Genomic DNA, 218,603 nt, shown 5'->3' with positions numbered 1-218,603 from the left:
TCGATCTTCTTGTAGACCAGCTGGGTCAGGATGATCGCTGCGACCACGCCGCCGGCTGCCGCCAGGTTGGTGTTCACATAGACGATCGCCATGGCCGAGGCATCGAGGGCGGAGCCCAGGGCCAACTGCGAGCCGCCGTTGAAGCCGAACCAGCCGAGCCAGAGGATGAAGGTGCCGAGGGTCGCCAGCGGCAGGTTGGCGCCCGGCATCGGGTGGACGGAGCCGTCGGCGCCGTACTTGCCCTTGCGCGGACCCAGGATGATCGCGCCCACCAGGGCCGCCCAGCCGCCCACGGAGTGGACGATGGTCGAACCGGCGAAGTCGGAGAAGCCCATCTCGGCGAGCCAGCCGCCGCCCCAGGTCCAGGAGCCCTGGATCGGGTAGAGGAAGCCGGTCAGCACCACCACGAAGATCATGAAGGGCCAGAACTTGATGCGCTCGGCCAGGGTGCCGGAGACAATGGAGGCGGCTGTCGCGACGAAGACCATCTGGAAGAACCAGTCGGACATCACCGAATAGCCGTTGCTGGTCACCGCGGCGATCAGCTCCGGCGTCGCCTCGTCGGCGCCCAGAAGGGCCTTCTCGGCATCGGTGGTGTTGTAGAAGCCGCCGAAGGAGCCGAAGTAGCCGCCGTCAACGCCGCTGTACATCAGGTTGTAGCCGATCACGTAGTACATGATGCCGGCGATGGAATAGAGGGCGATGTTCTTCAGGCAGATCGTCGCCGTGTTCTTGGTGCGCACCAGGCCGGATTCCAGCATGGCGAAGCCGGCGGCCATCCACATCACCAGGAAGCCGCTCACCAGGAACGCAAAGGTGTTGAAGACGAAGGCCGTCTCCTCGCTGACCTCCGCGCGGGCCGGCGTCGTCGCCAGCAGCAGCACGGCGCCCGCGAGGCCCGCCAGGCCCGCTGTCCGCGTTACGGATTTTCCCAGAACTCCCATGTCTTTCGATCCCTTCTTGACTTAAAGCGCCTCGGCATTGGTCTCGCCGGTGCGGATCCGCACGGCGTGGCCAATGTCCAGGACAAAGATTTTCCCGTCGCCGATCCGCGCCGTGTTGGCCGAGCTCTGGATTGTCTCGACGACCTGCCCAACCAGTTCGTCCGAGACCGCGACTTCGATTTTCACCTTGGGAAGAAAGTTCACCGAGTACTCCGCACCGCGGTAGATTTCGGTCTGCCCCTTCTGCCGGCCGTAGCCTTTGACCTCGCTGACCGTCAGGCCTTCGACGCCAATTCCCGTGAGCGCTTCGCGCACATCATCCAGCTTGAACGGCTTGATGATGGCCATAACCATTTTCATGATCAGGCTGTCCCCTTCATCCTCACGCGCACCCTTCTCCTGCAAACGTCTTCTTGCCGGACATTCCGGTGTCCGGCGTCCTGCAGGGGCCCCTCGGTGCACAAGGGGGCCCGGCAGCCACCGGCCCGAAAACAGGCGGATGCCCGACCCAGAGGAGTCAAGAAGCGTGCCAAGTGGATGCTGCAGCGCAAAACAGACGGAATCCGGTCGCTCCGAGCCTCCGGCCGGCGGCGGCGGTTTGCGGCCTTGCCGCGCCACTGCTGCCAATTTTTTAGGCAAATATGAAGCGTAGGTTAAAAATTAGGCAGTGTACATGCGAGTTGTCGAGCCCCTGGCGACCGGCCCCTCTTTCGGGCCTTTCTTGCTGTTGCGCCCTGCGACAAGCGGCGCCTGGACAATTGCCGACGTCCGCGCAATAGCTGGAGCGAGCGAGACATGCACCGGGCGCGGAGGGCGCCCGGCCTGACGGAGGCCCGATGGCGGAGCGGATCGAAACCGAAGTGCTGATTGCCGGCGGCGGCATGGTGGGGCTGACCCTCGCGACCGCCCTGGCCGAAGCTGGGGTCGCCGTTGTGGCGGTCGACCGCCTGGACCCGGCGGCGATGCGCGAGGACGCCTTCGACGGCCGCGCCTCGGCCATTGCCCGCGGCTCCCAGCAGGCGCTGGCCGTCACCGGCCTGTGGCGGGACATGGCGGCCACGGCCTCGCCGATCCTCGACATCCGGATCTCCGACGGGGCGCCCTTCGGCGGGGCCACCGCAGTGGCCCGGCGCGGCGGCGCCTCCGCCCTGCACCTGCACTTCAGTCATAGCGATGTCGCCAGTCAGGCCGGTGTCGCCAGTCAGGCCGGTGTCGCCAGCCAGGCCGGTGTCGGCAGGAAAGCCGGGGCGGGTTCGGGGGGGCGGGAGGCTCCGCCCCTGGGCCACATCGTCGAGAACACGGCGATCCGCCGCGCCTGCCTGGCGCGCGCTGCGGAACTCGACCGCCTCGACCTGCGGGCGCCGGCGGAACTGGGTCGGGTGGATCGCGGCCCCAACGGCGTCACCGCGCGGCTCGGCGACGGCACCGAGGTTGCGGCGCGGCTGCTGGTGGCCGCGGACGGGCGCGGCTCGGCCCAGCGCCGGGCGGCCGGGATCAGAATCACCGAGGTCGGCTATTCCCAGACCGGCATCGTCGCCACGGTCGCCCACGAGCGCCCGCACCACGGCGTCGCCCACGAACACTTCCTGCCCGCCGGGCCCTTTGCCCTGCTGCCCATGAACGATGCCGAGGACGAGACCGGCCGCAGCGTGCACCGCTCCTCGCTGGTGTGGACGGAGCGCCGCGATCTGGCCCCGGCGATGCTGGCCCTGGACCGCGCCCGCTTCGCCGCCGAGATGCAGCGTCGCTTCGGCGATTCGCTGGGGCGACTCAGCCTGTGGTCGGCCAGGACCTGGTCCTACCCGCTGTCGCTGCTGCATGCCGAACGCATGATCGACCAGCGCCTCGCCCTGGTGGGCGACGCGGCCCACGGCATCCATCCCGTCGCCGGCCAGGGGCTGAACCTCGGCCTGCGCGACGTGGCGGCGCTGGCGGAATCGATTGTCGATGCCCGCCGCCTCGGCCTCGACATCGGCAGCCCGCAGGTGCTGGAGCGTTATCAGCGCTGGCGGCGCTTCGACACCCTGGCCCTGATCGCGGCAACGGACTCCCTGAACCGGCTGTTCTCCAACGACCTGCCGCCGGTGCGTCTGCTGCGCGATCTCGGCCTGGCGGCGGTGAACCGCATGCCCCCGCTGAAGCGCTTCTTCATGCGCCATGCCATGGGTCTGGTGGGCGAACTCCCCCGCCTGCTGAAGGGCGAAGCGCTTTAGGCGCGCGCGGCGGGCGGCGACCGACGGCAGCGCTCGTCGGTTTGCGACGACAAACGCCGAGTCCTCTTAGACCCTGTCCGCGTCGCTGTGAGGGTTCGGGCTGCGCCCCTGCACGCTCTCTGCGTCCCTGCGGTCCCGGCGCCGATGCCCCGGCCGCCTGAGTTGGCTCACCGGGGTATCCCAGCCCTGCGGCAGCGCAATCCTGTCGCGATCGCGCAGTCGGTAAGAGGACCCCTCACCGGACTGCGGTGTCCTCGGCGCACGACCGTTGCGCAATGCGGGCCAAGCGTCGCGAAACAGCGCAACAGCAGCCTTGTGCAGCTTGTCGTAGGACGAGCGGAGCGTTTCGCTCCCGTCCATGTCCACAAGCCGCTGGGCGATTATGTCCCCGGTATCGATGCCGGCGTCGACGTAGTGCAGGGTCACCCCGTGAGGTTCACCGTTCACCCAGGCCCAGAGGTTCGGATCCGTGCCGCGGCCCCAGGGCAGGTAGGAGATGTGCAGGTTGACGATCCGGTCCTTGAACACCGTCAACTCAGGCTCGCGAATGAGCCCCTGATGCCCAAAGCAGATGACCCAGTCAGGGTCTCTTTCGATGCGATCGGATACGAACGCTTTGTCGCCCGTCGCTCCGATCGACTGAACGAGGGGCTCGGGATAAGGAGAGAGGATCAGACACTGACGATGGAAAACCATGGCGCGAATATATAACGCGCATTTTGATGCAGAAATACCCGCACAAGGTGATTATATAATATAATTCAATCGATTAGCATTTCCCTCGGAGATGTCCCTGCAGACTGTTTCGGCCGCTCGGTCGTCCTGCGTTGCCGTCATGGAGACGACGGCGCGACCCTGCTCTCTTGCTCTGTCCGAAGCGTCGCAGCTTTCCCCGGATCACACTTCCCGCAGCAGCAGGCGCTCCTCGAAAGGAAAGTCGGAGAGCAGTTCGGCGCCGCCGGCGGTGATCAGCACCTGCTGCTCCAGCTTCACGCCTTCATGGCCGCCCTCCTCGCCGATGTAGCTTTCGACGCAGACGGTCATGTTCTCCTCGAAGACGCCGTCGTAGCCGGCCTTCTCGAAGTCGCGCTGATAGCGCACGGCGGGATACTCGTCGCAGAGCCCGACGCCGTGCACCACGACCGAATAGCGGTTGGCGGCGCAGGAGGCCGGCAGCGTCCAGGCGTTTTCGGAAAGCTCGCGGAAGCTGAGGCCCGGCTTCAGAAGGGCGGTGTTGGTATGGATCTGTTCCCAGGCGAGCTGATAAAGCCGCCGCTGTTCGTCGCTTGCCCGGCCGTCGCCGCAGAGAAAGGTGCGGGAGATGTCGGAGCAGTAGCTGTAGGGGCCGATCATGTCGGTGTCGAAGCTGACGATGTCGCCGGCTTGGATCGCATGGTCGCCGCACTCCCGGAACCAGGGATTGGTGCGCCCGCCGGCGGATAGCAGGCGGGTTTCGATCCACTCCCCTCCGTTGGCCGCGTTCACCTGGTTGAGGATCGCCCAGAGCTGGTTCTCCGTCATGCCGGGGGTGAGCTGGCGATGCATCTCCGCCATGGCCATCTGGCAGACCGCCACCGAGGTGCGCATGGCGCGCAGCTCCTCCGGCCCCTTGATCACCCGGGCCAGTTCCATCACCTCCTGGCCGTCGTGCAGAGAGATGTCGAGGGCCTGCAGGGCGCTGACACCGAAGAGGTCGCATTTATCGACGGCCAGACGCCGGTTGCCGCCGCCGTAGCGGGTCACCAGGTCGGCCAGTTCCGCCGCCCAGGTTCCGGCCAGTTCTTCCGAACGCTGGCCGGCTTCGAAGTAGAACCACGAGGTCGCCGGGCGCACCTCGTCGATCACCTCGATGTCTTCGGAGAGGTGTTCGCAGTTGTGGAAATCGAAGATCACCACCGGCCCCTCGGTGGCGACGAAGCAATAGCGCACGGGATTGTGCAGACACCACACCGCCATGTTGCGGCTGTCGCAGGCGTAGCGGATGTTCATGGGGTCGTAGAGCAGCGCACCGGCATAGTCGCGGCGCTTCAGTTCGGCGCGCACCCGCGCCAGCCGGTAGGCCCGCAAGGCGCGCAGATCGACCGCTGCGCCATCCTGTGCAGGGTCTTGTTGTCTGTCGGTCTGCCCGTCGGGCGCCATGGCCACCGCTCCGCTGTTTCCAGGTTCTGTACCGAAGAGCTTGCCAGGGCCGGACGCGCCTTCTTGTCCGCTTGCGACGGCGCAGTGGCGGAGATGGCACAACGGAAGCCGCGCGCTTCTTCAACCGCTGAAAAAGAGGGGCCCCGGAAGTTGCGCGCCGCGATCCTGTCGAGGCGCGGCACGGGTCCGAATTGCGGTTACGCCAGGGCGATTCACCGCGGCATGCAGGCGGGTTCAGGGATCGCGGCTGAGGCCCTTGGCTGCCAGGTTGTCGAGGTAGGCCTGCCAGAGGCTTTCCTGTTCTCGGCCCAGCTTGTGCAGGTACTGCCAGGAAAAGATCCCGGTGTCGTGCAGGTCGTCGAACTTGATGCGCACGGCGTAGTTGCCCACCGGCTCAATCGCCATGATGCCGACATGGCGGCGCCCGGGCACGATCTGCTTCTGGCCGGGCCCGTGGCCCTGAACCTCGGCCGAGGGGCTTTCGACGCGCAGGAACTCAGCGGCAAAGGTGAAGGTCTCGCCACTGTCGAAGCGGATCACCAAGGCCTTGTCTTCGGAGAGGTAGCGGATTTCCTCCGGCCAGTGCGCGCTGCCGAAGTCCTGCTGGTTCTCTTCCTTGACGGTCATTGCGTATCCGTTTCGGTCGTCAGGCGCCGCACAGGGTCAATCATCCATCCGCGTCAATCATCCAGCCGCGTCAATCATCCAGCCGCGTCAATCGTCCAGCCGTCGGGCCTCGTCGACCAGCATGATGGGGATGCCGTCGCGGATCGGATAGGCCAGCCGCGCCTGGCGGCTGATGAGCTCTTGGGCATCCTTGTCATAGTCCAGCGGCGCCTTGGTCAGCGGGCAGACCAGGATCTCCAGCAGCTTCGGGTCGACGGTGTTCTGGGTCATGGTTGTCTCTCGGGCGTTCCGGCCGGGGGCCGGCGTTCAGTGGTGTTTGGTCTCGCTTTCGCCCTCACCGCCGCTGTGGGTCGCCATCTCCATGATGGCGGTCAGGGTTTCAGCGCGTTCGGTCAGGGTCATGGCTTCCAGCAGGGCCTGCTTCTCCGGCGCGCCCAGAGGGCAGATCATGGCGAGCGAGGTGACCAGGCGCTCGTCGCCGGTCTGCTCGATCGCCTCCCAGTCGCCCTCGATGGAGTTGGCCTCGAAGTAGGCCCCCAGCACCTGCACCAGGCGGTCGCGGTCGATGGCGCCGGTGTCTTCGGACATGTCGTTGCGGAAGCGGTCGTAGTTCGGCTCCACCAGGCGGTAGCTGTCGGCCGGCAGTTCGCGGACGAGGTCGAAGCGTATGAGGCCGGAGAGCGTCACCAGATAGCGGCCGTCGTCGGTCTCGTTGAACGAGGTGATGCGGCCGGCACAGCCCGTCTCGTAGACCTTGGGCACGTCCTGGGCCTCGCCGTTCTCGACCGGCTGCACCATACCGATCATCCGGTTGGAGGCGAGCGCATCGTCGAACATCGCCAGATAGCGCGGCTCGAAGATGTTCAGGGGCAGGCGGCCGCCGGGCAGCAGCAGCACCCCGCCGAGCGGAAAGATCGGCAGGACCCTCGGCAGGTCCTCGAAACAGGGATCAAAGGCGGTTCGACTCATGGTACCTGAAGGCAAAGATCCGCGGATCAGGAGAACAGCAGCGAGGACAAGCGGCGGCGTGTGTCGATGGTCAGCGGGTCGGTCGGCCCCCAGGCCTCGAAAAAAGTCAGCAGCTGCTTGCGCGCTTCTTCATCCTTCCAACTACGCTGGCGGCGCACGATTTCCAGCAGCTCATCGGCGGCCGCCTGCTTCTGTCCGCTGGCGTGCAGGGCCATTGCCAGATCGAAGCGCGCCTGATGGTCGTCGTGGTTGGCCGCGACCTTTTCCATCAGCTGTGGGACCTCGCCGACGTCGCCGGCCTGGGCCTGAAGGTTGATCTGAGCAGCGACGGAGGCGAAGGCCGGGTGCTTGCGCAGCTCATCGGTCAGGCCCTCGAACATCTCCTGCGCCGTCTCGTTGTCGCCGCCGGCCAGGTAGCAGCCGATCAGGCCGGCCAGCGCTTCCGGGTTTTCCGGCTCGTGCTGCAGAACCTGGGAGAACAGCGCCGAGGCGGCCCCGGCATCGCCGGCTTCGAAGGCGGCCTGGGCCTGTTCGATGGCCTGCTCGATCGGGCTCGGACCGCGGCCGGCCTCGCCGGCCTTGCGCAGACGCTCGACAAAGGCTTTGACCTCGCTTTCCGGCTGCGCGCCCTGGAAGCCGTCCACCGGCTGGCCCTGGAAAAAGGCGTAGACCGTGGGTATCGACTGGATGCGCAGCTGTGCGGCAAGCTGCTGATTTTCGTCGATGTTGATCTTGACCATGCGCACGGCGCCGCGGGCCGCCTGTACGGCGGCTTCCAGCAGCGGGCCCAGCTGCTTGCAGGGGCCACACCAGGGCGCCCAGAAATCGACGATCACCGGCACGGACATGGAGGCCTCTATGACATCCTGGGCAAAAGCCTGCTGAGAACTCTCCTTGATGACCTCCGCGGCGGAGCCGCCCGCCATGCCCAGGGCCGCGCCGTCGTCACCGATTATCGGTTCCATATCTCGTCTTCCGTCTGCTTGCTGTTGGTTTTGCGCGCCATGAGCCGGATTGCCTGCCGAATTTGGCCTCGGGAAGGCCGCTCAGACGCCGCACCTGAAGAAATCCGCCTCGCCCGTGGTGGATCGCCTGACGTCCACATCATAAATGGCGGCTTTCCGTCGCCGAAGCAAGCCCACCTGCCGTCACCGGCCGCGCCGGCCCCTTCGTCCCGCCCCTTCGTCCCGCCGCTTTGGCCCAATCCCAGATCTGACTTCGTCCCGGCCGGGGCGTCAGCGGGGAACGCTCATCCGGCCATATCGATCATCTGGGGGCTGTGGTTCTCGGCCTCCAGGAAGCGCAGCAGATCGCCGGGAGAAATGGCCGTGGTGCGGTCGTTCATCAGCGGATGGCAGTTGACCAGGTCATGGTCCAGGACCCCGCTGTCCAGAACCATGGTCACGGCCTGCCGGCTGTCGTTGATCACGGCAAAGGGCGTCACCGAGCCGGGCAGCACCCCCAGGTAAGTCATCAGCCGCTCGGCGCTGCCGAACGAAAAGCGCCCGGCTTCCAGCCGCTGGCCCAGGGCCTTCAGGTCGATGTCCCGGTCTTCCAGGCAGGTGACCAGCCACATCGCCCCCTTCTTGTTGCGCAGGAAGAGGTTCTTGATATGGGCGCCGGGCAGTTCGCCGCGCAGAGCCTTGGCCTGTTCCACGGTGTAGACCGGGGGGTGGGAGACCGTCCGCGCCTCGATGCCGAGGCCGTCCAGACGCGCCAACAGCGCCTCCGGCGAGGTCGGAAGAGCGGCACTCTCCGCGTCTTGCGTGCTGCCGGTCTCGGCCATGGTGGTTTCCCTTTAGAGTGCCCCGGGCCGCAGGCTGCCCGGGGGAACGTTAAGCCTTGAGTAGGGAAAGGCTAATAGCCTTCGAGCGGCCGCCAGGGCAAGCCTCAACCCGGGCAAGCCTCAACCAGGACAGGCCGCATGAGGCCGCCGGCCGTGGCGCCGCGGCCATAATGTGCACAGCGGGCCGGCGAGAAAGCGGGCTTGCAAAGCGGGGCGAAAGGGGGTATCTCCCCGCTTCGCCGATGCGGGCGTAGCTCAGGGGTAGAGCACAACCTTGCCAAGGTTGGGGTCGTGAGTTCGAATCTCATCGCCCGCTCCAGTTTCTCGCGGTTTCGCGGCGACAAAGCGTCCCTCACCCAGGGGCGCTTTTTTCGTCTGCGGCGCTGCGAACCGCGTCCTCGGCTGCGAAGACGGCCAGTTCCTCGCGCAGCCAGGCTTCGAAGGCCCGCAGTTTGGCCGTGCGCCGTTTGCGCGGCGAGGTCACCAGCCAATAGGCCAGCCCGGTCTTGTGGCGACCGGGGAAGGGCGCGACCAGCTGGCCGCTGGCGATGGCATAGTCCGCAAGGGTCGGCCAGGCCAGAAAGACACCCTGACCGGCGATCGCCGCCTGCAGACAGAGGGCCGCGTCGGAATAGACCGAGCCTTCCTGGAGAACCAGCCCGCTCAATCCTTCCGGCTCCAGCCAGGTGTCCCAGGTGAACATGGCGCTGCGGTCCTGAAGAATGGGGACCCTGGCGAGATCTTCACGGCGCTTCAGGCCTTTGGCCAAGGCGGGGCTGCAAACGGGAAAGATGTATTGGTCCATCAGGTGGTCGGCGTTCACGCCGGGCCAGTGCCCCGGCCCCATCCGGATGGCCAGGTCGACGTCGGAGTGATCCAGGTCGGCCAGTTCGATGGAGGCATCGATGCGCAGTTTCAGGTCCGGCAGCCGTTCGCTGAAGTGTGAGAGGCGCGGGACCAGCCACTTCGCCGCCAGGACCGGCGGCACCGAAACCGTCAGGGTATTAACGGCTTCAGTCCGGCCCAGCGCTGCGGCGGCGGCCAGATGGGGAAAGCCTTCGCGCAGATGGACAAGAACCTCCTGGCCGAAGGCCGTCGGCTGCAGCCCTTTCGGGCTGCGGACAAAGACGGGCTGGCCCAGCTGCGCCTCGGCCTTGAGGACCTGCTGGCTGACCGCCCCCAGGGAAACGCCCAGTTCCCGCGCCGCGGCCGTCAGGCTGCCCAGGCGCCCGGCAGCCTCGACCGCCCGCAGCCCGTTCAAATGTACGCCGGCCAACTCAGTCATATAGAAATTCTATAGATTAGTTTCGAACAAATACAGTTTTTTCAGCGCATTCATCGCCCATTGTTATAGACATGCTATGGACTTTCGAAGAGGTATGGCGGCGGGCTGTCGCCGTTTCGGCGAACTCCGACAGGGGCCCTTTCAGGGCCTTGTCCTCTCTGCTTGCGCGCCTTGGCGGCAGAACCGGCCGGCCGGGGGCGCAGCCTTCCGGGGGCTGGCGGCGCGATCCGCTCGCGCACCCGGCGCTGCAGGCCATGTCGCAGCGCGAGCTTGGTGACCTCCCTTTCGATCCTCGGGCACTGGCTGAGGACTAGTCGGCCCCATCGGCAACATTGATAATATGCGTTTCGCTTAACGATACGCTGACTTTGCCTATGGCAGATTTGACGGCAATCCGACCGCAGGAGGCTTGCCGTCATGGCGCTCCAAGAGACAATTCCGCCCGCCGGCAGCCAGGCCCCCGTTGAGGCTGCGCAGAGGGTAATGCCCGGCACCCCGCCGGGCCGGGCGCGACGGCTGTCTGTTTCATCCGCTGGTCGACTTTCTCTGCCTCGGGGGCGGCGCGCTGATCGTGCTGCTTCTGCTGCTCGTCTTCCAGCCTCCGGCGAGCAGCCAACCGGCGGTGGCCCTGGCCATGATATGGCTGGCCAACATCATCAACCATCCTCACTTCGCGCATTCCTATCAGATCTTCTATCGCGGGTTCGGCCAAAAGGCCTTCGGTCCCCACTACGACCCGGTTCTGCGCCTGCGCTACATCTTCGCCGGCGTCGTCGCACCCCTTGCACTGCTCGCCTATCTTCTCGGTGCGGTGCTTCTGAACGACGTCCGCGCGCTCGGCCTCACCGCAAACCTCATGCTCTTCCTGGTGGGCTGGCACTACGTCAAGCAAGGCTACGGGATGCTGATTGTCTGTTCCGTGCTGAAACGACAGTTCTTCGCCGACCTCGAGAAGCGCGTTCTGCTGATCAACGCCTACGTGGTCTGGGCGGCCGACTGGCTGATTGCGAACTGGGTGCTGAGCGAGCGCGACTTCTGGGGTCTCGCCTACTACTCCTTCGACGTGCCGGGGTGGCTGGTCACGCTGGCGGTGGCGGTGAGCATCGGTACCACGGCCGCCACGCTTTGGATGCTGGTGCGCAAGTGGGCGACGGAGAACCGCCGTCTCCCGATCAACGGCGTGGTCGCTTATCTTGTCACCCTCTATGCTTGGCTGCTGTTCAATCTGGACCCCTTCTACGTCCTGGTGATTCCCGCCTGTCATTCCCTGCAGTACCTAGTGGTCGTCTGGCGCTACCAACTGAACGCCGAGCGCGATAGGGCTGCGCAAGCAAGAGCGGTAAAGGAGAGCGCGGCGCCGGCAGCGGCGCGGTTCGCGGCGTTCCTGGGGGCTGGCCTGCTCCTGGGCATTCTCGGCTTCTGGGGTCTTCCCATCGCGCTCGAGCACGCGGTTCCGGTCGACCAGACGGTCTTCGGGCCCAGCCTTTTCTTTTTCATGGCCTGGGTGTTCATCAACATCCACCACTACCTTCTGGACAACGTGATGTGGCGCCGCGGCAACCCCGACACGGGCCGCTACCTCTTCGCACACCGGTAGCGCAGACCCCTGGTTCAGTGGGCGGCGGCAAACGCCGCTTCTCTTCTTCCACCACAGGTCCCGAAGCGCGCCTGTTTTCCGGCGCGGACAGGCTGCCTGCGCCGATCTTGGTGTGCGAACAAATCCTTCATTCACCTTTTCGGGGTTATTGGTTTAGCTTCTAGTCTGTGCGTTCACATCCGCGGCCCGGACCGCGCGATGGAGAACAGGCGGTTTGGGCGGCCATGGTGGCCGCTTGCGACAAGAGACGACGAAGCTTTCGCGGCAGGGGGAATACGCTATGGCCGACACCAGCGCACAAGGCCGGTCCCGTTTGATCAGCCAGGTCTTGCAGGCTGCACGCAAGCGCCTGGGGGCCAGGAAATCCAAGAACGCCGAGGCTTTCGCCCAGCAGTTCTTCGCCAACGTTCCGCCCAGCGATTTGCGCGGGGAAACGCCGGCCAACCTGGCCGGCGGCGTTCTCGCGCTCTGGAGCCGTTTCCAGAACCGCGTTCCTGGCAAGGCCCTGGTTCACGCCTATAACCCCGAGCGGAAGGCCGACGGCTGGGAATCGGCGCACAGCGTCATCGAGATCATCAACGACGATATGCCGTTCCTGGTGGATTCGGTGACGGCGGAAATCAACCGCCGTGACGCCGAGGTGCGCCTCGTGATCCATCCGATCATGGCGCTGCGGCGCAACGACAGCGGCAGGCTTCTGCAGCTGGCCGATGTGAAGGCGACGGCGACACCGGGCTCGGTGGCGCCGAGCAGCGAGTCGGTCATGCAGATTCAGATCAGCGAGCAGCCTGCCGAGCGGCTGGCCGAGATTGCGGCCGGTGTCGCAGCGGTGCTCGCCGACGTCCGCGCGGCGGTCGAGGACTGGCCGAGCATGCGCGAGCGCTGCGCCGAGGTGATCACCGAGCTGGAGACCTCGCCGCCGATGCTGCCGGTGGGCGAGATTTCCGAGGGCCTGGAGTTTCTGAGGTGGATGAACGACGACCACTTCACTTTCCTCGGCTACCGCGAGTTCACCTTCCACGGCCGTGGCGGCGATGCGGTAACGCGGATCGACAAGCAAAGCGGCCTGGGCGTTCTGCGGGACCCGGAAGTAAGGGTCTTCGATGCGCTGCGCAACCTCGGCAAGCTGCCGCCGGAGGTGCGCGATTTCGTGCGCAAGCCGCAGCTGCTCCGCATCACCAAGGGCAACCGGCGCAGCACGGTGCACCGCTCGGTCCACCTGGACACCGTCGCCATCAAGAAGTTCGACAACAAGGGCAACGTTATCGGCGAGCGGCTCTTCGCCGGCCTCTTCACCTCGGTGGCCTACTCGCGGTCGCCCAGCGTCATCCCGCTGCTGCGCCAGAAGATCGACGTAGCGATGAAGCGCTCCGGCTTTGCGCCGCGCAGCCATGACGGCAAGGCGCTGATGCACATCCTGGAAACCTATCCGCGCGACGAACTCTTTCAGATCCCGACCGACGAACTGGGCACCATCGCAACCGGCGTCCTGCACTTGCAGGAGCGTCAGCGCACGGCGCTCTTCATCCGCCGGGACCCCTTCGAGCGCTTTGTCTCCTGCATGGTCTACGTGCCGCGCGACCGCTACGACACCAGCCTCCGGCGCCGCATGCAGGACCTGCTCTCGGACGCCTTTGACGGGCACTGCGCGGCCTTTTCGACCCACCTGGGCGACGAGGTTCTGGCGCGCCTGCACCTCATCATCAAAACGACTCCGGGCAAGGTCCCGCCTGTCAACCTCGAGAAGCTGGAAGAGGATCTCGTTCAGGCCTCGCGCTCCTGGAGCGACCTCCTGGAAGAGGCCCTGGTCGCGGAGTACGGCGAGCAGCGCGGAATCCGCCGGCTGCGCCGCTTCGAGCGCGCCTTCCCGCCGAGCTATCAGCGCCACTACGACTCGGCGACCGCCGTCTTCGACATCGACCGCATCGAAGAGGCCATCGAGAACGACGATCTGGCGATGAATCTCTACCGTCCCGAAGGCGGCCCGCCGGAACTGCTGCATTTCAAGATCTACATTCTCGACAAGCCCGTACCGCTGTCCGACATCCTGCCGATGTTGGAGAACATGGGCCTCAAGGTGATCGGCGAGGTGCCCTACGACATCGACGTGATGGACCGCAAGGAGCCGGTCTGGATGCACGACTTCGACATGATCGCCGAAGGGCAGGCGGCCATCGACCTGGAGCCGGTGCGCGATGCCTTCCACGATGCCTTTCAGCGGGTTTGGCACGGCCGCATGGAGAACGACGGCTTCAACAAGCTGGTGCTCCATGCCGGGTTGACGGCGCGGGAGGTGATCATCCTGCGCGCCTATTGCAAGTATCTTCGCCAGGCGCGCATCCCCTTCAGCCAGGCCTACATGGAGGCCACGCTGGTCCGCAATCCGAAGCTGACCCGGCTTCTGGTCGACCTCTTCCTGGCCCGCTTCGATCCGGCGAAGGCCAAGACCGGCGAGCGCGAGAGCAAGCGCATCGTCAAGGCGATCCAGGGTCTGCTCGACCAGGTGTCGAACCTGGACGAGGACCGCATCATCCGGCGCTATCTGAACCTCATCCTCTCGACGCTGCGCACCAACTTCTTCCAGCCGGCGGCCGCCGGTGGCGGCAAAGAAGGGGGCGAGAAGGTCTACTGCTCCTTCAAGTTCGATTCCCGCGCCATCGAAGAGCTGCCCCAGCCCCAGCCGCTGCGGGAGATCTTCGTCTACAGCCCGGCGGTCGAAGGCGTGCATCTGCGCTTCGGCATGGTCGCGCGCGGCGGCCTCAGATGGTCGGACCGGCAGGAGGATTTCCGCACCGAGGTGCTGGGCCTCGTCAAGGCGCAGCAGGTGAAGAACACGGTCATCGTTCCGGTCGGCTCCAAGGGCGGCTTCGTGATGAAGACGCCGCCGCCGGCCGAGGCCGGGCGCGACGCGTTCCTGGCCGCCGGGGTCGAGTGCTACAAAACCTTTATCCGCGGCCTTCTGGACATCACCGACAACCTGAAGCGCGGCCGCGTCATCGCGCCGAAGGACGTGCGGCGCTATGACGGCGACGACCCCTATCTCGTGGTCGCCGCCGACAAGGGAACGGCCACCTTCTCCGACATCGCCAACGGCGTTTCCGCCGACTATGGCTTCTGGCTCGACGACGCCTTCGCCTCCGGCGGTTCGGCGGGTTACGACCACAAGAAAATGGGCATCACCGCGCGCGGCGCCTGGGAGTCCGTGAAACGCCACTTCCGCGAAATCGGCAAGGACATTCAGACCGAGGACTTCACCTGCATCGGCTGCGGCGACATGTCCGGCGACGTCTTCGGCAACGGCATGCTGCTGTCCAAGCACATCCGCCTGGTCGGCGCCTTCAACCATATGCACATCTTCGTCGACCCGGCGCCCGACGCGGCGCGCAGCTGGCAGGAGCGTAAGCGCCTCTTCGGTCTGCCACGCTCCGCCTGGACCGACTACAACGAGGACCTCATCTCGAAAGGCGGCGGCATCTTCGAGCGCAGCGCCAAGTCGATCCCCGTCTCTGCGCCGATGAAGAAGCTCTTCGGCATCGCCAAGGACAGCGTCACGCCCAACGAGCTGATCCGCGCGATGCTGCTGGCCGATGTGGAGCTGCTCTGGTTCGGCGGCATCGGCACCTACGTGAAGTCGGAAGACGAAAGCGACCTGGACGTCGGGGACCGTGCCAACGATGCCATCCGCATCAACGGCAAGCAGGCCGGGGCCAAGGTGATCGGCGAGGGGGCCAATCTGGGCGTCACCCAGCTCGGCCGCATTGAGTACGGCGAGGCCGGTGGGCGCAGCAACACCGACTTCATCGACAACTCCGCAGGCGTCGACTGTTCCGACCACGAGGTCAACATCAAGATCCTCCTCGGCACCGTCGAGACGGCCGGGAACATGACCCGCAAGCAGCGCGACCGGCTGCTGGAGAAGATGACCGACGAGGTCGCCGAACAGTGTCTGCGCGACAACTATCTGCAGAGCCAGGCGATCACCGTGACCCACGAACTGGGCGGCCATCTGCTGGATCGCTTCGCCCGTTTCATGCGCGCGCTGGAAAAGGACGGCCAGCTGGACCGCGATATCGAATTCCTGCCCGACGACGAGGTGGTGCTGGAACGCATGAAGCGCGGCGAGGGCCTCACCAGACCGGAGGTGGCGGTGCTGCTCTCCTATTCCAAGCTGGTGCTCTACGACGAGCTTCTCGAGTCCGACCTGCCGGACGATCCCTACTTCGCCGACGATCTGACGGCTTACTTCCCCAAACCGCTGCAGGACCCCTATGGCAAGGAGATCGAGCGCCACCGCCTGAAGCGCGAGATCGTCGTCACCGTTGTCAGCAACGATCTCGTGAACCGGGTCGGCATCAACTTCGTGCATGAGGTGCGCGAGAAGACCGGCATGGCCCCGGCCGACGTGGTTCGCGCCTATGTGGTGGCGCGGGAGATCTTCGGCATGCGCGATCTCTGGGGTGAGATCGAGGCGCTGGACAACAAGGCCCCCGCCCTGTTGCAGGCGCGCATGCTGGTCGAAAGCGGCCGGCTCATCGAGCGCGAGGCGGTGTGGTTCCTGCGCGAGGTCGGGCCCGGGCTCGACATCGCAACGGAGATCGAGAACTACGGCGCCGGCGTGGGCGCCCTCATCGGCCGCATCGAAAGCCTGCTCTCGGCGACGGACCGGGGCTACCTGACCGAGCGCAGCCGCCAGCTTGTCGAGCAGGGCGCGCCCAAGGCCCTGGCCCAGCGGATCGCCAGCCTGCAGTTCCTGGCGCCGGTCTGCGACATCGTGCGCATTGCCGGCGCCCTGAAGTTGCCTGTCGAAAAGGTGGCCGAGGCCTACTTCACCATCGGCGAGCGCTTCGGCTTCGATTGGCTGCGCCGCTCGGCCGGCAGCCTGCCGACCGATACCGCCTGGGACAAGCTGGCGGTCACGGCGATCATCGACGACTTCTACGGTCACCAGAGCGAGCTCACGTCGCGCGTGCTCAACGGCAACAGCGCGGGCAAGCGCGCCACGGCGATGGCCACCACCAAGGTGATCGACAAGTGGTCGGCCAGGCGCGCGCCGCTGGTGAGCCGCACCGATCAGCTGCTGGAGGAGCTGAAGTCGTCCGGTGCGCCTGACTTCGCCATGCTGGCGGTGGCGAACCGGCAGCTGAAGTCGATGGTCTCCGGCTAGCTGCCGCTTTGCGCGCCGGACGGCGGCGTCAGCTAAGCTTCACCGCCGTGCCGTTGGCGGAGACCATCAGCATGGACTCGCCAACCACCTCGTAATCCAGGTCGACCGCGATCACCGCGTCGGCGCCCCGCGCCCTGGCCTCTTCCACCATGTCCTCCAGGGCGCCTTCCTTGGCGCCTTTCAGCGCCTTCTCGTAGCCGCCGGCGCGTCCGCCCACGACGTCGCGAACCCTGGCGAAGACATCGCGAAAGATGTTGGCGCCGACAATGGCGTCACCTGAGACGATGCCCAGATACTCCACGACCTTCCTGCCTTCGATGGCATCGGTGGTGACGATCAGCATGGCGCGGAAACTCCTTTTCTCCGGATCTTCGTGAAGGGCTGCTCTAAGGGTTGCTCTGTGGGGGGCCTGACGGGGCCGGGACGCCGTCAACCTACACAGCTTGAGCCGCTCACGGAAAGCTGCTAGAGCGGACCCTGTGAGGGCGACAGCATCTCGTGTCTGCGTCTAAACATATGAATCCGCTCTGTTTCTAGGAGTTGGGGCAGAGTCACCGGGTTGATGGAGCGCCTCCGGTGCTGCCGTAAGTCCCGGATCTGCTCTGGTGCGGAAGCGCGAAGGAGGGGGAGGGCAGCGATGGCCGGCGATCCAGAACGACCCGGCAGCGGCGGCTCTCCGGGCCAGGGTCAGACCTGGCAGGGCCGGCGCAGCGCCGCAATTGCCTGGTGTTTCTACGACTGGGCCAACTCCTCCTATCCCACGGTTATCGTCACCTTCGTCTTTGCCGCCTACTTTACGCAAGGTGTCGCCGAGACGGTGGAGATCGGCACCGGCCAGTGGGGGGCGGCGCTCAGCATCTCCGGGCTGGTGCTGGCGGCGCTGGCGCCGGTCCTGGGCGCGATCGCCGACCAGGGCGGCGGGCGCAAGCCCTGGATCGCCTTCTTTACCATGCTTTCGGTCCTGGCGGCTTTGGGGCTCTGGTGGATCGAACCCGATCCGCGCTTCATTCTGCCGGCGCTGCTGCTGGTGGCGATCGGCAATGCCGCCTTCGAGTTCGGCCACGTCTTCTACAACGCCATGCTGCCGGACGTGGCGCCGTCCAGCCACGTCGGCCGCCTGTCCGGCTGGGCCGGCGGCCTGGGTTACGCCGGCGGGCTGGTGTGCCTGGGGCTCTGTCTCGTTCTCTTCGTCATGCCGGAGGTGCCGCTCTTCGGTCTCGACAAGACAGCCTCGGAGGAGGTGCGCATCACCGGGCCCTTCGTCGGTCTGTGGTTCGCCGTCTTCGCGATACCGCTTTTTCTCCTGGCCCGGGAGGAGCGCCGCCCCTTCCGGCCCGCCGGGGCCGTGCGCGCCGGCCTGAAGAGCCTCTGGCAGACCCTGCGCCAGCTTCCCAGCCACGGCCAGACCGGACGCTTCCTGCTGGCCCGCATGCTCTACACCGACGGGCTGAACACCCTCTTCGCCTTCGGCGGGATCTACGCCGCCGGCACCTTCGGCATGAGCTTCGAGGAGATCCTGATCTTCGGGATTCTGCTGAACGTCGCTGCCGGCATCGGCGCCTTCGGCTTTGCCTGGTTCGACGATCTCGTCGGCGCCAAGGCAACGATCCTGGTCTCGGTCGCAGCCCTGACGGTGCTCGGCGCGGCCATCCTGCTGGTCGACGGCAAGCTCTGGTTCTACCTGCTGGGCTGCGGCATCGGCGTCTTCATCGGCCCGGCGCAGACCGCCAGCCGTTCCTTCATGGCGCGCATCGCGCCGCCCGAACTGCGTGCCGAGTTCTTCGGGCTCTACGCGCTTTCAGGCAAGGCGACCGCCTTTCTGGGCCCGGCCCTGGTCGGCTGGGTCACCGTCATGGCCGACAGCCAGCGCGCCGGCATGGCGACCATCCTGGTTTTCTTCCTGGCGGGCCTGGTGCTGCTCTGGCCCATCCGCGACCCCCAGGCCGACGGGAACGCCGGGTCTCAGCAGGGCTGAGGCCGGTCGCCGCAGGGCGCTGCGCGCCGGCTTTGCGGGGCCTCGAAGGGATGCAGGACCCGGCGGAACGCTTCGCCGAAGATCGCGCGCATCGCTTCGCCCTGCAGACGCCGGCCGCGGGCGATGGCCCGGGCGATCTGCGCCTCGGTCACCGCGCTGCGGGGCCGGGCAGTCTGCCCGAGGAGGGGCTGGGCGGCGGTGCGCTGCGCCGTGCCGGCAGGAGAATGCGGAGCGGAAGCGGTCGTGGGAGACATCGGGCTCATATCTGTGACTCCTGGGCTTTAGGTTCCGTGGGTCGTGGTTTCCGGGGGCTTTGGGTTCCGGGGGCTTTAGGTTCCGGGGGGCTGTGGGTGACGGGCGGGACCCCTTGGACAGCCTTGCATGGACCCTATATCCGTTCCTCATTTGCGATAATCCCCATAAATGGCATAGGATTTGTTCCATAGAGGATCAAGTGAGGGGCCATGGACAGCCTGGATGGACTTCCCATCTTCGTGCGGACGGTGCGCGAGGGCAGCTTTTCCGCGGCGGCGCGGGCCCTGGACCTCACGCCCTCGGCGGTCAGCAAGCAGATCGGTCGGCTGGAGGACAGCCTCGCCGTGCGGCTGTTCAACCGCACCACCCGGCGGCTCAGTCTGACGGAGGAGGGGGCGGCCTTCTACGAGCGGGCCAGCCGCATCCTCGCCGACCTGGACGATGCTGCGGCCTCGATCTCCAGCCTGCGCGCCGTGCCGCGGGGCCGCCTGCGGGTCACCATGCCGTCCGGCTTCGGGGTCATTCACCTGCTGCCGGTGCTGCCCGCCTTCTACGCGCGCTACCCGGAGGTGGCGCTGGAAATCGACCTCAACGACCGCTTCGTGGACATGGTGGAAGAGGGCTTCGACGTTGCGCTCAGGATCGGTGACCTCAGCGACTCCAGCCTCATCGGCCGCCGCCTGGCGGCCAACCGACGGGTGCTGGCGGCGGCGCCCGGATACTTCGACGGCGTTGCCCCGCCGCAGAGCCCGGCCGACCTCGCCGCCCACAACTGTCTGGTCTACACCTATCGGGCGCAGCGCCACGACTGGCATCTGGTCGACGATGCCGGAAGCGAAACGGTGGTCACCGTCGGCGGGACCCTAGAGACCAACAACCCGATGATGCTGCGCGGCGCGGCTCTGGCCGGCATCGGCATGGTGCTGCTGCCGCTGTGGCTGATCGGTCCCGATCTCAAGGCCGGCCGTCTGCATCGCGTGCTGCCGGATTACCACTGGCCGGACAGCGCCATCCAGGTGGTCTATCCGCCGGGGCGGCATCTCTCCGCAAGGGTGCGCTGCTTCATCGATTTTCTGGTGGAGCGCTTTGCGGATTAGGCGCCTTGGTGCGCTGCCCTGATTCGCCGTACTTCTTCACCGCACGCTCGATGTCTTTCAGCAGAGCGGCGCCGACCTCGCCCCCATGGCCGCGGACGCGCTGGGTGAACACCAGGCGCATGGCGTCGATGTGGGCCTCGATGAGTTCGAGGCGGTGGGCGCTGATCCGCGCGTTGGTGTCGATGGTGGCTTCGTAGAGCGTTTTGCCGAACGCGGTAATCAGGGGATAGTCGAAGATCCCCCCCTGGCCGCGCAGCTCGTGGGCGATCTGGTTGATGTTGAGGACGTGGCGCGTTGACTCCTCGGTCCCTTCGCGCAGGGCCTGGAAGGATGCACTCATCGACTCCAGATAGTCGCGCACCCAGGTGGAATAGTCGCCGACCATGTCCTGTATGCGCTCCTCGGCGGCCTGGATGACCAGCGGGTCGAAATCGATCTGGCCGCGCAGCGCGTTGGGGCCCAGCTTGTCGCGCAGCTTGTTCGCCGGGCGGAAGTAGATCGCCCGCACGTCATCGCGCAGCGTTCGGATGTTGGAGCGGGCGTGAATGACCTGGATCTCCGAGGCCTTGGTCACCCGGCGTTCGGTCTGAAGCTTCGAGCGGTCGTCGTAAGACTCTCCCCAATCGACGAGCCGGTCCTGCCGGCGCCTGTCCGGCCCGAAGTATCCGGGCGCCAGGACGAACTGCCGCGGGTTCTTGATGACCTCCAGAACTCTGTCGGCGATCGACTTGGCCGAAAAGGGTTTGGCCAGGAACTCGGTGACCCCGGCGTCGCGGGCGGACTCGACGACATCCTGATCGGCGGCGCCGGAAACCATCAGGAAGGGCACGAAACGGTCCGGTGCCTGGCGGCTGGTGCGGATCCAGCGCAGGAACAGCGCGCCATCCACCTGTGACATCACAAAGTCCGACAGCACGATATCGATGGTGCCGATGCCGGCTTGAACCGGGTTCTTGCGGCTCATGCGCAAGGCTTCGATGGCCGCGGTCGCGCTCGACAGGGCGACGACTTCGGCAATGCCCAGGGTCCGCAGCGTGGTGACGATCAGGTTGCGCATGAACGAGTTGTCGTCGACCACCATGACGGTGACGTTTTCCCAGTTCAGCTTCAGCATGGGCCCCCAATGCCGCCTGTCGCCGCACCCTTTGAAGGGGTGCTGGTTGCTGTCGTATGCCGAAACGACGTTACGCGCAATTAGTGAACAATTGCCTACAATTTATAAGCGATCGGTCATGGTGGTGGCCAGCGCCATGCCGCCGCGGCGGCCAGGGATGTCAGTGGCGGAAGTGCCGCATGCCGGTGAAGGCCATGGCGAGGCCCGCCTCATCGGCGGCGGCGATCACCTCGTCGTCGCGCATCGAGCCGCCGGGCTGGATCACCGCCGTCGCCCCGGCCTCGGCCGCCGCCAGCAGGCCGTCGGCAAACGGGAAGAACGCGTCGGATGCAACCGCTGCGCCCTCGGTTTTTGGCGCCGCGCCTTCGCCGGCGGCCTCGCGCGCTTTCCAGGCGGCGATGCGCGAGGAGTCGACGCGGCTCATCTGCCCCGCACCGATGCCGACGGTTGCACCGTCGCGGGCATAGACGATGGCGTTGGACTTCACGTGCTTGGCCACGCGAAAGGCGAAAAGCATGTCCGACATTTCGCGCGCGCTGGGCGCGCGCCGCGTGACGATCTTCAGATCTTCGGCCGCGATGCGTCCGTTGTCGCGGCTTTGCGCCAGGAAGCCGCCGGCCAGCGGCGTCGTCACCACGCCCGGCGCGGCGGGATCGGCCATGGCGCCGGTGATCAGCAGCCGCAGGTTCTTCTTGGCGGCCAGAACCTCGCGGGCGTCGTCGTCGACCGCGGGAGCGATCACCACCTCGGCGAAGAGCTTGGCGACCTCCTCGGCGGTTGCGGCGTCCAGGCTGCGGTTGACCGCGATGATGCCGCCGAAGGCGCTGACCGGATCGCAGGCCAGCGCCTCGCCGTAGGCGGCGGCCAACTCTTCCCGGCTGGCGACGCCGCAGGGGTTGGCGTGTTTGATGATGGCGACGGTCGGGGCGTCGAACTCGCTGACCAGTTCGAAGGCGGCGTTGGTGTCGTTCAGATTGTTGTAGCTGAGCTCCTTGCCCTGCAGCTGCTCGGCGCTGGCGACTCCCGGGCGCGCCGGGCCCTGAAGATAGACTGCCGCGTTCTGGTGCGGGTTTTCGCCGTAGCGCAGCGTCTGCTTCAGCACGCCGGCCGAGGTGAGGCGGCCGGGGAAGGTTTCCCCCTCCTCGTCCGCCAGCCAGCGGGCGATCATGGAATCATAGGTCGCGGTGTGGGCGAAGGCCGTCATCGCCAGGCGCCGCCGCAGCCCGGCCGAGACCGCACCGTCCCGCTCGCGCATTTCCGCCTCGATCGCCGCATAGTCGCCCGGGTCGGTGACGATGGCGACGAAGTCGTGGTTCTTGGCGGCGGCGCGCACCATCGCCGGGCCGCCGATGTCGATGTTCTCGACACAGGTGTCGAAGTCGGCGCCGGAGGCCAGAGTCGCCTCGAAGGGGTAGAGGTTGGAAACCACCATGTCGATGCCGGCGATCCCATGCGCCTCCATGGCCGCCAGATGGTCCGGCAGATCGCGCCGCGCCAGGATGCCGCCGTGAATCTTCGGATGCAGGGTCTTCACCCGCCCGTCCATGATTTCCGGAAAGCCCGTGTGCGCCGCCACCTCGACGACCGGGACTCCGGCCTCGGCGAGAGTCCGCGCCGAGCCCCCGGTCGAGAGGATCTCGACGCCCCCTTCGCTGAGAAAGCGTCCAAAGGCGACGAGGCCGGATTTGTCGGAGACGGAGATGAGGGCGCGCTTTACCGTGACGGGCGTGTCGAGGGGCATGGGCGGAAGGCTCCGGGCAGGCGGTTGGCGAAAGCGGTGGCGCGAAGATCCGGGGCAGAGGATCTTCGCTGCAGGAGGCTTCGGTACTAGGTGGCGCCGGGCCGGGCGTCAAGACGCGGCGGCGGCGCTTTTGCTTTCGCGGTCATCGGCAGCCAGCCCGGCGCCCTCGCCGGAGAACTCCGGCACCAGCCGGCGCAGCGCCTTTACGGTTTCCGCCTGCTTGCCTTCGGCGACCAGCCGCGCAAGGTCCTCCAGGCTGCGGCTCAGCAACTCCGCATCGGCGGTTCGCGGCGCCGCCTGATGCAGGCCCGGATGGCTGGTCGGGATCAGCGGTTCGCCGTCGTGGAAAAGCTCTTCGTGCATCTTCTCGCCAGGGCGCAGTCCGGTGAAGACGATCTGGATATCCTTGTCGGGACGCAGGCCGGAAAGCCGGATCATCTGATGCGCCAGGTCGACGATCTTCACCGGCTCGCCCATGTCCAGCACATAGATGCGCCCGGCTTCTTCGGGCGGACCGTCGTTGCCCAGGGCCGAAGCCTGCAGAACCAGTTCGACGGCCTCGCGGATGGTCATGAAGTAGCGCGTCATTTCCGGATCGGTCACGGTCAGAGGGCCGCCGTTCGCGAGCTGGCGCTGGAATAGCGGCACCACCGATCCTGTCGAGCCGAGCACGTTGCCGAACCGCACGGTGACGAAACGGGTACCCTGGCCGCTGCTCTGGCGCAGCAGGTCGAGCGCCTGGCAGTAGCTTTCCGCCAGACGTTTGCTCGCCCCCATCACGTTGGGTGGATTGATCGCCTTGTCGGTCGAAATCAGCACCATGGTGGCGACGCCGCTGCGGCGGCAGGCCTCCGCCATGTTGCGAGTGCCGAGGACGTTGGTGTGAATGCCTTCCACGGGGTTGTGCTCCACCAGGGGCACATGCTTCAGCGCGGCGGCGTGAAACACCAGGTCGGGGGCGGCTTCGTCCAGCAGCCGGTCGACGCGCTGCGCATCGCGCACGTCGCCGATCAGGGCGAGGCGCGGAACGTCGGGGAAGCGTTCGGCAAGCTCCATGTCGATGCTGTAGAGATTGAACTCCGAGCTGTCGAAGAGCGTGAGCTGGGCCGGCCCCAGGGCGGCGACCTGGCGTGTCAGTTCGGCGCCGATGGAGCCGCCGGCGCCGCTCACCAGCACCCGGCGGCCACGGATCAGCTTCTCCATCGCCGGCCGGTCCAGCTTGGTCTGGGTGCGTCCCAGAAGATCCTCGATGGCGATCGGACGGATGTGCAGGCGATCTTCGACGCCGCCGCTGAAGTCGGTCAGCCGGGGCAGGCGGGCCACGGTGGCTCCTTCGTCATCGGCGTAGCCCAGGACGGTCTCCACCTCTTCACGGGTCAGCGGCTTGGTCAGGATCAGGCGCTGGGGCTTGCGTTCGCGCCGGGCCAGTCTGTGAAACACCGACGGCAGGTCGTCCAGATCGCCCAGCACCTTCACGCTGTGGATGTTGCGGCCGGTGCGGGTGCCCTTTTCGTCGATCACACCCAGCACCTCGAAGGGCCCGTCGCGGTCGCGGGCCATTTCGCGGATGAAGGTTTCCGCCGCATCGCCGGCGCCCACCAGCAGCACCGGCACCCGGCGGTGGCGGTCGCGCTCCATCAGATGGCGAAAGCCCTGGTCCTTGAAAACGCGATAGAGCATGCGCGGCGCGCCCAGCAGGAAGACCAGCACGAACCAGCTGATCAACAACCAGGACCGCGGCAGGTCGTCCAGCCGGGTGATGAGGAAGGTCACCGGAAGAAAGACCGCCAGCGCCAGGGTCACGGCCTTTACGATGGCGACGAGGTCGTTCATCGAGGCATAGCGCCAGATCCCGCGATAGAGCCCGGTCGTCAGGAACACCAGACCGCAGATCGCGGTGAACAGCAGCATCGGCTCCCACAGGCTGGTGGTGAACGACTCCCAGGCGCCATCGCCCATGCGCAGGAACAGCGCAATCAGGAATGCGGCGGCGGCCATAAAGAGGTCATGGAGGAAGGCGACGAGCTGCCGCGGGAATCTGGTAGAGCCCAGCTTCATAACGGTTTCCGGCTTCCCCTTATCGGTCATCTGCCTCTTGACGGGCCGCTGCCCCTGGCGGACTGCCACCCGCCTTCTGGCCGATCCGATCGCCAATCCGATCATCTTGGCAGTGCGACCACACCGTCAGGCGGTCTCGCTGCCGTTCCGCGTGCCTTGCCGCTTTCCGGCAGCGCCCCCCGGCGGTGCCTGATGCGCAAGCATAAACAGAAGCACGGCAACCGCAAGACAGGCGAGGACCAGGGCCGGCCAGGTCAGGCCGCCCACCGCCAGCAGCGCCGCCGCCACGAGAACCCCGTTGCAGATCAGTATCCGGGTCGAAACCGCGGCGTGGCTGTGCCCGCGCTGGACCGCCCGCTGGTAGAAATGCTGGCGATGCGCCTTCCAGACGGGCTCACCCTTCAGGGCGCGGCGTCCAAGGGTCCAACTGGCATCCGCCAGATAGTAGAGCGGCAGGATCAGGGCTGCCGCCCAGAACCCCTGGGCGGCCAGGAGGATCAGCAGCCAGCCCAACAGGTAACCCAGGGAGACCGAACCGACATCGCCGAGGAAGATCCGCGCCGGGGACCAGTTCCAACGAATGAACCCCAGGGCCGCTGCAGCGAGGCTGGCAGCCCAGAAGATATAGCCCGCGCCGAGCCCGGCGAGCGCCGCGCAGAGCGCCAGCCCGCCGGCCACCGACGCGCTTTCCACCGCCGAAATGCCGTCGATCCCATCCATAAAGTTGAAGAGATTGATGAACCAGACCCACAGGAGCGCGACGAGCAGATGGTCGGCCAGGGGCGGCAGCAGCCCCTGGAATACCAGCAGCGTTTCGCCTGATCCCCAGAGCGCTGCGGCGACGGCGACGATCTGCACCGCAAAGCGCAGGGATGCGGGCAGCGAGCGCAGGTCATCGAGCCAGGATACCGCCGCCACGGCCGCCAGACCGCCGGTGACGACCCAGAACCCCGGCGCCACCGGCGCGAAGACAAAGGCGCCGGCGATCCAGGCCAGCGCGACTACCGGAATGACCGCCAGGCCGCCGCCGCGCGGCGTCGCGACACGGTGGCTGCTGCGGTCGTTGGGCCGGTCGAAGATCTGCCAGGACAGCAGCAACCGCAGCACCACGCCGGTCGCCGCCCAGCTCGCAAGAGCGACCACCGCCGCCGCACCCAGCAGCAGCGCCACCGGAACCGTCGTCCCCGCCATCTCAGCTTGCGCCCCCAAGGCGTTGCAGCGCCCACTTCACCACGCAGGCGTCGTCCGGGTTCCAGCCGCTCGCGCCGCCGTCGCGCGCGCCGGTGGTGCCTGAGAGCACGATCTGCTGGCAGCGCCGGACCTGCCCGGGGACACCCAGATAAACGCTCGGCTCCAGGGCCACGGCGGCGCCAGCCGCCCGCAGACGCCAGCCGCCGCCCTTCGGCAGGCGCAGAACAACCGAGCGTCCGTCCTGCGCCTGCATCGCCTTGACCCTGGGATGCAGGTGAAAGCGGATGGCGAAGGGCAGGGCCTTGCGGCCCTTGGTTTTGCCGCTCAGCCGGTCTTCGCCGCGCAGGTCTTCGCCGGAGGCGGAGAGATAGAGCCGGCGGCGGTGGGTCAGGCCGAAGAGCGGCAGATAACCGTCGTGGCTCAGCTCCAGCCAGACCGCGCCTTCGTCTTCGTCGCGCCGGCAGGTCACGGTCTCGGCGCGGCGCAGCAACCCGCCGCCGGCGAAGAGCGCGGCCGAGTTGGTTTCGCTGAGCACCAGGGTGGAGTGCGCTGCAGTGCTGCGCTGGGCCTGCTGCCAGCTGTCGCTGCCGGCCTGGGCGCCGCAGTTGACGATCAGGCGTTCGCGGCCGACGGACATTTCGAAGCTCAGTGTGCCGGCGTGGGCGGCCCCGTCGTAGCCCGGCGGCGGCGGGCGGCCGCTGTCGACCAGGACCAGGCTGCGCCCGGCCTGCAGGCGCTCGAAGCCGCTGTCCGGCGCCCGCATCACCTGCACCTGTTTGCCGCCGCCGCGCTGCAGGACCATGTCGATCTGCAGGTCCTCGCCCTCGCCGCCGCCGTTGAACAGGGCGAGGCCGCCGTCGCCGTGCTGCAGCAGGCGCAGGATCGCGACCATGGCCTCGATGCGCGCTGACAGGGCGGCGGGGGCCTCGTGTCCGGCGGCCAGCAGAGCGGCGCGCAGATCGATACAGGCGCGCAGCACCGACAACAGGCGCGCCGGCGAGCGCTCGCGCTGCCCGCCGTCGGCCAGCAGTTGTTCGTCCAGCGCCCGCAGCAGCAGATCCATACCCTGCTCCAGCCAGTCCGCGCCCTGCGGCAGGCAGAGCCCGGCCGTGCAGAGGCCGCGGGCCGCCGTGATCAGGTCGGCGCCGCAGAGCCCGGCCGGCAGGACGGCTGCGAGGTAGCGCGCCTGGCGCCCGGCGCTGGCCAGAAGCTCCTGGCGGAAGGAGACCTCGGCGCTGGCGGCGAAGAACTCGTACTGGCTGAACCAATGGGCCAAGCGCTCCCCGGTGACCACCGGATCCCAGGCAACCGGCGACCAGCTCTGGTTGCTCGTTACCCAGTCGGCCACCAGGCTGCGGGCCTTGCGCCGCGGGGCGTCGCCGCCGGCGGCCCGCAGGTCGCGCAGCCAGGCAAAGTCGTGCAGGCGCTTCAGCCAGGGCGTTTCCATGCCCAGCGGCGCCCAGAGCGGGGCTGGCTTGTCCAGACTGCGGCCGAGAAAGCTGAAGCTGTCCTCAACGATCGCCAGTCCGCGCTCGGCCTTGCCGGGCCAGGGGTCCGGCGGCACCAGTGCCAGGCTTGCCGGGGGCGTGCCGGCCCGGTGCCAGGGGGCTTCCGGCAAGGCGAAGAAGGGGCGGTGCAGGTGATAGCCGAGCCGCGCCCAGGCCAGCGCGCGCGGCAGCATGCGCCAGCGCCGAAAGCCTTCCACCTGGGCGCGCAGCCCGCCTGCGGCGGCAACGGTGTCGCGCTTCCGGCTTGCGGTCATGCCAGCCTTCGCGTTGCGATCCGCTGGGCTGCCGGCGACCATCAGGCTTCGCCGCGCAGGCGCCTGATGTTCGCACTGTAGGCTTGGGGTCCGCCCTTGAAGGTGGCGGTGCCGGCGACCAGAACATCGGCGCCGGCCGAGGCGGCGCGGGAGGCGGTGTCCATGTTGATGCCGCCGTCGACTTCCAGGTCGATGCGCCGACCGCTGGCGTCGATCTTGCGGCGCAGCGCCTCCAGTTTGGAGAGGGTGGAGGGGATGAACTGCTGACCGCCGAAGCCGGGATTGACCCCCATGCAGAGGATCAGGTCGATGTCGTCGATGATCAGGTCGATGACGTCGATGGGCGTTGCCGGATTGAGCGAAATCCCCGCCTTCTTGCCGAAGCCCTTGATCATCTGGATCGTGCGGTGCAGGTGCGGGCCCGCCTCCGGATGCACGGTGATGATGTCCGCCCCCGCCTTGGCGAAGTCTTCGATGAAAAGGTCCGCCGGGGCGATCATCAGGTGTACGTCGAAGACCAGCTCCGAATAGGGGCGGATGGCCGCCACCATGTCCGGGCCGAGGGTGATGTTCGGCACGAAGTGTCCGTCCATCACGTCGATATGGATGTAGTCGGCGCCGGCTTCGGTGACCGCGCGCACTTCCTCGCCCATGCGGGAGAAATCGGCGGCCAGAATGGAGGGGGCGATCCGGACGGTCTGCTGCATGAAGGCACGGGTCCAGCGTGGTTTGCGATGCGGCCCCTTGGTATCAGTCCCGCCCCGGGCTCGCAAGGAGGGCTCGCAAGCAGGGTTCGCAGGCGGGGCCGCAAGCGGCCCGGCTGCGCCGCAGTGCCCTTTCTGCTAAGCTGTTCGCTTAGGTCCCCGGTCGGGCCTTGGGGGCGAAAAAACGGAGGGGCTGAGATGTTCGGGACAGCAAAGGCGGGCGCCGTCTTGGGGGCGCTTGCTGTGATCGCGTATATGGCGCTGGCGGCGGTTCAACCTGCCGTGGCAAGCGAGAAGGCCAACGACAGCAGAAGTGATGGCGAACAACGCGACGGTCACTCGCGCAACGAAGGGGTACGGCTCAATATCGTGCCGGTGATCTCCGGTGACCGGACCATCACGCTTCGCATCGAATCGGTGGTGGTGATCCAGAGCCGCTTCGTGCATGTCGCCGAGACGTCCTTCGGCGTCGACTACAAGAACCTGGACACGGTGGATGTCGGCGATGTGCCGTTGCTGGGCTCGCTCTTCGGCGACCGGCTCGATGCCGACGACTTCACCGAAGAGAACCAGGTCGGCACGGTCTACATCGCCGGGGAGAATACCCTGGCGGCGGTGGTGAGCGACGATGTCGAAGTCGACGGCTACCGCCTGGGCGTGGTGAACGGCAAGGGGCACTACCGTCTGTCGGCGGGGCCGATGCTGACGGAGGTTGCGCCGACCAGTCTCGGAGAGTTGGGCACGCTGCCGTCGGTACAGAACATCCTCAGCGACATGCCGGACCCCGGTGCGGCTGTTTTGCTCGGTGGGCTGAAGTCCCTGGACGAGTCCGAACGGCAGGGCGTGCCCTTTCTGGGCGACATTCCGGCTCTGAACGGCCTGTTCAAGGGCAGCGTGCATCGCGGCGCGGACCATGAACTGCTGTTCTTCATCCGGCCGACGATCCTGACGGACGACGACGTGTCCTAGCGTTTCTGAAGGCGGCAGGCGTAGAAGCCGTCGAGGCCACCCTGCGCAGCGAGATGGCAGGGCAGGCTGCGGAAATCGCCCTCGGCGGTGAGCGCCTCGGTCATGCCGGGGATCTCCTCCTCCGCAATGGGCACGCGGACCACACTGTCGGTTCTCTCCAACAGAGCCGCGATGCGCTCCGGCCCCTCATCGGGCTGCAGCGAACAGACCGCGTAGACGAGAAGCCCGCCGGGCTTCAGCATGGTCACCGCTGCGTCCAGCAGACGGTCCTGCGCTTCCGTCAGCCCGGCGATCTGCTCCGGGCCTTTCAGCCACGCGATGTCGGGATGGCGGCGCAGGGTGCCGGTCGCCGAACAGGGCGCATCCAGCAGCACTGCGTCGACCGGCTGCGGCGGCCGCCAGGCGACGGCATCAGCCGTAACGGTCGCGGCCCCCAGGCTGAGGCGCTGCAGGTTCTCTTCCAGCCGCTTCAAGCGGTTGACCGCCCGCTCCACGGCGATGACGGTGGCCCCGGCTGCGGCAAGCTGGGCGGTCTTGCCGCCGGGCGCGGCGCAGAGATCGATGACCGTCCTGCCGGCGACATCGCCCAGCAGGCGCGCGGGAACGGCTGCAGCGGCATCCTGCACCCACCACGCCCCTTCCGCATACCCGGGCAGGCGGGCAACGTCGCCCTGGCCGCCGGTCAGGCGCAGGCTGCCGCCGGGCAGCCGCTCCGCGTCCAGTCGCCGCGCCCAGTCCTCGCCGTCTTCGGCTTTGCAGGTCAGGTCCAGGGGCGGTTCGGCCAGATGCGCCGCGGCGATGGCGCGCGTCGCCGTTTCGCCGTAGGCCGCGCACCAGGCCTCCCACAGCCACGCCGGCACGTTGAGGCGGGCGGCATCCTGCGCTGCCGAGAGGCCCTCGCCCTCCCGCGCCAGCCGCCGCAGCACGGCGTTCAGGAGCCCGCGCTGTCCCGCCAGCCGCGGCCCCCGTGCCAGCCCCAGGCTGGTGCTCACTGCCGCATGGGCCGGCGTGCCGAGAAACAGCAACTGCACCGCGCCGAGACGCAGGATGTGGCGCAGCGTTCTGTCCTTGCGCTTCAGCGGCCGGTCCAGGCAGTGGTCGATGGCGGCGTCGATCTGGCCGAGGCGGCGCAGGACGGTGGCCGCCAGCAGCCGGGTGAAGCCGCGGTCGCGCGGCGCCAGCTTCGGCAGCGCCGGGTTCTGCGCCAGGGCCTCGTCCAGCGGGCGGGCGTCGTCCAGCACGGCGCGCAGGATCGCCAGCGCCGTCTGGCGGGCATCGGCACCCTTGTTTCTGTTGCTCTCTTTTTTGCGGCTGTCGCTCATGGCGCTAGCAGGTAAGGGACGCGGGGCGGTCCTGCAAGCCTCGCGCTCGGTCTTGGCCGCTTATCCCGGTATCACCTGATAGGGCTTCAGCCTGTCCCAGTCGAAAACGACACCGGTGCCGGGCACGTCGGGGGCCACTGCCAGGTGGTTCTCCACCACCAGGGGACGGGTGGTGTAGGCGTCGATGGGAAAGCTGTGCACTTCCAGCCAGCCGGCCTGCGGATCCTCCGGCGTGGTCAGGCCGGCCAGCAGGCTCACGTGCAGCTCCTGCATGCCGTGGGAGCAGACGGGGATGCCGCGCTCCCGCGCCATTGCGGCGGCTTTCAGAAAGGCCGTGATACCGCCGCAGTTGCCGGCGTCCGGTTGAAGGAAGGACAGCTTTGCCGTGGAGAGCGCAGAGGCGAATTCGTGCAGGCTGCGCTGGTTCTCGCCCATCGCCAGGGGCATGCCGGTTGCGTCGGCAATGCGCGCGTAGCCGGCGTAGTCCTCCGGATCGGTCGGCTCCTCGAACCACAGCGGGTCGAAGGCTTTGAAGGCCTCGGCAGCGGCGATCGCCTGGTCCACGCTCAAGGCGTAGTTGGCGTCCACCATGAAGGCCCTGTCGGGGCCGATGAGCGCGCGCACCGCCTCCGTGCGGGCGATGTCCTCGGCCAGGTCGGGGCGTCCGACCTTGATCTTCACGCCGTTGAAGCCTTCGTCGAGGTAGCCCTGGACGCTGGCCAGCAGCTTTTCGAGGGCGTAGCCCAGGTCGATGCCGCCGCGGTAGGCCTTGGCGCTTCTGCCCGCGCCGCCGGCCATCTGCCACAGCGCTTCGCCGCGCAGCCTGCCGCGCAGATCCCAGAGCGCGATGTCGACGGCCGAGATCGCCATGGTGGCGATGCCGCCGCGCCCGACATAGTGCAGATAGTCGTGCATGAAGGCGAAGAGACCTTCGATATCGGCAGCATCCCGTCCGGTCAGGACCGGCCGCAGATCGTGCTCGACCACCGCATGGACGCCGTGTCCGCCGCGCCCGCCGGTGTAGCTGTAGCCGAAGCCCTCGGCGCCGTTGTCGAGGGCGATGCGCACGGTAATGAGATCGAAATGGGTATGGTCGCCGTGCATGGCATCGCTCAGCACCTCCGCCAGCGGCACCTGGAACAGCGCAGGCTCGATGCTGCGGATGGTCGTTCCGCTCATGGTGGCTCCTCCCCCGAACCCGTTGGTCTCGGTCTTTTGACTGCAACCTAGCTTATGGGTCGGGGAGCGAACCAGCCCTGCTTTGCCGGCGGGTCTTGCGGAAGCGGGCTCAGCCCCAGGTCAGCCCCAGGTCAGCCCCAGGTCAGCCCCAGGTCAGCCCCAGGTCAGCCCCAGGGGCGTCCCGGCCGGCCGGCGGACTGGCCCATTTCGGAGGCCATCTGGCGCAGCCGCTGAATGCGGTTTTCGGTGCGCGGGTGGGTGGTGAAGAGGCCATCCATCTGATTGGCGTGCAGTGGGTTGATGATGAACATATGCGCCGTCGCCGGGTTGCTCTCGGCCACTTCGTTGTCGATCCCGCGGGCGGCGCGGTCGATCTTCTCCAGGGCCGAGGCGAGCCAGAGCGGCTGGCCGCAGATCTCCGCGCCCATGCGGTCGGCGGCATACTCGCGGGTGCGCGAGATCGCCATCTGCACCAGTGCGGCGGCCAGCGGCGCCAGGATCATGATCAGGATCACCCCGACGAAGCCCAGCGGGTTGTTGCGGCTGTTGCCGAAGAACAGGCCGAAGTTGGCGAGCATCGAGACAGCGCCGGCGATGGTCGCCGTGATCGTCATGGTCAGGGTGTCGCGGCTCTTCACATGCGCCAGTTCGTGGGCCATGACCCCGGCCAGTTCCTCCGAACTCAGGCGGCGCAGCAGGCCGGTGGTGGCCGCAACTGCGGCGTTTTCCGGGTTGCGCCCGGTGGCGAAGGCGTTGGGCTGGTCGTCGTCGATCACATAGACCTTGGGCATCGGCAGGGCCGCATTGGCCGACAGCTGCTCCACGATCCCCACCAGCGCCGGCGCCGTCTTGCGGTCGACCTGGCGCGCCCGGAACATCCGCAGCACCATCTTGTCGGAATTCCAGTAGGCGAAGGCATTCATGCCCAGGGCGATGACGAAGGCGATCAGCATGCCGCCGGTGCCGCCGAGCAGGAAGCCGACGGCCAGGAACAGGCCGGTCATGGCGGCCATCAGAATGCCGGTGCGCAGAGAGTTCATCATTTCGTCACTATGGGGTCGTCACTATGGGGCCTGGCGGGAGGGCCGGAGCCTCGATTTTGTTCTTTGTTTCAAGGGTTTTGTGCAATCTCCCTGTCTGAGGTGGGGAGCGCCGGCGGGCAGGTCAAGACTTGGCGAAGGTGCCCGGCGATGCCATATAAAAGGCATGTTCGAGAAGTTCACCGCGCGCAAGCCCAAACCCAGGGACTCCCAGGTCGAGCCGCTGCAAGCGCCCGCGCCCGCCCGCAACCCGGGCGCAGAGGAGCAGACGGCCCGACAAGCCGATCCCAAGGCGGTGCCTGCAGCGAAGAATGGGCCTGCAAAAAAGAATGGGCAGCCCAAGGAACTCGGCGGTCCCAGTGGTCCGGAGCCGACGCGCTACGGCGACTGGGAGCGCAAGGGCATCTGCGTCGATTTCTGACAGCCCCATCGTCTACCACGCCGTCCTTTACCATCCTGTCCTTCAGGACCTCTTTTCCAGATCAGATCCGCCCCCAGGGGCAGCTTTCCGGCTTTCGCCCAGGTTCACCAGGGCGACACCCAGCATGGTCAGCGCCATGCCCAGCAGGGCAAGGGGGCCGAAGGTCTCGCCGAACAGCGGCCAGGCGATCAGCGCGGTCACCGGCGGCGCCAGGAAGAACAGGCTGGAGACGCGGGAGGCCTGGCCGCGCTGGATCAGCCAGTAGAGCAGACTGACAGCCCCCAGCGAGAGCACCAGCACCAACCACGTCAGCGCCAGAATGAAGTCGCCGGTCCAGGCGATCTGCCGCTCCTCGAAGACCGCCGCGAACAGCCCGCAGCCGGCGGCGGCGGCCAGATACTGGACCACCGATCCGCTGCGCAGGTCCATTTCGGCGCAGAAACGCTTCTGATAGAGGGTGGCGACGGTGATGCCGCAGAGGGCCAGCAGGCTGAGGGCGACGCCTTCGGGCGTGCCCAGCCCGGCGCCCAGCTTGCGCCAGACCACCAGGGCGACGCCCATCAGCGCCAGGACCAGGCCCAGCCATTGGCGCCGGCTCACCCGCTCGCCCAGCACGGCGCCGGCCAGGGCGGCCACCAGGACCGGCTGGATGCCGACGATCAGGGCGGAGACGCCGGCCTCCACGCCCCGGTCGATGCTGGCGAAGACGCCGCCCAGGTAGACGCCGTGCAGCAGCAGGCCGGCGACGGAGAGGTGGGCGAGGCTGCGCCAGCCCCGCGGCCAAGGTGCCCCCGTGGCCAGGGCCAGCAGGGCCAGCAGGACCGCGGCGATAACAAAGCGCAGCGCCAGAAAGGTCAGCGGCTCGGCATGGGGCAGGCCCAGCTTGGCGCCGATGAAGCCGGTGCTCCACAGCAGAACGAAGGTGGCCGCGGCGCCGAGGCCGAGAAGGTTGCCTTGGGCTCTGCCGGGCAGGCCGCCGCGTGTCATGACAGACCGCTCATCATGACTTGCTGATAGACGCCCGGGCGCTTTCCCGCAAATGCGGTTACGGCATGGGTGCTATCCGTCCCGCCTACGTCTCCAGGGATTTCACAAAGGCATAGCCGCGTTTGTGCAGGCCGAAAGCATCGTAGAAACGGTGCGCGTCCTCGCGCCAGAGGCCGGAGTTGAGGCGCAGCGCCGCGCAGCCTTCGCGGCGGGCAACCTCTTCCGCATGGCGCAGCAGGGCCTGGCCGACGCCCCTGCCGCGGCGCGCCGCCGCGACGACCAGGTCGTCGACGAACAGGCTGCGGCCGAAGACGAGATCGTTCCAGAGGCGGTAACCGATCACGCCCACGGTCTGACCCCTATCCTCCGCCCTGGCCAGGCGATAGCCCTGCGCCCTGGCCTCCGCGATCCGTTCTTCGTAGCTGGCCCGGCCCAGGCCGTCGCGCAGTTCATGCATCACGTCGTAGCAGGCCGCGATGCTCTCCGCATCGCGGCAGGCGATGACCGTGACGGCTGCCTGCCGGTCCCGCGTTTCGTCCATGGGGTTGATCGACCTCGCTGTTCTCCTGTCAGCCGATCTGAATTCTGGCGAGATTCGCCGGTGGGGTCAGCCCGCTCTTCAGCGCCGGGTCGTCGACCGGCGTGCCGATCGCCGTCGGGGTCGGCACCACGCCGGCCCAGACGTCCAGGTCCATGTCTTCGTCGTCGTCGATGGGCGGGCCGCTGCGCACCTTGGCCGCGACTTCCTCCAGCTTCAGGGAGACGACCGTGGTGGCCTTGGCCTCCTGGGCGGTCGGTGCACGCAGTTCGGGCCAGCGGCCGGGCACCATGCGCTCCATCAGGTCTTCCAGGCAGGCCAGCTTCCGCTCCTTGCCCTCCACCAGTTCGGCCCGCCCCAGGGCCATGACGCTGCGGTAGTTGACCGAGGTGTGAAAGCCGGAGCGCGCCAGCACCAGGCCGTCCATCAGGGCGACGGTGAAGCAGACCTGCGGGCCCTGCTTCAGGTGGCGCAGCATCTTGCTGGCCGAGGAGCCGTGCCAGTAGACCCGGTCGTCCATACGCCAATAGGCCGTCGGCGTGACGTAGGGCTGGCCGTCGATGACATAGCCGACATGGCACATCAGGCCGGCGTCGAGGATCGCATAGACCGTTTCGCGGTCGTAGTGGCCGCGGGTGTGGGCGCGCTTGAGCCGCGTCCGCTCGGTGGGGCGGAACGCTTCCTTGGACTGGGTCGTGTGTGAATCTGTCATGGATCTTCCGGGGATCTTCCAGCGGCCTTTGAACGGCTTGAGAGCGGCGCGGTCGCACGCTAGGCGGAAGGTGGTTTTTCAGGAAGAACCGCTTCGTGCTATTTTACCGGACCAGTTTATGGGTCCTCGGCTCTGCGGGCCCGGTTCGGGAGGGCGCCATGCCGCCGCAATCGCTTCGCCGCCGCAAAACAGCGCTGCTTGCGCTGGCGCTCGAGCGCACTGCGCCCGTCACCCTGCAGCAGCAACTCTGCGAGCAGCTGCGGGAGATCATCCTTGCGGGCCGCCTGCCGCCGGGGGCCCGGCTGCCGTCCAGCCGTGCCCTGGCGGCGGAACTGGGCTGTTCGCGCAACACCGTGGTCACCGCCTTCGACCAGCTTTTGAGCGAAGGCTACCTGGAAGGCCAGGCCGGGTCGGGCACCTACGTCTGCCGCGTCCTGCCGGAGGAGCTGCTGGGCGTGGCCCCACCGGCGGAGGCCGATAGCGCATCCTCCGAGGTGTCCGGGGGTACGGCGGGGCCCCGGCTCGCCGGGCGCGCCGCGGCCATCGTCGACCTCAGCCGGCGCGACCGCGACCGTCACCGCCCAGCGCCGGGCCCAGCGCAGGGCCCAGCGCAGGGCCCGGCGGCGGTCCCGGCGCCCAACCCAGCCCAGGCTCCGGGCGAGACACTGCGGGCCTTTCTGTCCGGTCCCGAGACCAACGATTTTCCCTTCGATGTCTGGGGCCGCCTCTACGCCCGCATCTGGCGCCGCCCGGCCGACCGGCTCCTCCAGCTCGACAGCGCCGCCGGGATGCAAAGCCTGCGCGCGGCGATCGCCGGCTACCTCCGGGCCTACCGCGGTCTGCAATGCGACTGGCGCCAGGTCATCGTCACCACGGGCGCGCAGGCGGCCATCGGCCTGGCGACCCAGATGCTGCTGGAGCCCGGCGATGCCGTTTGGATCGAGGAGCCCGGCTATGTCGGTCTGCGCGGACCCCTGCTTGCGACCGGTGCGAAACTGGTGCCGGTGCCCCTGGACGGCGAGGGGATCTCGGTTGCCGCCGGAGCCCGCCTCGCACCAAAAGCCCGCGCCGCGGTCGTCACGCCGTCCCACCATTATCCCCTCGGCACCACGCTCACCCTGGCGCGGCGCCTGGAGCTGCTGGAGTGGGCGCGGGAGGCCGATGCCTGGATCCTGGAGGACGACTACGACAGCGAGTACCGCTACGCGGGCCGGCCGCTGGCCTCCCTCCAGGGGCTGGCCGCCGGGCGCGGCGAGGCCGGGCGGGTGATCTACGTCGGCACCTTCTCCAAGGTGCTCTTTCCCTCCATCCGCATCGGCTATCTGGTGGTGCCGGAGGCCCTGGTAGAGCCGCTCACCGCCGGCCAGGCGGCGCTTGGCGCAATGCCGTCGGCGCTGGTGCAGCCGGTCCTTGCCGGCTTCATCGAGGAGGGTTACTTCGCCACCCACGTGCGCCGCATGCGCCGGCTTTACGCCGCGCGCCAGGCGGCTCTGGTGAAGGCGGTGAGGACGCACCTCGACGACCTGCTGACGGTGACGCCCGACGATGCGGGCCTGCACGTCATGGCCGGTTTGAAAGCACCGCTGGCCGCGCGTCTCGGCGACCAGGGCGCGGCGCGGGTGGCGGCCGCGGCGGGCATCGGCGTCGTGCCCCTGGCGAACTTCTTCCATGGTCCGGCGACACGCCAGGGCCTCATGCTCGGCTACGCCGGCGTTCCGGAAGACGAGATCGACCGCGGCGCCCGGCGGCTGGGAGAGGCGCTGCGGACAGCGATGGGTTCCTGACGGCCCCTGAAACAGCCGGGTTAAGCCTAACGCCGAGCAACATCCATGGTGCTGAGCGCCGCAACGAGCGATCCTTCGTCAACTCGGTTACCGCACAGAACCGCATTCACAAGAGTATCAATGGCGCCGGGATACGAGCTGTCCTTGTTGTCCTCCACAAGCAGCTTGCCGATGCGTGCGAAGAAGCACTGTTGCTGGCTGTTGCCGGAAGGCGCCGTTGCGTAGTGGCCGACGGTGTGGGGGTGGTCTCTGCGAAAGTAAGAGATCGTTCCGATCTTCAGTTGGTACTGCGTTGCCTCCGGTCGGCCTTTGATCAGAGCGTCAAACAGTCGCGCCTGTCGCATCTCCAACATGATGTCCTCGGAAAGAACGCCGCCAGGAACGCGCATCGTCACGATGTGGCCCCTGACCCCCTCACTGCCATCGTAGCTGTAATAGTCCTCGATCTGCTGCGGGACGTCCGTGCGCCGGTGGAAAGAGGCTGCGTCTACTGGCAGGGTTTTCGCCAAGGTCAGATCGGCGTCCGCACTGGCGATCGGGTCCCAGCGCCCGGGCAGTTCGATGCTGGTTCCTGTGCCGGCGCTGTTCTGAACTCCTGAGCAGGCCGCAATTGAGATCAGCACGAAGAAGGCCGAGATCCTTCCAAGACATCGGGTCATGTGGAACGCGGCAGTGCCCGATTCTGGAACTGCATCTTCGCTGGCCGCCCGCCCCTGTGCCATTGGTCTCTCCCTGCCTCTGTCTCCACATTCGCAGAAGCACAGCATAGCGCATCATAACGCATGTATGAAACGCACAGTTGCAAAGAGTGAGGCCTCTTTCCCCAATTTGGTAGATGGAGAGCGCCTGCTGATAGGCCCTAGATCGTGCCGATCTTCCTGCGGGAGAGGGCTTCGCGGAAGTGCGCCCGGTCTTCCACCACCTTCACCTCGGCCAGCAGGGTCAGCAGCCCGGCTTCGTCCAAGTCGTCGCCGCAGAGCTGGCCGGTGACGATGGTGTCGATCGACTCGGGGTCGCTGCCGAAGGAACTGTAGTCCACCAGATGATAGCCGAAACGGAAGATGAAACAGTCCTCGTGGCGCAGTTCGGAGATCGCCTTGGTGTAGTAGCCGGTGCTGCCTTTGTCCGGGTTGCCGAAGGGCCTTGCGCTGCCGACCGTCAGGCGCCGGCTTTCCACCGTCGGCAGGGTCCTGGCGAAGCGCAGAAAGTCCTGCTCGTCGCGGATCTCAAGCGAGGGGTTGCGCGCGAACTCGCCGAAGAACACCCGGGAGGTGATCAGGAAGCCGTTGACGCCGTGAAAGGTATAGAGGTTCTCGAAGATCTGATGGGCGCCCACCCTTTGGCGCAGTTCATCGATCTCGTAGGGGGAGCCAAGCGGCAGGTCGAGGTCCGCCTCGCCGATGTCGATGGTGTCCCATTCGTCGGGCAGGGCGATGAAACGCCCGTTGCCGTCGTCGACCTCCGCCGTGGCGCAGGCGCTCAACATCAGAAGCAGCGCAGCCGCTATCGGCGCCGTCCAGCCGCCCTTTGGTCGTTTCTCGCGGTCCACCGTCACGCTCCACCCCGCCCAGCTGTTGCAACCGAAAGGCTAGCAAAGGCGATCCGACGACGCCAAAGAGAAACGGCCGGTCCCCGAAGAAACCGGCCGTTTATTGGGCGTAGTCTTACGACTATCCGCGGTTCATACGGTTGTTGATCAGATCGTCGACGACGCCGGGGTCGGCCAGGGTCGAGGTGTCGCCCAGGCTGCCGTAGTCGTTCTCGGCGATCTTGCGCAGGATGCGCCGCATGATCTTGCCGGAGCGGGTCTTGGGCAGGCCCGGCGCCCACTGGATCAGATCGGGGCTGGCGATGGGGCCGATCTCCTTGCGCACCCACTGCACCAGTTCCTTGCGCAGATCGTCGGTCGGTTCCTCGCCGACGTTGAGGGTGACATAGGCGTAGATGCCCTGGCCCTTGATATCGTGCGGATAGCCGACGACGGCGGACTCGGCGACCTTGTCGTGGGCGACCAGGGCGGATTCCACCTCGGCGGTGCCCATGCGGTGGCCGGAGACGTTGATGACGTCGTCGACGCGCCCGGTGATCCAGTAATACCCGTCGGCATCGCGGCGGCAGCCGTCGCCGGTGAAGTACTTGCCGGGATAGGTCGAAAAGTAGGTCTGGATGAAGCGCTCGTGATCGCCGTAGACCGTGCGCATCTGGCCGGGCCAGGAATCGGCGATGCAGAGGTTGCCTTCGGTGGCGCCGTCCAGATGGCCGCCTTCGCCGTCGACGATGACGGGGCGCACGCCGAAGAAGGGGCGCGTCGCGGAGCCGGGCTTCAGCGGTGTCGCGCCCGGCAGCGGCGTGATCAGGATGCCGCCGGTCTCGGTCTGCCACCAGGTGTCGACAATGGGGCAGCGGCCTTCGCCGACGACGTCGTAGTACCACATCCAGGCTTCCGGATTGATCGGCTCGCCCACGCTGCCGAGGATGCGCAGGGTGTCGCGCCTGGTCTTCTTCACCGGCTCCTCGCCCTCGCGCATCAGGGCGCGGATGGCGGTAGGGGCGGTGTAGAAGATGTTCACCTTGTGCTTGTCGCAGACCTGCCAGAAGCGCGAGGAGTCCGGATAGTTCGGCACGCCCTCGAACATCAGCGTGGTCGCGCCGTTGGCCAGTGGCCCGTAGACGATGTAGCTGTGCCCGGTGACCCAGCCGACGTCGGCCGTGCACCAGTAGATCTCGCCGTCGTGGTAGTCGAAGACGTACTGGTGGGTCATGGAGGCATAGACCATGTAGCCACCGGTGGTGTGCAGCACGCCCTTGGGCTTACCGGTGGAGCCGGAGGTGTAGAGGATGAAGAGCGGCGCCTCGGCCTCCATCTCCTCGGCCGGACAGTCCGGCGCCGCGGTGGCGCAGGCCTCGTGGTACCAGACGTCGCGGCCTTCGGACCATCCGATGTCGCCGCCGGTGCGCTTGACCACGAAGACCGTTTTTACTTCGGGGCAGCTTTCAAGGGCGACGTCGGTGTTCTTCTTCAGCGGAATCTTGCGGCCGCCGCGCAGGCCCTCGTCGGCGGTGATCACGCATTCCGACTGGCAGTCCTGGATGCGCCCGGCCAGGGCGTCCGGCGAGAAGCCGCCGAAGACGACGGAGTGGATGGCGCCGATGCGCGTGCAGGCCAGCATGGCATAGGCCGCCTCCGGGATCATCGGCATGTAGATGGTCACCCGGTCGCCCCGCTTGACGCCGCGCACCTTCATGGCATTGGCCAGGCGGCAGACATGCTCGTGCAGTTCGCCGTAGGTGATGTGCTGCTGGTCGTTGGGGTCGTCGCCCTCCCAGATGATGGCGACGTCGTTTTCGCGGGTCGGCAGGTGGCGGTCGATGCAGTTGTAGCTGGCGTTGGTGGTGCCGTCGTGGAACCACTTGATGTGTACGTCGCCGGGCCCGAAGCTGACGTCCTTCACCTGGGTGAAGGGCTTGAACCAGTGGATCCGCTTGCCGTGTTCGGCCCAGAAGGCTTCAGGGTCGGCGATAGACTGTTCGTAGAGCTTGAAATAGCCGGCTTCGTCGCACCAGGCGCTTTCCGCGGTATTGGCGAGAACGGGGAATACGGTCGCTTCGGACATGTCTTAGGAGGCCTCCCTGCTAGGATCGGATCATGCGGACGGCCAGCTAGCCCTCGGTGCCGTCTTCTCTCGTTTTTTGGGATTATTTCCGCAAACGGGGCGGGAAACAAGGCCCGGGCCCCTGGCCTTTGGTATCGGTCGGCTGCCCGGCAAGGCCCTAGGATTAGAGGCTTATGATGAACGGCGGCCCGGCGGCCCGGCGGGCCTGGCGGGTGCGTGGGTGCGGGCGCGCGACGGGGGCTCAGGCGGGTTCGGTCTTGCCCATCTTGCAGATCAGGGTCCACTCCGCCTTCCTGACCGGCAGCACCGAGAGCCGCGACTGGCGCACCAGCGCCAGGTCCTGAAGCTTGGGCTCGGCCTTGATCTGGGCCAGGGTCACCGGCTGCTCGAAGGGCTTCACCGCCTTCACGTCCACCATGCCGAAGCGTCCGCTGGCATCGCTGGGATCGGGGTAGTAGAGCTTCACCACCTCGACGATGCCGACGACCTGCTTTTCGTTGACCGAGTGATAGAAGAAGGCCAGGTCGCCCAGCTCCATGGCCTTCATGTTGTTGGAGGCCTGATAGTTGCGCACGCCGTCCCATTCCGCGCTGCCGGCCTTCACCTGGTCGTCCCAGGACCAGGTGCCGGGCTCCGACTTCATCAGCCAGTAGGCGGTCACGGCAGCACCTTTTTGTAGGCGGTGATGGTGACGCTCTCGAAGAGGCCGGCCTTGGTGTAAGGATCGCCGGCGGCGAAAGCTTCGGCCTCTGCGCGGCTGTCGTCGCTGAGGATGATGACGCTGCCGGTCACGGACGCGCCGTCATCGCTGGTCATCGGTCCGGCGATCAGGATGCGCTCCAGATTGCTGTTCAGGTAGTCGAGGTGGGCCGGCCGGTTCTCCGCCCGGACATGGCCGTGGCCGGCCTTGTCGACACAGTACAAGACGAACGCCATGAAACTCCCTCTCTCCCTCTGGCTCTGCTGTTTGGATGGGCCGCAGCGACAGCGCCGGCAACGGTGAAGCCGGCACTATGCCGAAAAGCCCTCCGCCTTGAAAGGCCGGGCCATCAGCCCTTCGATGGCGGCGGCCAGATCGGCGCCCTGGTTCACCACCTGATCGACAGCGCGGCAGATCGGCATCTCGATGCCTTCCGCCTCGGCCATTTCGGCGGCGGCCTTGGCGGTGTAGACGCCCTCGGTGACGCCGCGGCTGGTCGCCAGGGCTGCTTCCAGGGTCTTCCCAGCGCCGAGGGCGAAGCCGAGGCTGTAGTTGCGCGACTGGGTCGCCGTGCAGCTGAGCGTGAGATCGCCGATCCCTGCCAGCCCCATCATGGTTTCCACCTTGCCGCCGCGCGCCAGGCAGAGCCGCGTCAACTCGGCCAGGCCGCGGGTGATCAGCGCGGCGCGGGCGTTGTCGCCCAGCCGCCGCCCGGCGACGATGCCGCAGGCAATCGCCAGGACGTTCTTGACCGCCCCGCCGATCTCCACCCCCAGCGGGTCGTCAGAGACGTAGGGACGGAAGCGGCTGCTGCCGATCGCCCGGGCCAGGGCCTCGGCCAGGGCGGGCGCGTCGCTGGCCAGGGTCACGGCGGTCGGCAGGCCGGCGGCCACCTCGGCGGCGAAAGTGGGGCCGGAGAGCACCGCGAGCGGGTTCCGCGGCACGCAGGCCTCCGCCACCGCGGTCATCAACTGCCCGCTGTGCTGCTCGATCCCCTTGGCGCAGAGCACCAGCGGCAGATCCGGCCTGAGGGCGGGTGCCAGTTCGGAGAGGGTGGCGCGCAGCGTCTGCGCCGGCACCACCACAAGGGCGGCTTCGGCTTCGGCCAGCGCGGCCGCGTCGCCGGTGACGTGGATCTCCTTGTCCAAGGTGATGCCCGGCAGGTAGCGCGGGTTTTCCCGGCCCTTGGCGATCTCGTCCATGCGCGCCGGGTCGCGGCCCCAGAGGGTGACGCGGCGCCCGGCACGGCGGCAGACGACGGCCAGGGCCGTGCCCCAGGCGCCGGCGCCGATGACGGCCAGGTGTTGCATTGCTCTAGCCTGCTCGGGTGGCCGCCGCGGCACCGAGATCTTCCAGCGGCCAGCGCGGCCGCGCGGCGAAATCGAGCGGGTCGGTGAGGCCGAGGCGCAGGCGTTCCACTCCGGCCCAGGCGATCATGGCGGCGTTGTCGGTGCAGAGGGCCGGCGGCGGTGCGATCAGAGCGCTTCCGGCGTCCTGCGCCACGGCGTCGAGGCGCTGGCGCAGATGGCGGTTGGCGGCGACCCCGCCCGCCACCACCAGCGGCCCGGCTTGACCGTAGTCCTCGGCGAAGACCGCCAGCGCCTTGGCGCAGCGCTCCGCCAGAATGTCGCCCACCGCTGTCTGAAAGGCGGCGGCCAGATCCGCCTTGCGGGCCGGGTCGCCGTCGGGGTTGTCCAGCAGCCCGGCCGTGTCTGCCGCATGACGCACGGCGGTCTTGAGGCCGGAGAAGGAGAAGTCCAGACCGGGGCGCCCCAGCATCGGCCGCGGCAGATCGAAGGCCGTCGGGTCGCCCTCCGCCGCCTGGCGCTCCACCGCCGGGCCACCGGGATAGCCGAGCCCCAGCAGCTTGGCCGTCTTGTCGAAGGCTTCGCCCACGGCGTCGTCGATGGTGCCGCCCAGGCGCCTGTAGCGTCCCACGCCCTCCACCGCCAGAAGCTGGCAGTGGCCGCCGGAGACCAGCAGCAGCAGGTAGGGAAAGGCGAGATCGGTACCCAGCCGCGCCGTCAGGGCGTGGCCCTCCAGATGATTGACCGCCAGGAAGGGCAGGTCCCAGGCCAGGGCGATGGCCTTGGCGGTCATCACGCCGACGAAGACGCCGCCGATCAGGCCGGGCCCGGCGGTGACGGCGATGCCGTCCAGTTCGGGGAAGTCGATCCCCGCCTCCGCCATGGCCCGTTCGACCAGACCGTCGATGTGGTCGAGATGGCTGCGCGCGGCGATCTCCGGCACCACGCCGCCGTAGGGGCGGTGCTCGTCGAGCTGCGAGAGGACGAGGTTGGCGCGGATCTCTCCAGCGCCGGTCACCACCGCCGCGGCAGTTTCGTCGCAGGACGTCTCGATGCCCAGCACGCTCAGCGCGCCGTCTCGGGTTTCCGTCTCGGCCATGCGCCGGACCTTAGAGCAAGGATTGTGGCGAAGCCAGTCATGCTCTAATGCTTGGCGCATGGCGACACGCTCTCCCTTCCGCCTCGGCACCCGGGGCAGTCCCCTTGCCCTGGCCCAGGCGCACGAGGTGCGCCGCCGCCTCGGCGATGCGCACGCCGAGCTGGCCGAGGACGGCGCCGTCGAGATCGTGGTCATCAAGACCACCGGCGACCGTATCCAGGATCGCGCCCTGGCGGAGATCGGCGGCAAGGGGCTGTTCACCAAGGAGATCGAAGAGGCCCTTCTGGCCGATGAGATCGATGCCGCCGTGCATTCCATGAAGGACGTGCCCACCTGGCTGCCGGACGGCCTGGTGGTGGAGCACATCCTGCCGCGCGAGGACCCGCGCGACGCCTTCTTCTCCCCGCACGGCGACAGCCTTGCCGCTTTGCCAGCCGGCGCCAGGGTCGGGACCTCGTCGCTGCGCCGCCAGGCCCAGGTGCTGATCGCGCGCCCCGACCTCACGGTCGAGCCGATCCGCGGCAACGTCGACACCCGCCTCGACAAGCTGGCCGCCGGAACGGTCGACGCCACCCTGCTGGCGGTGGCCGGGCTGCGGCGCCTCGGCAAGGCAGGGCGGATCACCGCCGCCCTTTCCGTCGAGGAGATGTTGCCGGCGGTGGCCCAGGGCGCCATCGGCCTGGAGATCCGCGAGAACGACGAGCGCAGCCGCGGCCTGCTCGATGCCATCTGCTGCCGGGACAGCGGGCTTCGCGTGGCCGCCGAGCGCGCCATGCTGGAAACGCTGGAGGGGTCCTGCCGCACACCGATCGCCGGGCTGGCGGAGCTGTCCGACGACGGCGCGGGCCTGCGGCTGCGCGGGCTGCTCGCGATGCCGGATGGCAGCGCCGTCTTCCGCGCCGACCTGCAGGGTTCGGTCGCCGACCCGATCGGGCTCGGCAAGGCGCTGGGTCAGGAGCTTCTGGCCTCCGCCGGCAGTGACGTCATCGATGCCATCACCGGACACTGACGGCTCGGATCCGGGTTCACGAAGCCTGCGCGTCGTCGTCACCCGCCCGCGCGAGGATGCGGAGACCCTGGTCGAAGCCCTCACCGCGCGCGGGCACTCCGTTCATCATGAACCGCTCCTCGCCATCGAAGCGCGGGATGACCCGGCCTGGCCGGCCGGTCACCAGGATGCGCAGGCGCTGCTGATCACCAGTGCCAACGGCCTGCGCGCCTTTGCGCGCTGCGACGCGCGCCGGGCGCTGCCGGTCTTTGCCGTCGGCGATGCCTCGGCGGCGGCTGCACGGGCGGCCGGCTTCACCGCGGTGCACTCGGCCGCCGGCACCGTCGAAGACCTGGCGCAGCTTGTCGGGGACACCCTCGACCCAGGCGCCGGCCCGCTGCTCCATCCGGCGGCGGGCAAGCTGGCCGGGGACCTCCAGGGCCTGCTCGCGGAGGACGGGTTCCAGGTCCTGCGGGCCGTCCTCTACGATGCCGTGCCCGCGCAGAGCTTTTCCGAGGAATTTGTTCGCAAAATCGACTCAGGATTGATCGACGCCGTCACATTTTTCTCGCCCAGGACAGCGGCCACCTTTGCTAGCCTGATCGCTGAGGCGGGCCTTGTCCCGGCTTGCAGAGGGGTTGCGGCCGTTTGCCTTAGCCGGGCCGTCGCAGAACGCCTCTCCGGGCTGCCCTGGGCGGCGGTGGCGGTGGCCGAGCAGCCGGATCAGCAGGCCTTGCTGGCACGGCTTGACGCCCTGGCTGCGAAGCGCGAGTAATGAAGCGCGTACTGCGCTGCAACGAAGGGCCTATAGTAAGGGGGGCGTGCGGCGCCCGATCTAAGGGTGTTTGCGGGGATCATGGCGGAATCCGAAGGGCAGGGCGGCAAGACGGCCGCCACGGAAGACAAAAAGCCGGACGACAGCGGCCCGGACGATAGAAAGCCGGACGACAGAAAGACTGCGCCGGCCATCGCGGTGATCGAGCTCTTCGGCGGCATCCGGCCGATGGCAAAGGACCTGGGTGTCGCGGTCTCCACCGTGCAGGGCTGGAAGGAGCGGGAGTCGATCCCGGCCAACCGCCACGATCAGATCCGCGCGGCCGCCCAGAAAAAGGGGCTGGCCCTGGACGCTGCCCTGTTGCGGGCTTCGGCCTTGCCTGAGGCCGGCTCCACGACGCCGCCGGTCATCGAGGCCGAGGCGCAGGAAGTAAAGGCGGCGGACAGCCCTGCAAAGGATGCGTCGGCTGCGGAGAAATCCTCGGCCGGAAAGATGGAAAAGCCAGCTCAGAGCGCAGCCAGTTCGGTGGCCTCGCGCAGCAGCCGGGCTTCCCGCGCCTCGGCGGCCCCGGAGGGGTCCTCGAAACCGGAGGGGGTTGAGAAAGCGGAACCGTCGGCGAAGCCGGAGCCGGCCGGGTCCGCAGCCCCGCCGCCCCGGCGTTCCGGATCGCTGGTCCCCGGGGTGGTCCTTGGCGTGCTGTTGGCGGTGGCGATCGCGGTTGCAATGGTCTTCAGCCGCGGCTACTGGCTGCCGCTCGTCGATCCCCAGAGCGGCCAGCAGCAGGAGGCCGTGGCCTCCGCACTCCAGGATCTCGATGTCCGCCTGGCGGATCTGCAGGCCGCCCTGCCGCCCGATAACTCCGAGGCGGTCGCCGCCGTCAACGACCGCCTGTCGACCCTGGAGGCCGCCGTCTCCCAGGGCGCCGGCCAGGACCCGGAAACCCGCGCCGCGCTGGAGTCCCTGAGCGCCAATCTGGCGCGCCTGACCGACCGGCTGCAGTCGCTTGAGGAAAGCCAGGCCGCGGCGGGCATCCCGACCGAAGCGTTGAGCAACCGCCTGAGCAGCGAGGCGGCCCGTCTCGACGAACTGCTGACGGCACAGTCGGAACTGGTCGCCCGCCTGGAACAGGCCGAACGCGATCTCGCAACGGCGGCCGCCAGCCGCGACGCCGCCCCCGGCAGCCAGGAGACGCTGCTGCTTCTCGCCATGCTGCAGCTGCGCGACGCGATCCGCGGCTCCGGCCCCTACGAGGAACCCCTGCGCATGCTGCAGAACCTGGCCGAAGGGGATGCCGCGCTGACCGACATCACGGCGCCCCTGGAGCGGCGGGCTCCGGCGGGCCTGCCGAGCCTCAGGGACCTGCAGGCGGCCTTTCCCGAGGTTGCGCGCCGGCTCGCCGCCATCGAACTGGGCGAGGAGGGCGAGGGCTGGTCGGCCGGCGTGCTGCGGCGCCTTTCGGAGGCCGTGAACCTGCGCCCCGTCGGACTGGTCGAAGGCGACAGCCCGACGGCGGTCGCCGCCCGCGCCGAGGTGAAGCTGAACGACGGCGATCTGGAAGGCGCCCTGGCGGAGATTTCCAGTCTCACCGGCGCCGCGGCCGAGGCGGCGGCGCAGTGGCGCGGCGAAGCCGAGGCGCGGGTCGCCGCCAATCAGGCGGTCAGCGCCCTGGGGGCCATGGTCTCCGAGCGGTTTCGCCTGACGGCGGGCGGATAATCCATGCGCCGCGTCATCGTCTTCGTCGCGCTTGCCGCCCTGGCGGTTCTCGCCGCCTTCTGGCTGGCGGAACACCCGGGCCGGGTTTCCATCGAATGGCTCGGCTACCAGATGGAACCGCCGATCGGCATGCTGGTGCTGGCCGGTGTGGTGCTGTCCGTCGCGGTCATCATTCTCTACCGCATCATCACCCTGATCCTCGGAACGCCCGGCACCATCGGCCGCGCGCTTTCCGCCAGCCGGCGCCGGCGCGGCTTCCGGGCGCTCAGCCAGGGCATGGTGGCGGTGGCTGCCGGCGACGCGCAGGAGGCCGCGCGCTGGTCGCGCAAGGCCGACAGCCTGCTGGAGGACCCGCCGCTCACGCTGCTGCTGTCGGCCCAGGCGGCCCAGCTCAACGGTGACGAACTGGCGGCGGAGAAGTACTTCAACGCCATGCTGGAGAAACCGGAAACCCGCTTCCTGGGTCTGCGTGGCCTGTTGATGCAGGCCCTGCGCAAGGGCGACGACCAGCGCGCGCTCGGCTACGTGCGCGAAGCCCATGCCATGCGCCCCAAGACGCCCTGGGTGGTGACCAACCTCTTCGAGCTGAGCGAGCGCACCGGCGACTACGACGGCGCGGCGGCTGCCCTGAAACAGGCTGCGAAGATCAAGGCGCTGGCAAAGCCGGAGGCCGACCACAAGGGGGCCGTCATCACCCTCGCCAAGGCGGAAAAGGCCTGCGCCGAGGGCCGGCGCGACGAGGCGCTGAGCCTCAGCCGCGCAGCGCAGAAAGCCGATGCCGCCCTGCTGGCCGCGGCGGTCCTGCATGCCCGCCTGGCGGTGGAGAGCGAGCGCTTCCGCGAAGCCGCCAAGGTGGTGGAACGCATCTGGGCGCGCAGCCCTTCGGCCGAACTGGCGGCGCTCTACCGACAGGCCGCGCCCGCCGCCAAGCCGCTGGAGCAGGTCAAGCGCTTCACCAAGCTGGCGGCCCTGAACCCCAACCACCGCGAAAGCCACCTGGCGCTGGCGGAAGCGAACCTGGATGCCGGGCTCTGGGGCGAGGCGCGGCGTCACCTGGGCATTCTGGTGACCCTGGAGGGTGAAGACCCGGCCCGCGCCCATGTCTGCCGGCTGATGGCGCGGCTGGAGGAGTCCGAACACGGCGACATCGCCGCCGCCCGTTCCTGGCTGGAGCGGGCCGGCGAGGCGCCGCGCGATCCCGCCTGGGTCTGCAACACCTGCGGGGCGGTGGCCGCGCGCTGGTCGGTCGACTGCGGCGCCTGTGGCAGCTTCGACTCCCTGGTCTGGGGCGCGCCGCGCCGCGTGGGCAGCCTGACCGCGCCCGGCGCAGGCACGGCCCTGGCCCAGATCACCGCAAAGCAGGGCGCCCGCACCGGCGAAAGCCGGGTCGCCCCGGTGACCATGCCGCTCGCCAAGCTGCCGGACCAGCCGCCGGACCGTCCCGAGGGCGACGACGAGGCAGGGACCGGGGCCGCAGCCGCCGAAGCCGATGCGACCGCAGCCCCGGCGCCGGGGCGGCCAAAGCCACAAACACCGGCGCCGCCGGCCCCCGCGAAGCCTCTGGCCGGGCCCGCCGAGATCGGTCCTTCCGACGTCAAGCCGGCCCTTCCAAAACCACCGGCCGCCGCCGGGGCAAACGGGCAGGAGCCGCCGCCCGGCGAACGCAGCCGCGACCTTGGCGACGACGACGCCGAAGAGGCAGTGGCGGTCGAGGGCTCGGTCCCGCCGCGCATCGAGCGCGACCCCCGCTAGGGGCCGTTAACCCTGGATTAAGGCCGTTCCCTTAGGGGTCGAGGGTCGTTTGGCGAGGCCTGCCGCACTTGCGTTGGCGACGGCTTCGCCGTAAGGTCCCGCCGATTCAGGTGGCCGGACTTAGGACCGGCTTCAGGTGTGCCGCCTTAGCTCAGTTGGTAGAGCATCGCATTCGTAATGCGAGGGTCGCGTGTTCAAGTCACGCAGGCGGCACCATTTCCCCGCAGTTCTGACCGTTTTACCCCGTCCCCAGCGCCACGGCGTCGAGGATGGCGAGGTAGTGGCAGGCGGCGGCGATCAGCACCAGCGCGTGCCAGATCGCGTTGTGGTAGGGCAGGCTGCGCCAGAGGTGGAAGACGACGCCCAGGGTGTAGATGACGCCGCCGGCGACCAGCAGGCTGAGGGCCGGGGTGGAGAGCGCCGTCGCCAGCGGCTCCACGACCACGAGGACGGACCAGCCCTGGGCCAGATAGAGCACGATAGCCGCCCGCTCGAAGCGGCGCGGCAGAAAGAGCTTCAGCGCGACCCCCAGGGCCGCCACCGCCCAGACCACTGCAAAGAGCGCCCAGCCCCAGGTGCCGCCGATCACCGCCAGGGAGAAGGGCGTATAGCTGCCGGCGATCATGACGAAGATGGCGGCGTGGTCGAGGCGCCGCAGTACCTCCTTCCAGTTCGGATGCCAGACCATGTTGTAGGCCGCCGAGCAGGCGAAGACGGCAACCAGACCCAGGCCGTAGACCGCGAGGCTGAGGTTGGCGGTACTGAACAGGGTGGGACCGAAGGTTCCCGGCTCGATCAGCGCCAGGGAGGACTGGCTGTGCCAAACCGCGAGGACCAGCAGCGCCGGCGCGGCGGCCAGGCTGGCGCTGACGCCGAGGATGTGGACCACGGCGTCGGCCAGCCGTTCGCCTCTGGTGAACTGCGGAAAGTGCAGGGGTTTGGACATTGCCGGCGCCTCCTCCTGAGGCTCCTATCATCCCCCAGGCCCCGGCGCGGCCGCAAGGGGCCGCTTGCCCGTACGGCCGGCCTCTAACACCACTGTGACTTTGCACCACTATGTCCGGAATGGTTAAATGCGCCCCGGCGCCGTGAGGGAAGGGTTGCCGCGGGAGCAGGTGCGCTCCGTATTCCGGTTCTGTTGGGGGGAAGGGATGAGCTTCGGATTTGGCCTAGGACGGGTGGGCGCGGCTTCTGGGCTGCGGCCGGTTCTGGCCGGCGGCGTGATGGCGCTGCTCGCGGCCTGCGGCACGCCCGGCGGCGACTACGACGAGCTGATGGCCGAGCGCAATTTCACCGGCGCCACGCTGGAGAGCTTTTCGATCTGCCATGGCTATGGCTGCCGCCTGGTTTCCCATGTCTCGCTGACCGAGATGGACTGGGACCCGGTGGCCGATCTCTTCGCCGAGCCTGCGGCCTCCGCCGATATCGAACGCACCCGCATTGCCATGGCGACCGCAATCCTGGAAGAGGCGGTGGGCCGCCAGACCGGCACCCACGATGACGAGGCCGGCACCTTCAACGCCATCAGCGGCAACAACCAGCTCGACTGCGTGGACGAGACCACCAACACCTCGGTCTATCTCACCCTCATGGCAAGGGCCGGCTATCTCAAGTGGCACAAGATCACCGGCTGGGCCGGGCGCGGCCTGCTGATCGACGGCGAGTGGCCACATCAGTCCGCCGTGGTCGAGGAACTGAAGACCGGCAAGGCCTACGCCATCGATACCTGGTTCGAGGACAACGGCCGCCCCGCCCACGTGGTGCCGCTGGAGACCTGGCGCGCCGGCTGGATCCCGCCGGGCTTTGTCGACAGCATGCTCTAGGGACAGCATGCTCTAGGGGCCAGCGTGCTCAAGGCAGCACAGCGCCCCAACCAACAGCATAGGCAAGTCGCCGCACAATCAGGTCGCCCCTGGGATAACCGCGTGTCGCCTTCGGGGGCGACAGCGCCTGCCGCTTGCCGCATCCCTTCGCCAAAACAAGTTTCCCTGTGTTCCTGAACCCGTCCTTGCCGGAGAGCGGTCATGTCCGTCGTCTCGAACATCGTGCTGTCGTCGCGGGTGCGCCGCTCGCCGTACTTCGCCGCCACCCAGCGTTACGGCTGCAAGGCCTACTCGGTCTATAACCACATGTACCTGCCGCTCTACTACGAGAGCCCGGAGGCCGACTACTGGCACCTGGTGAACGGCGTCACGCTCTGGGACGTGGCGGTGGAGCGGCAGGTGGAGATCGCCGGTCCCGATGCCGCGCGCCTCGTTCAGTTTTTGAGTCCGCGCGACCTCTCGTCCTGCGCCGTCGGGCAATGCAAGTACGTTATGATGACCGACGCGCGCGGCGGCATCGTCAACGATCCCGTCCTGCTGAAGCTGGCGGAGGACCGCTTCTGGCTCTCCCTGGCCGACAGCGACGTGCTGCTCTGGGCCAAGGGCATCGCGCTTGCCGGAGGCTACGACGTGGAGGTCTTCGAACCGGACGTCTCGCCCCTGCAGCTTCAGGGGCCGCTGGCGGCCACGGTGGGCGAGGCGCTGTTCGGCGCCGCGCTGAACGACCTGAAGTACTTCCGCTTCGCAGAGTTCGATCTGGACGGCATGCCGCTGATCGTCTCGCGCACCGGCTGGAGCGGTGAGCGCGGCTATGAGATCTACCTGCAGAACGCGGCGGACGGCGACCGGCTGTGGGAGGTCATCATGGAGGCGGGCCGCCCCCACGGCATTGCTCCGGCCACCCCCTCGGCCATCCGCCGCATCGAGGGCGGGCTGCTCTCCTACGGCGCTGACATGACGTTGGAGAACAATCCCTACGAGATGAACCTGGGCCGCCTCGTGGACCTTGAGCAGGAGGCGGACTTCATCGGCAAGGCGGCGCTGGCGCGTATCGAGCGCGACGGCGTGCGCCGCCGTCTCGTCGGCCTCTCCGTCGAGGGCGGGCGCGAGGCCATGGCCGGCATCGAGCGGGCGGAGGTCAGCTATGACGGGCAGGCCATCGGGCGCGTGACCAGTGCCGTCTACTCTCCGGGCCTGGAGCAGACCATCGCCCTGGCTCTCGTCGCCGCAGAGCACAGCGACGAGGGGACCGCTCTGACGGTTCGGGCAGAAGGTCAGGCAGGGGAGTCGGTCCGGGACGCAAGCGTCAGCCCGCTACCCTTCGTCAGCAAGAAGACGGTTTGACGGACTTGCGATGAAGAGGTTCGGCAGTTGCCCATTCTTCGAGACGCGCGCCTCCGGCACGCTCCTCAGGATGAGGATCGAAAGGCTGAAACAACAAATCCTCATGCTGAGGAGTGAGCGCAGCGAAGGTCTCGAAGCATCAGGCCGCGGCCACAGGGTCCTTTTGGCGGCCGGCTAGCTTTCGACCCCCTCGACGATGGCGACCGTCCCCTCTGCATTGGCGAGACGCAGGGGCAGGATCTCCTGATAGGCCGCGGAGTGATAGAAGCCTTCGGCGGCGGCCTTGTCCGGGAACTCCAGAATGATCAGCCGCGGCACCGTCCACTCGCCCTCCAGGGTCTCGGCTGCGCCGCCGCGCACCAGGTAGCGCCCGCCGTGGGTGGCGATGATCGCCGGCACCGCCTCGCGGTAAGCCTCGAAGGCCTTGGGGTCGGTGACGTCCAGATGAGCGACGATGTAGGCGGCCATAGAAGTGTCTCCCGGTTTCATGGGCGCCCTAGTATAGCGGCGCGAGGAAGGCGGCCCAGGCGAGATAGGCGCCGAGGGCGGTGAGCGCGACGAAGAACAGCTTGCGGAAGCGCGCCTCCGGCAGGCGCTTGCGGAAGACCTGGCCCAAGGCCATGCCGCCCAGCGCCGGCAGCAGGGCGACCGCCGACAGCAGACCGGCCTCCGTCGGCAGCAGGGCGTGACCCCTGAGCGCAACGGCGAGGGCCAGCGTGGAGATCAGAAAGGTCAGGCCCATGGCCTGCACCAGGTGATCGCGTGACAGGCCGAGGGCCTGGAGATAGAGCACCGAGGGAAAGATGAACGAACCGGTGAGCCCGGTAATGGCGCCGTTGACCAGGCCCAGCGGCGGCGACAGCCAGGGCTCCTTCGCACCCGGCGGCGGCATCTGCAGGCCGGTCAGGCTGACCAGCGCGTAGACACAGAGCAGGGCGCCGAAGAGGCCGGAAGGCAGGCTGGCGTCGAGGCCGGCCAGCAGGCCGGCGCCGAACCAGATGGCCGCGCAGGCCGCCAGCAGAAAGACCCAGAGCCGCATCACCAGGGCCTTCAGCGCGCCGCCGGCCAGCGCCTGCCAGATGTTGGTGGCGAGCGAAGGGACCAGCACCAGGGGTATGGCCGCCTTCAGGTCCATCTGGGTCGCCAGCAGTGCAAGGGCGATGGTCGGCAGGCCGAGGCCGACCAGACCTTTCACCAGGCCGGCGAGCAGAAAGCTCGCCGCCACGACCAGGATTACCTCGCTCTCCCACATGGGGGTGGATCATAGGCGCATGACCTGCCGCGGCGAAAGCGCCGGCATCGGCTGTAAGCAGTCCGGGGGTGGCAGCGACCTTGGGTTGGGGCGCCGCCATGGGCTAGGCTGGTGTGTTCAAAAGAAAACAGGTCCATAGGATATGAGGGAGGGAACGATGCGGCTTCACGGCAAGGTCGCGGTGGTCACCGGTGGCGGTTCGGGCTTCGGCGAGGGCATCGCAAAACTCTTCGCTGCGGAAGGCGGGCGCGTGGTGGTCGCCGACATCGACGGCACGGCCGCCGAACGCGTCGCCCAGGAAATCGACAGGGCCGGTGGCGCGGCGGTGGCGGCGCCTGCGGACGTGACCCGCAGGGCCGACGTCGATGGAATGATGCGCGCCGCCCTCGACAGCTACGGGCGGCTCGACGTTCTGGTGAACAATGCCGGCGTCGCCCACCGCAACAAGCCGATGACCGAGGTGACGGAGGAGGAGTTCGACCGCATCTACGCCGTCAACGTAAAGGCCATCTACTTGGCCGCCCTGGCGGCCATTCCGCTGATGCGCGCCGAGGGGGGCGGCTGCATCGTCAACACCTCCTCGACCGCCGCGCTGCGCCCGCGCCCGGGACTCACGGTCTACAATTCCTCCAAGGGTGCGGTGAACGTGATGACCAAGTCCATGGCGGTGGAACTGGCGCCGGATAAGATCCGGGTCAACGCGGTCTGTCCGGTGATCGGCGAAACGGCGCTGATGGAGACCTTCATGGGCGTGCCCGATACGCCGGAGAACCGGCGGAAGTTCGAGGCCACCATCCCGCTGGGGCGCTTCTCCACGCCGCATGACATCGCCGAAGCGACGCTCTTCCTTGCCTCCGACGCGGCGGAGTTCCTGACCGGCGTGACGCTGGAAGTGGACGGCGGCCGCTGCATCTAGCCGGAACCGATATAGGCCAACCCGCTGGCAGCGAACGCAGGGCTCACCCCCCTCCCGACCTCCCCCCATCGAGGGGGGAGGGGATTTCTCTTAGGGCCGGCTCAACTAAAACCCGCTCCCCCTTCGATGGGGGAGGGATGGGGTGGGGGTGACAGCCTCGCTGTTCCAAGCTGCGCGTTGGTTTGTGACCGAGCCTGCTCCAACAGCGTATCGAGGCGTGGCAAAGCAAAAGGCCCGGAACCGAAGTTCCGGGCCTTCCGCTTTGTCGGAGCGTTTCGCCGCGTCTATTCGCGGGCCACGCCGAAGATGCTGAGCAGCCAGATGAACATGGTCACGAAGCTGCCGTAGAGCATGAAGGCGCCGAAGATCGACTTGCGGGTGGCGACCTCGTTGCCGTCGGCCTCGCTGTACATGTTCTTGATCATCTGCGTCTCGTAGGCGGTCAGGCCGGCGAAGACCAGCACCACCACGATGGACAGGCCGAGGTGGAACAGCTCGGACTGCAGCAGGAAGATGTTCACCAGCAGCGCCACCAGGATGCCGATGGTCGCCATCATGAAGAAGGCGCCCAAGGGAGCGAGGTTCCGCTTGGTGGTGTAGCCGTAGAGGCTGGTGCCCGCGAAGGCGGCGGCTGTGATGAAGAACACCCGCACCATGCTGTCGCCGGTGTAGAGCAGGAACATGGGGGACATCAAGGCGCCCCACATCGCGGCGTAGATCCAGAAGGACCCGTGCGCCATGGCCATGGAGCCGCTCATCATCACACGCGGCGCGAAGAAGCCGAAGCCGATGATGCCGAGGAACAGCACCCAGCGGAACGGGCTCAGCGCAATGGCCTCCAGAAGCGCGGGCTGGGAGGCGACGAAGAGGGCCACGATGCCGGTGAAGGCCACCCCCAGCGCCATGTAGTTGTAGACGCCAAGCATGTACTTCCGCAGACCCTCATCGATCTGCGCGGCATCTGCCTGCGTCTGCGTCATGTATCTGCGGTCGGGACCGAGAGCCATCAGGACACCCTTTCGTTTTACCCAAGTGGCCGGAACAGTAACGCCCGGACCACGATCTTGCCCATAGATTTCAGAGGTAATATTGGAGGTTCCGGGGCTTGAATCAACTGATTTTCGCACGGCTTGTGCGTAAATTTTTCTTCATATTCAAGGCGCTGAAACACAGCTTTGAGCTGTGCCAAAAACGTGGTCAGGACCCGATTCCTGCTTGCGCGACAGGGGGTTGCCGGGCTCCGCGAAGGCCCGCTACTGGCGCTGCCGTCCGGCCCTGCGGCTATTCGTTGCGCAGCAGGGGGGCGGCTTTCTGGCCCAGCGCCCGCCAGGTGCCGGCAAATCCGAAGGCGACCGTGATGGCCGTGGCCAGCAGGGCGGTGGTGATCACCGAATCGGGCAGGAAAATGAAGGGCGTGCGCATGATCTCGGTCAGCACCAGATAGGCCGCGCCGGTCCCGATGATCGAGGCGATAACCGCCGTCACCAGCCCGAGCAGGCCGTATTCCAGCAGAAAGGCCTGGGCCACAACCCGGCGGGTCGCCCCCAGCACCTTAAGCACCACCGCGTCGTAGACCCGCCGGTGGTGGCCGGCCGCAACGGCCCCGGCCAGCACCAGGACGCCGGCGGCCAGCGCCACGGCAGCAATGGCACGGACCGCCGTCGCGATGTGGCCCATCAGCTCGCCGACCTGTTCCAGCGCCTCTTTGACGCGAATCGAGGAGACGTTGATGAAGCGGTCGGTGACCGCGATTTCCAGCGCGTCTTCGGCCTCCGGCGCGGCGCGCACGGTGGCGATGTGGGTCTGCGGCGCCTGCTCCAGAAGACCGGGCGAGAAGACCATGACGAAGTTTATGGTGAGGCTGCCCCAGTCGACCACGCGCAGGTTGGCGATGGTCACCTCCACGTCGCGGCCGAGGATGTTGATGCTCAGCGTGTCACCCAGGCCGAGCCCCAGAGCCCGCCCGACCTCGTCGTCGAGGGAGACCAGGGGCGGGCCGTCGTAGTCCGCCGGCCACCAGTCGCCCAGGGTCAGCTCGTCGCCCGCGCGCTGCTCGCGCGCCCAGGTGAGGCCGCGGTCGCCGCGGAAGATCCACTGCACATCAGGCGGGATCTCCAGCTGCTCCGGCGCCGCGCCGTTCACCGCCGAGATGCGCCCGCGCAGCATGGGCACGCGCTGGACGTTTTCGATGCCGGGCAGGCCGGCGACCAGCCTGTCGAACTCCTCGACCTGGTCGGGCTGGATGTCGATGAAGTAGAAGCCGGGCGCTTCCTCCGGCAGGCTCTGCTGCACCTGGCGGGAGAGGTTACCTTCGATGAGCGCGATGGCGACCAGCACGGTGAGGCCGAGCCCGAGGGACATGACCACCGAGCCGGTGGGGGCGCCGGGCCGGTGCAGATTGGTCAGGGCGAGGCGCAGGCCCGGGCGCCGCGGCCTCGGCAGGCGCCGGCTCACCGCCATGATGCCCTGGGCCGCCAGGCGGAACAGCAGCAGCGCGCCGATGGCCCCGATGACGAAGTAGAGCGCCAGCATCTGGTCGGTGGCGGTGACCACGGCCAGTCCGGCGAGCAAGCCGCCAAAGACGAGCAGCGCCAGCAAGCCCTTGCGGTCCGGCCGGCCGCCGGCCGGCGTGATGAGATCGCGGAACAGGCTGGCGGCGGCGACGTTCTGGGCGCGGGTCAGCGGCCAGAGCGAAAAGGTGATGGCGGTCAGCACGCCGAAGACGGCTGCCGTGATCAGCGGCAGCGGGTAGATGCCGAGTTCCGCGCGCCAGCCCAGGGTGTCGCCGATGATCGCCGAAACGGCGGGCGGACTGAGGCCGCCGATCAGCAGGCCGATGACGATGCCGAGCGAGGCGAGCACCAGGATCTGCGTCATGTAGACCTGGAAGATCAGGCGACCGGGCGCCCCCAGGCACTTGAGGGTGGCGATGGTGCCGGTCTTGCCTTCCAGGTAGCTGCGCACCGCGTTGCCGACGCCGACGCCGCCGACCAGAAGGGCGGTGAGCCCGACCAGCGTCAGGAACAGGGTCAGGCGGTCGATGAAGCGGCCGATGCCGGGCGCCGCCTCGGTGGTGTCGCGGATGCGCCAGCCGGCCTGGGGAAAGGTCTCCTGCAGGTCCTGGCGCAGATCGGCTGCGGTGAGGCCGTCGCCGAAGCGCAGGCGGTAGTGGTTGCGGATCAGGCTGCCGGGCTGCACCAGGTTGGTCTCCGGCAGGCTCGCGCGGTCGACCATGAAGGTCGGGCCCAGGGTGAAGGCCCGCGAGGTGCGGTCCGGCTCGCGCTCCAGCACCGCCGATACGCGGAACTGGGTGTCGCCGATCTGGACCAGCTCGCCCAGTTCCACATCCAGCCGGCGCAGCAGGTTGCCGTCGACCACGGCACCCCAGACGCCGTCCTCGCGGGCCAGGGCCGCCGCGAGGTCGCCTTCCGGTGCGAGGCGTACGGCGCCATAGAGGGGATAGAGGTCGTCGACCGCCTTCAGTTCGACCAGCACCCGGCGCGACCCTTCGTCGAGGCCGCGGGCCATCGCGCGCATCTCCGAAACGCTGGAGACTTCGACACGTTCTGCCAGCCAGTCCTGTTGCTCGGCGCTGGCCTCCACGTGGGTGAGGCGCAGGTCCATGTCGCCGCCCAGAAGGATACGCCCGTCGCGCTGCAGCCCCTGCAGCATCGCTTCCGAAACCGAACCGACGCCGGCGATGGCGGCCACCCCCAGGGTGAGGCACGCCAGAAAGATGCGGAACCCCTTGAGCCCGCCACGCAGCTCGCGCCGCGCCAGCCGCAGGGCCAGCGGCAGGCCGCTGCCGCTCTCGGCGTCCAGGCTCCCGGCGCCGCTGCGCCCGGCATGCTGCTCCAGCGTGGTCACGAGACGGCCGCTTGAGTACCGGCGCCGTTTGTGACGCCACTTGATCCGAGGCCGTCATCGATGATGAGACCGTCCAGCAGCTTCACCGTGCGCGAACATCGGGCGGCCAGTTGCGGGTCGTGGGTGATCAGCACCAGGGTGGTGCCGTGGTCGGCCTGCAGGCCGAAGAGAAGATCGATGATCTGCTGGCCGGTTTCGCCGTCCAGATTGCCGGTCGGCTCGTCGGCCAGCATCAGGTCGGGGCCGGCGGCAAAGGCGCGGGCGAGCGCCGTACGCTGCTGCTCGCCGCCGGAGAGCTGGCCCGGGTAGTGGGTCAGCCGATGACCCAGGCCGACGGACTCAAGGCAGGCCGCGGCACGGTCGAAGGCGTCGCTGCGGCCGGCGAATTCCAGCGGGATGGCCACGTTCTCCAGCGCCGTCATCGTCGGCACCAGGTGAAAATCCTGGAACACGATGCCGACGGAATCGCGGCGGAACCGGGCCAGCGAGTCCTCGTCCAGCCCGGTAAAGCGCGTGCCGCCGATGATCACCTCGCCTTTGCTGGCGCGCTCCAGGCCGGCGATGATCATCATCATGGAGGACTTGCCGGAGCCGGAGGGCCCGACCACGCTGACCGTCTCGCCCCGCGGGATTTCCAGGTCCAGGCCGCGCAGAATGTGGACCGGACCGGCGGTGGACGGCAGTGTCAGTTCGACGTCCTGCAGGGCGATCATGGCATTGCCCCCGGAGGCGGTGAGAGGGGCGGCGCCGGGGCCGGGCGCCCCGGGGACCGGTCCAGGGGGCGCGCTTTCGGTTGTTTCGCTCATCATCCCTCTCTTATACGACTTGCCTGCCATATGGATCGCCGAAGGCGCATTTCAACGCGCCGGCCCGGCCAACCGCACGGCCGGCGACGCTTGATCGCCCGCGCGGCGGCCCCTACTTCTTATCCAAGCGGCGCCGTTTGGCATAGTATTGCCTGGAAAGGCCGCCGAATCCCTAAGCAGGCGAACGATCCAATGCCCTCTCCCACACGACTGCGCCCTAAAAGACAGGGCTCGAGCCTGGTTCTCCTCCTCGGTCTGCTTCTGGCCATCACCGCACTGCCCGGGGGCGAAGCGGCCGCGAAAACCGTTCGCCTGATGGCCTTCGGTGACAGCCTCGTACACGGCTACGGCCTGCCGGCGGGCGAAACGTTTCCGGAGCAGCTCGAAACGGCGCTCAGGGAAGAGGGGCTGGACGTTATGGTGATCAACGCCGGAAACTCTGGCGACACCACCGCGGCCGGGCTGGCGCGCCTGGACTGGGCGCTGGCGGACGAGCCGACGGCGGTGATCCTGGAACTCGGCGCCAACGACGGTCTGCGCGGCCTCGATCCGGCGGCCACTTACGACAATCTGGACGCGATCATGGCGCGGTTCACCGAAGAGGGGCTGCCGGTCCTGATCGCCGGCATGCTGGCGCCGCCCAACCTGGGCCGCGAGTACGGCGACTCTTTCAACAGCGTCTTCCCGCGGCTGGCGGAGAAATACGACGCGCCGCTCTATCCCTTTTTCCTCGATGGCGTCGCCCTGGAGCCGGAGCTCAATCAGCCCGACGGCATCCACCCCAACGCCCGCGGCGTGGCGGAGATCGTCAAGCGCATCAAACCTTATGTCGTCGCCCTGGTGCGCGACGCGGCTGGCGGAGCGCAGCCGGCGCAGGTCAATTGATGGGGCCTGATGCCGATCCGGCCCGAAATCCTCATGCCAGAAATCCTCATGCCCGAAATCCCCGTGCCAGAAGTCCCTCGGAGCCGGTGGCATGACCGCTGAACCGCTCACCATCGGCTCCCAGACCGCCGGGCGCTACAAGTCCGCCTACGCGGTGGGCGATCCGGACGATGACAAAGCCTGGGGCAGCGTGGCCGCGGCCTGCGTCGAAGCCCTGGGCAGCCTGCCGGAGCGCGCCAACCTGGGGTTCGTCTATGCGACGGGGCCGCTCGCGGATGATCTCGGCAGCATCGTCACCTTTCTGCGCGAACGCTGCGGCATCGCCGACTGGGTCGGGACCGTGGGCGCCGGCGTCATGGCCTCCGGAGAGGAAATCTACGACCGCCCGGCGCTTTCCGTTCTGGTGGCGGCGCTGCCGGAGGACAGCTATCGCCTCTTCGCCCCGGTCACCGGCGGGCTGGAAGACTTTACCCGCCAGCACGGCGACTGGGTGGCGGCGCACAAGCCGATCCTCGGCGTGGTACACGGCGACCCGCGCAATCCGCTGATCGTCGATGTCGTCGAGGCGGTCTCCGAAGCGACCTCGGCCTTTCTCATCGGCGGTCTGACCGCCGTCGAGGGTGAGGACTACCCACAGGTTTCGGGCACGGTTGCGGCCGGCGGGCTCTCCGGCGTCCTGTTCAGCTCGGAGCAGCTTGCCGTCGCCGGTCTCTCCCAGGGCTGCACGCCCATCGGCGAGCCCCATGAGGTGACCGAGATGGCGGGCGAAGGGGTCGTTGCCAGCCTTGACGGCCGCCCGGTGCTGGATGTCCTGCGCGAGGAGGTCGGCGAACTGCTGGCGCGCGACCTGCGCCGCATCGGAGGGTACATCTACGCGGCCCTGCCGATCGCCGGCAGCGATACCGGCGACTACCTGGTGCGCAACCTCATCGGCATGGACCTGGAGCGCCAGTGGCTTCAGATCGGCGCCGACCTCTCCGTCGGCGACCGCCTGGCCTTTTGCCGCCGTGACCACGCCTCGGCGAAGGAGGACATGCAGCGCATGCTGCGTGACCTCAGCGAAAGGGCCGGCGGAGCGCCGCGCGCGGCCCTCTACGTCTCCTGCGTTGCCCGGGGCCGCCACCTCTTCGGCACCCAGTCCGAGGAGTTGCGGTTGATCCGCGAGACGTTTGGGGATATTCCGCTCACCGGTTTCTTCGCCAACGGCGAAATCTCCAACAACCGGCTCTACGGCTACACCGGCGTTCTGACGCTGCTGCTCTGAGGCTTTTCCGGGGCCGCCGGCAAGGCGTCAGAGGCGTCCGGCTCTCAGCGGGCCGGTGCCGCCGCGACATCGTTTCTTCTGGGGACCATCCAAAGGGGGGACCAATGGAATACCGGCAACTTGGGCGCAGCGACATCAAGGTCAGCGCCATCTGCCTCGGCACCATGACCTGGGGCATCCAGAATACCGAGGCTGAGGGCTTCGAGCAGATGGACTATGCCCTCGACCAGGGCATCAACTTCTTCGACACCGCCGAGATGTATCCCGTCGCTCCAAAGGCCGAGACCTACGGGCGCACCGAGGAGATCATCGGCAACTGGTTCGCCGCCCGCGGCAACAGGGACAGGGTGATCCTGGCGACCAAGATCGTCGGCCCCAACAAGCAGCGCTTTCCCTACATCCGCGGCGGCGACACCCGGTTCAACAAGCACCACATCACCGCGGCCGTGGACAGCAGTCTGAAGCGATTGAAGACCGACTACATCGATCTTTATCAGCTGCACTGGCCGGACCGCGCCACCAACGACTTCCGCGGGCTCGCCTACCACCACGACGCCGATGCGGACGAAACCGCCGTCGAAGAGACCCTGGAGGCCCTGGATGACGTGGTGAAGGCCGGCAAGGTGCGCCATGTGGGGCTCTCCAACGAGAACCCCTGGGGCGTGATGCGCTTTGTCGCCGGCGCGGAGGCCGGCCGGGGGCCGCGGGTGGCCTCCGTCCAGAATCCCTACAGCCTGCTCAACCGCAGCTTCGAGACCCGGCTGGCGGAGGTGGCGATGCGCGAGCATTGCGGCCTGATGGCCTATGCGCCCCTGGCCGCCGGCACCCTCAGCGGCAAGTACCTGAACGGCCAGTGGCCGGAGGGGGCGCGGCGCACCCTTTGGCCGGACAACACCCGCTATCAGGGCCCCCAGGCCGACGCTGCCACGGCGGCCTACGTGCAACTGGCCCGCGACCACGGGATGGACCCGGCCCATCTGGCCCATGCCTTCGTGATCTCCCGGCCTTTCGTCACCGCATCGATCATCGGTGCCACGAAAATGGAACAGCTCAAGCTGGACATCGCGGCCAAGGATGTGGTTCTCAGTGAAGAGGTCCTCAACGGCATCGAGGCCATCCACAAGGACTACACCTATCCCTGCCCATAAGGTACGGCTGCCGGCTTTTGCCGCCGCCCGGAGACCCCTGGCCACGTCTGGCCCCAGAAGGTCCCGCCATCTTGAAGGTCGCCCACGGCCATGCGCTTGTTCGTCGCCCTGTCCCTGCCCGCCGCTCTGCGTGACCGGCTCTGCGGTCTCGCCTCCGGCCTGCCGGGCGCGCGCTGGGTCGACCCGGCCAACCTGCACCTGACCCTGCGCTTCATTGGCGAGGTTGACGGCCACGCCGCCGACGATGTCGATGCCGCGCTTTCCGGCATTCAGGGACCGCGGTTTCCCCTCGCCCTGCGCGGCGTCGGCCAGTTCGGCGACGACCGCAAGCCGCGCGCGCTCTGGGTGGGTGTCGAGGCCAACGGCGCCCTGGAACGCCTGCAGGCGAAGATCGAAACGGCGCTGCAGCGCGCGGGCCTGGAGCCGGAGAAGCGCAAGTTCAAGCCCCACGTGACCCTGGCCCGCTTCAAATCCAACCCCGGCACACGCCTGCAGGATTATCTGGTGCAGCATGCCCTGTTCCGCGCCGAGCCCTTCGAGGTGCGGGACTTCACCCTCTACTCCAGCTACCTCGCCCACGAGGGCGCGATCTACTCCGCCGAGGCGGTCTATCCGCTGAGTTAAACCCGCCTTCGACCCACAGGCATGCATGGCGGGGGTCGGCTACCACGAAAGACCCGCCGGCCGGTCCGTTCTCCACTTGATATCGAGACGCCTCGGGGTTATTCAGCCCGAGGTTCCAGGGGTGAGTAACCGCTGCCGCCGAACGGGATAGGCGCGCATCCAGCACGGCTCCTTTTCTGTGCTGGCCAGCCTGGGAACCGATTCATGACGACTGCTCACTCCTCCCTGGATATCCTCCTGCCTTGGCTTGACGACACGGCAGAGGGTTCACCCGCCGACACCTATCTGATGTTTCTGGCCGAGCTCCTGGAGCAGCCTGAGACCGATGGTGGCGCCATCATCGTTCCGCCGCCCGCCGAAGACACGCAGCCGGACCTCGGCATCCTCCAGAATCCGCCTGTCCAACAAGCGATGGCCTACATCTGGGGCGACCAGTTCGAGAACTTTCTCGGCGAGGACACGGTCTTCGGCGATGCCGTGACGAACAACGGCATCGACAACACCATCTACGGCTTTGCCGGCAGGGACTGGATCTCGGGCGACGCGGCCGGCGTGGGTGCAGCGGATGTCACCAACGGCGGGAACGACTCCATCTTGGGTGGCACCGGCGTGGCAATCGCGGCCGGCGATGCCCTGGGCGTCTACGGTCACGCCTCTGTCGACGGCGGGGGACACGACTTCATCAGAGGCGCCGGCGACGGCGATGCCCTCGCAGGCGACGCGTTGAGCGTCTACGGCCCCTATGCATATGTTGATGACGGAGGCTTTGACACCATAATCGGCGACGGCGGCGCGGACACAATGGCCGGCGGCGCGCTGGTCCTGGGCGGAGAGATCGGTGGCTTGGCCTTGGCCGTCGCCGATGGCAACGACTCCCTTTTGGCCGGCATCGGCGACGACCTCGTTGCCGGCGATGTCTTGGCCCTGCAGGGCGCCAGTGCCATGTCGCACGACGGTGGCGACGATTTCATCGACGGCGGTATGGGCAACGACACCCTCGCCGGTGACGCTCTGGTCCTGGGGGGCGGCACGGCCACCTCCGAGAACGGCGGCGACGATACCATGCTCGGTGGTGCGGGCGACGATCTGATGTTCGGCGATACCAACGGCAGCGAAGAGAACGGCGGCGATGATGCGCTCTTCGGCGGTGAGGGGGCCGACAGCGTCTACGGCGGCGGCGGCGAGGATCTGATCGATGGTGGCGCCGGGGTCGACCAGATCGACGGCGGTTCGGGAAGCGACCGCGTGGTCTTCGATGCCGAAGATCACAACGCCGGGGCCGGCGGAACGGTCGACGGCGGCGCCGGTGTCGACACCCTGCTCGTCGACCTGCTGCCGGCCAACGACCGCGAGGACGGATCGCTCGACGGTGTCATCGACTTCTCCGCCCTCGCCGACGTCTGGTCGGGCTTCGAGCGCATCGAGATGACCGACGCCGCCGGCGACGACGCCATTGCGCTGGATGCCGACGACATTGTCTCCATGGTCGGCGACGGCGTGCTGGAGATTGCCGGCGATCTCGGCGATACGGTGGCCCTCGCCAGCGGTGCCGGCGGGAACTGGGGGCTGCAGGGCTCGGTCGCTGGTTTCAGCACCTATGTCAACGATGCCGGTGTTCAGGTCTCCATCGACGACGACATAACGGTGCTGCTGAACACAACGGTCTAACGTTTGACCGTCGCGCAAGTCGGGCTCCGGGACAGACCGCCGTCCTGGGACCGCAGCGACGGTTCCACGTGCTGCGTTCTGGGTGGCCGCTTTGTCGTGGGACGGCGTGCTAGGAGGTCGGGCCCATCGGTCCTGCCGGCGGCTGCACCGGCTTGGGCTTGCGCGTCTCGCGGTGCAGGATGTAAAGGCCGCTGGCGATCAGAATGGCCGAACCGATCCAGACATTGGGCCCGGGCACGTCGCGCCAGATCACCCAGCCGAAGATGACGCCCCAGAGCAGAACCGAGTAGTCGAAGGGCGCAATGACTGCTGCGGGGGCGAAGCGGTAGCCCTGGGTGATCAGCATCATGCCGGCGGTGCCGATGACGCCCATGAAGACGAAAAGCCCGAAGTCCGGCAGGCTGGGTGTCTGCCACTGCGCCGGCATCATCAGCGCAGTGACGCCGACGGCGATCAGGCTGGGCCAGAAGAGGATCGCCGAGGTGGTGAGGTACTTGGTCTGCTTGCGCCCGATCAGCATGGCGATGGCGTAGCTGAGCGCCGCGCCCAGGGGCAGCAGCGCCTCGACACGGAAGGTGGCGGTGCCCGGCTGAACGACCACCAGCACGCCGACGAACCCGAAGATCACGGCCGCCCAGCGGCGGATGCCGACATGCTCGCCCAGCACCGGTACAGACAGCGCGGTGATGAACAGCGGCGCGGCGAAGGCAATGGCGAAGGCGTCGGCCAGCGGCAGGTAGCGCAGGCCGGTGAAGAACAGGAAGGCCGCGCCCAGGTTGGCGGCGGAGCGGGCAACCAGCAGCGCCGGGCGCTTCGGCTTCAGGCTGGCAAGGCCGCCGCCGGCGACCAACACAAAGGCCAGGATGGTAACGAGACCGAAGGCGTTGCGCGCCAGAATGATCTGGCTGATGGCATAGCCGGCGCCGAGGAACTTGGCGCAGGCATCCATCACCGCCATGCCGAACAGGCCGATGACGGCGCAAGCAATGCCGAAGCCGATCCGCTCGCCGGCCGCGGGCTGTGCTGCACCCTGGCTCATACCCCTGTCTAGCCGTAGCGCTTCAGGATGTCTCCCACCATTTGCGCATAGGGGGGTCCACAGATCTGCGTGTGAACGAGCGTCGGAAAGAGGTTGTAGATGTCGCGCCGGGCTTCACGGTAGCCTGGCCGTGGCGCATGCCGGGCCTGGTAGCGGCGGTGGAAGGCCGGCCCGAAGGTGGACAGCCACTCGATGTAAGCGACCTCCACTTCAGGATCGGCGAAATACAGCGCTGGATCGATGAAGGCGGCCACTTTGGCGCCTTTGAAGAGGACGTTGCCGGCCCAGACGTCGCCGTGCACCAGGCCCGGGCGCGGCGGCTGCTCGATGAAGCGCTCCAGCCGGCCGCAGAAGGCCTCCAGGCGCCGGAAGGTTTCCACCGGCAGGCGCCCGGAGTCCATGGCAAGGCGGCCCATGGGGAGCAGGCGCTGGTCGCGGTAGAAGTCGCACCAGTTCGCGGTCCAGGGGTTGGGCTGGGGCAGGGCGCCGATGACCGTGTCGCGCTCGAAGCCGAAGGCGGGCGCGGTGATCGCATGGAGGGCGGCCAGGCAGTCGGCCGCGTGCTCTTCCGCCGCCGTGCGGCTTGTCCCCCCGTCGTTCTCCACGAAATCCATGAGCAGGATCTCTTCGGAGACGTGCCGGGTCTTCGGTACGGGCAGAGGACTGCGCTCAGCCAGATAGCCGAGCATGAAGCCCTCGATTTCCAGCCCGCCTTCGGCGGCCACCTTGGCGACCAAAGGCGCGGCGCCTTCGAGATCGACCCGCAGGACCTCCGCCACGCAGCCGCCCGGCAGCGGGGTCAGAGCCGTCACGCGGCCGCCGCTCAGCGCCGCGATGCGGTCCTCAAGGGAGAGATGCGAAGGTGGGCTAGCCGCGCCCGAGCGGGAATCCATCGCCTGCCGGATTGTTCTGTTTGAACACCTTGACCCAGAGTGGCGTCGCGGCCTCGATCAGGTCCAGCATAACTTCGTAGTCGACCAAGGTGCCGTAGTAGGGGTCGGAGACTTCGCCGGTCTCCGGGCCACCCCCTGGGCCGCCCCCTGAGTCGCCCTGCGCCAGCACGTCGAGGAACAGGCCCAGGCGGCAGCCTGCGCCATCCGGGCAAAGCTGCTGCAGCCTACGCAGATGGCCGCGGTCCATGGCCAGGATCAGATCGAAGTCGTGAAAGTCCCGGCCCGTCAGCGCGCGGGCCCGCAGCGCGCCGATGTCATAGCCGCGCGCGGCGGCGCAGACGACGGCCTCGTGCGACGGCGCTTCGCCGACATGGTAGTCGTCCAGACCCGCGGAATCGAGATGAACGCGCTCGCCCAGACCGGCATCTGCCAGATGATGCCGCAGCAACGCCTCTGCCGTCGGCGAACGGCAGATGTTCCCCGTGCAGACGATCAGCACGCTAATTCTGTCTAAAGATGTCACAAACGAATTGGTGATGCCCTCTGCGGGCCGTTGTGATCTATCATCCGCCGGACCTGTCCGCAAGGAATCGCCGCACTCGGGGCTCCGGGACAAGGGGTGGAGATGACAGAGCGGCGGATTGTTATCCTAACAGGGGCGGGCATTTCCAAGGAGTCGGGGCTCGACACCTTTCGCGACCCCGACGGGATCTGGGCCCAGGTGCGCATCGAGGATGTCGCAACGCCGGAGGCCTTCACGCGCAACCCGGAGCGGGTGCACGCCTTCTACAATCACCGCCGGGCCGGCCTGCAGGCACAGACGGTGGTGCCGAACGCCGCGCATGAGGCCCTGGCCCGCCTGGAGCGGGACTGGCCCGGCGAGATGTTGCTGGTGACCCAGAACATCGACGATCTGCACGAGCGGGCCGGCTCCAAGGGGCTGATCCACATGCACGGCGAACTGCTGAAGGCCCGTTGCCTCGCCTGCGGCGCCGTCAGTCCCTGGCACGAGCCGATGACCCTGGCCAGCCTTTGCCCCGCCTGCGGCACCGCCGGCACCCTCAGGGTGAACGTGGTCTGGTTCGGCGAGATGCCGATGGAGATGGAGCGCATCTACGACGCGCTGGGGATCTGCGACCTCTTCGTGTCGATCGGCACCTCCGGCAACGTCTATCCGGCCTCCGGCTTCGTGGCGGAGGCGCGGAGCAACGGGCGGGCGCACACGGTGGAGCTGAACCTGGAACCCTCCGAAGGGCACCCGCTGTTCGAGGAGGCCCACTACGGGCCGGCCACCGAAATCGTGCCGGCCTTTGTCGAGCGGATCCTGAAAGATGGCTGGTAAGGCGAAGGTCAAGGCCAAGGTCAAGGCCAAGGTCTCTGGGCGGCGGACCGAGCCTGCGCCGCCGGCCTTCGACCCCCCGGCCTTCGACCCCGACACCGGCCTGGCGGAGATCGTCGCCGCGGCGCGCGCCTGCCGCGTCTGCGCCGCGCACCTGCCGCTGGGTCCGCGCCCGGTGCTGCGGGCCGAAGCGGCGGCGCGGCTGATGATCATCGGCCAGGCGCCGGGCACGCGGGTGCACGAAAGCGGCATCCCCTGGAACGATCGCTCCGGCCTGCGCCTGCGGGACTGGCTGGCGATGGAAGAGGCGGTTTTCTACGACGCCGCGCGCGTCGCCATCGTACCCATGGGCTTCTGCTATCCCGGGGTCGATGCCAAGGGCGGCGACAAGCCGCCGCGCCCGGAATGCGCGCCGCTCTGGCATCCTCCCCTGCGCGCGGCCCTGCCGGACGTGGAACTGACGCTGCTGGTCGGCATGTACGCCCAGGCCCAGTACCTCGGCAAGCGGCGGCAGAAGACACTGACGGAGACGGTGCGCCACTGGCGCGACTACCTGCCGGAGTTCCTGCCGCTTCCGCATCCGAGCTGGCGCAACACCGCCTGGCTGAAGAAGAATCCCTGGTTCGAAAGCGACCTGCTGCCCGAGCTGCGCAAGCGGGTGAAGCGCCTGACCAAGTAGCCCGCTTTTCGCAGCAGGGCTGGGAATCAGACACGGCCGACGAAGACAGGCCGGTGGTCCCCGGTTGCCACGGTCAAGCTGCGCTCACTGCGTTCTGGTGTCTTCGAAGAAAATCTGGTTCATCATGCAATTGCGCGGGCGCGTCAACGCGAAGTCGATCGTATCGATCAGCTCCCGCGAGGTAAGCATCGTGCCAAAGGGAGACTCTTCCCGCCTGCTCCAAGGCTCCGGGTCTTCCTCAACATTGTGAAAGTCGGGCGGATAAAGCGAGATGACGCGAACGCCTTCGCCTTTCAGCCTGTCGGTTAGAAGCTCGGACATGCCCGACTGTCCGTGCTTCATCGCATAGAAGGCGACGTGGGCGGAAGATGCTTTGAAGTAGGGAATACCGCAGGCGGATATCATGTTTACGATGTCCGGTGTTTTGGAGTTCAGCAACAGCTTCTCCAGATTCTTGATCACCAACACACTACCGGTAACGCCGGAGTTTATGGTGTCGGCGACTGCCTCGTCCGTCACGTCGTTGATGCCGCCTTCCAACCACATGGCGGCATTGTTGACGATGATGTCGATATGATCGGTTTCCCCGGCGACCGCGGCCATGGTGGCGGAAACGGCCCGCGGGTTGCTGAGATCACAGTCATAGACGTGGGCGGGCTGACGGCTGTGGGATTGGAAGAAATCCAGTGTCTCCTGCCGCGCCTGCTCGCCGCGCACCGTCAAGAACAGTTCCGCACCCCCGTTTGAGAAGTGTGTCGCCAGACTCCTGCCGAAACCGCGGTATGCACCGCTTATGAACACCTTCTTCTTTGCAAAAGACATAGAACCGGTCCAACCAATGTAATCAGGTTCACAGGCACGGGTCGCGCTTCGGATGCCTTGCGAGGGTTTGTCCGGAAACCCTAGTCCTTTGGCGTGACCAGATAGGCGCAGCGCCGGGCGCCGGCCAGGATGTGGTCCGTGCGCTCGACCGTCACCCCGTCGCCCAGGGCCGCGCGGAAGACCTCCAGCTCCGACCTGCAGAGCCCGGCACAGGCTGCAGCCGCCGAACAGACCGGGCAGTGGTTCTCGATGAAAAGATAGCCCTCCGCGGTTTTCTCGACCGCGGCCATGTAGCCTTCCTCGCTGCGGATCTCGGCCAGGGCGCGCAGCTTTCCCGCCAGGCTGCGCTGGCGGTCGATGCGTGCGCCATAGGCGGCGATCTGCTCCTGGGCGCGCACCGCCAGCAGCTTCTCCAGCCCCTTGGCCCCGAAGGCCTGCTTCATGGAGTCGATCAGGCCGAGTGTGAGTTCCGCATGGCCGTCGGGAAAGAAGCGGTCGGCCGCCGGGGTCAGGGCCCAGAGCTTCGCCGGGCGCCCGAGCGGCCGCGCCTCGGCGGCATGGTCAACCAGACCCTCGGCTTCCAGCTCGTAAAGGTGCTGGCGCACCGCCATGGCGGAGATGCCAAGGCCCTCGGCCAGGTGCGCCGCGTCCTGCGGGCCGTGCTGTTTCAGGGCGTCGATGATGGCGCGCCGGCTGCGCTTGTTGCCGGTCTTGGATTTGGGTCCGGCTTTGGATTTGGAACCGGTCTTGGATCTGGCAGCGGGTTTTGGCATGGCAATTACCTAAAGATTTTTCTTGAGAAAAGCAAGATCGGCGCCTAGAGTGTTTCTCAAGAAAAATCTTTCGAATATCGCCCCGAGGATCAGGAGACTGCCCCGATGTGCGCGCTCGCTGCCGATGCCTCCCCGACTTCTACCGCCAATCTTGCGTCCGGCAACCGCATCAGAGTCGGCACACTTGCGGAACTGCAGGCCAAGGGCCGGCACCTGCTGAAGACCGGCAGCAAGCAGATTGCCGTTTTCGCCAGCGAGAGCGGCGTCTACGCCTGCAACAACCGCTGCCCGCACGAGGGCTTTCCCCTGATGGAAGGCAAGCTCACCCAAGGTGCGGATGGTGGCGGCTGCATCCTCACCTGCAACTGGCACAACTGGAAATTCGATCTGGAAGGCGGCGAGACCCTTGTGGGTGGCGACAAGCTGCGGCGCTACCCGGTGGAGATTGTCGACGGAGAGGTCTGGCTCGATCTCAGTGATCCGCCGCTGGAGGAACGCCGCACGGCGGCGCTGGAGAGCCTGCGCCGCTCCTTCCGGCGTCACGAGTACACCCGCATGGCGCGGGAGCTGTCGCGGCTGCAGCAGGCCAAGGCCGACCCGCTGGACGGGCTGCGCGGGGCGCTGGACTGGACCGCCGACCGCTTCGAGTTCGGAACCACCCATGCCCACGCGGCCGCCCCGGACTGGCTGGCCCTGCGCGACGACCTGGCCGCCGACGAGCAGGAGCGCCTCGTGCCGCTGCTGGAGATCGTCGGCCACCTGGCCTGGGATTCCCTGCGCGAGCCGAGCTACCCCTTTCCGGCGGAAAGCCGGCCCTACGATGCCGCGTCCCTGGTCGCGGCGATCGAGGCGGAGGACGAGGCGGCGGCCATCGCCTTGCTGCGCGGCGCCCTCGACAAGGGGCTTGGCTTCCGCGACCTGGAGGCGCCGCTGGCCGAGGCCGCCCTGGCCCACTACCAGGACTTCGGCCATGCGGCGATCTACGTCTACAAGACCGGCCAGTTGATCGACCGCCTGGGGCCGACCAGTGCCGAGTCGCTGCTCTGCAATCTCGTGCGCTCCCTGGTCTATGCGACGCGCGAGGACCTGATTCCGGAGTTCCGGGCCTACGGCGAGGCCCTGGCGGCCTGGCAGGAGCAGGGCGCCGATGGGGGCGCCGATGGGGGCGACGGTGAGGGCAGCGAAGCGGTCACGGCGGAGGACCTGCGCCGGCTTTCCGTGCCCAAGGTGATGCAGCGGATCCTGCGTTCGTCAGGCGACCGCAAGGCGCTCTACGATGCGCTGGTGGGGGCCGCCTCGGCGGACTTCCTGCAGTTCGACCTGCCGGTGGCCGATGCCACCGACAAGGGCGTCTCCCACAACGTCGGCTGGCTGGACTTCACCCACGCGATCACCTTCAGCAACGCGGTGCGCGTGCTCTGCAGCCGCCACCCCGGGCTCTGGCCCCAGGGGCTGCTGCAGATCGGCTGCTTCATCGGTCGCAATGCGGCCTACGTCGACCGCGGCTACGACGCCCGCCGCTGGCGGGTCGATGACCCGGACGCGTTTTTCGAGCGCGAGATGCGCGCCCTCTTCGACCATGCGCAGCCGGAGTACATCGTCTCAGTCCACCTGGTGAAGCTGCTCTCGGCGGCCAAGGAGGAGATCACGGCCGATCCAGCGGCGCCCTGGGTATCCGATATGCTGGCGGCGGTGAACCGCTTCCTGCACGAACCCCTGAAACGCAAGCATGCCAAGCGCACGGCCCAGCAGGCCCTGGGATTCGTCGCCGCCGAAAGCTGACTGGAACGGGTGAGGATCGCGGGGACCCTGCAACCCGCGCGCTCTCCCTCACCCTCCCGCGGATGCGGGTTGGGCCCTCTCCCCGCCTCGACGCCAGATCCGGGGAGGGGGTTCTTTTTGTCGCACGCGGGCGCTGCCACGCTCCGACGCGGCTCCGAAGGAACAGGAGCCTGTCCGCAAAAGGAAACGGCCCGTCCATCAGGCGGGCCGCTTGGCTGTTGGTCAGGATCTGGCGGCCGGGACCCGGCGGTCAGGACGCGGCGCCGCCGGGATAGCGCTCGATGTGCTCCATGTCGTCGTCGGAAAAGCCGAAGTGATGGCCGATCTCGTGTATCAGCACATGCTTGACCACATCCGCCAGGTCTTCCCCGCTGTCGCACCAGTAATCCAGGATCGGCCGGCGATAGAGGAAGATCATGTCCATGTCTTCCGGCGAATCCATGGAGGACTTCATCAGCAGGTTGGTGCCGCGGTAGAGCCCCAGCAGGTCGAAGGGCGATTCGCAGTCCATCTCTTCCAGGGTTTCGTCGTCCGGGAAGTCCAGGACATGGATGACCACGTTGCCCAGCGCGTCGCGCAGGTCCGCGGGGATGGTGGCATAGGCCTCCCGGGCCAGGGCCTCCAGGTGCTGGGTCTCGGGCGGGGTGGTGTAGCGCCCGATGTCGTGCAAACGTGCCATAACTGTTCCTGTCGCCTCTCTCTGAGGGTCACCCTAGCCTGCCTTGACCGGGAGTCCAAGCAGAGTCACTTTCGATTAACCTTAACCCGGCCAACTTTTTCGTGGGGAGCCAGACAATGGTCGAGAAGCTAAGCCAGGAGGCGCGGGCGTCCCTGCCGGAGGTGCTGCCCGGATGGGCTCCGGTCGAGGGCCGCGATGCCCTGAAAAAGACATTCCAGTTCAAGTCCTTTAACCAAGCCTGGGGCTTCATGAACCGGGTCGCCCTGGCGGCCGAGAAGCTCAACCATCACCCGGAATGGTTCAACGTCTACAATCGTGTGGAGATCACGCTGACCACCCACGACTGCGGCGGCCTTTCCGAACTGGACGTCAAGCTGGCCAAGCGCATCGAGGCCTACGCGGGCTAGTCCCCTACTGCATGCGCATGGCGCCATCCAGGCGGATGGTGTCGGCGTTCAGCATGGTGTTGTCGCAGATATGCAGCACCAGGCGCGCGAACTCGCCCGGGTGGCCGAAGCGGTGGGGGAAGGGTACCTGGGATGCCAGGTTGTCCTGCACCTCCTGGGGCATGTTCAGCAGCAGCGGGGTGCCGATCAGCCCGGGGGCGATGGTCAGCACGCGCACGCCGTTCTTGGCGAACTCTCGCGCCGCCGGCAGCATCATGCCGTTGATCCCGGCCTTGGAGGCCGCGTAGGCGACCTGGCCGAGCTGGCCTTCCACCGCGGCGATGGAGGCGGTGGAGATCACCACGCCGCGCTCGCCGTCGTCGTTCACCGGCTCGGCCCCCAGCATCTCCGCGGCGGCCAGGCGCAGCAGGTTGAAGCTGCCGATCAGGTTGACCTTGATGACGGTCTCGAAGAACTCCAGGGGCATGGGCCCGTCGCGCCCGACGATGCGCTTGGCCGGGGCGATGCCGGCGCAGTTCACCAGCACCCGGCAGGGTCCGTGGGCCTCGCGCGCCTGGGCCATCGCGGCCTCCGCGCCCTCGGCGCTGGCGACGTCGCAGGCCAGGCCCAGGCCACCGATCTCCTTCGCCACGGTTTCCGCGGCTTCGCCGTTCAGATCCAGCACCGTCACCTTGGCGCCTGCCTGTGCCAGATGGCGCGCCGTCTCCGCACCCAGACCCGATCCGCCGCCGGTGACCACCGCGGCCAGCCCCTTTACCTCCATCGCCTCTTTCCCCCTTGAGATTGCATACGATTTGAGAGCGCGCGCTCTATAGCAGAGCGTCCCGGCCCTGGCGAGCCCCGGCCGTTCGGTTCCGCCCTTCCGCGCAACCGTCTTGTGCATCCGTCTTGTGCATTGGGGGCCGCTGCGGGCATAAGCCAGCCATGACCGGGTTTGACGAAGGGAAGGCCGCCGAGACGCAGCCGCCGGCGGTGAAGGTTCTGGTGATCAGCCTCAGCGACGCCGAGGACCGCCGGGCGATCATGCGCGCCCGACTCGATCCGCTGGGCCTGGACTATGCCTTCGTCGAGGGCGTGGACGGCCGCCGCTTCGACGTGCTCGCCCATCCGGCCTACGATTCGCCGCGCCGCCGCCGCGGGTTCGGCCGCGACATGACCGGCGGCGAACTGGGCTGCCTGCTGTCCCACCGCAAGGTGATGGAGATCATGGTCGCCGAACGTCTCGACCCGGTGCTGGTGCTGGAGGACGACGCCGTCCTGGCGCCGGACCTCATGGCGGTGCTGCACGCCCTGCTGGCCTGTCCGGTGCCCTATGACGCGGTGCGCCTGATCGGCAGCCCGAAACTGGCCCGGCTCACCCAGCGCCGGGTCTGGCCGCTGGCCCCCGGCTACTGGCTGAACCGGCTGGAAACCACGCCCGGCGGGGCCTACGCCTATCTGCTGCGCCGCTCGGGCGCCGAGAAGCTGCTGCCGTATCTGCAGCGCAACTGGCTTCCGGTGGACGCGCTGATGGGCCGGGCCTGGGACCACGGTCTCGACTGGTTCATCGTCCAGCCGGGGGTGACCGACTACGACCGGGCCGTGGGCTCCCACATCGGCGAGACGCGGTTCGACAAGACCCTCCAGCTGACGGCGGCCGAGCGCCTGACGTATCCCCTTACCCGCGCGGGCCAGAAACTCTCCGAGACCTTCGGCAAGCGCCGGGTCTACTGGGCCACCCGCGCCGCGGACCGGCGCTGGCGCAGGCAGGCGGAAAAGCAGGGGGGCGCGGCCCCGCCGGCCCGTGTCCGGACCGACAGCGCCCGTGTCCGGACTGACAGCGAATGAGTTTCGCCGTCCGGGTGCGGTTTCCGGGGTAGTCAGGCGTCGATGGTCCGCCAGCCCTGCAGCAGGCGCTTGCTTGCCCGCTCGACGACAAAGACGTTGCCGCCGCCGCTGCCCGGCTGATCGTAGGCGCGGCCGATGGCCTTGCCGCTGAAGTGGGCCAGCGCCAGGGCGCCGACGCCGCCGTGGGCGACCAGGGCGATGTCGCCCGGGGTCTTTTCCTGCGTGCGGACCCGGTCGATCGCCGCGAGGACCCGGGCCTGGGCATCCACCGCCCGCTCCCAGCCCTCGACACGGGTCTCCGGCTCGGCGAAGAAACGCTCGACCAGAGGCCAGAAGGCCTGCGGCGGCAGGAAGCCGGTGGCCGAGCGGTCGTTCTCGTGCAGGTCCGGCTCCACCTGCGGCGTCAGGCCGAGGGCCCGGCCCAGGATCGCCGCCCCGTCGCGGGCCTTGCGTTCGGCGCTGGACCAGACCGCCGTCACGCCGGCCACGGCCGGCCCCTCGGCAAAGGCGGTCATGCGGGCGCTTCCGGTTTCGGAGAGCGGCCAGTCCGGCACCGGGACATCCGGGTCGATGACCACCTCCGGGTGGGTGATGAACAGGATCCGCGCCAAGAAGCGTCCTCCCTTAGCGTCTTGTCAGGCTGCCGAGACCCGCCCAGGCCAGCAGCAGCCAGCCGGCCATCAACGCAAAGCCGCCGGCGGGCGGCAGCGGCAGGTCCGGTGCAACCTCGGCCAGGCCCAGCGATCGCAGGTAGAGCGTGCCGCTGAACAGCACCATGCCGGCGACCAGCGCCAGCGCGGCCAGCATCGCGCGCCCGGCCACCTGGGGCGCCAGACTGCCGGTCAGCGCCGCGAGGGCCAGCGGCGCGAGGTGGAGGAAGTGGAAGCGCAGCGCCGTGTCGAAGAGGTCGCGCGCGTAGGCATCGGCAAAAGCCGCCCCATGGCTGCCATAGGCCCCCAGCGCCACCGCCCCGGCGCCCAGGAGACCGAAGACGATCCACAGAAGCCGCATCATCATGGCTGGAGACGAATCATGGTTGGCAGGGCGCCCGCCTGCGCAGCTGCCGGCCCATCAGCCCTGCTTGGCCTTGAACTGGGCGTAGAGCTTCGGCGGCGCGGCGTCGAAATACTTGAACAGCGCCGGGCAGAGCCAGCCTTCCATCTCCAGGTCCGGCGAATAGTACCAGTTGCCCTCGTACTCCTCGCGGCGCCACTCGAAGGCCGCCTGGTGGCCGGGAAAGGGCTTGCTGGAGAAGATCAGCGTAAAACCGCGCTCGGCATCGGGGATGGTCGCGACCATTCGGTCGATGACCGTATCGGCGCCCGCGACGAAGGGCTCTTTCACCAGATCCGCATCGGCATCGTCAAAGACCCAGAGGCCTTCGTGCTTATAGGGGTGGATCACCCGGAGGGCGTTCATGATGTGGGCGCTCCTCGACGCGCCATGCAGTCGGTTGCAGGTTGAGAGGTGGTGACCCCGGCAGGATTCGAACCTGCGACCTACAGATTAGGAATCTGTCGCTCTATCCGGCTGAGCTACGGGGCCACGCAAAGGCCGCTCCCGGTGCCCGGGAACGCGCCCCAGAGATAGGCCAAAGCGGCGGTTTAGGCAATGGAGGCGGCAACCGAGGAGGTGGGGCGACTGACCTGCGCGCGTTTCGCCTTCCCATGCTTCGAGACGCTTCGCTCCTCAGCATGAGGTCTACCAGGGCCTCACCCTGAGGAGGCCTGAAAGGCCGTCTCGAAGGGTGCTTTGTTCTCTCTGCTTCCGCCTACTCCACGCCCTTGAAGCGTTCGGTGGCGGCGACCAGGGCGCGGCGGATGCCGGGCTCCATGGCCGAATGGCCGGCATCGGGCACCACCAGATAGTCGGCCTCCGGCCAGGCGCGGTGCAGGGCATCGGCTGTTGCGATGGGACAGACCAGGTCGTAGCGCCCCTGGATGATGATCGCCGGGATGTTGCGGATGCGGTTCAGCCCGTCCAGCAGGGCGTTCTCGGGCAGGAATATATGGTTTTCGAAGTAGTGCGCCTCGATGCGCGACAGGCCCAGCGCGTGGCGCTCCTCGCCGAAGGCGGCCACCGTCTGCGGGTTGGGCAGCAGGGTGGAGCAGCTGCCCTCGTAGATGCTCCAGGCCCGCGCCGCCGGCAGGTGGACCTTGGGGTCGGGATCGTTGAGGCGCTTGCGGTAGGCGGTCAGCAGGTCGTGGCGCTCGCTTTCCGGCACCGCACCGGCGAAGTTGCGCCAGTTCTCCGGGAAGACCTTGCCCATGCCGTAGAGGAACCAGTCGATCTCCGCCTGGCTGCCCAGGAAGATGCCGCGCACGATCAGCGCCGAGACCCGTTCCGGATGGGCCTGGGCATAGGCGAGCGACAGCGTCGAGCCCCAGGAGCCGCCGAAGACGTGCCAGCGCATGATGCCCAGGTGGTCGCGCAGCCGCTCGATATCGGCGATCAGGTGCTGGGTGGTGTTGTCGGTCAGTTCGCCCAGCGGCGTCGACCGCCCGGCGCCGCGCTGGTCGAAGACGACGATGCGGTAGTGGCGCGGATCGAAGAAGCGCCGGTGGTCCGGTCCGGCCCCGGCCCCCGGCCCGCCATGCAGGAAGACGATCGGCCGTCCGTTGGGATTGCCCGAGACCTCCCAGTACATGCTGTGCGTCTCGTCAAGCTGGAGCCGCCCGGTCTGGTAGGGCTCTATAAGCGAGAACATGTCCTGCGCCAGCATGCGCCCAGCCTCTTCCTTGTCGTCTGCCTTGCCGTCGGCTTCGTCTGCGCATTGATCCCGGCCTTGAAGCGGCCGGAGTTTCCTGAGGGAGCCCAACGGAAACCCCTCGCGGAAGTCCCTCATTGGGACCGCCGCTGGGGGCCGCCATCGTCTTATCGCAGCGGGCAGGGGGCCGCCACCCCAAATAAGGGCCAGCCGGCCCGCGGTTCAACCCGCCCCGGGTACGCTCCGGCTACGCCCCGGGTGTGCAACCGCCGGCGCAGCTGCGGCGCAGCCGCCTTGTGCCCGACAGCGCCGGGCCTGTAAGACTGGCGGCAATGCTTTGGTCCTGGCGCATCCGCACCGCAGTTCCGCCGTCTCGTCTTCGCCCCCGCAGAAGGCGGGCGGGCGCATGGCTGGCCAGGGTCTGGTTGGCGGGGGTCTGGTTGGCGGGGGTCTGCCTTGCCGGTTTTCTGGCCGGCCCCGGCACAATCGCGGGCGCGCAGCCGCCGGAGCCGGCCGGCGAACCCAGTCCCGGCCAACTCGGTTCCGGCCAACTCGGTTCCGGTCAACTCATTTTCGGCGAACCGGGTGAAGTCACGGCCATCGTCGACGGCGACACCCTGATGCTGTGCGACGGGCGCGAAGTGCGCCTGGTCGGCATCCAGGCGCCGAAACTGCCCCTCGGCCGGGCCGGCTTCGCGCCCTGGCCGCTGGCCGAAGAGGCCAAGGCGCTGCTGGCGGAGCTGACCCTGGGCAAGACCGTGACGCCGGGCTTCGGCGGGCGGCGCGGCGACCGCCACGGCCGGGTCCTGGCCCACCTCTTCGATGCCGAGGGCCGATGGATTCAGGGGGCGATCCTCGCGGCCGGCCTCGCCCGCGTCTACAGCTTCGACGACAACCGCACACTGATTGCGGAGATGCTCGCCCTGGAACGCGAGGCGCGCGCGCGGCGGCGCGGCATCTGGGCGCTCGATTTCTACGCCCCGCGCAAGGCGGAGCAGGCGGGGCGCTGGCTCGGCGGCTTCGAACTGGTGGAGGGCCGCGTGCTCTCCGTCGGCCTGGTGCGCCGCCGCGCCTACCTCAATTTCGGGGACGATTGGCGCAGCGACTTCACTATCGCGCTGGATCCGGCGGCGCGGAAACGCTTCGAGGCCGAAGGCATTGATCTGCAAGACTATGAGGGCCGGCTTTTGCGGGTACGGGGCTGGCTAAAATCGCGCAATGGCCCCATGATCGAGGCGACGCATCCCGAGCAGATCGAACTGTTGGAGGAATGATGTCCGGAGCCCTCTCCCGCCTTGCTTCATCGATGACGCAAAGCCTGACCCGTTCTCTGCGGGGGTCTCTGCGGGGGCTGGCCTTCGCGCTGGCGGTGCTGCCGCTGGTCGCGGCCTGCGCGACGGCGCCGGGGACCGGGCGGACCATCTTCACCGGGGGCCTGAGCGAAGAGGGCGAGGCCGATCTCGGCCGCCAGGAACACCCCAAGGTGATGGCCCAGTTCGGCGGCGCCTACGAGGACCCGGAACTGAACGCCTACGTCTCCTCGGTCGGCAATCTTCTGGTCCAGACCTCGGAGCTGCCGGACCTCAAGTTCACCTTCACGATCCTCGACTCGCCGGTGGTCAACGCCTTCGCCCTGCCCGGCGGTTATGTCTACATCACCCGCGGCCTGCTTGCCCTGGCGGAGAACGAGGCGGAGATGGCCGGGGTGCTGGCCCACGAAATCGGCCATGTGACGGCCCGCCACTCGGCGGAGCGCTATGGGCAGACCATGGCGGCCAATGTCGCGGGCCTCGGCCTCGGCGTGTTGCTGGGTGGCCAGGCGGCACAGGCCGGCGGCGCCCTGGGGGCGCTGGTGGTGCGCAGCTATTCGCGGGAGCAGGAGTTCGAGGCCGACATGCTGGGTGGCCGCTACCTGGGCCGGGCGCGCTACGACACCGGCGCCATGGCCGGGTTCCTCAGCCAGCTGCAGGCCCATGCACGCCTTGAAGCCGAACTCGCCGGCCAGCCGGAGAGGGCCGACGCCTTCAACATCATGCAGACCCACCCGCGCACGGCCGACCGCATCAACCGGGCGCTGGCGCAGGCTGGCGCCAACGTGGTGGACGATCCCATCGTCGCCCAGGACATCTACTTCGACAAGATCGACGGCATGCTCTACGGCGACAAGCCGGACGAAGGTTTCATCCGCGGCCGCAGCTTCGCCCACCCGATCCTGAAGTTCGCCTTCGAGGTGCCGGAGGGATTCCGCCTCTACAATCAGGCGCGGCGCGTAGTGGCGCTGGACGGCGACCGCAAGGCCGCCATCCAGTTCGACCGCGGCCCGAAGGACTACCGCGGGTCCATGACCGACTATCTGACGCGCGCCTGGGGCGCCAGGGTGCAGCTCAGCGGCGTCGAGGCGATCACCATCAACGGTCTGGAGGCGGCGACCGGACAGCTCACCGGCGCCAGGAACGGCGACATCCGCCTGCTGGCGATCCGCTATGACGCGTCGACGATCTACCGCTTCATCTTCCAGTCCGATCCCGAGCGCACCGCCGCGCTGAACCGCCCGTTCCGCGAGACCACCTACAGCTTTCGCAAGCTGAGTGACGGCGAAGCCGCGGCGCTGAAGCCCCATCGTGTGCGCGTCTACCGCGTGAAGGCCGGCGACACGCCAAGCGCGATCGCCGCGCGCATGCCATTTGCCGATGCCAGATTGAGGCGCTTTCTCGTCATGAACGGTTTCGAAGAGAACGTGACGCTGCGTGTCGGCCAACGCGTGAAAATCGTCAGTGAGTAGGCAGCCGCCATGACATCCATCCCCGATCCCGGGACCCCGACCCAGCCGTTGCCCGACGCCCTGCCGGCTGCTGCTGCGGGCAAAGGCGCAGCGCCAAGCCGGCGGCGCTGGCGGCCGACCATCGCCGCGGTGCTGAGCGTGGGCTTCGGTCTGCTGGTCCTGGTCGCCGTTTCGCTGGTGATGTGGGTCTCGCTGAGCACGGCCGGGAAGAACACCATGTCCCTGCTGCGCGAGACGGCGGAGCTCACGGTGGAGAGTCTGATCGGCGAGATCGGCTTCTATCTGGGCGCTGCGCGCCAGCAGTCCGAGTTCCTGGCCGGAGTCGTCGCCCGCGGCGAGGTCGACGTCGAAGATCGCCAGGCGCTGGGCGATGCCATGATGGGCGCGCTGGCGGCCGCGCCGCAGGTCACCGGGATCGGATACTTCTCCGCCGAGGGCTGGTCGCTCAGGGTCGGGCGCGGTCCCGAGGGAGTCATGCGCCTCTATGACGAGGTCGAACCGGATCCGGCAATCCGCGAGCTGGTCGCAGAAAATGCGGAGGAGAGCGACACATTCTGGGGCGGCGTCTTCTGGGTGCCGTCGTTGGAGGAACCCCATCTGACCGTCACCACGCCTCTTTTCCGCGATGGCGACTATCTTGGCGTGGTCTCTTCCGTCGTCTCCGTGCAGGTCCTCTCGGACTCCGTGCAGAACTTCGAGATCCAGAGCGGTCTGCACGCTTTCGTCCTCTATGGCCGCGACCGCGTACTCGCGCACTCCTCCCTCATCGACAACGTCGCTGGCCTCGGCCCCGACAAGCCTTTGCCGGGCCTCGACGAAGTCGATGACAGCCAGCTCGCCGACATCTGGGCCGAGGACAAGCAGCGCATGGATCTGCTGGAGGACTCGAGCAGTTCGCTGCTGGGCCACTTGGTCCTCCGCGACGATGACGAGATCTTCTATCTCTACCGCGTCGTCGGCGGATACGGACCGGAACAGCTCTATATGGGCGTCCACGCCAGCGACGACGAAATCGACCAGACGGAATTCGAGCGCCTGGTGCTCGCCGCCTGGGTGGGGCTTGCAGTGCTGGCGCTGGCGCTCTTGACCGCCGTGGTGCTGAGCCGTGGCATCGCGCGCCCGGTGCGCGATCTGGCCGAGGCGGCGCGCGCGATCAGCAGTTTCGACTTCCGCCGCGTACCGCCGGCCAAGGGCAGCGCCTTTCGCGAACTCGACAGCGCCTCGGGGGCCTTCAACTCCATGCTCAACGGTCTGCGCTGGTTCGAAACCTATGTGCCGCGCGCGCTTGTTTTACGTCTCATCCGCCTGGGTGAAGACGCGATCCGTTCGGAGGAGCGGCAGGTCAGTGTGATCTTTACCGACATCGTCGGCTTCACCGGCGCCAGCCAGAACATGACGGCCCATCAACTGGCCGACTTCCTCAACCATCACTTCGCACTGCTGGCGGCGGAGGTGGAGAAAACAGAGGGAACCGTCGACAAGTACATCGGCGATTCAGTGATGGCCTTCTGGGGCGCACCGGACGAGCAACCCGACCATGCCGCGCGGGCCTGCCGGGCGGCGCTGAACATTGCCGCCGCTCTGAAGGTCGACAACAGGCAGCGCGCCGCCCAGGGTCTGCCGGAGGTTCACCTGCGCATCGGCATTCACTCCGGCGCTGCGGTGGTCGGCAACATCGGGGCACCAGGACGGGTCAACTACACCCTGATTGGCGATACGGTGAACCTGGCCAACCGGCTGGAGGCTTACGGCAAGCAAGTCGGTAATGGAACGGGCGAGGCCGGCCCGGCGACCATCCTGATCTCGCAATCGACCCGGGCCGGGTTGGGTGACGAATTTGCCGTCGAAGATCTCGGCCTGCACGAAATGCGCGGGCGCAGCGGCCAGATCAAAGTGTTCAGGCTGTTGGGCTGACGCCTGGCGTCGCACCCTTTCTGTCCTGCCGTTCGCTGTGTCAGGCTTCGCAGAGCAGGTCGGTCGGGCGCCTGAAGCGTTCCATCAACAGCGATTTCATTTTCTGCAAGGCCCGCTGTTCAAGCTGCCGCACCCGTTCCTTGCTGACGCCCAGATCGCGGCCAAGCTCCTCAAGCGTTGCGGAGTCGTCGCTCAGACGGCGCGCCCGGATGATCGTCTGCTCGCGCTGGCTGAGTTCCAGCACCGCCTGCTCGATCCACTCGTTGCGGGTCACGCTGTCGTGGAAAGAGATGACGAGGTCTTCGGGGCTTTCCCGCTCGTCGGTCAGGTGATCCTGCCACTCGTCGCCGCTGTCCTCGCCGGTGCGCGCGTTGAGCGACTGGTCGGAGGCGGAGAGACGGCTCTCCATGTGATTGACGTCGTGCAGCGGCACCGAAAGCTGTTCGGCGACGTAGCGGCGGCCCTCCTCATCGAAGGGCCGGCCGGAGGCGTCCTCGATGCGGGCGCGCAGGCGGCGGAAATTGAAGAACAGCGTTTTCTGCGCTGCCGTGGTGCCGGTGCGCACGATCGACCAGTTGCGCAGGATGAAGTCCTGCATGGCCGAGCGGATCCACCAGGAAGCGTAGGTGGAAAAGCGAACGTTGCGTTCCGGTTCGAAACGGCTGGCGGCCTGTAGCAGACCGAGGGTGCCTTCCTGGATGAGGTCGCTCATCGGCAGACCGTAATTGCGGAACTTTGCCGCCAGCGACACGACCAGCCGAGTGTAGGCGCGGATCAACTCCTGCAGGGATTCCTCATCCCCGTCTTCGCGCCACGACCGGGCGAGCTGGTATTCTTCCTCGCGAGACAGCAGTTTTTCGGACATCGACTGTCGGATAAAACGTGCCTGCGCGCGCTGCGAAGCGGAGTCTTCGTAAAGAGGCATTGACCGCCCTTTCGCTTTGGTAGCACCAGTCTCTGCTCATACTTACGGGCAGGGCCTGGGGGCGGATCACAGGAAGTTTTGAGAAATTCTAATCTTGGCTGTGCACGCGCGGTTTTCCCGCTCTTTTTGCGGTTTTCAGGTCGCGCGCCGCCTTCAGGCCTCGACCTGATCGGCGACACTGCCGTCCGGCAGGAAGCAGACAGCAAGCAGCCCGCCGCCATGGCCGCAGCCGGCATCGACGGTGGCGGTGAACTGGCCCAGCGCGAGGCCGGGTCGGTCGGGGCTTGCGCCACGCACGACCCGGGCGAAGCCGCCATAGGGCCGCGGCAGGTCGCCGAAGGCGGCACCGCCCCACCAGAAGCTGTCCTTCTGCGCCTCCAGCGGCCGGCTGGGATCGAGGCCGGCGTTGACGAAGAGCAGCCCGTTGGGGGGATGATCCCCTTCAGCGGCGTTTCGGTCGGTGTAGGCGGCGCGGCGCAGGATCCCCAGCAGTTCGTAGTGGCCGGGATGGTTCTTGATCGTCTGGCGCAGGGAGGAGGTCCAGCGTGTCAGCTGCCGTGGTCCCGCGGCGGCCTCGCGCAGGCCCTCGCGCGGATCGATGCCATAGGCTTCCAGAGACGCCGCCACCCCCTGGTCGAGCATCCACTGCAGGACGCCCTTTGGGTCGGTGGCGAACTGCAGTTGCAGCAGCTTCTGCCACATCTCTTCCTGACTGCCGCGCAGAAAGACGGTATCGCAGGCAAAGGCGTCGGGGCGGGCCATGAAAAGGCTGCGAAAGCGCAGCAGCGTGTCGAGGGTCGCCAGGGTGCCGCGGCCGCGGCCGATCAGGTTGCCCAGGTAGACCAGGCGGTCGCCGAAGGCGAGGCGACCGGTGAGGGCGCGATGCAGGCGGTCCAGCCGGGGCGCGTCGGCGTGGATCGATCCCACGGCCCAGATTCGGCGGCACCCTCGGAGAATCGCGAACTTATGCCGATTCTCCATGACTCCGGCGTTCCACTCTCAAGACTGCGGGTCCGCGGAAACGGGCCCTCGCAAACGGAGCCCTACAAGGGCTGTGATCCGCGGACGCCGGGGCCTGGCGCGTTCGCAAGCCCCGCGCCCGCGGAATCGAAAAGCCGGTCAGGCCGCCAGCAGCTTCTCCAGCTTGTTGGCCGCCGCGGTCTCGTCGATCTTCTCGACGGCCGCCAGCTCGCGGGCCAGGCGATCGAGGGCCGCCTGGTACATCTGACGTTCACTGTAGGACTGGTCGGGCTGGTCGGCGCTGCGGTGCAGGTCGCGGACCACCTCGGCGATCGAAACGGGGTCGCCGGAATTGATCTTGGCCTCGTATTCCTGGGCCCGGCGGCTCCACATGGTCCGCTTGGCACGGCTGCGCCCCTTCAGGGTGGTCAGCGCGGTGTCCATCATCTTGCGGCTGGAAAGCTTGCGCAGGCCGGAATTGGCTGCCTTCTCCACCGGAACCCTGAGGGTCATGCGGTCCTTTTCAAACTTAATAACGATCAGATCCAGGGTAATACCTGCCACTTCCTGGGTCTCGATGCCCATGACCCGACCCACGCCATGGGTCGGATAGACAACGTAGTCACCTTCATCGTATTCGCTTTTTGCCATGCTCCGCTCTCTCCAATCGGCATCCGGTCCGGCCTCAGATCCCCAGACAGCCCCGACGGGGGGCCCTCCGATGACCGGAACCAAGGAACGCCTAATCTGGGACCGTCGCACGCAGCGATGCCAGGTCGCCAAATAAACACCGTGTCCATACCGCGATCCCGGCGAAGTCCAGAAGCCGCGCACAAACACAACGGCCACGCCCCCTGTTTACCGCGGTGGCGCGTCCCTCGTTTACTTCACTTCATGTCATCTAATTATCACATATCGCGGCGAAAAACAACTACCGCAGGTGCGAAGAGCCCGGTTTGCCTAGGACTGAGAGCCTGCCTGGGGCAACAGCGTTAACGTGCAGCGCGACCGCTGCGCAGCCCGATCCAGGATAAAAAGCCTATGCGAGTCCGTGCGTCAGGACGGCCCCGTAGCAAAGGCGGCGGATCCGCTCTAGCCGTCCGTATTGCCCGGGTTGGCGGAGAAGAACTTCTCGTACTTGCCCTCCTGGCCGCGGTAGTCGTCGGCGTCAGCCGGGGAGTCGCCCTTGCGGGTAATGTTGGGCCACTTGTTGTCGCTGTACTCGCGGTTCAGTTCCAGCCAGGTCTCGGCCTGCGGGTCCGTATCGGGAACGATGGCTTCGGGCGGGCACTCCGGCTCGCAGACTCCGCAGTCGATGCATTCGTCCGGATGGATGACCAGCATGTTCTCGCCCTCGTAGAAACAGTCGACGGGGCAGACCTCGACGCAGTCCATGTACTTGCACTTGATGCAGGCTTCGGTAACGACGTAGGTCATCGTTCAACTCTCCTCGTGCGGCCGCGTTAGGGCCTCTTGTCTTTTGGTCTTTAACGCCAATGGGCCGCTGCGACAGCGGCAGGCGATCTGTCGTCGTCAGGGATCCCGGCTCTAAGACTCCTGGCCCAGGTTCGGGCCCAGGTTCGGCCCCAGGCGTTCCAGAGCGCGCTTCCGTGCCGCGCCGCTGTCGCGGTCGGTGACGTGCAGCAGACCCGCCAGGCGTCGCATCAGGTTCGCCTCGTAGTCGTGCAGTTCGCCGTCGGCATAGGCCACTTCCCAGAGCATCTCCATCAGCTCGATCCGCTCGGCTTCGGAAAAGGCATCGTCGATCACCCGGGTGAACCCGAAGATCTGGATCGACTGGTCGACCTTTTCGCTGGCCGCGTCCAGCAGTTCCCGGCTTTCGCTTTCGCTCACGTCGAAACGCCGCTGCACAAGCTCAATGATCTTGCTGCGCTCGGCGGCGCCGAAGTCGTCGTCCATCTGCGCGGCTTCGACGAGAAGCGCGACGGCAGCCAACTGCAGTTCATCCTTGCCGTGGTTGCCCGCCGCCTCTTCGCCGGCGTTCAGTTGGTCGTTGAAAAAAGCTTTGATTCTGTCCAGCACGGCTTTGCCTATCACCCCCGGATGGCCGGCGCAACCCCAGGTCTCGTGCGGTCTTTGGCGCTTGCCCGGCTCCGCCGGCCCTGGCATAGGTTGACCTTGAGGAAGCTCCGCAAGCCATGGGCGAAACGCACTTGGACCGAAACGCAGATGCCAAAGCGCAGGGCGCGCAAGCGCCCTCCGCCCCGGACCCGAAGCAGGACCCAAAGCCGGACCCGCAGGCACGCCGGCACGCCCCTGCGACCGCCCGAAACCGCGATCCCATCGCCGCGGTCCTGCGCGACCTTTTGCCCCAGAGCGGCACGGTTCTGGAGCTGGCTAGCGGCACCGGCGAGCACGCCGCCTATTTCGCGTCCCGTTTCCCGGGACTGGTCTGGCAGCCCAGCGATCCGGACCCCGACCTGCGCCGCAGTATCGAGGCGTACCGCTTGGGGGCGGCCTGCGCCAACCTGCGCGCGCCCCTCGACATCGACGTGACGGCGCCCGAATGGCCGCTGACGGGGATGGACGCAGCGCCTGCGGTGATGGTCTGCATCAACATGATTCACATCGCGCCCTGGGCGGCGGCGGAGGGGCTTTTTGCCGGCGCCGGGCGGCACCTCGGGGCCAGTGCGGGGGGCAGTGCGGGGGCCAATGCGGGGGCCGGCGGGCTCTTTCTCTACGGACCCTTCACGCGCGACGGGGTTCATACCGCGCCGTCGAACGCGGCCTTCGACCGCAGCCTGCGCGCGCAGGACCCGGCCTGGGGCGTGCGTGATCTCGGCGCGGTCAGTGCCATGGCCATGGGCGCCGGCCTCGCGCCGCCCGAGGTCTTTGAGATGCCGGCCAACAACCTCGCGCTCTGGTTCGCCAAGACATCCGAGATCGATGCGACCGATGCGGAAGGCCGCGGCGATGCCGCTTGACGCCTCCGCCATGCCGGCCGGTTATCCGGAGACCTACTACGTCGCCACCGGCAGAGGCTTTGACCCGGCCACGCCCTTGGAAGGCGCGCTGCGCTGCGACGTCTGCGTCATCGGCGGCGGCTACACCGGGGTTGCCACCGCCCTGCATCTGGCTGAAAGCGGCGTGGACACCGTGCTCCTGGAAAGCCGGCACATCGGCTGGGGCGCCTCCGGCCGCAACGGCGGTCAGTTCTGCAGCGGCCAGCGCGTCGAGCCGGCTGTCATGACAAGCCTCATGGGGGCGACCCGGGCCCACGCCCTTTGGGACATGGCCGAGGAGGCAAAGGCCCTGGTGCGCGCGCGCATCGCGCGCCACGCGATAGACTGCGACCTGAAGCCCGGCCTGATCGCCGCCGCCTTCAAGGCCGCCCACCTGCAGGAGATCCTCGACTACGCCGAGGGGCTGCGCGAGGACTACGGCTATGCGCATATCCGTCCGGTCTCGCGCGAGGAGATGCGGGAGATGCTGGGCACCGACGTCTACCACGGCGGCTGCATCGACACCGATGCCGGCCACCTGCACCCCCTGAACTACGTGCTGGGCCTGGCCCGCGCGGCGCGGGAGGCAGGCGTGGCGATCCACGAGGCGACGCCGGCGGTCGCGCTTACCCGCGAGGGCGGGCGCCACCTGGTGCGCACCCCGAGCGGGACCGTGAAGGCCGATACGCTGGTGCTGGCCTGCAACGGCTATCTCGACAGGCTGGAGCCGCGCATCGCCGGCAGCATCATGCCGATCAACAACTTCATCATCGCCACAGAGCCTCTCGGCGAAGAACGCGCGCGTTCCATCATCCGCAACGACGCAGCGGTCGCGGATTCAAAACACGTGCTCGACTACTACCGCCTTTCCGCCGACGGAAGGCTGCTCTTCGGCGGCGGCGAGTCCTACCGCGCGACCTTTCCCAAGGACATCGCGGGTCTGGTGCGGAAGTGCATGCTGCGGGTCTTCCCCCAGCTCGCCGACGTGAAGATCGACTATGCCTGGGGCGGCACGCTGGCCATCACCCGCACGCGCCTGCCGGCCTATGGCCGCCTCGACGGCGACCTCTACTACGCCCAGGGGTTTTCCGGGCAGGGCGTGGCGCTCACCACCCTGGCCGGCAAGGTCATCGCCGAGGCCATCGGCGGCGCGCCGGAGCGTCTCGACTTTCTGTCCGAGGTTCCGACCCCGCCCTTCCCCGGCGGCCCCCTGCTGCGCTGGCCGACTCTGGTGGCCGGCATGGCCTATCACGCGCTGTTGGATCGGCTCTAAGCTGGCACCGCGAAGTCGGCAACGGCGATGCCGTCCAGACCGCCTTCCGCAAGGGCGACCAGCCTGCCGCCGACGTCCCTGTGCGTGTCGTCCGCCAAATAGGCGTCCCGCGCGGCAGTGTCGCGGAAGTCCACCCAGAAGCCATCGTTGAAACCGCGGACCAGCGCCGTTTCGGGGCTGACGTTTGGGCCCGACTGAAAATCCAGAATGCCGTCGAGATGGTCCCGCAATGCCTCCAGGTCGCGAAAGACGGAGTCCTTTTCTTCCGGTGAAACGTCGCCTCTGAAACGAACCAAAACGATGTGTCGGATCACCAAACGCCTCCTCGGTTGCCGCTTGCGTCACTCGGCTCAGGAATAGACGAGGCCGGGCGAAACTGCACGGCATAAGGCCGCCCGCCAGGTCTTGTCTGCCCCCTTGTTGCGGCGCGTTCTGCCGGCCAAGGGACGGATGGCGTTCTTTGAACCTTTCCTTAAGTGCGTTCGTCTAATGCTCAAGAACACGCGGCTCCGTGGTTCACCGCCCTGCGGAGCAGCTCCTTAAGACAGAGGAAAAGACAATGAAATTCAGCACGTTAAGCATGCTGGGCCTGGCGGTGGCAACGGTGGGGCTGCTGGCCTATTCCGATGCGGCCCCGGCCTCCGGCGACAGGAAGTCCCATTTCGAGCGCCCTAAGTCGACCGCCAACGTCGGCACCATCGGCAACACTGCGGGCAAGCCCGCCGGCAAGGCGCAAGCAGCCACGCCGGGGGCCGGCAAAGGCGGCATCCGCCTTCCCGATCTGGTTCATATCCAGCCTTACCCCAGCGGTGTTCTCGAGGGTGCGCCGTCATCGGGGCACTGCGGCCCCAACAATGGCGGCGGAGCCGCCAAGTCTGTCCTCATCAGAGTCCGTAACGACGGCAGCGCCGAGGCCGGGGTGTTCCGGGTAAAGGTGGTTTTCACCGTTTCCGGCAAAACCTTTGAGACGTCCTACGGCCCAATGGCGCCTGGCCCCGCAACTTGGTGGACCAGCTTTCCGATCCCTGCGGATGCCTGGAGCAGCGGTGTGGCGCCCTTCCAGCTCCAGATCGACTCCAAGGATGAGGTCGAAGAAGGCGGCGCCCGTGGCGAGAGGAACAACTTCCTCAGCGGTTACTGCGTGGCGCCGGCCGGCTGACCCCGGACGGTTTTCCGAAGCTCCCCTTAGGCGCGTGCCCGGCCTCGCCGGGCACGCGTTCTTCTTTGCGAGTCCGGCCACGTCGAAAAGCAGGACGGGAAGACTGTTGCTGCGCTGTGTTTGCGGCCACACTGCGGAGCTATGGTCGCTCGAAAGGCAGAGACGGTTGCGCTCGAATGCGTTTTCGATGTCCGCAGCCGTTTGCAGGCGGCAGGGCTTAGGCCTTTGCTGTTCGGCGGCTGGGCAGCAGAGGCTTTGGGTCTCGCCCCGCCGCTCGCTCATGGCGATATCGATCTGCTGCTTCCAGCCGAGTCCTTTTGCCGCCTCGATGCAATGCTTGCCGACGCAGGAGACCTGCAGGAGGTGCCGGGTAAGCGGTTTCACCATAAACGCGCCTTTCTGGTCCGCGGAACGCTGGTTGAGCTGGTCTTGGTCCGGCGCGAGGGTGATGAGGTCTGTACGTGGTTCTGGGGCGACCGCCGCTTTCGGTGGGGCGTACCACTATCGCAGACCGGCCATCTCGAGGGTTGGCCGGTGCCGTGTGTCTCCGCTGACAACCTGCGCCGCTTCCACGCGGCCTATCGCTCCACCGAGCCCTGGCGTTGGCGAGACTCGGCATCGCTGGTTTCGCTTTCGCGCCGCCGGCAGGGCCGCGGACGGGAGCTGCCTCCCGAAGGCATCGCTTCCTGAATGTGCAGCGATCCGCACAGGGCGGCGTTTGTCGAAGTCATTTCCCAAAGCCCGCTTCTGGCTCCGGTGCTTGCCCGCTGGGTCAGCGTCAAGCTGCCCGACGCCTGGCTGGTCGCCGGCGCCCTTGCGCAGACGGTCTGGAACCGGTTGCTCGGCTTTCCGCCGGAAACCGGTATCGCGGACATAGACCTGGTCTATCACGACGCAACCGACCTTTCCGAAGCGGCCGAGACCAGCCATGCGCAGCGGATCGGGGCGCTTTTCCGTGATCTTCCCCTGCGTTTCGACGTGAAGAACGAGGCGCGCGTGCATCTCTGGTATGCGGAGAAGTTCGGCTATCCGATCGAACCGTATCCTTCGAGCGAAGCAGCGATTGCGAGCTTTCCGACGACAGCCACGGCGGTCGGGCTGCGGCCCGGGCAGGCGGGTTACGACGTTGCTGCGCCTTTCGGCCTGGACGACCTGATGTCGCTGACTGTGCGCCCGAACAAGCGTCAGATCACGGAAGCGATCTACCATGCCAAGGTTGCGCGCTGGCGGCAGATCTGGCCCCAACTCACGGTGCTCCCTTGGGAGGGAACGCCTGCGCCGCAGGCGGGCAATCACCCGGACCAGAAGTAGCGCACGAGGTGAAAGAAGATCGGCGCGGCGAAGACCAGGGAATCGAGCCGGTCGAGCACGCCGCCGTGGCCTTCGATCATCCAGCCCCAGTCCTTCACGCCGCGGTCGCGTTTGATAGCCGACATGACCAGGCCGCCGACGAAGCCCATGACGGTGACGGCGAAGGCGAGCGCCGCCGCCTCCCAGGGTTGGAAGGGGGTGATCCACCACAGCGCCGCGCCGAGCAGGGTTGCGCTTAGAACGCCGCCGGCCATGCCTTCCACGGTTTTGCCGGGGGAGACCGCGGGGGCGATCCGGCGCCGTCCGATCAGCTTGCCCCAGACGTACTGCAGCACGTCGCTCATCTGCACGACGAGGACGAGAAAGGCGATCAGCAGCAGCTGGCGCCCCTCGAAGCCGGCGATCTCCAGGGTCATCAGGGCGGGGACGTAGGACAGGCAGTAGACGCAGAGCATCAGGCCCCACTGGGTTTCGCTGATACGCTCCAGGAAACGGTGGGTGTCGCCGCGCAGCACGGCGATGACGGGCACCAGAAGAAAGGCATAGACCGGAATGAAGATCGCATAGAGGCCGTACCAGCCGATGGCGATCAGGATGTACTGCGCCGGCAGCGCCAGGAAGAAGGCCGCCAGCAGGGCCCAGTGGTCGCCGCGTCTTGTGTGGGTGAGGGTGAGAAACTCCCGCAGGGCCGCGAGGGAGAGCAGCGCGAAGAGCAGGATGACGCCGGTTCCGCCGAAGAGAAAAGCAAGACCCAGCAAGGCCACCATCGCCCACCAGGCATCGATCCGGGCGTTGAGGTTTTCGATGCCGGGCGAGTTCCGGGCGGGCGCTCCGCCGCTGACCAGGCGCAGGCGCAGCAGCCGGGCGATCACAGTGGCCACGACGAGCAGGGCGGCGACGCCGCCGAAGAGCAGCAGGATCTGGCTGTCCGCGGTCATGACGGCACTCCTTCGGTTGCGGCAGGCGCGAGGGCGCGCAAAGCGGCCTGCGCCCGTTGGAGGAAAGCCTCCTTGCTTTCTTCCGCCAGCAGTTTCAGCGGCGTGCCGAAGGTGACACTGCAGAGCAGCGGCACCGGCAGCACTTCGCCCTTGGGCAGCACGCGGTTGAGGTTGGCCAGCCAGACCGGCACCAGCTCGACCTTCGGATAGCGGCGCGCCAGGCGGTAGAGCCCGCTCTTGAAGGGCAGCAGCCCCGCATCGCCGGTGTTGCGCGTGCCCTCGGGGAAGAGGATCAGGGACCGGCCTTGCCCAAGCGCCCGGGCCATGGGCTCGATGGGGTCGGGGCCGCAGGCGCGGCGATTGCGGTCGACCAGCACGGCGTCGAAGACGTCATGGGCGATGAAGCGCCGCAGCCCCCCGGCCTGCCAGTAGTCGGCGCCGGCAACCGGCCGTGCCGCCCTGCGCAGGGCCGGCGGCAGCGCGGTCCAGATCAGGACGAAGTCGCCGTGGCTGGCGTGGTTGGCGAAGTAGATGCGTTGTGTCGGCAGCGGCGCACAACCGGCCCAGCGCGCCTGCACCGCCGTTACCAGACGGGTGATCAGGGCGATGATCCTGGCGCAAAGGGGGGCGCAGAGGGGCGCGCAAAGCCGGACGATAAAGCGTTTCATGATCGGCTGCCGGCGTCACGCGCCTGCCGGCGCCTTGCGCGCCAAAGACACCGTGAAGATGCCCCAGGGATCGGTTCGCTGCGCAACCTTCTGGAAGCCGGCCGCCGCGACCAGTTGGTCCATCTCGGCCTGGCTGCGGCGCCGCATGACCCAGGCGCGGCCCTGGCGGTGGCTGGTCAGCGCACGGGCGATGAAGGCGAGCTGCGGGTGCCAGGGCTGGTTGGTGTAGACCAGATAGCCGCCCGGACGCAGCGCCGCCGCAAGACCGTCGAGCGAGCGGCGCACCAGGTGGTTTTCGGGGAAGAGTTCATAGAGTCCGGAAACCACGGCGACGCTGGGCCGCGGCGCGACCCGCGCCAGGCCTTCCCGGTCGAAGGCGTCGCCCTGCTCGAAGGCGGCGATCCCGGTCAGCTTCTTTTGTGCGATCAGCGCGCCTCCCTCGGCGATGTTGCGGTCGCTGAAGTCGCGCAGCAGTACGCTCCGCGGGCGCTGACCCGTCGCCTCGATGGCTTCCAGCACATAGCGGCCGTGCCCGGCGGCGATGTCCAGGACGTGGAGCGGCAGGCCCGCCTCGCGGCTGCGCTCCATCGCCGTGGTCAGCAGTGCCTTGAGGTTGCTCTTGCGCTGGCGGATGCCTTTCCAGCCGACGGCATCGAGGTAGAGGCGGTCAATCAGCCGGCCCAGAAAGCCACGGCCGCTGGGTCGGTTGCGATAGACGTAGTCGAGCATGCTGCCGGAATCGAAACCGGTCTCGCGCCCGATCTTCAGGCCATCCGACAGCCGGGCACCGGCTCTGAGCGCCATTCGAACCATGCGCCAGTAGAGTCCCTGTGGAGAGTACAGGGGGAGCGGGCGGGCCAGGCGGTCCGCTTCCTTCTTGAAGGCCCCGCGCCGGTCGGCGTCCAGAAGGCAGGGCTGAGCGGGTGGGACATCGAAGCAGCCGAGGATGAAGCGCCGCGCCTTGTCGATGGCGACGCGCCGCTCCTCTTCGCCGAAGGTGTCGTGGAAGAAGCCGTCCAGGACATGGATCTTCTTGCGCAGCGTCCCCAGGCGCGCAAAGAAGCGCTCCTGCGGCCCCCTGCGCACGACCCAGTCGGCGCCGGAGATCAGAAGCTGAGTCGGCACGGTGATGGCTGCCGCGTCCTCGACCACCCGGACCCCGAGGTCGTGCAGGCCCAGCAGCAGGCCGACGGAGATCGCCCGCGAGATCAGCGGGTCGCTTTCGTAGCTCGCGATCCGCGCGGCATCATGGGTCAGCAGCCGCGCCTTCACATAGCTGTTGACGAAGAAGTCTCCGCGCAGTCTCTGCGCCAGCCGCAGGCCGGTCAGGGCAAAGGGAACATAGAGTTTCACTTCGAAGGCCGGGGCGGCGAGCACCATGGCGCGGATCGGCGGGGCGTAGTCGTGCACCCAGGCCGCGGCCAGGGTCGCGCCGATGCTCTGGCCGACGATGACGATGTCTTCGACCGCAACCCCGTACGTCTCGGTCAGATGAGCGATGAAGCTGTGCAGGTCGCGGACAGCCGTGGTCGCGCTGGGACTGTAGCCGCGCGGCCCCGGCGATTCTCCGTGACCGCGCGCATCCCAGGCGAAGACCGCGAAGTCCGGCAGGTCGAGCTCCTGCGCCAGATGCGCCATGCGCCCGGAATGCTCATGGCCACGGTGCAGCAGCACCACGGCGCCACGGCGCCGGGTTTCCGCCGGCCAGTGGCGATAGCACAACTCGGTGCCGTCTTCGGTGGTGAAGGTCCGCTTCTCGGCCTGTCTCTCGGTCATGCCGGACTCCCTTTCGGTTCGACGGATGGGCGAAGGGCTTGTGGAGGTCATCGCTCGCCGCCTCGCGTGCTCAACTCGGCAAGGCCGGCGCGCACGCGACGGACCACCGTCAGGCCCAGCAGCAGCGCCAGGGCGGGCATCAGCCAGGCCAGCCAGAACGGCAGCGCCGGCAGCAGGCCGGCGGCGAGGCCGAGCGCGCCGAACACCAGCGCCCGGTCGCTCTTGCCCAGCGGACCTTCATAGCGGCGTGCCGCCCCAACCAGCGGCCCAAGCGCGCCGGCGAACTCGCTGAGCGCGGCCAGAAAGACGACCAGGGCGACGGTCAGCGGATCGAAGGGCGCCAGCAGCGCGAAGGGCAGGATCAGGGCCGCGTCGGAGACGACGTCGGCCAGCTCGTTCAGGTAGGCGCCCAGCGGCGTCTGCTGGCCGAAGTCCCGCGCCAGCATGCCGTCGAGGGCGTTCATGGCCATGCGCAGCGCCAGCCACAGCGGGATCAGCAGAAAAACCTCCTGCGCGCCCGGGGCGAAGGCGACGGTGCCGCCCACCAGGGCGCCGGTCACAAGCGATCCCAGCGCAGCGGCCAGGGTGACCTGGTTGGCGGTGAAGCCGGCGGCCGCCAGGCGCGCGGCCAGGGGCCGCAGGAGCGCCTGAAACCGCGGCTTGAGGGCATAGAGCGTCATGGTCATCCCCTGCTGTCCAGTAAAATGAACAGTGTTCAATTATGGCATATAAGGGTTCCTGAACAATGTTCAATATCTTTCTTCCCTGGACGCCGCAGACCCGGAGAATGCGCTTTCGCAGTGCATTCCGCGTCGGATGCGGCTAAGCCAGGGTTATGCAGAAGATCCTGGTCAGCGCCTGTCTGCTGGGGCGCCCGGTGCGCTATGACGGTGGCAGCAAGCGCCTGGACGACACCCTTTTGGATGCCTGGAAGGCCGAAGGCCGGCTGGTGCCGGTCTGCCCGGAGGTGATGGCCGGCCTGCCCACGCCCCGCCCGCCGGCGGAGATCGAAGCGGGCGCCGGCGGCGCCGCGGTGCTGGACGGCAGGGCGCGCATCCGCGACGACGCGGGCGGCGACGTGACCGCGGCCTTTCGCGCCGGCGCCGAGGCGGCGCTGGCCGCGGCGCGGGATGCCGGTTGCCGCTATGCCCTGCTGACCGACGGCAGCCCGTCCTGCGGCGCTACCTTCATCTACGGCGGGGCCTTCGACGGACGCCGGGTGGGCGGCCAGGGGGTCGTCACCGCGCTTCTGGAGACACAGGGGATTCGGGTCTTCGCCGAACACCAGATCGCCGACCTTGCGCACGCGCTTGCCGAGGATGGTTCGGCCCCGACTGAACAGGCCCGACCGAATAGGACAACCCTGCGTCCTTAACTTCGCTGCCCGGTGAAGCCATGTGAAGCCATGTGAGGAAAGGCGCGCCGGCTGCCGCGCTCAACCGCGATCCAGGGAGGCCCCGATGCCGCGAAAGAGCGACTCGTTCACGAAACTCTTGGAGGACCCGGAAGGCACGCGCCTTCCCATCAAGCTGGACTCCACCTCCAACGGTGAGTTCGTGCCGGTCCCGCTGGACCCGGTGAACCGCCGCGCCAACCGCCTGGCGATAGAGCGGGCCGGCGAGAACGCCAGACGCCGCGGCGTCTCGCGCCGTTCCTTCCTGGTCTCCTCCTGCGGGGCCGCCAGCACGCTGCTGGCCTTCAACGCCGCCAATGCGGAGGCCGGACGGACTGGCGGTTTCTTCGACCTGGACCAGACGGCGGCGCTGGACCCGGAGATCGCGGCCGAACGCCTCGACGGCCGCGAGTTCGTCTTCGACGTTCAGGGCCACTTCGTCGGCGCCAACGGCATCGGCCGCACCGGCCTGGGGAACTCCGAGCAGTTCATCAAGGACATCTTCCTCGATTCCGACACCGACATGATGGTGCTCTCCTTCATTCCCTCGCGAAGGGAACGGGAGTTGCTGACCATCCAGGAGGCGGACGAGACCCGGCGCATCATCGATGCCATGGACGGCACCAAGCGCCTGCTGATTCACGGCCGCGCCAATCCCAACCAGCCGGGCGACCTGGAGGGCATGGACGAACTGGCGGAGACCTGGGGCGTGGTGGCCTGGAAGTGCTACACCCAGTGGGGCCCCGACGGGCGCGGCTTCTTCCTGCACGAGGACCAGGGCCTCGCCATGATCGAGAAGGCGCGCGCGCTGGGCGTGAAGAACATCTGCATCCACAAGGGCCTGCCCTTCGGGCGCCAGTCCTACGAGCACTCCATTGCCAGCGACGTCGGCATCGTCGCGCGCATGTACCCGGACGTGAACTTCCTCGTCTATCACTCCGGCTTCATCAGCGGACAGAAGGAGGGCCCCTACGACCCGGCGCGCGGCGAGGGCGTGGACGCGCTGATCCGCTCGGTGGAGGACAACGGCATCGGACTGAACGCCAACGTCTATGCCGAGCTGGGCAGCACCTGGCGTTTCGCCATGCGCGACCCCGACAGCGCCGCCCATATCGTCGGCAAGCTGGTGAAGCACATCGGCGAAGACAACGTGCTCTACGGCTCCGACTGCATCTGGTACGGCTCGCCGCAGGATCAGATCCAGGCGCTGCGCAGCTTCCAGATCTCGGAGGAGCTGCAGGAACGCCACGGCTACCCGAAGATCACCGATCGCCTGCGCGCCAAGATCTTCGGTCTCAATGCGGCGCGGCCCTATAGCATCGACGTGGAGGAGGTGCTGCAGCGCGCCCGCGACGACCGGGTGCAGCGCCGCCGCGCCGCCTACCGGGAGGCGCCCGACCCCCACTTCCTCACCTTCGGCCCGAAGACCCGGCGCGCGTTCCTGGCCAACCTGAAAGCGCGTGGCGGTTCGCCGGTCTGACGTTTCGTAGCGCGGCTCTGACCGCGCCGCCGGTTCCTAGGGCCGCCGCTTTGCGTCTCTGTGATACAGTGGTGCAAGGCTTCATTCACGGCTGAGGATGCTCATGACCGCGCGTTTCACCCACATCACCTTCACCGTCAGCAACTTCGAGCGCTCCATCGACTTCTACCGCGACGTCTGCGGCGTGGATGTCGTGCGCGACCGGCGCCTTGAGCAGGGGACCAGCGTATGGCTCGGCCCACAGACGCCGGCCGACCACTTGCCGCCCTACGTCTTCGTCCTGGTCGAGGGTGCGGTGGAGAACCGCCTCGATCATCTCGCCTTCCAGTGCGACAGCCGCGACGAGGTCGACGCGAAGGCCGACCTCGGCCGCCGCCTGGGCGTTCTGGCCCAGGACAGCCGGGACGACGGCGGCTCCGTCGGCTATCACTGCAAGCTGAGCGACCCCGACGGCCACCTCGTCGAGTTCACCCACGGCCAGCCGATCCAGGGGATCTAGGGTTTTCCGGGGTCGCCCGCACCGGCCCGCTCCCCCTCCCGGCCACCCAGCGCCAGTATCCTATGGGTGGCCGGGAGGGGGAGCGGGCTGGAACCGCGTGGACGCAAGTCCAACAGGCGTCAGCCTTCGCCGAGCTGTTCCGTCACCAGGGCGCCGAGGCTTTCGACCGCTGCCTCGATGCGCGGCGTCCAGTCGTGGCCGCAACTCAGCCGCAGGCAGTTGCCGTATCGGCCGCTGGCTGAGAAAGCATCGCCTGGCGCGAAGCAGATTCCGTCTTCCAGGGCGCGCCTGAAGAGGCGCCGGCTGTCGAAGCCCTCGGGCAGTTCCAGCCACAGCACGAAGCCGCCGGCCGGACGGCTGACCCGGGTCGAGCGCGGGAAGCTGCGGTCGATGCTGCGCACCATGCGGTCGATGTGATCGGGAAAGACCCGGCGCAGACGGCGCAGGTGGTTGTCATAGCCGCCGGTGGCCAGGAACTCGGCCAGGGCGGCCTGGGGCAGGGCGGGCCCGCAGAGCGTGGTGGCGAACTTGCCTTCGAGGACCCGCTGCATGTGGTGGCGCGTGGCGACCCAGCCGACGCGGTACCCCGGCGCCAGGGTCTTGGAGAAGGAACTGCAGTAGAGGATGTCGGCCTCCGGCATGAAGGCGGAGAAGGGCTGCGGGCGCTCCTTGCCGAAGTAGATGTCGCCGTAGATGTCGTCCTCGATCAGCGGCACCTTGTGGCGCGTCAGCAGCTTGAGGATCGCCTGCTTCTTTTCGGCGCTGACGGCAAAGCCCAAGGGGTTGTTGAAGTTGGACGAGAACAGGCAGACGCTGATGCGTTTCGACTTCAGCGCCTTGTCCAAGGCCGCGAGTTCGATGCCCTCCGTCGCATCGGTGGGCAGTTCCAGCGCCTTCAGCCCCAGCGCCTCCAGCACCTGCAGGATGCCGAAGTAGGTCGGCGATTCGATGGCGACGGTGTCGCCGCGCCGGGTGACTGCGCGCAGGGCCAGGGACAGCGCCTCGGTGCAGCCGCAGGTGACGGCGATGTCCTGCGGCGCCAGGACCTGGCCCCACTGCAGCCCGCGCCGCGCGATCTCCGTGCGCAGGTTCGCATCGCCGCGCGGCTCGGTGTAGATGTTGTAGTCGGTACCCTGGGCGCGGGCGGCCCTGGCCAGAAAGCGGTCGAGGCGGCTGGCGGCCAGCAGGTCGGCGCTGGGAATGGCGCAGCCCAGGGGCACGAGGTCGGGGTTGGCGGCATGTTCCAGAAGTTCGAGGACACCGCTGCCGACGGCCACCGGCGCGGCCTTGGCCGGGGGCTTTGAGACCGCAGGCGTCCGCAGGGACACCTTGCTGCCGCTTGCAACGTAGAAGCCGGACTTGGGCCGCGCCTCCAGGACGCCGCGATCCTCCAGCAGGCGGTAGGCCTGCAGGGCGGTGGACATGCTGGCGCGGTTCTGGGCCGCCAGGCGGCGCAGCGAGGGTGCGCGCATGCCCGGCCGCAGGGTGCCGTTGTCCACCAGGGTGACGATGGTCTCCGCCAGCGCTTCGTAGCGGTGGAGCGGGGCCGGGTCGGTCGCGGTATCGGACATAGTGCAGCCCGGTCCTTTCGGCACGGCGTGGGCCCGGCCTGCGCGCAGGCCGGTACAGATGGCCCACAGTCTATCTGTACTGGTTACAATTGTCCAAATCTGTATCTGTTATGGCTTGCCCTTTTGGGTCATGGTCCGGGTTCCGCAAAACCGCCTTGCCGGAAAGGACCCGCCATGAGCCGGACCCTGAACCGTTTTCCCCGGAACGACATCATGTCCCTGACAGCGGGGGCGCCGCGCTATGATCTGGCCGAGAGTATCGGCCCGGATCTGAGGCTGCGGGCGCTTTTGCACGGTGGCGACGCCACCCCGGCCCCGGAAGGCCCCGGGGAGGGCCTGGAGGGCCTTGGCGGTCTTGCCCTCAGCTACGGCACCACGGCCGGCGATCCGGCGCTGCGCCGGGCGATCGCTGCGGCACACGGCGCCGCAGCGGACGACGTGGTGGTCACCGTCGGCGGCATGCATGCCCTCTTCCTGCTGGCTTTCATCCTCTGTCGGCCGGGCGATGAAGCGGTCACCACAAGCCCGCTGTTCCCCAATGCGATGAATGCGCTGACCGCCGTGGGCGCCGATGTCAAAACGCTGCCGGTATCCTTCGATGACGGCTACCGCCTCGATCTCGCTGCGCTGCGCAGCCTGCTTTCGCCGCGCACCAAGCTTGTGTGTCTGGCGACGCCGCAGAACCCCTCCGGCGTTGCGATCCCGCCGGGAACGGTCCAGCGGATCCTGACGATGATGGCGGCGATCTGTCCCGAGGCCTATCTGCTTGCAGACGAGACCTACCGCCAGGCGGTCTACGGCGACGAGGAGGCCGCGCCCAGCATGCTCTCGCTGAGCCCCAGAGTGGTTTCCTGCGCATCGCTGTCCAAATGCCACGGCGCCCCGGGCCTGCGCCTTGGCTGGGCCATCACCCGCGACCCGGCGCTGCGCGAGCAGTTGATCCTCGGCAAGTTCAACACGGTGATTGCCTGCTCCCGCGCGGACGAGGCGCTGGCGCTGCGGGTCTTCAAGCGCGAGGCGGAGATCGTCGGCGAGCGGCGCCGGCGGCTTTCCGAGGGCCTGGCGCGCACCGCCGAATGGGTCCAGGCGAACGGCGATCTTCTCGACTGGGTCTGCCCGGACGCCGGCGCGCTCTGCTGCCTGCGCCTCAAGCCGGCAGCCTTTGATGACGCTGCCGTGGCACGCTTTTATGATGCCATGGCGCGCCACGACGTGCGGGTGGCCAACGGCACCTGGTTCGGGGACGAAGCGCGGGTCTTCCGGCTCGGCTTCGGCCTTCTGGAGATGGACGATCTCGACGAAGGGCTTCGGGCGCTGTCCGCCTGCCTGGCGCTGGCACAGAAGAAGGCGGCCTAAAACCGCAAGGGAGCGTCACCATGGACCCTGAAGCCTTTTCCCGGCTGCTCGACCGGGCGCGGGATCACGCGGGGGACTATCTGCGGACTGTCCGCGACCGGCGGGTCTATCCGGACGCAGCGGCCCTGGCCGGGCTGCAGGCCTTCGACGGCCCGCTGCCCCAGAAGGGTCTCGATCCCCGTGAGATGCTGGACCTGCTGCACCGCCATGGGGCCCCGGCCGCCGTGGCGACCGGCGGCGGGCGCTACTTCGGCTTCGTCAATGGCGGCCTCCATCCGCCGGCGCTGGCGGCGCGCTGGCTGGCCGATGCCTGGGATCAGAACGCGGCGCTCTATGTGATGTCGCCCGTCGCCGCCAAGCTGGAGGCGGTCTGCGAGCGCTGGTTGGTTGAGTTGCTCGATCTGCCGGAGGGCACCGCCGCCGGACTGGTCGGCGGCACCTCCACTTCGCTGGTCTGCGGCTTCGCTGCCGCCCGCAACAGTCTGCTAGAGCGCCAGGGCTGGGACGTGACCGCCAAGGGTCTCTTCGGTGCGCCGGAGATCACCGTGGTGCTGGGCGCCGAAGCCCATGGCGCGGTCTATCGGGCTCTCGCGCTGCTCGGTCTCGGCCGGGAGCGGGTGGTGACGGTGCCCTGCGACGACCAGGGACGCATGCGGGTCGAGAAGTTGCCGCCGCTCGATGACAAAACCCTGCTGATTCTGGCTGCAGGCAATGTGAACAGCGGCGCCTTCGATCCCTTCACGCTGCTCTGCGAGCGCGCGAAGGCTGCCGGGGCCTGGGTGCATGTGGACGGCGCTTTCGGCCTCTGGGCCGCGGCGGCGCCGTCGACCCGCGCGCTCTGCGACGGCATGGCGTTTGCCGATTCGTGGTCGGTGGATGCCCACAAGACCCTGAACGTGCCCTACGACAGCGGCATCGTGCTCTGCCGCGACCGCCAGGCGCTGGCGGGCGCGCTGCAGGCGAGCGGCGCCTATCTGGAGTGGAGCGACGAGCGCGACTCCCGGCGCGACTCCATGCTCTTTACGCCCGACATGTCGCGCCGCGCGCGCGGCATCGATCTTTGGGCGACGCTGGCGACCCTGGGCCGCGACGGCGTCGCGGATCTGATCGAACAGCTCTGCGCCGGCGCGCGCCGGATCGCCGGCCTGCTGCATGACGAGGGATTCCAGGTTCTGAACGATGTGGTCTTCAATCAGGTTCTCGTGGCCTGTGACAGCGCGGAGCACACCGAGGCCACCTTGCAGGCCCTGCAGCGTTCCGGTGAGATCTGGTGCGGCGGGTCTCAGTGGGAGTGGCGGGGGCAGCGTCAACCCGTGATCCGCATCTCGGTCTGCGGCGCGGAAACCACGCGCGACGATCTGGCCCGCGCCGTGGCGGCCTTCGTGCAGGCGCGCCAGGCGGCCTGCGGCCTACCGGCCTAGCGCCGCCACGCTCCTTTTGTCGCCCGCCACAACCCTCTACCCCAGGATGCTCAAGCCATGCACATCGGACTGATCGGCGGTATCGGCCCCGCCGCCACCGACTACTACTACCGACGGCTGATCCGGACCTTTGCCAATAGGCCGGAAGCCCTGGACCTGACGATCGCCCATGCGGATTCTCCGACCCTGCTGGCCCATCTGGCCGAGGGCAGGGCGGCCGAGCAGGCCGCGATCTTCGAGCGGCTGACCCGGCGGCTGAAGGCGGCGGGGGCGGAGGCTGTCGCGGTTACCTCCATCGCCGGGCACTTCTGCATCGACGCCTTCCGCCAGGTCTCGCCCCTGCCGGTCATCGACCTGCTGTCCTCGGTTGCCAGGAACCTCGATGAAGCGGGATACCGCAGCGTCGGTGTCCTGGGCACGAAAGGGGCCATGGCCTCCGCCCTGTACGGGCGTCTGAAAGGCATCGACGTCGTGGCGCCCGCCGGCGCGGCGCTCGATCAGGTTCATCAGGCTTACGTGGACATGGCGGTCAGCGGCGTGGCGACTGAAGCGCAGCGTGAGGTCTTCTTCGACAGCGGGCGCCGGCTTGCCGAGGACGCGGGGGCAGAGGCGGTCTTGCTCGGCGGCACCGACCTCTTCCTCGCCTTCGACGGCCACGACCCCGGCTTCAAGGCGATCGACTGCGCGCTCCTGCACATCGACGATATCGCCGAAGAGGCGGCCCGCTGAAAGCCTTTCAAGGATCGACACGGTGCCGCTTCGGCCGCTGGTTGGACCAGCCCGTTGATCCGTATCATGGTGCCGGTGACAGGTCCTATGCCAGACTGCCCGCAGGTTTCACGGATCGCGGGCGAGGCATGGCATGGACAAAGCGCTCGAGGCAAAGATCAGAAACATCCTGGAACAAGCGAAGGACATGACCATCGCGACCATACGCGAGGATGGCTTTCCCCAGGCCACCACGGTCACCTTTGTGAACGACGGTCTGACGCTCTACTTCGCTTGTGAGGCGGACGCCCAGAAGGCCGCCAACATCGCGCGCAACGACAAGGTGTCGGTCGCCGTCAACACCGACTACGACGATTGGAGCGATATCCGCGGCCTCTCCATGGGGGCCCTGGCGGAGCGTGTCACCGATGCCGCGGAAGCGCAGAAGGTGGAGGGGCTGATGGTCGCCAAGTATCCGCAGGTGGCCGACTTCCCGCCGGAAGAAACGGACGCCTTCACGCTCATTCGGGTGATGCCGAAAGTGATTTCGGTGCTCGACTATTCAAAAGGTTTCGGCCACGCGGAGCTGGTGACGCTCTAGCCGGAAAGCGGCCTGCGCAACGGGCCGCGGTGCGGCGCGCTGATCATTCCATCAGCCGCCTTTTCGTTTCCTGCGCCTGCAGCGAAACCCACCACAGGAAACCGGCGCCGAGGAAGAAGACTCCCAGAGCGGCGAGGAAAAGGCAGACGAACAAGGCGGGGGACATGCCCATTGCGAGCTCCATTGACGGGGTTTGCACCGGGCCATAGCAGTCCCCGCCGCCTGTGGTCCTTGAGGTCGATCAAGGACGGTCTATCGGATCCTGCAAACGCGCGCCGTTGAAGGCCGAATGGTACCAGGCCGCGATGTATCGGGCGGACACCAGCCAGTCGCGCGCCAGCATGTAGCAGTGCGGCGCGTCGGGCAGTTCGGTGAAGCTGAAGCCGAAAAAGTCGGCGACGGCGCGATCCTGTCCGGGCGGATGGGTGCGCGGGCTGTCCCGTCCTGCGGCCAGGCAGAAGCCCGGCACGGCAATGTGCCGGGGATCGATGGGAACCCGCAGGCGATAGCGGTCGTTCATCAGCGCCGGGCTTTCCGGGCACAGCCTTGCGTGAAAGCGGCTGACGTCCCGTGGTGCGGTCTCGTCGAGGTAGCGGGCCTGCGCGGCGGCGAGCGGGGGCACCGGCAGAGGCGCACCCTCGGCGACACTGTCCACCAGCGCCGCCGCCGGCAGGTTGCCCGGCGGTGACGGCGCCAGCAGGCCGAGGCCGGCGGTGGTCTGCCGCATGGCGGCAAAGGCCACGACCAGGGCGCCGGCGCTGTGGCCGACCGGGACGACCCGGGGGCCGAGCAGGGCGCAGGCGGCGGCGACGTCTTCCGCCATCTCGGCGACACCCTGCCGGCAGAAGGCGTCGTTCTGAGGAAGCCCGCCGTGACCGCGCAGATCCAGCGCCGCCGCCGGAACGCCGAAGGCATCGAAGAAAGCGAGATAGGCGGCAAAGCACCAGGCCCCGTGATGGGCACCGTGGACGAACAGGAGCGCCGGGCGGTCGGTGGCGTCCGTCGCGGCGCGGCCCAGGGCATGGCCGAGGTGCAGCCGTCCCTGCCCTGCGGCCTGATGCGGCAGCCTGTCGAGGTAGCCGAAGTCCAGGGGGTCGATGGCGTCGATCTGCGGCTTGTCCGCGTCCGGCGCGAAGGGCTCGACCTGACTCATACTGGCCCTCTCATGTGGGCCGTCTCAGGGCCCGCCAGTCCGCGTTGCCTGCCAGGGCGACGCCCAGCGGAAGCGCCGCCAGCAGGTTGATCTGCAGGTCGGGCCACAGAAGCAGGGCGCCGCCGGCAAGCAGCAGGCCTCTTTGAAGCAGACCGAGCGGGCGCAGCAGGTAACCGGCAAAGGCCGCGGAGATCAGCACCGTTGCCAGGGCGCAGAGCGCGATCGCAACGGCCACGATGGTCCAGTCCGCCTGCAGCAGCAGTTCGGGCCGGAAGATGAAGAGAAAGGGCAGCAGGTATTTGATGGCGGCGAAGCGGACGGTGTGCAGGGCGGTCGCCAGCCAGGGCGCGTTCGCCAGCCCGGCCGCAACGAAGACCGCCGCGCAGACCGGCGGCGTGATCGCGGACAGCGTCGCGAAGTAGAAGATGAACATGTGGGACGACAGCTCGGGAATGCCGAGCTGGGTGAAGGCGGTGGCGATGACGGAGACCGCCAGGATGTAGGCCGCGGTCGTCGGCATGCCCATGCCGATCACGATGACCACCAGGCCGGCCAGCAGCAGCGCCGGCAGCAGGTGGCCGCCGGCGAGGCCGAGCACGCCGTCGGCGAACTTCACCCCGATGCCGACGAAGCCGATGATGCCGATGAGGATGCCCGCCGCCGCGCAGAGCGCGCCAAGCGTGACCAGGGGCTTCACCGCGTCGTCGAGGGCCTGCAGCAGCGCCCGCAGGCGTGCCTTCAGGTCCGCAAGGCTGCGTGCGGCGGCCAGATGCGCCGCCGCCAGCGTCAGGATCGCGGCGAAGATCGCCAGGTCGACGGAGAAACCCTGCAGCACCATGCCGATCAGCACGGCAAAGGGCAGCAGCAGCGGTCCCCAGGTCTCGAAGCGGCGGAAGCGCGCGGCCTCGGGCAGCTCCTCGGGCGGCAGGCGGCCGACGCCGACGCGCAGCGACTCGAAGTGCACGGAGGAGAGCACGCCGACGTAGAACAGGAAGGCCGGCACCAGGGCGATCAGCATCATGCGGCCGAGATCGATGCCCAGAAACTCGGCCATCAGGAACAGTCCTGCCCCCATCAGCGGCGGCGTGATCTGCCCGCCTGAAGACGCGGTCGCCTCGATACCGCCGGCCACGGCGGGCCGGTAGCCGAGGCGGATCATCATGGGGATGGTGAAGTTGCCGGTCATGGCGACGTTGGTGACCGAGGAGCCGGTCATGGAACCGACCATGGCCGAGGACATCACCGCGATCTTGGCCGGGCCGCCCCGCATCCGCCCGCCGAAGAGCTTGGCCAGGTCGATCATCGACTGGCCGGCGCCGGTGGACATCATCAGGCTGGAGAACAGCACGAAGAGGATCAGCAGGGTGACGAAGATGTCCATCACCTGGCCCCAAAGCCCGTCGGTGGACAGAAAGAGCATGTCCACCATCATGGAGGCGCTGACGCCGCCGTGGCCGATGCGCCCAGGCAGCAGGTGGCCGCTGAGCGCATAGGCCGCGAAGACCGCGGCCAGGATCGCGAAGGTCCAGCCGATGGTGCGTCGCGCGAGTTCCAGGACGCAGACGATCAGCGCCGCGCCGAGAACCAGCGCCTCGGTCTGGGGCAGCCCGGGGTTCAGCATGATGTCCCAGTAGTTCCAGGACACATAGCCGACTGCCGCCAGGACGGCGGCGAGCAGGGCCAGGTCGACGGTCCGCCGAAGCGCCGCCGGCAGCCGCGCCGTGCTCAAGGGGAAGGCAATCACCCCGAGCGCCGCAACCAAAGCCAGAACGCTGGCGCGCTGCTGGATGTTGGGGAACTGTCCGAACAGCACGGCGTAAAAGACCAGGCCGGTCAGACAGAGCATCAGCAAACGGGGCAGCAGGATCGGCATTGTGCTCTAAAGCGGTGTATTCCAAACCGGAAAAAAGCGCGAGAGGGGGGAAGGACCCTCTCGCGCTGCCGAGGCAGCTAGTTCATCTCAGGGGGAATGAGCCGCTCGGGAACCTGCAACCCGATCTCGCGGTAGAAGCGCACCGCACCGGCGTGGAGCGGATACTCGGAGACCTCCAGGGTCTGCCGGGCCAGGTCCACTTCGGCGATGGCCTTCAGCGCCGCGCGCTGCTGGTCCAGGCCCTCGTACATGCCCTTGGTGATGTCATAGGCCGTCGCTTCGTCCATGTCGGCCGTGGCGGCAAAGCCGATCCAGATGGCGTGCACGGTGTACTCCGGCGCGCCCTCCACCACGCCGGCAGGCATGGTGTAGAAGCCCATCCAGGGCAGGGCCTGCCGGATCGCTGCGATCTGATCCTCGGTATAGCCCACCGGCCAGAGCGGCGTCGTCAGGTTGAGCTCCGCCGTCGCGCTGTCGAGCCGCGGGCCGGTCGTCGCCTTCATCTGGCCCAGGCAGCGGCCGTTCTTGATGGCGTTGGCGGCGTCCTTGGGGTCGGACATGTAAAGCTCCGGCGCGACTTCCAGGGCGCGCAGGATCTTCATCATGTTCTTTTGGCCCGAGGATCCGTTCATCCCGGGATGAAAGCACTTGCCGGCGAAGCCGGCGATGTTGTCGATGCCGGAATCCTTCGTGGCCGTGATGTTCTGGATGGCCGGCAGGGTCCACCAGAGGACGCGGAACCCGTCGAAGCCGCTGGCCTCCGCATCGGCGATGAGATCCGGCGAGATGCCGCCGAAGTCCAGCTGGCCCTGCATCATCAGCGCCTGGTTCTTCGCGAATCCGCCGGAGGAAACCACGGTGACGTTGATGTCCTCGCTGGCCTTGCTGATCGAATTGGCGATGGCGGTGTAGTAGGGGTAGAAGCCCGAGGTGGTGGTCGAGCCGCCCATGTTGAGCTGGGTCTCGGCGCCGGCGGCCGATGCAAGGCCGAAAGCCGTGGCCACGACGGCGCCGCGCAAAACGGTCTGAAGTGTCATGTTTCTCCTCCCTTCCTTGCCCTGATCGCACACCCCCGGAGGCGCCCGTCAGAGGTTCTCCCCAAGAAAAAGCATGACGATTACGATAAGTGAAATATTATGTTTGGATGAAATAATCGGGTTTGCTTATGGAAGTCTCGTCCCGCCATCTCCGCGCCTTCGTCACCGTTGCCGAGGCGATGAACTTCACCCGCGCAGCAGAGACCCTGGGCATATCGCAGCCCGCCCTGAGCGCGACCATACAGCAGCTTGAAGACATTCTGGCCGCGCGGCTCTTCGACCGGGCCGGCCGGCGGATGCGGCTGACCGAGGTGGGCCGCCTCTATCTGGGGATTGCCCAGCGGCTGCTCTATGAACTCGACAGTTCGCTCGGTGTGGTGCGCGATCTTGTGGATAAGCGCATCGGCAAGCTGCATGTCGCCGCCCTGCCGTCGGCGGCGTCCGAGATCGTGGCGCCGGCGCTCGCCCGCTTCTCCCAGACCTATCCGCAGATCCAACTCACGGTCCGCGATGCCCTCAACGCCGAAGTGATCGAGCGGGTGCGGCGCGGCGAGGTGGACATGGGCTTCGGCATTCCGGAGGGCGAAAGTCCGGCGCTTGATGTCGCGACGATTCTTCAGGACCGCTTTGTCGCCGTCCTGCCGATGGGCCATCCCCTGACCCGGCAGGCTGCGGTTTCCTGGGCCGCGCTCCGCGGACTGCCGCTGGTTCAGGTGGCGCCGGGATCGAACACCCGGCGCGTCGTCGACAGGCTTCTCGGCGGTGCAGACCGTGGCACCGGCGGCCGGATCGAGGCGCAGATCGTCTCCACCGCGGTCGGGCTGGTGGCCAACGGCCTCGGCGTTTCCGTGCTTTCCGAACTCAGCACGGTGCCCTTCGCGAAGCTGCGCGTCGTCGAGACCCGGCCATTGATCGATCCCGAGGTTTCGCGTCCGCTCAGTCTCATCACCCGTAAAGGCCAGACCCTGTCCCCCGCGGCGGAGGCCTTCCGCAGCCAGCTGCTCCGGACAGCCTGAGGCAATCTTTCAGCGCTCGTGCTCCGTAGCCCGCGGTTCAGGCTTCTGGGTTCCAGCCGCTGTTGAGGGCCTCGGCGCGGTTGTCCTGAACCTGGGCGAAGGCCGCAAGGCGCTCGCAGCGCAGCCGATGGGCCTGCAGCCGGGGATACCGCGTGGTGCTTTCTGCCGCCGGCAGCACGCGCTCCAGATACTGCATGGCCACGGCAACGGCCAGGTCGGCGCGGGTGAAGGCGCTGCCGCAGAACCACTCGCCATCCAACCGCTCTTCCAGCCAGGCGCAGATGGAGGCGATCTGCCGCTCCAGCCGTGCCCGCCAGGCCGGATCGCTGGTGCCGGGCGCCCGCCTGTTGTGCTCGATGCCGCGCTCGTAGATCTTCTCGGCAAGGGTGATGCCCACGACCTCCACCTGAAGGACACGGCGCCGCTCCGGCTGCTGTGCCGGGGCCAGCCGCCGCGCGGAGGGGGCGGTCTCGTCGAGGTAGTCGATGATGGTCCGGCTGTCGAACAGGGTCTCGCCGTCGTCCAGGATCAGCGCCGGCACCTTGCCCATCGGATTGACCGCGAGCATCGCGTCGAAGTCCCTGAAGACCGAGAGCACGCGGCGTTCGAAGGGATGGCCGTAGTGGTGCAGGGCGATGGCGACCCGGCGCACGAAGGGGGAATCGAACTGGCCGACGAGAATCACGGGCAACTCCTCTACACCCTGGTTGGCGGTCCGCTCATTCCGTCTCGCGCAGCCTGTCCAGATCGCGGCGCTCGCGTTTGGTCGGGCGGCCCGCGCCGGGTTGGCGGCGGCCTGCCCCGTCCGTCGGCGACGGGGTGCCCCGCGGAAGCCGGCTTTCGGCGTCCGGCGGCTTCAGGTCTTCGTAGAGCGCCTGGGCCTCGCTGGCCGGTCCGCGGCGTTCGGCCAGCGCCAGGATCTTGACGACGCGGATATGGCGCGCCTGGGGAAAGGTCAGCACGTCGCCGACCTTCACCTTGTGGTGGGGCTTCACGACGCCGAGGCCGGAGAGGCGCAGCTTGCCGGCCTGGCAGACCTTGCTGGCCAGACTGCGCGTCTTGAAGAAGCGCGCATACCAGAGCCACTTGTCGGCACGCAGCCCGCCGTTTGAGTCGCCGGCTTCGCCGCTCAAAGAACGCCGTCTCTCATATCAGCCGCCACGATCCTCATTCGCCCGCCCCTCAATCACCGCCGGGCGCCAGATCGCGCAGCACGGCAAAGGGCGAGTCGGCGTAGCGTTCGGCGCTCTCCTTGCCGCGCGGCTTCTTGCGTGCGGCGCCGCGCTTTGACTTCGGCCGGCCGGGTTTCCCGGCGCCTTTCTTCATCTGCGGCGCTTCGCTCTCCTGTGCTCCGGCAGCAGGTATCGGCCTGGCGCCCTTGCGCGCGAAGCACAGCCTGCCCTCGGCGTCCTTGCGGCGCCTGTAGCCGAGGGCGAAGAGCAGGGCGCCCAGGTCCTCCTCGCCGCAGTCGGCGAGCTTGCAGAGTTCGGGCGAGAGCGCGAGGGTTCCGCTCTCGGTGGCGGCGGCCTTGTAGGCATCGCGCCCCAGCCGCTCCAGCACGTCGGCGCGCGCTGCAAAGGACGGGCCGCCCTTGCGGGTCACCCGGCGGAATCCGATCGCGCAGCAGAAGCTGTCTCCCAGGGCCGCCGGCAGGGCCAGCCCTTTCAGCTCGAAGGTCTTGGTGCCCGACGGCGGCAGCGGCGGCACCTCCAGGCCCTCGCGGATCGCCCAGAGCCGGGCGCGCAGGGCCAGCATGCGCGGGTGCTGAAGGCGCGGCAGGAAGACGCTGGCGGCGCCGAGCCTCAGACCCAGGGCGGCCAGCGCCTTGCGGTCGGCCTTGGTCAGCAGCGCGATCTGGCCGCCGAGCGGCCGCCGCGGCAGGGTGCCCAGCGCCTCGACAAGCTGAAACAGGAGGCCGCGGCCCGGCGGCGAAAGCTGCACCGCCTGGGCCTCGAACAGCGGTTTCAGGGTGGCGCGGACGTGGCGCGTCAGCCAGGCGGCGCAGCGCTTGCGCAGACGCTCGCGCGCCGGTCCGTCGAGAAAGTCGCTGGATAGCACCTCGACCCGTGGGGTCAGTACCGTGTCGCCGGCCAGGATGCGCGCCACCGGGGTGCCGCGCCAGGCGATGGCGCTGCCGTCGAGGGCGAAGGCGCCGTCGTTGTCCTGCTCCAACTGCTTGATGCGCCGGGGAATCTCCCCGGTCAGGGCGCGGCGGGCCGCGGCCAGCAGCGGGCGGGCGTCTTCGCCGCGGGCGTTTTCGTCCAGCACGAAGCGGAAGCCGGCGATGCGGCCGACGAACTCGCCCTCCACCACCACCTCGCCGCTCTTGCGCACGGCGCCGATCAGATGGCTGTCGCTGCGCAGGCGGCGCACCAGAAAGGCCGCGCGGCGGTCGACGAAGCGTTGGGTCAGGCGCTCGTGCAGGGCATCCGAGAGCTGGTCCTCGATGGCCCGCGCCCGGTTCTGCCAGAGGCCGCTGTCATCCAGCCAGTCGCCGCGGTGGGTGATGTAGGTCCAGGTGCGAATGTGCGCCAGCCGCGCGATCAGCTGATCGATGTCGCCGTCGTTGCGCTCCAGCCGGTGCAGCTGCGCGCCCACCCAGGCTTCCGGCAGACGCCGGTCGTTTGTCATGAGCTTCAGGTAGATCTGCGCCAGCAACTGGGCGTGGTGGTCGGAGAGGATCTTGCGGAAGTCCGGCACCTGGCAGACCTCCCAGAGCAGGGCCACGGCCTCCGGCGTGGTGGCCAGGGCGGCGATCTCCGGCTGTTTGGCGAGGGAGGCCAGGGCGATCTGGTCGTCGGCCTCCTGCGCCAGCAGCAGTTCGCGCCGCGGCGGCTTGCGGTCCAGGCTCTTGAGCAGCGCCAGAGGATCGCTGAAGTCGAGATCGACGTTGCGCCAGTGGACGAAGGCCAGGGGATCGAAGCTGTGGCTCTCTACCGCCTCCACCAGACTGTCGGGCAGGGGGCCGATCTCGGTCGTGGTGCCGAAGGTGCCGTCGTTCATGTGGCGCCCCGCGCGCCCGGCGATCTGGCCCACCTCCGCCGCCGTCAGGCGGCGCTGGCCGCGCCCGTCGAACTTGCGCAGCTTGGCGAAAGCGACGTGGTCGAGGTTCAGGTTCAGGCCCATGCCGATGGCATCCGTGGCCACCAGATAGTCCACCTCGCCGCTTTCGAAGAGCTCGACCTGGGCGTTGCGGGTGCGCGGGCTGAGCGCCCCCAGCACCACGGCCGTGCCACCGCGCTGGCGGCGGATGAGCTCCGCCGTGGCGTAGACCTCCGAAGCAGAGAAGGCCACCACCGCTGAGCGCGGCGGCAGCCGCGTGAGCTTCTGCGGGCCGGTGTAGGTGAGGGTCGAAAAGCGCGGGCGGCCGATGTACTCGGCCTCCGGCACCAGGGCCTGGAGCACCGGGCGGATGGTCTCGGCCCCCAGAAACATGGTTTCGGCCAGGCCGCGGGCATGCAGCAGCCGGTCGGTGAACACATGGCCGCGCTCCGGATCGGCGCAGAGCTGGATCTCGTCGACGGCAAGGAAGGAGACCGGCCGGTCCACCGGCATGGACTCCACCGTGCAGCAGAAATAGCGGGCGTCCGGCGGTACGATCTTTTCCTCGCCGGTGACCAGCGCCACCTTGGCCGCCCCCTTGATCTGGACGATGCGGTCGTAGTTCTCCCTTGCCAGCAGGCGCAAGGGGAAGCCGATCATGCCGCTCGGGTGGCCCAGCATGCGGTCGATGGCCAGATAGGTCTTGCCGGTATTGGTCGGCCCCAGAACGGCGGTGATCTTCGCCTTCTCCCGGGCCTGCGCGAGAAGCGACATGCCCTGAGAATCGGGACTTTTCCGCCGCATTGCAAGGAATTCCCTGGGCCGGGCCTGGGCGAAAGATGGTTAACGGGCGTTACCGGCCTTGCGGTCGTTCACGCGGCTTGGTCAACGGCACGAAGGCGACGGGAAAGAGAGTGCGTTCGTGGATGCTGCCGTCGGCGGCTTTTTCGATGCGCAGCAGGGTTTGGGCCGGCAGGAACCAGTGGGCCGGCCCCCTGCCGGTCTTTTCCTCGACCGGGATGATGAGGCGCCCGCCGGGGGCGAGCTGTTCGACCAGCGCCGGGGGCACGCCTCGGGCTGCGGCGGTCACCAGGATGGCGTCGAAGGGCGCGGCCTCCGGCCAGCCGTCGGCGCCGTCGCCCTCCCGGCAGTGCACCCTGTCGTAGCCCAGGCGGGCCAGGCGCTCCGCCGCCTCGGCGGCCAGGCTGGGCACAACCTCCAGGCTGTAAACCTCGGCGCCGAGATCGGCCAGAACCGCGGCCTGGTAGCCGGAGCCTGTGCCCACCTCCAGCACCTTCGCGCCTGGGGTGACCTCGGCTTGGTCGCTCATCACCGCGACGATGAAGGGCTGGGAGATGGTCTGCCGCGCGCCGATGGGCAGCGGCCGGTTCTCGTAGGCCGCACTCTCCTCCAGCAGCGGCACGAAGCGGTGCCTGGGCACCCGGCCCATGGCCGCGAGGACCCTGGGGTCCAGGCGGTCCTTGCCCAGCCAGTCCGCGACCTCGCCGGCCTCCTTTTCGATGGCGCGCAGCATGTCTCTGCGCTCTTCCTGGCGCTCCGCTGCCTTCCGATCCGAGTCTGTATCGTGCTCTACCATGCCGGACTTTCCCCCGCGCGGCCTCCCTCACGGTCTCTCACGGGCCCCCGCAGGTCCCCGCCGCGGTCCCGGGGTCATCGTGAGACAGGACTTGCAGGGAGTATAGATTGCGCACATATGTCTCGGCGATTCCGCTCTGGAAAACCGGAGCGGCAAGCCGAGAACCGAAAACGGACAGTCAGACCCATGGCGCAGGAAGAATTGAAGTTCGAGGCGGAAGTCAGCCGCCTCCTCGATATCGTCGCCCACTCGCTCTACTCGGAGAAGGAGATTTTCCTCCGGGAACTGATCTCCAATGCCTCGGATGCCTGCGACCGCCTGCGTTACGCCGCGCTGACCCAGCCGGAACTCCTGGCCGAGGACAGCGGCTTCGCTATCCGCCTGAAGACCGATTCCGCCGCCAGGACCCTGACCATCGTCGACAACGGCATCGGCATGAACCGCCAGGACCTGATCGACAACCTGGGCACCATCGCGCGCTCCGGCACCGCCGCCTTCGTCGAGCAGCTGGAGAGCAAGGCCGAGGGGGCCAACCTGATCGGTCAGTTCGGCGTCGGCTTCTACTCCGCCTACATGGTCGCCCGGAAGGTCGAGGTGAGCACCCGCAGGGCCGGCGAGGCCGAGGGCTGGCGCTGGGCCTCCGACGGGCAGGGGGCCTTCACCATCGCCGAAGACCCGGAGGCCCCGGCGCGGGGCACCCGGATCGTCCTCCACCTGCGCGACGGCGACGAGGAGTACCTGGATGCCATGCGGATCCGCCAGGTGGTCTCCACCTATTCCGACCACATCGCCGTGCCGGTGGTGCTGGAATCGCGCAAGGAGGACGAGCCCGACGAGACGCTGAATGCCGCCTCGGCGCTCTGGACGCGGCCCAAGAGCGACATCACCGAGGAGCAGTACAAGGAGTTCTATCACCACGTCGGGCACACCTTCGACGATCCCTGGCTGCGCCTGCACTTCAAGGCCGAGGGCATGCTGGAATACACCGGGCTGCTGTTCATTCCCTCCTCCAAGCCCTTCGATCTCTTCCACCCGGACCGCAAGACCGGCATCAAGCTCTACGTGAAACGGGTCTTCATCACCGACGACTGCAGCGAGCTGGTGCCGTCCTACCTGCGCTTCCTGCGCGGCATCGTCGACACCGAGGACCTGCCGCTGAACATCAGCCGCGAACTGCTGCAGAACAATCCGCGTCTGGCCAAGATCCGCACCGCGCTCAGCAAGCGCGTGCTGAGCGAACTCAAGAAGAAGGCGGAGAAGGCGCCGGAGGACTACGCCAGGTTTTGGGACGCCTTCGGTCCGGTGCTGAAGGAAGGCCTCTACGAGGACTCCAATCAGCGCGACACCCTGCTGTCGCTGGCCCGCTTCCGTTCCACAGCCGGGGATGACCTGGTCAGCCTTGCCGACTATGTCGCGCGCATGAAGCCCGGCCAGGAGGCGATCTACACCATCACCGGCGACAACCCCGAGGTCCTGGCCAAGAGCCCGCAGCTCGAGGGCTTTGCCGCCAAGGGCATCGAGGTGCTGCTGTTGAGCGACCCGGTGGACGACTTCTGGCTGACCTCGGTGCCGGACTTTGACGGCAAGCCCTTCAAGTCGGTCACCCGCGGGGCCGCCGACCTGGAGAAGGTGACCAAGGCCGAAGGCGATCAGGACGACGAGGTGGAGACACCGAAGGAAACCTCTCCGGCCCTCGATGCGCTCATCGCCTTCGTGAAGCTGACCCTCAAGGACGAGGTGAAGGACGTGCGGGTTTCGGCGCGGCTGACCAGCAGTCCGGTCTGCCTCGTTGCCGACGAGGGCGATCTCGATATGCACCTGGAGCGCCTGCTGAAGCAGCAGCGCCAGCTCGACCACAGCTCGGCGCGCATCCTGGAGATCAATCCGGACCACGGCCTGATCACGGCCCTGGCCGGACAGATCGGGCAGGAGGGCGCCGGCGGCGTGGTGGAGGATGCGGCCTGGCTGCTGCTCGATCAGGCGCGCATCATCGAAGGCGAAGCCCTGCCCGATCCCGCCGCCTTCTCCCGCCGCCTCTCGGCGCTCGTCGAAAAGGGGCTCGTGTCAGGGGGCTAGTGTTCAGCCGGCCCGGGCGGGCGGGCGCCAAATCAAACCCCAGAGCTCCTGCTCCGGCGTTGTCGGGCAGCGGCTCAGCTCGTTTCGTCGAGGTCGAGGATGGCGGCGCCCAGCACCGGGCCGGTGGTGCCGGCCTGGACGATGACGGCACAGCCGCCGCGGCCGTCGCGCTGCGCGGCGGCGAAGTCCAGGGGAAACTCCATCGCCTCGCCGGTCCAGCGGCCGAGTTTGCGGAACTCCCGCACCACGTTGGCGTTGTGGATCGAGCGGCCGCGGTTCTCGCCGCGCGCCACGTCGGTGTCGTGGTCGTCGTCGAACATGACGAGATAGACGGTGGCGCCTTCCGGCGGCGCATCGCCGGCCGAAAGCGTGACCTTCCCGCCGCCGTCCTCCACCATCCGCACCTCAAGACCGCCCGGACGGCGGGCCTCCTTTTCGATGGCTTCGGCAACCGCACCGCGACGGCTGCCGACCACGTCGCGGCGCCCGTCGACCACGATCTGCGGGGTGTAGACGTAGCGCAGGCCGAGCGCGCGCGCATAGTCGCGCTGGCGCTGGGTGTGCGCGGGCGAGGCGAAGGGGTCCTTCCAGCCGATGTAGTCCCAGTAATCGACATGGAAGGAGAGCGCCAGGAGGCCGGGCTGATCGGCCAGTTCGTCCAGCAGGGCATCGGCCGGCGGGCAGGAACTGCAGCCCTGGGAGGTGAAGAGTTCGACCACCACCGGGCTGCTGTCCGCGCTGTCGGCGGCCAGCTGAAGTGCTGGTTGGAGAGGCTCTGTCCCGGCCGCCCCGGCCAGAGGCGTCGGCGCCTTGGTGACGGCCTGACCGGCCCAGACCGCAAGGCCTGCGGCGAGGACGGCGACTCCGAATACGAAGGATTTGCGACCCATGGGCGGGGACGTTACGGGGCGCCGCGCTCACTGGCTAATCACGTTCCGGTGACGCTGTCCGAGGCGATGCGAATGTCCCTAGAGCCTTGAAGGATTTAGGAATTTCAGCCTTCTTCGGGTTTGGTCACCTCGACATCCACGGTCATCTCGACGAAGTCCTCCGCCGCGCCGTAGTAGCTGCCCTGCAGCGGCAGCGCCTGGAAGGGCTCGCGGGCCACGGCAACGCGAATCAGATTGGCGCCGCCGACCTGGCCGTTGGTGGGGTCGAACTCCACCCAGCCGGCGCCGGGCAGATAGACCTGCACCCAGGCGTGGGTGTCGCCGCCGCCCTTCAGGCTGGTATCGGCCACGCCGCCGGTCTCGGTCGCCGGGTCGTAGAGATAGCCGGAGACGAAACGGGCGGCGAAGCCGAGGGCGCGTACGGCGCCCATCATGAAGAGCGCCAGGTCGCGGCAGGTGCCGCTGCCCCGTTCCAGGGTCTCCACCGGCGTCTGCACCCCGAAGGCGTAGCGCCGTTCGTAGCCGAACTCCGCCTGCACCGCCGTGTTGATCCGTTGCAGCAGGTCCTGGGTGCCGACGGGTCCGCCGTTGTCGAGAAAGCGCTTCACCCAGGCGTCCACCTTGCGCTCCGGGTCCGGGTAGTGGCGCTCCACCGAGCGGCCCAGGTCGGCAATGTCCTCGGCCGGATAGCTGAAGGGATAGGTCTGGGCGTAGGGCTCGATCGGGAAGTCCGGGTAGCTGAGGCCGTAGTGGTCGATGACGATGCGGCTCTCGAAGCGAAGCTCGCTGGCCGCCTCCTGGAAGGAGGCGATGGTGATCGAGTTGGAGAAGACGTCGTGCATCCAGCGGATCTCGGCCGCAGGCGAAATCGTCAGCGCGGTATCCACCAGCCGGATGTCGTGGCTGTCGCGCGGGCGGAACATCAGGCGATGCTCGCCGAAGGTTACGGGCCGGTGATAGCGGTAGACCGTCGTGTGGCAGACCGACAGCAGGGACATGGGGGCTCGTCGTGGTGAAGGGCGCGCCATCCTAACGGAAAGGGAGTCCGCCGCTCAAGCGCTGCCGCCGGATATCACTCTGCAAATGCCAATCCCGTGCGGGGGCCGTAGGCCATGTCATCTGGACAACTATGGGCCCAGTTCTTATCTGACCGTCCAACGGAAAGGGACTCTTCTGCCATGGACGTTCTGAGCGACATCCTCGACCTCCTGCAGCTGCGCGGCAGCCTCTACTTCCGCACCGCCTTCTCGCCGCCCTGGTCGGTGGCGGTGCCGTCCTTGGGGCGGGCGGCGCGGTTTCACCTGGCGGTCCAGGGCGCCTGCCGGGTGCGGGTCGGCAGCGATGCCGAGGTGCGGCTCAATGCCGGCGACCTGATCCTCATTCCCAACGGCAGCGCCCATGTGCTGGAGGACTTCGAAGCGAACGCCCGGACGGAGGCCGAGCCGGCGCCGTTGGAACGGGTGCTTCGGGACAGTGGCTTCGCCGGTGAGGGGGTGCTGGTCTACGGCGGTGAAGCGCAGGAGGATGCGGCCACCAAGCTGGTCTGCGGCCACTTCACCTTTGCCGAGGGCGCGGACCATCCGCTGCTGCGGGCGCTGCCGCCCTATCTGCTGGTGACTGCCGAGCGGCGCGCGCGCAATCCCTGGCTGGACGAACTGATGCGCCTGATCGCCCGGCAGATGTTCGCCGAGGCGCCGGGCATGACCGCCTCGGTGATCCGCCTTTCCGAGGCGCTGTTCATCGAGGTCGTGCGCAGTTGCGCCGACCAGGACGAAGCCCTGCGCGGCATCCTCACCGCCCTGGGCGACCCGCGTATTGGCCGCGCGCTCGGCCTGATGCACCACCGGATGGAGCAGGACTGGACCCTGGAGAGCCTGTCGCGGGAGGTCGGCCTGTCGCGCAGCCGCTTCGCCGAGCAGTTCCAGACCCTGATGCGCTGCGCGCCCATGGGCTATCTGACCGACCTACGCCTGGACAAGGCCAAGGCGCTGCTCGCCACCACCAGCGATCCGGTCCAGCGCATCGCCCGGCAGGTCGGGTACCATTCGCCAGCGGCCTTCTCGCGCGCCTTCGCGAACCGCTACGGCCACAGCCCGAAAGGCGTTCGCCAGGCAGAGGTTTCCGCCTAGTTTTTGCGGATCGTCCGGAAGACTATGCTGTTCATTCGGTTTTCAGACATGTTTCTTGTCTGAAAGGCTCGTTCTCCCATATCCGGCTGGACCCGGCGCCAGATGCGCCGGACCACCGCAAACCCAGGAGAACAGCAATGACCTTTTCCAAGAACCCGCTTTCCAAACTCGCCCTGGCAGCCCTGGTCGCGACCAGCCTGATTGGCGGACTGGCGTCGGCTGAGGCGGCCGATGAACTGAACGTCGTGCCCGGCCTGTCCATTGCCGGCGCGCCGCTGGCTCTGCACGGCTACGACCCGGTCGCCTACTTTACCGACGGCGGACCGCGCCGCGGCTCCGACAGCCTGGTGCATGTTCACGACGGCGCGGCCTACCGCTTCGCCAGCCAGGCCAATCTCGACCGCTTCAAGCAGGCGCCGGACCGCTATGCGCCGCAGTACGGCGGCTTCTGCGCCTACGGGGTTTCGGTGGGCAAGAAGTTCGACGGCGATCCCACGCTCTGGAAGATCGACGACGGCAAGCTCTACCTCAATCTCAACGAGGAGATCTATGAGACCTTCCTGCAGGATGTGGACGGCAACGTCAAAAAGGCCGACCGCAACTGGGACGACATCGAGCACGTCGCCGCCGGCGACCTTTGAGACCGGCCCGGAGCTGGGGGAGGGCCGCGCCCTCCCCACAGCGGGTCCGGCCTAGTTCACCAGCATCGTCGAGTGCGGGCCGTGCGGCACGGCGATGCTCGTGCGGGTCTGCACCAGCTTCGGCTCTGGCCCTTCCACCAGGCGCCAGAAGTCGATGGAGCCGCCTTCGGCGCCGCCCCGATGCTGATCGAAATTGACCACTGCGATGTAGCGGCCGGAGGCATCGAAGGTCGCGGCTTCCGGCAGAATGCCGTCGTAGTAGTAGGTGCCGACAGTCGTCAGCGCGCCGCTTTCTCTGTCGATATCGATCAGCGTCAGGGAGGCATAAGGCGTATGCCGGGCGTCCTCCGCCGGCGCGTAGGACACTTCCAGGTTGGTGGTGACGGCCCATTCGCCGTCCGGCGAGATCGCAATGCCCTCGGGCGAGGCGCCGGTCGGCGACCGCCCGACGATCTGATGGCGCGGGCCGCGCTCGCTGCCGCCTTCGGCATCGAAGCGGATCGACATGACGTCGCCGTCGACCGCTTCGGTCCAGATCCCGGGCACATCCGGACCCCAGAAGAGATTGCCGGTCAGATAGTGGGCGCCGTCCGGCGTGAAGCGGCCCATGAAGGGGTACTTGGAGGTCAGGACGGCGTTGCCCCAGGCTTCCAGAGAGACTTCGGCGCCGTCGCGGATCACCCGGGCGAAGTGAACCACCGCCTGGTCAACGGTGTGAATGGCGACGAAGTCCTGGGTCGGGTGCCATTCCACATGGCTGATCCGCTGCTCGGCTGCGATGGCCGGCAGGCTGGCATAGCTGACCGCACCCAACGCGTCCTCCTGGCGCTGGACGAAGGCGATACCCCGTCCGTCGGTCTGGTGCAGGGCGACCGCGATGACCGACCCATCCGGGCTGATGGAGAGGCCGTCGAGACGATTGCCGACCGCGGCGCTGTCGACGACCCGCGGGGCTGCCGGATCGGAGATGTCGACCAGGATCAGCTGGGTGCCGATCGGCAGGTCCCCGAAGGTCTCGCCGGAGTCCGGGCGCGGCCCGAAACTCTCCGAGACGACGGCGAAGCGACCGTCCGGGGTAACGGCAACGGCGGTGGGGGCACCGGCTACCGAGTTCGAGACCGGCACACTCGCCAGCGACAGATCGTCCAGCGAGAGCACGCTCAGGAGGTCGGTGCTTTCGCGCGCGCCGAGCTGTCCGTTGACGTAGGCCGATGCGACCATGTCGCCGTCGTGAATCGACACGATGGCGCTGCCTTGAAGTCCGGGCAGTCCCGCGGGTTCGGCGCCAGCGGTTCCCGCCGCAAGGGCCGGGCCGACCGCGAAGGCCAAGGCGGCAGCGCAGGTAGTCAGGTAGGTATCTTTCATCCTCTTTTTCCCATGGTGTGCATCGCCTTTGCAGGGCGTGCTTTCGGTTGCTCCACAGGCTGCGACGTGGGTGATGGAAAGGGGCAGGACAAATTCAAAGTCCTGGCCTATTATTCGCTGTAAGCGAATAATAGGCTCTTAAGGATCGGAATCGCGTATGGAGCTGAAGGCGATCCGCCTGTTTTCGGTGCTGGCCGAGGAACTGCATTTCGGCCGGGCGGCGCGGCGGGCCGGCGTCACCCAGTCGGTGCTGTCGGTTCAGATCAGACGCCTGGAAGACCTGCTCGGCGCCGATCTCTTCATCCGCTCCACGCGCGAGGTGCGCCTAACCGAGGTGGGCGCCGTGTTTCGCGACGAGGCGCTGGGCATCCTGCGCCGCGTGGATCAGGCGACCCGCGCTGCGAAGGCGGCCGCCTCGGGCAGCGGACGGCTGATCCGCATCGGCATCACATCGGCCGTCGAGGTCTCCGGCCTGATGGACAGGGTCGCCGCCTTCCGCGCCATGCGGCCGGACATCCAGGTTCTGGTGCGCGAACTGGGTACCGTGGAACAGGAGGCTGCGCTGGGCAGCGGCGAGATCGACATCGGCATCCTGCATCCGCCCCTCGACCGCCGCGATCTGGTTGCGGAGATCATGACGGAAGACGCCTTCCGCGCCGTCTTCCACCCGGACTTCTTCGATCTGGGTCGGAAGGCTTCTTGGCGGAAGGTCTTTGCCCATCCGCTCGTGTTCTATCCCCGCCGCAGGGCGCCGCGGTTTCACGATCGGCTCATCGCCTTCGCCGAGCATCGGGGTCTGACGGCGAACATCGTCGTCGAGGCGGAGAGCTTTCTGGCCGCGGTGGCCATGGCGCAGGCGGGTCTGGGCGTTGCGCTGCTGCCGCAGCAGTTGATCCCCCTGCAGCGCGGCCTCACGGTTCTGCCCCTGCCCCGCGACTGCCCGCTGACCCTGGTGACGGCTGCCGCGATCCACGAAAGCCGTGCCAAGGACGTCGCGGTTACGGCCTGCCTGGAGTCCCTCAGAAAAAGTGCTTAACGCACCACCAGGCGGCGGCCGACGGACGCTTCAGGTCCTGCCCGGCATCACTTCCGGCCGGACGTCACTGCCCGTTCCTGAACAGCCGGCCTGTGATCGGCCGCGTCATCGAGAGCAGCAGAACCGCGCCCGCGAAGGCGCCGAAGACCATGCCGGGCTTGTCGAGCGCCGGAAGAACCTGCTCTGCCGCCAGGCCGCCCAGGAACGCCCCGGTTGCACAGATCACGATGTTCAGAGGCAGCGCGCGCAGCGCATCGCGCAGGTAAATCGCAGCGAGCCAGGCGACGACATGGCCGATGTTGAGCACGACAATTTGACTCATAGGGTCCATTTGATTCAGGGGATCCATCGAAAAGCCCCCTTTGGAAGCGATCGGCTGTAAGCACCGCGGATGGAACCGCGTTCAGTATCGCCGCATCGTCGCCATGCTTCAACAGGCCGTACGTCGGACGGCTCCGACTGCGATGAGCGTGGCTACGCGTTTTTGTATGCCGTGCTTCAAACAAAACGCTGGCCATCGCGAACATTTAACGTTTCATTAACCATCGTTTGCGTAAGGAGGCGAAACCCGCTATTGCGGCGGTGTTTCAGTTCGATCCCGTAGTCATGCGGGGCCCAACACGAGGGGGAAAATATGACAGTAACGAAATCCCAGCTTGCCGATGCTTATGCTGCAGCTCTGACCAAGTCGCTCGGCGATGACTGGGGAACAAGTTTCAGCCGCAGGGACGCGAGCAAGCTGCTCGATGCGCTATGGCCGGTCATGTCCGACCTGGCGCTGAAGGACACCAGCAAGTCGACGCCGGGTTCCGTGCCGATGGGCAACCTCGGCCGCCTCAAGATGCGCTACAAGGCGGCGACCAAGGCGCGTAAGGGCACCAACCCCTTTACCGGCGAGCCGACCACCTTCAAGGCCAAGCCCGCGACCCTGACGCCGCGATTTACGGCCGGCAAGGCGCTGAAGGACCAGGCCAGCAAGTACTCCCGGAAGCTCAAGTAGCCTGCCGAAGCAGCCGCGCGCCGTCCCGGCGCGCGGTCTTCCATGTGACTGATGTGATGTGCCCCGCGCGCTTTTCCTCGGGCGGGCCCGCCCGGGATGAGCGCTGCGGGCGCGTCATTCCGGTCTTGGCGGATCTTGCCAGGGTGCCCGTTTTTTTCCGGGTACCCGCGCTCTTTCAGACCCTCTGCTTCAAGACCCCTGCGTGAAACCTCTGGCGCAGACCACCGAAAGTGCGATGGCTTGATCGTGCATTGCGCTTTATCGTCTCGCCGCGCCAGCGGCGGCTGACCCGGAACGGTCACCATTTTCGTGCAGACTCCCTGAAGCGGCTCGATCCGAGTCGGCGGCCCTTGCTGCAGGATTTGACAGGTGGAGACGCGATGATGGATGCCCTGGCCCAAGACCCTTCGGCCCTGACGCGCCGGCAGGAGGACGCCCTGATCGCCCTGGTGCGCGACGTTGCGAAGGCGGAGATCCTGCCGCGCTTCCGCCGCCTGGCCACGGATGATATCCGCGCCAAGACCGCGCCCGACGATCTCGTCACCGAGGCCGACCTGGCCGCCGAGGCTGCGATCACGGCGGGCGTGCGGGAAATCCTGCCGGCGGCGGCGGTCATCGGCGAGGAGGCGGTCTCGGCCGATCCGTCCCTGCTGAACGGGATCGGCAGCGGTCTGGCCGTCATCCTCGATCCCATCGACGGCACCTGGAACTTCGCCAACGGCCTCGCCGTCTTCGGCGTCATCCTCGCCGTGGCGGTGGAGGGCGAGACGGTCTTCGGCCTGCTCTACGATCCCCTGCTCGACGACTGGGTGCTGGCCCGCAAGGGCGGCGGCGCCTGGTTCTGCCGGGCGGACGAGGACCCTCTCCGGCTTTCGGTCGGAACCGCCGTCGCGCCGGAGGAGATGACCGGCTTCGTCCCGCTCTTCACCTTCCCGCGTGCCCGCAGGCCCGCCATTGCCGAGGCCATGACCGGCTTCCGCCGGGCGCCCTCCCTGCGCTGCTCCTGCCACGAATACCGCCTGCTCGCCCAGGGCCGCGCCGACTTCATCGTCAATGCCCAGTTGAACGCCTGGGACCACGCCGCCGGCGTGCTCGCGGTGCAGGAGGCCGGAGGCCATGCCGAACTGATCGACGGCCGCCCTTACGACTGCCGCCTGACCGAGGGCAACCTGCTGGTCGCGAAGACGGAGGCCTCTATCGACGCGCTGCGCGGGCGCTTCGCCGGCCCGCTGGGCGCTGCTGGCTGACCCGGGACCTCGCGCGGCCAAAGGGCGGCGGTGGTCCTGCCAGAATGGGCGACCTTCACAAGGCAGCGTCTGACGCTCGTCTTGTTTGCGAACACAGAACAAGAAAGGCCCCCGTCGCCGGTAGGGGCCTTTGTTTTTGCGGCGAATGATTTGTGTGTTCCCGGCGGCAATGCTCTTCCTAGTATTTTGGTAATGTGGCCAAGGTCGCCGTCCGATCAGCCGGTGAGGACGCGTGAAACCCTTCAGCGAATTGCGCAGGTAGCTAGATCGAGTTATGCGGAGGGTGATCGTCACAGGGGCAAACGGGGTCGGTAAGAGCCATGTTGCAGCCCGGCTGGGTGAGGCCCGCCCGGATGTGCCGGTTGTCTCCTTTGATGCGATAAAACTGACGAGCGGCTGGATGCAAAGACCGAGAGCCGAGATCGATGCGGCCCTGGCGCGCGTCATCGAAGCGGAGGCCTGGATACTGGAAGGCGGCCCAAGCCTTCTTTCTCAAGCCCTGGCGAAAGCAGATTCTGTCATCTGGCTCGATCCCCCGGAGCTTGTGAGAGCCTGGCGTCTTATCGCCCGGCCCTGGCGCAATCTCGGCAAGACACGGCCGGAACTGCCGCCCGGCAACAGGGATTGGCCCTTTGAGCAGTACCGCTTTGCGGTGCACAGTCTCAAGAACCGCTCGAAGTTTCGGAACGGCATCTCCACAGCGCTTGCCGACGCCGAGGCCTTGCGCGTGTGGCATTGTGTGAACCAAAGGGATATCGACGCGGCCGTCGACGAATGGTCTCGTGCTGTCGGTTAGGGTTCGAACAGAAGCTCAGGATTGATGTTCGCCGATAAAAAAGGCCCCTGCTTTCAGCAGGGGCCTTTGTCGTTGCGGCTGATGGGGTGAAGCGCGTCACGCCGCCTTCATCAGGTTCCTGAGCACGTAGTGCAGAATGCCGCCGTTCTTGTAGTACTCGACCTCGTCGGCGGTATCGATGCGGCAGAGCAGGGGCACGGTCTCGCTGCTGCCGTCCGGGCGGTGGATGGTCAGCTCCAGGTCCATCCGCGGGGTGATGCCGGCGGCCACGCCGGAGACGTCGAAGGTCTCCTGGCCGGTCAGGTTCAGGGACTTGCGGGTGACGCCGTCCTTGAACTGCAGCGGCAGCACGCCCATGCCGACGAGGTTGGAGCGGTGGATGCGCTCGAAGCTCTCGACGATGACCGCCTTCACGCCCAGGAGGCGGGTGCCCTTGGCGGCCCAGTCGCGCGAGGATCCGGTGCCGTACTCCTTGCCGCCAATCACCACCAGGGGCACGCCCTCGTCGGCGTACTTCATGGCCGCATCGTAGATCGGCATGACCGCGCCGTCGGGCATGTGCTTGGTGTAGCCGCCCTCCTTGCCGTCGGCCATTTCGTTCTTGATGCGGATGTTGGCGAAGGTGCCGCGCATCATCACCTGGTGATTGCCGCGCCGCGCGCCGTAGGAGTTGAACTCGATGGGCCGCACCTGATGCTCGATCAGGTACTCGCCCGCCGGGCTTTCCTTCTTGATGGCGCCGGCCGGGGAGATGTGATCGGTGGTGATCGAGTCGCCCAGCATGGCCAGGGCCCGCGCGCCGGCGATGTCGCCCATCGCTTCCGGCTCGGCCTTCATCTCCTCGAAGAAGGGCGGGTACTGCACGTAGGTGCTGCCGTCGTTCCACATGTAGGTCATGCCGGAGCCGGAGTCGATCTCGCGCCATTCCTCCGGACCCTCGAAGACGTTGGCATAGCGCGCCTTGAACATCTCCGGCGTCAGCACGTCGCCGATGACCTGCTCGATCTCCTTGTTGCTCGGCCAGATATCCTTCAGGAAGACCGGCTCGCCGTCGCTGCCGGTGCCGAGCGGGTCGTTCAGCAGATCGACCTTGAGGGAGCCGGCCAGGGCATAGGCCACCACCAGCGGCGGCGAGGCCAGGTAGTTCAGCTTCACCATCGGGTGGACGCGGCCCTCGAAGTTGCGGTTGCCGGAAAGCACCGCGGCGACCGAGACGTTACCCTTGTCGATGGCCTCGCTGATCGCCGGCTCCAGCGGGCCGGAGTTGCCGATGCAGGTGGTGCAGCCGTAGCCCACGAGATCGAAGCCCAGGGCATCCAGTTCCTTCTGCAGGCCGGCGGCCTCCAGATAGTCGGTCACCACCTGGCTGCCGGGGGCGAGCGAGGTCTTCACCCAGGGCTTGGTCATCAGGCCCTTTTCCCGTGCCTTCTTGGCCAGCAGGCCGGCGCCCACCAGCACCGAGGGGTTGGAGGTGTTGGTGCAGGACGTGATGGCGGCGATCACCACGTCGGCGGGTTCGATGCTGTCGTCGCTGCCGGCGATGGGGGTCGCGGTGCCGCTGCCCATGTCGGTCAGCGCCTGCTCGGCGGAGCCGGAAACGCCGGAGAGCGGCACCCGGTCCTGCGGGCGCTTGGGGCCGGCGAGGCTCGGCTCCACGGTGCCGAGGTCGAGCTCCAGGGTGTCGGTGAAGACCGGGTCGGGCGTCGAGGCGTCGCGCCACATGCCCTGCGCCTTGGCGTAGGCCTCCACCAGGGCGACCCGCTCCGGGTCGCGGCCGGTAAAGGTCAGGTAGCGAATGGTCTCCTCGTCCACCGGGAAGATGCCGCAGGTGGCGCCGTATTCCGGGGCCATGTTGCCGATTGTCGCCTGGTCGGCCAGGGTCAGGTGGTCGAGGCCGGGGCCGTAGAACTCGACGAACTTGCCGACCACGCCCTTGGCGCGCAGCATCTGCACCACGGTCAGCACCAGGTCGGTGGCGGTGGTGCCTTCCTTAAGCGCCCCGGTCAGCTTGAAGCCGATGACCTCGGGGATCAGCATGGAAACCGGCTGGCCCAGCATCGCGGCCTCGGCCTCGATGCCGCCAACGCCCCATCCCAGGACGGAGAGGCCGTTGACCATGGTCGTGTGGCTGTCGGTGCCCACCAGGGTGTCGGGGTAGGCCACGGTCTTGCCGTCCTCCTCCTTGGTCCAGACCACCTGGGCGAGGTTTTCCAGGTTCACCTGGTGGCAGATGCCGGTGCCCGGCGGGACGACCCGGAAGTTGTCGAAGGCGCTCTGGCCCCAGCGCAGGAAGGCGTAGCGCTCGCCATTGCGCTCGAACTCCATCTCCACGTTCTTCTTGAAGGCATCGGGGGTGCCGAAGCTGTCGACCATGACCGAGTGGTCGATCACCAGGTCGACGGGGGAGAGCGGATTGATCTTCTTGGGGTCGCCGCCCAGCTTGGTCAGCGCCTCGCGCATGGCGGCGAGGTCGACAACGGCGGGCACGCCGGTGAAGTCCTGCAGCAGCACGCGGGCCGGGCGATAGGCGATCTCGCGGTCGGAGCGCTTGTCCTTCAGCCAGGCGCCGACGGCCTTGATGTCGTCGACGGTGACCGAGTTGCCGTCCTCGAAGCGCAGCAGGTTCTCCAGCAGCACCTTCATGGAATAGGGCAGGCGCGAGACGTCGCCCAGTTCCGAGCCCGGTTCGGAGGCGGCGGCCTCCAGGCTGTAATAGCTGTAGGTCTTGCCGCCGACCGTCAGGTCGCGGCGGGTGTTCAGGGTATCTTTGCTGGCTGGCATGAGGCTCTCTCCTTTGCCGGTCTTTGGCGCCGGTTCTGTCGCGGCGCGTCTGGTTGGGCCATACCCTCGACAGGGCCTTTCCGACCATTTCAGGCGGCCTGCTATCAAGCCGGGGGAAGGGAAAAGCTATCGAGGACATGCCCCGCGACCGGTTGCGACCGCTCCGCGGGAGCTCACGTATCGGGATACAGCGCTAACATAGTCATCGCGGCCCGGATGTCCATGAGAATCGGGGGAAATCGCCGGGAAATCCGGGCGTTTCCGGTCGCCGTCCCGGCGCAGGCCGCGGGTTGTGAAGAGGTTAGCAGAAGGCCCTTGCCATCCGGTTACCGGCTCCGCCGGGAAAGGCTCTTGCCCACGGGAAGTCCTGTCAGGACACCCCGGTTGCGCGAATGCTGAGCCGTCGTGATCGCCGCTGGGTTTGCTGAGGCCGCTAACCCAGCGCCTCCACGAAGGCGCGGACCGCCATGATCACGCGCTCGCCCGCTTCCAGGTGCGGGGCATGGCCGCAGGCCGGGAGCAGATGGGTTTTGACAGGGCCGGCGACGCGCCCGGCGATTGCCTCGACCTGGGCCGGTGAGCCGTAGGCGTCGTCGGCGCCCTGGATGACCAGGGTGGGAGCAATGATGCGCGCGAGATCGGTGCGCATCTCGCAGCCGTCGAAGCCCGGCCGCAGCCAGGTCTGCGCCCAGGCGCGCCAGAGATCCTCCGTCTTGTCGCCGTGGTACTTCGCGAGGCGCCTTCTTAGCGCCGTGGCGCCGGGTTCGGTATCGGCGGCGCGGATGCCGGCCAGGGTGATCTCCTCCACCATCACATGGGGCGCCAGGGCGATGCAGGCGGCGGGCGCCTGCGGAAAGGCGGCGGCGAACATCAGCGCGATGGTGGCGCCGTCGGAGTGGCCCAGCAGCAGCGGCTGCGCGACGCCGGCGGCCGCCAGAACCGCGGGCAGTACGGTTTCGGCCTCTTGGCGCAGATAGCCGTTGGCCCGGGGCAGGGTGAGGGGTGCCGATCCGCCGTGTCCCTGGCGCTCGTAGATCAGCGCCGGCAGGCCGAGGCCAACGGCGAGGTCTTCGGGAAAGCCTTTCCACTGGCCGATAGAGCCCAGCGCCTCGTGCAGGAAGACCAAGGTTGGTGAATTGGGCGGGGCGCCAACCGGCGCCGTCCGGGGCATGAGGCGCCGTGCCGCGAGACGCAGGCCGCCGGAATCCAGCACCAGGTCTTCGCGTTGCAGCGCGCCCGACAGGCTATCCGGGGACACGCCGTTGGGCTCTAGTAGACCTCCGGCACATAGAGCTCCTTCGGCAGGACGGTGCGCTCGTAGTCCGGGTTGAAAACCCGCTCCGGCAGCACGACGGGTTCGTGGGGCACCTCTTCGTAGGGCACCTGCGACAGCAGGTGATGGATACAGTTGAGGCGGGCGCGCTTCTTGTCGTTGCCCTCGACGATGGACCAGGTCGCTTCGGGGATGTTGGTCCGCCGCAGCATCTCCTCCTTGACCTTGGTGTAGTCCTCCCAGCGGACGCGGGACTGCAGGTCCATGGGGCTCAGCTTCCACTGCTTGATGGGATCGTGAACGCGCATCAGGAAGCGCAGCTGCTGTTCCTGGTCGGTGATGGAAAACCAGTACTTCACCAGCTTGATGCCGGAACGCACCAGCATGCGCTCGAATTCAGGCACGTCGTTGAAGAACTCCTCCACCTGGGCCTCGCTGGCAAAGTCCATGACCCGCTCGACGCCCGCCCGGTTGTACCAGGAGCGGTCGAAGAGCACGATCTCCCCGGCGCTCGGCAGGTGCGGGACGTAGCGCTGGAAGTACCACTGGTGCTTCTCGCGCTCGCTCGGCGCGGGCAGCGCGACAGTGCGGCAGACCCGTGGATTCAGGCGCTGGGTGACCCGCTTGATCACCCCGCCCTTGCCGGCGGCATCGCGCCCCTCGAAGATCACCAGCAGCTTGTAGTTCGTGTGCACGACCCAGTCCTGCAGCTTGACCAGCTCGGCCTGCAGCTTGAGAAGCTCGCGGAAGTAGGTGCGGCGGTCGAGTGCCGACTTGTGCCGCAGGGTGGAGATCTGGCGCAGCTCCTTGCTGACGCGCTGGTCGTCGATCTCCATCTCCAGCTCTTCGTCGAAACTGTCCTCCAGCTCCGCATCCACCCAACTCACCTCATGGCCGGGTTTCCCTGGGCCGGGTTTCTCTGGAGAAGGCGTTTCTGCCGCGGTTTCAGACTGGGGTTTCTGCAGGTCGCTGCTCATGGTGCTGGTTCGTCTCTCTTTTTTGGCCGGAACGGGCCGTCGTCTTCATGGCCGCCGTCTTCATGAAAGACTGCACGCTACAGCGGGTTTCTGACAACCGTATTGACCTGCCGCAAGGCAGGCAGCGGCGCCGGAGGGCCTTAGGAGCCTCCAAATAACCGGGCCGCCAGAAGCGGTCAGAAGATGTCCCGGTTCTCGCGGACCTCGGCCTTGATGAAGTCCACCGTTTCGCGGATGCGGCGCAGGGAGGCGGTGTTCTCGTGGCTGACGATCCAGAAGGTGCGGGTGAGGGAGAAGGTCTTGCGCAGCACCGGTTGCAGGCCGCTTTGCTCGCCAGCCAGGAAATCCGGCAGGATGCAGATCCCGGCCCCCGCCAGGGTGGCGTTCAACTGGGCGATGAGATTTGTGGAGGAGATCTGCGGCACCACCTTGCGCCCCAGGATCGGCATGTAGTCCAGCTTGGGATCGAAGATCAGGTCGGAGATGTAGCCGATCATGCTGTGCTGTTTCAGGTCCTCCAGCTGCTGCAGCGGCGGGCTTTCCTTCAGATAGTCGCCGGTGGCGTAGAGATGCAGCTGATAGTCGGTCAGCTTGACGACCCGCAGGCGGCCGGACTTGGGCCGGGTGATGGCGATGCTGACGTCGGCCTCGCGCTTCGACAGGCTGAAGATCCGCGGCATGGCCACCAGCTGCAGCTCCAGCTTCGGGTGGCGGCGGGCCAGCTTGTGGATGCGCGGCGCCAGAAAGAAGGAGCCGAAGCCGTCCGGCGCGCCCAGGCGCACCACGCCCTCCAGCGACTCGTCGCGGCCCTGGACCTGGGCCTGGGCTTCCAGGGTTGAGGTCTCCATGGCCTCGGCGGCGGGCAGCAGGCGCTGGCCCACCTCGGTGAGGCTGTAACCCTTGGGATTGCGGTCGAACAGACGGGCGTCCAGCGCGCTCTCCAGCGCTCGGATGCGCCGCGCCACGGTGGCGTTGTCGACCTTCAGGCCCTTGGCAGCGGTGGTGAGCTGGCCCGAACGGGCGACCGCCAAGAAGAACTTCAGATCATCCCAGCGCACACGCGGTTCCTCTTGTCCATGTCTTTTCTTGGCCCGTTTCGGCTGTCCGGCGGGCGGCGCTGTCGTCGCGGCGGCCCCTGTGATAAAGTGCATTCTTGCTGCTATGCTCCGCCTCTCATTGCAGAAATGCAAAATGAAAATGACATTTTGGCGGTTTTGAGCGGCCTTCGAATGTAATAACCACTACAGTTGCTGAGACTCAGACGAAATCTTTGGGACGAAAGAGCCCAAACGCGCGAAAGAAAAAGGGCTGGCGGGATGCAGGAACTCACACACTTCATTGGCGGACAGCACGTCAAGGGAACAAGCGGCCGCACGGCCGAGGTGTTCAATCCGGCAACCGGCGAGGCGGAAAAACTTGTGCCCCTGGCCAGCGCGTCGGAACTGGCCGCGGCGGTTGCCAATGCCCGCGAGGCTCAGCCGGCCTGGGCGGCAACCAATCCGCAGCGCCGCGCGCGGGTGCTGGTGAAGTTCGTTGAATTGCTGCACCGCGACATGGACAAGCTGGCCGAGGCGCTGTCGCGCGAGCACGGCAAGACCCTGCCGGACGCCAAGGGCGACATCATCCGCGGTCTGGAGGTGGCGGAATTCTGTTTCGGCGCGCCGCACCTGCTGAAGGGCGAGTACACCACCAACGCCGGGCCGGGCATCGACATGTATTCCCTGCGCCAGCCGCTTGGTGTGGTCGCCGGCATCACGCCGTTCAATTTCCCGGCGATGATCCCGATGTGGAAGTTCTGCCCGGCGATCGCCGCCGGTAACGCCTTTATCCTCAAACCCTCCGAGCGTGACCCCCTGGTGCCGCTGATGCTCGCGGAACTGATGATGGAGGCGGGTCTGCCGGCGGGCATCCTGAACGTCGTGAACGGCGACAAGGAAGCGGTGGACGCCATCCTCGACCACCCGGACATCATGGCCGTCGGTTTCGTCGGCTCGACGCCGATCGCCGAGCACGTCTATTCGCGCGGCTGTGCCGCCGGCAAGCGGGTGCAGTGCTTCGGCGGCGCCAAGAACCACATGATCATCATGCCCGATGCCGATATGGACCAGGCGGTCGATGCCCTGATCGGCGCCGGCTATGGTGCGGCGGGCGAGCGCTGCATGGCCATTTCGGTCGCGGTGCCGGTCGGCGAGAAGACCGCCGACGAGCTGGTCGAACGGCTGGTGCCGCGGGTCGAGGGGCTGAAGATCGGCCCTTACACCGGCGGCGACGACGTCGACATGGGACCCCTGGTGACCGCCGCTGCGCGCGACCGGGTGAAGGGCCTTGTGGACAGCGGCGTCGCCCAGGGCGCCGAGCTGGCCGTCGACGGCCGTGGCTTTGCCATGCAGGGCTACGAGAACGGGTTTTTCGTCGGCGGTTGCCTCTTCGACAAGGTCACCACCGAGATGGACATCTACAAGGAAGAGATCTTCGGGCCGGTGCTCTCCGTCGTGCGCTCGCCCGACTACAACGACGCCCTCGACCTCACGATGAACAATCCCTACGGCAACGGTACAGCCATCTTCACCCGCGACGGCGACACCGCCCGCGACTTCTGCGACCGGGTGAACGTCGGCATGGTCGGCGTCAACGTGCCGATCCCGGTGCCGTTGGCCTATTACACCTTCGGCGGCTGGAAGGCCTCCGGCTTCGGGGATCTGAACCAGCACGGGCCGGACAGCTTCCGCTTCTACACCCGCACCAAGACGGTGACCTCGCGCTGGCCCTCCGGCGTGAAGGAAGGGGCGAGCTTCACGATCCCGACGATGAACTGAAAACAGACGGAGAGACGACCCCGCGACGCGCTTGCGGGGCCACAGCTATGGTTCGGGGCTTCGGCCCTTAGAATGTTGATTTTTCGGTCAAAGATCGCTTAGGTAGACGACGTTTCCCGGGCGGCCAAAGGTCGCAGGCAAGCCAACAATAAGAACCGGGAAACCTGAACGGGAGGCTCAGCGGAATGATGGGAGCATCATCGTCGCTGTGCGCGGGAAAGCCGGCCCGGGAGGCCGGCCAGGGGTATGGTGCCCTCGGGTATGATCTCTGGGGCTCTGATGCCCGGATTGCTGCGCGCGGCACGACCGCCCTGTTGGCGAAAACGGGGCCTGAGACATGAGAAAGGCTGATCTGCCGCCGGCGGAGCTCGACACCTTTCCCAAGCTGCTGGAACACCATGCCGCCAAGCGGCCGGGACGCCCGGCGATCCGCGAGAAGGATTTCGGAATCTGGCAGACCCATACCTGGGGCCAGGTGGCCGATGAGGTGCGCAGCCTGGCTGCCGGCCTCGTCTCCCTGGGCGTGCAGCGCGGCGACAAGGTCGCCATCGTCGGCGACAACCGTCCGCGGCTCTACTGGACCATGACGGCGGCGCAGGCCATCGGCGCCGTTCCGGTGCCGCTCTACCAGGACTCGGTGGCCGAGGAGATGGCCTATGTCGTGGAGCACGCCGAAGCGCGCTTTGCCGTGGTCGAGGACCAGGAACAGGTCGACAAGCTGCTGGAAATCCGCGAGCGCTGCCCCGGGCTGACCCAGATCGTCTACGACGAGTCGCGCGGCATGCGCCACTACACCCAGGGCTTCCTGCACCACTTCGATGCGGTGCAGGCCGAGGGCCGCGACTATAACAAGATCCACCCGGACTTCTACGAAGAGGAGATCGCCAAGGGCAGGGGCTCGGACACCGCGATCATCCTCTACACCTCCGGCACCACCGGCAAACCCAAGGGCGTGATCCTCAGCTTCGACAACGTGCTGAAGACGGCGGCCAACGGGGTGAAGCTGGAGGCCCTGAGCGACCAGGACGAGTCGCTGGCCTATCTGCCGATGGCCTGGGTCGGCGATCATATCTTTTCCTACGCACAGAGCTACGTGGCGGGCTTCTGCGTTGCCTGCCCGGAATCCAGCGCCACGGTCATGCATGACATGCGCGAACTGGGGCCGACCTACTTCTTCGCGCCGCCGCGGATCTTCGAGAACATCCTCACCACCGTGATGATCCGCATGGAGGATGCCGGCTGGATCAAGCGCCGGCTGTTCCATTTCTTCATGGAGGTGGCGCGGCGTTCCGGCACCGGCATTCTGGACGGCAAGCCGGTGGCGCTGGGCGACCGCCTGCTTTATGCCCTCGGTCAGATCCTGGTCTTTGGGCCCCTGAAGAACACCCTGGGCTTCACCCGCATCCGCCTCGCCTATACGGCCGGTGAAGCGATCGGCCCGGACATCTTCGACTTTTACCGCTCCCTGGGCGTGAACCTGAAACAGCTCTACGGCTCCACGGAGGCCAGCGTCTTCATCACCATCCAGCCCGACGGCGAGATCGAGGCGGACACCGTCGGCAAGCCGGCCCTGGATGTGGAGATCAAGATCGCCGACAACGGCGAGGTGATGTTCCGCGGACCCGGCGTCTTCGTCGAGTACTTCAAGAACCCGGAGGCGACGGCGGAGACCAAGACCGCCGATGGATGGGTGCACACCGGCGATGCCGGCTTCTTCGCCGACAACGGGCACCTGAAGATCATCGACCGCGCCAAGGACGTCGGCCGCCTGAACGACGGCGGTCTCTTTGCGCCCAAGTACGTCGAGAACAAGCTGAAGTTCTTCCCCGACATCAAGGAGGCGGTGGCCTTCGGCCACGAGCGTGACTACTGCACCGCCTTCATCAACATCGATCTGGTGGCGGTGGGAAGCTGGGCGGAGCGCAACAACGTGCCCTACGGCAGCTATCAGGAACTGGCGGCCAATCCCCAGGTGATCGAGACCATCAAGGGACACATCGAAAAGGTGAATCGCGACCTGGCGGCGGACCCCAAGCTCTCGGGTTCCCAGATCCGCCGCTTCCTGGTGCTGCACAAGGAACTGGACGCCGACGACGGCGAACTGACCCGCACCCGCAAGGTGCGCCGCAGCTTCATCGCCGAGCGCTACAATCCCCTGATCCAGGCGCTCTACTCCGATGCCGACAACGCGTACATCGAAACCGAGGTGACCTTCGAGGATGGCCGCAAGGGTATGATCAAGGCGGATCTTCAGGTCATCAACATCGACCTCCAGCCGGCGGTGGCGCCGGCCCTTAAGAAGGCAAGCTGATGGCGGCAGACACCCTGGCAAGCGCACCGGCCGTAGAGGCGGCGGAGCCCTCGGCACCGGCGATGCCCCAGAAGAAGATCGGCGAGACCCTGCTCCGGGTCGACAACATCACGCTCTCCTTCGGCGGCGTCAAAGCCCTGACCGATATCTCCTTCGAGATCCGTGAACACGAGATCCTGGCGATCATCGGGCCCAACGGCGCCGGCAAGACCTCGATGCTGAACGTCATCAACGGCTTCTACCACCCTCAGCAGGGCCGCATCATGTACCAGGGCGCGGAGCGGCGGGCCATGCGTCCGCATCTGGCCGCCCGCCAGGGCATCGCCCGCACCTTCCAGAACGTCGCCCTCTTCAAGGGCATGTCGACCCTGGACAACATCATGACCGGGCGCGTTCTGAAGATGAAATCCAACATCTTCCAGCAGGCGCTCTACTGGGGCGCCAACCAGCGCGAGGAGATCGCCCACCGGGAGGTGGTGGAGAAGATCATCGACTTCCTGGAGATCGAGGCGATCCGCAAGACGCCGGTTGGGCGTTTGCCCTACGGCCTGCAGAAGCGCGTCGAACTGGCGCGGGCGCTCGCCATGGAACCCACGCTGCTGCTGCTGGACGAACCCATGGCCGGCATGAACGTCGAGGAGAAGGAGGACATGTGCCGCTTCGTCCTCGACGTGAACGACGAGTTCGGCACCACCATTGCCCTGATCGAGCACGACATGGGCGTGGTCATGGACATATCCGACCGGGTCGTGGTGCTGGACTACGGCCGCAAGCTGGCCGACGGCACGCCCGACGAGGTGCGCGCCAACCAGGACGTCATCGATGCCTATCTCGGCGTCAGTCATTAGGAGGCGGCAGGCATGAGGAGGCGTCTGGCATGAACCCCACGGCTCTGCGTTTCGGCATCTGGCTCCTGATAACGCCGCTTCTGATCGCGGCCCTCGGTCTCGGCTTCAAGGGTTTGGCCGCGGTCGACTCCTCGCTGTTCTTCGCCTGGGGCTACTTCATCGAGGTGCTGATCGCCGGGTTGCTGCAGGGCGTGATGTACTCCCTGGTCGCGCTCGGCTTCGTGCTGATCTTCAAAGCCTCGGGCATCTTCAACTTCGCCCAGGGCTCCATGGTGCTCTTCGCGGCGCTGACCATGGTCGGCTTCATCGAAATGGGCCTGCACTGGACCCTGGCCTTCGTCGTCACCGCCGCGGTCATGGTGCTGCTGGCCCTGGCCATCGAGCGCGTCGTCTTGAGGCCGCTGGTGAACCAGCCGCACATCATCCTCTTCATGGCCACCATCGGCATCTTCTATTTCCTCGACGGCTTCGGGCAGACCCTCTGGGGCTCCGACGTGAAGGTGCTGGACATCGGCATCTCGAAGGCGCCGATCATCGTCGCCGAGGGGGTCTTCGAAAACGGCCTGCTGATCAACTCCTTCGATCTGGTGGCGGCCCTGGTGGGCGCTGTGCTGGTGGCGGGCCTGGCGGTCTTCTTCCAGTACACCCGGGTCGGGCGCGCGCTGCGCGCCGTGGCCGACGACCATCAGGCCGCGCTTTCCGTCGGCATCCCCCTGAAGACCATCTGGGCCATCGTCTGGTCGGTGGCCGGCATCGTCGCCCTTGTGGCGGGCATCATGTGGGGCTCCAAGGCCGGCGTGCAGTTCTCCCTCGCGCTGATCGCGCTGAAGGCGCTGCCGGTGCTGATCCTCGGCGGCTTCACCTCGATCCCCGGCGCCATCGTCGGCGGCCTCATCATCGGCGCCGGCGAGCAGCTGGCGGAGGTCTTCCTGGGGCCGATCTTCGGCGGCGCCATTCAGGACTGGTTCGCCTACATGCTGGCCCTGGTCTTCCTGCTGTTCCGGCCCCAGGGGCTGTTCGGCGAGAAGATCATCGAGCGAATATAGGAAGGGGCTGGCGCCATGCTTTACCGCGAAGCCGGACAGTTCAAGACCAGCTATGCCGCCGACCAGGCGATCTTCCCGATCCGCCAGGACCAGATCGCCATCGTGCTGATGGCCGCCATTGCCGTGCTCGGCGTTCCGGCGCTGGCCAACGAATACTTTTTGGAAACCATCTTCGTGCCCTTCCTGGTCTTCGCCATGGCGGCGCTGGGCCTCAACATCCTGACCGGCTACTGCGGCCAGCTGTCGCTGGGCACCGGCGGCTTCATGGCCTGCGGCGCCTTCTTCTCCTACAAGCTGGCGACCGCTTTCCCGGAACTGCACATCGTCATCATCTTCCTGCTGGCCGGGCTCGGCACCGCGGGGGTCGGCGTGCTCTTCGGCCTGCCCAGCCTGCGCATCAAGGGCTTTTACCTGGCGGTGGCCACGCTCGCGGCGCAGTTCTTCCTGGTCTGGATGTTCAACAAGTTCGACTGGTGGACCAACTACTCCTCCTCCGGCGTCATATCGGCGCCGCCGCGCGAGCTCTTTCCCGGCGTCTTCATCACCGGCACCCAGGCCGGGCCGGTGACCAAGTATCTCTTCCTGCTGGTCTTCGTCGCGGTCCTGGCGCTGGTCGCCAAGAACCTGGTGCGCAGCCGCATCGGCAGAACCTGGATGGCCATCCGCGACATGGACATCGCCGCAGAGATCATCGGCATCCGCCCGCTCTGGGCCAAGCTCTCGGCCTTTGCCGTCAGTTCGTTTTACATCGGCATCGCCGGCGCGCTCTGGGCCTTCGTCTATACAGGCTCTGTCGAGGCCCTGGCCTTTGAGATCAACCGCTCCTTCCAGGTGCTGTTCATGATCATCATCGGCGGGCTGGGCTCGATCCTCGGCTCCTTCCTGGGCGCCGCCTTCATCGTGCTGCTGCCGATCCTTCTGAACAACGGCATGCTGGCGATCGACCCGACGATCTCCACGGCGCTGGTGTCGCATATCGAGTTCATGATTTTCGGGGCGCTCATCGTCTTCTTCCTGATCGTCGAGCCTCACGGCCTTGCCCGGCTGTGGCAGATCGCCAAGGAGAAGCTGCGCCTCTGGCCATTCCCCTATTAGGAAACAGGGGGCAATCGGGTGATCGTGCCGGGGTCTTGGCGGGGCTTCGGCGGGAGACAAAACAAGATCCGCCGGGGCGGGAGACCATCGCCCGCTGAAAGGATAACCAAGGGAGGTTTAGACGGATGAAATTCAAGGCTCTCGGTCTGGCCGCGCTGGGCGCGGCCGCCATGGTCACGGCAACGGCCTTCACCGCCACTGCCGCCGACAAGCAGTTCGTGCCCGGGCTGATGTACCGCTCGGGTCCCTATGCGCCCAACGGCATTCCCTTCGCCAACGGCTTCAGCGACTACTTCAAGATGCGCAACGCCAAGGGCGGCATCAACGGCGTCGAGATCGAATACGAGGAATGCGACACCGCCTACAACAACGACCGCGGCGTCGAATGCTACGAGCGCCTGAAGCGTCCGGGTGCGGCGGCCATCACGCCGCTGTCGACCGGCATCACCTATGCGCTGATCGACCGCGCCACGGCCGACAAGATCCCCGTGCTCTCCATGGGCTACGGGCGCACCGCGGCCTCCGACGGCACGGTCTTCCCCTACGTCTTCACGCTGCCGGCGACCTACTGGTCGGGCGCCGACATCATCGTGAACTACATCGCGAAGAACGAGGGCGGCTACGAGAACCTCAAGGGCAAGAAGATCGCCCTGGTCTATCACGACTCGGCCTACGGCAAGGAGCCGATCGCGACCCTGGAGGCCCTGGCCGAGAAGCACGGCTTCAGCTTCCATCCCTTCCCCGTCGCCCACCCGGGCCTGGAGCAGAAGGCGACATGGCTGCAGATCGGCCGCCAGGTGCGTCCGGACTGGACCGCCATGTGGGGCTGGGGCGTGATGAACTCCACCGCCATCAAGGAAGCGGCAGCCGTCGGCTATCCCATGGACCGCTTCATCGGCATCTGGTGGTCCGGCTCCGAGCAGGACGTGACGCCTGCGGGCGCCCAGGCGGTCGGCTACAAGTCGCTGAACTTCCACGGCACCGGCACCGAGTATCCGGCGATCCAGGACATCCTGAGTCTGGTCCACGATGCCGGCAACGGCACCGGCCCGCGTGAGGAAGTCGGCACCGTGCTCTACAACCGCGGCGTCATGAACGCGGCGGTGATCGCCGAGGCGATTCACACCGCCCAGGGCATGCACGGCCAGACGCCGCTCACCGGCGAGCAGATCCGCGACGGCTTCGAAGCGCTCAACATCGACGAAGCGCGTCTCGAGGCTATGGGCCTGGCCGGCTTCATGGAGTCCATCCAGATCACCTGCGCCGATCACGAGGGCACGGGCCGTGCCTTCGTGCAGCAGTGGGACGGTTCCAACTGGACCCCGGTTTCCGACTGGGTCGAGCCCAACCGTTCCGGCCTGCTGCGGCCGATGATCGAACAGGCGGCGGCCGACTATGCGGCCGAAAAGGGGATCACGCCCCGTGCCTGCAACTAGGGGCCTGCAGTTAAACGCCGGCACCGAGGAGTCGGCACCTGACCCCTGCGCCTGAAGGCGGAGGGCCTGGAAGATGAGCGGGGGCGGCCGTCGCTGGCTGTCCCCCGCCAGCTTCTCGCGGCATGGCGGCGCGAAAGCCCGCGACCGCGATACCGACGGAGCAAAGCAGGAGGTCTCTGACAGCACCATGAGCGAAGCCCTGGACCTGCAGACCGCCGCCGCCCCGGAAGCGGCGCAGGCGGTTCTGACGGTGAACAACATCGAGGTCATCTACGACCACGTGATCCTGGTGCTGAAGGGGGTCTCGCTGGAGGTGCCGCGCGGCGGCATCGTTGCCCTGCTCGGCGCCAACGGCGCCGGCAAGACCACCACCCTGAAGGCGATCTCCAACCTGCTGCGTGCCGAGCGCGGCGAGGTGACCAAGGGCTCCATCGAATTCGAGGGCGCGCGGGTCGACGCCCTGACGCCCAACGATCTGGTGAAGTCCGGCGTCGTCCAGGTGATGGAGGGGCGCCACTGTTTCGAGCATCTGACCATCGAAGAGAATCTCATGACCGGCGCCTATACCCGCAGCGACGGGCGCGCCGCCGTCGCCGAGGACCTGGAGATGGTCTACAGCTACTTCCCGCGCCTGAAGGAGCGGCGCGGCTCCATGGCCGGCTACACCTCCGGCGGCGAGCAGCAGATGTGCGCCATCGGCCGTGCGCTGATGAGCCGGCCCAAGATGATCCTGCTGGACGAACCCTCCATGGGCCTCGCCCCGCAGCTCGTCGAAGGCATCTTCGAGACGGTGAAGCGGCTGAACGAGGAGGAGGGCGTCTCCTTCCTGCTGGCCGAGCAGAACACCAACGTGGCGCTGAAGTATGCGCGCTACGGCTATATTCTTGAGAGCGGCCGCGTGGTGCTGGACGGCGATGCCGAGAAGCTGCGCGAGAACGAGGACGTGAAGGAGTTCTACCTCGGCCTCTCCGCCTCGGGCCGCAAGTCCTACCGCGACGTCAAGCACTACAAGCGCCGCAAGCGCTGGCTATAGAGTTGTGAGAAGGATAAGCGGCGCCCCCCAACGTCACCCTTCGAGACGCGGTCCTGCGGACCGCTCCCCAGGGTGAGGCAACATCTTGGAGTAATTGACCTCATGCTGAGGAGCCCCACGGGAACTGAATGGGCGTCTCGAAGCACGAGGTCAATTGTTGATCCGATGTACCCTACAGCTTTCTAGAGCAAGGCGATGGAACACTTCGACGATCTCGAGACCCGCAGTGCGGAGGCGCGGGAGGCGGCGCTGATGGCGGCGCTGCCCGACGTTGTGGCGCGAGCCCAGGAGAAGACCGCCGGCTTTGGCGAGATCCTGGCCGGGGTCGATGCGGCGGAGGTCACCGACCGTGCCGCGCTGGCGGCGCTGCCGGTGACCCGCAAGGCCGACCTGATCGAGCGGCAGAAGGCGGCGCCGCCCTTCGGCGGCCTGGCCGCCCTGGCGCCGGGGGAGGCCGCGCACCTCTTCGCCTCGCCGGGGCCGATCTACGAGTTCGAAGGGCCGCGCCAGGGTTTCTGGCGCCTGGAGCGCGCGCTCTTCGCCGCCGGCTTGCGCCCCGGCGACATCGTCCACAACTGCTTTTCCTATCACCTGACGCCGGGCGGATGGATGCTGGACGGGGCCGCCCGCGGTCTGGGCTGTGCCGTCATTCCCGGCGGTGTCGGCAACAGCGAGCATCAGGTCCAGGCCATCGCCCACCTGCGTCCCTCGGCCTACATCGGAACGCCGGACTTCCTGAAAGTGCTGCTCGACAAGGGCCAGGAAATGGGTCTGGACTGCAGTTCCATCACCCGCGCACTGGTTTCCGGCGGCGCTCTCTTCCCGGAACTGCGTCAGGCCTATGCAGAGCGCGGAGTCGCCGTGCTGCAGTGCTACGCCACGGCGGACCTGGGGCTGATCGCCTACGAGTCCGAGGCGCGGGAGGGCATGATCCTGGACGAGGAAATCATCGTCGAGATCCTGCGGCCCGGCACCGGCGACCCGCTGCCGGAGGGCGAGGTGGGCGAGGTGGTGGTCACCACCCTCAACCCCGACTATCCGCTGGTGCGTTTTGCCACCGGCGACCTCTCTGCGATCCTGCCGGGCCAGAGCCCCTGCGGGCGCACGGCGCCGCGCATCAAGGGCTGGATGGGCCGCGCGGATCAGGCGACCAAGGTGAAAGGCATGTTCGTACAGCCGGCCCAGGTGGCCGCGGTGCTGAAGCGCCATGGCGAGATCGGCCGCGCCCGCCTCGTGGTCACCCGTGACGGCGACGCCGATGCCATGACCCTGCACTGCGAGGTGGAGACCGGCGCCGATGCCGCCCTCGTGGCCGCCATCGCCGAAAGCCTGAAGGCCTGCTGCAAGGTGACCGGCGGGGTGGAGGCGGTGGCCCCCGGCAGCCTGCCCAACGACGGCAAGGTCATCGACGACCAGCGCAGCTACGGCTGAGACGGGGACTCTGTCGGCGGTCAGGGGAGACGATGTCTCCCCCTCACCCCGACCCTCTCCCACCAGGGGAGAGGGGGATAAGAAAGATGCTGCCGCTCAACCCCTCTCCCCCTCGTGGGAGAGGCAGGGGCCCGCGCCCAAGGAGGAGTGTGCGGGAGGGTGAGGGGGGCGTGCACTGCAGGCGTCCGGTTGATCGCCCGCCGCGCCCCTTCCGGGACAGAAATCACAATCTCGCCGCATTTGCGGCCAGATCAAACCGCAATCGCTGCCTAGCTTCCTAGTCACGGAGACTTCCCCTCTCTGTGTCGAGGAGGCCAGCGATCCTCGAAATATTGCCCCAAAACGCTGGTGACTAAGAGGGGCGGCCATGTGCCCCGACCACACGTGGCCGCCCCGCACTTTTCCGAAAGCTCCACTTACGGGCGGTCTCGTACCCCACGTAGGGGCCCCAAGCCAGCGGGACCGCCCGCTTTTTCCAAAGCTTTTCCGAATGCGCGGCTTGTTCTAGCCGGCGGCTGTCTGCCGCAGATCCGCCTGCCGCAGATCCGCTGCGTCCTGATCGGGCCCGTCCTTTGCCGGCGCCTCCATTGCAAGGGCGGGGGCGACGATGCGATAGGCCGGCAGGCGCAGGGTGACCGTGGTGCCGCGGCCGAGTTCGCTCTGCAGGTCGAGGGTACCGCCGTGCAGTTCGGCGAGCGCCTTGGCCAGCGGCAGGCCGAGGCCGGTGCCCTGCTGCGCGCAGTCGTTCTCGACCTGGCCGAAGACGGAGAGCGCCAGGGGAATGTCCTCGCGGGCGATGCCGATCCCGCTGTCGATGGACTGGAACACCACGCCGCTGCCCGGCGTCGCCCAGCAGCGCAGGGTGACGCTGCCGCCGGCGGGGGTAAACTTCACCGCGTTGGACAGCAGGTTCACGAGGATCTGGACGAGGCGCCGCTTGTCGGCGCGGATAACCGGCAGATCGTCCGGCACATCGAAGCCCAGGGCCACACCGGCCTCCTGGGCGCGCACCGCCAGCAGGGCGCGCACCCGGTCAAACAGCGCCTGCGCCCCGATGTCTTGTTCCTGCAGGCTCTCGCGGCCGGACTCCACCTTGGAGAGGTCGAGGATGTCGTTGATGATTCCCAGCAGGTGCTGGCCGGACTGGCGGATGTCGGTGGCGTAGTCGCGGTACTTGGTGTTGCCCACCGGGCCCATGGCCTGCTGCTCGATCATCTCGGCAAAGCCGATGATGGCGCTCAGCGGTGTGCGCAGCTCGTGACTCATCATGGTGAGGAAGGCCGACTTCGCCTCGCTGGCGCGGTCCGCCCGGGTGGCTTTGTCGCGCGCCTGGCGCAGGCTCTCCAGGGCCTCTTCAAGGCGGCGCTGCTGGACCGCCATGGCCTCCTGCACCTCGGCCGTCCGGGTGGCGTCGGCCGGTGCCTGGGCCTCGACGCTTTCCTGCCGCACCGTCAGCGCGCGCAGGGCCTCTGTCTGCCTCAGGGTGAGGACGATCTGGGCGACGATCAGCAGAACGAGCAGAGCGCCGAAGCCTGCGATCCAGGGCCAGGCGGTATCCAGCGCCATGCCCGCAGCGGTCATGAGGGAACCGGCTCCCCGTCCGCTCCGGCACCCGGGCGGGGTGCATCGGGGACTCCGATGGTCACGGCGACGTCCTGGCCGTGCTTCCAGCCCTGCTGGAACTGGCCCTGACTGACGATGCGTTCGTAATTGTCCAGCATTGCGTCGATCTCTTTGCGGTCGACGAAGCCGGTGCGGTAGACTAGGTTGCGCACGACACGTCCGAAGCGGCGGTCCTGGGCGCTGTTGGTCTTGAGATAGGTGCTCACCAGACTGACCAGATAGCCGAAGCGGTAGAAGGTATCGACCTTCTCCGTGAAGGCCTCGTCGGTTTCCTCGATGAAGGCCGCGATCAGCTCCACGGCGGCGCTTTCCTGGGCGATTTCATCGGCGGCGCCGGCGCTGTCCAGGCCGTCCTGTTCGGTGGCCAGGGATTCGAGCTCCTTGATGGCCTTCTTGCGGCGCTCGGTGCCCTCCTCCGAGGAGCCTTTGCGCGACCAGTACTGAACCCGTTCCACCAGTTCGGCCATCGGGGCCGATTTGACGAGGTAGTCGTCGCCGCCGGCGTTCAGGCACTCCAGAATGGTCTCGGGGCTGTCCAGAGCGGTCAGGAACAGGATCGGGCAGGGCCGCAGGCCCTGCATCTTGCGGATCCGCGCACAGGTCTGGATGCCGTCCAGGCGCGGCATCATGACGTCCAGGATGATGAGCTGGGGATTGACGATCTTGTGCAGCAGGCTGATGGCTTTTTCGCCATCGCTGGCATGCATCACCTTGAATCCGGCGGCTTCCAGCATCTCAGAGTAGAGACGCCGCAGTTTGTCGTTGTCTTCGGCAATGATGATCGGTCTGACAGACACGATGAAGCGGCCCCGGCGATGACGGCGTTTGGCTGGTCTTGCCAGCGTCCCACAGTGCATCGAAGAGCCTTAATTTTCCGTTTCAACTATCGCGTCTGTTTAGGATCTCCGCGGCTGAGCGCCCCCTAGGGGTGATCCCTGCCGGTGGCTTCCCCTACTGGTGGCCTCCGCAGACAATCTGCTATACCAGCCGCGGCAGCGGTGCGCCCTCTGCGGCGCCGCTGCTCTCGTCCAGGGTCTGATTCCGAGACATGACGCTCTTTGAAGGTCGAAACCTCGATTGCCGGCGCGGGGGCCGCGACGTCTTTGCCGGGCTGTCCTTCGAACTGCCTGCCGGTGGGGCGCTGCTGCTGACCGGGGCCAACGGCAGCGGCAAGTCCAGCCTGCTGCGGATGCTGGCGGGGCTGCTGCGTCCGGCCGCTGGCGCCATTCTCTGGGACGGCGAGTCGATCGCCGAAGACCCGGGCGCTCATGCCGCGCGGCTGCATTACCTGGGCCATCTCGACGCGGTGAAGCCGGTGCTGAGCGTGCGGGAGAACCTGCGGTTCTGGGCCGGCCTGCGCCAGGCCGCCGTTGGCGGCGGGGCCGGTGACGATGGGGCCGGTGCGAAGGATGCAGGGCCCGACCGGCTCGAGGCGGCGCTCGACCATTTTGCGCTGGGTGAGCTGACCGATGTACCCGGTCGGCTGCTCTCGGCCGGGCAGCGCCGCCGCCTGGCCCTGGCGCGCCTGATGGCGAACCCCGTTGCGCTCTGGCTGCTGGACGAACCCTCGGTGGGTCTCGATCATGCCTCGGTCGGCCGGCTGACCGCCGCCATCGCCGGCCACCGGGCGGGCGGCGGGTCCGTGATCGTCGCCACCCATACCGCCCTCGACCTGCCGGATGCGGTGCCGCTGCCGCTCGATGCGCTGGTGCCGCCGCCCCTGCCGGAGATGATCTGGTGAAGGGGCTCGTGCTCATGATCGGGCGGGACCTGCGCCTTGCCCTGCGCCAGAGCGCCGATGCCTGGCTCGCGGTGCTGTTCTTCGTGCTCACCGCGACGCTCTTTCCCTTCGGCGTCGGGCCCGAGGCGGCCACCCTTCGGCTGATCGCCCCCGGGGTCATCTGGGTGGTCGCCCTGCTGGCGGTGCTGCTCTCGCTGGAGCGGCTGTTTCTGGCGGACTTCGAGGACGGCAGCCTGGAACAGCTGCTGCTCTCGCCGCTGCCGCTGGAACTGGCGATTCTCGGAAAGGTTGCGGCGCACTGGCTGACCACGGGCCTGCCGCTGATCGCCGCAGCGCCGCTTCTGGCCGTGCTGTTCCATATGGAACCCGCCGGGCTGCTGACTCTTTTGCTCGCCATGCTGGTGGGCACCCCGATCCTCAGCCTGATCGGCGCCGTCGGGGCGGCTCTGACCCTGGGGGCCCGGCGCGGCGGCGTTTTGATCCCGCTGCTTGTGCTGCCGCTCTATATTCCACCCCTGATCTTCGGCGTCGGGGCCACGGAATCCGCCCTCAGCGGCCTCTCCGCCCGCCCGGACCTGCTCTTGCTCGGGGCGCTGCTGCTGGTCATGCTGCTGGTGGCGCCGCTGGCCGCCGCGGCGGCCCTGCGACAGGCGCTGGAATGATCTTCGTCAAGGCACTAGGTATAGGGAAAGCCTAGGACAGGGACATGCATCGTTTCGCCAATCCGGCCCGCTTCACGCGCATCACCGACCGCGTGCTGCCCCTCGTGGCGGTCGCGACGGCCGCCGCGCTGGGCATCGGCTTCTACCTGGCGCTCTTTGAGGCGCCGCCCGACTATCAGCAGGGTGAGAGCGTGCGGATCATGTACGTCCACGTGCCCTCGGCCTGGATGGCCATGTTCATCTACGTCGCCATCGCCGTGGCCAGTGCCGTGGCCCTGATCTGGCGTCATCCCCTGGCGGACCTGGCCGCCAAGGCTTCCTCGCCCATCGGCGCCGGATTCGCCTTTCTGACCCTGGCGACCGGCTCCCTCTGGGGGCGGCCCATGTGGGGGACCTGGTGGGAGTGGGACGGCCGGCTCACCTCCATGCTGATCCTGTTTTTCCTCTATCTCGGCCACATGGCCCTGATGAACGCCTTCGACGACCAGCAGCGCGGCTACCGCGCCGCCGCGATCCTGGCACTGGTGGGCGTCATCAACATCCCGATCATCAAGTTCTCGGTGGACTGGTGGGCGACCCTGCACCAGCCGGCCTCGGTGCTGCGTCTGGACGGACCGACCATCCACCCCTCGATGCTGTGGCCGCTGCTGATCACCGCCCTGGGCTTCAAGCTCTACTATGTGACCGTTGTCCTATTGCGGATCAAAAGCGAGTTGATTGCCGCACGGCTGCGGGCGCTCGATCTGGCCCGGCTGAAGGCGAGCTGACGGGAAGGGGGCAAAGGACTGCGGCCATAGGGATCGCGGGCACCGGAAAAGTCTGCGCTCTTCGGTCGCACTCACGCGAATGTAACTGACGCAACCGGGCAGAGACCGTAGATTTGTCCACAAGAACGGCTTGGTCCACAGGCAAGGACTGGCGGCCCGGCGGATGAAGCCAAGCGGCTTGGAAATGGTCACGACCGGACGGGCTCTGCTGAAAGGATAAGAGAGATCGCAGCGTTTTTTGATATGGGCGGCTACGCGGCTTTCGTCTGGCCTTCGCTGGGCCTCACCTTCGTCGTGATGCTGGGCCTGCTGGTCTCGACGCTGCGGCAGCTGCGCATCCGCCAGCGCCGCCTTGCCGCACTGGAGGCCGAGGGCGCCTCGCGCCGGCCGCGCGGGGGCTCTCTGCGCGGACAGGCGCCCACGGTGACACGCAACGGAGGCGACGAGCGCTCCGGGGAGGCGGCCTCTTGAGCCCCGGACGTATGACCCGCAAGCGGCGACGCCTCTACATCGTCGTCATGGCCATGGCGGTGTTCGGCGCCGCGACGGCCCTGGTTCTGGCGGCGCTGGACGAGAACCTCGACCACTTCCGCAGCCCCAGCCAGCTGATCTCCGAACCGCCTGCGCCCGATCGCGGGATCCGCCTCGGCGGCCTTGTGGAAGAGGGGTCGATCGAGCGTTCCGACGACGGCCTCTCGGTTACCTTTCGGGTCACCGACCTCAGTGAATCGGTCTCGGTCTCCTACGTCGGCATCCTGCCGGACCTGTTTCGCGAGGGGCAGGGCGTTGTGACCACCGGCAGCCTGCGAAGCGACGGCACCTTTGCGGCCCGCGAGGTGCTGGCGAAACACGATGAGAACTACATGCCGCGTGAGGTGGTTGATGCGCTGAAGGCCTCGGGCCAGTGGCGCCATGGCGAGGAAATCCCGCAATGATCGCAGAGCTCGGACACTTCGCGCTGATCCTGGCGCTCCTGACCGCGGTGGTGCAGGGCAGCCTGCCAATGATCGGCGCGGCGCGGGGATACGCGCCCTGGATGGCCCTGGCCGCCCCCGCCGCGCTGCTGCAGGTGGCGCTGGTGGCGCTCTCCTTTGCGGCGTTGACCTACGTTTACGTCGTCTCCGACTTCACCGTGGTCAACGTGGCGGAGAACTCCCACTCCGCCAAACCGATGCTCTACAAGGTCACCGGCGTCTGGGGCAACCACGAAGGCTCCATGGTGCTGTGGATCCTCATCCTGGCGCTCTTCGGCTCCATGGTCGCCTTCTTCGGCGGCAACCTGCCGCCCAGCCTCAAGGCCCGCGTGTTGGGCGTGCAGGCCTGGATCGGCATCGGCTTCCTGCTGTTCACGCTGCTGACCTCCAACCCCTTCCTGCGCGTCTTTCCGGCGCCGGCGGACGGCCGCGACCTGAACCCGCTGCTGCAGGACCCCGGCCTCGCCTTTCACCCGCCGCTGCTTTACGCCGGCTACGTCGGCTTCTCGATGGCCTTTTCCTTCGCCATCGCCGCCCTGATCGAGGGCAAGCTGGATGCTGCCTGGGCGCGCTGGGTGCGGCCCTGGACGCTGCTCGCCTGGGCCTTCCTGACCGCCGGCATCGCGCTCGGCTCCTGGTGGGCCTACTACGAACTGGGCTGGGGCGGCTGGTGGTTCTGGGACCCGGTGGAAAACGTCTCCTTCATGCCCTGGCTGCTGGGCACGGCGCTGCTGCACTCCGCCATCGTGGTGGAGAAGCGCGACGCTTTGAAGGTCTGGACGGTTTTGCTGGCGATCCTCACCTTTTCGCTCTCTCTGATGGGCACCTTCATCGTGCGCTCGGGCCTGCTGACCTCGGTGCATGCTTTCGCGACCGATCCGGAGCGCGGCTTCTTCATCCTGATCCTGCTGCTCATCACCATCGGCGGTTCGCTGCTGCTCTTCGCCCTGCGCGCGCCGGTGCTGAAGCCCGGCGGCCTCTTCGCGCCGATCAGCCGCGAGGGCGGCATGGTGCTGAACAACCTGTTCCTGGCGGCGGCCTGCGGGACGGTCTTTCTCGGCACGCTCTACCCGCTGTTCCTGGAAGCCATCAACGGCAGCAAGGTCTCCGTCGGTCCGCCCTTCTACAACGTCACCTTCGTGCCGCTGATGGTGCCGCTGATCTTCATGATGGCCATGGGGCCGCTGATGCCGTGGAAGCGGGCCGATCTGGCGGGCGTTTTCGCGCGCCTGAAGCTGGCCGCCCTGGGCGCCCTGGCCGGCGCCGCGATCACGCTTTATCTGCGCGAAGGCTGGCCGGTTCTGCCGGCCGCGGCCATGGGACTGGCAGCCTGGCTGTTCGTCGCCAGCGTCGTGGAGTGGGGCGAGCGCATCAAACTGTTCCGGGCGCCTCTGGGCGACAGCTGGCGGCGCGCCCGCAACCTGCCGCGCGCGGCCCACGGCATGACCCTGGCCCATGCCGGCATGGCGATCGCCGTTGCCGGCATGATCGGCGCCTCGGTCTGGAACCTGGAGGAGGTGCGCAACCTGCGTCCTGGCGAGTCCATGCAGGTCGCCGGCTATGACTACCGCTTCGACGGTGTCGAGCAGATCCAGGGGCCGAACTATCTGGCCGACCGCGCCCAGATCACCGTCACCCGCGACGGCAATCCGGTGGCGGTGCTGACTCCGGAGAAGCGTCTCTATCCGGTGCAGAACATGCCGACGACCGAAGCGGCCATCCACACCACCTGGGTCGTCGATCTCTACGCCGTGATCGGAGATGCCGACGGCCGTGGCGGCTGGACCGTGCGGATCTTCCACGAGCCCCTGGTGCCCTGGATCTGGATCGGCTGCATCGTCATGGTGCTGGGAAGCCTGGTTTCCCTGAGCGACCGGCGCCTGCGCATCGGCGCGCCCAGCCGCAAACCCGCGGCGGTGCCCGCCGGCGGCCATCCTGCGGCGGCGGAGTAGGAGGCGAGAATGACCCAGCGGCTTCTGCTTCTGCTGCCCTTGCTGCTGTTCCTGGTTGTGGCCGGCTACTTCCTCTGGGGGCTGTCGCCTGACCGGGACCCGCAGGCGCTGCCTTCGGCAATGATCGACAAGCCCACGCCCACCTTCGATCTGCCGCCGGTACCGGGGCTGGAGCAGCCGGGCTTCTCCACCGCCGACCTCGGCAAAGGCGAAGTGGTGGTGGTGAACTTCTTTGCGTCCTGGTGCGTGCCCTGCCGCGCCGAGCATCCCTACCTGACCGACCTGGCGCGCCGCACCGGCGTGCCGCTTTACGGCATCAATCACCGCGACAAGCCGGAGGCCGCCGTCGCCTGGCTGGAGGAACTGGGCAATCCCTACAGCCTTATCGGCGCCGACAGCGGGCGCGGCGCGGTGGAGTGGGGCGTGTCCGGCGTGCCGGAGACCTTCATCCTGGATGGCGAAGGGCGTGTCCGCTATCACCACCGCGGGCCGATCCTCGGCCAGTTGCTCGAGGACGAGATCGAGCCCATGTTGCGCGCGCTCAGGCAATGAGACTGCTGGTTCTTGTTTTCTTCGTTCTCGGCTCGGCGACGGCCTGGGCGCTGGAGCCGGACGAGATCCTGGCCGATGCCGCGCTGGAGCAGCGCGCGCGCGATCTCTCCCAGGAGATCCGCTGCGTCGTCTGCCAGAACGAAGCCATCGATTCCTCGAACGCCGACCTGGCCAAGGAGATGCGCCTGCTGGTGCGCGAACGTCTGGTCGCCGGCGACAGCGATCAGCAGGTGCTCGACTACCTGGTGGCGCGCTACGGCGACTTCGTCCTGTTGCGCCCGCCGGTGAAGCCCGGCACCTACGTCCTCTGGTTCGGCCCTGCCGCGATCACGATCCTCGGCATTCTCGGCGTCTTTGTCTTCCTGCGTCGCCAGCGCCGCCCGGCGGCCGCGGCCGTTCAGCCGCTGAGCGCGGAGGAAGAGGCGCGGCTGGCCAAACTGCTGGACGCGCCTGAAGGGCCGGATGCGGAGCGGCGCGGCGGCGCGCAAGCGAGGCCTGCGCAAGAGGATACGGCGGAGCGGTCATGATCTTCTGGATCCTTGCCGCCGCACTGACCGCGCTGGTCGTCGCGGTGCTCGTCATTCCGCTGTTGGGCCGCCCGAGAGACCACGACACGGCGGCGCACGGCGCAGGAGAGCACAGCTCACGGGCGGCCTACGACCAGACCGTCTACCGCGATCAGTTGCGCGAACTGAAGGAGGATCAGCGCCGCGGCCTGCTGCCCGAGGCCGAGGCCGAGGCGGCCAGGCGCGAGGTCGAGCGCCGACTGCTCCGCAGCGACGCCGAAGCCCGGAACGCCGGTGGCACCGCGTCCTCGGCGCCCCTGCTGCGAAGGCTCGGCGCGGCCTTCATCGTGCTCCTCATGCCGCTGGCCGGTGTGGGGCTCTACCTCGGTTACGGGACCCCCGGCCTGCCGGGTCTGCCCTTCGCCGAGCGCCAGGGCGGCAGCAGCCAGGAGGCGGAGATGCTGGTCGCGCAGCTGGAGGCGCGGCTGGCCGGCAATCCTGAGGACGCCGAGGGCTGGCTCGTCCTGGCCCGCGTCTATGAACGTATGGGGCGCTATCAGCAGGCGGCGGAGGCTTACCGCCGGATCATCGACCTGGGGCGAGGCGGCGCCTCGGTGCACGCTTCGCTCGGCGAGGTGCTGGTGGCGGCGGACGGCGGCCAGGTCGGCCGCGATGCTCGCCTCGCCTTCGCCCAGGCGATCGAGATGGACCCCGCCAACCCGCGGGCGCGCTATTACGCCGGCATGGCGATGGCCCAGGACGACCGCCTGGCCGACGCGCTGGCGGTGTGGCGCGGGTTGGAAGCCGACTCGCCGCCGGACGCGCCCTGGCGCCCGCTGCTCGAACGGCAGATCGCCAATGCCGCTGCGAGCCTTGGGGAGGCGTCTCCCGAGACGGCCCGCGAAGCGCCTCCTGGCGCGCCGGCCGGTGGTGAAGCGCCCAGGGGGCCGAGCGCCGCCGACATCGAGGCGATGCAGGCACTCTCTCCGGAAGAACGCGATCAGTTTATTCGCTCCATGGTCGATAGTCTCGCAAGCCGCCTCGAGGAACAGCCCGACAACCCGGAGGGCTGGCTGCAACTGGCCCGGTCATACACCGTTCTGGGCGATGTGGAGGCGGCCGGGCGCGCCCTGGAGCGGGCCGCGCCGTTGGTGGAAGCGATGCCCGCCGATGCGCCCGCGCGCGCCGCCCTGCAGCAGCGGCTCGACGCCCTGCGCGCCACTCTGCCTTAACCTTCCGCGCCGCCAGCCTACCCCGCCCAACGCCGCCGCAAGGCCCGGGAAACCACGCCCCGACAAAGGTTTTGCTTGGCAGGGACCACCCGCCTGCCTTACCGTCGCCTTCAAAGCGTCACGCAAGAGGCGCGTCGGGACAGGGAGCTAGAACCAGGGTGGCATTGGCGGATACGGGCCCCGCAGCAGCCGCCGCACCGGCGGCTTTGGAGGCCGAAGACGTCCACAAGTCTTTCGGCAATCTGGAAGTGCTGAAAGGCGTATCGATCACGGCCTGCGAAGGCGACGTGATCGCCATGCTCGGGTCCAGCGGCTCCGGCAAGAGCACCTTTCTGCGCTGCGTGAACCTTCTGGAGAAGCCGAATGCCGGCCGCATCACGGTCGGCGGCGAGACGCTGCGTCTGGTTCCCGGCAAACACGGCGAGGGGCTGGTGGCGGAAGACGCGGAGCAGATCCGGCGCATCCGCGCGCGCCTTGCCATGGTGTTTCAGAGTTTCAACCTCTGGTCTCACATGACGGTGCTGGAAAACGTGATCGAGGCCCCGATCCACGTTCTCAAGCGCCCGAAGGCGGAGGCGACAGCCTACGGCGAGGAGATCCTGCAAAGGGTCGGTCTCTACGACCGCCGCGACTACTATCCGGCCCATCTTTCCGGCGGCCAGCAGCAGCGCGTCGCCATCGCGCGGGCACTGGCCATGGACCCCTCGGTGATGCTCTTCGACGAACCGACCTCGGCCCTCGACCCGGAGCTGGTGGGCGAGGTGCTGCGCGTCATCCGCAGCCTTGCCGAGGAAGGCCGCACCATGATCGTGGTGACCCACGAGATGGGTTTCGCCCGTGAGGTTTCGACCGAAACCATCTTCCTGCACGAGGGCCGCATTGAAGAAGCGGGACCGCCGCAGGAGGTCTTCAACAATCCGCGCTCCGAGCGCTTTCGCCAGTTTCTCGAAGGAACCCTGAAGTAGCGGGTTCCCGCCGCGAAGACATGAAGGTCAGAACCAGAATGCATAATGGAGGCAAGTTGTGAAAAAACTCATCGCTGCGGTCTTTGCGACCGCTGTGGCCGTCGGCGCGGTCGGCGCCGAAGCCAAGGACTGGACGAAGGTCCGCATCGGCGTCGAAGGCGCCTATCCGCCGTTCAGTCAGGTGACCGCCGACGGCAAGCTGGTCGGTTTCGATATCGACATCGCCAACGCGCTTTGCGAGCAGATGCAGGTGGAGTGTGAGCTGGTCACCCAGGACTGGGACGGCATCATCCCGGCATTGAACGCACGCAAGTACGACGCCATCATCGCGTCGATGTCCATCACGCCGGAGCGCAAGGAGAAGGTCGACTTCACCAACAAGTACTACCAGACCCCGGCCAAGTTCGTGCGCAAGAAGGGCTCGGGCATCGAGATCACTCAGGACGGCCTGAAAGGAAAGTCGGTCGGCGTTCAGCGCGCCACCATTCACGACAACTTCGTTACCGAGGTTTACGGCGACGAGGTCGAGGTGAAGCGCTACGGCACCCAGGACGAAGCCTACCTCGACATGGTCGCCGGGCGCGTCGATCTGCTGCTCGCCGACTCCATTGCCCTGGAAGACGGCTTCCTGAAGACCGACAGCGGCAAGGACTACGAGTTCGTCGGTCCCGACTTCACCGATCCGCAGTACTTCGGCGAAGGCGTCGGGATCGCCATCCGCAAGGGTGAGGATGAGCTTCGGGAGATGCTGAACGCGGCCATCGATGCGATCCGCGCCAACGGCGTCTACAAGTCGATCCAGGACAAGTACTTCGACTTCAACGTCTACGGCAGCTAGGGCGGCCTCGACGATGTGAACCGGAAGCGCCACCGTCGGTCTCTCGGCGGTGGCGCTCTGTCTTTTTGATCGGACAACTCTTGGCGTTTCGACCCTCAAGACCCATGGGAGCAGGCTGATCTCGGGCCATGGATGAGCTTTTCCAAAGGCTGCCCTTCATTCTCGAAGGATCGCTGATCACCATCTCGGTGTCGCTGGTCTCGGCGGTCGTTGCGATCGTGCTGGGGCTGATCACGGCAACCGCCAAGCTTTCCCGCTCGCGTCTGGCCAAGACTATCGCCGGCGTCTACACCACCGTCATCCGCGGCGTGCCCGATCTGGTGCTGATGCTGCTGATCTTCTTCGGCGGCCAGCTGCTGGTGAACTACATCGCGCTGGAGTGGTTCGGCTACGAGGACTACATCGACGTCAACGCCTTCATCGCCGGCACGCTCACCATCGGCTTCATCTTCGGCGCCTATATGGGCGAGACCTTTCGCGGGGCCATTCTGGCGGTCCCGGTCGGACTTCTGGAAGCCGGCTATGCCTACGGCATGTCGCAGCGGCAGGTCTTCTTCCGCATTCTCATTCCGCAGATGATGCGCCATGCCCTGCCGGGCATCGGCAACAACTGGCTGGTGCTGATGAAGACGACGGCGCTGGTCGCGGTGATCGGGCTTAACGAGATGGTCTTCCGCGCCGGTCAGGCCGGCGGTTCGACCCGCGAGCCCTTCGTCTATTACCTCGTCGTGGCGCTGCTCTTCCTGCTGTTCACGACGGTATCGATCTGGGGTCTGCGCTGGGCGGAGAAGCGCTACAGCGTTGGCGTGAGGACGGCCTAGGCCATGGATTTCACGCCGGTCATCGACAACTTCGACCTCTACCTGGAAGGGCTTTGGACCACCGTCCGCCTGGTCTTCTTCGCGCTCGTCCTCGGGTTCTTCCTGGCCGTGCCCTTCGCCATCATGCGCACCTCGAAGAACCCGGCGGTCAACGGGCCGGTCTGGGCCTTCACCTATTTCTTCCGCGGCACGCCGCTGCTGGTGCAGATGTTCCTGGTCTACTATGGCTTGGGACAGATGCAGTTCATGATCGAACTCAGCCAGCAGCCGGCCTTTGAGTTCCTGCAGGATGCCTACTGGTACGCGCTCTTCGCCTTCACCCTGAACACCGCCGCCTACACCACCGAGATCTTTCGCGGCGCCATTCTCGGCACGCCCTACGGCGAGGTGGAGGCGGCGCGGGCCTGCGGCATGTCGAAGGTGCAGATCTACCGCCGCGTCATCCTGCCCAGCGCCTTCCGCCGCGCCCTGCCGGCCTATTCCAACGAGGTGATCTTCATGCTGCACGGCTCGGCCATCGCCAGCGTGATCACCATCGTCGATCTGCTGGGCGCGGCGCGGATCGTCAATTCGCGCTACTTCACGCCCTACGAGGCCTTCATCTCCGTCGGCGTGCTCTACTTCTGCATCACCTTTGCGCTGATCGGCGGCTTCAAGCTGTTGGAGAACCACTGGTTCGCCCACCTGCGCCCGCGCGAGGAAACCACCGCCAGGCGCAAGACCAAGGTGAGTCAGGCCGCCTGACGGGGCCGGGCGGTCCGTTCCCGCCGTCAGGCCAGGACGAACCAGAAGTCCAGATCGACGCTCCGGGGGTCGAACATCTCCAGAAGCTGGCGGCAGGTGTTGTTGTCCTGGTAGCCGAAACAGATCTCCCGCGCCGCGCCCAGGTTCTGCACGAAGGCGACCTCCGCATAGGTCGCCGGATCGATCCGCGCGAGAAAGTGGGCGCGGCTCTCCGGCCGGCGCGAGAGGTAGTCTGCCTCGATCTGCGCGGAGACCTCGAGCAGGCGGTCTTCGTCGAACGCTTCCCCTGCGACGGGGCGGAAGCTGCCGAACTCGACGCAGGCGAAGTCTTCCGGCAGGGCCGGGAAGTCTTTCAGGATGCGGCTGGGCGTCAGCCTTATGCTTTCCGGCTTCAGGAGCGCCGCCATGGCCTGCGACGCGGCGGCCTGCGGATGGGCCTGCACCATCGCGTCATAGCTCGTCTGATCGACGGCCAGGATAAGGTCGGCGAAATGCCCTTGCAGATTTCCCAGAAAGCAATGCGCGGCGATGCCCGCCTGATGGTCGAGGAAGCCGCGCCGCCAGTCCAGGACCGCCTCGATCAGGTCCGAGGCATTCACCGCCTCGCGCTTTTTGTATCGCGCGAAGCCGAGGACGGATAGTGTTCCGAGGGTCTTGTTCATCATGCCGGCCGCTCCAGTCGTGTTCCGATGCAGTGGTCCTAGCGGCCCGGCGTGTCAGAACCTGTCAGGGGTGCCATGCGGACACAGCGACTCTTTCTGCTGCTCGACATCCTGCGCAGCAGCCGGCGGCCGATCTCCGCGGCCGCGCTTGCCGGGCGCCTGGGTGTCTCGCAGCGCACCGCCTACCGCGATCTTTCCGCGCTTGCGCAGATGGGCGCACCGGTCCGCGGTGAGCCGGGCCTGGGTTACCAGTTGGAGCGAGGGTACTTCCTGCCGCCGATCCGCCTGGAGCGCGAGGAGTTCGAGTCCCTCGTCATGGCCGTCAAGCTGCTCGCGGCGCGCGGCGACCAGCGGCTTGCCCAGGCGGCGCAGGCGGCCCTGGGCAAGATCCGCGCAGTGACGGCGGAGGATGGCGAGGGCGCGGCGGAGCGGAGCTATCACGCCCATTCCTCCGCAAGCGCGCTTGCGGGAGGGCGGCCCTTTCTGGGGCCGCTGCGGCAGGCCATCCGTCACCGCAACAAGGTGGCGCTCGGCTATTGCGATCTTGACGACAGGCCGAGCCGGCGGACGGTGCGCGCGCTGGGGCTCACGGCCTTCGATACGGTCTGGCTGTTCACGGGCTGGTGCGAACTCCGGCAGGATTTCCGCAACTTCCGCCTCGACCGCATCGTCTCGGCCCGGGCGCTTCCCGGGCGCTTTCCTCCCGAGCAGGGCAAGGAACTCACCGACTATCTGAGGACGTTGTGAGGGCGTTGTGACTGGCCGCGCTGGCGGCGGGTCCGGCATTGTGACAAAGGAAGGGAGGGGTTGGTGGAGCTGAGGGGAATCGAACCCCTGACCTTCGCATTGCGAACGCGACGCTCTCCCATCTGAGCTACAGCCCCGTAAACCCGGGCGCCGTCAGCCGGTTCCGTCGGCTTCGGCATGGGAACTGCCTGCGGGTACTGAACGGCCCGCAAGCGGCGGGATAATGTGGACAAGGCCGGAAGCTGTCAAGCACCGGCTTGCTGCGGCTTTGCCGGGCATCGCCGCCGAAAGCCCCGGCCTTGGTTCTGCGGGCGGCCCTTGCGCGGGAGGCCTGGGACCGGCTCCCCGAACGCGCCTTGCCAATCTCTTGTTTACCGTCAGTCCCGGCGATAGGGTAGCGCCGGCTGGTTTCCGAATTCTTTCCTTTGTCTTGGAAAAGGATGCAAGTAAAGGTCAATGATCATCCTGAATCCCCTCTTTAATGTCATCCAGATCGCCCTTTGGCTCTATCTTTGGGCGATTATTCTTTCGGCCATTCTCAGTTGGCTCGTCCATTTCGGGGTGATCAACACGCGCAACCAGTTCGTCAGCATGATCGGCGAGTTCCTCTGGCGTATCACCGAGCCGGCGCTGCGCCCGATTCGCCGCTTCATGCCGAACCTCGGCGGCATCGATATCTCGCCGATCATCCTCATCCTCGTCATCTATTTTGCGCGCGACCTGCTGGGCAACATCCAATACAGCCTCAACGTCGGTGGGGTCTGACGCCGGTCCGTTTCGTGCCGCCGCCCAGGGCCTGCTCGTCGACGTCCGTCTCCAGCCCGGGGCCCGCCACACGCGGGTCGACGGCCTTGCCGTGCTGGACGACGGTGCCAGGGTTCTGAAGGTCCGCGTTTGCGCGCCGCCGTCCGAGGGCCGGGCCAATGCCGCACTGCTGGAACTCCTGGCGAAGGCCTGGAAGCTCCCGAAATCCTCCCTCAGCCTCGCCGCCGGTCGACAGGCCCGGCGCAAGACGCTGCTGGTGGCCGGCGGTGCAGCGCCCCTGAAGCGCCGGCTGGACCTCTGGATGGCCGAGCTGCTGCTGGATCGAGACCGGGGCCAAGAGGAGCGCCGATCTCCGGCTCCATAATCCCCGGCTCCATGCTCCTGGCACCATAGACGTCGGATCTGAGGCCCTGGACGGCGGTTCTGGACGGGTCTAGAAAGCCGGCCTCGGTTGAACTTTCAGCCGCCGGGCCCGGGTGCCGGCCCGGGCGAACGGCAAAGGGCCGCGGCGATTTTGCAGCAGGGAGTTTCAGCAGTGAGCGATACAGCAGTTTCCGCCGCGGCAACGGTGATCGACGGCAAGGCCTTTGCCCAGGGGCTGCGCGGCCGCGTCGCCGCCGCCGTCGAAGCTCTGAAGCGCGACCACGGCCTGACCCCGGGCCTTGCCGTCGTGCTGGTGGGCGAGGACCCGGCAAGCCAGGTCTACGTGCGCTCCAAGGGCAAGCAGACGGTCGAGGCGGGCATGAACTCTTACGAGCACCGCCTGCCGGAGACCGCGAGCCAGGATACGCTGCTGGCCAAGGTCGCGGAGCTGAACGCCGACCCGGCCGTGCACGGCATTCTGGTGCAGCTGCCGCTGCCGCCCCAGATCGATGCCCAGACCGTGATCGCCGCCATCGACCCCAACAAGGATGTCGACGGATTTCACGTGACCAACGCCGGCCGCCTGATGACCGGTGCCACCGGGGCTGCGGCGCCGCTGGTTCCCTGCACGCCGCTTGGCTGTCTGATGCTCCTGAAGCACCATCTGGGCAGCCTCTCGGGGCTCGATGCCGTGGTGGTCGGCCGCTCCAACATCGTCGGCAAGCCCATGGGTCAGCTGCTGCTGGCCGAGAGCTGCACGGTCACCATTGCCCACAGCCGGACCCGCGATCTGCCGGCGGTCTGCCGCGGCGCCGATATCCTGGTGGCCGCCGTCGGGCGGCCGGAAATGATCCGCGGCGACTGGGTGAAGCCCGGCGCCACGGTCATCGATGTCGGCATCAACCGCATTGACGCTGGAGGTGGCAAGACCCGGCTGGTGGGCGACGTCGCCTTCGACGAGGCGGCCGCCGTGGCCGGGGCGATCACCCCGGTGCCGGGCGGCGTCGGGCCCATGACCATCGCCTGCCTGCTGGCCAACACGGTGACCGCCGCCTGCCGTGCGCAGGGCCTCACCCCGCCCGAGCTGGACGCGGGCTGAGCCCTCTCGTTCTCGGTCTTGCAGGCTTTCTTCAGGCTTGGGGCGGGAGCGCCAGGCGGATGACCCCCTTGATGGGGGCATTGGGGTCCTGGGGCTGGCCGCGGCGCAGGATGACGATCCGCCCGCTGCGGGCCAGATAGAGCGCCTGCTGGCGCACGGCGCTCAGGTAGCGGCGCCAGAGGTCCGGCGGGTCGCTGCGGCGCCGCCGCGGTTCGGCGAAGGCCTTGGCCACCTGGGCCGGCGTGAGGCTTTCCCCCGCCGCGGTCGCCAGCAGGTCCAGGATCAGCCGCGCGACGGGATCGAGGGCTGTGCCTTCGGCAGCTTGGGCGTCTTGATGCTCAGTCATCAGCGCTGTGTAACACGAGCGGCCCCCGCGGGTCCCGCCTCAATGCTGCCGGTCCATAAGGTGGGATGCACGAGAGGCGCGAATCGCTGGACGCCTTGCGCTTCTCTCCCCATATTGCAGCCATGTTGGGGTCTATGAACGCGCTGATTGCCGCCGCGGCGCTCTTCGTCGGGGGCCATTTCCTTTTGTCCAGTGCGCCGCTGCGGGCGACCCTGATCGCCCGATTTGGCGAGAGGATGTTTCGCGGGTTCTACTCTCTGGTCATGATTGGATCCTTGACCTGGATGCTTTTCGCCTATGGTGCCGCCCCCTATGTTGCGCTCTGGGTGACCCCGCTGGGCCTCTATTGGCTGCCCGTGATCGTGATGCCCTTGGCCGCTATCCTGATTGTCGCCGGCCTGACCACGCCCAACCCGACCATGGTCGGGGGCGAGCGCTTGTTGGCAGAGGGCACGGGCTCGCCCGCCGTCGGCATCTTCTCGATCACCCGGCATCCTTTTCTCTGGGGAACCGGCCTCTGGGCGGTCTCCCATCTGCTGGTCAACGGCGATCTGCCCTCGATCATTCTGATGGGGGGGATTGCGGTGCTGAGCTTCGCAGGCATGGTCCATATCGACCGCCGCCGGGAAGCCGCCCTGGGGGCCGCCTGGGGCCCGATGAAGCTGACCACCAGCCTGCTGCCTTTCGGGGCGGTGCTCGCGGGGCGCAGCAAGATTGATTGGCACGGCATCGGATGGTGGCGGCCGCTGCTCGGCCTCGCGCTCTATCTCGGCCTGATGCATATCCATCTCATGGCCTTCGGGGTGTCGCCGCTGCCATAGGCCTGTCCTCGGGCAACTTGCCCCCAAAGATCCCCCTTTTTCCCGGCGGCGCTGCGTCGGAATGACGCTCTTGGACCCGCTCCGGCGCTTCCCACATCAAGGAAGGAAGCCGGGAGAGCACGCCCCTGAAGCGCAGGTTTTGGGCGCTTCGATGTGCCAGGCCGACAAAACCCTGGACGGCGGCACTCCCTTGTCAGGAGCCGTATCATGAGCAAAACCGCAGAACTCCCCAGCACCGCTGACCTCCACAGCCACTACCGCCCGCGCGGTCTTTCCGACCGTCTGGCGCTGCTCACCGTCAAGGTGCTCCGCGCCGCGATGGATCTCTTCTTCCGCAAGCGCTACGGGCATCGCGCCGTGATGCTGGAAACCGTGGCCGCCGTGCCGGGCATGGTCGGCGGCGCCCTGCAGCACCTGAAGGCGCTGCGCAAGATCCAGGACGACCGCGGCTGGATCCGCACGCTGTTGGAGGAGGCGGAGAACGAGCGCATGCATCTGATGACCTTCATCCATGTCGCCCGGCCGTCGCGCTTCGAGCGGCTGCTGATCCTCGTGGCCCAGGGGCTGTTCTACAACGCCTACTTCCTGCTCTACCTCTTCGCGCCCAAGACCGCCCACCGGGTCGTCGGCTACCTTGAGGAAGAGGCCGTGGTGTCCTACACCCGCTACTTGGAAGCGATCGATGCCGGGCTGCTGCCGAACGGGCCGGCGCCGCAGATCGCCATCGACTACTGGGGCCTGCCGGCCGATGCGGACCTGCGCGCCGTGGTGGTTGCGGTGCGCGCCGACGAGGCCGGCCATCGCGACGTCAATCACGGCTTCGCCGACGATCTGGCGGGCCTGTCGCAGCCCGCTGCGGCCCCGGACAGATCTCCCGGGGACTCTCCCGGCACGCCCCCCGACTGGCCCCAGGCGGCGTGAGCGGGGCGCCGGAAACAGCAATTTCGTACAAGGGTTGACCGGCCGTCTGCGCTAGACTTCGGCCATGGGGATCGATCAGCAGACGGCCTACGCCCAATCCAGCGATCGGGCCGGCAGGCGGCGCAAGGCGGATAGCCGGGCCGGCGAGCGGCCCGGGGACAGCGTGCGTTTCTGGCGGGAGCGGCGCTATGACGACCTCGAGTGCCTGAAAGCGCGCTACTACCGCCACAGCTATACCCCCCATACCCACGACACCTTCGCGGTCGGCGTCATCCTTGCCGGGGCGGAGGCCTTCCGCTATCGCGGGGCCCGTCACATTGCCCCGGCGGGCAGCCTCGTGGCCGTCAATCCCGATGAGCTGCACGACGGCGAGCCGCACAGCGACAGCTATGCCTATCGCATGTTCTATCCCTCGGTGGGTCTGATCCAGCGCCTCGCCGACGAGCTGAGCGAAGATGGCCGTGCGGGGGCAAACGGGCTTCCGGCTTTCCGCCAGGCCGTCATCCACGACCCGAAACTGGCGGCGCGTTTCATCAACCTGCACAGCCTTCTGGAACATCGCTCGCCGAAGCTGGCGGTGGACGAAGCCTTCACCGGCGCGATGACGGAGATGGTGCGGCGCTACAGCGTCATCGATCCGCAAGGCCGCCGTCTCGGCCGGGAAAGCCATGCCGTGCGCCGTGTCCGCGCCCTTATCGATTCCGAGTTTATGCAAGACCTGACCCTTGCAGCGCTGGCAGCGGAAGCAGGCTTCAGCCGCTTCCACCTGCTGCGGGCCTTCCGCCGCGAAGTGGGGATCACGCCGCATGCCTACATGACCGGGCGGCGCGTTGCCGCCGCCAAGGCCCTCTTGGCGGGCCCCGAGCCTCTCAGTGCCGTCGCCGTGACCTGCGGGTTCTACGATCAGAGCCATTTCACCCGGTCGTTCAAGGGCTGGACCGGCCTCACCCCCGGCCAGTACCGCAGCGGCCTGACCCAAGAAGCCGCCTGACAAGAAGCAGTCTCATAAGAAGCCGTCTGGCCAGATGAAGACGGTCAGCCCGACGGTACCCGTCTAGTCATGCTCGGCCGGAGGTTTTGCGACGGGTATCGGCGGTGATGTGACCACAAGCTCCTCGCCCGCGCCGTCGTCGTGCATGGGAACGTTGCAGACCAGGAAGCGCCGTACTTCCCCCTCGCATCCCAGCGGCAGGATCAGCCGGTGCCAATGGCTGACGGTGATGGAGGGCGGCGCCTGATGCACGGTGAGGAGGGGCTTCCGCAGGGTCACCGCCGCCTCGTAGCAGGCGGCGAAGAACCGCTGGATCGCGCCCGTGGTGGCGACCTCCCAGACGCTCTTTCCGGTCATGTCGAACCCCGACACCTCGGCGATCTTGGTCCCGTAGAGGGCATAGCGGAAGTCGCCCGGACCGATGCCCGGACCGGTGAGCACATCGATGAGCATGAGATAGCCGAGCGCGGGGCGCAGGTCCTCCGGCTCCACCTTGATGCGGTCGGGGATGCCGCCGACCCTCGGCAGCGACCGCCAGTAGCGGAGCACCTGACGCAGCATCTCGGTCGGAAGATCGTCCTCTCCCGGATCGAGCTTCAACCGCAGATCCTCGATATCGACCTGGAGGGCCAGCGCCGCATCGCGCCCGCTTTGTGCAGCCGTGCCTGGTGCCGTCAGGTGGCGCACGATCCGATCGGCCAGGGCCTGAACAGACTCACTTTCCATAAACGATTGAACTATCTTTCCTCATAAGGTTTCAAGCGCGGCGGCAGTACAACTCTCAGGTATGCCGAATATAGGTTGTATAAATCGCAGATTTTCTCTCATTAGTCGATAATCTGAATGCCTGCCGGGCAACATTTTACAAGACCGCGCTCGTGCGCCTGCGGCACCGTGGCAGCCGCTCGCGCGAACAACGGCAGTCAGGACCTCGGGACCTTCATGAAGAACCAGACGACGGCACCCCACGGCTGGCGTGCTCCGGCGGGGCGCGGCGCGGGCGGCGGCGAGTTCGCGGCCGGCGTGGCGCGGATCCTGCCGCTGCTCATCGCCGTCGTGGTTTATGGCCTGCTGTTCGGCACCCTGGCGGCACAGAAGGGGTTGTCGCCGCTCGAGACCGCCTTGATGAGCGCCACCGTTTTTGCCGGCGCTTCGCAGTTCGTGGCGGTGGAGATCTGGACCTCGCCGCCCGCCATTCTCTTGCTCGGCGCCACGGCACTCATGGTGAACCTGCGCCACATGCTGATGGGTGCGGCCCTGGCGCCGTTCCTGCAGGGCTGGTCGCGGGGCCAGATCTACGGCGGCCTGTTTTTCATGGCCGACGAGAACTGGGCCTTTGCCCTGCAGCGCACCGCCAAGGCGCCCCTGACCCCTGCCTATTACCTCGGCCTCGCGCTGCCGCTCTACGGCGGCTGGATCGCCTGCACGACCCTGGGCGCCATCTTCGGCGGCTTCGTTCAGGACCCGGCACGCTACGGCCTCGACTTCGCCTTCACGGCGGTTTTCCTGACCTTGCTGGCCGGACTGTGGAAGGGGCGGCGCAGCCTCCAGCCCTGGCTGGTCAGCGCGCTGGTGGCGGTTGCCGCCTATCTGCTGCTGCCCGGCGTCTGGTACATCGCCCTCGGCGGTCTGGCCGGCGCCTTGGTCGGCGCCTTCCAGGGGCCGCCGCCCGCCGCCGAAGCCGCACCACCAGCAGCGCCGCGGGAGGCCGGCGATGACACCTGATCTCCTGCATCTGGACCCGCTGGTCGTTGCCGCCATCGCGGCCATGGCGTTTGCCACCTATGCGACACGGATATCCGGATACTGGCTGGTGCGCCGCACCGCGGTGCGCGGCCGCCTGGCAGGGGCGCTGGAGGCTGTGCCGGGCGCCGTGCTCACCGCCATCATCGCCCCCATGGCCTTCGCCACCGGTCCGGCGGAAAGCCTCGCCGCCGCGGCGACCGTGCTGCTGGCCCTGCGCCTGCCGCTGATCGTATCGGTGGCCGGCGGCTGCCTGGCGGTGGTGGCCCTGCGGATGTTGCTGGGTTAAGGGTCGGCGATCCGGCGGGGAGGAAGGGGGCGACAGCCTCTGCGGCTGCATGCTAGGTTCTGCGTCTGCCTTTCTTTTTCCATTCCCTTAAAACTGACTTGATTGGGGCGAATATGGCTACCAATGCAGAAATTGCTGCGCGCCTGTTGCGCGACGCGGCGGGCTTCTTCCGCACCGTGGGAGAGCAGAACGCGCCCCTGAAGGAGCACATGGACAAGAACGCCCAGGCCTTTGAGGTGATGGCCGAGCGGGTCGAGGCCGACCCCCTGGGCGAGGCCTCCTTCGGTCAGCCGCCGGCCGAGGGCGCGCCGGAGGACTAGCCCACAGGAAAAGCTCCGAGGAAAAGCTCAGACGTTTCGCCCCGAGGGTAAACCCGAAGGGCCGCTAGTGGCCCTGGCGGTTCAGCAGCTTGAGGCGCAGGGCGTTCAGCTTGATGAAGCCGGCGGCGTCGCGCTGGTCGTAGACCGAATCCTCCTCGAAGGTGACGTGCTCCATGGAGTAGAGCGAGTCGTCGGACTGGCGGCCCTCGACGATGACGTTGCCCTTATAGAGCTTCAGGCGCACCTGGCCGTTCACCTTTTCCTGGCTCTTGTCGATCAGCGCCTGCAGCATCTCGCGCTCCGGCGACCACCAGAACCCGTTGTAGATGAGTTCGGCATAGCGCGGCATCAGCTCGTCCTTCAGGTGCGCTGCGCCGCGGTCCAGCGTGATCGACTCCATGGCCCGGTGCGCGGTCAGCAGGATGGTGCCGCCCGGGGTCTCGTAGACGCCGCGGCTCTTCATCCCGACGAAGCGGTTCTCCACCAGATCGAGCCGGCCGATGCCGTTCGCGCCGGCCAGTTCGTTCAGCCGGGTGAGCAGCGCGGCAGGCGACAGCCGCACGCCGTCGACGGCGACCGGATCGCCCTTCTCGAAGTCGACGGTGATGAGGGTCGGCTGGTCAGGGGCGTCTTCCGGCGCGACGCTGCGCGAGAAGACATACTCCTCCGGCGCGTCCCATGGATCTTCCAGCACCTTCCCCTCGGCGGAGATATGCAGCAGGTTGGCGTCGACCGAAAAGGGCGCCTCGCCGCGCTTGTCCTTGGCGATGGGAATCTGGTGCTTCTCGGCGAAGTCGATCAGCTTGGTGCGGCTGTTCAGCTCCCACTCGCGCCAGGGCGAGATGACGTGGATGTCGGGGTTGAGCGCGTAGTAGCCGAGTTCGAAGCGCACCTGGTCGTTGCCCTTGCCGGTGGCGCCGTGACAAACCGCGTCGGCCCCGGTCTCGGCGGCGATTTCGATCTGGCGCTTGGCGATCAGCGGCCGGGCGATGGAGGTGCCCAGCAGATAGACCCCCTCATAGACCGCGTTGGCGCGGAACATGGGGAAGACGTAGTCGCGCACGAAGTCTTCGCGCAGGTCCTCGATGAAGATGTTCTCCGGCTTGATGCCGAGCAGCTCGGCCTTCTTGCGGGCCGGCTCCAGCTCCTCGCCCTGGCCCAGGTCGGCGGTGAAGGTCACCACCTCGCAGTCGTAGGTGGTCTGCAGCCATTTCAGGATGACGGAGGTGTCGAGGCCGCCGGAGTAGGCGAGCACGACTTTCTTGATCTCGGACATGTTGCTTGAACGCCCCAAACGGAAAAACCGCGCGAGTATAGGCAACGCGGCCCTCCAGGCAAGGGGTGGGCGGGAGCGGGGCGGAAGGACGGTTCAGGCGGGCCTGCAAGGAGCCGTGGTCCGCTGCATTCGCGGTCCGCTTACTCGAAGATCTCCGGTGTGGCCTTGCTGGTCCTCAGGGCCGGCCAGTCGGCGTAGGCGAAGACCCAGATCAGGACGATGTTCACGCCGGGCAGCAGCATTGCGAGCGACCACAGGCGGGAACGGCCGGCCCGGTGCAGGATCCGCGCGTGCAGCCAGACATAGACCGCAGCCGCGACGATGAGCGCCGGCCAGAAGACGAGCAGGAAGAGCGTCATGTGTGATCCTCCCGACTCAGTGCGACGGCGGCAGCGCGTTGGGAGGCCCTGAGTTGGGCCCCCCTGCATTAGGCCCCCCCGCATTAGGCCATTGGGCGAAGGCCAGGACCATTGGGGCGATAAAGCCGCCCAACGGCAGAAACACCAGAATCGCGAGTCCCGGGGGCAGGCCGGCGCGCGCGAAGATGCGACAGAGCGGGTAGATGCAGAGGATCGCAAAGACAATACCGCCAAGCAGGATCACCACCATGTCGGTCAGGCTCCCATGGGTTCAAAGTCGGCTTTTCGGCGGTTGAGTGCACCCTAAAGCGAAAGCGCACTCGATCCAAGGGGGGGACTGGGCGTTCGAACGGGGGTGCCGGGGTCGGGGCGGTTGCCGCCTAGGGCCGGGCGACGACGGTTTCGCGCTCGCTCTTCTTCCTGCGTTCGGACTCCGACTTCAACTGGCCGCAGGCGGCCAGGATGTCATCGCCGCGGGTGGCGCGCACGGGAGCGGAGATGTGGGCGGCGGAGAGGATGTCGGCGAAGCGCTTGATGGTGGCGGCGTCGGAGCATTCGAAGAACGAGCCGGGCCAGGGGTTGAAGGGAATCAGGTTCACCTTGGCGGGGATGCCCTTCAGCAGCCGGATCAGCCGCCGGGCGTCTTCCTCGCTGTCGTTCACGCCCTTCAGCATGACGTATTCGAAGGTGATGCGCCGCGCGTTGTGGGTGCCCGGATAGTTGCGGCAGGCATCCAGAAGCATCCTCAGCGGATACTTCTTGTTGATCGGCATGATCCAGTCGCGGGTCTCGTCGGTCGTCGCGTGCAGCGACACGGCGAGGTTCACGTCCAGCTCGCGCCCGCAGCGCTCCATCTCCGGCACCACGCCCGATGTGGAAAGCGTAATCTTGCGCTTGGAGATCGACAGCCCCTCCGGGTCCATGGCGATCTTCATGGCCGCGGCGACGTTTTCGTAGTTGTAGAGCGGCTCGCCCATGCCCATGAGGACGATATTGGTGACCTGGCGGCCTTCGGCCGATGCCCCGGCGTCGTCCCCGGGCCACTCGCCCAGGCCGTCGCGCGCCACCATGATCTGGCCGACGATCTCGGCCGGCGAGAGGTTGCGCACCAGGCGCTGGGTGCCGGTGTGGCAGAACTTGCAGGTCAGGGTGCATCCGACCTGGCTGGAAACGCAGAGCGTGCCGCGGTCCTCTTCGGGGATGTAGACCGTCTCGACCTGCTGGCCGTCCGGCAGGTTGAGCAGCCACTTGCGGGTGCCGTCGCGCGAGACCTGGGCCTCGGCCACTGCCGGACGGGCGACGGTGAAGCGCTCGCCCAGGCGGGCGCGGAAGTCCTTCGACAGGGTGGTCATGGCGGCGAAGTCGGTCTCGCCGCGATGATAGATCCAATGCCAGAGCTGCTTGGCCCGGAACGGCTTTTCCCCCAGCTCCGCCATGGCGGCCGCCAGTTCGGCGCGCGACAGGCCGACCAGGTTGCGGCGCGCGGCGTCGCTGTCCTGCGGCGGGGCAAAGGCTTGGGCGTGGCTTCGGCTCATGGCGCCCTAGATACGATCTTGGCCGGCCCGCGGCAAGTGGCCGCAGGCAGTGCGGAGGAACCTGCCCGAGCGCGGGCCTCCCGCCGCGGGCTTGCAGCCGGCGGCCCGGCAGCGGCTAAAGGCCGCAGGCCTGCTGGGCTGCCTGATAGGCCCTGGTGAAACCGGAAAGCGAGTAGGTGTCGACCGTATCCGTGCCGCGTTCCGAGGTGCCGCGCACGACCATGGTGTTGCCGCGGATCATCGCCTGCACCAGCTTCTGGTCGGTCGGTTTGTCGGCCGCCCAGGCCGAGGCGCCCTGGGTGAAGAGCTTCACCGACATGGTGCCGACCTCGATCTCAACTGCGGAGTTTTCCTGGTAGGTATAGCCGGCCTGGATGCTCACCTCGTCGATGCGGTCTTCCGCCGGGCGATGGGTAACCATCGCGTGTATGTCGCCGCGCCGGCTGTAGTTGCCTTCCGCCTTGGTCGGCTCGCTGGCAATAAAACAGGTGGGTGTGTCGTTCTCTGTGAACCTGAACGCACTCCAGTCTGAGAAATCGCCAATCCTCTCAACGCCCTGCGCCTGCGCGGCGCCGGTTGGGAGGCTCGCGCTTAAGGCGAAGATCGATAGGATGAAAATCTTCCTGAGTGACATGAGCGAAGACACGAACGCCGTTGATGGGATGTTATTCTCCGACATGGCCGCTATTATAGGGCTGGCCAGCAAGGCTGCCACCCCTCTGCGACCGTCGGTGGTCTGCTTGCCTTATATCAAAAGCGCGAGCCTGCCAAAAACAATAGTTTAACGGGCATCGAGCGGTTCAAATGGCAATTGGAGGGTGGGGTTGCTCCCGGGTCTCGGGCAATCCACAGTGAACTCATGAGAAATCGCCTTATTGGCCGTGCCGCCACTGATCCAAACGCCTCTCCGGGCCGTACACAGAGCTGTAACGGAACAGGTGGCAAACGTGGCGGTACGGAGGGAAGCGGTTCTACCCGTTGTGTTCACCCTGGGTGGACCCGCTGAAATGCCGGCCATGCCGAAGGTCTCCAATGGCAAGGTCGACCCGCGATACCTGGCCGATTTGCTCGTCTCCGTCGGGCAGAATCGGGACAGGATGGCGTTTGCCGAGTTGTTCAGTTATTTCGGTCCCCGGGTGAAGGCCTATCTGATGCGCCAGGGGGCCAGCGAAGCACAGGCGGAAGAGCTGGTGCAGGAAGCGATGATCATGGTGTGGCGTCGTGCCGAAAGCTTCGACGTTTCGAAGTCCGGAGCGAGCACCTGGATCTTCACCATCGCCCGTAACAAGCGGATCGATGCCCTGCGCCGCGAAAGACGGCCTGAATACGATCCCGACGATCCGGCCCTGGTGCCGACGCCGGTGGAAGAAGCGGACAGTCTGGTCGAGGCCGCTCAGCAGTCGGAGCGGCTCTCGGTAGCGATGAAGTCTTTGTCGAAGGAGCAGGCGGAGTTGGTCAGGATGGCGTATTTCGAGGACAAGGCGCACGCCGCCATCGCAGAGGAGACGGAACTGCCGCTCGGCACCGTGAAGTCCCGTCTGCGGCTCGCCCTCGGCCATCTCCGCAAGGCGCTCAAGGAGTATCAGTGATGCCCAAGCATCATCTTTCAGAAGAAATCCTCATGGCCTATGCGGCCGGCAGCCTGCCCGAGGCGCTGTCCCTTGTGGTCGCCAGTCATTTGACGCTCTGCCCGATCTGCCGCGCTGAGGTGGAGGCCTACGAAGCCCTGGGCGGATCGCTGATGGACGCGCTCGATCCCGCCAGCCTCGACGAGTCGGCCTTCAGCAGCATCATGGCCGAGATCGACATGCTCGACGGCGAGGCTGAAGAGGGCGCGCCCTGGGGCGGCGCCATGCCCGCTCCGCATCGTCCGGCACTTGAGGACCCGTCCCTGCCGCGCCCGCTGCGCGACTATCTGCAGGTCGACCTTGCAACGCTGCAGTGGCGCAAAGTCATGCGCGGGGTCGAGGATACCGAGATCACGCTGGGCCAAGACGGCGCGAAGACCCGCCTGATGCGCATCCAGCCGGGCGTGGCCGTGCCCAAGCACACCCATCATGGTCAGGAAGTGACCCTGGTGTTGGAAGGCGGCTACAGCGACGGAGACGGGCACTACGAGCGCGGCGACGTGCAGATCGCCGACCCCTCCGTCGACCATCAGCCGGTCGCGGATCAGGGCGAACCCTGCATCTGCCTGGTCGTCAGCGATGCGCCGATGAAGATGACCGGAACCTTCGGCCGCCTGTTGAACCCCTTCGTGACGTACTGAGCGCCGTTAGGGCGCTCATCGCGTCCAAGGCACTTGAGAGACACAAGAAAGGACCGAGCCTGACCCGGCTCGGTCCTTTTTCATTCCGGTTCCATTTCGGTTCCATTTCGGGCAGGGGCGGAGACTTTGCGCCCCGTGCAGGTCATGCTGGAGAGGTTGCAAGCCAGACTCACAGCAGGAGCCACCATGCGCCCGCAGCACCTGATCGCGCCCGACGCCGCCCCGCCACCGCCCACGGCCCGCTACAGCCACGCGGTAAGGGCCGGTCCCTTCCTCTATGTGACCGGCCAACTCCCGGTCGACCCGGACGATCCCCAGGCGCCCCTGCCGGACGGCGTTGCGGCCCAGACCCACATGTCCTTCCGAAACCTCGGGCGCATTGTCGATCATGCCGGCTACGCCCTGGCCGACACCGTTTTCGCGCGGATCTACCTGACGCAGTTCGCGCGGGACTATCCGGAGATGAACCGGGTCTACGGCGAGTACTTTCCCGATGAGGCGCGCCTGCCCGGGCGCACCACCGTCGGTGTTTCGGCGCTGGCGCGCGATGCGCTCGTGGAGATCGATCTGGTGCTCTGGAAGGGCTAGCCCCCTTCGGCTTGGCTGCGCCGGTAATGCCGCCGTGCCTTCGCGCGGTTGCCGCAGGTTTCCATCGAACACCAGCGTCGGCGGGCGTTGCGGGTCTCGTCGAGGAACAGCCATCCGCAGTTGTCGCCCGGGCAGACCTTGATCCGGGCGCGCTCGCGCGGGTCGGCCAGAACGGCAGCGGCGGAGATCGCCAGAACCGCCTGTAGCGGCACCCCGGCGGCCGAGGCCGCAGCAGGGCTGCCGGTCTCAGCCAGGACATCGCCGCGGATGCCGCGCAGCGCCGCGTTCACGGCGCGGATGCCATCCGGGGTCTCGCCTTCTTCGCCGGCCACCTCCAGGATCATCGCCCGCAGCGCGGCGCGGAAGGTCTTCAGGCGGGTAAGCTCCCGCGCGGTCTTCGGTCCCGACACGCCGTCCAGGCCGGTCGCCGTCATCCATCGGTCTACGTCGGCCGGCGTCGCCAGCTTCTCGTGCACCACGCGGCCGTCCGCCGCCCAGTCGGCGGTGTTCAGGAAATCGAGAATCAGCCGCTCTCCGCAGAGCCGGACCGGGTGGCTGGCGTAACTCATCTTCACACCCTAACCACTACAACGGTTGACGGGCAAGCCGCCGGCTGCTTTATAACCGTTGTTATGGTTAGAGATGTCGAAGCTACTCCGGCGCAGCAGGCCGGCCCGGCCCCGGTGCTGGACGGGCGCGGTCTTCGTGCCGGCTTCACCCGCCTGGCGCCCGTCGCGGTCTTCGCGCTGCCCTTCGGTCTTGCCTTCGGCGCGGCCGCGGTCGAGCGCGGTCTCCTGCCGCTTCAGGCCCTGATCATGAGCGCCACGGTCTTCGCCGGCGCGGCCCAGTTCGCCGTGCTGGACCTCTGGAGCCATCCGCTGCCCCTGTTCTCCATCGCGTTGACCGTGCTGGCGGTGAATGCCCGCCATCTTCTGCTCGGCGCGGCGCTTGCCCCCTGGATCAACGCCCTGCCCTGGCCGCGGCGTCTGCTCGCCCTGCCGCTGCTGAGCGATGCCAATTTCGCCGACAGTTACCGCAGCCTGCGCGACAGCGGGGATGATGGCGGGGGCGACGCCAACCTCGGCATCCTGGTCGGCGGCGGCCTCGCCCTCTGGCTGGCCTGGACCGCCGGCACGGCGATGGGCGCCTACGCGGGCTCCGGCCTCGGCGATCTCAGCCGCTTCGGGATCGATCTGGTGATGGCCTGTTTCTTTGCGGCCGTGGCCGCGGGCGATCTGAAAACCCTTCCGGCCCTGCTGCCGCCGCCGTCGCGGCCCTTGTTGCGGTGCTCACCCTGGATGTCGTGCCGGTGGGATGGAACATCATCCTTGCCGCCCTTGCCGGCGCTTCCGTCGGGGCCCTTACGGGGAGACTGCGCCTTGGCCGATAGCCTTTCCATCTTCCTGGCCATCGCGGTGATGGCGCTGACGACCCTGGCGACCCGCCTGCTCGGGCCGGTGGTCGTGAGCCGCTTCAAGATGACCCGGGCCCTGGAGCACTTCCTCACTGCGCTCTGCAGTTCGGTGATCGTCGCCATCGTTGCCACCGTGGTCGCACAGGGCGGCTGGCGGGAGGCCGCCGCGGTCGCGGTGGCGGCAGGCGTCATGGTGATCACACGCAGCGCCGTCTGGGCGATGCTGGCCGGGGCCGGCTGTGCGGCGTTGTGGCGTGCCGCCTTGGGCTGACGAAGGCGCCGCGGAGCCTACTTTCGCCGCACCTTCTGCGCCCCGGAGACGTGCTCGGGCAGGGCCTGCGGTTCGGCGCGCGGGTTCACCGCGCGGCGCGCGAAGCGGCCCTGGGCGATCATCCGGTCGTACATCACCAGCGCGCCGGCCAGACCCACGTTGATGCAGAACTTGGTGGGGATCTTCACCATGTGATCGCAGCGCGCCTGCAGCGCCGGCGACAGGCTGCCCCGCTCCGGCCCCAGCACATAGGCCGCGGCCTGCGGGTGGAAGAACGACGGCAGTTCGACCGCATCCTCGGTCAGCTCGATGCCGACCAAGGCGCAGCCGCGCGGCAGCTGCAGGTCGTCGACCGAGGGATAGGTGTAGAGCGGCAGATGCTTGGCGGCGTCGGAGGTGTCGGAAAACTTCACCTCCTTGGGATTGAAGTCCGGCTCAATGGTGAAAAAGAAACTGGCGCCGAAGGCATGGGCGGAGCGCAGCAGGCTGCCCAGGTTCATGGGTTTGCTGATGCGCTCGGCGCCGATGGCAAAGTATCCTCGCATGGCGCGAAAACTTGCATGGCCGGGCCGCGGGAGGCAAGCTGCATGGCCGCTGCCCAGGCGGCCTCTTGTCCGTGACCGCGATCCTCTTCCATGTCTGCCGAACCGACCGAACTCCTGCCCGAAGCCGCCGTCGCCGCAGCGGCCAATCCGCTGGTGGTGGAGGTGACGCGCGGCGCCATGGTGGAAAGCCGCCACCGCGCCGCCTTGGCGGTGGTGGACACCGACGGCAAGGTGGCGCTCTCCGCCGGTGACATCGACCGTCCGGTCTATGCCCGCTCGGCAATCAAGTCGCTGCAGGCCCTGGCCCTGGTGGAAAGCGGCGCGGCCGATGCCTTTGCGGTGAGTGACGCGGAACTGGCGCTGGCCTGCGCCAGCCACTCCGGCGAACCGCGCCACGTTGAAACGGCAGAGGCCTGGCTGGCGCGCATCGACTGCGGTGTGGGCGATCTGGAATGCGGTCCGCAGCTGCCGGTGCATGAAGCCTCGATGATCGCGCTTCTGGCCGGCGGCAGGCTGCCGACCCCGGCCCACAACAACTGTTCGGGCAAGCACAGCGGCTTTCTGACCCTGGCCCGCCACATGGACGTGGCGACCCGCGGCTACGTCAAGATCGAACACCCCGTGCAGCAGCGCATCCTCGGCGTGCTCGAAGGCATGACCGGCCTCGACCTTGGCGCCGCACCGCGCGGTGTCGATGGCTGCGGCATTCCGGTCCTCGGTATTCCGCTCGGCAACATCGCACTGGCGATGGCGCGCCTTGGCCGGCCCGACGACCAGCCTGAGGCGCGACAGGCGGCCTGCCGCCGGGTCCGCCGGGCGGTGGCGGCCGAGCCCTTCATGGTCGCCGGCAGCGGCCGCTTCGATACGCTGGTGATGGAAAAGACCGGCGAAAAGGCGCTGATCAAAACCGGAGCCGAAGGCGTCTACTGCGCCAGCTTTCCGGAACTGGGCCTGGGGGCCGCTGTGAAGGTCGACGACGGCGCCGGCCGGGCGGCGGAAATTGCCATGGGCCGGCTGTTAAGCCGTTTCGGCATTCTGAGCGAGGACGAGGCGGCGGCGCTCGGCGGTGTCCTCAGCGCCACGGTGCGCAATCGCGTCGGCCTTAAGGTCGGCGAGGTGCGCCCCGCAGAACAGATCCCATTTTAGGAGCAATCCGAACGCCGAGGAGAGGACGCCGATGCGTGCTGTCGTTTGCCGTGCCTGGGGCAAGCCGGAAGACCTGGAGCTGGAAGATGTCGCGAGCCCCGAGCCCGGTCCCGGCGAGGTCCTGCTGGAGGTCGCGGCCGCCGGCGTCAACTTCGCCGATACCCTGATGATCGCCGGCCGCTACCAGGAACGGCCGGACTTTCCCTTTTCCCCGGGGTTGGAGGTGGCCGGCCGGGTGAAGGCCCTGGGCGCCGGGGTGACGGACCTGGCTGAGGGCCAGCGCGTGCTGGCCCTGACCGACGGCGGCGGCTATGCGGAGGCGGTCCTGGCGCGGGCCGCCGACGTCTTTCCCATCCCCGACAGCCTCGGCTGGGCCGAGGCGGCGGGTTTTCCCATCACCTACGGCACCGCCCACGGGGCGCTGCGCTGGCATGCGGATCTGCAGGCCGGCGAAACCCTGCTGGTGCATGGGGCTGCGGGCGGCGTCGGCCTGGCGGCGGTGGAGATCGGCAAGGCGCTCGGCGCCCGGGTCATCGCGACGGCCGGCGGTGCTGAGAAGCTGGCGATCGCCCGGGACCACGGCGCCGATGCGGTGATCGACTACCGCGAGGAAGATATTCGCGAAAGGGTGAAGGCGCTGACCGACGGGCAGGGCGCCGACGTGGTCTTCGATCCCGTCGGCGGCGATGTCTTCGATGCCTCGCTGCGCTGCATCGCCTGGTCGGGCCGGCTTCTCATCATCGGCTTCGCCGCCGGGCGGGTGCCGGAGATCCCGGCCAACATCCTGCTGGTGAAGAACGTCGCTGCCATGGGAGTCTACTGGGGTTCCTACCGCCGCCACGCGCCGGAGCGCCTGGCCGGAGAGTTCCGCGAGCTCTTCGCCTGGTACGAGGAGGGGCGGCTCAAGCCACACGTTTCACACAAGCACGATCTGGCGGAAGCCGCGGAAGCCATGGCTTTGCTCCTGAACCGGCGTTCCACCGGCAAGGTGGTCCTGACCACGGGCGCGGCCTAGAGTCTTCTCTACCATGCCCGCATCCTCACGCGCACCCTCGGCCAGCGCGGCCCCGCCATGAGCGACCGCGTCCGCGACCAATACGAGGCCTATCCCTATCCTTCCCGCGACCCGGCGGAGGAGGCGCGGCGCCTTGTGGTCGGCTCGCCCAGCAACCTGATGGAGGTGAACCATTATCTCTATGCTGGGCGGCGCGACTTCAGCCGGCCGTTCCGGGCCCTGGTCGCCGGTGGCGGCACCGGCGATGCCGCCATCATGCTGGCCCAGCAGCTCGCCGATGCGGGCCGGAATGCAGGGCCGCGCGCAGGCGGGGAGGTGGTCTATCTCGACCTCTCCCAGTCCTCCCGCGCCATTGCGGAGGCCCGCGCCGTAGCGCGCGGCCTCACCAACCTGCGCTTCGTCACCGGCTCCCTGCTGGATGCGGAGACCCTGGACCTCGGCGTCTTCGACTACATCGACTGCTGCGGCGTGCTGCATCACCTGTCCGATCCGGCGGCCGGGCTGGCCGCCCTGACCGGGCTCCTGAAGCACGACGGCGGCATGGGGCTCATGGTCTACGGCACGCTGGGGCGCAACGGCGTCTATCCGCTGCAGGAGCTGCTGCGCAGCCTGGCGTCCGACCGCTCCCTGGCAGACCAGGTCACGCTGACCAGGCGGCTCCTGAAGACCCTGCCCGCGACCAATCTCTTCGCCCGCAATCCGGTTCTGCGCGATCACGACGCCAGCGATGCCGAACTGGTCGACCTGCTGCTGCACAGCCAGGACCGCTCCTACCTGGTGGAGGAGGTCGCGGCCCTGGTGGAGGGCGCCGGCCTGCGGCTGGTCAGCTTCATCGAGCCGATCCGCTACGATCCGGCAACCTACGTCAAGGATCCGACGATCCTGAAGGCGCTGTCGTCCTTCACGCCGCTGGAGCGTGCCGCCTTTGCGGAAAGGCTGGCGGGTAACATCAAGACCCACGTGTTCTACGCGTCCAAGAACCAGATCGAGGACACGGTGGCCGCGCCCGTAGGGCGCGACGCCATTCCCTGCCTGCGGGTGCTGGAAGGCCCGAAGCTGGCCAAGGCGGTACAGCGCGACCTGGTTCTGAAGGGGGACTTCGACGGCCTGTCGCTACAGTTCGCCCTGCCGCGGCTGGCCCCGGCAATCCTGCCCTGGATCGACGGCCAGACCTCTCTGGGGCAGATCCAGGAGACGCTGCAGGACCTCGACCCCCGCCATGACTGGGCTTCCTTCGAGGGGCAGTTCGATCAGCTCTATGGCGTGCTCAACGGGCTCAACCACCTCTTCATCCGCTACCCGCTGAGCTGAACCGCATCGGCATCCCGGCCAGAGGTGGCGGCGGCAGAGCCCGTGGTCCATCCTTCGAGGCTCCGCTGCGCTCCGCGCCTCAGGATGAGGCCGCTAGGATGAGGCCCCTTAGGGTGAGGCCGGTGCCTGCGGCCACCCTCACACCCTCATGCTGAGGAGGGCCGGTAGGCCCGTCTCGAAGCATGCCGCACCGTCTTCGGGATTGGGTCTTGGAGGTGGCCAAAGCGAAAGGGCCGAATCAAAAGGGCCGAATCAAAAGGGCGGTCCCCCCGGACCGCCCCTTGTGACTGCTGACAGCGGCTCTCGGCCGCCATCCCTTAGCTGGCGCTGTGGTCCAACCCGATGTCGCGCAGCAGATGCTGGTCGAGATCCCGGGTGGCGTAGGCCAGCCGCCGCTCGCGGCGTTCGGCTTCGTAGACCTCACGCAGCCGGGCGAAGGCGTCGGTGAGGGCGGCGAAAAAACCGCTCTGCAGGCCCATGGCCGGGCGGCCGGGCGCGAAAGGGCGGGCGGAATAGGTCATGTGGGCCATGGTCCTGTCTCCTGTCTGTCTTGGCGGCCCGCCTGCATCTTGCAGAGCCGGCGCCGCCGGTTGATCCCAATCTCTTAGGTCGACAGATAAGCTGCTTTTTGCGTCGCGACAAATGCTCGGAAATCAGAACCTCTATGCTGTGGCAGCATAGCTCTAATTCATTTTATCTTAATAAAGTCAATCACTTGTCGCATTCAGAACATAAACTGTCCGGTTCGCTCCAGGCCGACCGGACGCGCCCTTCGCCGCCGCGCTCGCTGCAGTGCCATACATCGAAAGAAGGGCTGGGCCGGCCCGACGCCTCCGGGTTCTTTGCAGCCTGTCGGAGGATCAGGAAAGCGGCACTTGGGCCGGGCTGAGCGCGCCGTCAGGTTCGCGACGGCGGCAGAGTCACATCCTTGAGCGCCAGCAGCACGGCCGCGGCGATAATCAAGGAGCCGGAAAGGCGGTTCAGCCACTGCGGGCTGCGGCCGCCGAAACGGCTGAGCAGGCCCTGGGCCGTCGCCCCCCATACCGTGAGCAGCAGCCCGTCGATCGCGATGTAGGTGAGGCCGAGGATCACAAGCTGTGGCCAGATCGCCGTGGCCGGATCGATGAACTGGGGGAACAGGGCGGCGAAGAAGAAGATCGCCGTCGGGTTCGTGGCCGAAGTGATGAAGCCCTGACGAAACAGACCGGGGCGAAACAGACCGGGGCGAAACAGACCGGGGCGAAGCAGGCGCGGGCGAAACGGACCTTGCTGAAACGGATCGTCACGTCGGCCGGCCTCCCCCGGCGCGGGCGTGAAGGTCGAAGACGATGCGCGGAACAGGCGGAGGCCGATCCAGGCGAGGTAGGCGACGCCAAGCCACTTGATCACGGTGAGCGAGGTCGGGAAGGCCGCGATCAGTGTCGCCAGGCCGAAGCCGGCCGCGATCATCTGCAGCATGTTGGCGGTCAGATCGCCGGCCACCGTGCTCATGCTCGGCCTGACGCCGTAGCGCAGGCTGTTGGTGATCATCAGCAGCTGGCTCGGTCCCGGCGGCGAGGCGAAGAACACCGCAACCGTCGCAAGATAGGCCAGGTATACCTCCAGCGGCACCGCAACCTCCTCTTGGATGCCACCCTCTTACGGGGCGGCAGGGCGGGCTTATCATCGTTCTGGCGCGTATTGTGATCTTCGCGGCTTTGGCGCGAAACCGGTCGCCGGTCAAAGCCTGTCGAGAAACGGACAATCCGCTATGGAGGTGGACTAGCTAGCTCCGCAGCTCTTCCAGGCCGCGGTAGAGCTCCAGGGCTTCCGGGTTGGCCAGGGCTTCGATGTTCTTCACCGCGCGGTCGTGGACGATATCGCGCACCGCCAGTTCGACGATCTTGCCGCTCTTGGTGCGGGGGATGTCGGCGACCTGCACCACCTTGGCCGGCACGTGGCGCGGCGTCGCGCCGCTGCGGATCTGCGCTTTGATCTGCGCCACCAGGTCGTCGTCCAGGACCGCGCCCGGGCGCAGCTTGACGAAGAGCACGACCCGCACGTCGCCCTGCCAGTCCTGGCCGATAACGATGGACTCCTCCACCGCCCCCAGCTTCTCGACCTGGCGGTAGATCTCCGCCGTGCCGATGCGCACGCCCCCGGGATTGAGCGTGGCATCGGAACGCCCGTAGACGATGATGCCGCCGTGCTCGGTCAACTCGACGAAGTCGCCGTGATGCCAGATGTTGGGATAGGTCTCGAAATAGGCGGCGCGGTAACGCGCGCCGTCAGGGTCGTCCCAGAAGCCGATGGGCATGCAGGGAAAGGGCTTCACGCAAACCAGTTCGCCCTTTTCGCCGTGCACCGGCTGGCCCCGGTCGTTGTAGACCTCCACGGCCATACCGAGGCCGCGGCGCTGGATCTCGCCGCGCCAGACCGGGCCGACCGGATTGCCGCCGACGAAGCAGGAAATGATGTCGGTGCCGCCGGCGATCGACGACAGGCAGACGTCCTTCTTGATGTGCTGGTAGACGTAGTCGAAACCCTCCGGCACCAGCGGCGAGCCGGTCGAGGTGACGAGGCGCAGCGCCGAGAGGTCGTGGTTCGACTGCGGATCGAGGCCGGCCTTGCCGAGCGCGTCGATGTACTTCGCCGAGGTGCCGAAGAGGGTGGCCTTCTCCGCCTCGGCGAAGTCGAAGAGGATGTTGCCGTCGGGCGCGAAGGGCGAGCCGTCGTAGAGCAACAGCGTGGCTTCGGAGGCGAGCCCGGAGACCAGCCAGTTCCACATCATCCAGCCGCAGGTGGTGAAGTAGAAGACCCGGTCGTCCGGTTTCACGTCGCAGAGCAGCTTGTGCTCCTTCAGGTGCTGCAGCAGGGTGCCACCGATGCCGTGGACGATGCACTTTGGCTTTCCGGTCGTGCCGCTGGAAAACATGATGTAGAGCGGCGCGTTGAAGGGCTGGCGTGCAAAGGCGATCTCGCCCGCCTCGAAGGGCGCGACGAAGTCGGCAAGGGAAACGGCCCGGTCGATGGCGGAGACGTCGGGTGCGGCCTCCACGTAGGGCACGACGACGATCTTCGTGAGGCTCGGCATCTGGGCGGTGAATTCCGCCACCCGCGGGCGCGAGTCGAGGGTCTTGCCGTTGTAGTAATAGCCGTCGGCGCAGAACAGCACCTTGGGCTCGATCTGGCCGAAGCGGTCCAGCACCCCCTGCACGCCGAAGTCGGGCGAGCAGGAGGACCAGACGGCCCCCAGCGCCGTCGCCGCCAGCATGGCGATTACCGTCTCCGGCATGTTGGGCAGGAAGCCGGCGACCCGGTCGCCCGGCCCCACGCCCTCCGCAGCGAGGGCCTGGGTCAGGCGGGAGACCTGCTCGTAGACCGCGCGGTGGGAGAGGCGGCGCTTCACCTTGTCCTCGCCCCAGAACACCAGGGCATCGCCGTTATCACGCCGCCGCAGAAGGTTCTCGGCGAAGTTCACCCGGGCCTCCGGGAAGAAGCGGGCGCCGGGCATCTTGTCGCCGTCGACCAGCACGGGGCCGCCGGCATCGGCGGTGACGCCGCAGAAGTCCCAGACCGTCTGCCAGAACCGCGCCGGCTCGGCGATCGACCAGTCGTAGAGGTCGTCGTAGCCGCTCAGCTGTGTGCCCTGATCCCGGTTCACCCGGGCGATGAAGGCGGTCAAGTTGGCATCGGCAATCCGCTCCCGCGAGGGCTGCCAAAGCGGTTCCGTCATGATGTCTCCCTGTGGACGCGTGGTTTTTCGGCCCGCCGGCGGGGCGGCCGTGTTGCCGTTTTGCGCAGTATGGCGAAGCCGCCCGCCCCGATCCAGACCCGATCCAGACCCGATCCGGCCCTGATCCGGCCCTGATCCAGAGGGTGATTTCGCCGCTCCGGCATTGCCGGGGGGCATCTCGGGACCGCCTGCATGGCTGCCCTGCGCCCGCGTGGGTGGTCGCGGTTGCGGCTTCACCCTAAGATGGCGGTTCATGCCTTCCTCCATGACTCCCTTCGCGCGCGGAAGGAGCCTTCCCGCGCCGCTCCAAGGCGCGATCTACATGATCACGGCGGCTTTGCTCTTCGCCGTGATGAACGCGACCATCAAGCTTGCGGCGGCGGAGGGCCTGCACCCCTTTCAGATCGCTTTCTTCCGCAACAGCTTCGCCCTGGCCTTCATGCTGCCCTGGCTTGCCCGCATGGGGCGCGAGGGCCTGCGCACCGAGCGCTTGAAGGTCCATCTCTGGCGCGCCGTCATCGGGCTTATCGCAATGCTGTGCTGGTTCACCGCCGTGGTGCGCATGCCGATGGCCGAGGCGGTGGCGCTCAACTTCACGGTGCCCCTCTTCGCCACCGCCGGGGCGGCCATCTTCCTGGGCGAGGTGGTGCGCGCCCGGCGCTGGACCGCCACCATCGTCGGCTTCCTGGGCGTGCTGATCATCCTGCGGCCCGGCTTCGCCGAGATCACCCCGGTCATGGCGCTGCCGGTGATCGCCGCCTGCTTCATGGCCGTCACGGTGCTGATCGTGAAGTCGCTCTCCCGCACCGAGGACCCCATGGTGGTGGTGCTCTACATGAACCTGCTGCTGACGCCACTGTCGCTGATCCCGGCGCTCTTCGTCTGGCAGACGCCCAGCCTCTGGGCCCTTGCGCTGATGGCGCTGGTCGGCGGCTGCGCCGTTCTCGCCCACATCGCCTTCACCCGGTCCTTCACCAAGGCCGATGCCTCTGCGGTGCTGCCCTTCGACTACGCGCGCCTGCCCTTCGTGGCCGCCATCGGGTTTCTGCTGTTCGCCGAGGTTCCCGACGCCTGGACCTGGATCGGCGCGGCGGTGATCGCCGCCTCCGCGGTCTACATCGCCCACCGTGAGACCAGGGTTGCGCGGGAACGCACCACCCACCGCCCGGGCAGCGAAGCGGTGAAGGCCAAGACGTGACGGACCCGACGTGACGGAACCGGCGTGACGGAACCGGCTGCGGGCCGCGGGCCGGATGGCGGTCTGCGCAATGCGGTGGCCGCAGCCTGGCTGCGGCTGTCGCCGAATCATCGCGGCGCCCTCTGGATGATCGGCGCCAGCCTGGGCTTCACGGTCAACTCGGCCTTCGTGAAAAGCCTGAGCGCCGAGGGGCTGGACACCTTTCAGATCGCCTTTGCCCGCGCGGTCTTCTCTTCGCTCGTCCTGGCGCCGTTTTTCTATCGCGCCGGTTTCGCTGCCCTGCGCAGCACGGTGCCGGGCCTGCATGCCGTCCGCGCGGTCAGCGGATCGCTGGCCATGGTCTGCGGTTTCTACGCCGTCGGTCAGCTGCCCCTGGCGGAGTTTACGGCGTTGACCTTCACCCAGCCGCTGTTCGTCATCCTGCTTGCGGTGCTGATTCTGAAAGAAACCGTGCGCTGGCGGCGCTGGCTGGCCACCGCCATCGGGTTTCTCGGCGTGCTGGTGATGGTGCGGCCCGGCGCGGCGGCCTTCGATCCGGCGGCGCTGATCGCCCTGGCTTCGGTCTTCGGCATCGCCCTGGCGGTGACGCTGGTGAAAAGGCTGCCGCCGGGCGAAAGCCATGTGACCATGCTGGCCTATTTCTGCATTGCCTCCATCGTGATGACGGCGGCGCCGGCGCTGGCGGCCTGGCAGGCGCCCAGCCTGTCACAGTGGGGGCTGCTGGCGGCGGTCGGGCTGTTGGGCATCGCCTCGCAGGCGATGATCATCCGCGCCTACCGCAGCGGCGAGGCCAGTTTCGTTGCGCCTTTCGACTATCTGAAGCTGATCCTGGCCGGCCTCATCGGCTTCCTGGTCTTTGCCGAGATCCCGGATCACTGGACCGTGGCCGGTGCGGTCATCATCGTCGGCTCGACCTTCTACATCGCCCGCAGAGAGGCCGCGCAGCGGCCGGCGGAGGCACGGTCTGCCGCGCCGCCGGCCTAGAGTCTCACCACCAGCGCGCCGTAGGAACTGGCGAGAGAGGCGATGACAATGATGGTGAGCGGTTTGCGCAGTGCCTTGTACCAGGCGGGCGCGTTGCCGGCGGCGATGCTGCGCAGGTCGCCGAAATAGACCCCGGCGAAGCCCGCCACCATCAGCAGCAGGCCGTAGATCGGGTTCAGCAGCAGCGCCAGCCAGCCGGCCAAAGCCGGCGCCACGGACCAGCCGAGGCGGTGGAAGCTCATGGCTTTCGGGCCGCCGGCCATGGCAAGGCCCCAGTGGACCGCGCCCATGAAGGAGAGGATCACGGCGCCATAGGCAAGCTGGATGTCGAGGGCCGCCAGGCTTTGCGGATAGCCGGCGATCCAGACCCCCAGGGTGGATGCCAGAAAGGGGATCAGCCCGGCGAAACCCAGCACCAGGGCCGGCCGCGGCACCGCCGCCAATGCCGCCTTGCCCCCCATTGCGTTGCCCAGAGCCCCCTTGCCGGACATCCGCTAGAGCGCGCTTTCCTTGAGGTCGCCGTCCTTGAAGCCAAGCCGCACCAGCGCCTTGCGGGCGCGGTGACGGTGGCGGCCCTTCACATGGCCGGAAACCAGGCTGATGGTGGTGAAGAGCACGGTGGCGTCGTCGGTGAAGCCGAGCCCGGCGATAAAGTCGGGGATCATGTCGCTGGGCAGGATGAAATAGGCCAGGGCTGCCATCAGCAGCGCCTTGACCCTGAGCGGCGTCGCCGGATCGGTGGCGCAGTAGTAGGCCGCCGTCGCTTCATCCAGGAAGGGGACCTTGCCGAAGACCCGGCGCGCCTTGGTCCAGAAGCCGCGCCGGACCGCCGCATCGTCGCGGCGATGCCGCGCCGCGTCATAGGGCACCAGGGCTTTTCCGCTACCTGGGCCAGTACTTGGGCCAGCAATTTGGCCCGTTTCCGGGACTCTGCCCGGCCCGGGCACTGCTGCGGGATCGCTCATGGCCCAAATATGGGCCGTTGCCCCGCCGGGTGCAATGGCGGCGCTGCCCGCCGGACCGCGCCCGCGCAGAGGCCTCCCGCGGGCATGTCGGCGGTCTTTCCCGGGGCCCGCCGCCGCTGTATTTTCGACGGCGTTGGAGGAACGGGACACCATGCTGGCAAGCGCGCCGCTGCTACTGCACAACTTCTGGTATCTGGTTTTGCCGGCCGCGAAACTGCGGCGCGGAAAGATGCGCAAGGTCCGTCTTCTGGATGAGCCCCTGCTGCTTTGCCGCGGCCAGGACGGCCGGGTCTTTGCATTGCGCGACATCTGCCCGCACCGCGGCATTCCCCTTTCCTACGGCCGCTTCGACGGGCGGGAGGTGGAGTGCTGCTACCACGGCTGGCGGTTCGGCGCCGACGGCCGCTGCACCGCCATCCCCTCCTTGACGGCGGACCAGCCGATGGAGGTGGGGAAGATCCGCTGCGGCGCCTATCCCTGTCGCGAGGTGCAGGGCAACATCTGGGTCTACATGCCGGAAAAGTCGGCCCGCCTGCCGTCCGCCGCCACCGACGGACTGCCGCCGGTGCCCGAACTGCCGGGCATTGGAACCGCGGCCCCCCAGGTCTCCATTTCCCAGGTCTTCCCCTGCGACTGCGACCAGGCGGCCTTCGGCCTCATGGACCCCACCCATGCCGCCTTCGTCCATACCTCCTGGTGGTGGAAAAAGAACGCCACCACGCTGCGTCAGAAGGAAAAGCATTTCGAGCCGGCGCCGCTCGGCTGGCGCATGAAGCGCCATGCCCTGCCACCGCAGAACCGGGCTTACCGTGTCTTCCTCGGCAACGGCGTCACCACGGAGATCACCTATGCCCTGCCGGGGCTGCGCATCGAACTGATCGAAGGCGACAAGCACTCCGCCGCCGGGCTGACGGCGATCACCCCGCTCAGCGAGACGGAGACGGAGGTGCATCAGGCGCTGTACTGGACCCTTCCCTGGACGGGGCCGCTGAAACCGCTGGCCCGCCGTCTGGCGCACAGCTTCCTTGCCCAGGACAAGGACGTCGTCATCAAGCAGCAGGAAGGCCTCGCCCACGGCCCTAACCTGATGCTCATCGACGATGCCGACACCCAGGCCAAGTGGTACTACCGCCTGAAGCGCGAGTGGCTGAACGCCGCGCGGGAGGGCCGGCCTTTCGAGAACCCCATCAAGGCCCGGACCCTGCACTGGCGCAGTTGAGCGCCGGCATGCTCCGACCTTGCGGCGGCGCCTTTGCGTCCCGCACAGTCGACGTCTTTCATTGCGATAGCTGAATGAGACTTTGCGGCTTTTGCCTCTTTCCTTGCGGAGAAGAAGTGCCCAAAGTCGCCCTGACCGTGCCGGCGCCGGCGCTCAGATTTTCGGAGATCTCGTTTTGACCGCCGACCCGACCTTTCGCCCCGCCCGCTTTCCGGAGGCCATCAAGCGCCTGGAGCCCTTCAGCGGGCGCTTCGACGCCTTTCGCCTGAACGGGACGGGCTGCGACGTCTACTTCGCCTCCTATCCCGCCGGAACGCAGATCGAACCCCACCGGCACGATACCGACAACCACGGCCTGGTCACCCTGGGCACGCTGATCCTGATCGTGGACGGCGAGGAAACGCGGGTGCCCGCTGGCCAGTGGTACCATGTGCCCGCGGGCCAACTGCACGCCGCCCGCTTCGAAGAAGACACCGAAGAAATCGAACTCTGGTTCGTACCCTGACCGTCGCGGCAGGGTTGCGCCCCGGGGCGGCCCCTCAGGGCTTTTCCAGGGTAAGCCAGACGGCCGGACCGCCTTCCCAGTCCGCTTCCAGTCGGCCCTCCGTAACGCGATAGCCGCGCTTCATGTACCAGCGCAGCCCGCGGTCGTTGACCGAGAGCACGGTCAGGCTCACCGCACCGCCAAGGGCTTCTTCGGCGCGGCGCAGCAGCGCGGCGCCGGCCCCGCGGCCCTGTTCGGCGGGCTCGACGAAGAGGTACTTCACATGACCGCCGGATGCCTTGCCGCCGGCCTTGGGTCCGTTCTCGCGAAACTCGACGAAGCCGACCGGGCGGCCCGCCCGCTCGGCGACGATGCGCTGGCGGTCCTCCTGCGCCAGGGGTGAACGGTCCCCCAGCAGCGGGGCCGCGTGGGGCGCCCGCGGCGCATAGGCACTGGTCGCCGCAGCCGCGCCGACGATGCGGCCACAGGCGGCGTCGTCCTGCGCGCCGCCCGGGCGCAGGTGCAGCGGCGCGTCTTCCGTGGCGGTGGCCTGCAGCCTGCGGTCCGTATCGCCGTAAGCGCCGTCGCGCAACTGCGGCACCGCAGGGCTGCTGTCCTCCGCTGCCGCCCAGGCGACATCCTCGCCAAAGCCCGATCCGATCAGCTCACGGCCCGAGGGGCAGTCGCTCAACACCGCCTGCAGGGACCCGCGCAGAGCCCTGTAGCCGGCGACCGCCGCCGCGGCATCGGCGCTGCGCGTCCCTCTGAGGCGCGCCAGCAGGGCGCCGGCACCGAGCAGGTCTTCCAGGGCCGGGCGCAGGCTGCCGTCGGGCCAGTGTTCGCCGGCGGCGACCACCAGGACCTTTGCATCGCCGCTGTCCTCCGCTGCCGTCTGCAGGGCTGCGGCGACGGCGGTGGCGTTGCGCAGGCAGGCCGCGAAGGCCGGCTTGTCGCCGACCAGGGTGGAGAGGGTCGATCCGTTGGGCGAGGGCAGAACCAGCGCGGTCCCCGGATCGAGCGCCGCCAGGGAAGCGGGGGACAGACTGGGGCCCTTGGTGCTGCGCGCGCCGGCCAGCAGCGCGCCCTGCGCCGCGGCGAAGGCGCCTGCCGTCGCGTCGCGGTAGCGGTAGGGCAGGACCCGGGCGCCGCGCGCAACGGCGACATCGACGGCGGTGGTGAAGGACAGCACGTCGACAATGGCGATGACGTCGCTGGACGGCAGCCCTGCACGCAGGCCGGCCGCGCCCCAGGCCAGGTCGAGTGCGATATCAGGCATGGCGCGAGACTACTGCGCTGCGGAGGGGTGTTCCAGTTCGCGGATCAGGTGCCGCTGCCGCCAACGCCGGCGCTCTGCGCCTTTGCCGCGGTGTCTGCGGCGCTGTAGCCGGCGGCGAGCGCGGCCGGCAGTGTGACCACCACGCGGGTTCCTTTCCCCGGTGCGCTGGCGAGGGTCATCGCGCCGCCGTGCAGTTCGACCAGGGCCTTGGTGAGCGGCAGGCCCAGGCCGGCGCCCTGATAGGCGGCATCGTGGGCGGAGCTCAGGCGCCGGAAGGGCTCCAGCACCGTGGGGATGTCCTCCTGGCGCATGCCGATGCCGGTGTCTGCCACTGTGATGCAGAAGGCCTGGCCGCCGCCGCCGCTCAGGGTCAGCGAAACCGAGCCGCCGGCAGGGGTGAACTTTATGGCGTTCGACAGGAGGTTCAGGACGATCTGGCGGAGCTTGGTGGCATCGGCCCGCAGATGCGGCCAGTCCGCCAGGTTTCCCTTCACGGTGAGGGCGACCTCGGCCTGGGCGGCCTGGCCGCCCAGAAGCTGGGTGCAGAGCCGGACGATCTCCGCCACGTCGACAGGCTCCTCGATCAGCTTCAGTTCGCCGGCCTCGATGATCGAGAGATCGAGCAGGTCGTTGATCAGGTTCAGCAGGTGCTCGCCGCTGTCGTGAATGTGCTTTATGTAGCCGTCATAGCGCGGGTCGCCCAAGGGCCCGAAGGCCTCGCGCGCCATGAGGTCGGAAAACCCGATGACGGCATTCAGGGGCGTGCGCAGCTCGTGGCTCATGTTGGCCAGGAACTCGGTCTTTGCCCGGTTCGCCTCCATGGCGGAATCGCGGGCCTGGCGCAGCTCGTTCGTGGTTTCCTCGATGCGGCGGTGCTGCTGCCCCAACTGGTCGTAGGCTCTCTGGACTTCCTGGGACTGCAGCCGCAATTCGCCCTGGGTGGCCAGAAGCTCGGACTCGCGCTGCTTCAGTTCGGTGATGTCCACGTGCACCACGGCGGTGTGGCCGCGGCCGGTCTCCCGGGCGATGGACTTCAGCCAGCGCCCGTTGGAGAGCTGTTCGATCTGTGCCGAGCGGTCCTCCTTGCCGAGCCTGAGCTGGCGTTCGACCCAGTCGTCGAGCGACTCCTCACCGCGGACCACCGAGACCGGGGCGGCGCCGTGCTGCAGGAGGTCGCGCCGGCCGGCGCCTCGGTGAAGCTGGTCCTTGGGCAGTGAGAGAATGCGCCGGTAGTTCTCGTTCCACAGCAACAGGCGGTCCTTGCCGTCGAACAGGGCGAAGGCCTCCGAGGTGTCGGAAATCTCCAGCCAGTCGCTGCGCTCCTCGCGGATCTGCTCCACAAGGGCGGCATTCTGCCTGCGCGCCCGCACCGCATCCATAAAGGACCCGTGAACGATGGACGTGGAGATCAGCATCGCCAGGGTCATGATCAGGGCGAAGCAGGCCAGGGCGATGTGGACGCCGTCGCCCAGCCAGGCGAAGTACGCGGCCCAGGGCAGGATGGATGCGCCGATAAACGCGGCGGCGGCCAGGGGAATGGAGCCCAGGGTGGTCGCCGCGCCCGCGGCCATGGCCGCGATCAGGATCATGACCAGCAGGCGCTGGTCGGCTTCGAGGTAGGGATCGAAGGTGACGCTGGCCCCCCACAGCAGGCCCGCCAGGGCCGACCAGGCGGCCGCCTTGTGCAGGGTGGCGCGGCGTACCCCTTTTGATTTCGGTTGCCCCCGGCGCTTCCCCTGCTGTTCCGCCCGATGATCGCCCTGGCTGTCCATGCGGGTACGCCAGCCGCGCCAGCGGTGGAAGCGGTAGAGCGAGAACAGCCAGATCAGCCCAAGCCAGGCGAGCAGCATGGGTTTGGGGACCGTATCCCAGATCATCACCACCGCGATCAGGGAGTTGACCAGACTGACCGTGGCGTTGATCGGGGTATGGCGGGCAAAGCCCTCCAGCTGTTGGCGGCGCAGCTGTCCGTCTTCCGCGGTCAGGCGGCTCAATAGCCCTTGGCCCTGAACGTCACGAGACGCCATTCAAATTCTCAAAAGTATAGTTTCAATAACGAACGATAGTCTGCAATCACTACACTTCAAGTTTCACCACAGCCGCGTCTGAATGCCAAACACAAAGTGACGGTGGTCTCTTTACGTTTTGTTGGGGAACTTTATCTGACCGCTCTGCCGATTATGCAGACTGCATACCATCGCCGGAGAAGTGTCGGATCGTACGCTTGGCCGTGCAGCGGGCCGGCTTCGCGCGCAGGACCCAAAAGCTGGCGCTCAGAAGACGGGCTTGCCCGCGATTCGCCCCCTTCGCGGCCGCCCGCGTCCCCGCCCCGGGTCAGCCCGTGGCGGCGGCGCCCATGGCGTGATCTTCGCTGTCCGCCTCGTCCGCTTCCCCGGCGCCGGCCGCCTTGGGGGTTTCGTCTGCTTCGGCGCCCTCCAGGCTGGCCTTGCGCTGCGCTTCGGCGCGCTCCAGCTCCCGCGCCAGATCGCCGACTCTTTGGATGATCTCCTTCACCGTCGGCGTTTCGCTGGCGGTGTCCTCGACTATGAGCGGGCCCTTGTCGGCCTCGCCCGTTTCGCCGGCCTGCGCCGGTTTGGCTTCCTCAGGTGTGGCTTCCTCAGGGGCGGCTTCCTCTTCGGCAGCCGCTTCTGCGGGCACGTCCTCGGCCGCCATCTCTTCGGCAACCATCTCTTCGGCTGGCGTCTCAGCCTCTGATGCAGCGGGTGCGGGCTCCTCTGCCGCTTCTGACTCGGCCTCAGCCTCGGCTCCCTCCATGGCAGGCGCGGGCGCTTCCGCCTCGTCCTGTGCGTCCAAGGCGGCGTCAACCGGCTCCTCGTCAGCCGCCGGGGCTTCAAGCTCCGGAGCCGCAGCGCCCTCTTCTTCGGACGCGGTTTCCTCGGGGATCGCCGTTTCGGACCCGGCTTCGGCGCTCGCGGGGTCCTCCATTACCGCAGGCGGCTCTTCCGCCTCGGGCGCCTCGGGGCGGTCCTCGCTCAGCAAGTCGGCGATACGCTTCTCGGCGGCCTCGGCGTCAAAAGCGTCGTCGGCACCGGCGTCAGAGTCCGGGGATGCGGTTTCGGAAGCCTCTGCTTCAGGTGTCTCCGCCTCAAGGCTCTCTGCTTCGGGGGCCTTTGCCTCAGGCGCGGGGGATTCCTCGCCACTGGCGTCTGCCGCTTCGGCCTGGCCGGCGTCCATGGCCGCAGCCTCGTCCTCTTCGGCGCTCGGTTCGGGCGCTTCGATCTCGGCGGCGGGTGCATCTTCAGCCGCTTCAGCCTCCGGCTCCGCCGCTTCAGCCGTCACGGCGGCGTCTTCGACGGTTTCGGCGGCCAACTCATCAGCGGGCATATCTTCGGCGGGCGCATCGTCGGCGGCCACGTCCTCGGCTGCCACGTCCTCGGCAACCATGTCCTCCGGTGCCGCCGCCGGCATCGGCTCGGCTTGCGCAGCGGCCGGAGCGCTGCCGCCCACCATGGCGGAGACCCGCGTCTCCAGGTTCTGCAGCGTTTCCGTGAAGGTTTTCTTCTCGACCGACAGCAGAAAGGTATGCAACAGGCTGCGCAGCTCCTCGTTTTCAGCCGCCATCCGCGTGTTCTCGCCGGCCTGCTGTTCGACCTCCGCCCTGGCGGTGGCAAGCTGCCCTTCGATGGTCTCGATCAGCCCGATCAGCCGGTCGCTATAGTGCTGCTGCTGTTCGTCGATCAATCCGAAGCGCTGTTCGGCCGCTTCCACGCGCTGGCGCAGATCGTTCAGTTCCGTCATAGGAGGCGATTCCCTTAACTGCTGTAGCGCGCAGTATGCGGGGAAAAGGTTTGCTTTTTCCTAATGACAAGCTTTCGTTTACCAAGTGCGTTAAGCCTTGGCGTGACGGAAGCGAGCGGACTTCAACCCTTCGGTTTGGCGCCCTAGCTTTCCGGTTTGAGGCGCGGGCGTCCGCGGCTGATGGCGGTATCTCCTTCGATCAGAGTCCACTCCACCATCTGCCGCAGCACCCGGCCGAGCGCCTCGTCGAAGGCCTCGATGATGCTGCGCAGTTGGTCCTCGCCCGATTCGACGCGGTGCTCGAAGGAGCGCGAGGCGACGATGGACCGACGCGGCAGCTGCACCAGCTTCACGTTCATGGCCACCAAGGCCTGCGGATTGCCGTTGTCGTAGTAGACGGCCTGAAACTCGCGCAGCTCGCTCTTCAACACGAAGTCGGCGCGCAGCCCGACGGACTCCCGGCCGATCGAGACGATCTTGCGGGTGTTCTCGAAGGACTCGATCATCAGCGTTTGGATCATCAGCGGCGCGCGGTCCGCCCAGCCGGAGCGCGCGTAGTACTCGATGGAGGTGGGTGTGCGCTGCAGGGCGATGCGCGTGGTGTTGAGCCCCGCATTGGCCACCGGCGGTTCCAGGATCAGCTGCCAGCGTGCCTCCGGCAGGTCTTCACGGAAGGTGCTCTTGGGCGACAGGCGGAAGAGTTCCGGCGGCGGCCCCTGGCCCGGAACCTGGAGGCTGCAGCCCGGCGCCAGGGCGATCACCGGCAGCGCCGCAAGGCCGCCCAGAACGCTGCGACGGCGCAGGTCGCCGGCGGCCTCGCCCGCCGGCGCCCGTACCCCTTCGATGTCAGATCTATTGTGCTTCATAGCCTTGCTGTTGGTCTCCGAAGATGAAACGGGCCGGGTCTCTTTGAACCTCCGTGGTGACGCGGTTCAGCACCACGATGAGGTCGCGCGCCTCGGTCAGCAGAGTGGTGAGTTCATAGAGGCCGGTGTTGGCGAAATCGCGGATCGGTTCGCGGTTCTCCGCGATCATGGCCTCCAACTGGGTGGAGGCCCCGGCCAGGTTGTCCGCGGTCACCTGCAGCCGTTCGATAAGGTCGCGGGCATCGGCGCTGGTCAGGGTGACTTCGCGGTCGATGGACCCGGCCATGGACTCAAAGCTCTCCAGCGTGGTCCCGGCGCGCTCGGTCAGCTCACCGACGTTGCTCTCCAGCGAGCCGGCCATGGCCTCGAGGCTGCCTGTCGCCTCGCGCAGGTTCTCCATGGTCAGGGCGGCGTCCGCGATCAACTGGTCGATGTTGTCGCTGTTGTCGGCGATGGCGCCGGTCACCGCACTCATGTTGGCGATCAGCTGCTCGATGTTCCTGAGATTGGTGTCGCTCAGCAGGGCCTGGGCGCGGCGCAGCAGCAGGTTCACGTTTTCCAGAACCTCCGGCGCGCCTTCCAGCACTTCCTCGAAGGAGGAGACGCCCGGAGGAATCTCCGCGAAGTCCCGGCCGGGCGGTGGCTCCAGCGGCGGTGCATCCGGCGAGCCGCCGGACAGCAGGACGTAGCGTCCGCCGGTCAGGCCCTCCAGTTCCAGGGTGGCCTTGCTGTCGGCGCGCACGGGGGTGCGCTTCTCGACCTCGATGCGCACGCGGATCGCCGTCGGACGCTCCTCGTCCAGATCGACGCGGAGAACCTCGCCGACGCGCACGCCCTGGTAACGCACGGCACTGCCTTCGCGGACGCCGGTGACCGCGCTTTCGAAGACGATGTCATAGCGGGCGAACTCCTGCTCGAACTGGAACTTCGCCAGCCAGAGGATAAAGCCCAGCAGGCCGAAGGCGAGCAGCAGCACGAAGAGCCCGACCATGATGTAGTTGGCGCGTGTCTCCATGAAGCCCTCAGTCCCCCATCCTCAATGTCATGCGCTGCAGTGTCATGCGCTGTCAGCCGGCGCTCTGCGGCGCCGTGCCGCTGCGCTCGGCACTGCCTGCGGCGGCCCGGCCGCGTGGACCGCCGAAGTACTCTTGAATCCAGGGGTCCGGCTCATGCATGAGCTCTTCGATGGTCCCCACCTTAACACGTTTGTTCACCAGCACGGAAACCCGGTCACAGATGGCATAGAGCGAGTCCAGATCGTGAGTCACCATCACGACCGTCAGCCCCAGGGCGCGCTGCAGGTCGCCGATCAGGATGTCGAAGTTGGCCGCGCCGATGGGGTCGAGCCCGGCGGTCGGTTCGTCGAGGAACAGGATATCGGCATCCAGCGCCAGGGCGCGGGCCAGGCCGGCGCGTTTGCGCATGCCGCCGGAGAGTTCGGCCGGATACTTGTGGGCGGCGTCCGGCGGCAGGCCGACCATGGAGATCTTCACGTCGATCAGTTCCTGGCGCAGTTCGGGCGGCAGGTCGCTGTGCTCCTTCATCGGCACCTCGATGTTCTGCGCCACGGTGAGCGAGGAGAAGAGGGCGCCGTCCTGAAACAGAACCCCCCAACGGGACTGCATGGCCGTCGTCTCCGCCTCGCTCAGGCTCGCGAGGTCGCGGCCAAAGACGGTGATCCGTCCGGCGGTGGGTTTGTTGAGGCCGATGATGGTGCGGATCAACACCGACTTGCCGGTGCCCGAACCGCCGACCACGCCCATGACCTCGCCGGGCTGCACGCTGAAGTCCAGGTTGTCGTGAATGACCGAAGTGCCGAACTGGGTCCGCAGCCCGACGATGGAGAGGATCGGCGGCTGATCCGCCCGCGGCTTTCCGCCCGAACCGTTCGTCGCCCGGCCGTCCGCACCCTGGCCGTTCGCACCTTGGCCGTTCGCGCCCTGCCCGTTGGCGTCCTGGCCACTTGGGTTATCGCCGTTGCCCGGCGGCGTCATCTCCGTTCCCTCCGCCATGGCGCTAGAACCCGATCACCGAGAAGAAGATCGACAGGAGCGCGTCGAGCACGATCACCAGGAAGATCGCTTCGACCACCGCCTTGGTCGTTTGCTGGCCGACGGACTCGGCGCTGCGGGTGACCTGCAGGCCCTCGTAGCAGCCGATCATGCCGATGATGAAGGCGAAGAAAGGCGCCTTGATGATGCCGACGGCCAGCGTTTCCACCGTCACCGCGTCGGCCAGCTGGCGGGCGAACTGAAAGAAGGTGATGTCCAGCACGATGGTGGCCATGACCGCGCCGCCAAGCAGCCCCATGATATCGGCGTAGAAGGTGAGCAACGGCAGCACCAGGACCAGGGCGAGCACCCGCGGCATCACCAGCACCTCCATGGGGTCGAGGCCCAGGGTGCGCATGGCGTCGATTTCCTCGTTCACCTTCATGGTGCCGATCTGCGCGGTAAAGGCGCTGCCCGAACGGCCGGCGACGATGATGGAGGTCAGCAGGATGCCCATCTCGCGCAGGATGCCGACGGCGACGAGGTTGACCGTGAAGATCTGGGCGCCGAACTGCGCCAGCTGGTCGGCCCCCTGATAGGCCAGCACGACGCCGACGAGAAAGGAAATCAGCCCGACGATGGGCAGGGCGTTGAAGCCGGTCTGCTCCATCTGGCTGATCAGCGGGGTCCAGCGTATGCGCCAGGGCCGGGCCAGAGTACGCAGCATCACGGTGATGGTGAGGCCGAGGAACGAGAGCAGGGCCGCTGCTTCGCGGCTGATGCGCAGCGTCTCCCGGCCCAGGCGGATCGCCACAGCGAGCAGGGGGTTCTCCGGATTGGGCGCCGGCGGGCATTTCACGTGCCGCGCCGCGACCGTGCCCATCAGGGTCTCCACCGCCGGGGTGGCGCCGACCACCTCCACCACCAGCCCGCGCGCCTTGAGGTCGCCGACCGTGCGATCCAGAACCCAGGCGCCGGCACTGTCGACGGTGGCGCAGTGGGTGAGGTCGAGCGCCGCCTGCTGGGCGCTTTGGGTATCGAGCCCGCGCAGCGCAGGGTCGTGTTTGGAGAGTTCCGCGGTGGTCCAGTCGCCGATGAAACGCAGAATCAGGCGCGGTCCGTCGCGGACGACCTCCAGGGACGAGGCCGCCAGCAGTTCCTCTGCCGCGCTCACGCTGCTGCCCTCACCGTTGTCACCCCACTGTCCGTCCCGGTTCCCCGGTTGCATCCTGCCAAGGGGATTCGCCCGGGCGGCTTTCCGGCAACACTCCGACCTGCCGCCCCGCCGCTGTCCGGGCCGTCATTTCACCCTAAACGCTCGTGAAATAATAGCTATTTTGCCTGCTTTGTCTTCCGAATCAGCATCACCGAACCGATGCCTGCTGATCCCGGCAGGTTACGTCGGCCGCGTGGCGGACGGGGAAGTTGACCGAGTTGGCGATGAAACAGGTCTTGTGGGCGTCCTCGTGCAGGGACTCGCCGCGGGCGAGGTCGCTGCCCGGGGCCAGGACCACGCGCGGGCGCAGCAGCACGTCGGTGAAGCGGCCGCCGCGGCCCTGCTGCTGCATGGTGCCCTGGGCGCTGTCCTCGTAGGCCAGCACCTCGATGCCTTCCAGGGCGGCGAGCGCCAGGTAGGACAGCATGTGGCAGGAGGACAGCGCCACCAGCAGCAGGTCTTCCGGGTTGTACAGCTTCGGATCGCCCAGAAAGGCCGGGTCCGACGACCCGGTCATCGAGGGTTTCCCTTCGAAATCAACGCGGTACTCGCGGGAGTAGCTCTTGTAGTGGCTGGTCGGGCCGGCGGCGGCGCCGGTCCAGGTGAGGTCGAGTGCGTAGTGGTGATCCTTGCCGCGGGGCATCTTGGGGGCTCCTCTCGAAAGGTCTGCACCACGGACATGACGCCGAGGGTGCGTTGGATGTGACGTCTGGGGATGTCACGTCTGGGCCGGCTGCAAAGGTGCAGCCTCGGCAGCGACCTCCGCCATGGCCGCGTTCCAGGGATTGCCCGGGCGCTGCAGCCCCCGCTCCGACAGCAGGGCCTTGGCCAGGCCGCTGCGTCCATCCTTGACCGCCGCGTCGATCAGCAGCTGCTCGAAGAGGTCGCGCTGGGCGCGGCTGCCGCCCAGGCGGTGGAGCGCGGCGCGGTGGGGCAGCAGCGCCTCGACCGCAGCGCCGAAGCGGCCCTGGCGATGGGCGACGGCAGCCCGGGCGAGCGGCAGGCCCACGATGCGGGCCACCGCTTCCTCGCTGCCGTGTCCCTCGGCGAAGTGCTGCAGGCTGGCCAGGGCGGTCTCGATGGCCCCGGTGTCTCCGCCGGCGGCCAGCGCGATGATGTAGTGGGCATCCCCGAAGACCATGCGGTGGTCCTCGCTGAGATCGCGGCAGACCTGGCTCAGTTCCTCCCAACGCTCGCCGACGTCGACGCCGCGCTGCTCCAGGCGCCACAACAGGGCGATGGCGTTGATGACGTCGAGGAACTCGTCGGAGCGGTCGGCCCGCACCCTGGTGTCGTAGTCGTGCAGCACGCCGTCGTGGTCGCCGCGCTCGAGGCGGAAGAGGCAGCGGTGCCAGTGCACATGGTAGGTGAAGTTGTGGCAATCGCCCCAGGCGTCTTCCAGGCCGCCGATCCAGGCGATCCCTTCCTCCGGGCGGTCCTGCATCTCCATGACATGGGCGACCGCGTGCGCGGCCCAGATGTCGGCGCGGTTGCGCTCGATGGCGGCGCGGCCCTCCCGCTCCGCCGCGGCATAGTCGCCGCTTTCCTCCAGGGCGAAGGCCTTGATGCCGAGCACGTAGCCGTAGCCCGGCACGGCATCGCTCCAGGCGTGGAGCGGGCGGGCTACCGAATTGCGCAGCGCGGCCGCATCGCCGAGATAAAAATGCAGGTAATGCGCCATGCGCAGCGCAACCAGATCGTAGGGGTGATCGATCAGGATGCCGTCCCAGGTGGCGGCGGCGGCCTGGAGGTCCCCGTCCAGCCAGTGCTGCAGGCCCTCCATGTGCTGCATTTCGCGTGGGCTGACGGCGCGCTCCTTGGCAGCTTCGCGGGCGGCGGCCAGGGCCCTGGCCGCCGGCGGCACCAGGGCGCGCTTGCAGAACAGCAGCAGGAAGCAGCCCTTCAGGCAGAGCGCCAGCGGCATGGTGGGGTCGAGGCTCAGCGTATCCTTCAGGCGGTCGCCGGTCTGGCGCTCGAAGGCCATGTAGGCTTCCACCGTGGCGTCGAAGGCCCGCATCGCCTCTGCACTGGCGGCGGACTGCGGCAGGCCTCTTTTGTCGTGCTGCATCGTCATGGGATCTCCCGCTCCGGGGGCCGCGCGGCGGCGTCACGATAGCGCCCGCGGGCCGGTTTCGCCAAACCCGGAAAGCCCCAACCCGGAAAACCCCCAACCCGGAAAGCCCCCAACCCGGAAAACCCCTAAACGCCACCCGATGCTTCGCGCGCACCCCAGTAGGCCTGTGCCTTCTCCACCTCGCCGGCATGGCAGGCCGCCGCTGCCGTGCCATGATCGGGGCCGTCGTAGCGGCCGAGTTCGGCCAGGAGGTGAAAGAAGCCGCGGCCGGGCAAGGGGCGGCCATCCGCGCCTCTCTGCGCGCGGCCGACGGCGAGGGCCGCCAGCAGCGGCCGGCCGGCGGCGTGATCGTCGCGGATCATCGCTTCCAGCGCCAGCGTGAGGCGATGGATGCTATGCGGTCCGGGAACCTCCGCGCGTTGGGCGAGATCGCGGTAGGCGAGGGTCTCACCAGCGGCCGCGCAGAGCGTCAGCACCCGGCGCAGCCTTTCCTGCAGGTCACGGTCGTCGTCAGCGGGGTTTTGCAAAGCGGACCTCGTCACAGCCGCAGTTCAAATGTCCTTCTGATTTCGCAAGGCCGATTGCCTTTGGCAAGGCCGCCGGTGGGCAGTGACACCGGCAACGCGGAGGCCCGGCAGCCTTTCCGTTGCCCGCTACGGCCCTATGTCAGGGGCATGTTCGATCCAAGACCCAAGGACCGCGTCGTGCCGGGCCCCGGCCAGGAATCGGTCTGGGACTATCCGCGCCCGCCGCGCCTGGAGCCGACGGAGCGGCACCTGAAGGTGGTCTTCGCCGACACGGTCATCGCCGAGACCCGGCGGGCCCTGCGCATTCTCGAGACCAGCCATCCGCCCAGCTACTACATCCCGCCGGAGGATCTGCGCCGGGACCTTCTGGTATCGGCGCCGGGCCGTTCGATATGCGAGTTCAAGGGCCAGGCGGCCTACTGGTCGATCCAGGTGAGCGGCCGCGTCAGCGAGGCGGCCGCTTGGAGCTACGCGGAGCCCTGGCGCCCTTATGGGGCCCTGAAGGACCATCTCTGCTTCTACGCCGGCCGTGTCGAGGCCTGCTTCGTCGACGGTGAGCGCGTTGTCCCGCAGGAGGGCGACTTCTACGGCGGCTGGCGCACCGCCGACATCGTCGGCCCCTTCAAGGGCGGCCCCGGAACCCGCGGCTGGTAGCGCAGGTCCGGGGCGGTGTTCTCGGGGCGTTACTCTCGGGGCGGCCTGGTCAGGAAGATCAGGCGGCCTTGGCGGCCCCTTCCAGATGCGCATCGGTGGACACCACCTTGGCATAGGCGGCGGCGAGTGCGGCCATAAAGGCGGCATGCACCTGGGCCGCCGGAACGCGGACGCCGTTGAACTCCAGATCCCGCGCGGCGCAGGCGTCATGGACCACGGTGCAGCGATAACCGAAGTCGTCGGCGGCGCGGGTGGCGCCGTCGATGCAGAGATGGCTCATGGCGCCGCAGATCACCACTTCCTCGATGCCGTTCTGCTCGAGAATGGCCTTCAGGCCGGTGTCCCGGAAGCTGTTGATGTAGTGCTTCAGGATGACGGTGGCCCCTTCCGCCGGCGTGACGTCGGGGTGGATCTCGGCGCCCGGCGTGCCCGGCGCGAAGAAGGGGGCGTCGCTGCTCGCGAACTCATGGCGGATATGGACCACGAGGTCGCCCGCCGCGCGGGCCGCCGCGATCAGCCGCGCGGCATTCGTGGTGGCGGCTTCGATGCCCTCGCAGGTCCACTTGCCGCCGGGGAAGTAATCGTTCTGCAGGTCGATGACGAGCAGGGCTGTTTTGGTTTTTGGCTTGGTGTTGCCTTTGGTCATTGGGGGGCGTCTCCTTCATGTCCCTTGGGGTTGCGATGCTCGACAAGGTAGGGATCGCCTGCCATGGTCGAAATTGGCGGAAACGACAAATGGCGAGGCAAAACTGACAAAGCCTGCCGCAAAACCAGCGCCGGTCGATATCGGTGTGATGCAATATCCGGGCGCGCAGCTCTCCGCTGTCCACGGCCTCACCGACCTGTTCCTCGCGGCCAATCGGATCGCGGAGCGGATTGCTGGCCCGCAGGGGCGCCGCCCGGTTTCCCTGCGCGTCAGCCACTGGCATCTGACGGAAACCGCGCAGGCGGTGGAATGCTGCTACACGAGCGGAGAGGGGACGCCGGCGCAACTGGCCTGTTTCATCCTGCCGCCGAGTCTGGACAACCGGCCCGGCGCCGCCCTGCTGCCGGTCCTGCGCGCCTGGCTGACGGCCCAGCATGACGGCGGCGCGGTCGCCTGCTCGGTCTGTGCCGGCGCCTTTCCTCTGGCGCAGGCCGGGCTGCTGAACGGGCGCGGGGCGACCACGCACTGGGCCCTGCATGACGACTTCGCTGCTCTCTTTCCCGAGGTCAGGCTCGAGACCGAGAAGCTGATCGTCGAGGACGGGGACGTGATCACCGCCGGCGGCGTCATGGCCTGGGTCGATCTCGGCCTTCGGATCGTCGACCGCTTCCTCGGCCCTTCGGTGATGTTGGAGGTGGCGCGCTTCTTTCTGGTCGACCCCGGTGGCCGCGAGCAGCGCTTCTACAGCACCTTCGCACCGCGCCTGCAGCACGGCGACGAGGCGGTGCTGAAAGCCCAGCGCTGGCTGCACAAGAGCTACCAGGATGCGGTGTCGCTGCCGGCGATGGCGGCGGCGGCAGGCTTGAGCGAGCGCACCTTCCTGCGGCGCTTCCAGAAGGCGACGGGGCTGAACCCGACCGCTTATCTTCAGCGTCTGCGCGTCGGCAAGGCGCGCGAACTGCTGGAGCTCTCGTCCCTGCCGTTCGGCCGCATCGCCTGGGAGGTCGGCTACGAAGATCCCGCCGCTTTTCGCAAGGTCTTTCACAAAGTGATGGGGCTGACGCCCGGCGACTACCGGCGCCGCTTCGCCGTGCGGTAAGGCGCTACTTCAGCGTCTTGCCGAAGCGGGCGATCAGTGTCTTCAACTCCGCCTCGCCGACGGCCGCGACGGCTTTCTCGATGCTCATCCACTTGCGTTCACGCAGCGCCTTCTCCGGCCAGTTGCGCTTCACCCGCGTCACCGCCATGGGATAGACGCTGACCCGGCAGAGCCCGCCGCCCTTCAGTTCGGTTTTCTCATAGTCGTAGCTGCCGCAGCTGCGCTTGGCCATGGTGCCTTCCAGGCCGGCTTCCTCGAAGGCCTCCAGCGCTGCCGACTGGCGGGCGGAGAGGCCATTGACAAGGTTGCCTTTCGGCAGCACCCAGCGCCGCGTCTCCAACGAGGTGACCAGGGCGATCTTCGGGCCGCGCTTGCTCAGCCGGTAGGCCAGGACTGCGCACTGCTTCTTGTAGGCTTTTTTCGACATACACGTTGCATCCTGAGGGCATCCCATGGGCACCCCAAGGCCCCCCTTCGCCCCGCACCGTTGGGAGCCTAGCCGATTGCTGTTGCCGGGTGTCCAAAGAATTTCGAAGTCGGCCTCATCGGGGCAGGCTTTCAAGGAGTCGCTCCCGCGTGGATTGACCGAGGTCAGAGCGCGGGCGCGCATTTCGCACTAGCGTCACCAGGCAGGGTGCAGAGTGGCGGCTCGGTCGGGGGGCCGGAAAGGCCGCAGCAAAGCGGAGGACGGAGCGATGGATCAGGGCGAACGCCAGGCCACGATGAAGGCCATGATGGAGAAGTGCTTCGGCGGCATGGATACGAATGAGAAGAAGGAGATGTGCGCCGCCATGATGGGCAAGATGACCGAGGGCCTCGATATGAAGGAGATGATGCCCATGATGATGGGCATGATGTCCGGCGGCGCGGCGGAGGGTGCAGGCGAGAAAGCGGGCGGAACGTCTCAGATGATGCAGGGCAGCCCCGCACAGCACATGTCACAGATGCCTGAGATGATGCTGAAGTCGATGATGCCCCACTGCATCGGCATGATGCTGCCGGCGATGGCGCCGGAAAAGCGCGGCGAGGCGGCCGTTTCCATTCTCTCGGCCGTTGTCGAGAAGGGCGCTGCCGGCATGACCGACGATCAGAGGCGGTCCCTGCACGACTCCTTGCAAGAGGTCCTTGGTCAGCTGCGGTGAGCGCGGGCGGCACCGCGGGAGCGGGCGAACAGCGCCTTGCTGTCGGCCAGGGGAGTGCAAGAGTCGGTAGAGACTGGCATGGCGACGATATGCAGTTTGGTTTTGGACGCCTTCACCTGGGTCCTGGGAGTGCGGAGCGGGTTTTTGACAGAGCGTCTTGCGAATTGTCGAGGTCCTGGGAAGACTGAATCTAGTTGAACCTGAGGCATGACCATGGACGTTGCCAGCCTGATCGAGCGCGACGAATGGAAAGGCATCGCCGTGGAAAAGAAGCAGGGGCCCGGTCTCCTGCGGTGGCGGGTGCCTGTTCTGCAGCCCGGAGATGGTGGCAGCCATCCCATGTTGCTTCAGGTGGTTTGGCCCTATGCTGAGCAAGGCTCAGCGGCAATGCCAAGTGATCAACTGTTTGAAGAGCTGAGAGTCTTCGAGGACAGGCTTTGCGCCGCCTGGGAACAAGACGCCCTAGCTGTTCTGACCGCGGTGCTTACGTTTGACGGGGCCAAGCAGTGGGTGTTCTACACAAACGATGTTCAGGCCTGCACCCGGCGACTAAATGAAATGCCTCAAGTAGAAGAGCCCTATCCGATCGAGGTCACCGCCAGACCAGATGGAACTTGGTCGTTTCTGCGAGACGAGATACTGCGCACCGTCGACACTCGATAGTCTCTGCAATCCTGCTTGCCGCCACTTTCGTTTCTGTGGTCTGCGCGTAGTTGGCTCGGCCGCTTCTTTGGGTGTGACCAAGCAATGATCCCTTAGTCCCCGAGCGTTGCCGCCAGGCGCAGCGCAGCCCGGCGGGAGCGGGCGAACAACGCCTTGCCGTCGCCCAGAGGCGTGAGCGAGTCGGCGGAAAAGGCCATGCCGACGATGCCGCTGGCGACCTCTGTGCGGGCCGCCCGCTTGGCCTGCGGGTAGGCCCGGCCGAGTTCGTCGGCGACGATCCCTTCGAAGGCGCCATACCACGCGCGTAGCCTTTCGCGCAGCTCGGGGCGGCTCTCCGCGGCATTGACGAGGGCGGCGCCCACCTTCAGGTCCTCGCCGGAACTGGCGTAGCCGGGTGCGAAGAGGGCGGCGATAAAGGTCTCCAGGCGCTTCTTCTCCGGCAGCGCGGCCCCCAGTTCGGCCATCTCGGCGAGGCTGTGACGGCAGAAGCGCTCGGCCAGCGCCAGAACCAGCTCCTCCCGGTTTCCGACGTGGTGGCGCAGCAGAGCGCGGGCCAGGCCCGCCTCGTCAGCCACCTTCTGCAGCGACGCGCCCTCGACTCCTTCGCGCGCCACGCAACGTGCGAAGGCTTCCAGAATCTCTTCCCTGCGCGCCTCGGTCACCCTTGGCCGGGCCATGCTCGGTTCCTCCGTTTATTATCAGACTTGACAATTTATAGCTGCTTCTTAATTGATTGTCAGATTAGATAATCAAGCGGCGCCTGCCAAGCCTGCGCCCGCTTGCCGTTTCACACCTAGGGGCAAAGGGGGTCGACGCCATGGTTGATCAGATCGAAGGCTGGATCGCAGAGATGGACGGGCTCTCGCTGCTGGTGGGCGTGGCCCTGCTCAGCATCGAGATCCTGCGCGATCTGATCCGCCGGCAAGAGACCGGCCGCCGTCTGTTGGAAACGCTGGCCAGCATCTCGACCCAGATTCCCTATCTGGCGGGGGAATTGCTCTTCGCCACCGCCACGGTGATCGCCTACTTCACGCTCTACGAACTGGTGACGCCGCTGCAGATCCCGGTGACGGTCTTCACGCTGGTGCTGGTGCTGGTTGCCGCGGACTTCGTCTACTACTGGGAGCACCGCCTGGCGCACCAGGTGCGCCTGCTCTGGCTCTCCCACGCCGTGCACCACTCGGCCCGCTATCTGAACACGGCGGTGGCCCTGCGCTTCGGCTTTCTTGAAAGCCCCTGGGCGGCGCTTATGCACCTGCCGCTGATCCTGGTCGGCTTTCACCCCCTGGCGGTGCTGGGGGCCCAGGTCGCCGTGCTGGTCTATCAGACCTGGATCCATACCGAGGTGATCGGCAGGCTGGGCCCGCTGGACCGCATCCTCAACACGCCGTCCAACCACCGTGTGCACCACGGCTGCGACCCCAAGTACCTCGACAAGAACTACGGCGGCATCCTGATCGTCTGGGATCGGATGTTCGGCACCTATCAGGCGGAGGAGGAGCGGCCGCGCTACGGCCTCGCCCGGGATTTCGACTCCGTGAACCCGCTGAAGGTCTGGTTCTCCGAGTACCCCGCCCTGTTCCGCGACCTGGCGTCCGCCCGCAGCTTTGCCGACCTGCGCGGCTACCTCTTCCGCCGCCCCGGTTGGCGGCCAAATCGTTAAACTGGCGAGATGGCAGTAGAGTGGCTCGTCACCACCTCGCCGGACAAGATCAGCAAACTCCACTATGCTTGCCGGAAGGGTTCGACGGGCGAAGGCATTGAGCGTGTTGGGCATCAGGACAGAGATCTACCTGAACCAGTTGGCGCAAGGCATTGTTCCGATGTCGACCGGAGCCGGCTGGTTCGAGGAACAAGACGATGAAAGGCAGGTCGATGTCCTGAGGGCGCTCGCAGTCTTCGCCCGTGAAGCCGGCACGACAGGAGAGGCAGCAGCGGCGGCGATCCAGCAGAGCAAGCTCAGACCCACCTTCACGCCTTGCGTTATCATGGCCAAAGCAGCGGAACAGGATTCCTTAGGGAGTGGAAGCATCCGGCGGGCGTTCGCCAAAATCATCTCCTTGCCGGCCAGCGAGCGGCAGAAATCCTTTGCATTGCTCGTAGCGCTTTTGCGCGTTGCCGATGATCGGAGGCGTCACAACTGCGGTGCCTGCACCCGCCATTGGTGGCATCGAGATCTGTCGGATCCTTCGGTTGTCGAGGAAGTCGTTGCTGGGCGGCGTTAGATTGCTTCCACTCTCTCAGTTTCTGTCGGCCTTGAATTTGCGGCTGCCTTCATAGGGGATCGCTCTTCACAGCCTTTGGTGCCGGCTAGTAACACCCTGAAAGCGGAGAACAGCGGCCATTATGTATTGCAAATGATTCTTAGTTGCAATACCGTTCAGGCATCAGGTTGATCCGCGCCAAGGGGAGAGCCGCGACATGAGGGCGTCCGTTCGTCGATCCACCGGTGAACCGCATTGCGGATCTCGAGCGCGGCTGAGCGCCATGCCTTGGCGCGCCACGACTCCGGGTGCCATGACTCCGGGTGCCATGACTCCGGGTGCCCGCCCGGTCCAATCGGCCGGCGCTACAGAACCCCTCCGCATCCTCAGATCCTGGCCCACGGCGCCGCCGCCCGGCCCCTAGGCGAGCCGGCCGTCCGGCCGCTGAGCCGCACCGACACCCTGACTTTCACGGCAGTCCCACAGGCGTTCGCCACCAGTGCGAACGCAAAGGCTGCAGGCGTTGACGTCTGCCTGGGTTTTGGCTGCCGCCCCTGTCCTCAATCCGAATCGGAACCCGATCCATGCAGCAAACCAAGTCCGGCATTCTCCTCGGCGATCAGCGCGCCGATGCCCTCTTTCTTCTGATTGACGAGAACTTCGACGGCGATGCCCTGGACCCCGGCGAAAGGCGCGTGTTCTTTGACGGGAGCAACGCCTCCGGACTGAGCAATCCGACCTCCAACATCTTTACCGTCGAACAGACGAGCGACAAATCGGTCTATGTCGGCGACGGCAACGCCGATGCCGTCTACCGGCTGCGGGACCTCAACCGCGACGGCGATGCCAACGATGCCGGCGAAGCTGTTGTCTGGTTCGACGCCGACAACGCCGAAGGGCTGGCGCTGGTCACGCCCAACGGGATTGCCGAGGGACCGGACGGCGCCATCTACATCACCAACGCAGGCGTCAGTTCCAGCCCCGACGATGTTGTCTATCGAACCGAAGACCTGAACGGCGACGGCGATGCCAACGACGCCGGGGAGGCGACCGTCTGGCTCGATCTGCAGACGATCCAGCTGGCCGGCGGCGGCGCCCTGGGGTCTTCGGCGGTTCCCTTCGATATCGTCTTCGACGGCGAAGTGGCCTACGTGAACGATCTGACCGGCGAATCGGTGGTGGACATCATCCACCGCATCGAGGACAGCGACGGCAACGGCAGCATCTCCCCCGACGAGGTGACGCCTTTCATCACCGATGCCATGAACTTCGGCGCGCCGGTCGACATCAGCTCCGCCGTCCAGGGCGACAGTCTGCTGACTCTCACCTGGTTTCCGGACTTCTCGGACCCCGGTGCACAGCCCGTCGTCTACCGCCTGACCGATCTTAACGGCTCGAACGACATCGATACCGCAGCGGAGGCGGTGGAGGTCTGGAACGCCTCTGCTCTGCCGGAGGGCTACGACATGGTCGTCGGCTTCAACATCGAAGCCGACGAAGACGGCAACGTGATCCTTACCGCGGACGAACATGTCGTCACGTTGACGGACCTCAACGGCGACGGCGACTACCTGGACGCCGACGAAACGATCATTCTGACCTCCGGTCTGGACGATCTGGCGGTGGACCGCCCACGCGCGCTCTCGACCTACGAGGAAACGGTGCCGCAGACCGTCACCACCGTCGGCGGCGGCAACCACTTCTCGCTCTTCCTCGACAAGGATACCAACACGCTCTATGCCAGCGGCGAGAACGTGGTCGCCCAACTGGGGATCGGCGTCAAGGGCTACGACATCAAGACGCCGGTGGAAGTGGCGCTGCCGGAGGGCTTCGAGGGCACCATCGCCTCGGTCTCCGCCGGGCTGGTCCACAGCTCTTTCCTGACCGAAGGCGGCGACGTCTACACCTGGGGCTTCGGCAACTTCGGGCGCCTCGGCCACGGCGATGACGAGGATCAGTTGATCCCGAAAAAGGTCGAGGCCCTGGACGATGCCAACATCGTCCTCATCGAAAACGGCAACGGGGCGTCTTATGCCGTGGACGATCTGGGAACGCTTTACGCCTGGGGCCAGAATTCCAACGGCCAGCTTGGCCTCGGCGACGAAGACAACAGGGAAGTACCGACCGAGGTCGCGGCCCTCTCCGACGAAACCATCGTCGCTGTGTCCTCCGGCACCTCCCACACCCTGGTGCTGACGGCCGACGGCGATGTCTATGGCTTCGGCTCCAACATCGACGGCCAGATCGGCTCGCCCGAGGGCCTGGACGCGAACGGCGACCCGGTCCGCGAAATCCTCTCGCCGCTCAAGGTCGAAGGCCTGCCGGCCAACGTCGTCTCGATCACCGCCGACACCAAGACCTCCTTCGCCGTGACGGCTGACGGGGAAGTCTATGGCTGGGGCGAGAACCGCTTCGGCCAGATCGGCGTCGGCAGCGACAACGGCGACGGCACCTTCACCCCCGACGCCGCCGACGTGCTGGAGCCGACCAGGATCCAGGGCTTGCCCGACAATGTCGTGGATGTGAAAGGCGGTGCCCGCTGGGTGATCGCGCTGACCGAGGACGGCGACGTCTACGCCTGGGGGCCCAACGACGTCGGGCCCACCGGCGGCCTCGACGGCGATCCGGCGGCGCAGAGCGACGGCACCTTCTTCCCGACCCTCGTCAGTGGCCTCGACGATGTGACCATCGTCGAGATCGCCAGCGGTCCCAACTCCATCATTGCCGTGGCCGACAACGGCGATGTCTACACCTTCGGCTCCAATTCCGACGGGCGCCTGGGCTATCGCACGGAGGGCAGCGTCTACGAACCCCGGATCGTCGACTTCACCAGCGATCCGGAGCCCTATCTGGTCAGCACCACGCCGGCGGACAACGCGCGGGATCTGCCGATCCAATCCGGCCTGACGTTCTCCTTCACCGAAGAGGTCTTCGCCGGTGCGGGGAGCCTGCGCCTCGTCAACCGCGACGACCCCACGGACACGCGCGAGATCGACATCACCGATCCGCGCTTCGTCTCCTTCGACGGCAGCGAGGTCGTGGTGACGCCCTCGGCCTTTCTGATGCCGGGCGCGCGCTACGCGGTCGAATTCGATACCGGCGCCTTCGTCGATGCCGACGGCAACCCGGTGATCGGCTTCGACAGCGGCGATACCTCGTCCTTCAACTTCCAGGCCGCCGACGAGCCGGTCGACCTGCCACTGACGGAGGACGGAACGGCCGAGGGCGAGCTGCTGCGCGGTGGCGCGGGTGACGATCTGCTGCGCGGCCTGGCCGGGGACGACGTCCTCTTCGGCAACGATGGGAACGACACCCTGGTTGGCGGCCGCGGCGATGACGAGGTCGTCGGCGGCGCCGGCAACGACCGGCTGCGCGGCAACCGGGGCGAAGACACGCTGCTGGGCGGGGACGGCAACGACCGCCTGAACGGTGGCCGCGGCGATGATGTGATCGACGGCGGCGCCGGCAACGACACCGCCCGCGGCGGCGACGGTGAGGACACCTTCGTCTTCGGCGCTCTCAGCGGCCACGACGTCATCGAGGATTTCGAGACCTCCTGGTTCTCCATCTTCGGTGAGGAAGACACCCTGCGGCTGGACATCGACGGCGTCGACAGCAAGTGGGAGATGGTGCGGCACCTGGACCGCCAGGGCGACGACTTGGTCTTCGCTTTCGACAGCAGCACCAGCCTCACCTTCAAGGACACCTCCGTCCTCGACTTCATCAAGATGGAGATCGATTTCGTGTGACGGGCAGCGGCTGCCTGCTTCGATCGATCCCAGACCCTCGATGGGATCGCTAGTCGCTATGGGTAGAGGGGCGTTTTAGGTGCCTTCGCCCTTGCGCCTGGGGGCGGGTTTGGCAACACTCCGGCGCGAGTGTTCCGGCCCCCTCCAACCGCGCGAGGTTTCCCCCATGCCCGCTTTCAAGACCCTGGACGATCTGGATGTGGCCGGCAAGGCCGTGCTGCTGCGTGTGGACTTCAATGTGCCCATGGCCGACGGCAAGGTAACGGACCTGACGCGCATCGAACGGGCGGCGCCGACGATCCGCGATCTGACGGCGGCGGGCGCGAAGGTTCTCCTGCTGTCGCACTTCGGCCGGCCCAAGGGCAAGCCGGTGGCGGACATGTCGCTCGCCCCCCTGGCGCCGGTGGTGGGCGCGGTGCTGGGCGGCACCTCGGTCGCCTTCGCCGAGGACTGCGTAGGGCCGGCGCCACGGGCGGCGCTTGACGAACTGGAGAACGGCGGCGTGCTGCTGCTGGAAAACCTGCGCTTCCATGGCGGGGAGGAGGCCAACGAGGCCGGTTTCGCCGACGATCTGGCGAGCCTCGGCGAGCTTTATGTGAACGACGCCTTCTCCGCCGCCCACCGCGCCCATGCCTCCACCGAAGGGCTGGCCCGGCGCCTGCCGGCGGCGGCCGGGCGCCTGATGCAGGCGGAACTGGAGCACCTGGCCTCGGCCCTGGAGCAACCCAAGCGGCCGCTGGCGGCGGTCGTCGGCGGTGCGAAGATTTCCACCAAGCTCGACCTGCTGGGCAACCTGGTCGCGCGGGTCGATATGCTGGTGATCGGCGGGGGCATGGCGAACACCTTCCTCAATGCCGTCGGCGTCGATGTCGCCCGGTCGCTCTGCGAACACGAGATGGCCGAGACCGCCCGGGAGATCCTCGCCAAGGCCAAGGATGCCGGCTGTGACGTGGTGCTGCCCACCGACGCCGTGGTCGCCCGCGAGCTGGCCGCGGGCGTGGCGACGGAGGTGGTCTCGGTGAAGGCCGTGCCGGCGGGGCAGATGATCCTCGACCTCGGCCCGGCCACGGCGGAGCATCTGGCGCGGCGCCTCGGCGACTGCGCCACGCTGGTGTGGAACGGCCCGCTCGGCTGCTTCGAGGTGCCGCCCTTCGACGCCGCCACCAACACCGTGGCGCGGGCGGCGGCGGCGCTGACCGGGGAGGGCAAGCTGCTCTCCGTCGCCGGCGGCGGCGACACCGTGGCGGCGCTGGCCCACGCCGGGGTACTGAACGATTTCTCCTATGTCTCCACCGCCGGCGGCGCCTTCCTGGAATGGCTGGAGGGCAAGACCCTGCCGGGGGTCAAGGCGCTGGAAGACGCGGCCTGACACATCTGCGCGGGCGCCTTTGCGCCCCCGCCTCGCGCCGCTGTGCTATGCTCTTTGACGGGGACCCGCCGCAGGACTCGGCGCGGCTGTGCCGCGCTTTGCTCTGCGGGCTGCAAGAGACTGATACGGCAGCATAGCGAGGAGCGGCAGATGGCGACCTTTATCTCACTCGTGACCTACACCGACCAGGGCATCAAGGCGATCAAGGACGCGCCCAAGCGCGTCGACGGCGTGCGCCTGCTGGCGAAGAAGCTCGGCGGCGAACTGGGGGAACTCTACCTCACCATGGGCGGCTACGACATCGTCGCCTTTTCCGAGTTTCCCGACGCCGAGGCGGCGGCCAAGTTCACCCTGACCCTGAACTCCCTGGGCAACGTGCGCACCACAACCCTGCGCGCTTTCCCGGAGGACCAGTTCCGCGACATCGTCGGCGGCCTGCCGTAAGCCGCCGCAGCCCTACTTCTCCTGGAGGGCGAGGCGGATGCCCAGCGCGCAGTAGATGGTGCCCACGACCTTGCCCTGCCAGCGCAGGACCAGCGGGTTGCGGCGCAGGAAGGCGCCGAGACTGCCGGCGCTGACCGCTACGATTACCGTGCTGACGAGCCCCATCAGCACGAAGAGCACGCCCAGCACGATGAGCTGCAGCGACACCGCGCCGTTTTCCGGCTTCACGAACTGCGGCAGGAAGGCGAGGAAGAAAAGGGCCGACTTGGGGTTCAGCACCTCGGCGAGGATCGCCTGGCGGAAGGCGGCCCTGGGGCTCAGCGCCGCGGCGGCCGCGGGTCGGCTGATATCCACTTTCTCCAGGATTGCGCGGATGCCGAGGTAGACCAGGTAGGCCGCGCCCAGGTATTTGACGAGGGTGAAGAGAAAGGCCGAGGCGAGGATGATCGCGGAAATGCCGATCACCGCCATCATGGTGTGGATGATGTCGCCGGCGGCGATCCCCAGGCCGGTGGCCAGCCCGACCCTCGTGCCGCCTGTGCTGGCCCGGGCCAGTGTCAGCAGGACGGCGGGCCCCGGAATGAAGACGAACCCCAGCAGGATTGCCAGATAGGTGATCAGCGTCGCCTGGTCGATCATGATGGTCTCCTTCGCGGGTTGCCGGCGGCGCGAAGCTCACCACGGCACCCGTGGACCTGACAAGCGCTTCGTCCACAGGGCGCCGGCCCGCCGGGAGCGCTCAGTCCGCCGGCGCCACAGGCTTCCTGCCGGCAACGCCGGTCGCGCAGCCGAAGAAGTAGCGCTTGAACTCGACCTCCAGACCTTCCGCACGCAGCATCTTGGCGAATGCCGAGGCGTCTCCGAAATTGGTGCTGTAGGTGCCGATCATCGCAAAGTCCTGCGCGCCCCGGAGCAACAGGCGCTCGACCAGCGGCAACACCGTTTTCAGATGGAAGAGATAGAGCGGGCGCAGCCACCAACCCCGGGGATCGGAGGCTTCGATCATTGAAAACACCCCGCCCGGCTTCAGGGTGCGGGCGACAAGCCTGGCGAGGCGGGCATGCTGGGCCGTGGTGAAGGTCTTGAGGCCGAAGGTGGAGACGACGAAGGCCGCGCTCTCGCCGGGCAGCCGGCTGGCAAGGACGTCGTCCTCGATGAAATCGATCTGGTGGGTCCGCTGCGCGTGGAGGCGTTGGAGCGCGCGGCGATGCATGCCCGAGGAGATGTCCACAGCGGTGATCGCGCCGACACCCGGAAAACGCTTCAGCAGGTGCGGCCAGACCTCGCCGGTTCCGGCCATCAGGTCATAGCCCTGCGCGGCTGGCTCGGTGGGCGGCGGCATCGCCTCCACGCACTGGCGGCGCCAGCGCTCCGTAAACCCAAACGAGCAGGCATAGCTGAAAGCGATGTAGCGCTCCGAACAGCGGTCGAAGATGTCCTTCACGAAGCGCGGATCGTAGATGTCCTCCACCGGAAGCGCCTGTGTCTCTTCGGGGCCTGCGGTCACGGCGCTCCGCCTTCGCAAGCTGCGGTGACGACGGACGCGCAGGAGGCGAAGGGCGTCACGCGATGACGCGCATCTGCTTCATGTTCCGGAACAGCTCGGCGACGGCGGTCTCGCTCATCTCCGGGAACTCGGCCTGGAGTGCCGCCTCGGTGACGCGTTCGCGGGTCATGATGAAGCTGACCTGCTTTGCGACGTCGGAGGGGATCTCCACCTGCTGTTTGCCGTCGGAGAGATAGGGCTTGCCGTTGTGGCGGGTCACTTTCACCTGCTTGCTGACCCGGTAGCCGTTCGTTTCCGTCGCCGGCTCCGCCGCCACCAGCCCTTCCAGGTCGTAACCCTTGAAGGCGTAGGGCCATGTCTCGATGGCCTTGCCCGCCACTTCGCGCGCGCCGGCCGAGTTGAGCGCGCCGGCGATGGTTTCGCCCATGCGTGCCAGGGTGTCCTTCAGCGCCGCGGCGTCCATCGCGCGGGGCAGGTCGCTGCGCATCCAGGGGTCCTGGATCGCCGCGTCCCAGATGATCGGCAGCAGGTCGAGCGGCTTGGGCAGCGTCACCCCGAAGGCAATGTGAATGGCGCCGTTCTCCGAGGCCAGGGCGTCGTGATAGAGGCCGCGGGGGATGTAGAGCAGGTCGCCCGGCTTCATGTCCACCTGGGCGACCACCTTGCCGGCACGGCGCGCCCGTTCCTCGTCGCTGGGCTTGAAGGCCGGGTGGTTCACCGGTGCGTCGTCGCGGCGCTCATAGATGTTCCAGGTCTTCTCGCCGGCGCAGTGGACGGCGAAGACCTCGTGCACGTCGCAGTGGGGGCCGAAGGCCTTGTGCTGGTGCATGGAGAAATAGAGGTTCGCCTGGCTGCGCCCGCCGGTGGCGCTCTGCAGGTCGTTGGCGAGCGCGCGCACGCCCGGGGCCAGGGCGTCGATGTCGTTGAGGATGACCGAGGCGCCCTTGGCGATCCAGTCCTGCACTTTGTCCGGGTCCGGGCGCAGGGCGCCGCCGCCCTGCAGCGCGGGCACGCGGGCGCAGTAGTCGGCGGTGGCGACCGGCTGCAGGTCGAGATAGAGCTTCATGGTCTCCGGCGTCCAGACCGAGGTCATGGACATCAGCTCGTTCAGCCGAGCCAGGGTCATGATCCCGGCCGTGCGCTCCGCACCGCCGGGGAAGTGCCGGTGAGTCCTGCCGAAGACATCGCCGAAGAAGCTCTCCCGGCCCAGGGGGTCCAGGAAACCGTCCAGAAGATCGCTCATCAAAGTCCTCGCTGCCGCCCCCGGTCATAAAGAAGGGGGTCATACACAAGGGGGGTCACACACAAGTGGGTCATACACAAGGGGCGGTGATACACCAAAGGCCCCGTCCCTTCAAAGCCGGTCCTCTGAAAACTGGTCCGCCGCAGCGGGCTAAAACAGCCAGCTGCGGCCCAGGGTCATCAGCACCAGCGCGCCGGCGCCGGCGGCCACGCCCAGGCCGATGTTGCGCCGGGCGAGGAAGAAGATGGCCAGCGCGATGACCGCCGCGGCAATGCGATCGGCATCGGCGGTTTCGGCGAGCGGCCCGTTGGGCAGAACGATCATGCGCGCGATGAGGCCGGCCAGCATGGCATAGGCGACGCAGGCAACCCACTCGAAGAGCGGGCCGCCGGCATCGATCCGCCCGGACAGCGCGACGCCCAGGGCGCGCCAGAAGTAGGTCACCAGGGCGCCGACGATCATCAGCACGACGGGCCAGAGAGCGCTGTCCATCAGGGCGGCGCCGGAGAAAGCCTCAGACATGGCGGCGGCTCCACAGGCGGTCGGCGAAGAAGGCGAGGCTGCCGGCCAGAACGCCGGTCAGCAGCAGGCCCCAGTCGGCAGAGACCAGATGCAGCAGCGGCCCGGCCAGGGCGCCGATGGCCAGCGCCAGAATGCGCGCCCGGTGCCGGGCATCGGCGACGAAGACCAGCATGAAGTAGATCGGATTCAGGAACACCAGGCCGAGGGTGACATAGCCCGGCAGCAGGTCCGAGAGGAAGAAGCCGACCGCCGTGGTCACCAGGCACATGGACCAGAGCGCCACCGCAAAGCCGGCGAAGTACGGCAGGCGCTGGCCCTCCGGCAGGGAGGGGCAGCGCCGCATGGCCGCCGCCCAGCCGGTTACCGCGACGTAGTGGGCAAAGAGGTAGTAGTGCCAGCGCGGTCTGCCCGGCGCGCGCAGGTACGGCATAAGGGCCACCGTCATGGGCAGCAGGCGGGCGTTGGTCATGGCCACGGCGGCGGCGACCACCAGCAGCCCGGCGCCGAGGCTGTAGAGTTCCACCAGAATGATCTGGCCGGGCAGGGCCCAGCCGGTGAAGGTGGAGAACAGGCCGTGCCAGACCGTCAGCCCGGCACCCTGGATCAGCGCCCCGAAGCCGAGGTATGACGAGCCGAGCACCAGGGCCGGCACGCCCATGGCCTCGCGCAGGCCGGTGAGGGCGGCCCGGCGCGGCGAACCGAGCCCGTCGGGCCGGGCGGCTTCGCCTGTGACGTCGCTGTTGGGCATGGTGGGGGAAAGGCTAGCGTCCGCCCGGCGGCGGCGTCAGCAGGAAATCTTCGCCTGCATAGGAGCCCTGCAGGGCCTGCAGGGCAGCTTGAAGCTTAGAGAACCCGTTCGGCCGGCAGGCGCACGATCGCCTTGGTGCCGACGCCCGGCTCGCTTTCCAGGTCCAGCCGGCCGCCGTGCAGCTTCACGAAACCGGCGGAAAGCGGCAGGCCAAGCCCGGTGCCCTCGAACTGCCGGTTCAGGCGGCTGTCGACCTGCTCGAAGGGGGCGAAGGCCCGCGGGATATCGTCCTCGGCGATGCCGATGCCGGTATCGCTGACCTGGAAGACGAAGCCTCCGTCCGTGTCGCGGCGGGCCGAAAGCTCGATGGTGCCTTCTTTGGGGGTGAACTTGATGGCATTGGACAGGAGGTTCAGCAGAACCTGCTTCAGCTTGCGCTCGTCGGCGCGCAGTCGCGGCAGGTCGTCGGGCAGGCTGACCTCCAGGGTCTGGTCGGCGCGCTTGGCCCGTTCGGCCACGAGGCGCCGCACCGCGCCGATGATGTCGCGCGGATCGATCACCTCTTCGCGCAGCTCGTGGGCGCCGGCCTCGATCTTGGCGACATCCAGGATGTCGTTGATGAGGGTGAGCAGGTGCTGCGCGCTTTCATGGATGTCGGCGGCGTAGCTCTTGTACTGGGTGCTGCCGAGCGGACCCAGCAGCTCGCTTTCCATGATCTCCGAGAAGCCGATGACCGCGTTCAGGGGGGTGCGCAGCTCGTGGCTCATGTTGGCCAGGAACTCCGTCTTGGCGCGGTTGGCCAGCTCGGCGCTTTCCTTGGCGCTGATAAGCGCATCCTCGCGCTGGCGCAGGGCGGTCACGTTCTCTGCGGTGCCGCGGTAGCCGAGAAAGGCGCCGCTGTCCGGGCAGTAGACCGGCAGGCCGTTGAGACGGAACAGCAGGCGTGCGCCATCCTTGTTGAGGACTTCCACCTCGATGTCGCGGAAGGGCGCGTGCTGCGGCGAGGTCACGAGGCCGGTCAGCTTGGCCGAGCGTTCGACCGGCAGCTCGGTCAGACCCCGGCCGATCAGCTCGCGCGGATGGTAGCCGAGGGCATCGTGCACGCGCGGAGACACGAAGGTGAGCACGAGGTCGCGGTCGGTCTCCCACACCCAGTCGGAGACCAGGCGCGTGGTGTCGTCCAGCCGCGTCGTGGCCTGGACCAGCGCCGTTGCGGTCGCTTTCAGTTTGGTCGTCGGCTCATAGACCAGGGCGGTCGCCTTCAGGTTGCCGTCGGCGCCGCGGATCGCGCGGCGCTTGGCGCGGAAGTACTCGGTCCGCCCGTCGAGGATCAGCTTGTGTTCCTGGCTGACCGCCACGGGCGAGGAGCCGGGGCCCTGAGGCCAGACGCCCAGCGTCGACTGGCTGGGCAGGGCGTCGGCGGCGGCCAGCGCATCGTGAATCCGGTCGAAGGCCTTGTTGGCATAGATGATGGCGCCTTCGGCATCGACGATGCAGGTCGGGGGGCCGTCTTCCAGGAGATCGCGCTGCAGGATCGCGACGAGGCTGCCGTCTTCGCTGCCCGCCGACGGGGCGGCGGACGGCGCAGCGGACGCCGGGCCAGCAGAAGACGGAGCAGCCGAAGACGGAGCAGCCGAATGGGCCGCCCCGCCGGCTTCGGCGCTGCGCGAGACCACTGTCGGCGTGCTTGCGTCTGTCTTCACAGCTTCAACTCAGCCCCGTTTCGCCTTGCTCATCGCAACATCTTCCACAGCCTGCTGGAAACCCTTGTCGCGCTGCCAGGACCGCAGAACGTGTTCCGCGTTTTCGCGGCTTGCCTGATCATAGATCCGTGTCGCCCGTGACAGGTCCCCCGGCGAAGTCCTGCGATTGCCGCCGCCGGCACTGCGGGTCAGCAGAAACAGAGTGGCAAAGTCCTGCTTTGTAACCCCCAACGCCAAACAGGCGATCGCCAGGCCCTCCCCGCTCGAACCATAAAGCACTTCGGCGCGCCGCGGCATCGAAATCCCGCTCCACTCTTCGAAAAGCGCCTCAAAAAGCGGCACTTCGCCTTGCCGAATAGTCTTGATCAAGAGGGCGGCATTGATGTTTTGTTCAGATGCCATGCAACGCGCCAGGTCGGCAGCGGTGCTTTCCAGGTTTCCGGCGCCGTTTGACTTGGCAATTTTTTCCTGGGCGACGTCCAGGACGGCGGCTTCTACTTCGTCGTCCAGTGCCGTCGGGTGGATGTCATAGGTCTTCAGGATCTCGGCCCGCAGGCTGGCGGCCACAATCCAGTACAGCCGCATGGCCAGATCGTTGGTCAGGTCGCGGCGGCGCACCAGCGGCTCCTGAAACTCGTCGATGTGCTCGGCCTGCTCCGTAAGGTAGGCCAGGGTCGCCTCGGAAATTCTGGCGCTCTGGTTCGCCAGCAGGGTGGCGATGACGTCGTTGTCCTGGGTGTTCACAAGCTCGTCCGAGACCTCCTCGCTCAGCTCGCGCCGCCGTGCGATGGTGACCTGATGCTGGTGGCTGCGATGCTGAACGATGCGGATCAGGTCGTCGTCGGAAAGCAGCGTCGAGCGCAGAAGCACCGGGCGGGCGACGTCGATCTCGTCGTTGGCCAGGGCGATCACGAGGGCGCGCGGCGCCGCCGGATTGCGGGACAGGCGCTCGCTCAGCTTGCTGCGGATCGGGACTTCGAACTCGTGGATCAGCTTGTCGAGGATCTGCGCGATCAGATCCCGCTCATGGTCGCTGAGCATGTGGTCGCGGTCCATGGAGAGCTGCGCGATCTGGGAGGACAGCTGCTCGCGGCCTTCGATCGACTTGTTGAGCGCAAGCTGCAGAAGCGCGTGAAGATCCTTGTCCCGATCTTCCATCAAAGGTCACCCCGATCCGCTGCGCAGTGCCGCAAGAAACCTCTCTGCCCCTCGATGGCGCCGGATGGTCGGCGACGGGGTGGCTTGGAAGCGATTTGGCCAAAATCTATAATAGAATAATAAAACAAGGTAAAAATAATGTGAAGTTGATTGGTTGAACTTTCCGGGCGCCGAGGAAATGCGTCGAACCGGCGCTTCGGACGAGAACTTGGAATCGTAATTACGCACTCTACTTCGGCCGAGGAATACAACTGCCGTCACCATGACTGGGGCGGTTGCTGCCTGACTGCCGAGAACTCACAAAGATCAAACGCTTAGCGATCAAACCCTACCGGTAAACGCCTTTTGCGTGCATGTTGCCTGCAAGACAGTACCTAATAGTGTGGAGTAGGCTGGTTAATAATGGCTATATGCACGTGATCGCTGTGTTCGGGCTCTCTCCACCAGCGTCGGTACTGGACCCCTGCCGGTTACCTTTGCCCGGGACTCCTCCAAAGCCTCCTCCCGGGGCTTCTTCCTGAGGATTCTTCCCGGGGGGCCTTCACCGCTCCTTAACCGCCGGACGGCATAGTCTGCCCATGCAGATTACGCCCGGCAGTTCGCCGCTCACGCTTGCGATGCTGAAGGCCCTCGGTGGCCAGACCGCAGGCGGCAACACCGTCACCGCCGCCCTTGCGCCCAACGGTTCGACCGATCCCGCCGGCGGCGACACGGCGCGCAACGAGCCCGCCGGTCCGCCGGAACCGGGCCGTATCATTCCCCGCGGCAGCTTCGTCGACCTGAAGGCCTGACGGCCTTCTCGGCCTCCTTCCCGCCGCCCGCGCCGCTCTTGTGGTCGCCGGGGGGCTGGGCCACAGTGCCCGGATGAGCGAGCGCGAGTCCTCTCCGGCCAAGATCCCGCCACAGGCCGCGGCCCGGGCCGAGACCCCGGATGCGGCCGCCGGCGAGATCACGGGCGAGATCACGGAGGGGACCGGGGGTGCAGGCGGAGACGAGCGGTTCGAAGCCCGGGTCCCGGACGGCGACGACCGCCCGCGCCTGGTCTGCCGCGACTGCGGCTTCATCAACTACGAAAACCCCAAGATCGTCGTCGGATCGGTGGCCACCTGGGGCGCGCGCATCCTGCTGTGTCGTCGCGCCATCGAGCCGCGCCGCGGCTATTGGACCCTGCCGGCGGGCTATCTGGAGCAGCACGAAGACGCGGCCAGCGGCGCCCGCCGCGAGGCCTGGGAGGAAGCGCGCGCCGAGATCGCCATCGATCAACTGCTCGCGGTCTATTCGATCCCGCGGATCTCCCAGATCCAGCTGATCTATCGCGCCACACTGGTCTCCCCGGACGTCAGCGCCGGGCCGGAAACCCTCGAACTCGACCTCTTCAGCTGGCAGGCTATCCCTTGGGAGGACCTGGCCTTTCCCTCGGTGCATTGGGCGCTGCAGGACCACCACGCCCTGCGGGACCAGAAGGCCTTTGCGCCGCGCGCCAACCCGATCGAGACCGCCGGGTCGGGGTAGGGGGCCGGGGCAAAGGCCCCCTGTGACAGGATCGGGGAAAGGATCGGGGCGTCACGAAGAACAAGAACCGGCGGCGGGAGGACGATCATGCCACAACCACTGCGCCAAAGGGCGCGAGGGAGCCGAGGGGGACGCTGGGGAGGGCATCGGGGAGGGCGTCAGGGCCGAGAGATGCTCGAGGACGAAGGCCGGCGCAGCGGCCGTGCGGGAGTCTGTGCGGGTCTCGCCCTGGTCCTGGGCTTGGTATCGGGTGGCCCGGTTCAGGCGGCCGAACCCTTGTTCTCGCACGAACTGCCGCGCTTTCGCAGCGGCGCCGAGTTGCTGGACGACTGCCGTGCGAAGGACCCGGCGGCCCTCGGCCGCTGCCGCGGCTACATCATGGCCATTGCCGATGTTCTGGGCGGCGCGGGCGCGCGCATCGACGGAATCCAGGCCTGCCTGACCGGAACCGAAAGCCTGGAGGAACTGATTGCCACCGTCGACCGGCATCTGCGCGAGAATCCGGCGCGCCAGGCCCTGAAGGGCGACGGGGCCGCCGCCTATGCCCTGGCGCTTTACCGGCCCTGCGCGACGAACTAGGAGGCCTGCCTGATCAGGGGCTCTGACGCTCCAGCAGGCTGCGGATCTGCTGCACCTCGCGGTGCAGGGCCTTGATGTCGTCTTCCAGGCGCATGGCATCGCCGTGGGACTGCCGCGTGATCTCCTCGAAGGCCTGCTCGCGCTCGGCGTCGTGCTGGCTCTGCATCGCGTTGACGATGATGGCGATGAAGAGGTTGAGCACCGCAAAGGTGGTGACGAGGATGAAGGGCACGAAGAAAGCCCAGGCGAAGGGGAAGACATCCATGACCGGGCGCACGATGCCCATCGACCAGCTTTCCAGGGTCATGATCTGGAACAGGGAGTAGGCCGAGGCGCCGAGCGTGCCGAACCAGTCGGGAAAGGCCGCGCCGAACAGCTTGGTCGCCATCACCGAGAAGACATAGTAGAGCAGCCCCAGCAGCGCAGCGATCGAGCCCATGCCGGGAATGGCCTGCAGCAGCGCCTGGACGACCTTGCGCATGGAGGGGATGACGGAGATCAGCCGCAGCACCCGGAGCACGCGCAGCGCCCGCAGCACCGAGAAGGCGGCCGAGGCCGGCGCCAGGCTGATGGCGACCACCGTGAAGTCGAAAACGTTCCAGGGGTTCTTGAAGAAGCCGAGCCGGTAGACCAGCAGCTTGGCCAGGATCTCGACAACGAAGACCCCTACAATGATGCGGTCGGACAGCAGCAGGTAGGGGCCGATCTCGGCCATGACGCTGGCCGAGGTCTCCAGCCCCAGTATGGCTGCATTCAGCAGAATCAGGCCGGTGATCCCGCGCTGCATGCCCTTCGATTCGAGCAGCCGCTGCAGGCGGGCGAGCGCGACCGGTGGGGTTGATTCGGAACTTGACGGCATGACCGGCCCCTTCTTGCATCGGCTGCGGATCCATTGGGATCGCTGACAAAGCTGCTTAGATGTGCGGTTGCCGGCAAGGGGTCAAGGGCCGATTGGGGTGGTCTGCCGCGCCCCTGCGGCCGGCCAGGGGCCTCGGAAAGGCATAACCGGGGTCAGGCGATATCCTTCTGACCGCCGGCGGCCGCGTCCGTCTCGGCGCCGCGGTCGGTGACCCGGCGTTCGGCCGGCAGGCGGATTTCCACTTCGGTGCCGAAGTTGAGCCGGCTGCGCAGCAGCAGCGCCCCGCCGTGCAATTCGATCAGCGCCTTGGACAGCGGCAGGCCGAGACCGGCCCCCTGATGCTGGTGCGCGCGTTTGTCATGGGCCTGGCCGAAAGGCTGCAGAATGACGTTCATGTCCTCTTCGCGGATGCCGATACCGTTGTCGGCGATCACGATCCGGATGTCGCCTTCCACCGTCGTCGCCAGGCTCAGGCGGACCTCGCCACCGGCAGGTGTGAACTTCACCGCGTTGGTGAGCAGGTTGAGCAGTATCTGCTTCAGCTTCACGGCGTCGCCGCGCAGCGGCAGATCGTGTGCGCCAAGATCCGTCTTCAGGGCGATGCCCGCATTGGCCGCGCGCGGTTCGACCAGCTTGGCGCAGCCGGC

Annotated in this window: 216 protein-coding genes and 4 tRNA genes (2 of these 220 only partly in view); 104 read left to right on the top strand and 116 right to left on the bottom strand. The window is 67.4% G+C overall.

The features are described from left to right. Both amt and ACO06P_RS13880 read right to left on the bottom strand, forming a co-directional pair. Window positions 1-944 carry the 5' portion of an ammonium transporter gene (amt, locus tag ACO06P_RS13885; protein WP_420345829.1) on the bottom strand. The gene continues 427 nt to the left of window position 1, outside the view, so the window shows 944 of its 1,371 coding nt (coding positions 1-944); the start codon lies at window positions 942-944; the stop codon falls past the left edge of the window. Between the two features lie 21 nt (window positions 945-965). Continuing rightward, window positions 966-1,304, bottom strand: a complete 339-nt coding sequence (locus tag ACO06P_RS13880) for a P-II family nitrogen regulator (protein WP_420349640.1) — start codon at window positions 1,302-1,304, stop codon at window positions 966-968. Between the two features lie 476 nt (window positions 1,305-1,780). On the opposite strand from ACO06P_RS13880, the gene ACO06P_RS13875 reads away from it, so the two are divergent. Beyond that, entirely contained in the window at window positions 1,781-3,157 is a 1,377-nt protein-coding gene (locus ACO06P_RS13875; protein WP_420345828.1) for a UbiH/UbiF/VisC/COQ6 family ubiquinone biosynthesis hydroxylase, read from the top strand. A gap of 66 nt (window positions 3,158-3,223) precedes the next feature. Here the strand turns inward: ACO06P_RS13875 and ACO06P_RS13870 are convergent, their stop codons facing one another. The 7 genes from ACO06P_RS13870 to ACO06P_RS13840 all read right to left on the bottom strand — a co-directional run bounded on the left by ACO06P_RS13870 (window position 3,224) and on the right by ACO06P_RS13840 (window position 8,678). Next, on the bottom strand, window positions 3,224-3,853 hold the full coding sequence (locus ACO06P_RS13870) for a formyltransferase family protein (protein ID WP_420345827.1): 630 nt from the start codon (window positions 3,851-3,853) through the stop codon (window positions 3,224-3,226). 201 nt (window positions 3,854-4,054) lie between these two features. After that, window positions 4,055-5,296, bottom strand: a complete 1,242-nt coding sequence (locus ACO06P_RS13865; protein ID WP_420345826.1) for a M24 family metallopeptidase — start codon at window positions 5,294-5,296, stop codon at window positions 4,055-4,057. A 234-nt stretch (window positions 5,297-5,530) separates the two neighbouring features. Further along, a complete protein-coding gene (locus ACO06P_RS13860; RefSeq protein ID WP_420345825.1) occupies window positions 5,531-5,923 on the bottom strand; it encodes a gamma-butyrobetaine hydroxylase-like domain-containing protein in 393 nt (130 codons plus the stop codon). A gap of 87 nt (window positions 5,924-6,010) precedes the next feature. Then, entirely contained in the window at window positions 6,011-6,193 is a 183-nt protein-coding gene (locus ACO06P_RS13855; RefSeq protein ID WP_420345824.1) for a Trm112 family protein, read from the bottom strand. Window positions 6,194-6,229: 36 nt separating this feature from the next. Then, complete coding sequence (locus tag ACO06P_RS13850) at window positions 6,230-6,892, bottom strand: LON peptidase substrate-binding domain-containing protein (RefSeq protein WP_420345823.1); 663 nt, start codon at window positions 6,890-6,892, stop codon at window positions 6,230-6,232. Window positions 6,893-6,918: 26 nt separating this feature from the next. After that, complete coding sequence (trxA, locus tag ACO06P_RS13845; protein WP_420345822.1) at window positions 6,919-7,857, bottom strand: thioredoxin; 939 nt, start codon at window positions 7,855-7,857, stop codon at window positions 6,919-6,921. A gap of 284 nt (window positions 7,858-8,141) precedes the next feature. Next, on the bottom strand, window positions 8,142-8,678 hold the full coding sequence (locus ACO06P_RS13840; protein ID WP_420345821.1) for a prolyl-tRNA synthetase associated domain-containing protein: 537 nt from the start codon (window positions 8,676-8,678) through the stop codon (window positions 8,142-8,144). 244 nt (window positions 8,679-8,922) lie between these two features. On the opposite strand from ACO06P_RS13840, the gene ACO06P_RS13835 reads away from it, so the two are divergent. Continuing rightward, window positions 8,923-8,997: transfer RNA gene (locus ACO06P_RS13835), tRNA-Gly, on the top strand. Window positions 8,998-9,030: 33 nt separating this feature from the next. On the opposite strand, the gene ACO06P_RS13830 is transcribed toward ACO06P_RS13835, so the two are convergent. Continuing rightward, window positions 9,031-9,963 carry a LysR substrate-binding domain-containing protein gene (locus tag ACO06P_RS13830; protein WP_420345820.1) on the bottom strand — a complete coding sequence of 311 codons (933 nt, stop codon included), beginning with the start codon at window positions 9,961-9,963 and terminating at the stop codon, window positions 9,031-9,033. A 571-nt stretch (window positions 9,964-10,534) separates the two neighbouring features. On the opposite strand from ACO06P_RS13830, the gene ACO06P_RS13825 reads away from it, so the two are divergent. Continuing rightward, window positions 10,535-11,560, top strand: coding sequence for a hypothetical protein (locus ACO06P_RS13825; protein ID WP_420345819.1), 1,026 nt, complete (start codon window positions 10,535-10,537; stop codon window positions 11,558-11,560). Window positions 11,561-11,840: 280 nt separating this feature from the next. Next, window positions 11,841-16,724, top strand: coding sequence for an NAD-glutamate dehydrogenase (locus ACO06P_RS13820; RefSeq protein ID WP_420345818.1), 4,884 nt, complete (start codon window positions 11,841-11,843; stop codon window positions 16,722-16,724). A gap of 28 nt (window positions 16,725-16,752) precedes the next feature. Here ACO06P_RS13820 and ACO06P_RS13815 read toward each other — a convergent pair whose 3' ends face one another. Beyond that, entirely contained in the window at window positions 16,753-17,067 is a 315-nt protein-coding gene (locus ACO06P_RS13815) for a YbjQ family protein (RefSeq protein WP_420345817.1), read from the bottom strand. Between the two features lie 294 nt (window positions 17,068-17,361). Between ACO06P_RS13815 and ACO06P_RS13810 the strand changes: the two genes are divergently transcribed. Then, entirely contained in the window at window positions 17,362-18,699 is a 1,338-nt protein-coding gene (locus ACO06P_RS13810) for an MFS transporter (RefSeq protein ID WP_420345816.1), read from the top strand. Here the strand turns inward: ACO06P_RS13810 and ACO06P_RS13805 are convergent. Continuing rightward, on the bottom strand, window positions 18,687-18,962 hold the full coding sequence (locus ACO06P_RS13805; RefSeq protein ID WP_420345815.1) for a hypothetical protein: 276 nt from the start codon (window positions 18,960-18,962) through the stop codon (window positions 18,687-18,689). The two genes, ACO06P_RS13810 and ACO06P_RS13805, sit on opposite strands and share 13 nt — an antisense overlap. A gap of 201 nt (window positions 18,963-19,163) precedes the next feature. Between ACO06P_RS13805 and ACO06P_RS13800 the strand changes: the two genes are divergently transcribed. Further along, a complete protein-coding gene (locus ACO06P_RS13800; RefSeq protein ID WP_420345814.1) occupies window positions 19,164-20,051 on the top strand; it encodes a LysR substrate-binding domain-containing protein in 888 nt (295 codons plus the stop codon). Here the strand turns inward: ACO06P_RS13800 and ACO06P_RS13795 are convergent. The 6 genes from ACO06P_RS13795 to rpe all read right to left on the bottom strand — a co-directional run bounded on the left by ACO06P_RS13795 (window position 20,017) and on the right by rpe (window position 28,624). Next, the gene (locus tag ACO06P_RS13795) at window positions 20,017-21,165 is read right to left on the bottom strand and encodes a response regulator (protein WP_420345813.1); all 1,149 of its coding nucleotides are present in this window, start codon (window positions 21,163-21,165) and stop codon (window positions 20,017-20,019) included. The genes ACO06P_RS13800 and ACO06P_RS13795 overlap by 35 nt on opposite strands. 160 nt (window positions 21,166-21,325) lie before the next feature. Next, window positions 21,326-22,906, bottom strand: a complete 1,581-nt coding sequence (gene purH, locus ACO06P_RS13790; protein WP_420345812.1) for a bifunctional phosphoribosylaminoimidazolecarboxamide formyltransferase/IMP cyclohydrolase — start codon at window positions 22,904-22,906, stop codon at window positions 21,326-21,328. 108 nt (window positions 22,907-23,014) lie between these two features. Next, complete coding sequence (locus ACO06P_RS13785) at window positions 23,015-24,994, bottom strand: polysaccharide biosynthesis protein (RefSeq protein ID WP_420345811.1); 1,980 nt, start codon at window positions 24,992-24,994, stop codon at window positions 23,015-23,017. A 96-nt stretch (window positions 24,995-25,090) separates the two neighbouring features. Further along, entirely contained in the window at window positions 25,091-26,155 is a 1,065-nt protein-coding gene (locus tag ACO06P_RS13780; RefSeq protein WP_420345810.1) for an MraY family glycosyltransferase, read from the bottom strand. Window position 26,156: 1 nt separating this feature from the next. Next, window positions 26,157-27,917 carry a heparinase II/III family protein gene (locus ACO06P_RS13775; RefSeq protein ID WP_420345809.1) on the bottom strand — a complete coding sequence of 587 codons (1,761 nt, stop codon included), beginning with the start codon at window positions 27,915-27,917 and terminating at the stop codon, window positions 26,157-26,159. A gap of 41 nt (window positions 27,918-27,958) precedes the next feature. Beyond that, complete coding sequence (gene rpe, locus ACO06P_RS13770) at window positions 27,959-28,624, bottom strand: ribulose-phosphate 3-epimerase (RefSeq protein WP_420345808.1); 666 nt, start codon at window positions 28,622-28,624, stop codon at window positions 27,959-27,961. 195 nt (window positions 28,625-28,819) lie between these two features. Between rpe and ACO06P_RS13765 the strand changes: the two genes are divergently transcribed. Next, window positions 28,820-29,590: a hypothetical protein gene (locus tag ACO06P_RS13765; RefSeq protein ID WP_420345807.1), complete on the top strand. Its 771-nt coding sequence runs from the start codon at window positions 28,820-28,822 to the stop codon at window positions 29,588-29,590. Here the strand turns inward: ACO06P_RS13765 and rsmB are convergent. The 3 genes from rsmB to htpX form a co-directional block, all read right to left on the bottom strand. Further along, window positions 29,587-30,912 carry a 16S rRNA (cytosine(967)-C(5))-methyltransferase RsmB gene (rsmB, locus tag ACO06P_RS13760; protein WP_420345806.1) on the bottom strand — a complete coding sequence of 442 codons (1,326 nt, stop codon included), beginning with the start codon at window positions 30,910-30,912 and terminating at the stop codon, window positions 29,587-29,589. The two genes, ACO06P_RS13765 and rsmB, sit on opposite strands and share 4 nt — an antisense overlap. Before the next feature lie 60 nt (window positions 30,913-30,972). Next, window positions 30,973-32,091: a mandelate racemase/muconate lactonizing enzyme family protein gene (locus ACO06P_RS13755; RefSeq protein ID WP_420345805.1), complete on the bottom strand. Its 1,119-nt coding sequence runs from the start codon at window positions 32,089-32,091 to the stop codon at window positions 30,973-30,975. Between the two features lie 164 nt (window positions 32,092-32,255). Continuing rightward, entirely contained in the window at window positions 32,256-33,131 is an 876-nt protein-coding gene (gene htpX, locus ACO06P_RS13750; RefSeq protein WP_420349639.1) for a zinc metalloprotease HtpX, read from the bottom strand. A 166-nt stretch (window positions 33,132-33,297) separates the two neighbouring features. On the opposite strand from htpX, the gene ACO06P_RS13745 reads away from it, so the two are divergent. After that, a complete protein-coding gene (locus ACO06P_RS13745; RefSeq protein ID WP_420345804.1) occupies window positions 33,298-33,552 on the top strand; it encodes a DUF1674 domain-containing protein in 255 nt (84 codons plus the stop codon). A 42-nt stretch (window positions 33,553-33,594) separates the two neighbouring features. On the opposite strand, the gene ACO06P_RS13740 is transcribed toward ACO06P_RS13745, so the two are convergent. The 3 genes from ACO06P_RS13740 to ACO06P_RS13730 form a co-directional block, all read right to left on the bottom strand. Continuing rightward, entirely contained in the window at window positions 33,595-34,539 is a 945-nt protein-coding gene (locus ACO06P_RS13740) for a DMT family transporter (RefSeq protein ID WP_420345803.1), read from the bottom strand. 85 nt (window positions 34,540-34,624) lie between these two features. Beyond that, window positions 34,625-35,080, bottom strand: coding sequence for a GNAT family N-acetyltransferase (locus tag ACO06P_RS13735; RefSeq protein WP_420345802.1), 456 nt, complete (start codon window positions 35,078-35,080; stop codon window positions 34,625-34,627). 28 nt (window positions 35,081-35,108) lie between these two features. After that, window positions 35,109-35,789, bottom strand: a complete 681-nt coding sequence (locus ACO06P_RS13730; RefSeq protein ID WP_420345801.1) for a pyridoxamine 5'-phosphate oxidase family protein — start codon at window positions 35,787-35,789, stop codon at window positions 35,109-35,111. Window positions 35,790-35,947: 158 nt separating this feature from the next. Here ACO06P_RS13730 and ACO06P_RS13725 point away from each other — a divergent pair, with 158 nt between their 5' ends. Next, entirely contained in the window at window positions 35,948-37,573 is a 1,626-nt protein-coding gene (locus tag ACO06P_RS13725; protein ID WP_420345800.1) for a PLP-dependent aminotransferase family protein, read from the top strand. Window positions 37,574-37,599: 26 nt separating this feature from the next. Here ACO06P_RS13725 and ACO06P_RS13720 read toward each other — a convergent pair whose 3' ends face one another. The 7 genes from ACO06P_RS13720 to tsaD form a co-directional block, all read right to left on the bottom strand. Next, complete coding sequence (locus tag ACO06P_RS13720) at window positions 37,600-38,295, bottom strand: hypothetical protein (RefSeq protein WP_420345799.1); 696 nt, start codon at window positions 38,293-38,295, stop codon at window positions 37,600-37,602. A 137-nt stretch (window positions 38,296-38,432) separates the two neighbouring features. Then, on the bottom strand, window positions 38,433-39,128 hold the full coding sequence (locus tag ACO06P_RS13715) for a hypothetical protein (protein ID WP_420345798.1): 696 nt from the start codon (window positions 39,126-39,128) through the stop codon (window positions 38,433-38,435). Window positions 39,129-39,243: 115 nt separating this feature from the next. Then, window positions 39,244-41,187 carry an acetate--CoA ligase gene (acs, locus tag ACO06P_RS13710; protein ID WP_420345797.1) on the bottom strand — a complete coding sequence of 648 codons (1,944 nt, stop codon included), beginning with the start codon at window positions 41,185-41,187 and terminating at the stop codon, window positions 39,244-39,246. A gap of 241 nt (window positions 41,188-41,428) precedes the next feature. Next, a complete protein-coding gene (locus ACO06P_RS13705) occupies window positions 41,429-41,830 on the bottom strand; it encodes an EVE domain-containing protein (protein WP_420349638.1) in 402 nt (133 codons plus the stop codon). Between the two features lie 14 nt (window positions 41,831-41,844). Beyond that, window positions 41,845-42,123, bottom strand: coding sequence for a YciI family protein (locus ACO06P_RS13700; RefSeq protein WP_420345796.1), 279 nt, complete (start codon window positions 42,121-42,123; stop codon window positions 41,845-41,847). Window positions 42,124-42,198: 75 nt separating this feature from the next. Further along, window positions 42,199-43,197, bottom strand: coding sequence for an NAD(P)H-dependent glycerol-3-phosphate dehydrogenase (locus ACO06P_RS13695; protein WP_420345795.1), 999 nt, complete (start codon window positions 43,195-43,197; stop codon window positions 42,199-42,201). Between the two features lie 4 nt (window positions 43,198-43,201). Further along, window positions 43,202-44,263: a tRNA (adenosine(37)-N6)-threonylcarbamoyltransferase complex transferase subunit TsaD gene (gene tsaD / locus ACO06P_RS13690; protein WP_420349637.1), complete on the bottom strand. Its 1,062-nt coding sequence runs from the start codon at window positions 44,261-44,263 to the stop codon at window positions 43,202-43,204. A gap of 88 nt (window positions 44,264-44,351) precedes the next feature. Here tsaD and hemC point away from each other — a divergent pair, with 88 nt between their 5' ends. The 5 genes from hemC (at window position 44,352) to ACO06P_RS13665 (ending at window position 49,737) form a co-directional block, all read left to right on the top strand. After that, window positions 44,352-45,302 (top strand): hydroxymethylbilane synthase, encoded by a 951-nt coding sequence (hemC, locus tag ACO06P_RS13685; RefSeq protein WP_420345794.1) that lies wholly within the window; start codon window positions 44,352-44,354, stop codon window positions 45,300-45,302. Continuing rightward, window positions 45,283-46,056, top strand: a complete 774-nt coding sequence (locus ACO06P_RS13680) for a uroporphyrinogen-III synthase (protein WP_420345793.1) — start codon at window positions 45,283-45,285, stop codon at window positions 46,054-46,056. The genes hemC and ACO06P_RS13680 overlap by 20 nt, the downstream gene beginning before the upstream one ends. A gap of 81 nt (window positions 46,057-46,137) precedes the next feature. Continuing rightward, window positions 46,138-47,769: a carph-isopro domain-containing protein gene (locus ACO06P_RS13675; protein WP_420345792.1), complete on the top strand. Its 1,632-nt coding sequence runs from the start codon at window positions 46,138-46,140 to the stop codon at window positions 47,767-47,769. A gap of 3 nt (window positions 47,770-47,772) precedes the next feature. Further along, the gene (locus tag ACO06P_RS13670) at window positions 47,773-49,521 is read left to right on the top strand and encodes a heme biosynthesis protein HemY (protein WP_420345791.1); all 1,749 of its coding nucleotides are present in this window, start codon (window positions 47,773-47,775) and stop codon (window positions 49,519-49,521) included. Between the two features lie 140 nt (window positions 49,522-49,661). Then, window positions 49,662-49,737: transfer RNA gene (locus tag ACO06P_RS13665), tRNA-Thr, on the top strand. A gap of 22 nt (window positions 49,738-49,759) precedes the next feature. On the opposite strand, the gene trhA is transcribed toward ACO06P_RS13665, so the two are convergent. Continuing rightward, window positions 49,760-50,467, bottom strand: coding sequence for a PAQR family membrane homeostasis protein TrhA (gene trhA, locus ACO06P_RS13660; RefSeq protein WP_420345790.1), 708 nt, complete (start codon window positions 50,465-50,467; stop codon window positions 49,760-49,762). A gap of 205 nt (window positions 50,468-50,672) precedes the next feature. Between trhA and ACO06P_RS13655 the strand changes: the two genes are divergently transcribed. Together ACO06P_RS13655 and ACO06P_RS13650 are read left to right on the top strand one after the other, a co-directional pair. Continuing rightward, entirely contained in the window at window positions 50,673-51,344 is a 672-nt protein-coding gene (locus tag ACO06P_RS13655; RefSeq protein ID WP_420345789.1) for a hypothetical protein, read from the top strand. 201 nt (window positions 51,345-51,545) lie between these two features. Beyond that, entirely contained in the window at window positions 51,546-52,688 is a 1,143-nt protein-coding gene (locus ACO06P_RS13650) for a dimethylsulfoniopropionate demethylase (protein ID WP_420345788.1), read from the top strand. Window positions 52,689-52,862: 174 nt separating this feature from the next. On the opposite strand, the gene ACO06P_RS13645 is transcribed toward ACO06P_RS13650, so the two are convergent. Next, entirely contained in the window at window positions 52,863-53,156 is a 294-nt protein-coding gene (locus ACO06P_RS13645; protein WP_420345787.1) for a DUF1330 domain-containing protein, read from the bottom strand. A gap of 28 nt (window positions 53,157-53,184) precedes the next feature. Continuing rightward, window positions 53,185-53,940 carry a sulfite exporter TauE/SafE family protein gene (locus tag ACO06P_RS13640; protein ID WP_420345786.1) on the bottom strand — a complete coding sequence of 252 codons (756 nt, stop codon included), beginning with the start codon at window positions 53,938-53,940 and terminating at the stop codon, window positions 53,185-53,187. A gap of 157 nt (window positions 53,941-54,097) precedes the next feature. Here ACO06P_RS13640 and ACO06P_RS13635 point away from each other — a divergent pair, with 157 nt between their 5' ends. Next, the gene (locus ACO06P_RS13635) at window positions 54,098-54,856 is read left to right on the top strand and encodes a glucose 1-dehydrogenase (protein ID WP_420345785.1); all 759 of its coding nucleotides are present in this window, start codon (window positions 54,098-54,100) and stop codon (window positions 54,854-54,856) included. 284 nt (window positions 54,857-55,140) lie between these two features. Here the strand turns inward: ACO06P_RS13635 and ACO06P_RS13630 are convergent, their stop codons facing one another. The 3 genes from ACO06P_RS13630 to ACO06P_RS13620 form a co-directional block, all read right to left on the bottom strand. Continuing rightward, window positions 55,141-55,863: a Bax inhibitor-1 family protein gene (locus ACO06P_RS13630; RefSeq protein ID WP_420345784.1), complete on the bottom strand. Its 723-nt coding sequence runs from the start codon at window positions 55,861-55,863 to the stop codon at window positions 55,141-55,143. 274 nt (window positions 55,864-56,137) lie between these two features. Further along, entirely contained in the window at window positions 56,138-58,723 is a 2,586-nt protein-coding gene (locus ACO06P_RS13625) for an ABC transporter permease (RefSeq protein ID WP_420345783.1), read from the bottom strand. Then, a complete protein-coding gene (locus ACO06P_RS13620; RefSeq protein ID WP_420349636.1) occupies window positions 58,720-59,436 on the bottom strand; it encodes an ABC transporter ATP-binding protein in 717 nt (238 codons plus the stop codon). Before ACO06P_RS13620 ends, ACO06P_RS13625 begins: the two co-directional genes overlap by 4 nt. Before the next feature lie 408 nt (window positions 59,437-59,844). Here ACO06P_RS13620 and ACO06P_RS13615 point away from each other — a divergent pair, with 408 nt between their 5' ends. From ACO06P_RS13615 to ACO06P_RS13595, 5 genes are all read left to right on the top strand, one after another. Continuing rightward, window positions 59,845-60,414, top strand: coding sequence for an arylesterase (locus ACO06P_RS13615; protein WP_420345782.1), 570 nt, complete (start codon window positions 59,845-59,847; stop codon window positions 60,412-60,414). Between the two features lie 91 nt (window positions 60,415-60,505). Next, window positions 60,506-61,678, top strand: a complete 1,173-nt coding sequence (locus ACO06P_RS13610) for an FIST signal transduction protein (RefSeq protein WP_420345781.1) — start codon at window positions 60,506-60,508, stop codon at window positions 61,676-61,678. Window positions 61,679-61,782: 104 nt separating this feature from the next. After that, the gene (locus ACO06P_RS13605; RefSeq protein ID WP_420345780.1) at window positions 61,783-62,826 is read left to right on the top strand and encodes an NADP(H)-dependent aldo-keto reductase; all 1,044 of its coding nucleotides are present in this window, start codon (window positions 61,783-61,785) and stop codon (window positions 62,824-62,826) included. A 90-nt stretch (window positions 62,827-62,916) separates the two neighbouring features. After that, window positions 62,917-63,450: an RNA 2',3'-cyclic phosphodiesterase gene (thpR, locus tag ACO06P_RS13600; protein ID WP_420345779.1), complete on the top strand. Its 534-nt coding sequence runs from the start codon at window positions 62,917-62,919 to the stop codon at window positions 63,448-63,450. Between the two features lie 204 nt (window positions 63,451-63,654). Further along, entirely contained in the window at window positions 63,655-65,118 is a 1,464-nt protein-coding gene (locus ACO06P_RS13595; RefSeq protein ID WP_420345778.1) for a calcium-binding protein, read from the top strand. 109 nt (window positions 65,119-65,227) lie between these two features. Here ACO06P_RS13595 and ACO06P_RS13590 read toward each other — a convergent pair whose 3' ends face one another. From ACO06P_RS13590 to ACO06P_RS13580, 3 genes are read right to left on the bottom strand one after another with little or no spacing between them, the layout of a single operon-like run. Beyond that, complete coding sequence (locus tag ACO06P_RS13590; RefSeq protein ID WP_420345777.1) at window positions 65,228-66,157, bottom strand: DMT family transporter; 930 nt, start codon at window positions 66,155-66,157, stop codon at window positions 65,228-65,230. Window positions 66,158-66,165: 8 nt separating this feature from the next. Continuing rightward, window positions 66,166-66,969 (bottom strand): fructosamine kinase family protein, encoded by an 804-nt coding sequence (locus ACO06P_RS13585; protein WP_420345776.1) that lies wholly within the window; start codon window positions 66,967-66,969, stop codon window positions 66,166-66,168. 55 nt (window positions 66,970-67,024) lie between these two features. Then, complete coding sequence (locus tag ACO06P_RS13580) at window positions 67,025-67,549, bottom strand: low molecular weight protein-tyrosine-phosphatase (RefSeq protein ID WP_420345775.1); 525 nt, start codon at window positions 67,547-67,549, stop codon at window positions 67,025-67,027. A 126-nt stretch (window positions 67,550-67,675) separates the two neighbouring features. On the opposite strand from ACO06P_RS13580, the gene cobB reads away from it, so the two are divergent. Then, complete coding sequence (gene cobB / locus ACO06P_RS13575; protein WP_420345774.1) at window positions 67,676-68,392, top strand: Sir2 family NAD+-dependent deacetylase; 717 nt, start codon at window positions 67,676-67,678, stop codon at window positions 68,390-68,392. Further along, window positions 68,382-69,068 (top strand): uracil-DNA glycosylase family protein, encoded by a 687-nt coding sequence (locus ACO06P_RS13570; RefSeq protein WP_420345773.1) that lies wholly within the window; start codon window positions 68,382-68,384, stop codon window positions 69,066-69,068. The genes cobB and ACO06P_RS13570 overlap by 11 nt, the downstream gene beginning before the upstream one ends. Before the next feature lie 84 nt (window positions 69,069-69,152). Here the strand turns inward: ACO06P_RS13570 and ACO06P_RS13565 are convergent, their stop codons facing one another. Next, window positions 69,153-69,890 (bottom strand): SDR family oxidoreductase, encoded by a 738-nt coding sequence (locus ACO06P_RS13565; protein ID WP_420345772.1) that lies wholly within the window; start codon window positions 69,888-69,890, stop codon window positions 69,153-69,155. Between the two features lie 80 nt (window positions 69,891-69,970). Further along, on the bottom strand, window positions 69,971-70,663 hold the full coding sequence (locus ACO06P_RS13560) for a helix-turn-helix transcriptional regulator (RefSeq protein WP_420345771.1): 693 nt from the start codon (window positions 70,661-70,663) through the stop codon (window positions 69,971-69,973). A gap of 105 nt (window positions 70,664-70,768) precedes the next feature. On the opposite strand from ACO06P_RS13560, the gene ACO06P_RS13555 reads away from it, so the two are divergent. Continuing rightward, window positions 70,769-72,445: a Rieske (2Fe-2S) protein gene (locus tag ACO06P_RS13555; protein ID WP_420345770.1), complete on the top strand. Its 1,677-nt coding sequence runs from the start codon at window positions 70,769-70,771 to the stop codon at window positions 72,443-72,445. A gap of 250 nt (window positions 72,446-72,695) precedes the next feature. Here the strand turns inward: ACO06P_RS13555 and ACO06P_RS13550 are convergent, their stop codons facing one another. Then, window positions 72,696-73,124, bottom strand: coding sequence for a metallopeptidase family protein (locus ACO06P_RS13550; protein WP_420345769.1), 429 nt, complete (start codon window positions 73,122-73,124; stop codon window positions 72,696-72,698). A 116-nt stretch (window positions 73,125-73,240) separates the two neighbouring features. On the opposite strand from ACO06P_RS13550, the gene ACO06P_RS13545 reads away from it, so the two are divergent. Continuing rightward, entirely contained in the window at window positions 73,241-73,531 is a 291-nt protein-coding gene (locus ACO06P_RS13545; protein WP_420345768.1) for a 4a-hydroxytetrahydrobiopterin dehydratase, read from the top strand. Between the two features lie 4 nt (window positions 73,532-73,535). Here the strand turns inward: ACO06P_RS13545 and ACO06P_RS13540 are convergent, their stop codons facing one another. Then, window positions 73,536-74,294 carry an SDR family NAD(P)-dependent oxidoreductase gene (locus tag ACO06P_RS13540; protein WP_420345767.1) on the bottom strand — a complete coding sequence of 253 codons (759 nt, stop codon included), beginning with the start codon at window positions 74,292-74,294 and terminating at the stop codon, window positions 73,536-73,538. A 161-nt stretch (window positions 74,295-74,455) separates the two neighbouring features. Here ACO06P_RS13540 and ACO06P_RS13535 point away from each other — a divergent pair, with 161 nt between their 5' ends. Further along, a complete protein-coding gene (locus ACO06P_RS13535; protein ID WP_420345766.1) occupies window positions 74,456-75,358 on the top strand; it encodes a glycosyltransferase family 25 protein in 903 nt (300 codons plus the stop codon). A 32-nt stretch (window positions 75,359-75,390) separates the two neighbouring features. Here the strand turns inward: ACO06P_RS13535 and ACO06P_RS13530 are convergent, their stop codons facing one another. From ACO06P_RS13530 to pip, 5 genes are all read right to left on the bottom strand, one after another. Beyond that, window positions 75,391-75,969, bottom strand: coding sequence for a histidine phosphatase family protein (locus tag ACO06P_RS13530; protein WP_420345765.1), 579 nt, complete (start codon window positions 75,967-75,969; stop codon window positions 75,391-75,393). 13 nt (window positions 75,970-75,982) lie between these two features. Next, window positions 75,983-76,375, bottom strand: a complete 393-nt coding sequence (locus ACO06P_RS13525) for a DUF423 domain-containing protein (protein WP_420345764.1) — start codon at window positions 76,373-76,375, stop codon at window positions 75,983-75,985. A gap of 54 nt (window positions 76,376-76,429) precedes the next feature. Then, window positions 76,430-76,777, bottom strand: coding sequence for a DUF6717 family protein (locus ACO06P_RS13520; protein WP_420345763.1), 348 nt, complete (start codon window positions 76,775-76,777; stop codon window positions 76,430-76,432). 49 nt (window positions 76,778-76,826) lie between these two features. Beyond that, a tRNA-Arg gene (locus ACO06P_RS13515) sits at window positions 76,827-76,903 on the bottom strand. Window positions 76,904-77,129: 226 nt separating this feature from the next. After that, window positions 77,130-78,080 (bottom strand): prolyl aminopeptidase, encoded by a 951-nt coding sequence (pip, locus tag ACO06P_RS13510; protein WP_420345762.1) that lies wholly within the window; start codon window positions 78,078-78,080, stop codon window positions 77,130-77,132. Between the two features lie 425 nt (window positions 78,081-78,505). On the opposite strand from pip, the gene ACO06P_RS13505 reads away from it, so the two are divergent. From ACO06P_RS13505 to ACO06P_RS13495, 3 genes are read left to right on the top strand one after another with little or no spacing between them, the layout of a single operon-like run. After that, window positions 78,506-79,339 carry a thermonuclease family protein gene (locus tag ACO06P_RS13505; protein WP_420345761.1) on the top strand — a complete coding sequence of 278 codons (834 nt, stop codon included), beginning with the start codon at window positions 78,506-78,508 and terminating at the stop codon, window positions 79,337-79,339. Window positions 79,340-79,371: 32 nt separating this feature from the next. Next, window positions 79,372-80,847: a M48 family metalloprotease gene (locus tag ACO06P_RS13500; RefSeq protein ID WP_420345760.1), complete on the top strand. Its 1,476-nt coding sequence runs from the start codon at window positions 79,372-79,374 to the stop codon at window positions 80,845-80,847. Window positions 80,848-80,856: 9 nt separating this feature from the next. Continuing rightward, the gene (locus ACO06P_RS13495; protein ID WP_420345759.1) at window positions 80,857-82,761 is read left to right on the top strand and encodes an adenylate/guanylate cyclase domain-containing protein; all 1,905 of its coding nucleotides are present in this window, start codon (window positions 80,857-80,859) and stop codon (window positions 82,759-82,761) included. A gap of 40 nt (window positions 82,762-82,801) precedes the next feature. Here the strand turns inward: ACO06P_RS13495 and ACO06P_RS13490 are convergent, their stop codons facing one another. From ACO06P_RS13490 to ACO06P_RS13470, 5 genes are all read right to left on the bottom strand, one after another. Continuing rightward, window positions 82,802-83,626: an RNA polymerase factor sigma-32 gene (locus ACO06P_RS13490; protein WP_421938123.1), complete on the bottom strand. Its 825-nt coding sequence runs from the start codon at window positions 83,624-83,626 to the stop codon at window positions 82,802-82,804. 213 nt (window positions 83,627-83,839) lie between these two features. Then, the gene (locus ACO06P_RS13485; RefSeq protein WP_420345757.1) at window positions 83,840-84,613 is read right to left on the bottom strand and encodes a hypothetical protein; all 774 of its coding nucleotides are present in this window, start codon (window positions 84,611-84,613) and stop codon (window positions 83,840-83,842) included. Window positions 84,614-84,805: 192 nt separating this feature from the next. Next, window positions 84,806-85,297, bottom strand: coding sequence for a CarD family transcriptional regulator (locus ACO06P_RS13480; RefSeq protein WP_299396703.1), 492 nt, complete (start codon window positions 85,295-85,297; stop codon window positions 84,806-84,808). A 441-nt stretch (window positions 85,298-85,738) separates the two neighbouring features. Next, window positions 85,739-86,083, bottom strand: a complete 345-nt coding sequence (gene fdxA, locus ACO06P_RS13475) for a ferredoxin FdxA (protein WP_420345756.1) — start codon at window positions 86,081-86,083, stop codon at window positions 85,739-85,741. Between the two features lie 111 nt (window positions 86,084-86,194). Further along, the gene (locus tag ACO06P_RS13470; protein ID WP_420345755.1) at window positions 86,195-86,689 is read right to left on the bottom strand and encodes a TerB family tellurite resistance protein; all 495 of its coding nucleotides are present in this window, start codon (window positions 86,687-86,689) and stop codon (window positions 86,195-86,197) included. A gap of 116 nt (window positions 86,690-86,805) precedes the next feature. Here ACO06P_RS13470 and ACO06P_RS13465 point away from each other — a divergent pair, with 116 nt between their 5' ends. Beyond that, a complete protein-coding gene (locus tag ACO06P_RS13465) occupies window positions 86,806-87,591 on the top strand; it encodes a DUF938 domain-containing protein (RefSeq protein WP_420345754.1) in 786 nt (261 codons plus the stop codon). Further along, window positions 87,581-88,882, top strand: coding sequence for an NAD(P)/FAD-dependent oxidoreductase (locus tag ACO06P_RS13460; protein WP_420345753.1), 1,302 nt, complete (start codon window positions 87,581-87,583; stop codon window positions 88,880-88,882). The genes ACO06P_RS13465 and ACO06P_RS13460 overlap by 11 nt, the downstream gene beginning before the upstream one ends. On the opposite strand, the gene ACO06P_RS13455 is transcribed toward ACO06P_RS13460, so the two are convergent. Further along, a complete protein-coding gene (locus ACO06P_RS13455) occupies window positions 88,879-89,196 on the bottom strand; it encodes a Dabb family protein (protein ID WP_420345752.1) in 318 nt (105 codons plus the stop codon). The genes ACO06P_RS13460 and ACO06P_RS13455 overlap by 4 nt on opposite strands. Window positions 89,197-89,441: 245 nt before the next feature. On the opposite strand from ACO06P_RS13455, the gene ACO06P_RS13450 reads away from it, so the two are divergent. The 3 genes from ACO06P_RS13450 (at window position 89,442) to ACO06P_RS13440 (ending at window position 91,352) form a co-directional block, all read left to right on the top strand. After that, window positions 89,442-90,041 carry a hypothetical protein gene (locus tag ACO06P_RS13450; RefSeq protein WP_420345751.1) on the top strand — a complete coding sequence of 200 codons (600 nt, stop codon included), beginning with the start codon at window positions 89,442-89,444 and terminating at the stop codon, window positions 90,039-90,041. 141 nt (window positions 90,042-90,182) lie between these two features. After that, window positions 90,183-90,731 (top strand): nucleotidyltransferase domain-containing protein, encoded by a 549-nt coding sequence (locus ACO06P_RS13445; RefSeq protein WP_420345750.1) that lies wholly within the window; start codon window positions 90,183-90,185, stop codon window positions 90,729-90,731. Further along, window positions 90,732-91,352, top strand: a complete 621-nt coding sequence (locus ACO06P_RS13440; RefSeq protein WP_420345749.1) for a nucleotidyltransferase family protein — start codon at window positions 90,732-90,734, stop codon at window positions 91,350-91,352. On the opposite strand, the gene ACO06P_RS13435 is transcribed toward ACO06P_RS13440, so the two are convergent. Genes ACO06P_RS13435 through ACO06P_RS13420 form a run of 4 tightly spaced genes read right to left on the bottom strand, consistent with a single transcriptional unit; the run spans window position 91,334 to window position 95,414 of the window. Then, complete coding sequence (locus tag ACO06P_RS13435; RefSeq protein WP_420345748.1) at window positions 91,334-92,290, bottom strand: phosphatidate cytidylyltransferase; 957 nt, start codon at window positions 92,288-92,290, stop codon at window positions 91,334-91,336. The two genes, ACO06P_RS13440 and ACO06P_RS13435, sit on opposite strands and share 19 nt — an antisense overlap. Further along, the gene (locus ACO06P_RS13430) at window positions 92,287-92,958 is read right to left on the bottom strand and encodes a lysophospholipid acyltransferase family protein (RefSeq protein ID WP_420345747.1); all 672 of its coding nucleotides are present in this window, start codon (window positions 92,956-92,958) and stop codon (window positions 92,287-92,289) included. Before ACO06P_RS13430 ends, ACO06P_RS13435 begins: the two co-directional genes overlap by 4 nt. A gap of 15 nt (window positions 92,959-92,973) precedes the next feature. Beyond that, window positions 92,974-94,734 carry a bifunctional alpha/beta hydrolase/class I SAM-dependent methyltransferase gene (locus ACO06P_RS13425; protein WP_420345746.1) on the bottom strand — a complete coding sequence of 587 codons (1,761 nt, stop codon included), beginning with the start codon at window positions 94,732-94,734 and terminating at the stop codon, window positions 92,974-92,976. 47 nt (window positions 94,735-94,781) lie between these two features. Beyond that, window positions 94,782-95,414 (bottom strand): CDP-alcohol phosphatidyltransferase family protein, encoded by a 633-nt coding sequence (locus tag ACO06P_RS13420; protein ID WP_420345745.1) that lies wholly within the window; start codon window positions 95,412-95,414, stop codon window positions 94,782-94,784. A 155-nt stretch (window positions 95,415-95,569) separates the two neighbouring features. On the opposite strand from ACO06P_RS13420, the gene ACO06P_RS13415 reads away from it, so the two are divergent. From ACO06P_RS13415 to ACO06P_RS13405, 3 genes are all read left to right on the top strand, one after another. After that, window positions 95,570-96,109 (top strand): DUF523 domain-containing protein, encoded by a 540-nt coding sequence (locus ACO06P_RS13415; protein WP_420345744.1) that lies wholly within the window; start codon window positions 95,570-95,572, stop codon window positions 96,107-96,109. 85 nt (window positions 96,110-96,194) lie between these two features. Continuing rightward, window positions 96,195-97,607, top strand: coding sequence for an amidohydrolase family protein (locus ACO06P_RS13410; protein ID WP_420345743.1), 1,413 nt, complete (start codon window positions 96,195-96,197; stop codon window positions 97,605-97,607). Between the two features lie 103 nt (window positions 97,608-97,710). After that, complete coding sequence (locus ACO06P_RS13405; protein ID WP_420345742.1) at window positions 97,711-98,106, top strand: VOC family protein; 396 nt, start codon at window positions 97,711-97,713, stop codon at window positions 98,104-98,106. Between the two features lie 119 nt (window positions 98,107-98,225). Here the strand turns inward: ACO06P_RS13405 and ACO06P_RS13400 are convergent, their stop codons facing one another. Beyond that, window positions 98,226-99,677 (bottom strand): PLP-dependent aminotransferase family protein, encoded by a 1,452-nt coding sequence (locus ACO06P_RS13400; protein ID WP_420345741.1) that lies wholly within the window; start codon window positions 99,675-99,677, stop codon window positions 98,226-98,228. 174 nt (window positions 99,678-99,851) lie between these two features. Here ACO06P_RS13400 and ACO06P_RS13395 point away from each other — a divergent pair, with 174 nt between their 5' ends. The 4 genes from ACO06P_RS13395 to ACO06P_RS13380 all read left to right on the top strand — a co-directional run bounded on the left by ACO06P_RS13395 (window position 99,852) and on the right by ACO06P_RS13380 (window position 103,763). Beyond that, entirely contained in the window at window positions 99,852-101,033 is a 1,182-nt protein-coding gene (locus ACO06P_RS13395; RefSeq protein ID WP_420345740.1) for a pyridoxal phosphate-dependent aminotransferase, read from the top strand. Window positions 101,034-101,053: 20 nt separating this feature from the next. Beyond that, window positions 101,054-102,454 carry a pyridoxal phosphate-dependent decarboxylase family protein gene (locus tag ACO06P_RS13390; protein ID WP_420345739.1) on the top strand — a complete coding sequence of 467 codons (1,401 nt, stop codon included), beginning with the start codon at window positions 101,054-101,056 and terminating at the stop codon, window positions 102,452-102,454. Window positions 102,455-102,511: 57 nt separating this feature from the next. Further along, window positions 102,512-103,183, top strand: coding sequence for an aspartate/glutamate racemase family protein (locus ACO06P_RS13385; protein ID WP_420345738.1), 672 nt, complete (start codon window positions 102,512-102,514; stop codon window positions 103,181-103,183). Window positions 103,184-103,316: 133 nt separating this feature from the next. Then, window positions 103,317-103,763: a pyridoxamine 5'-phosphate oxidase family protein gene (locus ACO06P_RS13380; protein WP_420345737.1), complete on the top strand. Its 447-nt coding sequence runs from the start codon at window positions 103,317-103,319 to the stop codon at window positions 103,761-103,763. A 43-nt stretch (window positions 103,764-103,806) separates the two neighbouring features. Here the strand turns inward: ACO06P_RS13380 and ACO06P_RS13375 are convergent, their stop codons facing one another. The 4 genes from ACO06P_RS13375 to ACO06P_RS13360 form a co-directional block, all read right to left on the bottom strand. Then, window positions 103,807-103,929 (bottom strand): hypothetical protein, encoded by a 123-nt coding sequence (locus tag ACO06P_RS13375; protein ID WP_420345736.1) that lies wholly within the window; start codon window positions 103,927-103,929, stop codon window positions 103,807-103,809. Window positions 103,930-104,004: 75 nt separating this feature from the next. Continuing rightward, window positions 104,005-104,916: an alpha/beta hydrolase gene (locus ACO06P_RS13370; protein WP_420345735.1), complete on the bottom strand. Its 912-nt coding sequence runs from the start codon at window positions 104,914-104,916 to the stop codon at window positions 104,005-104,007. A 10-nt stretch (window positions 104,917-104,926) separates the two neighbouring features. Beyond that, window positions 104,927-106,789 (bottom strand): TRAP transporter permease, encoded by a 1,863-nt coding sequence (locus ACO06P_RS13365; RefSeq protein WP_420345734.1) that lies wholly within the window; start codon window positions 106,787-106,789, stop codon window positions 104,927-104,929. A gap of 77 nt (window positions 106,790-106,866) precedes the next feature. Next, window positions 106,867-107,826, bottom strand: coding sequence for a TAXI family TRAP transporter solute-binding subunit (locus tag ACO06P_RS13360; protein ID WP_420345733.1), 960 nt, complete (start codon window positions 107,824-107,826; stop codon window positions 106,867-106,869). A gap of 128 nt (window positions 107,827-107,954) precedes the next feature. Here ACO06P_RS13360 and ACO06P_RS13355 point away from each other — a divergent pair, with 128 nt between their 5' ends. Then, entirely contained in the window at window positions 107,955-108,842 is an 888-nt protein-coding gene (locus ACO06P_RS13355) for a LysR family transcriptional regulator (RefSeq protein WP_420345732.1), read from the top strand. A gap of 37 nt (window positions 108,843-108,879) precedes the next feature. Here the strand turns inward: ACO06P_RS13355 and ACO06P_RS13350 are convergent, their stop codons facing one another. The 4 genes from ACO06P_RS13350 to ACO06P_RS13335 all read right to left on the bottom strand — a co-directional run bounded on the left by ACO06P_RS13350 (window position 108,880) and on the right by ACO06P_RS13335 (window position 113,481). Then, window positions 108,880-109,527 (bottom strand): glutathione S-transferase family protein, encoded by a 648-nt coding sequence (locus ACO06P_RS13350; RefSeq protein WP_420345731.1) that lies wholly within the window; start codon window positions 109,525-109,527, stop codon window positions 108,880-108,882. Between the two features lie 34 nt (window positions 109,528-109,561). After that, window positions 109,562-109,975, bottom strand: a complete 414-nt coding sequence (locus ACO06P_RS13345; protein WP_420345730.1) for an RNA-binding S4 domain-containing protein — start codon at window positions 109,973-109,975, stop codon at window positions 109,562-109,564. Between the two features lie 49 nt (window positions 109,976-110,024). Further along, the gene (locus ACO06P_RS13340) at window positions 110,025-112,658 is read right to left on the bottom strand and encodes a helicase-related protein (protein ID WP_420345729.1); all 2,634 of its coding nucleotides are present in this window, start codon (window positions 112,656-112,658) and stop codon (window positions 110,025-110,027) included. Between the two features lie 79 nt (window positions 112,659-112,737). Beyond that, entirely contained in the window at window positions 112,738-113,481 is a 744-nt protein-coding gene (locus ACO06P_RS13335; RefSeq protein ID WP_420345728.1) for a protein-L-isoaspartate(D-aspartate) O-methyltransferase, read from the bottom strand. Window positions 113,482-113,667: 186 nt separating this feature from the next. On the opposite strand from ACO06P_RS13335, the gene htpG reads away from it, so the two are divergent. Continuing rightward, entirely contained in the window at window positions 113,668-115,557 is a 1,890-nt protein-coding gene (gene htpG, locus ACO06P_RS13330; RefSeq protein WP_420345727.1) for a molecular chaperone HtpG, read from the top strand. Window positions 115,558-115,631: 74 nt separating this feature from the next. On the opposite strand, the gene ACO06P_RS13325 is transcribed toward htpG, so the two are convergent. Both ACO06P_RS13325 and ACO06P_RS13320 read right to left on the bottom strand, forming a co-directional pair. Continuing rightward, a complete protein-coding gene (locus tag ACO06P_RS13325; RefSeq protein WP_420345726.1) occupies window positions 115,632-116,447 on the bottom strand; it encodes a DUF1223 domain-containing protein in 816 nt (271 codons plus the stop codon). 104 nt (window positions 116,448-116,551) lie between these two features. Then, window positions 116,552-117,445 carry a transglutaminase family protein gene (locus ACO06P_RS13320; protein ID WP_420345725.1) on the bottom strand — a complete coding sequence of 298 codons (894 nt, stop codon included), beginning with the start codon at window positions 117,443-117,445 and terminating at the stop codon, window positions 116,552-116,554. Between the two features lie 180 nt (window positions 117,446-117,625). Between ACO06P_RS13320 and ACO06P_RS13315 the strand changes: the two genes are divergently transcribed. Continuing rightward, on the top strand, window positions 117,626-118,576 hold the full coding sequence (locus tag ACO06P_RS13315; protein ID WP_420345724.1) for a cupin domain-containing protein: 951 nt from the start codon (window positions 117,626-117,628) through the stop codon (window positions 118,574-118,576). 137 nt (window positions 118,577-118,713) lie between these two features. Beyond that, window positions 118,714-119,217 carry a YHS domain-containing (seleno)protein gene (locus tag ACO06P_RS13310; protein WP_420345723.1) on the top strand — a complete coding sequence of 168 codons (504 nt, stop codon included), beginning with the start codon at window positions 118,714-118,716 and terminating at the stop codon, window positions 119,215-119,217. A gap of 51 nt (window positions 119,218-119,268) precedes the next feature. Here ACO06P_RS13310 and ACO06P_RS13305 read toward each other — a convergent pair whose 3' ends face one another. Beyond that, window positions 119,269-120,582, bottom strand: coding sequence for a hypothetical protein (locus ACO06P_RS13305; RefSeq protein WP_420345722.1), 1,314 nt, complete (start codon window positions 120,580-120,582; stop codon window positions 119,269-119,271). Between the two features lie 157 nt (window positions 120,583-120,739). Between ACO06P_RS13305 and ACO06P_RS13300 the strand changes: the two genes are divergently transcribed. Next, the gene (locus ACO06P_RS13300) at window positions 120,740-121,618 is read left to right on the top strand and encodes a LysR family transcriptional regulator (protein ID WP_420345721.1); all 879 of its coding nucleotides are present in this window, start codon (window positions 120,740-120,742) and stop codon (window positions 121,616-121,618) included. A gap of 64 nt (window positions 121,619-121,682) precedes the next feature. Here ACO06P_RS13300 and ACO06P_RS13295 read toward each other — a convergent pair whose 3' ends face one another. Next, entirely contained in the window at window positions 121,683-121,940 is a 258-nt protein-coding gene (locus ACO06P_RS13295; protein ID WP_420345720.1) for a hypothetical protein, read from the bottom strand. Between the two features lie 312 nt (window positions 121,941-122,252). Here ACO06P_RS13295 and ACO06P_RS13290 point away from each other — a divergent pair, with 312 nt between their 5' ends. The 3 genes from ACO06P_RS13290 to ACO06P_RS13280 all read left to right on the top strand — a co-directional run bounded on the left by ACO06P_RS13290 (window position 122,253) and on the right by ACO06P_RS13280 (window position 124,661). Next, window positions 122,253-122,618: an HU family DNA-binding protein gene (locus ACO06P_RS13290; RefSeq protein WP_420345719.1), complete on the top strand. Its 366-nt coding sequence runs from the start codon at window positions 122,253-122,255 to the stop codon at window positions 122,616-122,618. A 380-nt stretch (window positions 122,619-122,998) separates the two neighbouring features. Next, window positions 122,999-123,865, top strand: a complete 867-nt coding sequence (locus ACO06P_RS13285; RefSeq protein ID WP_420345718.1) for an inositol monophosphatase family protein — start codon at window positions 122,999-123,001, stop codon at window positions 123,863-123,865. 274 nt (window positions 123,866-124,139) lie between these two features. Then, on the top strand, window positions 124,140-124,661 hold the full coding sequence (locus tag ACO06P_RS13280; RefSeq protein WP_420345717.1) for a hypothetical protein: 522 nt from the start codon (window positions 124,140-124,142) through the stop codon (window positions 124,659-124,661). A 96-nt stretch (window positions 124,662-124,757) separates the two neighbouring features. Here the strand turns inward: ACO06P_RS13280 and acnA are convergent, their stop codons facing one another. The 4 genes from acnA to ACO06P_RS13260 all read right to left on the bottom strand — a co-directional run bounded on the left by acnA (window position 124,758) and on the right by ACO06P_RS13260 (window position 130,750). Then, a complete protein-coding gene (acnA, locus tag ACO06P_RS13275) occupies window positions 124,758-127,442 on the bottom strand; it encodes an aconitate hydratase AcnA (protein ID WP_420345716.1) in 2,685 nt (894 codons plus the stop codon). 433 nt (window positions 127,443-127,875) lie between these two features. Beyond that, window positions 127,876-128,700, bottom strand: a complete 825-nt coding sequence (locus tag ACO06P_RS13270; protein WP_420345715.1) for an alpha/beta fold hydrolase — start codon at window positions 128,698-128,700, stop codon at window positions 127,876-127,878. Between the two features lie 11 nt (window positions 128,701-128,711). Continuing rightward, window positions 128,712-129,602, bottom strand: a complete 891-nt coding sequence (gene ppk2 / locus ACO06P_RS13265) for a polyphosphate kinase 2 (protein ID WP_420345714.1) — start codon at window positions 129,600-129,602, stop codon at window positions 128,712-128,714. A 266-nt stretch (window positions 129,603-129,868) separates the two neighbouring features. Next, entirely contained in the window at window positions 129,869-130,750 is an 882-nt protein-coding gene (locus ACO06P_RS13260) for a LysR family transcriptional regulator (RefSeq protein WP_420345713.1), read from the bottom strand. A 258-nt stretch (window positions 130,751-131,008) separates the two neighbouring features. Here ACO06P_RS13260 and mmsA point away from each other — a divergent pair, with 258 nt between their 5' ends. The 8 genes from mmsA to ACO06P_RS13220 all read left to right on the top strand — a co-directional run bounded on the left by mmsA (window position 131,009) and on the right by ACO06P_RS13220 (window position 141,708). Then, the gene (gene mmsA / locus ACO06P_RS13255; protein ID WP_420345712.1) at window positions 131,009-132,508 is read left to right on the top strand and encodes a CoA-acylating methylmalonate-semialdehyde dehydrogenase; all 1,500 of its coding nucleotides are present in this window, start codon (window positions 131,009-131,011) and stop codon (window positions 132,506-132,508) included. A 337-nt stretch (window positions 132,509-132,845) separates the two neighbouring features. Further along, a complete protein-coding gene (locus ACO06P_RS13250) occupies window positions 132,846-134,819 on the top strand; it encodes an AMP-binding protein (RefSeq protein WP_420345711.1) in 1,974 nt (657 codons plus the stop codon). Window positions 134,820-134,881: 62 nt separating this feature from the next. Then, window positions 134,882-135,667: an ABC transporter ATP-binding protein gene (locus ACO06P_RS13245; protein WP_420349635.1), complete on the top strand. Its 786-nt coding sequence runs from the start codon at window positions 134,882-134,884 to the stop codon at window positions 135,665-135,667. A 29-nt stretch (window positions 135,668-135,696) separates the two neighbouring features. After that, window positions 135,697-136,713 (top strand): branched-chain amino acid ABC transporter permease, encoded by a 1,017-nt coding sequence (locus ACO06P_RS13240; protein WP_420345710.1) that lies wholly within the window; start codon window positions 135,697-135,699, stop codon window positions 136,711-136,713. Between the two features lie 15 nt (window positions 136,714-136,728). Continuing rightward, window positions 136,729-137,808 (top strand): branched-chain amino acid ABC transporter permease, encoded by a 1,080-nt coding sequence (locus tag ACO06P_RS13235; RefSeq protein ID WP_420345709.1) that lies wholly within the window; start codon window positions 136,729-136,731, stop codon window positions 137,806-137,808. A gap of 125 nt (window positions 137,809-137,933) precedes the next feature. After that, a complete protein-coding gene (locus ACO06P_RS13230) occupies window positions 137,934-139,244 on the top strand; it encodes an ABC transporter substrate-binding protein (protein WP_420345708.1) in 1,311 nt (436 codons plus the stop codon). 187 nt (window positions 139,245-139,431) lie between these two features. Continuing rightward, entirely contained in the window at window positions 139,432-140,277 is an 846-nt protein-coding gene (locus tag ACO06P_RS13225) for an ABC transporter ATP-binding protein (protein WP_420349634.1), read from the top strand. A 195-nt stretch (window positions 140,278-140,472) separates the two neighbouring features. Beyond that, window positions 140,473-141,708 (top strand): phenylacetate--CoA ligase family protein, encoded by a 1,236-nt coding sequence (locus tag ACO06P_RS13220; RefSeq protein WP_420345707.1) that lies wholly within the window; start codon window positions 140,473-140,475, stop codon window positions 141,706-141,708. A gap of 504 nt (window positions 141,709-142,212) precedes the next feature. Here the strand turns inward: ACO06P_RS13220 and ACO06P_RS13215 are convergent. Together ACO06P_RS13215 and ACO06P_RS13210 are read right to left on the bottom strand one after the other, a co-directional pair. After that, on the bottom strand, window positions 142,213-143,289 hold the full coding sequence (locus ACO06P_RS13215; RefSeq protein ID WP_420345706.1) for a sensor histidine kinase: 1,077 nt from the start codon (window positions 143,287-143,289) through the stop codon (window positions 142,213-142,215). Then, window positions 143,286-144,128, bottom strand: coding sequence for a response regulator (locus ACO06P_RS13210; protein ID WP_420345705.1), 843 nt, complete (start codon window positions 144,126-144,128; stop codon window positions 143,286-143,288). The genes ACO06P_RS13215 and ACO06P_RS13210 overlap by 4 nt, the downstream gene beginning before the upstream one ends. Window positions 144,129-144,379: 251 nt before the next feature. Between ACO06P_RS13210 and ccmA the strand changes: the two genes are divergently transcribed. The 13 genes from ccmA to ACO06P_RS13145 all read left to right on the top strand — a co-directional run bounded on the left by ccmA (window position 144,380) and on the right by ACO06P_RS13145 (window position 155,085). Next, the gene (gene ccmA, locus ACO06P_RS13205; RefSeq protein ID WP_420345704.1) at window positions 144,380-145,072 is read left to right on the top strand and encodes a heme ABC exporter ATP-binding protein CcmA; all 693 of its coding nucleotides are present in this window, start codon (window positions 144,380-144,382) and stop codon (window positions 145,070-145,072) included. Further along, window positions 145,069-145,734, top strand: a complete 666-nt coding sequence (gene ccmB / locus ACO06P_RS13200) for a heme exporter protein CcmB (protein WP_420345703.1) — start codon at window positions 145,069-145,071, stop codon at window positions 145,732-145,734. The genes ccmA and ccmB overlap by 4 nt, the downstream gene beginning before the upstream one ends. A gap of 44 nt (window positions 145,735-145,778) precedes the next feature. Continuing rightward, window positions 145,779-146,501 (top strand): heme ABC transporter permease, encoded by a 723-nt coding sequence (locus tag ACO06P_RS13195; protein WP_420345702.1) that lies wholly within the window; start codon window positions 145,779-145,781, stop codon window positions 146,499-146,501. A gap of 243 nt (window positions 146,502-146,744) precedes the next feature. Further along, the gene (ccmD, locus tag ACO06P_RS13190; RefSeq protein ID WP_420345701.1) at window positions 146,745-146,972 is read left to right on the top strand and encodes a heme exporter protein CcmD; all 228 of its coding nucleotides are present in this window, start codon (window positions 146,745-146,747) and stop codon (window positions 146,970-146,972) included. 11 nt (window positions 146,973-146,983) lie between these two features. Then, entirely contained in the window at window positions 146,984-147,436 is a 453-nt protein-coding gene (gene ccmE / locus ACO06P_RS13185; RefSeq protein WP_420349633.1) for a cytochrome c maturation protein CcmE, read from the top strand. Then, complete coding sequence (locus ACO06P_RS13180) at window positions 147,433-149,427, top strand: heme lyase CcmF/NrfE family subunit (protein ID WP_420345700.1); 1,995 nt, start codon at window positions 147,433-147,435, stop codon at window positions 149,425-149,427. Before ccmE ends, ACO06P_RS13180 begins: the two co-directional genes overlap by 4 nt. A 9-nt stretch (window positions 149,428-149,436) precedes the next feature. Then, complete coding sequence (locus ACO06P_RS13175; protein ID WP_420345699.1) at window positions 149,437-149,979, top strand: DsbE family thiol:disulfide interchange protein; 543 nt, start codon at window positions 149,437-149,439, stop codon at window positions 149,977-149,979. Then, the gene (locus ACO06P_RS13170) at window positions 149,976-150,506 is read left to right on the top strand and encodes a cytochrome c-type biogenesis protein (protein ID WP_420345698.1); all 531 of its coding nucleotides are present in this window, start codon (window positions 149,976-149,978) and stop codon (window positions 150,504-150,506) included. The genes ACO06P_RS13175 and ACO06P_RS13170 overlap by 4 nt, the downstream gene beginning before the upstream one ends. Beyond that, entirely contained in the window at window positions 150,503-151,717 is a 1,215-nt protein-coding gene (gene ccmI / locus ACO06P_RS13165; RefSeq protein WP_420345697.1) for a c-type cytochrome biogenesis protein CcmI, read from the top strand. Before ACO06P_RS13170 ends, ccmI begins: the two co-directional genes overlap by 4 nt. Before the next feature lie 206 nt (window positions 151,718-151,923). Then, complete coding sequence (locus ACO06P_RS13160; RefSeq protein ID WP_420349632.1) at window positions 151,924-152,682, top strand: ABC transporter ATP-binding protein; 759 nt, start codon at window positions 151,924-151,926, stop codon at window positions 152,680-152,682. Window positions 152,683-152,740: 58 nt separating this feature from the next. Next, window positions 152,741-153,520 (top strand): ABC transporter substrate-binding protein, encoded by a 780-nt coding sequence (locus ACO06P_RS13155; protein WP_420345696.1) that lies wholly within the window; start codon window positions 152,741-152,743, stop codon window positions 153,518-153,520. A gap of 128 nt (window positions 153,521-153,648) precedes the next feature. Then, on the top strand, window positions 153,649-154,341 hold the full coding sequence (locus ACO06P_RS13150) for an ABC transporter permease (RefSeq protein WP_420345695.1): 693 nt from the start codon (window positions 153,649-153,651) through the stop codon (window positions 154,339-154,341). Between the two features lie 3 nt (window positions 154,342-154,344). Next, complete coding sequence (locus ACO06P_RS13145; RefSeq protein ID WP_420345694.1) at window positions 154,345-155,085, top strand: ABC transporter permease; 741 nt, start codon at window positions 154,345-154,347, stop codon at window positions 155,083-155,085. 26 nt (window positions 155,086-155,111) lie between these two features. Here ACO06P_RS13145 and ACO06P_RS13140 read toward each other — a convergent pair whose 3' ends face one another. Further along, window positions 155,112-155,750 carry a hypothetical protein gene (locus ACO06P_RS13140; RefSeq protein ID WP_420345693.1) on the bottom strand — a complete coding sequence of 213 codons (639 nt, stop codon included), beginning with the start codon at window positions 155,748-155,750 and terminating at the stop codon, window positions 155,112-155,114. Between the two features lie 72 nt (window positions 155,751-155,822). Here ACO06P_RS13140 and ACO06P_RS13135 point away from each other — a divergent pair, with 72 nt between their 5' ends. Next, complete coding sequence (locus tag ACO06P_RS13135) at window positions 155,823-156,494, top strand: helix-turn-helix transcriptional regulator (RefSeq protein WP_420345692.1); 672 nt, start codon at window positions 155,823-155,825, stop codon at window positions 156,492-156,494. 61 nt (window positions 156,495-156,555) lie between these two features. Here ACO06P_RS13135 and ACO06P_RS13130 read toward each other — a convergent pair. Next, window positions 156,556-156,631 (bottom strand) — tRNA-Ala (locus ACO06P_RS13130). 319 nt (window positions 156,632-156,950) lie between these two features. Here ACO06P_RS13130 and ACO06P_RS13125 point away from each other — a divergent pair. From ACO06P_RS13125 to folD, 3 genes are all read left to right on the top strand, one after another. Further along, a complete protein-coding gene (locus ACO06P_RS13125) occupies window positions 156,951-157,259 on the top strand; it encodes a YggT family protein (RefSeq protein ID WP_420345691.1) in 309 nt (102 codons plus the stop codon). Beyond that, window positions 157,249-157,623: a DUF167 domain-containing protein gene (locus tag ACO06P_RS13120; protein ID WP_420345690.1), complete on the top strand. Its 375-nt coding sequence runs from the start codon at window positions 157,249-157,251 to the stop codon at window positions 157,621-157,623. The genes ACO06P_RS13125 and ACO06P_RS13120 overlap by 11 nt, the downstream gene beginning before the upstream one ends. Before the next feature lie 171 nt (window positions 157,624-157,794). After that, a complete protein-coding gene (gene folD, locus ACO06P_RS13115; protein ID WP_420345689.1) occupies window positions 157,795-158,721 on the top strand; it encodes a bifunctional methylenetetrahydrofolate dehydrogenase/methenyltetrahydrofolate cyclohydrolase FolD in 927 nt (308 codons plus the stop codon). Window positions 158,722-158,752: 31 nt separating this feature from the next. Here folD and ACO06P_RS13110 read toward each other — a convergent pair whose 3' ends face one another. Beyond that, a complete protein-coding gene (locus ACO06P_RS13110) occupies window positions 158,753-159,067 on the bottom strand; it encodes a DUF3253 domain-containing protein (RefSeq protein ID WP_420345688.1) in 315 nt (104 codons plus the stop codon). 134 nt (window positions 159,068-159,201) lie between these two features. On the opposite strand from ACO06P_RS13110, the gene ACO06P_RS13105 reads away from it, so the two are divergent. From ACO06P_RS13105 to ACO06P_RS13095, 3 genes are all read left to right on the top strand, one after another. After that, window positions 159,202-159,888: an NnrU family protein gene (locus ACO06P_RS13105; protein ID WP_420345687.1), complete on the top strand. Its 687-nt coding sequence runs from the start codon at window positions 159,202-159,204 to the stop codon at window positions 159,886-159,888. A 207-nt stretch (window positions 159,889-160,095) separates the two neighbouring features. Next, window positions 160,096-160,809, top strand: a complete 714-nt coding sequence (locus ACO06P_RS13100) for an alternative oxidase (protein WP_420345686.1) — start codon at window positions 160,096-160,098, stop codon at window positions 160,807-160,809. A gap of 64 nt (window positions 160,810-160,873) precedes the next feature. Continuing rightward, a complete protein-coding gene (locus ACO06P_RS13095) occupies window positions 160,874-161,800 on the top strand; it encodes an AraC family transcriptional regulator (protein WP_420345685.1) in 927 nt (308 codons plus the stop codon). A 63-nt stretch (window positions 161,801-161,863) separates the two neighbouring features. Here ACO06P_RS13095 and ACO06P_RS13090 read toward each other — a convergent pair whose 3' ends face one another. Further along, complete coding sequence (locus ACO06P_RS13090; RefSeq protein ID WP_420345684.1) at window positions 161,864-162,526, bottom strand: PAS domain-containing protein; 663 nt, start codon at window positions 162,524-162,526, stop codon at window positions 161,864-161,866. A gap of 216 nt (window positions 162,527-162,742) precedes the next feature. Here ACO06P_RS13090 and ACO06P_RS13085 point away from each other — a divergent pair, with 216 nt between their 5' ends. From ACO06P_RS13085 to ACO06P_RS13075, 3 genes are all read left to right on the top strand, one after another. After that, window positions 162,743-163,525, top strand: coding sequence for an AzlC family ABC transporter permease (locus ACO06P_RS13085; RefSeq protein ID WP_420345683.1), 783 nt, complete (start codon window positions 162,743-162,745; stop codon window positions 163,523-163,525). Continuing rightward, the gene (locus ACO06P_RS13080) at window positions 163,515-163,832 is read left to right on the top strand and encodes an AzlD family protein (RefSeq protein ID WP_420345682.1); all 318 of its coding nucleotides are present in this window, start codon (window positions 163,515-163,517) and stop codon (window positions 163,830-163,832) included. Before ACO06P_RS13085 ends, ACO06P_RS13080 begins: the two co-directional genes overlap by 11 nt. 113 nt (window positions 163,833-163,945) lie before the next feature. Then, a complete protein-coding gene (locus ACO06P_RS13075; RefSeq protein ID WP_420345681.1) occupies window positions 163,946-164,152 on the top strand; it encodes a hypothetical protein in 207 nt (68 codons plus the stop codon). 64 nt (window positions 164,153-164,216) lie between these two features. Here the strand turns inward: ACO06P_RS13075 and ACO06P_RS13070 are convergent, their stop codons facing one another. The 5 genes from ACO06P_RS13070 to ACO06P_RS13050 all read right to left on the bottom strand — a co-directional run bounded on the left by ACO06P_RS13070 (window position 164,217) and on the right by ACO06P_RS13050 (window position 168,001). Beyond that, window positions 164,217-165,428, bottom strand: a complete 1,212-nt coding sequence (locus ACO06P_RS13070) for an argininosuccinate synthase (protein ID WP_420345680.1) — start codon at window positions 165,426-165,428, stop codon at window positions 164,217-164,219. 140 nt (window positions 165,429-165,568) lie between these two features. Next, the gene (locus ACO06P_RS13065; RefSeq protein ID WP_420345679.1) at window positions 165,569-165,787 is read right to left on the bottom strand and encodes a hypothetical protein; all 219 of its coding nucleotides are present in this window, start codon (window positions 165,785-165,787) and stop codon (window positions 165,569-165,571) included. Between the two features lie 16 nt (window positions 165,788-165,803). Then, the gene (locus ACO06P_RS13060; protein ID WP_420345678.1) at window positions 165,804-166,037 is read right to left on the bottom strand and encodes a hypothetical protein; all 234 of its coding nucleotides are present in this window, start codon (window positions 166,035-166,037) and stop codon (window positions 165,804-165,806) included. Between the two features lie 130 nt (window positions 166,038-166,167). Beyond that, on the bottom strand, window positions 166,168-167,322 hold the full coding sequence (rlmN, locus tag ACO06P_RS13055) for a 23S rRNA (adenine(2503)-C(2))-methyltransferase RlmN (RefSeq protein WP_420345677.1): 1,155 nt from the start codon (window positions 167,320-167,322) through the stop codon (window positions 166,168-166,170). Between the two features lie 115 nt (window positions 167,323-167,437). After that, window positions 167,438-168,001, bottom strand: a complete 564-nt coding sequence (locus ACO06P_RS13050) for an invasion associated locus B family protein (protein ID WP_420345676.1) — start codon at window positions 167,999-168,001, stop codon at window positions 167,438-167,440. A 328-nt stretch (window positions 168,002-168,329) separates the two neighbouring features. Between ACO06P_RS13050 and ACO06P_RS13045 the strand changes: the two genes are divergently transcribed. From ACO06P_RS13045 to ACO06P_RS13035, 3 genes are all read left to right on the top strand, one after another. Further along, window positions 168,330-168,911, top strand: a complete 582-nt coding sequence (locus ACO06P_RS13045) for a sigma-70 family RNA polymerase sigma factor (RefSeq protein WP_420345675.1) — start codon at window positions 168,330-168,332, stop codon at window positions 168,909-168,911. Next, window positions 168,911-169,591: a ChrR family anti-sigma-E factor gene (locus tag ACO06P_RS13040; protein ID WP_420345674.1), complete on the top strand. Its 681-nt coding sequence runs from the start codon at window positions 168,911-168,913 to the stop codon at window positions 169,589-169,591. The genes ACO06P_RS13045 and ACO06P_RS13040 overlap by 1 nt, the downstream gene beginning before the upstream one ends. A 186-nt stretch (window positions 169,592-169,777) precedes the next feature. Then, window positions 169,778-170,179, top strand: coding sequence for a RidA family protein (locus ACO06P_RS13035; protein ID WP_420345673.1), 402 nt, complete (start codon window positions 169,778-169,780; stop codon window positions 170,177-170,179). On the opposite strand, the gene ACO06P_RS13030 is transcribed toward ACO06P_RS13035, so the two are convergent. Then, complete coding sequence (locus ACO06P_RS13030; protein WP_420345672.1) at window positions 170,176-170,748, bottom strand: CGNR zinc finger domain-containing protein; 573 nt, start codon at window positions 170,746-170,748, stop codon at window positions 170,176-170,178. The genes ACO06P_RS13035 and ACO06P_RS13030 overlap by 4 nt on opposite strands. A gap of 63 nt (window positions 170,749-170,811) precedes the next feature. Here ACO06P_RS13030 and ACO06P_RS13025 point away from each other — a divergent pair, with 63 nt between their 5' ends. Further along, entirely contained in the window at window positions 170,812-171,864 is a 1,053-nt protein-coding gene (locus ACO06P_RS13025) for an AzlC family ABC transporter permease (protein WP_421938122.1), read from the top strand. Window positions 171,865-171,881: 17 nt separating this feature from the next. Here the strand turns inward: ACO06P_RS13025 and ACO06P_RS13020 are convergent, their stop codons facing one another. Then, window positions 171,882-172,409, bottom strand: a complete 528-nt coding sequence (locus ACO06P_RS13020; RefSeq protein ID WP_420345669.1) for an RNA methyltransferase — start codon at window positions 172,407-172,409, stop codon at window positions 171,882-171,884. A 90-nt stretch (window positions 172,410-172,499) separates the two neighbouring features. Between ACO06P_RS13020 and ACO06P_RS13015 the strand changes: the two genes are divergently transcribed. The 3 genes from ACO06P_RS13015 to ACO06P_RS13005 are packed head-to-tail and all read left to right on the top strand — an operon-like array spanning window position 172,500 to window position 175,881. Further along, window positions 172,500-173,555: an asparaginase gene (locus ACO06P_RS13015; protein WP_420345668.1), complete on the top strand. Its 1,056-nt coding sequence runs from the start codon at window positions 172,500-172,502 to the stop codon at window positions 173,553-173,555. 31 nt (window positions 173,556-173,586) lie between these two features. Beyond that, on the top strand, window positions 173,587-174,570 hold the full coding sequence (locus ACO06P_RS13010; RefSeq protein ID WP_420345667.1) for an NADPH:quinone oxidoreductase family protein: 984 nt from the start codon (window positions 173,587-173,589) through the stop codon (window positions 174,568-174,570). A gap of 57 nt (window positions 174,571-174,627) precedes the next feature. Further along, window positions 174,628-175,881: a class I SAM-dependent methyltransferase gene (locus ACO06P_RS13005; RefSeq protein ID WP_420345666.1), complete on the top strand. Its 1,254-nt coding sequence runs from the start codon at window positions 174,628-174,630 to the stop codon at window positions 175,879-175,881. 317 nt (window positions 175,882-176,198) lie between these two features. On the opposite strand, the gene ACO06P_RS13000 is transcribed toward ACO06P_RS13005, so the two are convergent. From ACO06P_RS13000 to ACO06P_RS12990, 3 genes are all read right to left on the bottom strand, one after another. Further along, on the bottom strand, window positions 176,199-176,411 hold the full coding sequence (locus ACO06P_RS13000) for a hypothetical protein (RefSeq protein ID WP_420345665.1): 213 nt from the start codon (window positions 176,409-176,411) through the stop codon (window positions 176,199-176,201). 367 nt (window positions 176,412-176,778) lie between these two features. Further along, a complete protein-coding gene (locus ACO06P_RS12995) occupies window positions 176,779-177,492 on the bottom strand; it encodes a LysE family translocator (protein ID WP_420345664.1) in 714 nt (237 codons plus the stop codon). A gap of 154 nt (window positions 177,493-177,646) precedes the next feature. Further along, window positions 177,647-179,596, bottom strand: coding sequence for an acetoacetate--CoA ligase (locus ACO06P_RS12990; protein WP_420345663.1), 1,950 nt, complete (start codon window positions 179,594-179,596; stop codon window positions 177,647-177,649). 322 nt (window positions 179,597-179,918) lie between these two features. Here ACO06P_RS12990 and ACO06P_RS12985 point away from each other — a divergent pair, with 322 nt between their 5' ends. Then, a complete protein-coding gene (locus ACO06P_RS12985; RefSeq protein ID WP_420345662.1) occupies window positions 179,919-180,794 on the top strand; it encodes a DMT family transporter in 876 nt (291 codons plus the stop codon). 24 nt (window positions 180,795-180,818) lie between these two features. Next, window positions 180,819-181,778 carry a DMT family transporter gene (locus tag ACO06P_RS12980; protein ID WP_420345661.1) on the top strand — a complete coding sequence of 320 codons (960 nt, stop codon included), beginning with the start codon at window positions 180,819-180,821 and terminating at the stop codon, window positions 181,776-181,778. Here ACO06P_RS12980 and ACO06P_RS12975 read toward each other — a convergent pair. Together ACO06P_RS12975 and ACO06P_RS12970 are read right to left on the bottom strand one after the other, a co-directional pair. Continuing rightward, a complete protein-coding gene (locus ACO06P_RS12975; RefSeq protein ID WP_420345660.1) occupies window positions 181,775-182,269 on the bottom strand; it encodes a DUF3429 domain-containing protein in 495 nt (164 codons plus the stop codon). The genes ACO06P_RS12980 and ACO06P_RS12975 overlap by 4 nt on opposite strands. Window positions 182,270-182,272: 3 nt before the next feature. Then, a complete protein-coding gene (locus ACO06P_RS12970; RefSeq protein ID WP_420345659.1) occupies window positions 182,273-182,647 on the bottom strand; it encodes a YkvA family protein in 375 nt (124 codons plus the stop codon). A 247-nt stretch (window positions 182,648-182,894) separates the two neighbouring features. On the opposite strand from ACO06P_RS12970, the gene ACO06P_RS12965 reads away from it, so the two are divergent. Both ACO06P_RS12965 and ACO06P_RS12960 read left to right on the top strand, forming a co-directional pair. Next, on the top strand, window positions 182,895-183,962 hold the full coding sequence (locus ACO06P_RS12965; protein ID WP_420345658.1) for a Rieske 2Fe-2S domain-containing protein: 1,068 nt from the start codon (window positions 182,895-182,897) through the stop codon (window positions 183,960-183,962). 175 nt (window positions 183,963-184,137) lie between these two features. Then, a complete protein-coding gene (locus tag ACO06P_RS12960) occupies window positions 184,138-184,467 on the top strand; it encodes a cupin domain-containing protein (RefSeq protein WP_420345657.1) in 330 nt (109 codons plus the stop codon). Between the two features lie 34 nt (window positions 184,468-184,501). Here the strand turns inward: ACO06P_RS12960 and ACO06P_RS12955 are convergent, their stop codons facing one another. From ACO06P_RS12955 to ACO06P_RS12910, 10 genes are all read right to left on the bottom strand, one after another. Beyond that, complete coding sequence (locus tag ACO06P_RS12955) at window positions 184,502-185,722, bottom strand: GNAT family N-acetyltransferase (protein WP_420345656.1); 1,221 nt, start codon at window positions 185,720-185,722, stop codon at window positions 184,502-184,504. A 44-nt stretch (window positions 185,723-185,766) separates the two neighbouring features. Continuing rightward, entirely contained in the window at window positions 185,767-187,749 is a 1,983-nt protein-coding gene (locus tag ACO06P_RS12950) for an ATP-binding protein (protein WP_420345655.1), read from the bottom strand. Between the two features lie 307 nt (window positions 187,750-188,056). Further along, on the bottom strand, window positions 188,057-189,481 hold the full coding sequence (locus tag ACO06P_RS12945; protein WP_420345654.1) for a hypothetical protein: 1,425 nt from the start codon (window positions 189,479-189,481) through the stop codon (window positions 188,057-188,059). Between the two features lie 143 nt (window positions 189,482-189,624). Then, window positions 189,625-190,347 carry an ABC-type transport auxiliary lipoprotein family protein gene (locus ACO06P_RS12940; RefSeq protein WP_420345653.1) on the bottom strand — a complete coding sequence of 241 codons (723 nt, stop codon included), beginning with the start codon at window positions 190,345-190,347 and terminating at the stop codon, window positions 189,625-189,627. Further along, window positions 190,334-191,362, bottom strand: a complete 1,029-nt coding sequence (locus tag ACO06P_RS12935) for an MlaD family protein (protein ID WP_420345652.1) — start codon at window positions 191,360-191,362, stop codon at window positions 190,334-190,336. Before ACO06P_RS12935 ends, ACO06P_RS12940 begins: the two co-directional genes overlap by 14 nt. A gap of 52 nt (window positions 191,363-191,414) precedes the next feature. Continuing rightward, on the bottom strand, window positions 191,415-192,359 hold the full coding sequence (locus tag ACO06P_RS12930) for an ABC transporter ATP-binding protein (protein ID WP_420345651.1): 945 nt from the start codon (window positions 192,357-192,359) through the stop codon (window positions 191,415-191,417). 4 nt (window positions 192,360-192,363) lie between these two features. Continuing rightward, a complete protein-coding gene (locus tag ACO06P_RS12925) occupies window positions 192,364-193,512 on the bottom strand; it encodes an MlaE family lipid ABC transporter permease subunit (RefSeq protein ID WP_420345650.1) in 1,149 nt (382 codons plus the stop codon). A gap of 190 nt (window positions 193,513-193,702) precedes the next feature. Continuing rightward, entirely contained in the window at window positions 193,703-194,197 is a 495-nt protein-coding gene (locus ACO06P_RS12920) for an OsmC family protein (RefSeq protein WP_420345649.1), read from the bottom strand. Window positions 194,198-194,272: 75 nt separating this feature from the next. Next, complete coding sequence (locus ACO06P_RS12915) at window positions 194,273-195,628, bottom strand: tetratricopeptide repeat protein (protein ID WP_420345648.1); 1,356 nt, start codon at window positions 195,626-195,628, stop codon at window positions 194,273-194,275. A gap of 125 nt (window positions 195,629-195,753) precedes the next feature. After that, window positions 195,754-196,155 carry a hypothetical protein gene (locus tag ACO06P_RS12910; RefSeq protein WP_420345647.1) on the bottom strand — a complete coding sequence of 134 codons (402 nt, stop codon included), beginning with the start codon at window positions 196,153-196,155 and terminating at the stop codon, window positions 195,754-195,756. 147 nt (window positions 196,156-196,302) lie between these two features. On the opposite strand from ACO06P_RS12910, the gene ACO06P_RS12905 reads away from it, so the two are divergent. Next, entirely contained in the window at window positions 196,303-196,809 is a 507-nt protein-coding gene (locus ACO06P_RS12905) for a DUF427 domain-containing protein (RefSeq protein WP_420345646.1), read from the top strand. A gap of 58 nt (window positions 196,810-196,867) precedes the next feature. Here ACO06P_RS12905 and ACO06P_RS12900 read toward each other — a convergent pair whose 3' ends face one another. Further along, window positions 196,868-197,455, bottom strand: a complete 588-nt coding sequence (locus tag ACO06P_RS12900) for a cysteine hydrolase family protein (RefSeq protein WP_420345645.1) — start codon at window positions 197,453-197,455, stop codon at window positions 196,868-196,870. Between the two features lie 148 nt (window positions 197,456-197,603). Here ACO06P_RS12900 and ACO06P_RS12895 point away from each other — a divergent pair, with 148 nt between their 5' ends. Beyond that, window positions 197,604-198,554 (top strand): GlxA family transcriptional regulator, encoded by a 951-nt coding sequence (locus tag ACO06P_RS12895; protein WP_420345644.1) that lies wholly within the window; start codon window positions 197,604-197,606, stop codon window positions 198,552-198,554. Between the two features lie 4 nt (window positions 198,555-198,558). Here the strand turns inward: ACO06P_RS12895 and ACO06P_RS12890 are convergent, their stop codons facing one another. After that, window positions 198,559-198,981 carry an NUDIX hydrolase gene (locus tag ACO06P_RS12890; RefSeq protein ID WP_420345643.1) on the bottom strand — a complete coding sequence of 141 codons (423 nt, stop codon included), beginning with the start codon at window positions 198,979-198,981 and terminating at the stop codon, window positions 198,559-198,561. 268 nt (window positions 198,982-199,249) lie between these two features. Here ACO06P_RS12890 and ACO06P_RS12885 point away from each other — a divergent pair, with 268 nt between their 5' ends. Together ACO06P_RS12885 and ACO06P_RS12880 are read left to right on the top strand one after the other, a co-directional pair. Continuing rightward, entirely contained in the window at window positions 199,250-199,696 is a 447-nt protein-coding gene (locus ACO06P_RS12885; protein WP_421935195.1) for a hypothetical protein, read from the top strand. Between the two features lie 207 nt (window positions 199,697-199,903). Continuing rightward, entirely contained in the window at window positions 199,904-200,359 is a 456-nt protein-coding gene (locus ACO06P_RS12880; protein ID WP_420345641.1) for a DUF695 domain-containing protein, read from the top strand. A gap of 92 nt (window positions 200,360-200,451) precedes the next feature. Here the strand turns inward: ACO06P_RS12880 and ACO06P_RS12875 are convergent, their stop codons facing one another. Continuing rightward, on the bottom strand, window positions 200,452-201,036 hold the full coding sequence (locus ACO06P_RS12875; RefSeq protein WP_420345640.1) for a TetR/AcrR family transcriptional regulator: 585 nt from the start codon (window positions 201,034-201,036) through the stop codon (window positions 200,452-200,454). A 140-nt stretch (window positions 201,037-201,176) separates the two neighbouring features. Between ACO06P_RS12875 and ACO06P_RS12870 the strand changes: the two genes are divergently transcribed. From ACO06P_RS12870 to ACO06P_RS12850, 5 genes are all read left to right on the top strand, one after another. Then, complete coding sequence (locus tag ACO06P_RS12870; RefSeq protein ID WP_420345639.1) at window positions 201,177-202,022, top strand: sterol desaturase family protein; 846 nt, start codon at window positions 201,177-201,179, stop codon at window positions 202,020-202,022. A 103-nt stretch (window positions 202,023-202,125) separates the two neighbouring features. Then, a complete protein-coding gene (locus ACO06P_RS12865) occupies window positions 202,126-202,584 on the top strand; it encodes a DUF5958 family protein (RefSeq protein ID WP_420349631.1) in 459 nt (152 codons plus the stop codon). Between the two features lie 563 nt (window positions 202,585-203,147). Next, on the top strand, window positions 203,148-206,312 hold the full coding sequence (locus ACO06P_RS12860) for an Ig-like domain-containing protein (RefSeq protein WP_420345638.1): 3,165 nt from the start codon (window positions 203,148-203,150) through the stop codon (window positions 206,310-206,312). Window positions 206,313-206,478: 166 nt separating this feature from the next. Further along, window positions 206,479-207,681, top strand: a complete 1,203-nt coding sequence (locus ACO06P_RS12855; protein ID WP_420345637.1) for a phosphoglycerate kinase — start codon at window positions 206,479-206,481, stop codon at window positions 207,679-207,681. Window positions 207,682-207,831: 150 nt separating this feature from the next. Beyond that, window positions 207,832-208,125 (top strand): GYD domain-containing protein, encoded by a 294-nt coding sequence (locus ACO06P_RS12850; RefSeq protein WP_420345636.1) that lies wholly within the window; start codon window positions 207,832-207,834, stop codon window positions 208,123-208,125. Between the two features lie 12 nt (window positions 208,126-208,137). On the opposite strand, the gene ACO06P_RS12845 is transcribed toward ACO06P_RS12850, so the two are convergent. The 7 genes from ACO06P_RS12845 to ACO06P_RS12815 form a co-directional block, all read right to left on the bottom strand. After that, on the bottom strand, window positions 208,138-208,764 hold the full coding sequence (locus tag ACO06P_RS12845; protein ID WP_420345635.1) for a LysE family translocator: 627 nt from the start codon (window positions 208,762-208,764) through the stop codon (window positions 208,138-208,140). Window positions 208,765-208,864: 100 nt separating this feature from the next. Further along, the gene (locus ACO06P_RS12840) at window positions 208,865-209,632 is read right to left on the bottom strand and encodes a class I SAM-dependent methyltransferase (protein ID WP_420345634.1); all 768 of its coding nucleotides are present in this window, start codon (window positions 209,630-209,632) and stop codon (window positions 208,865-208,867) included. Window positions 209,633-209,687: 55 nt separating this feature from the next. Then, window positions 209,688-210,875: a JmjC domain-containing protein gene (locus ACO06P_RS12835; RefSeq protein ID WP_420345633.1), complete on the bottom strand. Its 1,188-nt coding sequence runs from the start codon at window positions 210,873-210,875 to the stop codon at window positions 209,688-209,690. 150 nt (window positions 210,876-211,025) lie between these two features. Then, on the bottom strand, window positions 211,026-211,397 hold the full coding sequence (locus ACO06P_RS12830) for an AzlD domain-containing protein (protein ID WP_420345632.1): 372 nt from the start codon (window positions 211,395-211,397) through the stop codon (window positions 211,026-211,028). Further along, window positions 211,390-212,145 carry an AzlC family ABC transporter permease gene (locus tag ACO06P_RS12825; RefSeq protein WP_420345631.1) on the bottom strand — a complete coding sequence of 252 codons (756 nt, stop codon included), beginning with the start codon at window positions 212,143-212,145 and terminating at the stop codon, window positions 211,390-211,392. Before ACO06P_RS12825 ends, ACO06P_RS12830 begins: the two co-directional genes overlap by 8 nt. 95 nt (window positions 212,146-212,240) lie before the next feature. Then, a complete protein-coding gene (locus ACO06P_RS12820; protein WP_421935194.1) occupies window positions 212,241-213,848 on the bottom strand; it encodes a PAS domain-containing sensor histidine kinase in 1,608 nt (535 codons plus the stop codon). Window positions 213,849-213,857: 9 nt separating this feature from the next. Then, window positions 213,858-215,006, bottom strand: a complete 1,149-nt coding sequence (locus tag ACO06P_RS12815) for a DUF2336 domain-containing protein (protein ID WP_420345629.1) — start codon at window positions 215,004-215,006, stop codon at window positions 213,858-213,860. 578 nt (window positions 215,007-215,584) lie between these two features. Here ACO06P_RS12815 and ACO06P_RS12810 point away from each other — a divergent pair. From ACO06P_RS12810 to ACO06P_RS12800, 3 genes are all read left to right on the top strand, one after another. Further along, window positions 215,585-215,797: a hypothetical protein gene (locus ACO06P_RS12810; protein WP_420345628.1), complete on the top strand. Its 213-nt coding sequence runs from the start codon at window positions 215,585-215,587 to the stop codon at window positions 215,795-215,797. 73 nt (window positions 215,798-215,870) lie between these two features. Beyond that, entirely contained in the window at window positions 215,871-216,518 is a 648-nt protein-coding gene (locus ACO06P_RS12805; RefSeq protein WP_420345627.1) for an NUDIX domain-containing protein, read from the top strand. Window positions 216,519-216,689: 171 nt separating this feature from the next. After that, window positions 216,690-217,097, top strand: a complete 408-nt coding sequence (locus tag ACO06P_RS12800) for a Rap1a/Tai family immunity protein (RefSeq protein WP_420345626.1) — start codon at window positions 216,690-216,692, stop codon at window positions 217,095-217,097. A gap of 13 nt (window positions 217,098-217,110) precedes the next feature. Here the strand turns inward: ACO06P_RS12800 and ACO06P_RS12795 are convergent, their stop codons facing one another. Both ACO06P_RS12795 and ACO06P_RS12790 read right to left on the bottom strand, forming a co-directional pair. After that, window positions 217,111-217,956, bottom strand: a complete 846-nt coding sequence (locus ACO06P_RS12795) for an ion transporter (protein WP_420345625.1) — start codon at window positions 217,954-217,956, stop codon at window positions 217,111-217,113. 152 nt (window positions 217,957-218,108) lie between these two features. Further along, window positions 218,109-218,603, bottom strand: the final stretch of a protein-coding gene (locus ACO06P_RS12790; RefSeq protein ID WP_420345624.1) for an ATP-binding protein. 756 nt of this gene lie beyond the right edge of the window; 495 of the gene's 1,251 nt are visible here — the last part of the coding sequence; its start codon lies off the right edge, out of view; it ends in the stop codon at window positions 218,109-218,111.

Source organism: Pelagibius sp. (assembly GCF_965227505.1).
Classification (GTDB): Bacteria; Pseudomonadota; Alphaproteobacteria; order Kiloniellales; family Kiloniellaceae; genus Pelagibius.
This window is presented reverse-complemented; position numbering and strand designations above follow the sequence as displayed.

What these genes read in the sequence shown, in the direction of transcription:
- ACO06P_RS13880 (WP_420349640.1), bottom strand. Translation starts at nt 1,304, where the DNA reads ATGAAAATGGTTATGGCCATCATCAAGCCGTTCAAGCTGGATGATGTG.
- ACO06P_RS13875 (WP_420345828.1), top strand. Translation starts at nt 1,781, where the DNA reads ATGGCGGAGCGGATCGAAACCGAAGTGCTGATTGCCGGCGGCGGCATG.
- ACO06P_RS13870 (WP_420345827.1), bottom strand. Translation starts at nt 3,853, where the DNA reads ATGGTTTTCCATCGTCAGTGTCTGATCCTCTCTCCTTATCCCGAGCCC.
- ACO06P_RS13865 (WP_420345826.1), bottom strand. Translation starts at nt 5,296, where the DNA reads ATGGCGCCCGACGGGCAGACCGACAGACAACAAGACCCTGCACAGGAT.
- ACO06P_RS13860 (WP_420345825.1), bottom strand. Translation starts at nt 5,923, where the DNA reads ATGACCGTCAAGGAAGAGAACCAGCAGGACTTCGGCAGCGCGCACTGG.
- ACO06P_RS13855 (WP_420345824.1), bottom strand. Translation starts at nt 6,193, where the DNA reads ATGACCCAGAACACCGTCGACCCGAAGCTGCTGGAGATCCTGGTCTGC.
- ACO06P_RS13850 (WP_420345823.1), bottom strand. Translation starts at nt 6,892, where the DNA reads ATGAGTCGAACCGCCTTTGATCCCTGTTTCGAGGACCTGCCGAGGGTC.
- trxA (WP_420345822.1), bottom strand. Translation starts at nt 7,857, where the DNA reads ATGGAACCGATAATCGGTGACGACGGCGCGGCCCTGGGCATGGCGGGC.
- ACO06P_RS13840 (WP_420345821.1), bottom strand. Translation starts at nt 8,678, where the DNA reads ATGGCCGAGACCGGCAGCACGCAAGACGCGGAGAGTGCCGCTCTTCCG.
- ACO06P_RS13830 (WP_420345820.1), bottom strand. Translation starts at nt 9,963, where the DNA reads ATGACTGAGTTGGCCGGCGTACATTTGAACGGGCTGCGGGCGGTCGAG.
- ACO06P_RS13820 (WP_420345818.1), top strand. Translation starts at nt 11,841, where the DNA reads ATGGCCGACACCAGCGCACAAGGCCGGTCCCGTTTGATCAGCCAGGTC.
- ACO06P_RS13815 (WP_420345817.1), bottom strand. Translation starts at nt 17,067, where the DNA reads ATGCTGATCGTCACCACCGATGCCATCGAAGGCAGGAAGGTCGTGGAG.
- ACO06P_RS13810 (WP_420345816.1), top strand. Translation starts at nt 17,362, where the DNA reads ATGGCCGGCGATCCAGAACGACCCGGCAGCGGCGGCTCTCCGGGCCAG.
- ACO06P_RS13805 (WP_420345815.1), bottom strand. Translation starts at nt 18,962, where the DNA reads ATGAGCCCGATGTCTCCCACGACCGCTTCCGCTCCGCATTCTCCTGCC.
- ACO06P_RS13800 (WP_420345814.1), top strand. Translation starts at nt 19,164, where the DNA reads ATGGACAGCCTGGATGGACTTCCCATCTTCGTGCGGACGGTGCGCGAG.
- ACO06P_RS13795 (WP_420345813.1), bottom strand. Translation starts at nt 21,165, where the DNA reads ATGCTGAAGCTGAACTGGGAAAACGTCACCGTCATGGTGGTCGACGAC.
- purH (WP_420345812.1), bottom strand. Translation starts at nt 22,906, where the DNA reads ATGCCCCTCGACACGCCCGTCACGGTAAAGCGCGCCCTCATCTCCGTC.
- ACO06P_RS13785 (WP_420345811.1), bottom strand. Translation starts at nt 24,994, where the DNA reads ATGACCGATAAGGGGAAGCCGGAAACCGTTATGAAGCTGGGCTCTACC.
- ACO06P_RS13780 (WP_420345810.1), bottom strand. Translation starts at nt 26,155, where the DNA reads ATGGCGGGGACGACGGTTCCGGTGGCGCTGCTGCTGGGTGCGGCGGCG.
- ACO06P_RS13775 (WP_420345809.1), bottom strand. Translation starts at nt 27,917, where the DNA reads ATGACCGCAAGCCGGAAGCGCGACACCGTTGCCGCCGCAGGCGGGCTG.
- rpe (WP_420345808.1), bottom strand. Translation starts at nt 28,624, where the DNA reads ATGCAGCAGACCGTCCGGATCGCCCCCTCCATTCTGGCCGCCGATTTC.
- ACO06P_RS13765 (WP_420345807.1), top strand. Translation starts at nt 28,820, where the DNA reads ATGTTCGGGACAGCAAAGGCGGGCGCCGTCTTGGGGGCGCTTGCTGTG.
- rsmB (WP_420345806.1), bottom strand. Translation starts at nt 30,912, where the DNA reads ATGAGCGACAGCCGCAAAAAAGAGAGCAACAGAAACAAGGGTGCCGAT.
- ACO06P_RS13755 (WP_420345805.1), bottom strand. Translation starts at nt 32,091, where the DNA reads ATGAGCGGAACGACCATCCGCAGCATCGAGCCTGCGCTGTTCCAGGTG.
- htpX (WP_420349639.1), bottom strand. Translation starts at nt 33,131, where the DNA reads ATGAACTCTCTGCGCACCGGCATTCTGATGGCCGCCATGACCGGCCTG.
- ACO06P_RS13745 (WP_420345804.1), top strand. Translation starts at nt 33,298, where the DNA reads ATGTTCGAGAAGTTCACCGCGCGCAAGCCCAAACCCAGGGACTCCCAG.
- ACO06P_RS13740 (WP_420345803.1), bottom strand. Translation starts at nt 34,539, where the DNA reads ATGACACGCGGCGGCCTGCCCGGCAGAGCCCAAGGCAACCTTCTCGGC.
- ACO06P_RS13735 (WP_420345802.1), bottom strand. Translation starts at nt 35,080, where the DNA reads ATGGACGAAACGCGGGACCGGCAGGCAGCCGTCACGGTCATCGCCTGC.
- ACO06P_RS13730 (WP_420345801.1), bottom strand. Translation starts at nt 35,789, where the DNA reads ATGACAGATTCACACACGACCCAGTCCAAGGAAGCGTTCCGCCCCACC.
- ACO06P_RS13725 (WP_420345800.1), top strand. Translation starts at nt 35,948, where the DNA reads ATGCCGCCGCAATCGCTTCGCCGCCGCAAAACAGCGCTGCTTGCGCTG.
- ACO06P_RS13720 (WP_420345799.1), bottom strand. Translation starts at nt 38,295, where the DNA reads ATGGCACAGGGGCGGGCGGCCAGCGAAGATGCAGTTCCAGAATCGGGC.
- acs (WP_420345797.1), bottom strand. Translation starts at nt 41,187, where the DNA reads ATGTCCGAAGCGACCGTATTCCCCGTTCTCGCCAATACCGCGGAAAGC.
- ACO06P_RS13705 (WP_420349638.1), bottom strand. Translation starts at nt 41,830, where the DNA reads ATGAAGTCGGAGCCCGGCACCTGGTCCTGGGACGACCAGGTGAAGGCC.
- ACO06P_RS13700 (WP_420345796.1), bottom strand. Translation starts at nt 42,123, where the DNA reads ATGGCGTTCGTCTTGTACTGTGTCGACAAGGCCGGCCACGGCCATGTC.
- ACO06P_RS13695 (WP_420345795.1), bottom strand. Translation starts at nt 43,197, where the DNA reads ATGCAACACCTGGCCGTCATCGGCGCCGGCGCCTGGGGCACGGCCCTG.
- hemC (WP_420345794.1), top strand. Translation starts at nt 44,352, where the DNA reads ATGGCGACACGCTCTCCCTTCCGCCTCGGCACCCGGGGCAGTCCCCTT.
- ACO06P_RS13680 (WP_420345793.1), top strand. Translation starts at nt 45,283, where the DNA reads ATGCCATCACCGGACACTGACGGCTCGGATCCGGGTTCACGAAGCCTG.
- ACO06P_RS13675 (WP_420345792.1), top strand. Translation starts at nt 46,138, where the DNA reads ATGGCGGAATCCGAAGGGCAGGGCGGCAAGACGGCCGCCACGGAAGAC.
- ACO06P_RS13670 (WP_420345791.1), top strand. Translation starts at nt 47,773, where the DNA reads ATGCGCCGCGTCATCGTCTTCGTCGCGCTTGCCGCCCTGGCGGTTCTC.
- trhA (WP_420345790.1), bottom strand. Translation starts at nt 50,467, where the DNA reads ATGTCCAAACCCCTGCACTTTCCGCAGTTCACCAGAGGCGAACGGCTG.
- ACO06P_RS13655 (WP_420345789.1), top strand. Translation starts at nt 50,673, where the DNA reads ATGAGCTTCGGATTTGGCCTAGGACGGGTGGGCGCGGCTTCTGGGCTG.
- ACO06P_RS13650 (WP_420345788.1), top strand. Translation starts at nt 51,546, where the DNA reads ATGTCCGTCGTCTCGAACATCGTGCTGTCGTCGCGGGTGCGCCGCTCG.
- ACO06P_RS13645 (WP_420345787.1), bottom strand. Translation starts at nt 53,156, where the DNA reads ATGGCCGCCTACATCGTCGCTCATCTGGACGTCACCGACCCCAAGGCC.
- ACO06P_RS13640 (WP_420345786.1), bottom strand. Translation starts at nt 53,940, where the DNA reads ATGTGGGAGAGCGAGGTAATCCTGGTCGTGGCGGCGAGCTTTCTGCTC.
- ACO06P_RS13635 (WP_420345785.1), top strand. Translation starts at nt 54,098, where the DNA reads ATGCGGCTTCACGGCAAGGTCGCGGTGGTCACCGGTGGCGGTTCGGGC.
- ACO06P_RS13630 (WP_420345784.1), bottom strand. Translation starts at nt 55,863, where the DNA reads ATGGCTCTCGGTCCCGACCGCAGATACATGACGCAGACGCAGGCAGAT.
- ACO06P_RS13620 (WP_420349636.1), bottom strand. Translation starts at nt 59,436, where the DNA reads ATGATCGCCCTGCAGGACGTCGAACTGACACTGCCGTCCACCGCCGGT.
- ACO06P_RS13615 (WP_420345782.1), top strand. Translation starts at nt 59,845, where the DNA reads ATGGCCTTCGGTGACAGCCTCGTACACGGCTACGGCCTGCCGGCGGGC.
- ACO06P_RS13610 (WP_420345781.1), top strand. Translation starts at nt 60,506, where the DNA reads ATGACCGCTGAACCGCTCACCATCGGCTCCCAGACCGCCGGGCGCTAC.
- ACO06P_RS13605 (WP_420345780.1), top strand. Translation starts at nt 61,783, where the DNA reads ATGGAATACCGGCAACTTGGGCGCAGCGACATCAAGGTCAGCGCCATC.
- thpR (WP_420345779.1), top strand. Translation starts at nt 62,917, where the DNA reads ATGCGCTTGTTCGTCGCCCTGTCCCTGCCCGCCGCTCTGCGTGACCGG.
- ACO06P_RS13595 (WP_420345778.1), top strand. Translation starts at nt 63,655, where the DNA reads ATGACGACTGCTCACTCCTCCCTGGATATCCTCCTGCCTTGGCTTGAC.
- ACO06P_RS13590 (WP_420345777.1), bottom strand. Translation starts at nt 66,157, where the DNA reads ATGAGCCAGGGTGCAGCACAGCCCGCGGCCGGCGAGCGGATCGGCTTC.
- cobB (WP_420345774.1), top strand. Translation starts at nt 67,676, where the DNA reads ATGACAGAGCGGCGGATTGTTATCCTAACAGGGGCGGGCATTTCCAAG.
- ACO06P_RS13570 (WP_420345773.1), top strand. Translation starts at nt 68,382, where the DNA reads ATGGCTGGTAAGGCGAAGGTCAAGGCCAAGGTCAAGGCCAAGGTCTCT.
- ACO06P_RS13565 (WP_420345772.1), bottom strand. Translation starts at nt 69,890, where the DNA reads ATGTCTTTTGCAAAGAAGAAGGTGTTCATAAGCGGTGCATACCGCGGT.
- ACO06P_RS13560 (WP_420345771.1), bottom strand. Translation starts at nt 70,663, where the DNA reads ATGCCAAAACCCGCTGCCAGATCCAAGACCGGTTCCAAATCCAAAGCC.
- ACO06P_RS13555 (WP_420345770.1), top strand. Translation starts at nt 70,769, where the DNA reads ATGTGCGCGCTCGCTGCCGATGCCTCCCCGACTTCTACCGCCAATCTT.
- ACO06P_RS13550 (WP_420345769.1), bottom strand. Translation starts at nt 73,124, where the DNA reads ATGGCACGTTTGCACGACATCGGGCGCTACACCACCCCGCCCGAGACC.
- ACO06P_RS13545 (WP_420345768.1), top strand. Translation starts at nt 73,241, where the DNA reads ATGGTCGAGAAGCTAAGCCAGGAGGCGCGGGCGTCCCTGCCGGAGGTG.
- ACO06P_RS13540 (WP_420345767.1), bottom strand. Translation starts at nt 74,294, where the DNA reads ATGGAGGTAAAGGGGCTGGCCGCGGTGGTCACCGGCGGCGGATCGGGT.
- ACO06P_RS13535 (WP_420345766.1), top strand. Translation starts at nt 74,456, where the DNA reads ATGACCGGGTTTGACGAAGGGAAGGCCGCCGAGACGCAGCCGCCGGCG.
- ACO06P_RS13525 (WP_420345764.1), bottom strand. Translation starts at nt 76,375, where the DNA reads ATGATGATGCGGCTTCTGTGGATCGTCTTCGGTCTCCTGGGCGCCGGG.
- ACO06P_RS13520 (WP_420345763.1), bottom strand. Translation starts at nt 76,777, where the DNA reads ATGAACGCCCTCCGGGTGATCCACCCCTATAAGCACGAAGGCCTCTGG.
- pip (WP_420345762.1), bottom strand. Translation starts at nt 78,080, where the DNA reads ATGCTGGCGCAGGACATGTTCTCGCTTATAGAGCCCTACCAGACCGGG.
- ACO06P_RS13500 (WP_420345760.1), top strand. Translation starts at nt 79,372, where the DNA reads ATGACGCAAAGCCTGACCCGTTCTCTGCGGGGGTCTCTGCGGGGGCTG.
- ACO06P_RS13495 (WP_420345759.1), top strand. Translation starts at nt 80,857, where the DNA reads ATGACATCCATCCCCGATCCCGGGACCCCGACCCAGCCGTTGCCCGAC.
- ACO06P_RS13490 (WP_421938123.1), bottom strand. Translation starts at nt 83,626, where the DNA reads ATGTCCGAAAAACTGCTGTCTCGCGAGGAAGAATACCAGCTCGCCCGG.
- ACO06P_RS13480 (WP_299396703.1), bottom strand. Translation starts at nt 85,297, where the DNA reads ATGGCAAAAAGCGAATACGATGAAGGTGACTACGTTGTCTATCCGACC.
- fdxA (WP_420345756.1), bottom strand. Translation starts at nt 86,083, where the DNA reads ATGACCTACGTCGTTACCGAAGCCTGCATCAAGTGCAAGTACATGGAC.
- ACO06P_RS13465 (WP_420345754.1), top strand. Translation starts at nt 86,806, where the DNA reads ATGGGCGAAACGCACTTGGACCGAAACGCAGATGCCAAAGCGCAGGGC.
- ACO06P_RS13460 (WP_420345753.1), top strand. Translation starts at nt 87,581, where the DNA reads ATGCCGCTTGACGCCTCCGCCATGCCGGCCGGTTATCCGGAGACCTAC.
- ACO06P_RS13450 (WP_420345751.1), top strand. Translation starts at nt 89,442, where the DNA reads ATGAAATTCAGCACGTTAAGCATGCTGGGCCTGGCGGTGGCAACGGTG.
- ACO06P_RS13445 (WP_420345750.1), top strand. Translation starts at nt 90,183, where the DNA reads ATGGTCGCTCGAAAGGCAGAGACGGTTGCGCTCGAATGCGTTTTCGAT.
- ACO06P_RS13440 (WP_420345749.1), top strand. Translation starts at nt 90,732, where the DNA reads ATGTGCAGCGATCCGCACAGGGCGGCGTTTGTCGAAGTCATTTCCCAA.
- ACO06P_RS13435 (WP_420345748.1), bottom strand. Translation starts at nt 92,290, where the DNA reads ATGACCGCGGACAGCCAGATCCTGCTGCTCTTCGGCGGCGTCGCCGCC.
- ACO06P_RS13430 (WP_420345747.1), bottom strand. Translation starts at nt 92,958, where the DNA reads ATGAAACGCTTTATCGTCCGGCTTTGCGCGCCCCTCTGCGCCCCCCTT.
- ACO06P_RS13425 (WP_420345746.1), bottom strand. Translation starts at nt 94,734, where the DNA reads ATGACCGAGAGACAGGCCGAGAAGCGGACCTTCACCACCGAAGACGGC.
- ACO06P_RS13420 (WP_420345745.1), bottom strand. Translation starts at nt 95,414, where the DNA reads ATGACGCTCTATGCCCTCAAGCCGCGGTTTCAGGCGCTCCTGCGGCCC.
- ACO06P_RS13415 (WP_420345744.1), top strand. Translation starts at nt 95,570, where the DNA reads ATGCAGAAGATCCTGGTCAGCGCCTGTCTGCTGGGGCGCCCGGTGCGC.
- ACO06P_RS13410 (WP_420345743.1), top strand. Translation starts at nt 96,195, where the DNA reads ATGCCGCGAAAGAGCGACTCGTTCACGAAACTCTTGGAGGACCCGGAA.
- ACO06P_RS13405 (WP_420345742.1), top strand. Translation starts at nt 97,711, where the DNA reads ATGACCGCGCGTTTCACCCACATCACCTTCACCGTCAGCAACTTCGAG.
- ACO06P_RS13400 (WP_420345741.1), bottom strand. Translation starts at nt 99,677, where the DNA reads ATGTCCGATACCGCGACCGACCCGGCCCCGCTCCACCGCTACGAAGCG.
- ACO06P_RS13395 (WP_420345740.1), top strand. Translation starts at nt 99,852, where the DNA reads ATGAGCCGGACCCTGAACCGTTTTCCCCGGAACGACATCATGTCCCTG.
- ACO06P_RS13390 (WP_420345739.1), top strand. Translation starts at nt 101,054, where the DNA reads ATGGACCCTGAAGCCTTTTCCCGGCTGCTCGACCGGGCGCGGGATCAC.
- ACO06P_RS13385 (WP_420345738.1), top strand. Translation starts at nt 102,512, where the DNA reads ATGCACATCGGACTGATCGGCGGTATCGGCCCCGCCGCCACCGACTAC.
- ACO06P_RS13380 (WP_420345737.1), top strand. Translation starts at nt 103,317, where the DNA reads ATGGACAAAGCGCTCGAGGCAAAGATCAGAAACATCCTGGAACAAGCG.
- ACO06P_RS13375 (WP_420345736.1), bottom strand. Translation starts at nt 103,929, where the DNA reads ATGTCCCCCGCCTTGTTCGTCTGCCTTTTCCTCGCCGCTCTGGGAGTC.
- ACO06P_RS13370 (WP_420345735.1), bottom strand. Translation starts at nt 104,916, where the DNA reads ATGAGTCAGGTCGAGCCCTTCGCGCCGGACGCGGACAAGCCGCAGATC.
- ACO06P_RS13365 (WP_420345734.1), bottom strand. Translation starts at nt 106,789, where the DNA reads ATGCCGATCCTGCTGCCCCGTTTGCTGATGCTCTGTCTGACCGGCCTG.
- ACO06P_RS13360 (WP_420345733.1), bottom strand. Translation starts at nt 107,826, where the DNA reads ATGACACTTCAGACCGTTTTGCGCGGCGCCGTCGTGGCCACGGCTTTC.
- ACO06P_RS13355 (WP_420345732.1), top strand. Translation starts at nt 107,955, where the DNA reads ATGGAAGTCTCGTCCCGCCATCTCCGCGCCTTCGTCACCGTTGCCGAG.
- ACO06P_RS13340 (WP_420345729.1), bottom strand. Translation starts at nt 112,658, where the DNA reads ATGTCGCTTCTCGCGCAGGCCCGGGAGAAGGCGAAGATCACCGCCGTT.
- ACO06P_RS13335 (WP_420345728.1), bottom strand. Translation starts at nt 113,481, where the DNA reads ATGGTAGAGCACGATACAGACTCGGATCGGAAGGCAGCGGAGCGCCAG.
- htpG (WP_420345727.1), top strand. Translation starts at nt 113,668, where the DNA reads ATGGCGCAGGAAGAATTGAAGTTCGAGGCGGAAGTCAGCCGCCTCCTC.
- ACO06P_RS13325 (WP_420345726.1), bottom strand. Translation starts at nt 116,447, where the DNA reads ATGGGTCGCAAATCCTTCGTATTCGGAGTCGCCGTCCTCGCCGCAGGC.
- ACO06P_RS13320 (WP_420345725.1), bottom strand. Translation starts at nt 117,445, where the DNA reads ATGTCCCTGCTGTCGGTCTGCCACACGACGGTCTACCGCTATCACCGG.
- ACO06P_RS13315 (WP_420345724.1), top strand. Translation starts at nt 117,626, where the DNA reads ATGGACGTTCTGAGCGACATCCTCGACCTCCTGCAGCTGCGCGGCAGC.
- ACO06P_RS13310 (WP_420345723.1), top strand. Translation starts at nt 118,714, where the DNA reads ATGACCTTTTCCAAGAACCCGCTTTCCAAACTCGCCCTGGCAGCCCTG.
- ACO06P_RS13305 (WP_420345722.1), bottom strand. Translation starts at nt 120,582, where the DNA reads ATGAAAGATACCTACCTGACTACCTGCGCTGCCGCCTTGGCCTTCGCG.
- ACO06P_RS13300 (WP_420345721.1), top strand. Translation starts at nt 120,740, where the DNA reads ATGGAGCTGAAGGCGATCCGCCTGTTTTCGGTGCTGGCCGAGGAACTG.
- ACO06P_RS13295 (WP_420345720.1), bottom strand. Translation starts at nt 121,940, where the DNA reads ATGAGTCAAATTGTCGTGCTCAACATCGGCCATGTCGTCGCCTGGCTC.
- ACO06P_RS13290 (WP_420345719.1), top strand. Translation starts at nt 122,253, where the DNA reads ATGACAGTAACGAAATCCCAGCTTGCCGATGCTTATGCTGCAGCTCTG.
- ACO06P_RS13285 (WP_420345718.1), top strand. Translation starts at nt 122,999, where the DNA reads ATGATGGATGCCCTGGCCCAAGACCCTTCGGCCCTGACGCGCCGGCAG.
- ACO06P_RS13280 (WP_420345717.1), top strand. Translation starts at nt 124,140, where the DNA reads ATGCGGAGGGTGATCGTCACAGGGGCAAACGGGGTCGGTAAGAGCCAT.
- acnA (WP_420345716.1), bottom strand. Translation starts at nt 127,442, where the DNA reads ATGCCAGCCAGCAAAGATACCCTGAACACCCGCCGCGACCTGACGGTC.
- mmsA (WP_420345712.1), top strand. Translation starts at nt 131,009, where the DNA reads ATGCAGGAACTCACACACTTCATTGGCGGACAGCACGTCAAGGGAACA.
- ACO06P_RS13250 (WP_420345711.1), top strand. Translation starts at nt 132,846, where the DNA reads ATGAGAAAGGCTGATCTGCCGCCGGCGGAGCTCGACACCTTTCCCAAG.
- ACO06P_RS13245 (WP_420349635.1), top strand. Translation starts at nt 134,882, where the DNA reads ATGCCCCAGAAGAAGATCGGCGAGACCCTGCTCCGGGTCGACAACATC.
- ACO06P_RS13240 (WP_420345710.1), top strand. Translation starts at nt 135,697, where the DNA reads ATGAACCCCACGGCTCTGCGTTTCGGCATCTGGCTCCTGATAACGCCG.
- ACO06P_RS13235 (WP_420345709.1), top strand. Translation starts at nt 136,729, where the DNA reads ATGCTTTACCGCGAAGCCGGACAGTTCAAGACCAGCTATGCCGCCGAC.
- ACO06P_RS13230 (WP_420345708.1), top strand. Translation starts at nt 137,934, where the DNA reads ATGAAATTCAAGGCTCTCGGTCTGGCCGCGCTGGGCGCGGCCGCCATG.
- ACO06P_RS13225 (WP_420349634.1), top strand. Translation starts at nt 139,432, where the DNA reads ATGAGCGAAGCCCTGGACCTGCAGACCGCCGCCGCCCCGGAAGCGGCG.
- ACO06P_RS13220 (WP_420345707.1), top strand. Translation starts at nt 140,473, where the DNA reads ATGGAACACTTCGACGATCTCGAGACCCGCAGTGCGGAGGCGCGGGAG.
- ACO06P_RS13215 (WP_420345706.1), bottom strand. Translation starts at nt 143,289, where the DNA reads ATGACCGCTGCGGGCATGGCGCTGGATACCGCCTGGCCCTGGATCGCA.
- ccmA (WP_420345704.1), top strand. Translation starts at nt 144,380, where the DNA reads ATGACGCTCTTTGAAGGTCGAAACCTCGATTGCCGGCGCGGGGGCCGC.
- ACO06P_RS13195 (WP_420345702.1), top strand. Translation starts at nt 145,779, where the DNA reads ATGCATCGTTTCGCCAATCCGGCCCGCTTCACGCGCATCACCGACCGC.
- ccmD (WP_420345701.1), top strand. Translation starts at nt 146,745, where the DNA reads ATGGGCGGCTACGCGGCTTTCGTCTGGCCTTCGCTGGGCCTCACCTTC.
- ccmE (WP_420349633.1), top strand. Translation starts at nt 146,984, where the DNA reads ATGACCCGCAAGCGGCGACGCCTCTACATCGTCGTCATGGCCATGGCG.
- ACO06P_RS13180 (WP_420345700.1), top strand. Translation starts at nt 147,433, where the DNA reads ATGATCGCAGAGCTCGGACACTTCGCGCTGATCCTGGCGCTCCTGACC.
- ACO06P_RS13175 (WP_420345699.1), top strand. Translation starts at nt 149,437, where the DNA reads ATGACCCAGCGGCTTCTGCTTCTGCTGCCCTTGCTGCTGTTCCTGGTT.
- ACO06P_RS13170 (WP_420345698.1), top strand. Translation starts at nt 149,976, where the DNA reads ATGAGACTGCTGGTTCTTGTTTTCTTCGTTCTCGGCTCGGCGACGGCC.
- ccmI (WP_420345697.1), top strand. Translation starts at nt 150,503, where the DNA reads ATGATCTTCTGGATCCTTGCCGCCGCACTGACCGCGCTGGTCGTCGCG.
- ACO06P_RS13150 (WP_420345695.1), top strand. Translation starts at nt 153,649, where the DNA reads ATGGATGAGCTTTTCCAAAGGCTGCCCTTCATTCTCGAAGGATCGCTG.
- ACO06P_RS13145 (WP_420345694.1), top strand. Translation starts at nt 154,345, where the DNA reads ATGGATTTCACGCCGGTCATCGACAACTTCGACCTCTACCTGGAAGGG.
- ACO06P_RS13140 (WP_420345693.1), bottom strand. Translation starts at nt 155,750, where the DNA reads ATGATGAACAAGACCCTCGGAACACTATCCGTCCTCGGCTTCGCGCGA.
- ACO06P_RS13135 (WP_420345692.1), top strand. Translation starts at nt 155,823, where the DNA reads ATGCGGACACAGCGACTCTTTCTGCTGCTCGACATCCTGCGCAGCAGC.
- ACO06P_RS13125 (WP_420345691.1), top strand. Translation starts at nt 156,951, where the DNA reads ATGATCATCCTGAATCCCCTCTTTAATGTCATCCAGATCGCCCTTTGG.
- ACO06P_RS13110 (WP_420345688.1), bottom strand. Translation starts at nt 159,067, where the DNA reads ATGACTGAGCATCAAGACGCCCAAGCTGCCGAAGGCACAGCCCTCGAT.
- ACO06P_RS13105 (WP_420345687.1), top strand. Translation starts at nt 159,202, where the DNA reads ATGAACGCGCTGATTGCCGCCGCGGCGCTCTTCGTCGGGGGCCATTTC.
- ACO06P_RS13100 (WP_420345686.1), top strand. Translation starts at nt 160,096, where the DNA reads ATGAGCAAAACCGCAGAACTCCCCAGCACCGCTGACCTCCACAGCCAC.
- ACO06P_RS13095 (WP_420345685.1), top strand. Translation starts at nt 160,874, where the DNA reads ATGGGGATCGATCAGCAGACGGCCTACGCCCAATCCAGCGATCGGGCC.
- ACO06P_RS13090 (WP_420345684.1), bottom strand. Translation starts at nt 162,526, where the DNA reads ATGGAAAGTGAGTCTGTTCAGGCCCTGGCCGATCGGATCGTGCGCCAC.
- ACO06P_RS13085 (WP_420345683.1), top strand. Translation starts at nt 162,743, where the DNA reads ATGAAGAACCAGACGACGGCACCCCACGGCTGGCGTGCTCCGGCGGGG.
- ACO06P_RS13080 (WP_420345682.1), top strand. Translation starts at nt 163,515, where the DNA reads ATGACACCTGATCTCCTGCATCTGGACCCGCTGGTCGTTGCCGCCATC.
- ACO06P_RS13075 (WP_420345681.1), top strand. Translation starts at nt 163,946, where the DNA reads ATGGCTACCAATGCAGAAATTGCTGCGCGCCTGTTGCGCGACGCGGCG.
- ACO06P_RS13070 (WP_420345680.1), bottom strand. Translation starts at nt 165,428, where the DNA reads ATGTCCGAGATCAAGAAAGTCGTGCTCGCCTACTCCGGCGGCCTCGAC.
- ACO06P_RS13065 (WP_420345679.1), bottom strand. Translation starts at nt 165,787, where the DNA reads ATGACGCTCTTCCTGCTCGTCTTCTGGCCGGCGCTCATCGTCGCGGCT.
- ACO06P_RS13060 (WP_420345678.1), bottom strand. Translation starts at nt 166,037, where the DNA reads ATGGTGGTGATCCTGCTTGGCGGTATTGTCTTTGCGATCCTCTGCATC.
- rlmN (WP_420345677.1), bottom strand. Translation starts at nt 167,322, where the DNA reads ATGAGCCGAAGCCACGCCCAAGCCTTTGCCCCGCCGCAGGACAGCGAC.
- ACO06P_RS13050 (WP_420345676.1), bottom strand. Translation starts at nt 168,001, where the DNA reads ATGTCGGAGAATAACATCCCATCAACGGCGTTCGTGTCTTCGCTCATG.
- ACO06P_RS13045 (WP_420345675.1), top strand. Translation starts at nt 168,330, where the DNA reads ATGCCGGCCATGCCGAAGGTCTCCAATGGCAAGGTCGACCCGCGATAC.
- ACO06P_RS13040 (WP_420345674.1), top strand. Translation starts at nt 168,911, where the DNA reads ATGCCCAAGCATCATCTTTCAGAAGAAATCCTCATGGCCTATGCGGCC.
- ACO06P_RS13035 (WP_420345673.1), top strand. Translation starts at nt 169,778, where the DNA reads ATGCGCCCGCAGCACCTGATCGCGCCCGACGCCGCCCCGCCACCGCCC.
- ACO06P_RS13030 (WP_420345672.1), bottom strand. Translation starts at nt 170,748, where the DNA reads ATGAGTTACGCCAGCCACCCGGTCCGGCTCTGCGGAGAGCGGCTGATT.
- ACO06P_RS13025 (WP_421938122.1), top strand. Translation starts at nt 170,812, where the DNA reads ATGGTTAGAGATGTCGAAGCTACTCCGGCGCAGCAGGCCGGCCCGGCC.
- ACO06P_RS13020 (WP_420345669.1), bottom strand. Translation starts at nt 172,409, where the DNA reads ATGCGAGGATACTTTGCCATCGGCGCCGAGCGCATCAGCAAACCCATG.
- ACO06P_RS13015 (WP_420345668.1), top strand. Translation starts at nt 172,500, where the DNA reads ATGTCTGCCGAACCGACCGAACTCCTGCCCGAAGCCGCCGTCGCCGCA.
- ACO06P_RS13010 (WP_420345667.1), top strand. Translation starts at nt 173,587, where the DNA reads ATGCGTGCTGTCGTTTGCCGTGCCTGGGGCAAGCCGGAAGACCTGGAG.
- ACO06P_RS13005 (WP_420345666.1), top strand. Translation starts at nt 174,628, where the DNA reads ATGAGCGACCGCGTCCGCGACCAATACGAGGCCTATCCCTATCCTTCC.
- ACO06P_RS13000 (WP_420345665.1), bottom strand. Translation starts at nt 176,411, where the DNA reads ATGGCCCACATGACCTATTCCGCCCGCCCTTTCGCGCCCGGCCGCCCG.
- ACO06P_RS12990 (WP_420345663.1), bottom strand. Translation starts at nt 179,596, where the DNA reads ATGACGGAACCGCTTTGGCAGCCCTCGCGGGAGCGGATTGCCGATGCC.
- ACO06P_RS12985 (WP_420345662.1), top strand. Translation starts at nt 179,919, where the DNA reads ATGATCACGGCGGCTTTGCTCTTCGCCGTGATGAACGCGACCATCAAG.
- ACO06P_RS12975 (WP_420345660.1), bottom strand. Translation starts at nt 182,269, where the DNA reads ATGTCCGGCAAGGGGGCTCTGGGCAACGCAATGGGGGGCAAGGCGGCA.
- ACO06P_RS12965 (WP_420345658.1), top strand. Translation starts at nt 182,895, where the DNA reads ATGCTGGCAAGCGCGCCGCTGCTACTGCACAACTTCTGGTATCTGGTT.
- ACO06P_RS12955 (WP_420345656.1), bottom strand. Translation starts at nt 185,722, where the DNA reads ATGCCTGATATCGCACTCGACCTGGCCTGGGGCGCGGCCGGCCTGCGT.
- ACO06P_RS12950 (WP_420345655.1), bottom strand. Translation starts at nt 187,749, where the DNA reads ATGGCGTCTCGTGACGTTCAGGGCCAAGGGCTATTGAGCCGCCTGACC.
- ACO06P_RS12945 (WP_420345654.1), bottom strand. Translation starts at nt 189,481, where the DNA reads ATGACGGAACTGAACGATCTGCGCCAGCGCGTGGAAGCGGCCGAACAG.
- ACO06P_RS12940 (WP_420345653.1), bottom strand. Translation starts at nt 190,347, where the DNA reads ATGAAGCACAATAGATCTGACATCGAAGGGGTACGGGCGCCGGCGGGC.
- ACO06P_RS12935 (WP_420345652.1), bottom strand. Translation starts at nt 191,362, where the DNA reads ATGGAGACACGCGCCAACTACATCATGGTCGGGCTCTTCGTGCTGCTG.
- ACO06P_RS12930 (WP_420345651.1), bottom strand. Translation starts at nt 192,359, where the DNA reads ATGGCGGAGGGAACGGAGATGACGCCGCCGGGCAACGGCGATAACCCA.
- ACO06P_RS12920 (WP_420345649.1), bottom strand. Translation starts at nt 194,197, where the DNA reads ATGCCCCGCGGCAAGGATCACCACTACGCACTCGACCTCACCTGGACC.
- ACO06P_RS12915 (WP_420345648.1), bottom strand. Translation starts at nt 195,628, where the DNA reads ATGACGATGCAGCACGACAAAAGAGGCCTGCCGCAGTCCGCCGCCAGT.
- ACO06P_RS12905 (WP_420345646.1), top strand. Translation starts at nt 196,303, where the DNA reads ATGTTCGATCCAAGACCCAAGGACCGCGTCGTGCCGGGCCCCGGCCAG.
- ACO06P_RS12900 (WP_420345645.1), bottom strand. Translation starts at nt 197,455, where the DNA reads ATGACCAAAGGCAACACCAAGCCAAAAACCAAAACAGCCCTGCTCGTC.
- ACO06P_RS12895 (WP_420345644.1), top strand. Translation starts at nt 197,604, where the DNA reads ATGCAATATCCGGGCGCGCAGCTCTCCGCTGTCCACGGCCTCACCGAC.
- ACO06P_RS12890 (WP_420345643.1), bottom strand. Translation starts at nt 198,981, where the DNA reads ATGTCGAAAAAAGCCTACAAGAAGCAGTGCGCAGTCCTGGCCTACCGG.
- ACO06P_RS12885 (WP_421935195.1), top strand. Translation starts at nt 199,250, where the DNA reads ATGGATCAGGGCGAACGCCAGGCCACGATGAAGGCCATGATGGAGAAG.
- ACO06P_RS12880 (WP_420345641.1), top strand. Translation starts at nt 199,904, where the DNA reads ATGACCATGGACGTTGCCAGCCTGATCGAGCGCGACGAATGGAAAGGC.
- ACO06P_RS12875 (WP_420345640.1), bottom strand. Translation starts at nt 201,036, where the DNA reads ATGGCCCGGCCAAGGGTGACCGAGGCGCGCAGGGAAGAGATTCTGGAA.
- ACO06P_RS12870 (WP_420345639.1), top strand. Translation starts at nt 201,177, where the DNA reads ATGGTTGATCAGATCGAAGGCTGGATCGCAGAGATGGACGGGCTCTCG.
- ACO06P_RS12860 (WP_420345638.1), top strand. Translation starts at nt 203,148, where the DNA reads ATGCAGCAAACCAAGTCCGGCATTCTCCTCGGCGATCAGCGCGCCGAT.
- ACO06P_RS12855 (WP_420345637.1), top strand. Translation starts at nt 206,479, where the DNA reads ATGCCCGCTTTCAAGACCCTGGACGATCTGGATGTGGCCGGCAAGGCC.
- ACO06P_RS12850 (WP_420345636.1), top strand. Translation starts at nt 207,832, where the DNA reads ATGGCGACCTTTATCTCACTCGTGACCTACACCGACCAGGGCATCAAG.
- ACO06P_RS12845 (WP_420345635.1), bottom strand. Translation starts at nt 208,764, where the DNA reads ATGATCGACCAGGCGACGCTGATCACCTATCTGGCAATCCTGCTGGGG.
- ACO06P_RS12835 (WP_420345633.1), bottom strand. Translation starts at nt 210,875, where the DNA reads ATGAGCGATCTTCTGGACGGTTTCCTGGACCCCCTGGGCCGGGAGAGC.
- ACO06P_RS12830 (WP_420345632.1), bottom strand. Translation starts at nt 211,397, where the DNA reads ATGTCTGAGGCTTTCTCCGGCGCCGCCCTGATGGACAGCGCTCTCTGG.
- ACO06P_RS12825 (WP_420345631.1), bottom strand. Translation starts at nt 212,145, where the DNA reads ATGCCCAACAGCGACGTCACAGGCGAAGCCGCCCGGCCCGACGGGCTC.
- ACO06P_RS12815 (WP_420345629.1), bottom strand. Translation starts at nt 215,006, where the DNA reads ATGGAAGATCGGGACAAGGATCTTCACGCGCTTCTGCAGCTTGCGCTC.
- ACO06P_RS12810 (WP_420345628.1), top strand. Translation starts at nt 215,585, where the DNA reads ATGCAGATTACGCCCGGCAGTTCGCCGCTCACGCTTGCGATGCTGAAG.
- ACO06P_RS12805 (WP_420345627.1), top strand. Translation starts at nt 215,871, where the DNA reads ATGAGCGAGCGCGAGTCCTCTCCGGCCAAGATCCCGCCACAGGCCGCG.
- ACO06P_RS12800 (WP_420345626.1), top strand. Translation starts at nt 216,690, where the DNA reads ATGCTCGAGGACGAAGGCCGGCGCAGCGGCCGTGCGGGAGTCTGTGCG.
- ACO06P_RS12795 (WP_420345625.1), bottom strand. Translation starts at nt 217,956, where the DNA reads ATGCCGTCAAGTTCCGAATCAACCCCACCGGTCGCGCTCGCCCGCCTG.